This window comes from Psychroserpens citreus (genome assembly GCF_055686305.1).
Genome location: NZ_CM145999.1, coordinates 2,026,445 through 2,257,130, shown reverse-complemented (window position 1 = coordinate 2,257,130; position 230,686 = coordinate 2,026,445). Strand labels below are relative to the sequence as shown.

Here is a 230,686-nt window from a genome sequence, read left to right as displayed (position 1 = left end):
GAATTCACTATACTGTAATACTCTAAAATCAAACGTATTGAAATTTGGGTTCTTTGCTTTCAATTGTTTGTATAAAGGAATTCGGCTTATAGAGATATTGGCTGCGCCTGAACTTGAGGTTAGAGATACGGTTTTTATGGTTCTTACAGAGGTTTCGACTGCGTTCAACCTGACATTTTGGGTTTCGTTTGGACTTGCACTTCGACTGCGCTCAGTGTGATATTTAGATTCATTGTGCTCAGTGTGACATTCGATATGATTACAGAGAGTAAACTGATGAATACGTGGCACCTCGTTAGAGACTAATTCTAGTTTCAGTTTGTAATCTCTTAGATGCTTTCTAAAGAAATATTCTGGTCCGTTTTTACTATTTCCTCCTGTAAACAATAGGGTGTCAATATTAGGATATTGTTTGAGATACCCAATCACATCGCGTATTTTGATATTTTGCATCCCTAAATCGGAAGCGTCAATTTTATCTCGTTCTGCACTATCGACAATATCGCAAACACCTATTTTATGTTTGATTAAAAACGCTTTACGCTCATCAATTGCGTCTTGAGAATTATCATAACGCAATCCTAATTGGTGAATTTCATCAATGTACAACCACAATGAATTATGATAACTCCCATAACAAAAATCAACGTCACGTTCGTGCAATTCTCCAGTAGTAAATCTTGGTGGTGGCAAGGTTCCAACAATAAGCTTAGTAGTATCCTTTTGAATAAAAGGTTTGTATGGATGTTTGTGATGAAACATTAATTATCTAGTGAAGACCAATTCTGTATCATTTGATAATTCATCTGAAAACCGATAGCTTTCATAATTAAAGCCCTTGATATCTTCAATTGTCTTAGCATTAGTATCAATAACATAGCGTGTCATATATCCTCTAGCCAATTTAGCAAAGGTCATAATGGTTTTATATTCTCCATTCTTAAAATCTTTAAAATTAGCAGTAACAACTGGTACTTTTAAAGCTTTTGTATCAATAGCTTTAAAATATTCGTTACTCGCTAAATTTAAGAATACTTCATCCTCTTCAAGCTCTGCATTTAATGCCTCAGTGACTTGCTTTTTCCAGAACTCATATAAGTTTTTCTTTTTTCCTACCGGAAACTTGGTTCCCATTTCTAATCGGTAAGGTTGCATTAAATCTAAAGGCTTTAAAATGCCATATAATCCAGAAATGATGCGCACACTATCTTGAAGTTTATCTAATTTATTTGCGTCAATAGTATAGGCATCTAATCCGCGATACACATCACCACTAAAAGCATAAACGGCTGGTCTGGCATTGTCTTTTGTAAATGGTAAAGTCCACTCTTGATTGCGTTGGTAGTTTAACTGACCTAAATTATCAGAAATTTTCATCAGTTTAGATAAGCTTCGAGCCGATTTCTTTTTAAGCAACTTATTTAAACGTTCAGATTGTTTTAAAAAACAAGCTTCGGTTGTTTTAGTTGTAGGAAGCTTACTGTCGAAGTCTAAAGATTTTGCTGGAGATAATACGAGTTTCATGTGTTTTTGTTTATTGTTTTTCAACGGTCACATGCTATTGGCTAATAATCACTTTTTTTGGTGATTATGCTTTCACATGCTCATTTCATATAGAGAAATTTTTATTTCAAATTTACAACACTAAAAGGGACTTGTCAACCCTATTGTTTTAAATATGTCAATAGCATTATAATCTTATTCTATGTATATCATACTTATTTTTTTAATAAATCTAAATGTCAACTTTAATTTTTGTACTTTCATAAAAACCATTGTGATGAAAAAGCTTTTTTTGTTTCTTAGTATTATTTCAATTATTTCCTGCACTGACTCAAATGATAGTTTAGAAAACGTAAATTCAGGATTTCTATTATCAAACATATCTAGTGGGAGCACCACTGTATTAAGTTACACCTACAATAGTGAAAATCGTGTTGAAAGTTTGGTCTACAACAACAGTTTAAACACAACTGCACAGTATTCATATAATACTCTTGGGCAACTAATAGAAATTATTGAGTCTCCAATTTCATTCGATGACACAAATACTAATTTAGGGTATTCAATACTATCATTCACATATTTAAATAATGATCAATTTACATGCTTCTATGAAACCTTTGACAGTAATGACGTATTTCAATCTAGTAGGTATGTAAAATTTGAATTTGAAGGGCAATTAGCTAAGTCTTATAAAGTTTATGAAACAAATGAAAATGATTTTCTGACTTATGTCACGTTCGAACATGATAGTGAAGGTCGATTAACTCTGAGAGAAACAGACTATAATTCAGCTTTTAATGATGTTTGGCAAACTATTGTAACATCTTGGGATGAAAATTCTAATGGAGATATTTTAGGCACATATATTGAAGGTTGGAACTCTTACTTAAAATATTTTCCAGACCGCTATATTTCCACAAAACATCCAAGCGTTACTAATTGGAGAAATATTGATCTTACAACAAATTTTATATCAATTTCTGGAATAAAGACTTTTGAATACAACTACGATGGTAATGGCAACACACTAAACTTTCAAGAGTATATTGAATCAAATACAGGCGCTACAGGTGCTGGCGGAAGTCTCTCATATGAATTTATTCCCGAAAATTAATTTATATGACTGAGTTAAGGATGGAGCGCTTCGCCTGCGCTCTGTGCAGGAGTTGTTGGAGCTCATCTTTGATAGCGACTTGCGAGAGCCCGACCTTTTAATGCTCCAAAGCATTAAAAGGTAACGCCCAAATACTACTGCATATGCGTGGCATAATGTCGCCATTTCTCGATGCACTGCTGCATATCATCTGGGATAGGTGAATCAAAACTTAATTGCTCGCCAGTTGTAGGATGCTGAAATCCGAGCGTCTTGGCATGAAGCGCTTGTCTAGGTAAAATCTTAAAACAATTATCTACAAACTGCTTATACTTTGAAAACGTTGTGCCTTTTAAGATTTTTTCACCACCATAGCGCTCGTCGTTAAAAAGCGTATGTCCTATATGCTTCATATGTACACGTATTTGGTGTGTACGTCCAGTTTCTAATTTACACGAAACCAAGGTGACATAACCTAAACGCTCAATGACTTTATAATGTGTCACAGCTGGTTTTCCTTTATCTGCATCATCACCTTCAAAAACGGTATTTTGCAATCTGTTTTTTGGATGGCGACCAATATGACCTTCAATCGTACCTTCATCTTCGGTTACATTCCCCCAAACAATAGCAATATATTCACGTTCACTCGTTTTATTAAAAAACTGCTTCGACAAATGCGTCATAGCCTGTTCGGTTTTGGCCACAACAAGTAAACCGCTTGTGTCTTTATCAATACGATGCACTAAGCCTGGTCGTTCGCTCGAATTATTTGGTAAGTTTTCAAAATGAAAGACTAAAGCATTAATTAGTGTTCCAGAATAATTTCCATGTCCAGGATGTACAACCATTCCTGCTGGTTTGTTGAGGACCAATAAATCATCGTCCTCGTAAATAATGTTTAAAGGAATATCTTCAGGTGTTAATAGATACTCATAAGGCGGATGCTCGAATAGTACACGAATTTTATCTAAAGGTTTTACCTTATAATTTTGTTTTACCTGAACATCATTCACATAAATACTACCATCTTTTGCTGCGGTTTGAATTTTATTTCGTGTGGCATTTTCAATACGATTCATCAGGTATTTATCTATACGCAATGGCGCTTGACCTTTATCTACGGTAAACGCATGATGCTCAAATAATTCATCATCATTTTGTTGGGCTGCTGTATGTTCTGTAGTCATCGTTTTAGTTCGATCCTCGTTTCCCGTTTCCTAAAACGACATCGATTTTTGAAGTTAGCGGAAGCATTGTTCCTGCTTTTATTGTTTTGCCCTCAAATTTAATTGAAATCACTTCATCTTTACCTATATCATCTACATAAGTAATCTCTCCGACTTTAAATCCTAAGGTTTGTAGTGTAGGTTTTGCTTGACGGAAGGTTTTTCTAACAATATTTGGAACAGCAACTTTTCGGTATCCTGACGGATTTAAGGTTAAATAAATTTTTCGATCTTCTTTAACTTGAGCACCAGCTTTAGGATATTGCTCAATAACAGAAAACTTAGGGTATTTCGGATTATAATTAGCCGAGTCCTGAATTTCCATCACAAGATCGTTGTCATCCAATTCGATTTCAACAGTCTCTAAAGTCTTTCCTTTTAAATCAGGAACCTTAATAAACTCACCATGGTTAGTTGTACTCTTGAGATATTGCATTGTTAAAAACACAATTACTAATAAAGCGACTATGGCTAATCCTAATTGTTTAAAAAAGGTTTTACTTTTAAGAAATCTTATAACACTCATGAATTTATTTTGCTATGGGACAAATATATAAAAACGAAAGCGTTTTTATTATGGGTTTATTTGGTATTTTAGCTTAACTGAGAATTTGATGGTTTATTGCCAATTAAAAATAATATAAGCTCAAAACGTTCATTTAGTATTAATAAACTTGATGTCAATGAAAAAAAACATAGCAATTATCATGGGGGGATTTTCAAGTGAATATGAAATCTCTCTAAAAAGTGGACAAGTCGTCTATGAGACTTTAAATCGTGACCTATATAATACATATCGCATTCATATTTTTAAAGACAAATGGGTTTTTGTTAATGATTTTAACGAAGAATTCCCTGTAGATAAAAATGATTTTTCGGTTTTAGTGAATGAAACCAAAATCACATTTGACTGTGTCTTTAATGCTATTCATGGATCACCAGGAGAAGATGGCTATATGCAAGGTTATTTTGAGTTATTGGATATTCCTCAAACAAGTTGCGGGATGTATCAAGCAGCCCTAACCTTTAACAAACGAGATTGTCTCAGCGCTTTAAAACCTTATGGAATTAAAATGGCTGAATCCTATTTTGTGAATTTAGGAGATGCTATTGATGAAGATGCTATAGTAACTAAAGTTGGATTACCTTGCTTTGTGAAAGCGAATCGTGCTGGTAGCAGTTTTGGAATTACTAAAGTTTATAAAAAGGAAGATCTTCATGAAGCCTTGGACATTGCATTTAAAGAAGATGATGAAGTTATTATTGAAGCCTTTTTAGATGGTACAGAGGTTTCTGTTGGCGTTATTAATTTTAAAGGAGATATTATTGTGTTACCAATTACTGAAATCGTCTCAGAAAATGACTTCTTTGATTATAAAGCAAAATATTTAGGTGAATCACAAGAAATAACACCAGCTCGACTTGATAAAAATGATGAGGAAAAAGTGAGAGTTATTGCTAAAAAAGTCTACGAAGTATTGCGTTTACAAGGGTTCAGCAGAAGTGAATATATTTTTAAAAATGGAGAACCCCATCTTTTGGAGGTTAATACTGTTCCTGGTTTAACTGCAGCCAGCATATTACCTCAACAAGCTGCAGAAGCTGGCATTAGTATGAGTGAACTCTTTGAAAACGCAATTGAAGAAGCACTCAAAAATTAATAATTATCTTTGTAATAGAATTAATTGTATGAAGCGAGCCATCTTTCCAGGATCTTTTGATCCAATTACATTAGGTCATTATGATATTATTAAACGTAGTGTCACTCTGTTTGACGAGGTTATTGTTGCTATAGGTATCAATGCTGAAAAAAAATATATGTTCTCATTAGAAGAACGTCGACAATTTATTCAAGAAGCGTTTAAAGAAGAGCCTAAAGTTTCAGTGGTGACTTATGAAGGTTTAACTGTTGATTTCTGTAAAAAAAATAACGTTGAGTTTATATTAAGAGGTTTACGTAATCCGGCAGATTTTGAATTTGAAAAGGCCATTGCGCACACTAATAGAGATTTAGCACCAATAGAAACTGTATTTTTACTAACTGCAGCGAGCACCTCTTATATTTCCTCCTCTATAGTTAGAGATGTGATAAGAAACCATGGTGATTACACCAAATTAGTTCCAAAAAGTGTAAGAGTTAAATAAGGTTATTACGCTTAGCTTTTTGAACAGCTTCTAACTTGTTATGTACCTGAAGCTTTTTATAGATATTCTCAATATGTTTCCTAACCGTACCTTTTGAGACAATCAAGTTTTCGGAAATCTGAATATAATTAAGCCCTTTACTTAAATGTTCTAATACTTCTGTTTCTCTGTTTGTTAATTTAATATCTTCTTTATCTTTCTCGTTTTCAATACTCAATGGATTTCGTAGCAACTTTAAGGTTTTTAAAGCTATAGACGGATTCATAGCTGCACCTCCATTTAATGTTTCAACTATACCATCATGAAGATTTTTAGCATTTATCTCTTTGAGTAAATAGCCATCTGCTCCTGCTTTAATTGCGTTAAAAATATGCTCATCATTGTCAAATGTTGTAAGCATAATAATCTTAATATGCGGATATTTTTTTTTGATAATTTCAGTGGTTTCTATACCATTTAATATTGGCATTTCAATATCCATTAAGATAAGGTCAAGATTGTGATTTTCTTCTAATTTCACTAGAAAATCTGAACCATTCACAGCTGTAAATTTGACACTAAAATCCTCAAAAAAAGACAATTTTTCTTTAACCGTGTTAATCAAGAATGTGTTATCGTCAACTATCGCAATTTTAATGGCCATATGATTATTTGTTTAGGACTTATAAGATAGTGTATATTCAGGAAATAGAACATACGACATTTGACGTATTTATCAAACCTTGGTAGTTAGCGTAATTGTTGTGCCTCTATTTTCTTCTGAAACAATATCGATATCAGCATCAATATCATGGGCACGCTTCCTCATATTATTTATACCATTTCCCAATGCTGTATGCTTTGTATCAAATCCTTTACCATCATCTGAAACTTTAAAAACAAAGCCTTCCTTACCTGCTGAAAAATCTACAGATACATGTTTTGCATTAGCATATTTTAGAGCATTATTAATACTTTCTTGAATAATACGATAGATATTCATGCCTTCAACTGAATTAAAGGAGTACTCTCTATTTTCTGCTTCATTCCAATTAAACTGAAAGGCAACCCCATGTGATGCAGCATCAGCATTATCAATGAAATTTGATATACGAGACTGTAAATCTTCTACAGAAATTTCGGATGTATTCATTGCCCAAATCGTATCGCGCAATTCATAAATAGTTGTTGAAGTAAATTCACTTATTCGATCTAATTTATTTGTTAATTTATCATCTTTAATATCAAATCCATATTTCAGATTATCAATCGAGGAAATAATAAAAGTGAGTTGTGCTCCAATATTATCATGTAAATCTCTACTAATTCTAAGACGTTGTTCTTGTAAACGGTTTTGTGTCTCAATCTTAATTAAGGCGTCCTTAAGCTCATTTTCTTTTTGAAGTTGTTTGTTTTTAAGCTTTTGTTGATTGTAAAACAAATAGCCTAATAAAGATAATATTGCCGCTAATACACCCAAAATCATTAACTGCGTATTTTTTTTACTAATATTTAACTCCTTTTCTGCTAGATCAGCTCGTTGGGAAAGGATCTCTTTTTCTTTTTTTTCTGTTTGATACTTCTTTTCTAGTTCAAAAACAGTTCTTGTTTTTTCGGTTTCAAAGACGCTATCTTTCTCAATAGTATAAGCACTTAAATATTTAAAAGCATCTTTGTAATCACCAATTGCAGCGCCAACTACAGATAATTGCTTTAGGGCTTTTATTTCTATTTCTTTGAAGTCATTATGTCTTGTTATATCTATTGCCTCTTCTAGTTCTTTTTTAGCTTTAAGAAAATCATTACTTGAAATGTAGTTATGCGCTAAATTAACTTTAGCATTTGATAACTCATATAAATTATTGTCTTTAGTAAATGCATTAATCGAAGACAAGTAATCTTTTTTTGCACTACCATATTGCTTCAAGCTGTCTTTAGCAATAGCTATATTAACACGCATATATGGCATATAACGAGAATACCCCAAGCTATCATATAATTGTTCTGCCTTTAGTGAATAATTGATAGACTCCTCATATCTTTCAAGGTTTAAAAGAACAGAACCCACATTACCCGTAGTAATGGCAACTCCAACGAAATAGTCATTCTCTTCATAAATTTCAAGAGCTTTTTTATAGTATTCTAAAACTTTATCGTAGGCTTTCTGTTTTTTGTAAACAATACCAATATTAACATAAACCATTGGCACTTTTTGAAATTCAGTAGAATAATCTTCATAAATTCTTAGCGCATTAAAATAACTTTCTAAGGCCTTAGTATAATTCCCTTTTGTATCATAAATTATCCCTAAATTATTTAGCGTATTAGCGATACCAATAGTATCTTTTATTTGCGTTTTGATATCCAGACTTTTTTGATGAAAATCTAGAGCCATATCCAATTGCGATAAGGCTTCATAACTACTTGCTATACTATTATATGCCGAAGCTATTGCTTTATCATCCTTAATAGATTCTGCAATTTTGAGTGCTTTTTTTCCATAAAACAAAGCGCTATCGGCATTAGAGTTTTTATACTCCCATGATATCTCATTGTAGTTATGAACTAATGCTTTTCCATGATCTGTTTTAGACGCTATAAGCAAGCTATCTAATCTAGAATTTTGTTTGGCTAATAAAAAAAATGGGGACGTAAGGAAAAGTGCGAATAAAAATTGTTTCATTTGTAAATTGGTTGATCAATAGCAATATGAAGATACAACTTTTACTGGTCTTAAATAGTTATTAAAATTTCAGTGCCCCTATTTTTTTGAGAATTAATCTGAATTTCACCACCAATATTACGTATACGTTGCTGCATGTTATTCAATCCATTTCCGTTATCGGTGTCTTTTAAATTAAATCCTTTTCCGTTGTCACTAACCTTAAAAATCATTCTTTTATTTGCTGATGAAAAATTAACGACAATATTGTCTGCTTCTGAGTGTTTAATAGCATTATTAACGCTTTCCTGAATCACCCTATAGATATTCATTCCTTCCACAGAACTAAAATTATAATCTCTAATATTTTCAACAGACGTTGTAAATTGAAATCTTATACCAAGTGCTGCTGCATTAGCCTTTTCTATAAAATTAGATATTCGAGATTGTAAATCTTCTACAGAAATTTCAGATTTATTCATTGCCCAAATTGTATCACGCAACTCATAAATTGTTGCAGAAGTAAATTGACTGATACTATCTAATTTATGAGTAAGTTTCTTGTCCTTAATATCAAAACCATATTTAAGATTATCAATTGAAGAAATGATAAAAGTTAACTGAGCACCAATATTATCATGCAAATCACGACTAATTCTTAATCGTTGCTCTTGCAGGCGATTTTGTGTTTCAATTTTAATGAGCGCATCCTTTAATTCGTTTTCTTTTTGAAGCTGTTTGTTTTTTAATTTTTGTTGGTTATAAAACAAAAAACCTAATAAACCTAAAATGACAGCTACACCTATCAAACTATAAACCTGGTAGTCACGACGCTGTATAGTGAGTTCATTTTCGGCCAATTCGGCACGTTGAACTAAAATCTCTCGTTCTTTTTTTTCAGTGTCATATTTCACCTCTAAATCTGCCATTGCTTTCGCATTACTTTCAGAAAATATAGAATCTTTTAAAGTATTAAATTGTTTTCTATGATGCCTTGCTTTATAAAAATCATTAAGCATAAAATAACTCTCAGCTGTAGTCAAATGTAAATCTGCAGAAATAAGTTTGGCTTCAGGATATTTATCTACTAAATCAAAGCCTTTTCTTGAATACACCATTGCAAGTTTCGGTTTATTCAATTCATTATAGAGTGTAGCAATATTATTTATTGCAGCTATTTGACTCTTCTCTTCGGCTTTGTATCCTTCTGGTCTATCAAGTGCTTTAAGGTATGTAGATAACGCCATATCTAAGTTTCCCTTTTCATTGTAAGCATTAGCTAAATTGTCTAATAATTTGTAATAATCGATCAAATTATTTTCGTTCTCTGCAAGTACAATCCCTTTCTTATATGTAGCAATCGCTTCATCTATTCTACCCAGATCTTTAAGGTTAATACCAATATTATTATAAGACGCTATTTGCTCATTCTTCAGATCATATTTTTCTCTAACAGCCAAGGCACGTTGATGATAGCTCAAAGCTTTTTCAGTAAGATTCATTTCTTGATAAATTAATCCTATATTATTCAATGATGATGCTGTAGATTTTTCATCATTGACGTCTTCATTCATTTTTAAGGATTGAAAAAAATAATCTAAAGCTTCGTCATAATTTCCTCGGTTCCAATGGTACATTCCAAGATTATTGATACACATAGATTCTATATTTTTAAATGTATGTGTTCGGCTCATTTTTAAAGCCTTTTCAAAGTAATAACCTGCAGAATCTGATTTCCCTGTCACATCCATGTAGATACCATGTGTATTGGTAAGTTCTGTAAGTCCAAAGTTAAATTGGGCAGCTTGAGCTAATGCTTTTCCTTCGTTGATAACCTGCAATGCTTTATCGGTATCATTAAAAATGTAACTAAAAGCTATCTTATTAAACATTCTGATTTTTGCAGAATCGTTTTTTGTATGTCTGGCAACAGTAAGAAGACTATCTAAGTTTTGAGAAATGCCAGAGAAAGTGGCACACAACACAAATATAATTGTATATCCAAATTTCATTTTAGGGTACAAAAAAAGCATCAGATTTGAAAGGCCTTTTGGGACAACAAAATTAGCTGACGCTCTTTTAAAAAATTGATTAATAGCATGACGAATATATAACTTATTCATAGTGACGTACGATTTTTTCGACAAGAAGCAATTAAAAAAGATTAAGCGTAACTCATTAGAAATCACGCCTAATCATAATCTCAACAACAAGATTTAATTATTAAGATTGTAAGCATAAATGGTTTTGTCATTGGCTTTGTAATACAAATAACCTCCAAATTCATCTACTTTATATTCAGGCTTTTTATCCTTTAGTATAATTTCTTTTTCAGTAACTCCTGTATCTTTATTCAGTTTTACAAGACCAACACCATCCTCCAGTTTAGTGAGTACAAATTGAGAGTTTTGCGTTGCAGATGTCGCTTTAAATCGCTTTAACATTTCAGCAACCGATGCGCCAGCAGCCGCAGACATTCCTGCGGATAAATTATTTAGTCGTTCACCTCTCGACGTATACTGACCAATTCTATTTCTCTCATACATGTTCGCTTCATACGATGCCGACACTGACGCCGTAGCTGCAGCAAGTGCAGTTGCGCCTGCTAAAATAGCTCCAAAAGCACTTTTCCCAGGTGCGCGCTTATATTCATGCCAAGAAGATTCTCCATTCCAATCTAGCATCATCATATTTTGATCAGATGTCAATAAAATTCCCCTATCTCTAACCTCGACAGAAGTTGGATCTTCTTTTCCTTCAAAACTGGCTTCTGTTAACAATTCTGAAGTCCCAGAATTAGCATCGATGCTATACAATTTTTCATCGGCAGAAATTAAATATCTATCATTCTTTTTATCATAATCTGAACTCACTACATCTGCTCTTTTAAACTTTAAGGGTTTATTCCATACCTGTTCTCCTGTTTCTAAATTCACAATATTTGCATCTTCCGAAGTGATATAAATTAATCCCTGTGGTGTTGTGGCCATTGTCAATATATTTTCTCCGGTCTTTAATGGCTTTTTAAACAACGTAGTTCCATCATATGAGATTTTATTTATTCCGCCTTCTCGAATTCCGAAGAGGATACCATCATCCATGATGTAAAAATGTTGAACATAGCCTTTTGTTTTTGGTGCTTTTTCCCATAAATCTTCCCCATTAGCAGCACTAAGCAATGTAATTTTAGATTCTGGTTTTGCAGCTGCAAGTTTACCAAGACCTTTCTTTCCAGAACTTGCAACATCACTAACAACGGCTATCCCCTGAGGTAAAATTTGAAAATTAGAGATATTTCCTTTTACTTTTCGTTCGTCTGCCCAAGTAGACGCTCCATTAGATCCAATTTTATAAATCTTAGTATTTTTTTTATTTGAAGTTGAAGCAAATGCATAAATATCTTTCTCGGTATCATCTGCAACCATCCAGCCGATATATTTTAATTCATTTTCCCAAAGTACATTACCAGAAGTCATATCGATCTTCATAAGTCCTTTGGTTGTAGGTATGATAACACCATCTGAGAGCACCAATGGTTGCCCCATAACTTGTCGTGATCCTTTAAAGGTATAGAAGCTTATTTGATCTCCAGTATTTAGGTCATAAATCGCAACCGCTTGCGCATATTTTTCCTTTGCCTTACGTTGTCCACTTACAATTAACTTATTAGACGGCATTAATACTTTAGACATACCTATGGCTTTCCATCCATTTTTCTCCGTACTAAACAACACTTTCCCAGACATGTAATCAATGACTGCGCTTTTAGTTTGTAAACCTCCAAAACCAGTTTGTCCTACCACTACGTATGGCGCTCTAGGAATGAAATTCAATTCTTCTGGCTTAACACGACCATAATCTGTAAAATTAAATAGTAGACCTTCTTGACCTGGTTTTATTCCAACTAAACCATCATTTGTAGCAACCACAACAGTTCCTCCCTCAGTAATGGTCATATCATTAATTTTAGCACCAAGCTCATAACTTTGATCTGGCGCTTCTGCTTTTTGAGCATTCAGTGTAGTTATACTCAATAAGAGTATAACTACTGCTAAATACTTCATTTGAATTAATAGCTTTTTCATAATAAACCGAAGTTAGTTTACTACTTGAATATCAAGATTAAAAGAACCGTCTGTAATTGTTTTAACAGATTGATCACCTCCTACATTTTTACAGGTAAAATCGAAAGTTCCTTTAAGCGTTGTTTCTGTTTGTTCAGACACGCGTAATTCTCCTACTTGCGTATCGTCATAAGGCGCTTGCCAAATTTCAGTAGTCGTGTTTTGCGGGTTGTTTAAATCCACATCCGTTTCAGTGTAAGATGCGCCATTAGCGATATTGGCTCCACCTCCAATTGGATAAGTACCAGTTCCAGCATAGCCAAAAACAGTAAATGAAAAAGCTCTTCCATCACTATTAGAACCTATAATAACAAGGTTTTGGCCATTGTTTGCAATAGTTGCTGTAGATGAAATTGACATCGATTGAAATGATGTGCCATCAATTTTTGCTACGATGGTCCCTGCACCAGCGCTACCTGATCCTCCGCCATCGTCATCACTTGAACATGATGTTAAACTTAGTAATGATCCTACCATTACAAATAACATAAGGTGTTTAAAATTTCTCATTGTTGAATAATTTTGTGGTTAATAATGAGACAAATTTGCTATAAAATAGAAGGCAAGACAATACGACAAATGACGTATTTTTAGAATATGATATGCGAAAACTTAGATTCTACAAGGGCTTGCTTATCTTTTAATTGTTGAAGAAATGTAAGATGCGCGTCAGAATTTGGGTTAAACGGACGATGAGATAAGCCTTTTTGAATGGCATCAACATCGTTCATTGTTGTCTGGGCATCCTCAGAAATCCAAACATGTTGAAAACGATCCCAAATATAATTTATAGCCGTCACATTGGGATGCAACATATCTTCAGTATAAAATCTATAGTCTCGAAGTTCATCCATCATAATCTCATAGGATGGAAAATAATGAACCTTATGTCTAGGTTCAACGACATTATGAATTGCAGAAAAGAGATGTGATTTACTTTGTGTATTTTCAATAAAACCATCTTTAATATGACGTACAGGAGAAACAGTAAAAATAAAAGTAACTTCTGGATTAATGCTTTTCACCAAACTTATAGTAGCTTCTATAGATTCAGTAATTTGAGATACTGGTAATAATTCTTTTAAGAATTTTTTCTGTGGAACCTTATGACAATTGGCAACATAACTATCGGTTTCTATAAAACGATAGGCCCAAGCTGTTCCTAATGTTATAATGAGGTGTGATGCGCCTTTTATAAATTGATAAGCCTTTTTAGTATGTTCATTTAAAGTCTGAATACATTGCTCTTGCGAAATATTACTCAAACAAGAATGTGCTTCAAAGCTGTGCCATTGTTCATTATGAAAGAAGGTGTCATCTGAAATATATTCTTTCTGATTAATAACATTGGTTATTAATCCTTCAATAGCTAATGGATGAAACAATATTCCAAACGGATTTTGTAGTTTCTGAAATTTAAAATACTCAAACTTTTCGCCGATATGATCAGAGAAACAAGAACCCAACAATAAAATCTTAGAATTATAATCGATAAGATTATGCTGTTGTTTTTTTAGAGGTATGTGTGTTTGAAAATTCATTTCATTAAAAACTAACACTTCAACTGCGCTCAGTGTGACATTCTTGTAAAACTATGTTATTGGCATGAGCCTTTATTACATCAAATATGATTTGGCTGCTTTGAGTGCTTCCTCAATACCTTGAGGATTTTTACCTCCAGCTGTAGCAAAGAAAGGTTGGCCTCCACCACCGCCTTGTATATATTTACCTAGTTCTCTAACGATTGTTCCTGCATTTAATTCGTTGCTCGCTACCAATTCTTTTGAAATATAACAAGACAAAATAGCTTTGCCATTGTTTTCGGCTCCAAATAGAAGAAACAAATCATCAAACTGACTACCCAGTTCAAAACACACATCTTTAATACCAGACGCATCTAAATCTAACTTTTTAGCTAAAAATTTAACGCCATTAACTTCTGTTAACTCATTCTTTAAATTGCCTTTTATTGATTTGGCTTTGTCTTTAAGAAGGGCTTCAATTTGCTTTTTAAGACTTGCATTTTCATCTTGTAAACTTTGAAGTGCTTTTACAGGTTCTTTTGCATTATTAAGCATATCTCTCATTTCGAAATAGGCTCTATTATTTTCATGATAGAAATCTTTAACAGCATCACTTGTAATGGCTTCAATACGACGAATACCTGCAGCAACTGCACCTTCAGACACAATTTTAAAATGCCAGATATCACCAGTGTTTTTTACGTGAGTACCTCCGCATAATTCTATAGATTGTCCAAACCTAACCGTACGCACTGTATCACCATATTTCTCGCCAAATAAGGCCATTGCGCCTTCATTAATAGCTTGTTGCATTGGGATATTTCGTTGCTCATTTAATGGTAATCTTCCATCGACACGACGATTTACAAAATTTTCTACTTCACGTAACTCTTCAACAGTAAGTTTAGAGAAATGCGAAAAATCAAAACGCAAATATTTAGAATGCACAGCAGAACCTTTTTGCTCTACGTGAGTTCCTAAGACTTCACGAAGTGCCTGATGCAATAAATGCGTTGCAGTATGATTGCACTCGGTTCTATAACGCTGTTTAACATCTACCGAAGCTTTAAAGACTTCATTAATATGTTTAGGTAAATTCTTAGCAAAATGAATTGCAACATTATTCTCTCTTTTTGTATCTATAATATACACTACATCTCCATGAGTATCTTCTAAATAACCTTTATCTCCAACTTGACCTCCTCCTTCAGCATAAAAGGGTGTGATATTGAATACTAACTGGTAAAGCTCACCATCTTTTTTAGAGGTTACCTTTCTATATTTGGTAATCTTCACGTGAGCTTCAAGGGTATCATAACCAATAAATTCTTGTTCTTCATCTTCAATTAGAACGGTCCAGTCATCCGATTTTAATTCTGAAGCTTGCTTTCCTCTCTTTTGTTGTTCTTTGAGTCTTTTCTCAAATTCTTCAGCATTATAGGTATAGCCTTTTTCGCGAAGAATCAAATCAGTTAAATCTTCAGGAAACCCATAGGTATCTTTTAGTTCAAATACTTTTGACCCCGAGATTTCTTTGGTTTTAGCATTCTCAACAATACGATCTAATAGCACCAATCCTTGATCTAAAGTTCTTAAAAACGATGCCTCTTCTTCTTTGATTACATTTTCTATAAGCTGACGTTGCTCTTTTAGTTCAGGGAATGCTTTACCCATTTTCTTGACAAGCACATCGACTAATCTATAAATAAAAGGTTCATTCTTATCTAAAAATGTAAATCCGTAACGTACAGCACGACGTAAAATTCTACGAATCACATATCCTGCTCCTGTATTGCTAGGTAATTGTCCGTCGGCAATAGAAAATGCAACAGCACGCACATGATCTGAAATCACTCGAATAGCTACATCTACTTTATCTTCCTTACCATAATCTTTATGTGTTATAGTCTCTATCTCTCGAATAATTGGTGTAAAAACATCCGTATCATAATTAGACTGCACACCCTGTAGAACCATACATAAACGTTCAAACCCCATACCTGTATCGATGTGCTTATCAGGTAAATTTTCTAGAGATTTATCAGCCTTTCGGTTGTATTGCATAAAGACCAAGTTCCAGATTTCTACCACTTGTGGGTGATCCATATTAACAAGTGATTTCCCATCAACTTTAGCTTTTTCTTCTTCAGAACGAATATCCACATGTATCTCACTACACGGACCACAAGGTCCCTGCTCTCCCATTTCCCAGAAATTATCCTTTTTATTTCCCATGAGAATACGATCTTCAGAAATCAACTCCTTCCAAAAATCATAAGCCTCTTGATCCATAGGTAAATCATCAGCATCATCACTTCCTTCAAAAACTGTAACATAAAGCATGTCTTTGTCAATACCGTAATTCTCAGTGAGTAGCTCCCAAGCCCATGCAATAGCATCCTTTTTAAAATAATCTCCAAAACTCCAGTTTCCTAGCATTTCGAATAAGGTATGATGATAGGTATCATAACCTACTTCTTCCAAATCGTTATGTTTACCAGATACACGAAGGCATTTTTGAGTATCTGTTAGACGGTTATTTTTGGGTTGAGCATTTCCGAGGAAAAATTCTTTAAATGGTGCCATACCAGAGTTAACAAACATTAAGGTAGGATCATCTTTTAAGACCATAGGTGCAGAAGGAACGATACTGTGTTTTTTAGCTTCAAAGAAGTTTAAAAATGTATTTCGAATGTCTTGTGACTTCATATTAAGTGCTTAAACCTTGTTTCTATTAAATTCGATAAATAAGAAACAATTTATATATTTGTGAAACGTTCTATTATTCTTGCAAAAATAGAATTTTTTAAGATATGTCTAAAGTAAAATATTATTACGATTCGGAAACTCTTTCTTACCGCAAAATAGAGCGTAAGAAAGGGAAGACTATTAAGTATGGATTTTTATTTTTACTCGCTTCAGCATTATTTGGTTTTCTCTTTGTTTTTATGGCTAGTCAGTTTGTTGAGTCACCTCGAGAGCGTGAATTAAAGCGTGAATTAGCTAACTTAGAATTGCAATATGATTTACTAAATAAGCGTGTTGAAAATGCTTTTGCAGCTTTAGAAAGTGTTGAAGAACGCGACAACAATATTTACCGATTATACTTTGAAGCTAACCCAATACCAGAAGAACAGCGTCGTGCTGGATTTGGAGGTGTTAATCGTTACAACAAGTATGAAGGTTATGACAATTCCAAACTAATCATAGAAAGCAATAAACGCTTAGACCAATTACAAAAAGCAATTGTCGTACAATCTAAATCTTTAGATGAAATTGCTGTTTTGGCTGAAGACAAAGAGAAATTTTTATCCTCAATACCGGCGATTCAGCCTGTAAGAAATAAAGATTTAAAGCATATGGCTTCTGGGTATGGCTACAGAACAGACCCTTTTACTAAGGTTCGTAAATTTCATTTTGGTATGGATTTTACTGCGCCTCGAGGCACTCCAGTATATGCCTCAGGTGATGGAGTTGTAAAACGTGCAGATGCCAATTCTTCAGGTTATGGGAAACATATTAGAATTGACCATGGTTATGGATATGTGTCTTTATATGCGCATTTATACAAATATAATGTTCGAGCGAACCAAAAAGTGAAGCGTGGAGATTTAATTGGATATGTTGGTAGTACAGGACGTTCTGAAGCACCACACTTACATTATGAAGTATTTAAAGATGGTGAACGCATTAATCCTATCAATTTTTACTACGGAAATTTATCTGCTGAAGAATATGCACGACTCCTAGAAAAAGCATCATTAGAAAATCAATCTTTAGACTAAGACTATGCATATCAATCTTCCAGAAAAACGTTATTATGGTATTGGCGAAGTTGCTAAAGCATTCAATGTAAACACTTCTCTAATACGATTTTGGGAAAAAGAATTTGATGTATTAAAGCCTAAAAAAAATGCAAAAGGCAATCGTAAATTTACGCCTGAAGACATCAAGAATCTAAAGTTCATATACCATCTCGTAAAAGAACGCGGATTTACATTGGAAGGTGCAAAAACACATTTAAAAGAGGGTAAAAAACAATCTTTAGACACCTTTGAAATTATCGATAAATTGGAAAGTGTAAAAGCTCAATTAATAAAAATAAAATCACAACTTTAAAACTATATTATTATGAAAAAATGGATTATACCTATCATTATTGTGGCCATACTTGGGTTTTGGGGATTTGGCGTAAATAATACAGCGGTGGATTTAAATGAAGAAGTCAAAGAAGCATGGGGAAATGTTCAAAATTCATATCAGCGTCGTAATGACCTCATTGGAAATTTAGTGAATACCGTAAAAGGTGCTGCCGATTTTGAAAAAAGCACGTTAGAAGCTGTGGTAAAAGCAAGAGCCGAAGCTACTAAGCCAGAAATCAATATTAATAATGCAGATGATTTAAGTCCAGAAAAACTTCAACAACTTAATAAAGCTCAAAGTGGTTTGAGTAGTGCTTTATCACGTCTATTATTAGTTGTAGAAAAATATCCAGACCTTAAAACCAATCAGAACTTTTTAAAGCTTCAAGATGAATTAACGAGTACTGAGAATACTATTCAAACCGCAAGAACACGTTATAATGAAGCTATTAAGCCTTACAACCAATATGTAAACAAAGCTCCACAGTCATTAATTGCTGGTATTATAGGATATTCTGAAAAACCATATTTTGACGCTGACTCTGGCGCAGAAAAACCTGTTGAAGTCGATTTTTCAAAATAAATTGATATGTCAAACGTCGAAGATTTTTTAACAGCACAAGAAGAACAAGAAATCATCGATGCTATTCGCGAAGCAGAGAAAAACACCTCTGGTGAAATTAGAATCCATATAGAATGTGATTCTAATTTAAATGCTTTTGATCGTGCAATGGAAGTGTTTCACTTCCTCAAAATGGATAATACCAAACTTCAAAACGGCGTTTTAATTTATGTTGCAGTAGATGCTAAAACTTTTGTAATTTATGGAGACAAAGGCATTAATGATGTTGTTCCACGTGGGTTTTGGGATAGTACCAAAGATATTATGCAATATCATTTTAAGTCTAATCGATTTAAAGAAGGTCTTATAGAAGGTGTTTTAAAAGCAGGAGCTCAATTAGAACAACATTTCCCATGGATTCATGGAGACACTAACGAATTACCTAACGAAATTTCTAAAGGATAAATGCTAAAGCTGAAATATCTTGTTCTAATTATTCTTGTTAACTTCATTAGTGGGTATGTATATACTGCAAATGCGCAATTTGATATTCCTCCTTTACCAAAGGAGCAAACTAGTGTATATGACTATGTTAATTTATTGTCTGCTTCAGAAAAGACAAATCTTGAACAAAAACTTATAAGATATTCTGATACAACTTCAACACAGATCGTTGTTGCCATAATTTCAACCACTAAAGGAGAAAATATTGGGCTTTTAGCTCCAAAATGGGCTCATGAATGGGGTGTTGGTCAAGCCAAAGAAGATAATGGTGTATTTGTATTACTAGCGCGTGATGATCGTAAGATTTGGATTTCTCCTGGGTATGGTGTTGAAGATCGGCTTACTGCTGGAGTCACTGGTGAAATAGTACGAAATATAATTATCCCTGAATTTAAAAGAGGTAATTATTACCAAGGTTTAAATAAAGGTACCGATGTTATTTTTCAAACACTCAATGGAAAATATCAATCTACACGTCAATCTGATACTTCTGGTGACGGATTTGTAATCTTAGTGTTTATTTTCTTATTTATCATGTTTATCATTTTTATGATTGCACTTTCAAAGCATCGAAAAGGTGGTGGCAATAATGGTAGTGGAGGAAGTAGCACTAATGGAACTAGTTTATTGGACGCCATCATTTTAAGTAATATGGGACGTGGCAGTTATGGTAGAAGCAGTTCTTCTGGTGGAATATTTGGAGGTGGCTCATCTGGAGGTAGTTTTGGTGGAGGTGGATTTGGAGGTGGCTTCGGCGGCGGTGGATTCTCGGGTGGAGGCGCTGGAGGAAGCTGGTAACTTCACAGGCAATAATTAATTTTTAAATTTATCGTTTTAAAGTAAAGTGGTTTTTGAATGTTCTCCCATCTTGTAAGGTTGCCGAAAACCAATAATCATTTGTTGGAAGTTCTTTCCCATCAAAAGTGCCATCCCAAGTATCAAATGGAGAATTTAACGTGTAAAGCAATTTTCCGTAGCGATCAAAAATAAACACTTTACTCTGAGATTGAAATTGTTCAGACACCCCTTTGAGTTGCCAAGTATCATTAACACCATCTCCATTAGGTGTAAAAAACTTAGGATAACCAACTACTGAAACATCTTCTGAAGTAGTACCACAATCATTTTTAGTATCTCTTACAAACACAGTATATATGCCTGCTTCGATATTATCAAATGTATTAGATACTTGGTAAGGACCTTCAACATTGCCTAAAGCATATTCATATTCGCCTTCTCCTGACACCAACACTGTAATAGAATTATTAGAAGATACATCCTCAACCAGAATAGTTTCCACTGTAGCTATGTTAGAAGGAAGCACTGTAATCGTCTTGGTTTTTGAACAACCATTAACGAAAGACACCTCTACAGTATAGGTCCCAATATCATTAATTTCAATATCAATAGTTGTTTCTCCTGTAGACCAATTGTAATAGTAATTATTAGGTATATCATTTATAACTCCTCCACTCAAAGTAATAGTTTCTGGAAAAACATTTAAACAGTATAATACTGTTTCCTCAGTAAGAATATTTGGGTTTAAATTTACCACTAAATTTACCTGGCCAATACCATAACAGGCATTATTAATATTTACTCTACTGAAAATCGTGTAATTATAAGGTTCCGGATTTAAAAAATTATTTGGCAATTGATTCATTTCTAGAAGTGCATCCTGATAGGTTTCATAATACGTCACCTCTGTATTAATCAAAGGTAGGCCTTCAAGAATTAGTTCATCTGCTTGCGATAAATCCCATAAAATACGTCCTGTAGGTTCGATTGTGTCACATTCTTCTAAAGTAACTATCGGTACTACTTGTGTATTAACTTCCAAGGTTATCTCAGACATATTAGTACAACCAGAGTTCGTATCTGTAACTAGTGCATAAATTGTCTGAGGATTACTACTATTGGTATAACTATTACCAGTAATTGGATTCATAAGATTAGTATCCTCAAAAAATTCAATCGTTCTGTTTTGGCTTATTCCATTGGTAATATCTTCGAAATAAACATCAAAATTAAACAGGGTAACACCATCGAGTACTTCATCATCACACTGACTAATAGTAATATCCTCTGCATCAGGACTAGGTTGAAAATTGGCAGTAAACGGAATTCTGTTTCCATCAGAGCAACCATCAAATAATGGCAGCACCCAAAATGTGGTTGTTTGAGTTAATGCAACATTATAGGTTAAACCAGAATTAACTGGCACTGAAGCTGACTGCGAATCATACCACAATACTGTTGGTGTATTTGAAGTTACACTCAACGTTGACACCCCATCGCCACATGCTATACTAGATTCAAAAGTTAATTTTGGGGTCACTATCGTTGTACTCGCTGATAAATTTAATACGGGATCATTAGGCATCCCACCAAACTCTACCAAATAACCTTTAGGAAAATATGGGTTGCTTTCTCCTCCAGCCGTATCACCGGCATTAGGTAAATCGTTCCACGATCCTAAATTTCCAATAGTAGGATCTGTAATATGGGCATAATCTTCACCTCCAAAATCGTTGGGTTCTCCAACATTCCAATACGAAAATTGATTATTTACTGGACTTCCATTAGATGCACCATTCCAAAACACAGTACTATTTTCTGGTCCTGTTACCCATTGCCAAACGCCTTCGGTTTGTGCATCACTTGCACCAATCCAACCTACACCAGGGCTTTGCTCTCCTGCAAATAAAGCCTCCTCTAAGGTGGTTAAGGTTGCCAAATACCCTTGTAAACCAAAATAATCAAGGCTTTCAGCTTGATCCCTAGCATTTGTCCATGTAATTCCAGGGCTAGGTACATAAATGTAATAGTGATCGGTTGATGGTAAATAATTAGCATCACCTAAATTTATAGAGAAAAATTTGTCTTGAGTAAAATTGGCTTCAACTGTACTATACACGACATTACTAATAGCAGTTTCAAACTCTGCAAAGGTCGCTGGGCCATTTAAAGTGAGTTTACCTTCGCCAATTATCCAACTTGATGTTATATTAGGGTAAGTTCCATTGAGAATCAATACATCCTGACCAAAAGTATACCCTTCAGATATCTGAATATCAACTTTTGGAAGTGTTGTATCAAAAGGATCAGGATCTGTTATACTGACACTAGTCACAATATTCATTGGAAATGTTCCGCAGAATTCTTGATTTCCTTGCACAGAAATTGTAGGTGGTGTTTGTGCATAACCATATCCAGTGAGACCGAATATTAATACTAGCACTAAAACACACTTCTGATTCATAATACATTCATTCTATTTTTTACGCATATACACACTCACAGGCACACCTTTAAAATCGAAATGTTCACGTAAATTATTTTCGAGAAATCGTTTATATGGATCTCTTACATATTGAGGTAAATTACAGAAAAATGCAAACTGAGGCTGTGGTGTAGGCAGCTGCATAATATACTTGATTTTCACAAACTTTCCTTTGTAAGCTGGTGGTGGATAATTTTCAATAATAGGAAGTAAAACTTCATTAAGCTTACTTGTTTTTATTTTCTTTGCTCTATTGTGATACACCTCAACAGCCGTTTCTATTGCTTTATAAATACGCTGTTTATTTAAAACGGAAATAAACACAATCGGCACATCCGTAAAAGGTTCAATCTCTTTACGAATCACACGTTCAAAGTCACGTGTAGACTGCGTGTTTTTCTCGATTAAATCCCATTTATTAACGAGAATTACGATTCCTTTTCTGTTTCGTTCTGCTAACCAAAATATGTTTTGCACTTGACCATCAAAACCTCGAGTTGCATCTAACACAAGAAGACATACATCACAATGCTCGATAGCTCTAACACTTCGCATCACCGAATAAAACTCAAGATCTTCTTTTACTTTAGATTTACGTCTAATACCAGCAGTATCTACTAGATTAAATTCAAATCCGAAACGGTTATATTTTGTATCAATTGAGTCTCTTGTCGTTCCGGCAATATCAGTAACGATATAACGGTCTTCTCCAATAAGTGCATTAATAAATGAAGATTTTCCGGCATTTGGGCGTCCAACAACGGCAAATCTTGGCAATTGTTCTTCCTCTTCCTCCTCATCATCATTTTCTGGTAGCGCATCTACTAAAGCGTCTAACAAATCTCCTGTTCCACTTCCGTTGATACTTGCAATCGTATAATATTCTCCTAAACCAAGTGAATAAAACTCAACTGCATCTTCAGCTCGTTTATTATTATCCACTTTATTTACTGCTAAAAACACAGGTTTATCAACTTTCCGAAGTAATCGTGCTACATCTTCATCCATACCAGTCACACCGTTCTCAACATCAACCATAAATATGATTGCATCTGCTTCATCGATAGCCAACTCTACTTGTTTATCAATTTCAGCTTCGAAAACATCATCACTACCTTTGACATAACCTCCGGTATCGATTAACGAAAACTCTTTTCCATTCCAATCACTCTTACCATAATGGCGATCTCTAGTCACACCACTTACGGCATCAACTATAGCTTCGCGGCGTTGAATCAAGCGATTAAAAAAAGTAGATTTACCAACATTAGGTCTTCCTACAATAGCAACTATATTACTCATAATTCAATATTTTATCTGCATTACATATCCTGTAAGCGGCTGCGAAGATACTAAATAAGTCCTGATGTCTCATGAAATTTACGTTAAACCTTGAAAGTCGCCTTCATTTGAATAAAAAATAGTAATTTGAGATACCATTTCAAAATAAAATGTCGACTACAACAAATGAAATCGTTTTAAGACCTCGCTTTAAATTTCATGTAAAACATGACAACGATATGCTTTTAAAGCTTTTTGAAGACACTAAAACAAGTCAATCTGACTTTATAGTATCTCGTGTTGACGATCATGTTTTTATAAAAATACCTAAAGAAAAACAGCATTTTTGGTCGCCACAACTGCATTTAGAAATCAATAAGGATGAGCTTAATACTCACAGTATTATATATGGTCTTTTTGGACCAAACCCAACGGTTTGGACATTATTTATGTTTCTACATTTTGTAGTTGCCGGATTATTTATTGGTTTTGGGATTTGGGCTTACGTGAACTGGAATTTAGGTAATGACTTTTCTATTCAATTATTTGTAGCATTACTAATGGTTGTTCTTTGGTTTGTTCTTTATTTTAGCGGACGTCTTGGAAAAAAGGCTGGTCATAATGAAATGCATCTATTGCACCATTTTATGAGAGATACTTTAAGAAGTAAAGATATTCATGCAGAAGTATAATCTATTTTTGATTATACCCAAAACGTCTGAGCTGTCGTTGATCACTTCTCCAATTCTTGTTTACTTTCACATATAACTCAAGATGAACTTGCTTACCAAAAAATTGCTCTAAGTCTTTTCTAGCCTCTATTCCAACACGTTTTAAGGCACTACCTTTATGTCCAATTATAATTCCTTTTTGAGTATCGCGTTCTACCATAATTACTGAACGCATCCTAATGATATCCTCCTCTTCAAAAAACTCTTCAGTATCTATTTCAACAGCATAGGGAATTTCTTTTTTGTAATGCATTAAGATTTTTTCTCTTATTTTTTCATTTACAAAAAAACGCTCAGGTTTATCTGTTAACTGATCTTTTGGATAAAAGGGAGGTGATTCTGGAAGCAGTGCTAAAATACGATCAAATACTTCTTTGATGTTAAATCCTTCTAAAGCTGAAATGGGAAAAATTTCGGCTTTAGGTACTTTTTCAGACCACAATAGTACTTGAGACTCTAATTGCTCTTGATCTGACTTATCAATCTTATTTAAGAGTAAAAGTACTGGAATTTTTGAATTTGTGATTTTTTTAAAAAACGCGTCGTCTTTGAGTTCTTTCTCTCCTATTTCGACCATATAAATTAGGACATCTGCATCTTCAAAAGCCGATTTTACAAAATCCATCATAGATGCTTGCAACTCATAAGCTGGTTTAATAATTCCAGGTGTATCACTTAAAATTACTTGAAAATCATCACCATTAACAATCCCTAAAATACGATGTCTAGTCGTTTGCGCTTTAGATGTAATAATGGATAACTTCTCACCTATAAAAGCATTCATCAATGTGGACTTCCCAACATTAGGATTACCAATAATATTTACAAAACCTGCTTTATGACTCATTTTAATTTCATTAAATAGGCTACAAAGTTACGACCTTAATAATTATTCTACTATTACAATACCAATTGCTTTAAATTTAATTTGTGCAAGATATGTCATACAGCAAGCTTCAACTATTTTATACATTTGAATTATGGATATCAGGATTCAAAAAGCTTTAGACTATATAGAAACTCGTTTACCGTCAAAATTAACCTTAAATAAATTGGCAGAAATTGCCTGTATGTCTCCAAGTTATTTCCATAGAATATTTAAAAAAGAAACTGGCAGAACTCCTTTTGATTTTATTGAAGAATTAAAGATGAATAAAGCCTATGCTTTAATTATAACTAATACGCAACGCGTTCACGAATTAACTGAAATGTTTGGATATAGTGATTACGAAACCTTTACTAGAGCCTTTAAAAAACATTTTACACTTGCGCCAGATGATATAAGGGCTATTGTTTTAAAAATTAGAAATGATATGAATGTTGGCTCTGAAGGCATCTTAATAAAGGTATTTGAAGTTGATGATATTAGTCAAATACAACAAAAATTGGATTCAATTTATTTAGATCTAAAAACATTTTTAATTGAAAAAGGATATACTGAAGCTGACATTGATAAAGGTCGAGTATTATCAATTATGCCTAAGCTAGATCAAATAAAAAACGATGCCAATATTATTAAAAACAAGTTTATTATTAAAGAAGACCCAAAAATATGGGAAACTATTTTACATCAATACAAAAATGACAGCAACTAACTTATACACTATAACAGCCTTGATAGTAGGTATTATTTTTCCAGTATATGCTATATGGAATGGAAAAAAGGCAAAGACATTGCTCATTGAAAACCCAAATGTCAAAATTCTTGTATTCCGTCAAACTGGTATCATTTTACTCGTGTTGACATTGATTGTGGCGCTCCCGTTTATAATAAACGATAGAAGTATAGTTGTTATTGGATTAGACTTTTTAAAAAAACCATTATCAATTATTGGTTTGTTTCTCATTGCTTTTGCAGCCTTGTATATATTAAAATCAGTAAAACTCAATAAAAAATCGGCAGAAAAATTCACCTATGCTAACAAACATATTTATTTTTTAATGCCAACAACCTTGCAAGAATTAAATATAACTGTAATTGTGTCTTTTATTGCTGGAATATGCGAAGAATTAATTTACAGAGGTTTTCTGTATTGGTACTTATCCCAATACATATCAATAATTCCAGCCATGATATTAGCAAACCTTCCCTTTGCTTTGGGGCATTTGACTTCAACAGGAAAGAAAAATACATTTGGAGCTTTTGTACTGGCTTTCATATTTTCTGGAGCATACTTTTTAACCAATTCTTTATGGCTTCCAATGCTACTACATATTATAGTAGATTTATACTCTATGATTATTGCTTATAAAGCTTCGCAAATATTAGGTACTAATCATTTACAATAACGACTTATGATCGTGGTTTATCAATGCCTCGATCATACATAACAATACTCCCAGCTACAGACACATTAAGGCTTAGTTCTGATTTAAATTTGACAAGAAAATGACTTTTTTCAATAGCTTTATGAGACAGTCCATGATCTTCTGCTCCTAATAAATAAACACATCGTCTTGGATGATGAAAGGTTTCTAAATCTTCGGCGTTGTCAGTAAGTTCAACACCTACAATTCGAGCGCCTTTTGGCAAATATTTGTAGAACTCATCAAAATTATCATAATGAAAATAAGGCATGGACTTCACTGCATTATGTGTATCACTAGATTGTTTGGCGTATCTGTTTCCAATAGTAAAAATAAAACTCGCACCAAGATTTTGAGCTGAACGCCAAAGTGCCCCTAAATTTTCGGGGGTTTTTCCGTTTTGTATCCCTATACCGAAAAACTCATTTTCGAAATTATCTATCATAACTTCAAAAATAAGTATTCTTCATAATTTGCTAAAATATTATGACATTTCACCAACTTAATTAAATTTCAATTGGATTAAAAAGAAAAGCCAGACACTTTCGTATTTGGTTTGTTGTAGCAAGAACTGAATTACTTCGACTGCGCTCAGCATAAACTTCTCGTTCTTAAACATTACTTTAAACAAAAATGACCTAAGATTAAACTTAAGTCTTTCATTTAGTAGCGGGAACTGGATTAACTTCGCTATCGCTCGTTTGGCCTAAAAAGGAAGCTTGTACAAAGAAGCTCCCATTGCTTCTCAACAATGAATTTTTATTTTTACATCATTATGATGCAAGCATCAATTGACTCCAAAATAAAAGCTCCTTGATTTCTCAAGGAGCTTATTAGTAGCGGGAACTGGACTCGAACCAGTGACCTTCGGGTTATGAGCCCGACGAGCTACCTACTGCTCTATCCCGCGATATTGGACTGCAAATATACAACCCTTTTTTAGTTAAACAATAATTTATATCAAAAAAAATAACTCCCAACATAAAAATGCTGAGAGCCATTTCACTAATTTAAAACTCTGGTATTAATTATCGTCTTCATCCTCATCTAGAGTAACAATAATACCTTCTGAATTCATATTCACAAAGTCAAATTGCTCCAAACCAGGAAGTTGCTTCTTTAATTGTACTAATTCACCTTTAAAGTCATTATTTCCAAGAAGTAATACTTTTAGATTAGTAAGGTTTGCCATTCCATTTGGTAATTTTCCATAGAATGCATTATCAGATACTACTAATTCTTCAAGTTGTGTTAAACTACAAATTGAACTTGGCAATGTTCCGAAAAAATTATTATCAAATACGCTCAATTTTTTGAGATCTTTTGCATTCGCTATAGTTGATGGTAATTTCCCTGATAGTTGATTACTACTCAAGAGCATTTCTCTGAGGTTTACCAAATCACCTATAGTTGATGGCAATTCTCCTGTTAACTGATTGTTATATAGTTCTAATGATTTTAAGTGTGATAATTCTCCAATAGATGAAGGGATTTCACCATTAATAGCATTCATAAACAATTTTAATTTTCTCAAGGACTGCAACTCACCAATTTCATTAGGTAATGGTGCATTCAACATATTGAACGATATGTTTAATGTCTCTAAAGACTTTAAATTTGAAATCGTGGCAGGAATTCCTCCCGAAATTTTATTTCTAAAGAAATTGATATGCTTTAAGTATACTAAGTCTCCTATTGATTCAGGAATTTCACCTCTGAGGTTATTAAACTCTAAATTGAGTTCAATCACTTTGTCATCTTTTACAACAACACCATACCAATCTTCTACAGGCTTGCTCATATCCCAAGAGGTTCTCCAAAGATTACCATTGGTTGATGAATACAAGTCTTCTAAAGCTTTCTTTTCTTTTGTGGAAACGTTACCAAAGGACAATAAGGTAACAAGACACATTAATAGCGTAATTTTTGCGGTTTTCATAATAGTAGATTTTGTGAGGGACTACAATTTCTACTACGAAAATAGCTCTATATTAGATGAAATGCAATTATTTTCGATGAAATACACATTTCTTTAACACTTAAATATTTAACTCCTTGTTTTACAGTGTTTTACGAGAATATTATTATTCCATATTCTGAACCTCAAAACTTATAATTTCTTGATTCTCAGTAGTAATATGAAGTTGAATGGGATGACAACAAACCTCACAATCTTCAATATAACTCTGATTGATTTGCGAAATATCAATCAACATTGAAATCGATTCCCAGCAATATGGGCATTGAAAAAAATGTTCTTGCATTTTCAGAATTTATGATAAATCTTCTAGTTCGTATTGAATAAGCTCCCAATCTGACATTAATTGCTTTAACCTTTCTTTTTTTGCTTGGTATTTATCAAAAAAGGTTTCATCTGCAACAGTAGCATCGTAATTAGTTGCAAGTTCAACATCATCAGTTTTTATATCGTTTTCAAGTTGGCTAATTTTAGATTCGATATTACTCAACTTGTTATTTAAGGATTTGAGTTTTTTCTGGTCTTCATAAGATTGCTTATTAGTTGTCTTTGGCGTTGCTTTAATAACAGTTCGTTTTTCAACTTCTCTTAAGTTTTCCACGTTACGTTGTTCTAAATAGAAATCGATATCACCAAGATATTCTTTAATCTTTTGATCTTTAAACTCATATACTTTATTTGCTAAACCTTGTAGAAAGTCTCTATCATGAGACACCAAAATCAATGTGCCTTCAAATTTATTTAACGCTTCTTTAAGCACATTTTTAGACTTAATATCTAAATGGTTAGTTGGCTCATCCATAACCAACACGTTGAGTGGTTGCAACATCAACTTAGCTAGGGCTAGTCGATTTCGTTCTCCTCCAGACAGTACACGTACATATTTTTCTACTTCATCTCCTCTAAATAAAAAGGAACCTAAAATATCTCTAACCTTGCTTCTATTGGTTTCATTCGCCGCATCTATCATCGTATCTAAAACCGTTTTAGTACCATCTAAATATTCGGCTTGATTTTGAGCGAAGTACCCAATCTGTACATTATGTCCTAGTTTTAATTCTCCTTGGTGCTTAATTTCACCAACAATGATTTTGGCTAAAGTCGATTTCCCTTGTCCATTCTGCCCAACAAAAGCTGTCTTACTATCGCGTTCTATCATTAAATTGATATGAGACAACACGTGGTTATCGTCATAACGTTTAGACACATCATTAGCTTCTATAACCACTTTTCCTGGTGTTACCGAAACGGGGAAATTTAAAGTCATAACACTATTGTCATCTTCATCAACTTCAATGCGTTCCATACGATCCAACTTCTTGATTAAAGATTGAGCCATGGTTGCTTTACTAGCTTTAGCTCTAAACTTTTCAATAAGTTTCTCGGTTTGTTCAATTTGTTTTTGTTGATTTTTTTGAGATGCTAATTGCTGTGTTTTTATCTCATTACGCAAAATCAAAAACTTTGAATAGGGTTTTGGATAATCATATATTCTGCCAAGAGAAATTTCAATCGTACGATTGGTCACATTATCCAGAAACATCTTATCATGCGATACAATCACCACTGCTCCTGAATAGTTTTTTAAGAATCCTTCTAGCCAAATAATAGATTCTATATCTAAATGGTTAGTTGGCTCATCGAGTAATAAAATATCATTATTTTGAAGTAAAAGTTTTGCTAATTCTATACGCATTCTCCATCCACCCGAAAAGGTATCGGTAAGCTTATTAAAATCCTCTCGCTGAAAGCCTAAACCTTGTAAAATCTTCTCGGTTTCCCCTTGATAATTATAGCCCCCAATAATTTCATATTGATGCTGAATATCATTAAGATCAATCATGAGTTGGTTGTAACTATCACTTTCATAATCGGTTCGTTCTGCCAATTGCGTATTCACAAATTCCATTTTAGCTTCCAGGGCTTTTATAGCAGTGAATGCTTCATAGGACTCTTCAAGAACTGTTCTTCCAAAGACAAAATCAATATCTTGCTTTAAAAATCCGAAACTCAAATTTTTATCAGCTGCTATTTGACCCGAATCAGGTTCTAACTCTTTAGATAATATTTTAAGCATTGTTGACTTCCCTGCTCCATTCTTTCCAATCAAACCTATACGATCTCCTGGACTTAATTTAAACGTAATATCTTCGAATAGGAATTCGCCTTGAAATGAAATAGAGAGATTATGAATATTGAGCATAGGTTTTTCAAATAATAGAATTGCAATAAACATTACAATTATTGACTTATATAGGCGCAAATAAACTAATTTTGCACCTAGTAAAGATCACAAAAGTAAACAAATTTAAGTCATGCTAAAAGGTACTAAAATATACAGCATTTTTACAGGTGCTTGCCCTAAATGTCATCAAGAATCCATGTACCAAAATAAAAACCCTTATATATTAAGAGATGTCTTAAAAATTAATGATAGTTGCTCTCATTGCGAAACACGTTATCGCCTAGAGCCCTCTTTTTTTTATGGCTCAATGTATGTTAGCTATGGTGTAGGCATCGCATTTGCTGTGGCAGCGTTTGTTATAAGTTATCTTTTTTTAAAATCTAGTCTACTTACTTCATTTATTGTAATTGTTGCAACATTGATTGTTTGTGGTCCCATAATCATGAGGTTATCAAGAAATATATGGATTAACTTATTTATGCATTATGATAAGAATTTAGTGAAGAAATAATAGTTCCCTTTGACTCCGTATATTAACCAGCATTAAATCTCTTAATGTCAATTTCAGGATCTAAAACTGATTCAGATTCAATATGATTATACAATTGTTCAGCAACATAAGGTGAAATCATAACCCCTCTTGTTCCCAATCCATTAAGAACAAATGCGTTTTTGTAATCTGGGTGCCTACCAACCAACGGACGCCTATCTCTAGTTGTAGGACGAATTCCTGCAACCTGACTAACAATTTCAAAATCACATGTTATAATTTGTTTGAGTTTTTCAACCAAATCTTCTTTAGCATTATCTGTAACAGTATAGGTTTTATCTTCACGTTCATATGTTGCGCCTATCCAATATAAATCGTCACCCAAAGGGACAATAAACACAGATGATTTAAGAATAAAATCTATTTTTAAGCTTGGAGCTTTTATTGTAAGCATTTCGCCTTTAGTCCCAACAAGAGGCAAATACTTAAAAAGTGGATTTTTAGTTACTCCAAAGCCTTCAGCAAATACTATATTCCTGGAAGTTATATCTTTATATTGAATTATATCAGAATCCATTTTTAATGCTTCATGCTGGAATTCTTCGGAAATTAATCTACTAATGCGTTCAAGATATTCACCATAAGATTTTACCAATAAGGTAGTATGTATTCTTCCAGAATGTAAAACCTCTCCAAAGCCGAAATTTGCATTTATGAATGAATTAGCATTCTTAATAAGGTTAGTAGATAAGAAATCGCAAAGTACAGGCTTATCAGATGCAATAAACCATTCATTTTGTTCTTCGATAGAAGCAAATTTTCGATATACAGGCAACTTATGATTTAATTTTACCTGCAATAATTGTTCTAACGCTTTGTACTTAGGCATAGCCAATTCTAACTGAGACTTAGCTTTCCAAACCTTAGTAAAACGCTTTAATATCACAGGATTGTAAAGGCCTGCAGCAACTTTAGAAGATTGCTGTGAGTTATTATCAAAAACCACAAAATCTTTACCAGCAGCTCTTAACTCCTCACAAAATGCAATTCCAGCTAATCCATTACCAACAACGATATAATCTACATGTTTCATTACAGCAAAAATACTACAAAAGATAACTGCCTTAGCAGGAATGGTAAATAAAAACGCCCTGACAAAATTGTCAGGGCGTTTTTATAATTTATGTTTTTTACTTAGTAAGACCACATATCTTGTTCGAAGTTTCTAATCTTATCTTTGATACGATCAGATTCTAATAATTGCATTAAAGCATTATCTGCAATATATTCTTTTACTTCTCTATCTCCATATACATTTTCTTCTTTGTACATGTAACCATTAAAACGTCTAGAATTTAACAAGTGATCAAAGGTTAGTGGCATTGCACTGTTAGCATTATTAAACGCTTTACCTTCGTGTAGCACTTGTCTAGCTTCTGGGAAGAATACCCAGAATAAAGCATTAGGCACTTTATTAGCTTCATCCTCAGAGTCAATAAAGTTAATGTCTGGTGCAGCTGGTGCAATTCCAAGAACTCTATATTTTAACTCACCATGACGTTTATCAAAATACCAAAGCCCTTTAATTAGGTAGGCACTCACATCAAATGCTTCAATATTTCTAGTTCTGATATATTCAGGATCTACATAACCATCAGCATTCAACTGGTCGTAACCAATATCTAAAGTATCTGTTTTAGTGGTAATGTCTTTAAGCTCCTTGATTGTTCTCTTTTCAGTAAAATAAGAATCATTATAAACATTCTTAATTTTTCCTTGTTGGACAGCTGTTATCAATGTATGATATAACGAGCGTCTATCTTTTCCAATATTATTAGTATCTACCGGAAAGTATAATGGAAAGTTTACACGTTCATCTAAAACTACTTTTTCCCAAGTCATTTTAGAAAACAGGATGTCTCTATCATCAACATAACCGTATTCTAATGGCTTGTCATTATCTAATGCTAACTGTGCTTCAGTTTTAACACCAATCTCTTGAGGTGTTTTAGCATTTAAAAGATTTGCCTGAGCACACACACTAGATGTGAATCCCACTGCGGCAACGATTGATAATAAAAATTTATAATTCATCTTTTTAATTTTAATTTGGGTTAATCAATAAATAGGTTGATTAGTTTGATAATTCAATTACAGCAGGTGTAGCTGGCTTAATAACAGGACCATTAGCTCTTGACTTAATATCAAAAATCTGGACTGTTGCACCACGCTTTGCTTTACGTAAAGCTGATTTTGCTGCACCATTAAGTCTATTTCCTGAACATACTACTGAAGGCTGTCCTGGCACTTTAAACTTAAAGCTTGTAACCGTTAACGGTAAGTCAAAATCAAAGTCTTCTAATTCTGCAGACACTTTACCAATTTCTACATTATTTCTAGGTAATTTACCTTGACTTGTTCCAACAATTTTACCAGTTGGTTTTGGAATATCTTTAATTCTGAATACTGCTTTATCACTTACTTTTGAACCATCATCAAGAGTTGCAGTTACATTAATTGTAACTTCTCTACCTGATGTAGGTACCATGTTGTATTTACCCATACCTGAGCCTCTTGATAAACCTGCACCAGATGCAGTTACTTTATTATCTGGAACACCAGCAAATGAAATTGTCATTGGGTTTGTAACCCCACGATATACTACATTCATTTTATCTGCAGAAATTGTTGCAGAGTTTGGACGTGGTACAACTACATAGTTTCCTTTAATTGGGATTTCTAATGGTTTCCCATCTTCAAGGAAGGTAAAAGTTCCATCAATTTCATGCTCTCCAACACCGCCAACATTAAAATCTAAACGTGCAGCACCTAAAGAATCTATCGCATTTTCTAAATCAACCGATTGACCAGAAACACTCATTCCAGTTGGTCTTACATTGGCATATTTTCCTAATACCACTTTACCTTGAAATTTCTCACCAGCAAAAAATGCAGATTTGTCAGCTATTACAATAGCTTGGTAGTTTTTTAACGAAATTGCTTTATCTAATGTATTCCCTAAGAACACATTATACATGTTAGTTTCAGTAGATTTTACATCATTTTGCATTGCTGTTAACTTAGTATAAGAAGCAATAGCTGGGAATCCTTTAAAATGATAATCTAACCAATCAATTTTTTTACCATCTTTATTAGAAACTTGGTCTGTACTAAAACGTTTTTCAAAACTTTCAATAGCATCTTTGTACTTAACATCATTTCCAATTATTCCTTTGATTTTGGTTTTATAATCGCTTATTCTATCCATTACAGCTTGACCATCTTTGGTCAATCTATCACCTGTAAACCACATCTCATCCAATATATCGGTTTTATCCATTGCTTCAAATGGTAATTTACCAGTTTCAGAATCAATTTGATAACTTCCTTTACTTAGAATACTATTCTTTAATGATTCGATGTAAGAATAAAATTTTTCCGACTCAATATTTATTTGTTGAGCTTTAGCAGCAACAGCCTGAAAGTCTTCTGGTTTTTCATCTGCTTTTTGCTCCAAGCCTTTAAGCATACCATCATTAGACGCTGTAGCTAATAAGTTTGCGTCAGCAAATTTAGCATCCATCAAACCGAAAGCCGATAATACTTCTTTCGACATGTTCATAGCCATCATTGCAATGAAGACTAAGTACATTAAGTTAATCATTTTCTGTCTTGCAGATAATTTTCCTCCTGCCATGTTAATTAGTTTTTAGTTGTTAATTAAATTAATTATAGTTCAAAAAACTAATTAGTTTTTGTTCATTGCAGATAACATTCCACCGTAAACACCATTTAAAGATGATAAGTTAGAAGCTAATGATTGCATTTGCTCTTTTAATTTTTCAGCATTTGCTACAGATTCCTCGTTAATTGCTGCTTGACGGTTAGCGCTTTCCATTTGAACTTTGTAAAGGCTATTTAAAGATTCCATTTGAGCTGCAGCTAAAGACATTTCTTCGCTGTATTTCTTTTGAGCATTCATAGCATCAACAGTAGGACTGATTCCTTTTGCTGCTCCTTCGAAGTTTTTGATACTAGACCCTAAACTCGCCATTAATTCTCCATCAATTTTTGCTTCTTTTAATAAGTTATCTAATTTCTTAGATAATAACCCTTCAGCATCTTTAGGTTCTTCTTTCTTTGCTTTTTTAGCAGAAGTTGCTCCTCCAGCTAATTCTGGATATACTAATGACCAATCTAATTCTGATTGTTGTCTTTCGAATGCTGAATATGTAAATACCAAGGCTTCTACAATCATACCAATAGTTAAGATCAATGAACCGTATGGCCAGTGTTGGATTTTAAATAAAGCTCCAACAATTACGATTGCTGCTCCTAGTCCGTAGACCATGTTTGTGATTGTGATGTTTCCTTTCTGTGCCATAATTTTCTTTTTTTTTAGTTTTAAGTCAATAACAACTTAAGTAGATTAATATTTATTTAGTTGAGTTAATTATTTAATTGTTTAGTTGGTTGCTGCATTTTTAGTAACTTCAGTTCCCATATAATCCTGAACCGTTCTAAATCCGATGTAGCTTCTTGCAGAATCTGCATATTCGTAATCTCTTGAACTCACTTGTAAGAAGTATGCCACATCTTTCCAAGATCCTCCACGTACCACTTTACGTTCGTTATCAGGATCATTAACTGTTGGGTTAAATGATGCCATATACTCATAAGATGACGCTTCATAAGAGCCCTGAACCCATTCTGAAACATTACCAGCCATATTGTATAGGTTGAAATCATTTGGCTCGTAAGCATCTGCTTCTACAGTATACAATGCTTGATCTGCTGCATAGTCTCCACGTAAAGGCTTGAAGTTAGCCATAAAACAACCTCTGTCGTTTTTAGCATATGGTCCACCCCAAGGAAATGTTGCTCCTTGTAAACCACCTCTTGCAGCATATTCCCATTCTGCTTCAGAAGGTAATCTATAAGAGTTAACGAAATGTCTTCCTTTAGATTTTCTATAACTGTTGTGATATAATGTTCTCCATTGGCAAAATGCGTTGGCTTGTTTCCAAGATACACCAACTACAGGATAATCCCCATAGGCATCGTGCCAGAAATAGTCATTATGCATTGGTTCATTATATGAATACGAGAAATCTCTTATCCAAGCCGTTGTATCTGGATACACTTTAACTTCTTCAGTAATTAATACATCTTTACGTCTTAAGCTTCTGTCTTTAGCCGCTTTTTTGATGTCCATATAGGTATACTGAAATTTAAATTTATCAACATCCCAAGTACGTTGTCCATTATAAGACTCTTCAATTGGCAAGTACATAGTATCCATAACCTCAGCATAGTATTCATCTGGATAATCTGCCGTATCGAAAATTAAATCTACGTCTTTGTTTAATTTTCTTCCTTCATATCCAGTTGGTCCTAAACCACTGTAATTATTGTACATATATTTTTCGTAAACAGACATATTATCAGGATCTGCATCATTAAATGCAAATTCACCAATACCTCCATTTCCTGGAGTTTCACCAATTTCATCAGCAAGAATAGCTAATTTCGTTCTAAGGGTAGAATCTCTTACCCACTCTACAAATTGACGATATTCACTATTTGTGATTTCTGTTTCGTCCATGTAAAAGGCTCTAACTGTGACTGTTCGTGTTGGAGCATCTTGTACTCCGGCTAGATCGTCATCGGACTTACCCATTATAAATGCTCCACCAGGAACAAGTACCATACCATAAGGTTTTTCGGGATGCCATTTCTTTCCTTTAACGCCTACAAGTTGTCCTCTGTCACCAGAGTTACAACTGCTAACCAATAGGGCTAAAACGGCTGTTAATAAAGCAAACTTCTTAATATTCATAGAAACTCGAGGTTAAATTATTTAGTTGTAATTATGTATTAAATAGCGTCTTGATTTTTTTCAAGGCAGTAAACATATATATATATTTAGTAAAAACCAATTTTTTTTACATCTTTTTTGCACTTAAACCCAAAAAGTTAACATTTCATCGATTAAAAATCTGTTAAAAAACACGAGTTTTATCCACTAAAAACTGTTCTTCCTGTAGGCTTTATACCATCTTTCGGGTAATTTCCCTTGACTAGCCTCAACATAATCATCATGCGTGCAAGGTAATAACGTGTGCTTTTTTAATTTATTATTAACATTGGGTAAAAAAGGTATTTCTATCCACCAACGTCCAGTTTTAATACTCTTATAGAATATTAACTCTTCATCTTCTATCAATATATTATACTTTTGATAGTAGTTTTCTTTAGTGAAATCATCATCATTTACTCGACAATTGACTCCTTCTATAAAATACCAAATAATTTGTGAAATTAACATTGGTGTTGCATCCAATTCATTTGTAAGTTTATACTCATAGATTCCAAATGAAGACACCTTATTACTTATACCTGCATATCTAGATATGGCACATATCTCTTTTCCATTAAAACCATTAGGCGAATATTTTTGCTTTGCACCTACTTCTGCTGCTCTTACAGATTTCAAATCCATAGTTACAATATGTGCATCTCGCATTACAGGCTCAACCTTATTTATATTATGTGTAACATCTCCTAAACGGTAAGCCTCAAAATAAAGTTTCTCCATCAAATCAATTTCTTCCTGAGAATTGAAATAGGTTTGATACCCTACAGCAGAGTAATTAAATAGATTATAAGGTTGCTCTAAAATAATTTTACCGAGAAAGCTATTATTCTTCATTTCAACAGAAGCATCACCTAAATCAAAATTACTATCAACATTTACAATATTTACCATTGGAGACATAGTATCATATGCCCTATAATTTGCGTAAGTAAGATCTTGACTTCCTCCTATTATTATAGGTATTATCTTTTTTTCTAACAACACTGAAATAATTGTACGCACTGCATAATAGGTGTCTTCTATCGAAGCACCAGCAGGAATATCTCCTAAATCGGCAATTGAAGTATGCCAATTACCAGGAAACAATGCATAGAGTGATGCTCTTATGGAATCGAAATTCAACTCCTCTCCCATATAATTGACATCATTTCGGTTTTCTTTAACTCCTATAATGGCAAGTTTTACATCTTCTAAATTTGGAATACCGTTTTGTGTAGAGTGAATTTTAATTTTTTTGCCCAGCGCTTGCTGCGATAATAGTTCATTATGAGCTAAAACTGCATCAGAGACAGGAGACAGAAAATTAAAATTCATTTGGTATTACTTTTTAGTCGTTGTTTTCTTTTTGGTAGTTTTCTTTTTGGTCGCCGTTTTTTTCTTTGGCGCTTTCTTTTCGATATGAGTCATTGCCTCCTCTAAAGTCATATCAGAAACATCAACGGTTTTAGGAAGTTCAACTTTAACTTTACCTTTAATCACATTGTGTCTCCCCCATCTTGCTTTTTCAACTCTAATCCCTTCGGCTTCCCAATGGTGAATTAATTTATCTTTTTCCTTCTGAATTTTATCTTCAATTAATGTCACTATATCATCGTCAGACAAATTATCCCAGTCGTATTTTTTATTCACATTAATAAACATATTGTTCCATTTAATAAATGGTCCAAAACGCCCTTTTCCTTTTTGAACAGGAAGATTTTGATAGGTATAAATAGGAGCATCTGCCTTTTGCTTTTCCTTAATCAGCTCAATAGCTTGTTCCATTTCAACATCTAAAGGATTAGTACCTTTAGGCAGTGACACGAATTTTTTACCAAACTTCACATAAGGCCCAAAACGACCATTATTGACTTCTATAGCTTCGCCTTCATAATCTCCTAACTGTTTCGGCAACTTAAACAATTCCATGGCTTCTTCATAGGTAATTGTTGTAAGTTGTTGATCTGGAGACAAACTTGCAAATTGAGGTTTTTCTTCATCTTCAACAGTCCCTATTTGTACCATTGGTCCAAACTTACCTAATCGTACACTAACTTGTTTTCCTGTTTTTGGATCTTTACCTAAAATACGTTCTCCAGATTCACGCTCGGCATTTTCTTGAACATCTTCTACTCTAGGATGAAAGCTCTTGTAGAACTCTTTCATCATTTTTGTCCAATCTTCTTTACCTTCTGCAATTTCATCAAAATCAGCTTCAACCTTTGCCGTAAAATTATAATCTAAAATACTTCCAAAATGATTCACCAAGAAATCGGTTACAATCATTCCAATATCTGTAGGCACTAACTTCCCTTTATCGCTATTTACTTTTTCTGTAAGCGACTTATCTATCATACTTCCGTTTTGAAGTAACAGTTGCGAATAGCTACGCTCTACACCTTCGTTAGATCCTTTTTCTACATAATTTCTGTTCTGGATTGTAGAAATTGTAGGTGCATATGTTGACGGTCGTCCAATTCCTAATTCTTCTAGTTGCTTCACCAAAGAAGCTTCGGTAAATCTATATGGAGCTCGAGAAAAGCGTTCGGTTGCAGTGATATAACTATTTAATAAAGTCTCATTAACTTTCATCGCAGGCAACATCCCTTCTTTCTCAGTATCTTCATCATCGGTTCCTTCTAAATATACTTTTAAAAACCCTTCAAAAGTAATCACCTCTCCATTAGCAGAAAATAATTCATTATGTGTGGAGGCTTCAATTTTAACATTGGTACGCTCCAATTTGGCATCACTCATTTGAGAAGCAATGGCACGTTTCCATATTAAATCGTATAAACGTGCTTGATCACGCTCTACATCTGCTGTATGCCTTTTAAAATCAGTTGGTCTAATCGCTTCGTGAGCCTCTTGAGCACCTTTAGATTTCCCTTTATAATTTCGAGGCATACTAAATTGATCTCCATAGGCTGCTTCAATTTCTTCTTTTGCACCTTTACGGGCTTCATCAGATAGATTAACACTATCAGTTCTCATATAAGTAATCAAACCAGCTTCATACAAACGCTGCGCATTACTCATTGTTCTACTTACAGAAAACCCTAATTTTCTAGAAGCTTCTTGTTGTAAAGTTGATGTTGTAAATGGTGCAGCCGGTGATTTTTTAGCAGGTTTTTTTTCTAAATCTGAAACTTTAAAATTGGCATTCGCGTTCGCTTCTAAAAACTGATATGCTTCCTCTTTGGTTTTAAAATTCTTCGGAAGTTTAGCTTTAAATGCTTGTCCGTCTTCATTAGAAAACTCTGCATCAATTCTGTAAGATGCTTCAGGGTTAAAATTCAATATCTCTCTTTCCCTCTCAACAATTAATCGCACAGAAACCGATTGCACACGACCAGCAGATAGACCACCTTTAACTTTTCTCCATAACACAGGAGATAATTCATACCCTACAATTCTATCTAATACACGTCGTGCTTGTTGTGCATCTACTAGGTCATAATCAATACCTCTAGGATTTTCAATCGCTTTTTTGATTGCTGATTTCGTTATCTCATGAAATACAATACGCTTGGTTTTTGCTTTATCTAAACCTAAAGTTTCAGCAAGATGCCAAGCAATAGCTTCTCCTTCTCGATCTTCATCACTTGCTAACCAAACCATATCGGCTTTTTTAGCAAGATCCTTAAGTCTTTTTACAACATCTTTCTTATCTTTTGAAACTTGATATTTTGGTTTAAAATCTCCTTCAACATCAACTCCCAATTCCTTTGAAGGTAAATCTGCAATATGACCAAAACTAGATTCTACTTTAAAATCTTTTCCAAGAAATTTCTCTATCGTTTTCGCTTTTGCAGGTGACTCTACAATGACTAAATTCTTCGGCATATATGAATTTTTGAGGCTACAAATGTATGTGAAAAAAAAGTTATCTTCCTAATTTTAGTAAATTTCAATGGCATTTTATCTTTAAAATCTTGACTTTTATCTGGCATTTCAATAAAAAAACCTGAATAAAATTCAGGTTCGTAAATAATATAAATGTCTTAGTCTTTCTAATAACTATATGTAAGTGCTTCTGGAAAATCTTCAATATTTAAAATAATTTCGTTACTCCCACTAACTTGTAACGATGACAAATCAAAAGATCGTTCTTGAGTAAATACAGCTAAACAGACTTCTTGGTTTGTAAATACAAATTTTAAAAAGCGTTGTTCTGGCGACGACTCTGCCACAGCACCAGAATCTACCAATACCATACTCCATGTAGAGCCATCACAACCGCTTGCTGACACATTAATATTTAAACAATTCCCTTCTATATCTGCACTAATCAAATTATAAAATCCAGATTCAGCAGATTCAAAAAAACCAGAATCAATAACTACAGTTTGTCCACAAGGCTCTTCTACCACATCTTCATCATCACATTGGGTATTCATAAAAAGTAATGCAAAACAGAAGAGGCTAAGAATTAATTTAGATCGTTTCATAAAATTGTCTTTTATATAAGATGCATAAATTTAAAATGGTTGCGTCAACCTATTTCTTTTTCGCCTATCACCTTAATATTAATTTCATTATTATCCTGAAAACCAATAACTTCTTTGTAAATAAAATACACTGGAATTGCTGCAAAAGATGCTGTAACAAATATACCTATACCACACATCAGCATTCCAACAATTTGGGCTAAAAAGCCTGCAATCAGTGTTAATCCAAATGCAATCAACCATTTTTTATTTCCTAATTCAAAACTCACCTTAATCAGATTAGAATCGGATAGTTCTGGATTAAACGCATATACAACAGGTAATATACTTAAAGGGACCATAACATATATAAGTGGAAACACACATAATAGCGTCGCTATCAAACTAATTCCAAAATACGCAAGTGATAGTTTAATGGTTTTTCCAAAATATGGTTTTCTCAAGAAAAAGAAATAGTCATCTTTCGCAACACTATTAATTTCTTTTTGGCGCATTATTCTATAAAGAGCTGCTTTTAATCCAAACGAAATAACAATCATAAAAAAGAGAAATAACAAATATGCGATAAGCATAAAAATAGCTGCTAAAGGCGCTAAACCATCATAGGCTCCAGGATCTGAAGCATCAGCAATCCCTAAAACAATTAATGGTAAATATACAATAAGCATAAAAGGTATTACAAAGGCAATTACAATAAGTATCATAATTAAACCCTGTAACCAAACTTTTTTAAAAAGTTCAATACTATCGTTAAACACTTGTCCAAAATCAAGCATTTTGGCATGTTGTATTTTTTGTAAAATTTCAGAAAAAAGCATAATTAAGATGGTTTAGTTAAGTAATCAATAGGATAAATACATCTACAAAAATCTGTAGTGCGTGTGGATGTTAAATTTTATTCAGTTCCAATATATTTAATTTCATCATGATCTTCAAAACCTACAACGTCACGATAAATAAAATATACTGGAAGATAAACAATAGAAATCGTAAATAATACGCCTATTCCACAAGCGATTATTCCTAACATTCCTAAAATCCCTGTTACGAAAATAGATCCAAAGGTGATGAGCCACTTCTTATTACCCAAACTAAAGCTTAGTTTAACAATTTCAGTTTCACTCAATTCTGGATTGTTTGCAAACACAACTGAGAAAAACGATAAGGGCACAAAAGCATATATATATGGTATTAAAAACAAAGCTTGTGCAACCGAAGCAATCAACGCATAGATAATTCCGAGCATAAAGACCTTTCTAAAGTGATCCCCTTTAAAAAAATAAAATATATCCTCATTTTGAGGCTCTTTTAAATCGACCTGTTTACATACTCTGTAGAACCCAGACAGCATTCCAAATACGATGGGAGTTACTAATAATGTTTGCGGCAAATTACTCAAAGCACTACTGCTATAATGTCCAAAAAAACTATAATCTTCATTTAATGCTACATCGTAAGGATTAGGAACTAATCCAATTGAAACAAGTAAAAATGCTAAAACACCACCCAAAATTAGAGTCAATAAAATCATTAAAAAACCTTTTAACCACACCTCCTTAAATAAGTTGATTGAGAGGTCTAGAATTTTTCCAAAGTCTAAATTTGGAGCGCTCTGGATTTTATTTTCAATGTCTTGATATGCCATAAGGTTAAATTTTGCTTAGTATCCTCAAATGTAATTATTCTTTTCAAGATAATTAACACTCTGTCACTTTGTCATATTTTTTAAAATAACCTTATCTTTGTATGCTTATTGATACTTAGAATTTAAAATGATTTCTGTTATCACAGGACATAAATATGGAGAAAACGATTGACGAAAGCAAACAAGGTGAACATCTTGTTCTAGAACAAAAAGAAGGGAACACTCGTAAACTTTTTATTGAAAGTTATGGTTGTGCTATGAATTTTAGCGACAGCGAAATTGTTGCTTCTATTTTATCCGAACAAGGTTTTAATACGACTCAAAGTCTTGAAGATGCCGATCTAGTCTTAGTAAACACATGCTCAATTCGTGACAAAGCCGAACAAACCGTTAGAAAACGTCTTGAAAAATACAATGCTGTAAAACGCATTAACCCAAAAATGAAAGTAGGTGTTCTAGGTTGTATGGCCGAACGCCTTAAAACAAAATTTTTGGAGGAAGAAAAAATTGTAGATCTTGTTGTTGGTCCAGATGCTTATAAGGATTTACCAAACCTTTTAGCCGAAGTAGACGAAGGTAGAGATGCTATCAACGTCATCTTATCTAAAGAAGAAACTTACGGAGATGTTTCACCTGTAAGACTTAATACTAATGGTGTAACTGCTTTTGTATCGATTACTCGTGGCTGTGACAACATGTGTACTTTTTGTGTGGTACCGTTTACTCGAGGTCGTGAGCGTAGTCGCGATCCACAAAGTATTATAGAAGAAGTTAATGATTTATGGAATAAAGGTTATAAGGAAATTACCTTACTAGGTCAGAACGTAGATAGCTATTTATGGTATGGTGGCGGACTCAAAAAAGATTTTGTAAAAGCCAGCGATATGCAAAAGGCTACAGCTGTTAATTTTGCACAATTGTTAGAATTATGCGCCAAAGCGCAGCCAAAAATGCGCATTCGTTTTTCAACATCTAACCCTCAAGATCTGACATTAGATGTTATTGAAACCATGGCTAAATTTGACAATATCTGTAAACATATTCATTTACCAGTTCAAAGCGGAAGTAATCGTATTTTAAAAGAAATGAACCGTTTACATACAAGAGAAGAATATTTTGAGCTTATCGATAATATAAGGCGCATTCTTCCTGACTGTGCTATTAGTCAAGATTTGATTGCTGGTTTCCCTACGGAAACGGAACAAGACCATCAGGATACGCTAAGTTTAATGGACTATGTCAAATATAATTTTGGATATATGTTCACCTATTCAGAACGTCCTGGCACGATGGCCGAACGCAAAATGGATGATGATGTCCCTGAAGCGACTAAAAAACGTCGTTTAGCCGAAATTGTACAACGTCAACGAGAACATAGCGAAATAAGAACCAAAGAATATCTCAATACTACAGTTGAAGTACTTATTGAACGTGAGTCAAAAAAATCGACTAATCAATGGTCTGGTCGCACCTCACAAAATATTGTGGCTGTATTTCCAAAAGAACATTACAACATTGGAGATTTGGTCAAGGTACAAGTTAAAGATTGCACAAGTGCAACACTTATTGGTGAGGCTCTCGGATATTCTAAAGACAATTAATACAACTACATGGAATCAATACAAGCCATAAAACAACGTTTCGGAATTATTGGAAACGATCCAAAACTCAACCGAGCTATCGAAAAAGCGATACAGGTGGCTCCAACTGATATTTCAGTATTGGTCACTGGTGAAAGTGGTGTTGGTAAAGAAAGTATTCCGAAAATTATACATCAATTATCACATCGCAAACACGGCAAATACATTGCTGTTAACTGTGGTGCCATTCCCGAAGGCACGATTGACAGTGAGTTGTTTGGTCATGAAAAAGGCGCCTTTACTGGAGCAACACAAACCCGAAATGGGTACTTTGAAGTGGCTGATGGCGGCACCATTTTTCTTGATGAAGTTGGTGAGTTACCACTCACTACACAAGTGCGTTTATTACGTGTTTTAGAAAATGGTGAGTTTATCAAAGTGGGTTCTAGTAAGGTTCAAAAAACTAATGTGAGAATTGTGGCTGCCACAAACGTTAATATGTTTGAAGCCATAAAAAAAGAAAAATTTCGTGAAGATTTATATTACAGACTTAGCACTATAGACATCAATATTCCACCACTTCGTGAACGCAAAGAAGACATTCATTTATTGTTCCGAAAATTTGCTAGTGATTTTGCGTTAAAGTACAAAATGCCAACGATTAAACTCGCTGACGATGCTGTAACTGTTTTACAAAAACATCGTTGGAATGGTAACATTCGTCAGTTGCGAAATGTAGCAGAGCAAATTTCAGTATTAGAACAAAATCGAACTATTAGTGCATCAACACTTCACGGTTACTTACCGAGTGGAAGTTCTAATCTGCCTGCTGTAATTAACACATCTAAAGCTGAAAGCGACTTCAGTAATGAGCGTGAGATTTTATATAAGGTCCTCTTTGATATGAAAAGCGATCTAAATGATCTCAAGAAATTGACGATGGAGTTAATGAAAAATGGCAATGCTTCTGAAGTCCAAAAAGATAACGAAGGCTTGATTCAAAAAATATATGGTGAACCGCAAAAAGACGATCAAAATGAAGCTTTCGAAGATTTAGAAATCCTTGCTATTCCTGAACAGTCAAAAGATACTGTTGATGTCATTGAAAGCAATCCAGACAAATATCATTTTGCAGAAGAAATTGAAGAAGAAGAAACCTTATCTTTACAAGACAAAGAACTCGAATTGATTAAAAAATCATTAGAACGTCATCAAGGAAAGCGTAAGCTAGCTGCAGCCGAATTAGGCATTAGCGAACGCACCTTATATAGAAAAATAAAACAATACGACCTTTAACAAAAGTTTATGCGAGCTGTAGAAATATTTAGATTACGACTGTCGTTTACACCAAATAGCTCTGAAGCTATTCGTAAAGAAGCCGAAGATTTAATTAACGACAAACATTATAAAGGCTATCGATTGATTACCACATCTTTTACCATAGAAGGTGGTTATATTTATGCCTTTATAACTATGAAACGTCCAAATACGTATTAAACAATGGAAACTAAATGTCATGCTGAGCGCAGTCGAAGCATCTTAAATATGAAGACTTTAAATCGCATCCTTTTCCTATTTTGTTTTACAATTTTAGGTTGTGGACCATATTCGTTTACCGGAACCTCTATTGCTGATAATATTAAAACCTTTCAAGTGAACTATTTTCAAAATAGTGCCGATTTAATAGAACCTGGTTTTGATCGAGATTTCACATTGGCGTTGCAAGATTTAATACAAAATCAAACAAATTTAAACTTAACGAATTCAAATGGAGATTTGGTTTATGAAGGAGAAATAGTAGAATATCGTATTTCACCTACAACTGCGCAAGCTAATAGTACTGCAGCACAAAACAGGTTAACCGTTTCGGTCAACGTGCGTTTTTATGATAAAAATCTACCTGATGAAGAATTTGAAAAACGATTTTCTTTCTTCTATGATTATGCAGGCAGTCAGTTGTTACAAGGTTCGCAAAAAGATACAGCTCATGAAGAAATTTTTGAACGTTTAACGCAAGACATATTTAATGAGACACTAGCAAAATGGTAAATGGATATAGCTGATTACACATATATATTGCAAAATCCTCAACATATCACAGAGGATCAAACTAAAGCTCTACAAGAGTTGACCGATAAATATCCATATTTCCAATCGGCTAGAGCCTTATATCTTAAAGGACTTAAAAACAAGGAAAGCTACAAGTATAATCAAGAACTCAAAACAACAGCTGCTTACACTACAGATCGTAGCATCTTATTTGACTTTATTACTTCGGAAGCCTTTAATCAAAATGAAATTTCTCAGATTATAAAACAAAATTCTGAACACCTTAAATCTATTACCGTTAATGACGTCGATGATATTTCGGTAGATAAGAGTGTTACAATTGATGATGCATTAAAAGAGCACATTAAGAATACCGAAGGCGTTCTGGACCCAAACCTGTTTGAGCAAAAAGTAAAACCCGAAGATGTTGCTCATTTCTTAGGACTTCAAGAGCATACACCAGAACAAGTCATACTCGATATTGATGCTAAACATATTAAAGAAACTCCTGAAGAAAAATTACAACTAGGAAAACCATTAGAATTTGACAAAGAAGAAACACATTCGTTTGCCGAATGGTTAAAAATCACAAGTTTTAAACCTATTGATCGTGATGACAACAAGACTATTTCTGAAGAAAAAACTGAAGAGATAGAACACAAAACAGCATCTGATAAAAGTAAAAAATTTGAACTTATTGATAAATTTCTAGAAAGCAACCCAAAAATTGTACCTTCAAAAGAGGTTCCAAAAATCAACATCGAAACAGAAGACAAAGTAGCTCACGATGGTTTAATGACAGAGACTTTGGCTAGAATTTACCTAGAGCAAAACAATTACGGGAAGGCAATTCAATCTTATAAAATTTTAAGTTTGAAATATCCAGAAAAAAGTGGTTTCTTTGCAGACCAAATTAAAGCAGTAAAAGAATTACAAGAAAATAATACACAGAACTAATGAATACGTTTACTATATTTTTAATCTTAATCGTTCTAGTATCATTTTTACTAGTCGTAGTAGTGATGGTACAAAACCCTAAAGGAGGAGGATTATCTTCATCTTTTGGCGGTGGCGGAACACAGCAATTAGGTGGTGTTAAAAAGACTACAGACTTTTTAGACAAAAGTACTTGGGCCTTAGCAACCTTATTATTAGCATTAATTTTAGCTTCTAATTTTGCTATTCCAAATGCTGGTGGTGGTGCCTCAGAATCTAAAGTAATTGATGGAACTGAGACTTCAACAACTACTCCAGCTATTCCAGCTACAGATACTTCTGCAGATGATATTGCAACACCTGCTGATTCTCTAGGACAGTAAACAATTCAAACTAATCATAAAAAAATGCCAACTCAATAGTTGGCATTTTTTTATACTCACAACTGAAACTTTGTCAGGAAAATTCCATTGGCACATTTTTAGCATAACGCTTTAGCGTTAACTTAAATATTTAATTAAAAACATACATAAGAATGAGCTTAAACATTAAACCATTAGCAGACAGGGTTCTTATTGAACCTGTAGAAGCTGAAACGAAGACAGCTTCAGGAATTATCATTCCAGACAATGCCAAAGAAAAACCACAAAAAGGTAAAGTTGTAGCTGTTGGTAAAGGCACAAAAGATGAACCAATGACAGTAAAATCTGGAGACACAGTTCTTTACGGAAAATATGCTGGAACGGAATTAAAGCTTGAAGGTAAAGATTACCTCATCATGCGTGAAAGTGACATATTAGCAATTGTTTAAAATAGCTATTTGCTAATTAGCCTTTGGCTTTTAGCACTAACTAAATTAATTATTAACACTCAGTCAATAGCAAATTGCTAATGGCTAAAAGCAAAAAACATAAAAATGGCAAAAGATATAAAATTTGATATTGAAGCACGTGATGGGTTAAAACGTGGCGTTGATGCATTAGCAAATGCAGTAAAAGTAACCTTAGGTCCTAAAGGACGAAATGTTATTATTAGCAAATCATTTGGAGCACCACAAGTAACTAAAGATGGTGTTTCGGTTGCAAAAGAAATTGAATTAGAAAACGAGCTAGAAAACATGGGAGCTCAAATGGTAAAAGAAGTAGCGTCTAAAACCAATGATTTAGCCGGTGACGGAACGACTACAGCTACCGTTTTAGCACAATCTATAGTAAAAGAAGGTTTAAAAAATGTTGCTGCTGGTGCCAATCCAATGGATTTAAAACGTGGCATTGACAAAGCTGTTGAAGCTATTACTGAAAATTTAGATAAGCAATCTAAGAAAGTAGGTAACTCTTCAGAAATGATTAAACAAGTCGCTTCTATTTCAGCAAATAATGATGATACGATTGGAGAGCTTATCGCTCAAGCGTTTGGAAAAGTTGGGAAAGAAGGTGTCATCACTGTAGAAGAAGCTAAAGGAACAGATACCTATGTAGATGTCGTTGAAGGTATGCAATTTGACAGAGGATACTTATCTCCTTACTTCGTTACTGATTCTGATAAAATGATTGCCGATTTAGAGAATCCATACATTTTATTATTTGATAAGAAAATTGCAAACTTACAAGAGATTCTTCCAATATTAGAACCTGTTGCACAGTCTGGTCGTCCTTTATTAATTATTGCTGAAGACGTTGAAGGTCAAGCTTTAGCGACTTTAGTTGTAAACAAATTACGTGGTGGATTAAAAATTGCTGCCGTAAAAGCACCAGGCTTTGGTGATAGAAGAAAAGCAATGTTAGAAGATATCGCCATATTAACTGGCGGAACTGTAATTTCTGAAGAACGAGGGTTCTCTCTTGAAAATGCCGATTTAAGCATGTTAGGTACTGCTGAATCTGTGATGATTGATAAAGACAATACAACCATCGTTAATGGTTCTGGAAAATCGTCTAATATCAAAGCAAGAGTAAATCAAATTAAAGCTCAAATTGAATCAACAACAAGCGATTACGATAGAGAAAAGCTTCAAGAACGTTTAGCTAAATTAGCTGGAGGTGTTGCTGTATTATATGTTGGAGCTGCCTCAGAAGTTGAAATGAAAGAAAAGAAAGATCGTGTTGATGATGCATTACACGCAACAAGAGCTGCTGTAGAGGAAGGTATTGTAGCTGGTGGAGGTGTTGCTTTAGTTAGAGCGAAAAAAGTCCTTGAAAAAATCACTACTGAAAACTTAGATGAAACAACAGGAATCCAAATTGTGAATAGAGCAATCGAATCTCCATTACGTACCATTGTTGAAAATGCAGGCGGTGAAGGATCAGTTGTAATTAATAAAGTTTTAGAAGGCAAAAAAGACTTTGGTTTTGATGCAAAAACAGAGACTTATGTAGATATGCTTAAGGCAGGGATTATCGATCCTAAAAAAGTAACGCGTATCGCACTTGAAAATGCAGCGTCTGTTGCTGGAATGATATTAACAACAGAATGTGCGTTAGTTGACATTAAAGAAGATACACCTGCTGCAGGTATGCCTCCTATGGGTGGCGGAATGCCAGGCATGATGTAGTCTAGAGCCTCAACACACATACAACTTACTCATACGTGTGAACTACATTTTACTGAGTGTATATTTTATTAAAAAAAGCTCTTGATAAGAATCAAGAGCTTTTTTTATGGTTAGTTTTTAATCAATTTCCTGACTGTTGTATGTTCTCCCGAAATCATCTTGACAACATATATACCGCTATTTAAATCTTCTACGGATATAGTTTCATTATTAACTCTTGTAAATACCTTCACCAATCTCCCATTAACATCAGTAATAGTAAGTTTGTCTATTAGTAAAGTTGATTTTATACTAAAAATTCCTTTTGTAGGATTTGGAAATAACACTAAGCTTTGATCTTGAATTTCATTAACAGATAAAGCATCTACAACTTCAGTCGTTACTGTATTGGTAACAATAGCAGAATTAAAATCAAAAAATATAGATGCCGAATTTGAAAACACATCACCAACTATTGCACCTGAGCTCGGTTTTATTTTATAAGCTATATAACCATTTGATCCTGCTTCATCATCATTAACGCTTGGCAACATAATATTCTCAAACGTAAATGTTGCTTGTATTCCATCTTCAATGTCAAGTCGGCCGTCATGACTTAAGCTTTCTAGTTGAAGCGAAAACCACTCCAATTTAGGGTCTATAATATTAGTAACTCGAACATTAATAGCCTCTGCAGTTCCTGTATTCTGAAAACGGATGATATAATGTAAATAATCATCTGTTTGTTCTAATAAAATTTGTTCTCCTTCAAGAACTATAATATCATTTGGATCATAGGAATCAATAACCGTTTGCTCTAAAGTGTAAGTATTATCATCTTCAGTAATATCTCCAGACATTGGGCTTACAGAAACAACCGTATTTACAACATCATTAATATTAGTTGTAGGCGGAGTAAACACACTAAACTCAACAACAATCGATCTACTTTCAAAAGGAAGCAAGTCTATAAAATCAAAACTAATCGTATTGCCTGATTGAGAAACAGGAGCTTCTGAAGCCGTAACATATTGCATTTTTGTGCTATCAAAAGCCATATCTACAGTTCCGCTTAGTGTTGTAGTTCCAATATTATTATACACAATTTCATAAGACGTATCAAATCCTGGTCGTGGTGGACTTAGAGGATATAAACTAATATTTAAATCACTGGTAGTTGCATTTGGTGTAATACAAAAGTTTGCCATATCATCTATGTCATTTTCTCCATCAAAACTTGAATTATGAAACATTGGTGATAGTGTAAAATAATCCGGCAAATTAGGTGTAATAGTAGTTATGAGATCTCCTTGATTGACATCAAGTAAAAAAGCACCATTATTATCTGTAAATGTTGTAAAAGACGCACCACTATTTCCTGCTGCTACCATAACATTAGAAACATTTAAATCGTTCACATCGCATCCATCTAAATCGGCATCATAAGTTACTGTTCCACTAATTTGATTATTAAGCTCGCCTACATTTCTAAACCAAGCTATTTTACCAGATCCATTTGTCAATTTATCTGTAGCATACAAAACATCTTCAGTTCCATTTCCGTCTAAATCATCTACAAATAACGCACTAAGCCTGTCATCAGTAAATCCTATTGTGGATCCTGGAGAAAAAACACCTCCATAGTTTTTGTAAAATTTGACTTCATAATTAGAATTTGAAACTAAAAATGAGTTTAACACATCTAAATTTCCATCACCATCAATATCAGCTATCAATAAATCATCATTAGAAAATACTTGGTCATCTATTAATTGAAATTCACCAAACGTTCCCAATCCGTCTTCATTTTCATGCCAACCAAACGGATCACTTGTTATGATATCTATATCTCCATCATCATCTAAATCAGCAATTTTAACTGCACCATTGTTGGTAGATGTAATTGATTGAGGTGCAGAAAAACTTCCTGAACCATCATTACTCATCCAAGATAATGACTCACTTATTATTAGATCTAAATCACCATCGTCATCCAAATCTCCTAAATCGAAAGATTTAATATCATCAAGTGAGTCTATTATAATTTGCTTAGGCCCAAAACCACCAAAACCATCAGTATTTTCATACCATACTATAGCATCTCCAAATTCTTCAAGAGATACTACATCAATAGCATCATCGCCATTAATATCAACTGCAATTAAAAACCTTGCTCCATTAGCAGTATTTGAAATTTCAGATTGCACAAAATTTCCAGAGCCATCATTTTCATACCAAACCACGCGATCATCAACTCTTGAAGCACCAATTAAATCGACATCACCATCATCATCTATATCTGTACTAGTAATCCAATCTCCACCATTCATACTCGCAGAAATAACAATTTGCGAACCGTAGGTTCCTAAACCATCTAAATTTTCGTACCAACCAAGTGTATTATTTTCATAAGATGTAAATACAATATCTTTATCAGCATCTCCATCAACATCAATAGATATGGCATCTCTTACACCTTTTAAATCATAAATTATACCTTGAGAATTACCAAATGTCCCAGATGTCATTTCATTTTTTTTCCAACTCAGTTCGAATCCATCAACATTATGACATATTAAATCAGAATTACCATCTCCATCAAAATCAGCAACATCAAATCGAGGGTTTAATGTTGTAAAATTTATAGTTTCTATAATTTGCTCGTTACTAAATGCTCCTTGAGCATCAGTGTTTTCAAACCATATTACTCCTATTTCATTGACATCGTCATCATTTCTTACAAAACCAAACATATCCAAATCGGTATCACCATCGACATCGAAAGCTTGAGCAAAACCAGTATAACCATCATAAGACGTTGAAAACATATTACCAAAACTAAAATTGCCAGACCCATCATTAGTAATTGATAGTAGTCCATCAAATGAATTTTGACCATAGACATCAATATCACCATCATCATCTAGGTCGGCCAACTTTAGATAAAACATGCCTCCAAACACATCGATAACTTCTTCAATATTTGCAAATGTTCCAGAGCCATCGGTATTTTCTATCCAATACACTGCTTGATCTGGGCTTCCATTTGCAGCAAATAAAATATCATTATCAAGGTCACCATCAAAATCGGCAGAAACCACTTCTATATACTGAGTTGTACTTGAAAAGGAAGCCGTTGTAATGAGCTGTTGTGGTCCAAATGTAGCTTGTCCATCGGTATTTTCATACCAAGCAATTTCTCCATTACCTATAGAGGCAGATATAACGTCCAAATCGGTATCTCCATCCAAATCCTTTATATAAAGTGTAGAAAGATTATCAACTTGAGTTGAAATGGTTTGCTTAGCACTGAAATTACCAAGTCCATCGGTATTTTCATACCATCCGATAATATCATCAGGAAAATTGTTCTCTGCAATGAGAATATCTAGGTCACCATCACCGTCAATATCATTAACACTCAATGCTTTCACAGCACCTACTCCATCATCTATTAGATGCTGAACTGATAAATCACCAAGTCCATCGGTATTTTCTATCCATAATAATGGATTTGATTTTGGAAGCAAATCAATATCGCCATCGCCATCAAAATCTCCCGAATAATTTGCTCTAACAGAATACTGTCCATTACTCAAATTAACTGTACTGATCGAAAAAGAATTAGTAGTATCAACTACAGATTCTTGAAATACAATTTGCCCAAATAACATTGGATTTACCATAAGGCATACAAATAGTAATACGTGTAATTTTCTTAACATAGTATAAGGTTTGCTTAAATGTAAGAAATTTAGCTCATAAATCCTCATATTAAAATCTCTGAAAGCAAACTCTTTACATCAATTTATAATTAATTTTATTAGCTTTAAGAAAACTAGCCAATTATGAAAAAAGAAATGCGTTATGCACTTGGAGAGATACTCATTGTTATTATAGGTATATCTATAGCGTTTAGCATGAATACATGTGCAGAAAATTCTAAAAATGAAAGTCAAAAACAACAATATATCACAAATCTAAAAGAAGATATTCAAGCCGACAAAACTCAGTTAGAGGTAAATTTGGATAAGATTAATGAAAAGATTGATATGTGTGCTAATCTTATTCCTGTTTTAGGATCTGATGATCCACAAAAACAAACCAAACTTAGAGCAATTTACGCCATTGCCAATTTGACCAATTTCACACCAGAAGATTACACACACCAAACCTTGGTCAATTCAGGAGATTTAAAATTGATGAATGATTTTGAATTAAAGTCAGATATATTGAAACACTATTCCATTTACAAAGACATTAATAAAGCTTATGAACGTCAAGAAACGATTAATAAAGATTATTTAGGAAAATATTTTATTTACAACACCGATTATGATTTAATGAAAGAAGGCAAATCGCCATTTAAGGATGAAAAACTATTAAAAAACATTATGCAAAGTGTACGCGGATCTTTCATTATTAAACGTGATGCTACACAACGAGGTATTAATAGTTGTGATAGTATATTAAAAATACTGCATTAAAAAAGCCTGAATTAAAATTCAGGCTTTCATAGCTATTAATTCTCATGGTCATCGACCACCTCTTTATCTCGGTATTTACAACATGGATGAACAGAATTATAAGCTTCATCTGTAGCTTTTAATTCTTTAGTATCATGACCTACAGCAACAATCTTTTTGCTGATTGTTTCTAAGTTTGTCTTACGCTCATCAAATATTAATTTGAGCTCATGCGTTTTTACATTCCAAATTGCAGATTTAACTCCTTTAGTTCTAATAGCTGCTTTTTCGATGCGATCTTTACACATCATACATACGCCATCAACTTCTAAAGACGCTTTTGCATTTTTATTTTGAGCAAATGTAACCGTTGTTACTATTAATGCTAATACTGTAATTATTGTTTTCATTGTTATTTATTTTATTTTAAATCGTAACCCTGCGTAATACATACTTCCAAAAATTGGACCATATACAAAGGTAGTATCAAAATTTGAACCAAAAGGATCATTTGCTCCTAAAATAGGATTATTTTGTCTCACATTTGTAATGTTTTCGCCACCTAAATATACTTCAAATTTCGGAGAAAACACTTTAGTTACTTGAGCATTCAACGTTCCTATGGTTGGAGATTCATCTGACAATCTAAATTCTTCAGGATTTGAATTTGTAAATGCAAAGCGTTGCTCACTTAACCAATTATAAGTTAAATCAAACTTCCATGGTGACATCTCATCCTCTCCTCCATGCGTTCTATATGATGCATTTGCAAAAAAACGATGTCTAGGAATTAACGGTTTAGATTGTCTTCCTGTAAGATAATCGGTTTGCACATCATAGTATTTATAAGCAGTTCTAAAATCAAAATGCTCAAAAGCATTATAATTAAGCTCTATTTGGAAGCTATTAGCAAAACTATCTCCTTCCAAATTGTAGAAATTCACCTCTTGCGGATTTTCCCAATCTACAACGACTTGGTTTTTAAAATCTGTTCTATAAAAATCTAATGTTATATCTGCTTTTCTTCCGAAAAGATTAAAACCTTGTAAATACGACACGCCATAATTCCATGCAATTTCTGGGTCTAAGCCATAAATGTTTCCGTTGGTATTCAAAATATTAATAGAACGAGATGTTGCAAATATATTTTGATTTTCTGCAAAAATATTTGCACTGCGTTGTCCACGACCAATAGATGCCCTTAGCGCTGACTTTTCCCATGGCGTAAATCTAGCATGCAAACGAGGTGTAATAAACTCACCAAACAAATTATGTGTATCAAAACGTAACCCTGCAGTTAAGGTTAATTTGTCTAGGTCGTCATAGGCATACTCAAAAAATGCACCAGCAGAACGTTCACTGCGCTCAAAATTCATTCCTAAAGCAACTTCATCATAATGATCATAAGTAAATCCGAGACCTGTTTTTATTTTGTGTCTTGAATCGCTAATAATTGAGTTATAAATCACATTAGAATACACACTATTATGATTAATATCATACTTGTTTAATCCAAAATACGAATCTTGATTATGATGACTGTACGCAAACTGAACACCTAAGCTTTGCCATGGTACTTCTGGATTTACATATCCAAGTTTTGTAGATATTTCAAAACGTTCAGTATCAATCTCACTACCCCAAGAATTGGTAGTTAAACGATCTATATCTGGATTAAACTCTAATTCTCCTGCTTGCTTTTTGTCATTCAAATACCTAACATTTATAAAACTCACTAGGCCTTTTTCTGGGTTGGTGTATTGCCAACGATTCATGACATTAATTTGATTGTATAATGGCATATCCAAAAAACCATCATTATTGACATCATGCTTTTGTTGATGGGTATTACCATGTATATATATACCAGTATCCCACTTATTGCTTACTTTGGTGTTGATATGTGTATTGAGTTCAAAACGTTCATTAGATGCCCCATATAGATTTAAGAAAAAAGTATCATCTGTGGTTGGCTTTTGAAGTTCTGCATTTATTTGACCTGCTATACTTTCAAAACCATTCACTACACTTCCTGCACCTTTAGTAATTTGAATACTTTCAACCCAAGTACCTGGAATAAAACTCAATCCGAATGCTTGAGACGCTCCTCGAATTGAAGGTATATTTTCAGTGGTAATTAAAATGTATTTACTTGTTAGTCCTAACATTTTAATTTGACGTGTTCCTGTAACAGCATCTGAGAAATTTACATCAATAGATGGGTTTGTTTCAAAGCTTTCAGATAAATTACAACAGGCAGCCTTAAGCAATTCAGCACTACTTATAGTACTAATATTTTGTGAACTCAAATACGACTTTGCCGTTGTTTGTTTTCGAGCGGTTAAAGTAACCTCATCCAATTCGCTAGTAGGACTGAGGTAATGTTCTATATATTTTGGTGATGTGATTGTTAAAGTATCCGTTTTATAACCCACATAACTAATCACGAGTTGTTTATAATTGGTTTGGTAAGACAGGCTAAACTTTCCATCTAAATCTGTTACTGCACCAACCGAGGTGTTGAGCCAAAACACATTTGCTCCAGCAAGAGGAATGGTCTCATTATTTGTATTTGCTTCCAGAATAACGCCTTCAATTTTATCTTGAGACAATGATAATATTGGAAACAAAAACAGTAAAAAAACTAGGTTTTTCATTGTTTAATTTTTGATATGATTGTAACTAGACTGAGGTATTTCAGTCTTAAAAGATTTGGAAAAAAGTGTAGTAAATCAAATCAAAAACACTTGATCGAGCAAGCAAATATCTGCAATCAATTTTGGAGGAGAATAGTACTGATGAGGAACTACCTGCAAAGGTAATGCTTCAAACAGCTTACTAAACGATTGTACATAGGCTGACAAAAACAGTTGCTGTTCAAATTCTAAATCGTCAAATGATTTTACCGTTAATTGGTTCTGACCTTCAACAACATCTAAAGTGTCCTTACAGCAAGACTTTTTAGTAATTTGCTCTTGTTCAATCTCAAAAGCTTCCATAGCACATTTCTCAACATCACCTAAAACGGCGACATCTATTAAAACATCACCACAAAAATGCTTTTCAACAGTAAATGACACTGTAGACAACAACAATAGAATTGCCATTGTAACAGAAGCTATTTTATGGAAAATTTGCTTTAACATGGTACAAAGTTATAAAAAAAGCCGCAATGTCATTTTAGTTTATAGATTACTTAACAGTTTAGTGTTTAAGTTTATAGTAGTAAAACGCCGGAACTAGAAGTAATAACAATATAGGTTGTATTAAAAAACGGCGGAAATTAAAAAACAAATAATAGTCTTCTTGACGCGGATGAATTACGAAATACAGAAAAAAAGCTAATAGTATTATATAGGCAACCAAGTAGATATATGTTGAAAATTTCACTATAGACTTATCTTTAAAAAACAAGTATATAATTCCTAATGAAATCAATGTATTTAAAACAAATCGCAGCGTCGTAAACAACGTTAGTTTAAGAATTTCTCGTCTAGGAGAATCCATTTGTAAGTAATCATTTTTAAAAAACAATAAATAAGGATCGTAAAATAATTCATTCTCAAAAATACGAATAAGCACTAACAGCCCAAATAACACTAATAGTAATATGTAAGTCATTGGATTACGCATCTTGATTTCGTTTTTGTTTCGAAAATCGATTCACCCAAAACATCCAGAGTAAAAACACCATCCCATAAATAATCATAGGAAAAATCACTGTATGCAAAATATCTCGACGCCATGGGTAATTATAAAGCCCGATAGATAATACAGCTATTCTCAATACATTGACAGTATAAATGAGTACACTACCAGATATCACATAAAGCAAGGTATATTTTAACTTACCAGCAAAAGCAATAATAAACGAAATAAATAGTATAATCACACTTATCGAATTACAGCCTTCTACAACTCGAGCAACAAACTTCTCATTAATGATTAATTTCATTGAAGGCTCTTCTGAATGTGGAATGAGCTGAACTCTGTAATCAAAACTATTTAAAACGAGCTTACTCTGCTCAGCAACTAGATTTGTTAGATAGTCTGGATAATATTTAGAACCATCAGAATAATCTAAATAAAACTTATATACCAATGTCAATACAAAATATACAGATAGAAAGGTTAGGATAAACTTTACGACTGACTTATATTTTAAAAGAAGTGCTTTCATTTCGAGTTAAAATTATACAAAATGAAACTAGGAATCGTACTTTTTAAATACTTTTACCAAAATTTTTGAACCCTATGACATTTGAATCCCTAAAACCACAAGTTGAAAGTATCATTGGTAATGCTTCGAGTTTAGATGAAGGCTTATTAGCTATTTGCAAACTTCTGGAAGAACATATTGATTACTACAACTGGGTAGGTTTCTATTTCAAAAATGGTAATAAAAATGAATTAAAACTTGGTCCTTATGTAGGTGAGCCAACCGATCATACAATTATTCCCTTCGGAAAAGGGATTTGTGGACAAGTAGCCGTTTCTAATGAAAATTTTATTGTACCAGATGTATCTGCACAAGACAATTATATTGCCTGTAGTATTACGGTAAAAGCAGAAATTGTAATTCCAATTTTTGTAAATGGTGAAAATATAGGCCAAATTGATATCGACTCTAACACAGCCGACCCTTTTACTTCAGAAGACGAACGCTTTTTAGAATTTGTTTGTCAAAAGGTTGCGGAAATTTTATAGTCTCATCTTTACATTCCAGTTCTAATGGCTTCAACTGGATCTAACTTTGAAGCTCTAATTGCTGGAATTACGCCAGATATCAGTCCGATAAATGTAGACAATGAAAATCCAAGAAAGATATTATAGAATGATAAGACAAACTCAAATTCTAGTGCAGCAGTAGCAACCAAAGATATCATCCAAACTAATATAATACCTATTAAACCTCCTAAAAGAGATAAGATTACAGCTTCAAATAAAAACTGAAATAATATAAACTTATTCTTAGCTCCTAAAGATTTTTGGATACCTATAAGATTGGTTCGTTCTCTAACACTAACAAACATAATATTAGCTATTCCAAAACCGCCAACAAGTAGAGAAAATCCACTAATAATCCAGCCTATAAGGTTTAAAGTAGAAATGATTCCATCTATAAATTTTCTAAATCCAGCAATTTTATTTATAAAAAAATTATCTGGTTCATCAGCTTTAAGCCCTCTATAAGCTCTATATTTCTGTTTTAAAACCGCTTCAAATGCACCAATATCGACATTACTGTTCGGTTTAATAATTATAGCGCCAGGTAAGCCTTCTGCTCCACCATTTTTAAAACGCCTCACAAAGTTAGCAGGCACATAGGCTCGTTCATCGGGAGAATCTCCTAAGCCTGTACCCATTTTTTTAAGCACTCCAATAACTGTCATTTTTCGTCCATAAGCACGAATTGATTTTCCGATTGGATTTACATTATCAAATAAGTTTGTGGCAGTTGAGCTACCTAACACAATAACTGGAGCACCTGAATTTGATTCAGCCTCCGAATAAAATCGTCCTTGCTCTACCTTAAAGTCTTCTATTTCATAAATCCCATTAGACACTGGCGTAGTATCAACTCCAGAAACAGTATTGCCCTCATATTTTAAACTTTCAGAAGAACCAAAAATCACATAGGCCATAGCATCAATATCTGGCACATTTCTTTGAACAAACTCAAAATCATCATACTCGGTTTGCGGAAAATTATCGCGCTGCCATCTCGGAACTTCTGTTGGACCAAACGAATATTTGGTTAAATACATGGTGTTTTTATCAATACCACTCAACTGATCTTTAATACTTTTATCCAATGAATCCACCGCAGCGAGTACTGCAATAATGGAGAAAATACCAATTGTAATGCCTAAAAGGGATAGAAATGTACGTAGTTTATTATTTCGTAGTGCATTGATTGCAAACGAAAAACTCTCTTTGAATAACCTAAGGTAGACTAGCATGATACTGGTTTGGTTGACAAGAAAATTTCTTGAATTATAAAGATAGGACGTTTTCAACAATTTATTGTTACAAAAAACTTAAATAAACTCATTCATTGAGTATTATTAACACTTGATATTGCGTATTTTTGGGCTTTAATTTTTCAAAAGCCTTAGGCATAAATCACACACAACACAACAACTGGACAATGAGTAATAACAAAACCATTAAATCGGCTTTAATTTCGGTATTTAGTAAAGACGGATTAGAACCAATTGTAAAAGAATTAAACAACCAAAATGTAACCATCTATTCCACTGGAGGTACTGAAAAATTCATTAGAGACCTAGGTATCGAAGTGATTCCTGTTGAAGATGTTACTTCCTATCCATCTATTCTTGGCGGACGCGTAAAAACGTTGCATCCAAAAGTATTTGGTGGCATTTTAAATCGACAAAATAATGATAGTGATGTTGCAGAATTGGTTGATTTTGATATTCCCCAAATTGATTTAGTGATCGTAGATTTATATCCTTTTGAAAAGACTGTTGCTTCAGGAGCTGCAAATCAAGACATTATTGAAAAAATTGATATTGGAGGCATTTCACTCATTAGAGCTGCAGCCAAAAATTATGCAGACGTGGTTTGTATTTCATCTGTCGATAATTATTCAGAGTTTTTAGAGCTGTTAAAATCGCAGCAAGGCAATACTTCAGAAGATGATAGAAAGCACTTTGCAGCTAAAGCCTTTAATGTATCTTCACATTATGATTCTGCAATTTTCAACTATTTTAATTCCAATCATGAAATAGCCTCTTTAAAAATTAGTGAGACTAACGGACAAGTTTTACGTTATGGTGAAAATCCTCATCAACGCGGGTTTTTCTTCGGCAATTTTGATGAACTCTTTACAAAACTCCACGGAAAAGAATTAAGTTACAATAACCTTCTTGATGTTGATGCCGCAGTAAATCTTATGAATGAATTTAAAGGTGAAGCGCCAACATTTGCAATTTTAAAGCACAATAATGCCTGTGGTTTTGCGCAACGTGACTCTATCCAACAAGCTTATGTAGATGCGCTTGCTGGAGATCCTGTCTCGGCATTCGGAGGGATTTTAATAGCCAACACAGAAATTGACAAGAATACAGCAGAAGAAATTCACACTTTATTTTGCGAAGTCGTTATTGCACCTTCATTTTCAGATGAAGCCCTTGAGATTTTAAAAGGAAAGAAAAATAGAATTTTACTAATTTTACATGATGTTGATTTCCCTCAAACCATAGTAAGATCGTGTTTAAATGGTGTTTTAGTTCAGGACAGAGATGACAAAACAGACAGTATTGCAGATTTAACAAATGCGACGAACAATAAACCGACTCAAAACGAGTTAGAAGATTTAATATTTGCCTCAAAAATTTGTAAGCATACTAAATCGAATACCATTGTATTAGTTAAAGACAAACAATTGTGCGCCAGCGGAACCGGACAAACAAGTCGTGTAGATGCACTTAACCAAGCTATTCACAAAGCGCAATCCTTTAATTTTGATTTAAAAGGTGCAGTGATGGCTAGTGATGCGTTTTTTCCTTTTCCAGATTGTGTAGAAATTGCAGATAAAGCTGGAATCACGGCTGTGATTCAACCAGGAGGCTCAATTAAAGACCAATTGACGATTGATTATTGTAATGAAAATAATTTAGCAATGGTAATGACAGGAACACGTCATTTTAAGCATTAATTTTATTACATTTACAACACACCAAAAAAATAGTATAACAACACCCTAATAATATTATAATAGCGAATGGGATTTTTTGATTTCTTAACCGAAGAAATAGCCATAGATTTAGGAACAGCAAACACTTTGATTATCCACAATGACAAGGTTGTGGTTGATAGTCCTTCAATTGTTGCAAGGGATAGAATCTCAGGTAAAATTATTGCCGTTGGAAAAGAAGCCAACATGATGCAAGGTAAAACTCACGAAAACATCAAAACGATAAGACCTTTAAAAGATGGTGTAATTGCCGATTTTGATGCTTCTGAGCAAATGATAAGCATGTTTATTAAAAATATACCTGCTCTTAAAAAGAAATTATTCACACCAGCATTGCGAATGGTGGTTTGTATTCCTTCTGGAATTACTGAGGTAGAAATGCGTGCAGTAAAAGAATCTTGTGAGCGCGTAAACGGTAAAGAAGTGTACCTTATACATGAGCCTATGGCAGCTGCAATAGGTATTGGTATTGACATTATGCAACCTAAAGGAAATATGATTGTTGATATCGGAGGAGGTACAACTGAAATTGCTGTAATTGCTTTAGGAGGAATTGTTTGTGACAAATCGGTTAAAGTCGCAGGTGATGTATTTACTAATGATATCATTTATTATATGCGCACTCAACACAATTTATATGTTGGTGATCGCACTGCTGAAAAAATAAAAATCCAAATTGGTGCTGCTACAGAAGATTTAGATCTTCCGCCAGAAGAAATGAGTGTTCAAGGACGTGATTTATTAACTGGAAAGCCTAAACAAGTACAGATTTCTTATCGAGAAATTGCAAAAGCTTTAGATAAATCTATTTTAAGAATTGAAGACTCGGTTATGGAAACCCTATCACAAACTCCTCCTGAACTAGCAGCAGACATATACAATACAGGTATTTATTTAGCTGGTGGTGGTTCTATGTTAAGAGGTTTAGATAAACGTTTATCTCAAAAAACAGATTTACCTGTTTACATTGCAGAAGATCCATTAAGAGCAGTTGTACGTGGTACAGGTATTACACTTAAAAACTTACCAAAATTTAAAAGTGTATTGATCAAATAACAGAGAATAACACCTTAGCATGCAACAAATTATCAACTTTGTCATTAGAAACAAAACCTCTCTTTTGTTTCTGCTGTTGTTTGTTATTTCTTTAGCATTAACTATACAATCTCATTCTTATCATAAGAGCAAATTTATCAACTCAGCTAATTTTTTAACTGGTGGTATTTATGAGAGTGCCAATAACATTACTGATTATTTTAATTTAAAAGAACAAAACGATCTTTTAGTTGAAGAAAATAGCACTCTAAGAACTCAAATTTTAAACACTAGTGATTCTACCTTAACGACCAGTATTGCTATAGACAGCATATCATACGATGGTCGTTATAAAATTCAGACGGCAAAAGTGATTAATAACAATTATGCCTCTTCAAAAAACTACTTAACCCTTAATAAAGGTGAAAAACATAATGTCAAAGAAGATCTTGGAGTTATTACATCTAAAGGTATTGTTGGGATTATTGATAATACCTCTAATGGATATTCTAGAGTGTTATCTATACTCAATACAAAAAGCAGTATCAATGCTCAATTAAAAGCTTCTAATCATATTGGGTCTTTAAAATGGAATGGGAAATCTTCTACTAGTATAGTTCAACTTAAAGATATTTCTAAATTTGCTCCGGTAAAAGAGGGAGATACTATTGTTACTGGTGGGCAGTCTACAATTTTCCCACAAGGAATACCTATTGGCACTATCGATAGCTATGAATTGGATATAAGCGGAGACACCTATACTATACAAATCAAACTTTTTAATGATATGACCAATTTAAAACATGTGTATATCATTGAAAACCTCGACACTGAAGAGATTAAATTACTAGAAAACCCTATAGATGAATAGTTTAACCCTAAATAGCATTGTTAGGTTTTTTGCATTAATTCTTATCCAAGTATTAATATGTAATCATATTAATTTTTTAGGATCAATCAATCCATTCCCATACATACTGTTTATCATTTTATATCCTGCAAATAATAACAGAACACTATTCATATTTTTGAGTTTTATGTTAGGCTTATTTGTTGATATTTTTTCTGACTCAGGAGGTGTTAATGCTGCAGCATCTGTAACCATTGCTTTTATAAGACCAGCGGTTTTAAAATTTGCATTTGGAATGATGTATGAACACCAAAGTATTAAATTTAGTAATACTGAATTTGGTAATCGGATTATCTATTTTTCAATACTGATTTTTATACACCATTTGATTATGTTTACAATGGAAATTTTTAACATTTCAAACATAATTTTAATACTACAGAAGACGTTATTTTCAAGTATTTTTACTATAATACTTTGTATCTTAATTTCGATACTTTTTAGTAACAAACAACAATGAGAAAACTTCTACTTTTATTAACTGTAATTACTGTAGGACTCTTATTTATTGCACGACTCTTTTACTTGCAAGTCTACAGCAAAGAAGATTATAGTCTTTTTGATGACAGTGCAATTAGAAAGGTTTACGACTATCCAAAGCGAGGCTATGTTTACGATCGCAATGGCAAGCTACTTGTCGCAAATCAACCCTCTTATGATGTCATGGTTATTCCAAGAGAAGTAGAGCCTTTAGACACATTAGAATTTTGCGCATTGTTAAAAATCACCAAAGAAGATTTCATTAAAACCTATAATAAAGCAAAGAATTATTCTCCTCGCCTGCCATCTGTATTTGTTCCTCAATTATCTAAAAAAGATTATGCAGTACTACAAGAAAAGATGAGAAAATTTGATGGATTCTACATTCAAAAACGTTCACTCAGAGATTATCAAACCTCCATTGGCGCTAATGTTTTAGGTGACATTGGAGAAGTCAATAGGCGAATTATTGAAAAGCAGCCTTATTATAAAATGGGAGATCTCATTGGAAAGCAAGGGGTCGAATTATCATATGAAAATGTATTAAGAGGTGTTAAGGGAATTAAGTTTATTCAAAAAGATAGGTTTAACAAAAATATTGGACCCTATAAAGAAGGTATATATGATACCCTACCTCAACCTGGAAAAGACATTACAATAACTATTGATTCTGAATTACAGCAATATGGAGAGTTACTCATGACCAATAAAAGAGGTGGTATTGTTGCAATTGACCCAAGCAATGGCGAAATTCTAGCATTAGTATCTGCACCAAGCTATAACCCAAATATATTGGTAGGCCGTGGCCGTTCAAAGAATTTTACCAAATTATTTAGAGATAGTATCGCAAAACCATTATTTGATAGAGGATTGCAGGCTCAATACCCTCCTGGATCTCCATTCAAAGTTATTAATGCTCTCATTGGTTTACAAGAAGGTGTTATTGACCCTAATGACAAAGTGGGTTGTCGAATGGGTTATTACTATGGTAGTCGACGTTTAACAGGCTGTCATCATCACAAGAGTCCAGTAGATATGAATAGCGGAATTGCACAATCTTGTAATGCGTATTTTGTAACAGCATACCGTCGAATTGTGGACAAATATGATGATGCAGGAGATGCAATGAATAGATGGGCTAAACACGCCAAAAGTTTTGGACTTGGTGATTTCCTTGGCTACGACTTAAATGTTGGTCGCCCAGGCCGTATTCCAAACGGAGATTATTACGATCGTGCTTATGGAGATAACCGTTGGGGGTCAACTTACATCGTTTCTAATGCTATTGGTCAAGGTGAGGTAGAAGCTACTCCTATTCAGCTTGCCAATATGGCAGCAGCAATAGGTAATCGTGGATATTATTATACGCCACATATTATTAAGGCTATTGAAGGTGATACTATTCCTAAAAAATATACAACACCAAAATACACTACCATTGACAAGCACCATTTTGAGCCTGTTATTCAAGGCATGTATGATGTTTACAATAAAGGCACAGCCGCAACACTTCGAATTCCAGGGGTAGAAATTTGTGGAAAAACAGGAACTGCAGAAAACTTTGTCAAAATTGACAGTGTCAAAACACAATTAACTGACCATTCAATTTTTGTTGCTTTTGCTCCTAAAGACAACCCAAAAATTGCGATAGCAGTATTTGTTGAAAATGGCTATTGGGGAAGTCGTTTTGCAGGTAGAATGGCTAGTTTAATGATAGAAAAATATATCAAAGGTGAAATTACCAGAACAGATATGGAACACTGGATTTTAACTCATAGTTTAGAAAATGAATATGCCAAACCTTATTCTGGCGAACCTTTTAAAATCAATGGCGAAACTACGCTACAAATTGTTGATAAAGTTAAACCAAATCAAGATGAAGATCTCAACAATTCTATTCAAATTCAATCTGATAACAACCCTTAGCAATGCATAGAGAAAATCATAGAGGCTTTGGTTTTGACTGGATTACTATTGTGTTATTCCTTCTTTTGGTCGGTTTTGGGTGGCTAAATATTATGTCGGCCTCTCATGTGGGTGAAATAAGCAGCTATTTTGACATGAGTCAATTGTATGGAAAACAATTAGTCTTTTTAGGATTAACCATAGTTCTAATTATCCTCATATTATCTGTAGAAGCTAAATTTTATGAACGCTTTGCAAGCATCATATATATCATTGCTATGCTGTCTCTGGTAGGGTTATTTATCTTCGGAAAAGATGTTAATGGTGCACGATCATGGTATGGCATTGGTAGCATGACTATTCAACCTAGTGAGTTTGCAAAGTTTGCGACAGCTTTGGCCGTCGCAAAATACATGAGTGATTTGCAGACAGACATGAATACCTTGAAAGATCAATTAAGAGCTGTCGGTATTATCGTTTTGCCAGCAACTTTAATTCTATTGCAAAATGATGCAGGTAGCACCTTAGTCTATGCATCTTTTTTCTTTGTCTTTTACAGAGAAGGCTTACAACAAATCTATTTAGCTATTGCATTATCTGCAATTATTTTAGCCGTTTTAGCTTTAAAATTTGGCTTAATTATTACCGCTATCGTAGCAACTGTAATTCTTCTAAGCATCTATTTCTTCCGAAGAAAAAAAAGAGCCTCTCTTATACAGTCTATAATTGTACTTATAATATGTATTTCGTTCTCAGCAGGAGTCAAGCTATTTTATGATCATGTCTTAAAACCGCATCAACAAAATAGGATAAGTCTATGGCTACGATTGGAAAAAGATCCGGTCAAACTCGAACAAATGAAAAAAGAAGAGGCGTATAATCTTATTCAATCAGAACAAGCTATAAGTTCGGGAGGATGGACTGGCAAAGGATTTTTACAAGGCACAAGAACTACTGGGAAATTTGTGCCTGAGCAAGAAACAGATTATATTTTTAGTACAGTAGGAGAAGAATGGGGCTTCTTAGGAAGCACCTTAGTCGTTGTTTTATTCATGGCCTTAATAATTAGAATCCTTTATTTAGCTGAGTCTCAAAAATCGCAATTTAGCCGTGTCTATGGTTATGGCGTAGCCTCAATATTCTTTATACATTTCACAATTAATACTGGCATGGTCATGGGGCTAATTCCAACAATTGGTATTCCCTTACCCTTTTTTAGCTATGGTGGTTCTGGCCTTTGGGGCTTCACCATCTTACTGTTCATTTTTATAAAACTAGACAGTAATAAAATTAATGAGTGGTAAGCACAAAATTATAGGCTTAGAATTGAGATTACTCAACTAACTTGACATTTGTATGTATTTCAGATAAGTATTCATAAATATCATAGGATGGTTCCGAATAACGTTTGCTAAACATCTTCAAAATGACAGCACCTCCTCCAACTAATAGCCGGGTTTTCATTCTAGGTATCCCAGCTTGCACATGAATCTTATTGCTCTTTATATAAATATCGGCACCACAAAATTTAGACTTTTCGGCAATAACACATCTACCATAAATTCGTTTACCTATGGAAAACTTATAGGTTTTAAAATAGAATTCTAAGTCCTTTTTTAAAGCATCTAGAGTTACCATTATTGCAAACTAGCCAAACTAGACTTTAGGGTTTCTATTTTTGCCAAAGCATCAGCTTCTTTTTTCTTTTCTGAGGCTACAACTTGCTCTGGAGCTCCAGCTACAAATCGCTCATTAGAAAGTTTCTTTTGAACAGATTTTAAGAAGCCTTCAGTATAATTCAACTCATCTGTCAGTTTTTTTATTTCGGCTTCAACATCAATAGAACCTTCCATTGGAATAAAGTACTCATTAGATTTCACACGATAGGTTAATGCGCCATCAACTGGAGTATCAACATATGTAAAACTTTCAAGGTTTCCTAATTTAGAAATCACTTCATCAAATGTGGTTGTCACGTTTTCGTTATTAACCACTGAAAATGAAATTGCATCTTTAAATGCAATATTTTTTTGCTTTCTGATATTTCTAATTCCAGAAACAACTTCTGAAGCAAATTCAAATTCGGAAATTAACTCGTCATTTATAGATTGCTTTTCTGGCCATTTAGAAACAATTAAAGCATCTTCAGGAGAACGTTCTTTAATATAATGCCAAATTTCTTCAGTTAAAAATGGCATAAATGGATGCAATATCTTAAGTATATTTTCAAAAACACCATTTATGCTTTCCAATGTTTTTGCATCAATTGGTTGTTGATATGCAGGTTTAACAATTTCTAATAGCCAAGATGCAAAATCATCCCAAATCAACTTATATGTAGCCATCAATGCATCACTAAGTCTATATTTACTAAAATGATCTTCAATATCTAAAATCGTTTTTTGAAATTTAGATTCGAACCATTCTATTGCAATTTTACTAGAATTTGGCTGATTAATAGACGCATCAACTTCCCAACCTTTAACTAATCTAAAGGCGTTCCATATTTTATTTGCAAACTGCTTCCCTTGCTGGCAAAGATCTTCATCGAACATGAGGTCATTACCTGCAGCCGAACTTAACAATAAACCTACGCGTACACCATCTGCACCATAATCATCAATCAATTTTAGGGCATCTGGAGAATTCCCTAAAGACTTCGACATTTTACGACGTTGTTTATCTCTTACTAAACCTGTGAGATATACATTTTCAAAAGGTCTTTGATCCTTATACTCATATCCAGCAACAATCATTCTAGCCACCCAGAAAAACAGGATATCTGGCCCTGTTACTAAATCATTTGTTGGATAATAATACTTGATTTCTTCATTTTCAGGATTTCTAATTCCGTCAAACACACTCATTGGCCATAACCATGAACTAAACCAAGTATCTAGGGCATCAGAATCCTGACGAATATCTTCAACACTAATATCAATTCCTTTGTCTGCAATCAATTGATGTGCCTTATCCACATTTTCTGCAACAACGAAATCCTCCTTTCCATCTCCATAATAAAATGCTGGAATTTGTTGTCCCCATAATAACTGACGAGAAATATTCCAATCACGAATATTTTCCATCCAATGTCTGTAAGTGCTTTCAAATTTCTTAGGATATAACTTTATATCACCATTATTTAAAACAGCGTCAATTGCAGGTTTCGCTAAGTCTTCCATTTTCAAAAACCATTGATCACTTAGACGTGGTTCGATTACGGCTTTAGTTCGTTCTGAAGTCCCAACTTTATTCATGTGGTTTTCTATTTTCACCAAAAGACCAGCTGCTTCTAACTCTTTAGTAATAGCTTTTCTTACCACAAAACGATCTTGCCCTTCATAATGCATTCCAAAGCTATTTAAAGTCGCATCTTCGTTAAAAATATCAACCACCTCAAGATGATGTCTATCGCCCAAAACCTTATCATTTTCATCATGAGCTGGAGTCACCTTTAAACAACCAGTACCAAACTCTATATCAACATATTCATCTTCGATAATAGGAATGACTCTTCCGCAAATAGGAACTATTGCCTTCTTACCTTTTAAATGGTTAAAACGTTCATCATTAGGATTAATACAAATTGCAGTATCACCAAAAATAGTTTCTGGTCGTGTTGTTGCAATTATTAAGGTATCGTTACTATCTTCAACTTGATATTCTAAATAATACAGTAAGCCTTGCTTTTCAACATGAATTACTTCTTCATCGGATAAGGTTGTTTTGGCTTCTGGATCCCAATTTACCATACGATACCCTCTATAAATCAATCCTTTGTTATATAAATCAACAAAAACTTTTATTACAGCTTCGCTCATATCATCATCCATGGTAAATTTAGTACGATCCCAATCACAAGAACACCCTAATTTTTTTAGTTGCTCTAAAATAACGCCGCCATACTCTTCGGTCCATTCCCAAGCATGTTTTAAAAACTCTTCACGGGTTAGATCATTTTTATCAATTCCTTGTGATTTAAGCTTCGCTACAACTTTTGCTTCGGTAGCAATGGATGCATGATCCGTTCCAGGTACCCAGCAGGCATTTTTTCCTAACAAACGTGCCCGACGAATTAATACGTCTTGAATGGTATTATTCAACATATGTCCCATATGCAAGACTCCTGTAACATTTGGTGGAGGTATCACAATTGTGTAAGGCTCTCTATCATCTGGGGTAGAATGAAAATAATTATGCTTCATCCAGTAGTCGTACCACTTATTTTCTACGCTATTTGCTGAATATTTTGATGGGATGTCCATGCTTTGGTATTGTTTTTGCTTTATGACTGACAAAAGTACTTATATTTCTTTTTTTGCGAAATGATTAAAAGAAATAATGACCAACTTATTTGTGATTAATGTTAATTAAAAGGTCATACAGCTAATATATTTTGCAGAATCGTAAAAAGTAAGTAGTTTTGATAGTATCAATTTAAAAATTAAATGATGAAAAATTTAGTAGTAATTTTATGTGTAGCACTTTTAAGTATAGGAGCTTACGCTCAAGATAAAGTAGCGAAAATTGAATTTAAAACCGACGTTATTGATTACGGAACCATTGAAAAAGGTGCGGATGGGGTTAGAGTATTTGAATTTACAAATACAGGTGATGCACCATTAATCATATCTAAAGTAAAGTCTACGTGTGGCTGCACAGTACCAAAAAAACCTAAAGGTCCTATTTTACCTGGTGAAAGTGGTGTTATTGAAGTTAAATATGACACAAATAGAGTAAATCCAATTAGAAAAACAATTACTGTAACATCTAATGCAGAAACGCCTACTGTTGCATTAAAAATTAAAGGTTTGGTAATTGACCCTAGCAAAACAAGTGTTTTAGAAAAGAAAGACAAAAGTGTAATGGAGCAATAGACTCTAACAAACTATATGGTATATTAGAAGAACTCTCTATTTAGGGAGTTCTTTTTTTTTAAATACATCTTCTAATCGGAATTGAAATGACATAACTTCACCGTTGCGTTCAATTTTCATTCTGATTAGTTTTCCAATGTCATTTTTAAAATACTCCATAATCCTCTGTAACGAGAGTTCATGTGCTTTCTTCCCATTAACTGACAATATCTCATCATCAACCATTAATCCGGCTTCAGCAGCTGGTGAACCTACTCTGAGTTCAACAATAGAATAAGATGGCTTTAAAGAAAACTTATAATGCGTACTTAATTCAATTCTAGTCTCATTATCCGTATTATTCCCATAACCTACAATACCTCTATCTTCCTTTTCTTTAACTACTCTAGATCCTGTTTGCTCAATGATAATACCACTTCTATTGTAATAAAAAGGTATTCTGAAATTTCCATTCTTTTTTAAAGTGATTTTAGCATTTTTGTAATCTACAATAAGATTAAAACGCTTTAAAATTTCCCCAGAAACACTACCATTTCGATTCTTTATTCGTCTTGCTGTACTTATAGATATAGAATCAGGAAATGCGACATTGACATCATTTAACTCAAAACCTTTTAATTTAAAGCTTTTAACTTTAGCTCGTTTTCCATATACATTTCCACTCAAACCTTTACCTATAAAATCTTCAAAATAGCGATTATCAAAAGGTTCTAATCCTTTTTCCTTATCTTCAAATAACCAAAGTGCATCGCTACTTCCAGTATCAATTAACAGTTTTACAGGTAGAAATTTATCATCGACCTTAACCTCTGTTTCCATATATGGCTTATTGTTATATAGTGACAAATTAAACACCTCGCATTTTTTACATGTCTTATAAACATAAGATTCAGTTTTGTGAAGCTTTATGTATTTAGATATGTAATTAATTTCCACAACAAAGTTTTTAAATAAATCATATCCAATAATACCATGAACATTTACACCTAATCTATTTGAGAAATTAATTGAATTATCAAATACCACATAAATATCTTGGTTGATATTAATTGCATTTCCAATTTTAAAAAAATTATTGCGTGATCTAAGCGCTTCAATTGGCTTACTTCCAGCCCCCAAACCTCTTAAAAAAATTGTCTCAACATTTTTAATTTGCAAGGAATCTGTATTAGTAATATTAAATAAAATAGGCTTGCTAACACCAGTATCGAGAATAAAAGACAGTTCTACACCGTTTATTTCCACAGGAATAACAATTAGATTATTAATAAGCCGAAATTTTATTTTATCGTTATCTTTTCTAGGCAAATTAAAATCACCTTGAGCCAAAGACGAACATACACTAGCTATTAAAAGCAGTAATAATAGAAGTATTTTTTTTGTTGATATCATAAGTTGTAACAACAAGTTACAAATGTTAAGTTTTTAACACTACTTTTTAAATAAAATTTAAGATAATTTTCAGAACTTTACCGTTCAAAATAATTAATCATGCCAACAATTTCTAAAAAAGGCGTTTCAATGCCAGAATCTCCAATACGAAAACTAGTGCCTTTTGCTGAACATGCAGAAAAATCTGGAAAAAGCATTTATTACCTCAATATTGGCCAACCAGATATTAAAACACCAGAAATTGCATTAGAGGCAGTTAAAAATAGTGATATTGAAGTTTTATCGTATTCTAGGTCTGAAGGATCTGAAACTTATCGTAAAAAGATTGCCAATTATTACGCCAATAATGACATTCATGTTAATCATGACAACATTATAGTAACAACTGGTGGAAGTGAAGCACTATTATTTACCTTTGGAACTATTATGGATACTGATGATGAAGTAATTATCCCAGAACCATTTTACGCAAATTATAATGGTTTCTCCACTGCTTCTGGGGTAAAAGTTGTTCCTGTCATTTCAAAAATTGAAGACAACTTTGCCTTACCTCCTATTGAAGAATTTGAAAAGCTAATTACTTCGAAAACTAAGGCTATCCTCATTTGCAACCCTGGAAATCCAACTGGTTATCTATATTCTAAAGAAGAAATTAAAAAACTAGCTGCAATTGTAAAAAAACATGATTTGTTTTTAATAGCAGATGAAGTTTACCGCGAGTTTGCATACGATGGAGCAAGCCATCATTCTATCTTGCAAGAAGAAGGATTAGAAGACTACGCTATTGTTATAGACTCTGTATCAAAACGCTATAGTATGTGTGGTGCTAGAATTGGTTGTTTGGTATCAAAAAATGCAAATGTGATCAAAACTGCATTAAAATTTGCCCAGGCACGTTTGAGTCCGCCTACTTTAGCACAGGTTGCCAGCGAAGCAGCTTTAGATACTCCTAAAAGCTATTTTGACGATGTTATTGAAGAATATGTTGAGCGTCGAAACGTTTTAATTGAGGAGCTTCATACGATTGAAGGCGTACAGGTAGCCAGTCCGAAAGGTGCATTTTATTGTATCGCTCAACTTCCTATTAAAAACTCTGATGCCTTTGCACAATGGCTATTAGAGTCTTTTGACATTGACAATGAAACAGTAATGGTAGCTCCAGCTGCAGGTTTTTATAGTACGCCTGGTGTTGGTCTAAATCAAATCCGAATTGCCTACGTACTTAACAAAGAGAGTTTAAAAAAAGCCGTCCATATCATTAAAGAGGCGTTGAAAGTATATAACGATTAATGACAATTCAACATAATATATCTTTAAAACCATACAATACCTTTGGTATAGATGTCAAAGCCAAGCATTTTGTGTCTATTTCTTCTGTAGCAGAATTAAAAACAATTTATGCTTCAGATGCTTATCCAGAAAAATTCATATTAGGTGGAGGAAGTAATATGCTGCTTACCAAAGATGTTAATGCTTTGGTGATTCATCTAAATTTAAAAGGGAAGCAAATATTATCCCAAACAGATACTAATGTTATCGTAGAAAGCCAAGCAGGTGAAAACTGGCATGAGTTTGTACTTTGGACTTTGAATCATAATTTCGGTGGTTTAGAAAACTTATCACTCATACCAGGAAATGTAGGCACCAGTCCAATTCAAAATATTGGAGCTTATGGTGTCGAACTTAAAGACTCATTCTTGTCTTGTAAAGCATTAAATTTAAACACCTTAAAATTAGAAAACTTTACAAATTTTGATTGCCAATTTGATTATCGAAATTCTATTTTCAAACAAGAAGCAAAAGGAAAATATATTATTGTTAGCGTAACCTTTAAACTCACAACCCAGAATCATGCCCTTCACACAAATTATGGCGCTATTCGTTCTCAGTTAGCAGTCATGGAAATAACACGACCTACAATTCAAGATATATCTAAAGCAGTAATTACAATTCGTGAGAGCAAGCTACCAAACCCTAAGGAGATTGGAAATTCAGGAAGTTTTTTCAAAAACCCTATTATTACAAAAGATGCCTTCTTAAAATTACAAGATAATTTTCCTGATGCACCGCATTATATGGTTTCCGAAACTGAAATAAAAATTCCAGCTGGTTGGCTGATAGAACATGCAGGTTTTAAAGGTAAAACATTCAATAATTATGGCGTACACAAAAAACAGGCGCTTGTTCTTGTAAATTATGGAGGTGCCAAAGGATCTGAAATTCTTGAACTATCTCAACTCATTCAAAAAACAATCGCTCGTATTTTTAACATCAATATTGAAGCTGAAGTCAATATCATATAAAAAAAGCCTCAAATTAATGAGGCTAAGGTTCACTATAGAATAGGGAATTGAATATGCTATTAATCAATTTTCTTTACGGAAGAAAAATTCTATTCCACAGAAATTATATGATAATGGATTAAAATCCGTTTTAGTATTTATTTACTAATTTTACTGTCTTATTCTTATATACGGATAAGAACTAATTTTGGACGTTTTAAAATTCAATTTTTTATAAAATTTTAATTAGATTTTTTTGAGCACTCCTATAGAACAACAAATCGTCAATTTACTCGCCAAAGGCGACCAAAAAGCAATAGATCTTCTTTATGAAAATTATGCTGACAGTCTCTATGGTGTAATTTTGAAAGTAACTATTAATGAAGAATTAGCTCAAGATGCGCTTCAAGAAACATTTGTAAAGGTTTGGAAGAATGCCAAAAAATACGATGCTAAAAAAGCAAAATTATTTACTTGGCTGTTTCGAATTGCTAAAAACACAGCTATAGATAAACTAAGAAGTTTTAACAATAGATTTGAAAAAGAAGTCCAAATTGACACATCTAACGTATATATCTTACCAACAGCAAGTTTAAACCAAGATGTTTTGGATTTAAAAACGCATGTTGCCCGATTGGACGAAAAGTACCAAATTGTCTTGAAAGCCTTGTTTTTTGAGGGCATGACTCAACAAGAAGCAAGTGATGAATTAGACATACCATTAGGCACGATAAAGTCTAGATTAAAAATTGGATTACGAGAACTGAAAAAGGTCTATGATCCAGAAATAAATTAAAAATGGAAAAAAAATTACATACTTTTTTTCATTCTGGTTTACTTGACAAGTACATACTAGATGAAACATCTGCTTCAGAAAGTCTGAAAGTAGAACATTATATCAAAACATTTCCAGAGGTGGAACGTGAATATTTAAGGTTACAAGACAACCTGCATATATTAGCTAAAGCCGATGCCGTTGAAGCTCCTAAATTTGTTTTAGATCAAATCAAAAACGAAATAAAAGCAGAAGAGACACCTGTGATTCGTATCGATAGACCTAAACGTAGAACACCTTGGTATAGTATTGCTGCTAGTATTGTTGCACTTGTATTTGCTGGTGGATACTACATGAAAAATGAACAGAACAAAGCACTTCTTAAAGAAAATCAAATTGTAGTTGATGAAATTTTCGATTTGAGAAGCGATATTGAGGATAACAATAATAAACTCGATAATTTAACACGTCAATTCATGAAGCTCAATAATCCTGAAACAGAAAAATATGTTTTAAGAGGAAATGAACGTGCTAAAGAATTAAAAACAGTAGCCTATATCAATGCTGTTGAAAAAACATCAATGATTGATATTGTATCTTTACCTCAATTAACTGAAGATCAGTTTGTGCAGGTATGGGCAGAAATGGAAGATCACTTTGTTAGCCTTGGCATCATTGATCCTTCAGAAAAGAATATGCAAGCACTTCCTTACATGGAAGATGCCTTAGGCCTAAGCATAACAATTGGACCAAAAGAAAACAGTAATAGTTCTGATAACGCTGTTGCGGAAATCGCATTAAAGAATAAAAATAATTAAGCGATAAAACTTAAAAAAAGCCACTTTTAATATTTCATAAGTGGCTTTTTTTTATTTTATGATGATATTACTATTCCTTGTCAAAAAAGGCTTTATGAATAAGCCCTGCAACAATAGCTCCAGCAATAGGTGCTAACCAAAACAACCATAATTGTGCAGTAAATTCTCCTCCAGCAAATAGCGCCTGACTTGTTGAACGTGCTGGATTCACAGACGTATTAGAAATAGGAATACTAATTAAGTGTATTAGTGTTAATCCTAAACCAATAGCAATTGGAGCAAACCCTTTAGGTGCTCTAACATTTGTGCTACCTAATATGATTAGTAAGAAGAACATCGTTAGTAAAAACTCAGCCACTAGAACAGACATCATACTATAACCACCTGGCGACAACTCTCCATAACCATTAGAAGCAAACCCTCCAATATCAACGAAATCAGATTTTCCTGTTAAAATTAAATATAATGCTCCAGCAGCTACACAAGCACCAATAACTTGAACGACGATATAACCAATCAAATCTTTCGCCGAAAACTTCCCAGCTGCCCACAATCCAAGAGAAACTGCTGGATTAAAATGTCCGCCAGATATATGGCCAACGGCATAAGCCATAGTCAATACTGTTAAACCAAATGCCAATGCAACACCTGCAAAGCCAATTCCTAATTCTGGAAAGGCAGCAGCAAAAACAGCACTACCACAACCTCCAAAAACTAGCCAAAATGTTCCGAAGAACTCTGCCAATAATTTTTTCATAATGATTAATATTAGTTAGTAAAAAGTTTAATTTATTAACTTTTAGACACTTAAACAAACTAATAGGTCACATATCTCTTTTAAGCCTCAACAATACATCACAGATTATTCAATTAAAACATTCAAAATTTTTATCTTTGCACAAAATAAATTCTGATGAAACTCATTCTTATCACATTATTACTTTTAGGTCTTGGCGTTGCTGGAATAGCCATTAAATTGTGGGCAAAAAAAGATGGTGAATTTGCAGGCACTTGCGCTAGTCAAAATCCTATGCTCAATAAAGAAGGTGAAGCTTGTGGTTTCTGTGGAAAAACACCTGATCAATTTGAAAATTGTAATGAACCTCAACACTCGTAATTGTTGATGTCTTTCTTTGAAATTCTCTTTTACACTTTTATCGTAATTGTTGGGATTCAACTTATTTATTACGGGATAATCTTCGGTAGGTTTGCTACATTCAATCAAAAAAAACCTACTACAAAAAACATAAATGTCTCAGTCATTATTTGTGCTAAAAATGAAGCTGATAATTTATCTAAAAACCTTCCTCTTTTTTTAGAACAAGATTACAAATCATATGAGTTAGTTTTAATCAATGACAATTCTTCAGATCATACTTTAGAGGTTATGGAAGAATTTAAAAAACAACATAATAGTATTAAAATTGTAGATGTTAAACCTGTTGAAAAATTTTGGGGAAATAAAAAATATGCACTTACTCTTGGTATAAAAGCCGCATCATGTGATTTTTTATTGTTTACAGATGCCGATTGTAAACCTCTTTCAAAAAATTGGATAAATGACATGTGTTCATATTTCACTAACGAAAAGTCTATAGTAATTGGCTATGGAGCCTACAAAACGATTAAAGGTTCTTTATTGAATCTTCTCATTCGATTTGAAACTTTCATAACTGCCGTACAATACTTGTCTTATGCAAAAATTGGACTACCCTATATGGCTGTAGGTAGAAATCTAGCCTACAAAAAGGCCGAATTTTTTAAAGCTAATGGTTTTATAGAACATATGGATATCCTATCTGGAGACGACGATCTTTTTGTCAATCAAGTCGCTACTAAAACTAATGTCGCGCTGTGTGTAACTAAAGATAGTTTTACTGAATCTATTCCTAAAACAACATTCAAATCCTGGATACTGCAAAAACGCCGACATATTAGTTCTGCAAATCATTACAAACCAACGCACAAATTTTTACTCGGATTATTTTACCTATCTCAAATCTTATTTTGGGTATTAACAATAACCTTATTGGTCGTTTTATTTAGATGGGAAGTGGTAGTCCCTCTTGTTATTCTTCGCTTTATTGTTCAATATACAAATCTATATTTAGCATCAAAAAAACTTAACGAAACCAAATTACTTATCTTCCTACCCTTTTTAGAAATTCTTCTAATTACTATACAATTCTTTATATTTATAAAAAATCTTATATCAAAACCACACCATTGGAAGTAAAAGACGCCATAGAAAAAGCAAAGCAAAACGATCAAATTGCTTTCAATTTTCTTTTGGATACGTTCTGGAATAGCGTATATGGGTTTCAGCTGAAACGTACTGAAAATGAAAATGATGCTGAAGATATAACCATTCAAACCTTTTCAAAAGCATTTGATAAAATTCACACTTACAATGATAACTTTGAGTTTAAAACATGGCTAATTACCATTTCAAAAAACTTACATATTGACTTGGTGAGAAAGCAAAAATCTACAATTTCAAGTCGTTCAAATAGTGATGAAGATGATGACTATTTTACTATTATAGACGAATCGCCATCACCAGAAGATAAATTAATCACCGAACAAAATTTAGCTAAATTACTTCGTGATATCAAAAAATTAAAACCACATTATCAAGAAGTCATTAATCTAAGGTACTTTCAAGAATTAAGTTATAAAGAGATCTCGGCGCATTTAAAAGAACCAATGAATAATGTTAAGGTTAAGTTATTGAGAGCAAAAAAATTATTATCAGAAATTATCAAAAAAGAATAGTGAGTTTCAGTTTAAAGAAAATAGGTCCTGGACTATTGTTTGCAGGCGCTGCAATTGGCGTATCACATTTAGTACAGTCAACAAGAGCTGGAGCTGATTTCGGTTTTGGACTAATCTGGGCACTTTTACTGGTTAATATTTTTAAGTATCCTTTCTTTCAGTTTGGACCACGCTATGCCATGGCAACAGGTGAAACACTTCTTGATGGTTATAAAAAATTAGGCAAAGGTGTGCTAATGGCTTATTTTATCCTCACATTCGCAACAATGTTTACCATTCAAACTGCCGTCACAATAGTAACAGCAGGTTTAGCGGAATCAATTTTTGGTTTTTCTATTTCTACAAAAACATGGACAACTATTATCCTAACCATTTGCTTTATCATCTTAATTATAGGTAAATACAGTTTTTTAGATAAACTCATGAAGTTTATCATCGTAACATTAACCATAAGTACAATCGTAGCTGTTGGTTTTGCAATTCCAAATACAAACCAAGCAGTGTCACTAAGCCAAACCTTTCCAAATGCCATGGAGTTTGGGTTCTTAATTGCTTTTATGGGCTGGATGCCAGCCCCCTTGGATATATCAGTATGGCATTCACTTTGGGCAATAGAGAAGAAAAAAACTGAAACCGAATTCAATGTAAAGTCTTCCCTTTTTGATTTCAATGTTGGTTATTTTACAACTATTATTTTAGGTTTAGGTTTTTTAACCTTAGGCGCTTTAGTGATGTTTCAGAGTGGAGAAACTTTTAGTGGTAAAGCTAGTGAGTTCTCTAATCAACTCATTTCAATGTACACTAAAAATTTAGGTAATTGGTCCTATATAATTATTGGTGTCGCTGCATTTACAACCATGTTTAGCACAACGCTAACAACATTAGATGCTTCACCAAGAGCTATGGCAAAAACTACGAAACTATTATTTGGTGACATTATAAAACGTTCGTACTTATTTTGGATTATAATTTTGGTTTTAGGTACAAGTGTTATTTTCTTTTTCTTTTTATCTGAAATGGGATTACTTATAAAAATTGCGACCATTTTATCTTTTATAACTGCGCCGTTTTATGCGATCATTAATTACAAATTAATATGTAGCGAACACACTCCAAAAACATGGCAACCTTCAATGAAATTACATGTTTTAAGCTGGATGGGCATCTTATTTTTAATAGGTTTTAGCATCTGGTATCTAACACGTTTGTAACTCCACATTAATAATATACTTCGTATCTTTGCAATCCACAAATAGATTACATGGATACAAAAATTGCAGAGACACGTAAAGTAATTCGTGAGCCAAAACCGAAATGGCTCCGTGTGAAATTACCAACAGGTAAAAAATATACAGAATTAAGAGGTCTTGTCGATAAATACAAACTAAATACCATTTGCACATCGGGAAGTTGTCCAAATATGGGAGAATGTTGGGGAGAAGGCACAGCAACCTTTATGATATTAGGAAATGTTTGTACCCGTTCTTGTGGTTTTTGTGGTGTAAAAACGGGACGACCAGAAACTGTAGATTGGGATGAACCTGAGAAAGTAGCTCGTTCCATTAAAATTATGCAAATTAAACATGCTGTACTAACCAGTGTTGATAGAGATGATCTTAAAGACATGGGAAGCATCATGTGGAGCGAAACGGTAAAAGCCGTTCGTCGTATGAATCCAGAAACAACTTTGGAAACTCTTATTCCAGATTTTCAAGGTATCGAAAGACATATCGACCGAATTATTGATGTCGCCCCAGAAGTTGTATCACATAATATAGAAACTGTGAGACGCCTAACTCGGGAAGTTAGAATTCAAGCAAAGTATGACCGTAGCATGCATGTTTTAAAATATTTGAAACAACAAGGCCAACGCCGAACAAAGTCAGGTATCATGCTTGGTCTTGGTGAAACGCGCGAAGAAGTTATCGAAACGCTTCATGATCTAAGGAATAATGAAGTCGATGTGGTAACCATTGGTCAGTACTTACAACCAAGTAAAAAGCATTTACCTGTAAAACAGTTTATTAATCCTGATCAATTTGAAGAGTACCAACAAATAGGTTTAGACATAGGGTTTCGACATGTAGAAAGTAGCGCCTTAGTTAGGTCTTCATATAAGGCACAAAAACATATCAATTAATGATTAGAGTTGCTATAAATGGATTTGGGCGTATTGGACGACGTGTCTTCAGACTTATACAGGAGAGAAATGATATTGAAGTTGTAGCCATAAACGACCTTGCTGATGCTAAAACATTAAGTCATCTCCTAAAATATGATAGTATTCATGGAGTTTCAAAACATGATATTTCTGCTTCAGAAACCACAATAAATATTAATGGCAGACAGATTCCGTTACTTAATTGCAAACACCCTAATGTCATTAATTGGTCTCCTTTTGACATCGATTTTGTAATTGAAGCTACTGGAAAGTTTAAAACATCAGAAGACTTAATGCATCATATTAAAAATGGTGCAAAACGTGTTATATTATCTGTTCCTCCGGTTGAGGATGATATAAAAACTGTAGTATTAGGCATCAACGATGATATTATTTCTGGTAATGAGTTAATTATATCTAATGCCTCATGTACTACAAATAATGCAGCGCCAATGATATCAGTAATCAATGAGCTTTGTGGAGTAAAGCAAGCATATATTACTACTGTTCACTCCTATACAACAGACCAAAGTCTTCACGATCAGCCACACAAAGATTTACGTCGTGCTCGAGCCGCAGGACAATCTATTGTTCCAACTACAACTGGAGCTGCTAAAGCGCTAACGAAAATCTTTCCCGAGCTATCAGAGGTCATAGGAGGATGTGGTATTCGAGTACCTGTAGCCAATGGTTCATTAACAGATATTACTTTCAATGTCGAAAAAACTGTAACCATAGAGGATATAAATTTGGCCTTTAAAACTGCTGCCAACACACATTTAAAAGATATTCTACAATATACTGAAGACCCAATTGTCTCAATTGACATCGTCGGAAATACACATTCATGCATATTTGATGCTCAAATGACTTCAGTAATCGGAAACATGATAAAAATAGTGGGTTGGTACGATAATGAAACAGGGTATTCTAGTAGAATTTTAGATTTAATTTGCAATTTATCGATGAAATAGTGTCTTTTATCGAATAAATATTTATATTTGTCCAAATGAAAGTGGCAAATTATGTCCCAAATTAAATACTACATCGTTGCTTTTTTAATATGCTTTACGTGTGCATTATCTGCTCAAACTAATGAGAATGAAGATATTGACGTGTTAAAATTACGCATACAGAATACCATCACTAAATCAGATCTTGATATAGAACGTGGTGATTATTTTAATGCCAAGGACAATCTTGAAAATGCATTAGAACTTGCCATAAGTATTGATGACAAAAAAAGTCAAGGCATAATTCATGCTAAAATTGGAAAACTTCAATACACCGTAAACGAATACGACAAAGCTTTAATATCACTCACTAAAGCCGCTGGTATTCAAAGAGAGTTAAATGATGATGCCAATTTAGCTATAACTTATAGTATAAAAGGCACACTCCACTCAAGCAAAGAAGAGTATAAAGATGCTTTAGGGTATTTAAAATCTGCTAAACAATTATTTGAAGAAGAAGATTTGGAAAGTCATATTCCCGAAGTGACCCTTAATGAAGCCAAAATTCATTTAAATCTTAAAGATTTTAAAATGGCAAAATCTCTTTTAGAGAATACTATTGTTTCTGCAAAGAAGAATAATCAAAACGAAGTACTTTCAAATGCTCTAATTTTTAGCGGCAAAGCCTTAGATAAATTAGGCAATAACCAAAAAGGTATCGACTTAGCAAATGAAGGTTTAGCTATTGCAAAAACGAATAAGCTTATCGAAAATGTCAATGAAGGCTATTTAACTCTAAGTGCTATTTATGAAAACGATAAGAACTTTGAACTAGCCCATGAATATCTTCAGAAACATGTAAAATTAACTGATTCTATTCTTAATATTCAACGTGCTAACTTATCACCTGAACGCAGAGCAGAATACTTAAAAACATATAATGCAGCCGAGCTTGAAAAATTAAAAACAAAAGTAGAAGAACAAGAATCTGACAGTAATCTCGCTAAAATAACTACGATATTAAGTATTGCATTAATTACTATTTTGTCTCTGCTAACGCTTTCTCTTTACAAAAACAACAATATTAGATTAAAATCTAATAATATGCTTCAAGAAAAGAATGATGATTTAATTGAAGCAATGAAACGAGCAGAATTGGCATCAAAAACTAAAGCAAATTTTTTATCTACTGTAACACATGAGCTCAGAACACCATTATATGCGGTGACAGGCTTAACAAATATGTTACTAGAAGAAAAGCCTAATCCAGAGCAAATTCCGCATTTAAAATCTTTAAAATTTTCAGGTGACTATCTCTTAACATTTATTAATGACATACTTCAAATTAATAAAATTGAAGCGAATAAAGTTGAACTAGACCCTGTATTGTTTAACCTTAAAACCAAGGTAGAAAATGTATGCTCAGCTTTAAACAATTCAGCATTAGATAATAATATCCAAATGCATTATGATTATGAGAAAGGGCTACCAGAAACCTTTATCGGCGATAATCTTAAAATTTCTCAAATCTTAATTAACCTCATTGGTAACTCTATTAAGTTCACCAAAGATGGAGATATTTGGGTAAGAGTTTATAGCATATCTAAAAGTAATGAGGACTACATTCTACGCTTCGAAATTGAAGATAATGGTATAGGAATCTCAAAAGAAAAACAAGATAATATGTTTGAGAGCTTCTCCCAAGGCTCGATACAAATCAATAGAAAATACGGTGGAACAGGTCTTGGTCTGTCTATCGTTAAAGGTCTTATTGAAATATTAAAAGGAAAAATCTACCTCAAAAGTGAACTCGGAAAAGGCACCACATTCTTTTTCGAAATTCCATTAACCTACGCTCCAGAAACTGTTAAAATCGAAAAAGAAGATTATTCTAAAAACATTAGCAAATTGGACATTAGTAACATTAAGATCTTGATTGTTGAGGACAACAAGATTAACCAAATGATCACCAAAAAGATTCTCAACAAAATGAATCTAGAATGTGATATCGTAGACAATGGTGAAGCAGCCGTAGAAAAAGTAAAAGAAAATGATTACAAAATTGTTTTAATGGACATTCACATGCCTGGAATAAGTGGACTTGAAGCCACCAAGCGTATAAGAACATTCGATAAAGAATTGACTATTTTCGCACTTACTGCGGTGACTCTAGAAGACAAAATGCATGAATTTGAAGAAGCAGGATTTGACGATATCATTTCTAAGCCATTCAAACAAGAGGACTTTGAGAAAAAACTTTACGAAGTATTGGCCGAAAACCAAAACTCTACCGCTTCTATAAATTAGAGCTCACATACGATAATAGTATTGCATCAAATTCATCTTCATCTTCCAAAGTAAATGAAATCGGTAAATAATATAATTGGGAAGCACGCGATTTAAAATCTGGTTGCAATCGTACATAATCTTTTTCAGTAGTTAATATCAATTTCTTAGACTTCAAGCTTTCAATCTCTAAGGGTGAAAATGCATGATGGTCATTAAATTTTAAATGCTCATATACAATTGATTTTGAATCAAGATATTCTAACAAGGGCTTAGGGTTGGCAATTCCTGTAACTAACGTAATCTTTTTTTCATTCAAAGTATCTAAAGCCACCTGTCCTTGTTCGTTATAAATGTCATCTGAATATGTAATGTGACTAAAAAAAACAGATTGATGAACCAAAGGGTTTAACTTAGCAATAATTTGCTCTTTTTCTATAGTTTCTAGGTCACTTGGACATTTAGTAACCACAATAATATCGGCACGTTTTGCCCCAGATTTTGGCTCTCTCAAATTTCCAGTTGGCAATACAATATCATCGGAATACAAATCTCCATATGCCGTAAGCAATATATTGAACCCTGCTTTTACCTTTCTATGCTGAAAAGCATCATCTAAGAGAATAACATTAGGTTGCTTTTGCTTAATTAACTGAGAAATCCCATGCTGTCTATCAGCATCTACACTCACAATGACATCGTGAAATTTTTGATAATACTGAAAGGGTTCATCTCCAATCGTTTTAGCAGTAGCATTTGCATCAGCAATTATAAACCCAGAACTCTGACGCTTATAACCACGGCTTAATATGGCTACTTTATATTGACCCTTAATCAGTTGTGCTAAATATTCAATAGTTGGCGTTTTTCCAGTTCCACCTGTACTTAAATTTCCAACACAGATAACAGGTAATTCATAAGATTTAGAAGATTTCCACCCCAAATCGTAGCACTTATTTCGTAACCAAGTCACAAAATAATAGATAGGAACAATAGGAAAGAGTATTTTTCTGAGTAGCTTCATTAGAACGAAGTTAATATTTTATATTTGTTTTTAAACTAACACCATTAATAATATGATTGTTCAAGATGTTATAAATCATTTAGAAGACCTAGCGCCTTTGTCATATGCAGAAGATTTTGATAATGTAGGACTACTCATTGGAAATAAAAAAACTACTGTTTCTGGTATTTTAATCACTTTAGACACCTTAGAATCGGTTGTAGATGAAGCTATTGAAAAAGATTGCAATCTTATTGTTAGCTTTCACCCTATTATATTTAAAGGCTTAAAATCACTCACAGGAAAAAATTATGTGGAACGTACCGTTTTAAAAGCTATCAAAAATGATATTGCCATTTATGCCATCCATACCGCTTTAGATAATGCGCTCAAAGGTGTTAATGATATTATTTGCAATACGCTTGGTTTAGAGCGCAAAAAAATATTAATTCCTCAAAAAGGAACCATCAAAAAATTAACCACTTATGTTCCAGTAGGAAATGCAAATGCTTTAAGAGACCAATTATTTAATGCTGGCGCTGGTAATATTGGCAATTACGATAAGTGCAGCTTTAGTGCTGAAGGAAAAGGTACGTATAGAGGCAATGAATCTTCAAATCCTACGATTGGTCAAAAAGGCGAATTCCACGAAGAACAAGAAATTCAAATTTCTGTAACCTTTAACAAACATGTTGAATCTAAATTACTTCATGCATTATTTGAACACCATCCTTATGAGGAAGTCGCTTTTGAAGTAACTACACTTGATAATTATAATCAAAATATTGGAATTGGAATGATTGGTGAGCTTAAAAGTGAACAATCAGCTGTCTCTTTTTTAGAATTTGTTAAAACTAAAATGAATGTCTCTTGTATTAGACATTCAGAACTATCTAAAGACAGCATTAAAAAGGTAGCGGTTTTAGGAGGTTCTGGAAGTTTTGCTATTTCTGCCGCTAAAGGTGCTGGAGCTGATATTTTAATTACATCCGATTTAAAATACCATGATTTTTTCTCAGCAGAAGGTAACATAATTTTAGCCGATATTGGACATTATGAAAGCGAACAATTCACAAAAAACTTTTTAGTGGACTATCTCTCAAAAAAAATTACTAATTTTGCAGTCGTTTTATCAACGACAAATACAAATCCGGTAAAGTATTTATAATTATGGCAAAAAAAGCTGAAACATCTGTTGAAGATAGATTAAGAGCACTCTATGATTTACAATTAATCGATTCTAGAGTAGATGAAATAAGAAACGTTAGAGGTGAATTACCTCTTGAAGTTCAAGATTTAGAAGATGAAGTTGAAGGTTTAAATACTAGGCTTGAAAAGTTAGCGACAAATCTAGATTTAATTGATGACCAAATTAAATCAAAAAAGAACTTAATTGAAGAGGCGAAAGCATTAATCAAGAAGTATACTGAACAGCAAAAGAATGTTAGAAATAACAGAGAATACAATTCTTTAACTAAAGAAGTTGAATTTCAGGAGTTAGAAATTCAATTAGCTGAAAAGCATATCAAAGAATTTAAAGTTCAAATTGAGCAGAAAAAAGAAGTGATTGATGAGACTAAAGATCGTCTTAAAGATCGTAAAACACATTTAAAACATAAACGTGGTGAGCTAGATGCTATTTTAGCTGAAACTCAAAAAGAAGAAGAAGCATTAATAAAGAAATCGGAAGATTTCCAAAAGAAATTAGACGAGCGTTTGGTAAATGCTTACTTACGCATAAGAAACAATGTTAAAAACGGATTAGCAGTTGTACCAATCGAAAGAGGTGCTTCTGGAGGATCGTTTTTCACAATTCCACCACAAATTCAAGTCGAAATTGCATCTCGTAAAAAAGTGATTACAGATGAACATAGTGGAAGAATCTTAGTAGATGCTCAATTAGCAGAAGAAGAAAAAGAAAAAATGGAAAAAATGTTTGCAAAACTTTAATCCTTTAACAGCCTATAACTAAAAGCCTTTATCAATTGATAAAGGCTTTTTCATTTTAATAAAACTTTTACAATCTTGACATTAAGGTTTCTTATTTTTATACGACCCATAGAAAAAGAAAACTTACTCATGAAAAAAATAGTATCAACTTTAGCTATAATTATTCTATTTAGCTGTCAGAACAATGCACAAATAAACGAAAAGCAACAAGCGGTAATTAATGCAGACCCAATTGAAGTACCTATTGAAAATGGAAAAGCTAGAGCTTATTTTGCAAGTGGATGCTTTTGGTGTGTTGAAGCCATCTATGAAAGTGTAAGAGGTGTTGAAGAATCTATAAGCGGATATTCTGGAGGGTTCACAGACAACCCAACCTATCAATTAAGCAATACTGGAGCAACAGGACATGCTGAAGCCGTTGAAATTATTTACGACCCTAAGATCGTAAGCTTTGCAACTTTAGTAGATGTGTACTTTGCGTCTCAAAATCCAACCCAAGTTAATGGGCAAGGACCAGATAAAGGTTCCCAATATCGTTCAATCATTTTTTATCAAAATGATGAACAAAAACAAATCATTGAAGAGAAAAAAGCAGCATTAGCCAAAAAACTTGATGCCACTATCGCAGCAGAAGTATATCCATTTCAAAAGTTTTGGGTTGGAGAAGATTATCACCAAAATTACGAACGACTACATCCAAATCAAGGTTATATCAGAAATGTTTCGATTCCAAGATTAAACCGTTTTAAAGCAAAAATGCCTGAGGTTTTGAAAGAAAAATCTGAACATTAGTGCGTTTCATCGATTAATTTTGGTGTTTTGTCGTCAATAAGCGTATTTTAGCGATTCAGTAATATTAGATTCCCCAAATCTACAAATACACTTATGATGAAAAAAATTACTTACCTACTATGTGTTACTATGCTTTCGAGTTTAGCCTATGCTCAAACTCCTGGTGTTTCAGAGTATTCTAATTCTAATCAATACATAGAATACATCCCTGGAAATTTACCTATTATCATATCTGCACCTCACGGTGGTGTGCTTCAATCTGGACAAACCATTGGTGGTGTATTCTATCCTGATGATGATGCAAATTTACCAGATAGAACATGTGGCACTAATGAGAGAGATGATAACACAGAAATACTAGTAAGACGAATTCAGGATGAGATTTATGCTAGAACTGGCGGTTATGCTCACGTAATTATAAATAACTTGCACCGCTCAAAAGTAGATCCAAACCGAATGGTAAGTGAAGGGTCTTGTGGTAATAGTCATGCGGCATCGTATTGGAGTGACTTCCATAATTACATCAATGATGCCAGTCAAGCCGTAGAAGCAAACTGGGGGAAAGGCTTATATATTGATTTACATGGTCAAAGCCATACTATTCCAAGAATAGAAATTGGTTATAATATTTCTACTACAGAACTTAACTCTTCAGATTTAAATAGCTCTTCAATTATTGACAAGTCAACAATTAAGAACTTAGTCAACAATAACCTAAATGGTTTAACTCACGAAGAACTTGTAAGAGGAGATAACAGTCTAGGGCAATTATTTCAAGAAGCACCTGGTGTATTTTATAATAATAATGTCGATCCTGGTTGTGGTGTTTCATCTGGATACAGAGCTATTCCAAGTAATTCAGATTATGGTAATACAAGTTGTGATGATACAACACCACATAGTAACCCGTATTTCGATGGAAATTTTTATAACAACAGACGTCACGGATCTGGTAATGGTACTGGAGGAGGTGCAAGTATAGGTGGCAGTGGAACCATTGATGGCATCATGACAGAAGTCAATAGACGTGTAAGAGATTTAGGATCCCCTTATGATACAAGACCAAATACTCTTGAACCTTTTGCAATCGATTATGCTAATGTTGTTTTAGATTACTTAGACATTCATTATAATGATTTTTCAGCATTTAATTATGCTAATACGAGTTATGATATAACCGATACCGACCCAACGCCATCTTTAACAAATGGAATTGCTGGAGGAATATATTTAAGTACACCTTCTGGGTTGGTAATTGACCAAAATACAGGTATTATAGATGTTTCAGCATCTACCATTGGTAATTATACGATTACTTATTCAGTTGGGCCAAACTCACCAGATACTACACCAAATAATTACTTTAATACGTCAATAAGCTTAGATATTACAGACAATAGCTTAAGCATTTCAGAAGAAGACTCATTAACCGTAAGACTTTATCCAAATCCAACTTCTGGGATTGTAAACTTTGAATCGAATACGCAAATTTCCGAAGTAAAAGTGCATAGTATTCTTGGACAACGAGTTTTAAATAAAGTCATTAGCAGCAATCAAGCTACAATTGACATGACGCAATTAAGAACTGGATCCTATTTGATGACCTTCTATATTGATGGAAAATCAGTAGGCTCAAAATTAATAGTTAAAGATTAGGGTTTAGTTGCTTTAATTTCAAAAATAAGAGGATAAAGTTTATCCTTTGTAACATAATTACCAGATTTGGTTTCGACTAAATCTGGTAATACATTATATGGACTTTCATCATATTCATTTAAATATTCTATACGTAATCCAGCTTCAACGAGTGCATTAACAACTTCACTCAACCCATGATTCCAGCCATATTCTTTACTAACCATCTTTGAATCTTGATTGGCATAGGTTCCTTCGTATTCTTCATAAATGGCTTCATCTTGCATATAGCCATAGCGCATCACTTTTATGTCTTCCAAATAATCAAACATCCATACTATAGGATGAAATTCAACCATATAAAACATACCTCCCGAATTTAATCGGTCGGCTATCATTTTACCCCATGGTTTTAAATCGGGCAACCATCCAATGACACCATAACTCGTATATATAATATCAAACGTATCACTTATATAATCTGAAGTATTTAAAACATTACAACATACAAACTCTGCGTCCAATTCGAGTTCTTGATTTAAAGCCTTAGCGAGTTTAATACCTTCATCACTCAAATCAACACCAACGCACTTCGCACCTAGCCTACTCCAACTCAAAGTATCTTGACCAAAATGACATTGCAAATGCAGTAGTGATTTGCCTTTCACATTGTTTAAAGCTGCTAATTCATAAGTCATCAATGAAGACTTTCCTTTTTTAAAGGCCTTCAAATCATACATCTCACTTTTAGAATGTACTTTGACTTTTTCATTCCATGTATGTCTATTGACTTCAAAGTAATCTTCACTCATCATTTAAAATTTTCTCTAATGTAATAATATTTCGGAACTATAAAGATTGTAGTAACTTTGCAAAAAAACAAATGACACGATTTATTACATTATTATTTATAATGTTACTATTGATTTCTTGCAAAACAGATTCAAAAGAACAAGCCAGACTACCAATTTCTGTTTCTGAAGTAAAAGAAGAGTTAAGTACTGCCGAGAAAATAGCACAAGCGCATGGTTATAATAATTGGAGCAACTTAAATAACATTGAATTTACTTTTAATGTTGATCGTGGTGACAATCATTTTGAACGTTCATGGTCTTGGGCTCCTAAAACAGGTGATATAAGATTAATTTCTAGTCAAGACACCATAAGTTTCAATCGAAAATCGGTGGATAGCTTATCACTTAATGCAGATAAAGGGTTTATCAATGATAAATATTGGTTATTGGTACCATTTCAGTTAGTTTGGGATGAAGGCACTACAATTTCTGATCCAGTTAAAGAAGTTGCACCAATATCGAAAATAGAACTAAATAAAATCATTTTAACCTATAGTAATAATGGTGGTTATACTCCAGGAGATGCTTACGACATTTACTTTGACAACAATTATCTCATTAGAGAATGGGTATTTAGAGAAGGTAATCAAGAAAATCCATCCATGACTACCACCTTTGAAAATTATGAAACCTTTAATGGAATTAAGATTGCGAAGGATCATAAAATGGCTGACGGTAATTTTAACCTATACTTCTCAAATATTGAGATAAAATAGTAATATATCCTTTCAAACCTTGAAAGAATGCAAGTATTTAGATTTTTGTTGTAATAAAAACATCTAACTCCCGACCTAAGCCGTATATACAGTATATAAATATTCCGCCATTGGCGTCCATATATATTCAAAGCGCTTTAACTACTTCGTTAAAGCGCTTTTTACTTATGCCTATTGTAATATCAAATTAACCTGTAAAACCATCTTTGACGTGCGTTCCATCACAATATGGCTTATTAAATGAAGCGCCGCATCTACAAAAAGCTGTTGTTTTATTTTTAGTCTCCTCACTCCCATCTTTATGAGTCACCTTTAATGTCCCATAAACTAAAAGTGGTCCATCTTTTAAAACTTCTATTTTAGTTTCTAACTGAGTTGCTTCATGGGTATCCTCTCCATTCATATAATACCCAAGAGCTCCAGAAGGACAAGCTTTAACTTGGTTCACAATGGCATCAGTTGTTGCAGCATCAATTTTTATCCATGGACGCTCCTTTGGTTGAAAGACCTCAGACAACCCTTTAACACAAATCGCAGAATGTATGCATTTTTCGGCTTCCCATTCTACGGTAACCTCTCCATTAGTATATTCTCTTATCTTACCCATACCGATATTATTTTTCTTAAAGATAGTAAAAATTTAAATCCTAATACCATCAAAAAAAATGACACTTATTACTATTTCGTTCTAGCATAATTATTCTTATTTTTGTTAGATACCATAAAATCAACAACCTTGTCTGAATATACACTAGGTCTTGAATATGCTAAGCAACAAGACCAAAACGACGAATTCTCAGCTTTCAGAACTCAGTTTCATATACCGAAAGATAATGACGGAAATGAGCTCATTTATATGACTGGAAATTCATTAGGATTACAACCTAAAATTACTAAAGGATATATCAATCAAGAATTAGAAGACTGGGCAAATCTTGGTGTAGAAGGACATACCGAAGGAAGTCATCCATGGTTACATTATCATGAGTTTTTATCACAAACTATGGCAGACATTGTTGGAGCTAAACCTCTTGAGGTTGTTGTAATGAACTCATTAACCGCCAACCTACATTTTATGATGGTGAGTTTCTACAAACCAACTTCCAAACGATATAAAATCTTAATTGAAGCCGATGCGTTTCCAAGTGATAAATATGCAGTAGAATCTCAGTTACGCCATCATGGATACGACGATAAAGAAGGGTTGATTCTATGGAAGGCTAGAGAAGGAGAAGAACTAGCTAATTATGATGACTTAGAAACCATTTTAAAAGAACATGGCGACGAAATTGCCTTAATCATGATTGGAGGTGTAAATTATTATACGGGTCAATTTTTCGATTTGAAACGAATTACAGACTTAGGTCATGCTCATGGTTGTATTGTTGGTTTTGATTGCGCTCATGGAGCGGGAAATGTACAACTCAATCTTCACGATTCGGGAGCAGACTTTGCGGTTTGGTGTAGCTACAAATATTTAAATTCTGGCCCAGGAAGTTTATCTGGTGCTTTTGTTCATGAAAGACATGCCTATAGAAAAGACCTTAACCGTTTTACTGGCTGGTGGTCACACAATAAGCAAACTCGATTTAGAATGCGTGACGAATTTGACCAGTTACCAGGCGCCGAAGGTTGGCAACTAAGCAATCCTCCAATTTTATCCATGGCAGCCATACGCGCATCATTAGATGTGTTTAAAGTTGCTGGGTTTGATAAATTATGTAAGAAATCGAAACACTTAACTGGGTATTTTGAGTTTTTAATTAATGAACTTAATAATTCGGATATTAAAATCATAACCCCTAGTAATCCTAAAGAACGTGGTTGTCAGCTCTCAATCCAAGTTAAAAATGCAGACAAAATGTTGCATAATCAACTTACAAAAGCAGGAATCATTACCGATTGGCGAGAACCAGATGTAATAAGATGTGCTCCAGTACCACTATATAATTCTTATATGGATGTATTTGGATTTGTAGAACGCTTGAAAACCATTGTAGATGCATAAAAGATTGTTCTTAATCTATATTGTTGCAATGACAAGTCTTAGTTGTGGTTCAGGAACATTTGAAAATGATCCAGATACATGGAATAAAGTTTTTGGAGAAGACCCTCCAAAAGAAATAAAAATAATCGATTCAAGATTCTGGAAATCGGCACATTGGTCTTACGAATTTGAATTACATGTCAAATTTGAGACCTCAGAGTCGTTTTTAAATTCTTATTTTATAGAACATTATAAATTCGAAATAACTAAAGACCCTAAATTGGATTTGAATTTTGACGATGAGAAGCCTGAATGGTTTGTACCAAAATCAAATGAGAATTATGACATTTATGAGAGCTCGATTAACAATATGGTTTTATTTAAAGAACATAATTCAAACATTATTTATTTATACGCATTACAAGTTTAGTTTATGAGCAAACAACAAAATATATTAATCATAGGTGCAGGACTCTGTGGAAGCCTCCTTGCCTTAAGACTTGGACAACGTGGTTATAACGTAACAGTTTACGAAATGCGTCCCGATTTACGTAAGACAGATATATCTGCAGGTCGTTCGATTAACTTGGCCTTTTCAGATCGAGGAAATAAAGCCATGAAACTTGTTGGCATAGAAGACAAAGTGAAAGCACTTTGTATTCCTATGAATGGACGCATGCTCCACGACAAAGATGGTAATACCTTATTATCAAATTATAGTGGAAGAGATCATGAATTTATCAATTCTATTTCTCGAGGAGGTTTAAATGCTTTGCTTCTTGATGAGGCCGAAACTCACGAGAATGTTACAATACATTTCAACAAAAAATGCAAATCAGTAGATTTTGAAAATACAACGGCACTCTTTATTGATTATCTTACAAAAGATGAATTCATAGAAGATGCCGATACAATTATAGCTACAGATGGCGCAGGTTCAGCTTTACGACGAAGTTACTACCTAGAACGTAAATTTTTGTTTAGTTTTTCTCAAGACTATCTTACTCATGGCTACAAAGAACTCTCTATTCTTCCTACTGAAAATGGAGATTACAAAACGTATAAAAACGCCTTACACATTTGGCCTAGAGGTGATTTTATGCTCATAGCTTTACCTAACTTAGATGGCAGTTTCACAGTGACTTTATTCTTAAGTTATGACGAAGGTGAATACAATTTTAATAATTTAACAACGCCTAAAATTGTAACCGAATTCTTTAAAAAGGAATTTCCTGATGCGTTAGAATTGATGCCAAACTTAGTAGATGACTTTTTTGAAAACCCTACATCACCTTTAGGAACTGTAAAATGTTCGCCATGGCATTATAAAGGCAATACGTTGCTTATGGGAGATTCTGCTCATGCCATTGTTCCGTTTTACGGACAAGGAATGAACGCTTCATTTGAAGATGTTGTTGAATTTGACGCTGTTTTAGATCAACATGAAGGTGATTGGGAAACTACGTTTTCTGAATATGAAAAAATAAGAAAAAAAGATACCGATGCTATTGCAGATTTAGCTATAGACAACTTTCATGAAATGAAGGATCATGTTGGTCAAGCCATATTTCAGGAGAAACGAAAAATTGAAATGGCGTTAGAAGAGACCTTCCCAGAGGACTATTCTTCTAAGTATAGTTTAGTAACATTTAATGAACATATTGGTTACAGAAATGCTATGCTACGAGGAAGAGCCCAAGACAAAGCTATTTTAAATATGCTGTCTGATGGGATTATCTCAACAGAAGACGACATTAAAGATATTTTAGACAAAGTAAAAACAGAAACCGAAGCCATTCTAGAAGACGATAGAATCGCTGGACTACACTAAAACATTATGAGCGAAAACATAGTAACACCAAGAGGAGCTTACCCGCACATCAAACAAGTTGGCGATTTTATTTTCGTCTCAGGAACCAGTTCTCGACGACCAGACAATACTATTGCTGGTGTGGATATTATTGATCAGATGGGAACCAAACGTCTCAACATCGAAACCCAAACACGTGAAGTTCTAAAGAATATCGATAGAAATTTAAAAAAAGTTGGTGCTTCGCTAGCAGATGTTGTTGATGTCACATCGTTTTTAGTCAATATGAATGACTTTGCAGGCTACAACAAAGCCTACGGTGAATTCTTTGACAAAGCTACTGGACCAACCAGAACTACAGTTGCCGTACACCAATTACCTCATCCGGATTTAGTGGTAGAGATTAAGGTCATGGCCTACAAGAAATCTTAATGATTAACCTAATTATCACACTGAGCGCAGTCGAAGTGTGATACAAACTCTATTGTAACAATTTAAATTAAACCGATACTAATCAGTAGAATTACTTATTTTTAAGTGTACTAACCTCAAACCACCCATTGCTTAATCACTTTTTATTTTTTACATAGTGATTAAATTCTTTAGACGTATCCGACAACAGCTGCTCTCTGAAAATAAATTCAGTAAATACTTAATATATGCCATTGGCGAAATTATTCTTGTGGTGATTGGTATTCTTATTGCACTTCAAATTAATACTTGGAATGATTTGAGGCAAAAAGATAAACTAAAACAAGCTTATAGCAAATCTCTCATTTCGAATCTAAAACAAGACTCAACAGTTTTAAGGCGCTTTTTAAAGGCCACCGAACAAGATTTTAATCAAACTTTAAACCATTTTAAAAGAGTTAATAGTAAAACTTTGAATGTAGATAGCTTAATAATTATTGCCAGATATGAATTCAAACAAATTACTAGTGTTTTTACTAATTCTTTTAATAATCAAACGTTTAAAACCTTAATTGCTTCCGGAAATATTGAACTATTTGATGAAGATATATCAAATGACCTAATGGAGTTAAATTCTTTACACGAACAGTTTAACTTATCTATTGAGAAACATAACGACAATTATATTAGACAGCTTAGTAAATATGCTGAATCTTACCCATTGATTGCAGAGGTTCCACAAGTAGAATCGCCTGTTCAAAAATTAATGTGGAGTAACATTAATAAGAAAGAGTTCTCAAGTCTATTCACCAGTGTTGCAACTTTTAAAATCGTATTGGAGCAAAATGGAAGAAGGTACAGTTCGTTAATACTTGATAAAACAATACAACTTTTAGAAAACTTAAGAACGCAAAATATTAATAATAATGATTAAGTTTTTCCGTAAAATACGCTATAACCTAATGAGTGAAAACAAAACTGGTAAGTACTTCAAATACGCCATTGGTGAGATTATCCTAGTTGTCATTGGTATTCTCATTGCTCTTCAGATTAACAATTGGAATGAAAACAGAAAGGAAAGGATAATAGAACTAAGCTATTTAAAAAGACTGACAGTAGATCTAGAAGAGAATAAAACGCTATGGAAAGAAACCCTAAACCGTAAGAAAAAACAATTAGCAGCTGCTCATGTTTTTTTAAATTTTAGGTTTAGTAAAAACCAGGATACAGTAGTTAAAATTCTGCCATATTTCATAGATCTTGGTAATTGGAAAGATATAAATATTAATCAAATTACTTTTAACGAAATGGTGAGCAGCGGAAACTTAAATATAATATCTAATGATTCTGTAAAAATAAAACTATTAGATTTAGATAAACTTTACAAAGCAATTTCAAATAACCAAGAAGTGCTAAAAGTTGAACATAAAGATCGTTTACATGGGCCAACAATGAAAATAATAAATACTAGTAATGCTTTTGTTACAGACCCAAATCAAAGAAATATTCTTAAACGAGAGTTTTCAAAAGAAGAAATGAGTATTTATTTTAATGAGTTTCAGAAAGACTTAATTACACTAATAAATGATAAAGAATTTATAAACGGAGTTGTAGGTATTCCCTATAATGCTCAATCACAGTTTATTTCTTTTAACGAAGCTTCAGTTAAGGTTAATGAACTAATTTCATTGATAGATAAAGAAATCAATTCACTGGAGAATTAAAATCAAACCAAATACCTTGAAAATTCTTTATACATTACACTAGAATTTATACCAAATAACGTTTAACTTGTAGGCTCAAATCAATCGTTCTCTTATGAACATTCAAAACTACATCAACGGAAAGTATACGCCTCCCATTGCTAATAGGTGGATTGATAACTTTAATCCTTCTAATGGTGAGATTTACGGACAAATACCAAACTCATCTAAAGAAGATGTTGAGAATGCCTATATTGCTGCAAAATCAGCATTTCCTAGTTGGTCGCAAACTCCCTTAGAAGAACGCAGTCGTATTCTTATTAAAATTTCAGAGTTAATAGAAACCAACTTACAACGTTTTGCTAAGGCTGAATCTAAAGACAATGGTAAACCTGTGTCTTTGGCTAAAAGTGTCGACATCCCAAGAGCTGCTAGTAATTTTCGGTTCTTCGGAAATGCGATCACGCAATTTGCCAGTGAAAGTCATGAAAGTGTTGGGCAACAAGCCATTAATTATACCTTGCGTCAACCCATTGGTGTAGTAGGTTGTATTTCTCCTTGGAATCTTCCACTCTATTTGTTTACTTGGAAAATTGCGCCTGCTCTGGCAACAGGGAATTGCGTTGTAGCAAAACCCAGTGAAGTCACACCAATGACTGCCTATTTACTTGGTGAAATTTGCAACGAAGCTGGATTACCTAAAGGCGTATTAAATATTGTTCATGGATTGGGCAGTTCTACTGGTCAAGCTATCATTGAACATCCTGATATAAAAGCCATTTCTTTCACTGGAGGCACAGCAACAGGAGCTCATATTGCTAAAGTAGCCGCTCCAATGTTTAAGAAATTATCTCTAGAATTAGGAGGTAAAAATCCAAATATCATATTTGCCGATTGTGATTATGAGGATATGTTGAATACAACTGTACGTTCCTCCTTTGCAAATCAAGGGCAGATTTGTCTTTGTGGAAGTCGTATTTTGTGGAAGTCTCGATTTACGAAAAGTTCAAAAACGATTTTGTGTCGAAAGTGAAAGCACTTAAGGTTGGTCATCCAAGTGAAGACAGTACTAATATTGGTGCTTTAGTTTCTAAACCTCATTTGGATAAAGTAAAAGAATACATCCAAATTGCGAAAGATGAAAATGGAACTGTATTGTGTGGTGGACATGATGTTTCTGTGAAAGGCTATGAAAATGGCTATTACCTCTCTCCTACTGTTATTGAAGTCGTAACAGACGACTGTCGTGTGAATCAGGAAGAGATTTTTGGTCCAGTAGTAACCATTATGCCATTTCATAAAGAAGATGAGGTTTTACAAATGGCCAACAAAGTAAAATATGGATTATCTGCTACGCTTTGGACAAACGATTTGAAACGTACTATGCGAATGAGTAACCAATTACAGGCTGGTATTGTTTGGGTAAATACTTGGATGATGCGCGACTTACGAACTCCATTTGGAGGCGTCAAAGCATCTGGTGTTGGACGAGAAGGTGGTTTTGAAGCTTTACGTTTTTTTACTGAAGCAAAAAATGTATGTATCAAATATTAAATTAAACTATGATATGAAATTCAAAATAACAACATTAGTATTAGCCTTTTTAGTTACCGTTGGATATGCTCAAGATAAGAAGACTATAGAAAAAGATGGTTATAGCGTGACTTATCCTGACACATGGGAAAGTAGCGATCAAAAACCTCAACCCAACGTTCAATTTTTATTGATGTCAGACATTAGTTCTCAGAACAAAGATATGTTTAGAGAAAACATCAATATGTCAACAGAACTTCTAAACGGACAATATCCAACTTTAGCCGAATATTCTAAAGCCTCTTTAGACATGATAAAGACTCAAATACCATCCTCAAAAATTATTTCTAACAATACTATTTCTGTAAATGGTGTTGATGCCATAGATTTAATTTGGAGTGCTTCTTTTGGAGCTATAGAATTAAAATTTCGACAATATGTATTGCTAAAAAATGATACAGCTTACATCATCACTTATTCAGCTTCTACCACAGAATATGATGACTATAGTACAATTGCCACTAGCATTTTAAACAGTTTTAAATTCACAAAATAAATGAACTTAAACATTAACAACAAATACGCTTTAGTTTGTGGCAGTACTGCTGGCATAGGAAAAGCAACAGCAATAGCATTAGCTGAAGAAGGTGCTATTGTTACTCTTATCGCGAGAAATGAAGATAAATTAAAAGCAACTTTAGCTGAATTACCTCAACACAGGCCTCATAATTATATTGTTGCCGATTTTTCAAATCCACAAGACCTCAAGGAAAAAGTTAACGCTTACATTAATACTCATCATGGCTTTCATATTTTAGTGAATAATACTGGAGGTCCAAAAGGAGGACCAGTATTTTCTGCTTCAGTAGATGAATTTGAACAGGCATTTACGCAACATTTAAAATGTAATCACGTCTTAGCGCAAACCCTTGTTCCGTTTATGAAAGAAGAAAGTTATGGTCGTATCGTAAATGTAATCTCTACATCAGTAAAGCAGCCATTAGATGGTTTAGGCGTAAGCAACACTATTAGAGGAGCTGTAGCCAATTGGAGTAAAACCTTAGCCAATGAATTAGGGCAATTTGGGATTACTGTTAACAATGTGTTACCTGGAGCTACAGGAACAGAACGTTTAACAGAAATCATTAAAAACAAATCGGCTAAAACAGGAAAAACAGAAGATGAAGCAGCAAATGCAATGCGCCAAGCAGTTCCTGCGAAACGCTTTGCTAAGCCAGAAGAATTGGCTGCTGCCATTACATTTTTAGCGAGTGAGCCAGCATCCTATATTAACGGAATTAATCTTCCGGTTGATGGAGGAAGAACAAAGTCGTTATAAGCACATAAAAATCGTTTTTTATTAGTAATTTTATTGAATTGATGAATTTGCGTTAAGGATTGATACGACATCCTTTTTGTTTTACCAAAGACCTTTCGACTGTGCTCAAGGTGACATTACAAAAAGATATAGTGGAAAGCCTGACGCTCTGCAACTTTAGTGGAAGAGCGTAACGCCCAAAAAACACATTTTAACCATGAGTACATTATATCCTCCAATAAATTTCAAAGCTTGGATTGACGAGAATAGACATTTATTAAAACCACCTGTAGGCAATAAGGTCGTTTGGAAAAATGGTGATTTTATTGTCATGGTTGTTGGTGGTCCTAACAGCAGGAAGGATTATCATTATAACGAAACTCCAGAATTTTTCTACCAAGTAGAAGGAGATATTGTTTTAAAAGTGATTGACAAAGGCACTCCAAAAGACATTCATATAAGAGAAGGTGAGATTTTTTTATTACCACCTAAAGTACCACATTCTCCGCAACGTGGCGCAAATACAGTTGGTTTGGTAATTGAGTATCCAAGAGAAAAAGGCGTACAAGATGCTTTACTTTGGTTCTGTGAAAACTGTACCACAAAACTCTACGAGGAAGATTTTACTTTAGATAATATTGAAACTGATATGCCTGCCATCTTTGATAAATACTATGGCGATAAAGATAAACGAAGCTGTCCTAATTGCGGTGAAGTGATGCAACCTCCAAAAAAAGTACAAATCGAAGATTAATTTTTAAGATGTTCTGAGTCAAACTTAGAGTCATAACTATGGAAAAACGCAAACTAAGAATAAACGGTCATTCACATTTATTACCCTATCCTGAGGAAATACCTGAATTTATGAAAGATAAAGGGATTTTTTGGGTAGACAAGGATCGTAAGTTTATGCTTCAAAAAGATTGGAATCGCCCAATTACCGATTCGAGTTTCTTTCTAAATGAAAAGCTCGCTTGGATGGAACATTTCAAAATTGATCATGCCGTTGTACTCAACTTATCACAACTCTATGGCAATGGGTTGCGTTTGGAAGAAATGAAGCAAGCCCTACGTTTTCAAAACGATTTTAATGCTAAAATCCAACAAGATAATCCAAGTAAATTCACTTGTGGATTTGTGGTTCACCCAGGGTTTGTACGAGGCGCATGTTGGGAAATTGAGCGATGTGTAGAACAATTAGGCATGCAATTACTATGCTTACCAACGCACTACATGGATACCATTGGAACTTGGCGTTGTATTTTTGATGAGGAAAATGAACCTATTTTCGAATTGGCAGATAAATATAATTTAGCTGTTGAAGTTCATCCTTACGATGGCGAGAAATTTATAAAACTAGAAAATACATCATGGCGCTTTCATCTCATTTGGATGCTAGCACAATGTGCTGATGCCTATCATTTTTTAACCTTGAATGGGTATTACGAAAAGTACAAAAACATGCGTGTATGTTTTGCTCATGGAGGACAATTGGCACAAATCAATTTAGGACGACGTATACAAGGGTTTGATGGTCGTCCAGATTTATTTGAAGACAAGAATCATCCAAGGAGAGCCGTAGGACATCCAAACATCTTTTTTGACACACTCGTTCATGATACAGGTGGTTTAGATTTATTAATAAAAAACCAAACTTCAAAACAAGTCCTAATGGGATTAGATGACCCTTATCCACTTGGTGAAATGGAAAGTGAAAAACAATCGTCATATCCTGGTAAGATTTTAGACTTAGCTATAGACCGTAACATTATTACCGAAAATGAACGCGATGCCATTTGGGAAGATAATGTAATACAATGGCTTTGTGGTGATGATCAAAATGCAAAGGACAAGCTTGTTAAACGAATTTTAGGTAATTAATAATGACTGCTGTCTCAGAATTTTATATTCTTTCGCACATATTTATTTCTTTAGTAGGTGCTATATTATTATTAGCAATATGGTTAAATATTAGGCAGCGATTTTCTCAATTGCTAGAAGAAAATGATAATCAGAAACGTGTTGACAAAGGCTTATTATATCTTAGCTTAGCAATGTTTATTTGGGTAGTTTCTGGATGCTGGTCATATACTGGGCATTATTTCACCTTTAAGCACACTTATGGATTTCAAATTGGCATTCACCTTCTATCAATAGTCAATAACATGTTTCTATTATTGGCACTGTTTTATTTTTATTATGCACCTCGGTTTATTTATAATAATAAAAAGAATATAAAAACTATTTTGGTTCTTATTGTTATTACAGCAATCATCACCATGCTACTTTCTAAGTTTACTGGAGAAAACAGCACTTCAAATGGCATTAATATAAGTGCAATACCCGACTTAATACTTTCAGCTTTTATGTGTACTCTATTAGGTGTTTCACTATTCAGAACTTTTGCTTACAGAGGCTTGAAAATAGTTGGTGTGATTTCTGTACTTATTGTACTACTTGTTTTTGCTTCTCAACTGTCTGAAGTATTTGTAAATTACGGAAATGATTTTAGTAATAATTTTGTCAAAATAATAGCTAAAACCTCCTTAATTGCCGTATTCTTAGTCTTAGCTACTACATGGGTTATTCGTTTAGCTAATATGCCAAAACCCAATGAAATGACCATCACGTTTTTAGATTGGAGTTTAGTAAAAATTAGCATCCCTACTAAAGGCGTTTTTGATGAAATCATTGATTTCGGATCAAAAACGACCCAATATAAAAACTTATTGAAATTTGCCATAAGACGAAAATATGGCGATGGTAATTCACAGAGTTTAATGGTAAGTTTGGGTGGTGAAATAAAAAATCAAACCTACCTTACTCGAATCATAGAAAACATAAATTCTATTTTAGAGTTAAACACTATTCAGCGTCTTGAAAGACGAGATTTATTTACATTTATTGGTGAAGGCCGCTATAGATTACGAATGATTCCAAATCATATTACTATCGATTCTACCTTGCTTGAAGAATTTTCAAAAACACCAGAAAACGAAGGCTACAAACAGCTTTTGAAGCCTTAAAGCATCAGTTACAATTAAGCACAATTGATTATTTTTTATTATTATTAGTTACACGGTTAAATTTTGAAGCCAATACAATATACATTGCCTTTAAATCAAAAAACCGAACAGATGACTACTTCAAATTCTAATGATGTCTTTGGACATCCAAAAGGATTAATTTACTTATTTTTTGCTGAATTATGGGAACGCTTTTCATTCTATGGAATGCGGGCACTTCTCGTGCTGTACATGACCAAGCAATTATTATTTACAGACGATATGGCTTTTGGCGTATATGCTGCATATATGTCATTAGTTTATGTCACACCCATGATTGGTGGAATCCTAGCTGATAAAATTTTAGGCTTTAGAAAAGCTATTTTACTTGGAGGTCTACTTATGGCTTTAGGTCATTTCTTTTTAACCTTTGAGTCACCAGTATTTTTTTATGGATCATTAGGGTTAATTATTGTGGGAAATGGGTTTTTTAAACCAAATATTTCTTCGCTTGTTGGTGAATTATATGAGCAAGGCGATGTTAGACGAGATTCTGGGTTTACTATTTTTTATTTAGGTATTAATTTAGGTGCAGCGATTGCTCCATTAGCATGCGCTTGGTTTGCAGAAGCCTATGGTTGGCATTATGGTTTTGTTCTTGCTGGTATAGGTATGATTATAGGCTTGTTTGTTTTTAATAGAGGGTTAAAGCAAAATGTTTTTGGAAACAAAGGATTAACTCCAAACAAATTCTCTTACCAAGACACAAGGCTAGGATTACATAAAGGACAAATAATTACAATTGCGGCATTTTTATCCGTACCAGTATTTGCTTTGATTGTAAAATTTCATGAATTTGAACATTATCTCGTTTGGGTAGTTTCTTTATTTCTAATCTTTTATGTAGTTTATATCCTAAAATCTGTTACAAAAAAAGAGAAAAAACGTTTATTAGTAGCCGTCTATTTTACCATTTTATATACACTATTTTCTGCCATATTTGAACAGGCTGGTAGCTCACTTACCTTATTCGCAGACAGAAATGTCAATCTAGTGGGTATGGATGCTGCCGGAACCAATAGTATTAATGCCGGCTTTATCATCTTATTTGCCGTTCCATTCTCAATGCTCTGGACCTACTTAAGCAAACATAAAATGAATCCCAATTCAGCTATCAAATTTAGTTTAGGACTCATCTTTTTGGGCTTAGGATTTGTAGTTTTCGCCTTGTCTGCAAATAGCATTGATGAATTTGCACGAACTTCAATGATATATTTAGTCTTGGGCTATTTAGTACTCACTATTGGCGAGCTATTTCTTTCCCCTATTGGACTATCTAAAATGACAGAACTTTCACCACTAAAGTATGTAGCTTTTATCATGGGAGTCTGGTTTTCGGCAAATTTTTACGGGCACTTTTTTGCTGGAAAAATTGCTAAATTGACAACGGTGACTGAAGGTGAAACCAATGTATTTACAAAAGGCATTTTTGGAGAAATTGTTGAATTCATTACAGGTATCACGCCAGAAATGGCAATGCAAAATAGTGATAGCTACCAACAGCTGTACTCTTACCTTTCTGTTTATGCCAGTTTCGGTGTTATTAGTATCATAGTTGGTATATTTGCATTGCTAATTTCACCTATCATCAAAAAAATGATGTCTGGTGTTCATTAATAATATATGCATTTTTTACCTGAAAAATTAGATGACTATGTGGTTTCGCATTCAGAAGATGAACCTGAATTATTGAAACAACTCACAAGAGAAACCTATCAAAAAATATTACAACCTATTATGCTTAGTGGTCCGTATCAAGGTCGAGTACTGAGTATGATATCGAAACTGGTTCGTCCAAAAACCATATTAGAATTAGGTACTTTTACTGGTTATGCTACTTTATGTTTGGCTGAAGGACTTCAAACTCATGGTGAGATTCATACCATAGATGTGAATGAAGAATTAGTTGATTTTCAACGGAAGTATTTTGATCAATCAGATTATGGTCAACATATTCATCAACATTTAGGATCGGCTCTTGATATCATTCCTACTTTAGACATCACATTTGATTTAATCTTTATAGATGCAGACAAGCCAAATTACTCAAATTATTTCCATTTAATCATTGATAAACTAAACCCAGGAGGTATTATCTTATCAGACAATGTGCTTTGGCATGGAAAAGTTATAGAACCAGTTAACGACAAAGACAAATCTACAAAAGCAGTTATTGAATTTAATGCATTACTTAAGACTGATAATAGAGTAGAAACTGTTGTTTTACCTATTAGGGATGGACTTACTATTAGTCGAAAAAAATGAAACTAGGATACTTTCTCTAGTTTAAAATTACTAGGTTCATCAGAAAACTTTACACGTTCAATATGTTCTGAAATGGTTTGAAAAAACTCATAATTATCAAATGGTTTCGTGATAATACCATCAAATCCAATGAGCTTATAATCTTCCTTTATTTGTTCTATATCTGCAGCTGTTAATGCTAAAATAGGTGTTTTAGCATCAAATTTTCGAATGGCTTGTGTGGACTCGTTTCCATTCATTACAGGCATATTGATATCCATTAAAATTAAATCAAAATCTGTTGCTTTATGTGCATCTAATGCTTCTAATCCATTTTTAGCAATTACGCATTCATAATTCTCTCGTTGTAGCAAATTTTGAGTTACGATTTGATTAATCTTATTATCTTCAGCAACAAGAATTTTATACTTTTGGGTTATATCAATGGCTTCTCCTTTGGCCTTTTTTGCCTTAGCTTTTTCTGATTTTGCTTCTCTATCAATATCAAATGCCAATTCAAAACTAAATGTCGTACCCAAATCTGTTTCGCTCTCAATTTCTAATGTGCTTCCAAATAATTCGATAATATTTTTAGTAATTGGTAATCCCAACCCAGTACCTTGATAGTTGGTATTACTATTCTTGTCTAATTGAGAAAAATTCTCAAAAATCATTTTTTGTTTTTCTTTCGGAATTCCTGGACCATCATCTTCAACTTCAAAACGTAAACACACCTCATCCTTGTTAACATTCAAAAGTTTAATTCGTATTTCTATTTTGCCATTTTCAGTAAACTTAATACTATTTCCAATTAAGTTAATAAGCACCTGAGATAATCTTACATTGTCACACTTAATAAATTCCGGAATGTTTTTATCTACTGAGATTTGAATTTGATTATTTGTCTCTTCAAGCCTATAATCAAATGAATTCACTAAATTTTCGAGTAACAATCTAATATTAACTGTAACGTTCTTTAATTCAATTTTTTGAGATTCTATTTTCCCAATTTGCAAGACGTCATTAACTAGGTTTAATAAATAATCACCCGAGTACTTTAAGGACTTCAAAAACTTGGTGTCTTTTTCGCTTAAGTCATTATTTTTCAAAAGCAAAGAGGTTAACCCAACAACACCATAGAGTGGCGTTCTAAGTTCATGAGTAACATTGGATATAAAATTACTTTTTAACTTGGAAGATTTCTCAGCTTGATTTTTCGCGTGTTCTAATTCGTCATTCCTCCTCTTTAAGATATTACTCAGTTTTCTCTTAGATACATAACTCCTGTACATTGTAAGCAATGAAATACATAATAAAAACACTGTAATAGATATAATAATATTAACGTTTTTTATCTTATTGCTTTGTGCTAATTGCTCTATTCTTTCAGAGTTGGCTAGTTGCGCAACGTTTTTATAGTTTTCAATCAAAAATTTAGATTTTACAATAACACCTTGTTCAATTTTATCCTCATTTATAAATTGATCTCTATATGAGTTATGCATTAATAATGCTTGATAGGCTTCACTATCTTTTTCTAAACTAGCATAAGTAGAGGACAACGATTTATATATCTCACTCAACAATGGGTTCTTATCATTAATTGCAACACTATTTTGGCCTTCCAAAAAATACGCGGCTTCAGTAAGCTTGAGAATAGCGCTATCATAAACTCCAATCTTATAATAATACTGACCTTGCACAAAATTTAATTGAGCTTTAGAATACTCAATAGCTTCTATTTGGTCTAAATTTTCCTGAGCTCTAGATAAATATATCAACGCTTTTGGAAAATTATTAGCATTTAAATACAATTTTGCCAAGTTCAGTCTGATACTAAACAATAATTCAGGCTTGCGATTATAGTTATTGTGATCACTAATATTTTCTTTATTAGCATAGAACAGACCTTTTTCAAAATAAGGTATTGGGTTTGTAGGTGGTTTTTTATGCATAAACATTTTACCCAAACTTAAATATGAACTAGCAAGCAAAAAATTATCATTAGTTTTTTTTGAAACCCTAATTACTTTAGTAAAGCTTTCTTCAGCCTTATCATATTCATGCATAAAGTCATAAATTTTACCAATTGTAAAATTTGCAACAGCATTCCCATAATTATCTTGTATAGAATCTGACAAATGAATGGCTTGATTAAACACATTAAAAGATTCAACAATATCATTATTATGATAATGACTTAAAGCTAATGTATTTAAACTATCAATTTTGTTGATTAGTACTCTTTCAGTTTGACTAAAAGATAAAAACGAACATAACAAAAAACAGCATAGTAGTTTTGCTTTCATAGTAGGTTTAGGTTTGTTTGGGACGGTTAAAATATCTCTAAGTCATCTAGTTACAATAAAATAATCGTTGAATGCCCTTTTTTATCGGATAAACTTCATAATTGTAATGTCGAAATCGACGAACAGCATATTACATATGGATGACCTGAATAAAAAAACCTCTCCAAAACAAGGAGAGGTTTATAATTAACTATTTTATTTCAAAATTACTGTACAGCTTGCCATGCATCTATATTTCCATAACCGAAACTACTATTTTTATAAGGATAAAATTCCGCAGATTGTTTTAATCTATTTAACACCTGTGTCCTACTCCAATTTGGATGCCTAGACCACACTAAAGCTGCAATTCCAGCAGTTGTTGCTGTCGCAACTGAAGATCCTCCAGTATATCGTCGGTCTCCATTATAAAAACCTAATACAGGGGGTGCTTTACTTGTGTTATTATCGCCTTCCATAATAATGGTAAAGTCAATTTTACTTCCACTATGGCAAGTATTACATCGTTCATAGTTACTTCCATCATCTACACCAGTAACAGCAACAGTTTCACTCATAGTTGCTGGAAAAATAACACCAAAGCCATTTGTAAAACTTGTTGATGTTCCACCAGCAGCAAATATCAATTTATTCTTACTATAAGCATACTTTACAGCATCTTTAATATTGCCTATAGACCACACATAGCCGATCGACATGGAAATTATTTTCACATCGCTTCGATTTCCTAATTGGATAAGTGCATTAGATACTCCTTTACGCTCATGATAATCATTTAACACAACATCTTCAGTAGCTCTGTAAGCCACCAAATTTGAATTATAAGCCACTCCTACTGGCATTCCATTATCATTTCGAGGTGATGCCATGGTAGACCCCATTGCTGTTCCATGTCCACATTTATCATGTGGCCCATCATAATTACTAGACCACCACCAAAATGAATCGATGAACGTTCCATACTTTTGAACAAAACGACCAGATGATTGCCCGTCATTAAATCCTGATGAAGTAAGTAAATTCTGTGATTTAGATAATCCTGTATCAATTAATCCTATAGTGACTCCAGAGCCCGTACTTAAACTCCATGCTTGCTGAATATTATGTTCACTAAAATTCCAAGCAACTTGTGCATTATTTGGACTTACAGTTGTATAATGCGTCGGATTTATATAATCTCCATTTTTATCACAACCTGAACTTGATCTATTATTATCTTGACTTTCATCATAAGTAAACTGATTATAGCCATTAGGTTCTAGATAACGGACATCTTTATGCGCTTTAAGCGCCTTAATAGTTTCAATGCTAAAAACACCTACATCAATCACATTAAGAATGTCTTGCTCAACTAATTTCAGTTCTTTTTTGTCAATTTGCTCGTTTTCAATAACGATATCAATCAATGCATTCTTTTTAGCTTCTAATGTTTCATCACGAACTTCAGAGAAACTTTGACCTTCTTCACCATAGCCAATAGTCAATACATTTTGACCATGCATCACTGCACTCCACAAGACATGAGCATTTTGTTTATTCCAATCAAAATCACCAGATGCTCTTAATGATTGACTTATTCGACTGTTAAGTTCTTCAATGGTAAGTGGGTCTTTAGGGAATTGAATGTCTTGAGACTCGGTTTCAACAAATGTTTCTTCTTTAGCACAAGAAACTAGGGTAATTGCAAGAAGAAGCAACACCTTTAGGTACATGTTTTTCATTTAATATGATTTAGCGGTTAATGTTGTTCTAAATATATTAAATAATCCATAATCATAAACCCTTATGATTACGATTTTAATAAAAATGTTAATAACATATTACGAATTTATCAATTACAGATTTCTTTTGATCGAACCCGTAAAATCTTCAAGATCGTCTTTCACTTTATTGATTTCTTCGGAAATGTCTTTAGTAACATCTGCATTGACTCCTTGATTTTCAGCAGTTTTGGTGATTTCAGATTTGATATCACTAGAAGCATCTCTAAGCATACGCATTCCTTTACCCATTCCACGGGCAATATCTGGTAATTTATCAGCGCCAAAAACCATAACCACGATTAGGAGAATAAACATGACTTCAGGTGCACCAATAAACAAAAATGTAGCGAGTTGTATCACGATGCAAATATAATGAGATGTTTTGACATTAGTTGAAGATTTAAAGATATAAAAATGTCTAATCCTCTTTTCTAGTCCAACTATTATTAGAAGTATTTACATCTGCTGTTTTCAATTCAGAATCTATGACCATTGAAGTAACTTCTTTTTCAGATGCAATTACCTTGGTAACTTTTTCATCATTGTACCTCCAAATTTGAGCAGGATATATTTTAGTTTCAGATGTACCATCCGCATAATTTAATTCTAAGAGAATCGGCATTACTAAACCACCTGGCTTCTCAAAAGTAATTTCATAAAAAAATTTAGGGTTTTTCATCCTTCTCCTCTCTTTTGCTGTAAAATTATTTTTTAAATAGTCACTCAATACAGCAGAATTTTCAACAGAAGAGCCCTGAAGTAGTGTCTCATCAAATAGTTCACTTTCAGATTCAATTAAATATACCCAGTTCAACTTTTCTAATTCTATCTCTCGACTATGAGCATAGTTTTTAGCATATTGATTAGGGATCGATGACACATAATACGTTTTTACATCTTTAAATCCGATATCCACCCAATCGGTTGTATAAAACCAACCTCTCCAAAACCAATCCAAATCTATAGCAGATGCATCTTCCATAGTTCGAAAAAAATCTTCTGGTGTTGGGTGTTTAAACATCCAACGTTGGGCATAGGTTTTAAAGGCATAGTCAAATAATTCAGGACCCATAACGACTTCCCTCAATATATTTAAAGCAGAGGCTGTTTTCACATAAGCATTATTTCCTGATTGATGCAGATACAAACCATTGGTCATTATAGGTGCCAATCGTTCTTGATTTCCACTCATATATTTGATAACTTTATTAGCAGGACCTCGCCTATGAGGGAATTCTATCTCATCTTCAGGCAACACATTTGGGTAATTTTTCACAAAATCTTGTTCTGCTAAATATTGTATAAACGCATTAACTCCTTCATCCATCCATTTCCATTGACGTTCGTCACTATTCACAATCATTGGAAAAAAATTATGTCCCACTTCGTGAATAATAACACCAATCATTCTAAACTTAGTATAATCACTATAACTACCATCCTCATCAGGTCGTCCATAATTCCAACAAATCATAGGATACTCCATCCCTTGTCCTTTGGCATGAACAGAAACAGCCTTGTTGTAAGGATAATCAAAGGTTCGATTAGAATACGATTTTAAAGTGCTCGCTACAGCTTTTGTTGACCATTCTTCCCATAAGGGATTCCCTTCTTTTGGGTAAAGCGAGCCAGCCATTACAGTTTTATCTCCAATTTTAACAGCCATCATATCCCAAATGTATTTTCTTGAGCTAGTGAATGCAAAATCTCTAACATTTTTAGCCAAAAAACGCCAGGTCTTTTTAGTCTTTTCGTGACTTTTTTCTCTAATTTCTGCTTCATCTTGGGTTGCTATTACTACAGGTTTTTTATATGATTTTATCGCCTTTTGATAGCGACTCATCATATCTTTTGAAAACACTTCATTTCTATTTAGCAACTGTCCTGTAGCATCTAACAAATGATCTGAAGGAACCGTAATATTAACTTCATAATCTCCAAACGACAAGGCAAATTCATCACTTCCCCAATATTGAAAATTTTGCCAACCTTCAACATCATTATAAGCAGCCATTCTTGGATAAAATTGAGCAATAGCATAAGTCCTATTTCCATCAGGAAAGAGCTCATACCCAGATCGACCACCATCTTCTACATGATTATTAATTTGATACCACCATGTGATATTGAAAACAAATTGATCACCTGTTTTCATAGCTTTAGGCAACTCTATTCGCATCATCGTCTGATTAATAAAGTATGATAACTCTTCTCCATCTAAAGTTGCTACTTTTTCAATATTAAATCCGCCATCAAAATTATGTTTCATATATGTTGACACATAACTGGAAGGACTTAATGCTGGAATTAAAGTGTTCTTTATAATAGCTTTTGACGGCCTACTTTTTTGTCTAACATTTTGATCTAACTGTAACCAGAGATACGTCAATTCATCTGGTGAATTATTGGTGTAGGTAATTGTTTCATTACCACTTAGCCTAGCGGCAGCATCATCAATTTCTACATCGATTTTATAATCTGCTTGTTGTTGATAATACGAAGGACCCGGAGCTCCTGACGCCGTACGAAACCTATTAGGAGTAGCAAACTCATCTTTAAGTTGTTTAAACTTACTTAGGTTTACATGTCCTGATTTAGATTCCTCTTGACCAAACACATTTGTTAATAAGGATAGACAAAAGAAGAATAAGTAAATACATTTTAAGTATTTCATAACAATAGATAATTTATAAAAATAGCTTTTTTAATATAGCCCTAAATTGAAAGTACTACTAAAAATCATTACTAAAACAAATGACTTTAGTCGTCTGAAATATTAGTGTCATCTTTAAACTGATAGAGTTTTTTAAGTAGAAATTCATATGTTTTTAAACTATTATTTTCATTACACAATTCTAAGGCTTTAGGGTCTTCCGAAATGTAATAAAAAAAGCCATTTCTCAATTCAGATTCAATATTATAACCCCCAAACAAAGCTTCTGAAAATTCAGAAGCCATTTTTTTGACGCAGTTATCTTGATCTTCTAAGAGGACTGCACGTTTAAGTTTTTTTGTACGGCCAGAAATTTTGTTCAATATTTTATGAATATTTACACCTACATATAACGGAGCAATAACAATAGATTTCCCAGCATCTGCTTCGTATAATCGCCGTTCCTTTTGAGTTTTTGGTCTTCCGGTATAACCTGGAATACCAACATCATAAAAATTTATATCGCGTTTGGCATCACTATTTTCAATATCAGATAATAAATTTCCCGTAAGTACTTTTCCTACTACCACTTCATCTAATTCATTAACTCTATCTTTAAGCGAAATTGAAATATAACCTAAATCTATAGTCGCCTTCCCGATAATTATGGTTTGAGGTGTATATTGAATACTTGAAATTAGTATTGTATCATTAGAGGTAGCAGCAATTTCAAATTCTCCTTTATTATTTGTTATGGTATTTTTTTGAGCAGAAATATTTAGCACGTGTATACCATCTAAGTCAGAACTCGCAACAACTTTGCCTTTCAAGTTAATAGATTGAGCACTACTACTTAAGTAGCCAAGTGCTAATAATAGCATGAGCAATATGTGATTAATCTGTTTCAATTCTAAGTTTAAATACCTTTAGCTTATCCTTTAAATACTCTAGCATTTTCAATTCATTATCGAGTTGAGCTAATGGTAAAAATTTGGGGTCATCGGCAACAAAGAAAAAAAACTCCTTATGCTTCGATATATCAAGTGAATCTGTTTCAAATAATAGTTCAGCATAAGTTGCGTAAGCCTCATCTGCTGCTGCATCTGTCTTTTCACGTTCAATTTGCTCTTTTAACCGCTTCGTTCTTCCAGATAACCAATTAATAAAAGGGTTAAGCGGAACCAATCCACCGCCCGATTTAGCTTCATATAAACGTCGTTCACTTTGAGTTTTTTGTGGTCCAGTGTATCCAGGAATACCCAAATCATAAAAATTAATATCACGCTTTGCATCGCTATTTTCAATGTCAGACATTAAATCACCTGTCAATATTTTGCCTACTGTGACTTGATCAAGAACATTGACATTATCTTCAAGATTCACGGTTACTGCCTTCGTTTGTATAATAATGTCTGTTACTACAAACTCTTTTAAAATGTATTGAATACTAGACACCATAATAGTATCATTCAGTGATGCTGGAATTTCAAATTCACCTTCATCATTGGTAATAGTAAATTTGTTCGCTGTTTTATTGATAATATGAATACCAAACACATCACCACTGGCTTTAATAACTCCTGTAATATCTTGAGTTTGCGAGGCAGCTTCCGAAGAAAAAAACGCAAAGAAAAAAAAGAAAAAAAATGGGACTCTAATCACTCTTAACGTTTAAAAAGGCTTTACTTTTTTGATTTAACAACTCAAGAAATTCAAGCTCTTTACCATAGTTCAACAATGAAAAGTCAAACGTTTTATCATCTTCAACATATTGTATAAATTCTTCAACTCGGTGTTCTGGGATATTAAAATTATCAATTATAAATTCTGAACCAAAGTAGTACTTAATAGAATTCACTGGCACATCTGGAATACCTTTAGCTGCTTTATCTTTCACTTTACTTCTAAACAAAGGAATTAATAATTGGTCTACAATATTAACTACATTCAATCCATTAACCATAGTTTGTGATTGTGAGTGCATGGCTTGGTTTTCTACTTCGGTTCGAAGATCATCTGAAAACTCATAGTCGTCAAGTTTTTTTATCCCAAAATACAAGGCATCCAATTTAGGGTTAAATGTTTTTACTGAAGACACATCTGTTTTTAACTCACCTGTAAGTCCTTTCGTTAACACTAAAATTTCATCTAGTTTATTGACTTCTTCAATCAAGAAAATCCGCATTCGTTTTGAATCGATAATCGCTTGACTCACTTGTAAATCAAAGTTTTGATATTGTAAGGCTCTAATTTCAATAAAATCATTAAGGGCTACTTCGATCGTAAACGCGCCATTTTCATCAGTAATTACACCATTATTAGATGATGTATTATATACTGTTATACCTTCGACATCATTGCCTTCGACAATTATTTTTCCATCAACTTCTACGCGTTGAAATCGCTGAGAAGTGGCTGAAATAGACATTAATAAGAATAACAAGAGTAGAACTTTTTTCATAGCTGGTGGTTTTGACTTGTAAAGTAACTGTTTGAAAACTTAATTTTATAATAAGAACTGGCTAAACTTTTGTTAAATTAAAACCATGTCTTTATTTTGCTTTTACCTAAATTTACAACAAAATTTGACCAATGAAAAATATTATCATAGCGAGCACTTCAACAATTCATGGAGGTGAACCATTAGATTATCTTCTAGAAGAATTGTGCATCTTTTTTAATAACACTTCAGAAGTTTTGTTTATTCCTTACGCAAGACCAAGTGGTATAACACACGATGAGTACACAGCAAAAGTTAATGACGCATTTAAAAAAATTAACAAAACTGTTAAAGGCATTCATGAATTTGAAAACCCTAAGGAAGCAATTACCCAAGCTAAAGGTATATTTACTGGAGGAGGAAATACATTTGTCTTGGTTAATCAACTATATAAAAACGATCTTTTAGACACCATAAAATCAGTAGTACAAAACGGAACACCTTATTTGGGTACAAGTGCAGGAAGCAATATTTGCGGACTTACTGTTAACACAACTAATGATATGCCTATTGTGTATCCGCCAAGTTTTAAAACTTTTGGTTTTGTTCCCTTTAATATCAATCCGCATTATTTAGATCCAGATCCTACGAGTAAACATATGGGAGAAACTCGAGAGACTAGAATTAAAGAATTTCATAAATTTAACACCCAACCTGTTGTAGGCATTAGAGAGGGAAGCTGGTTAGCGGTTCAAGGTGATTCTATAATCCTTAACGGACCATTAGATGCCAGAATTTTTGAGTACAATAAAGCGCCTTATGAAGTTCATACAGGAACCGAACTTAATCATTTAAAATAAAAAAGCCTCATCGTAGTGATGAAGCTTAGAGCGAGAGACCGGGTTCGAACCGGCGACATTCAGCTTGGAAGGCTGACGCTCTACCAACTGAGCTACTCTCGCATTCCGGATGCAAATATAAAATATCTTTTGTGTTGTAACAGAAAAAATCCTAGAACTTTTTTAAAAAATGATAACCCAAAATCTCAAACCCTTCATTATAGTAAAATTTATGTGAGGGATAGTTTTGCACATAGGTATTCAACTCAACAGAATTACACCCCTTAGTCTTTACATAATCATAAATCCAACTTAAAAACTGTTTCCCCAAACCTTTATTTCTATATCCATCATCAATATAAACATGATCAATTTCAACAGTTTTACCTATGTAATGTCGTGTACAAAACCACATTCCAGTAACACCAATCAAAATATCGTCATCATATATAACCGCGCATTCGTAATTTTGAGATATCATTTCAGTAAAGCGTTGTTTAAGTATCTCATCTGAAAATTTATTATTAGTTAATTTCTGAATTAACGGTATTACTTTATGAATCTCTGCTGAGGGCAACAACTTAAACTTAAATGGCATGACTTTAATTTTAAGTGAAGATAAAAATTTTGGTTAAGTTTGAGACACAATCATTGTTTAATATAATGAATCATATTCTAGAAACTGAACGGCTCTATCTGAGAGAATTTATAATTGATGATGCTATTCATTTTTACAATATGAATACAGATCCAGATGTTTTAAAATACACAGGTGATGTTCCCTTTGAAAGTATTGAGAAAGCTAAATCATTTTTAAAATCTTACAATCAATACAAACTATATAACATGGGCCGATGGGCAGTTTGCAAAAAACATAATGATGAATTTATTGGTTGGTGTGGATTAAAATTTCATCCTTTAGAAAATTTAGTAGAAGTTGGCTATCGCTTTTATAAAACTCATTGGCGCAAAGGTTTCGCCTCTGAAAGCGCTAAAGCAAGTATTGACTATGGATTTAATATATTGAATCTCAAAAAGATTTATGCTCATGCACATATTGACAATTTTGCCTCACATAGAGTCATCGAAAAATGTGGACTTACACTAATTAATGAAGCTATTTATGATGGAATGCCTGCTAAATTGTATAAAATAGAAAACCCAAACACCTAAAATTGGCATAACTTATGTTATGTATTGAATATAATGAATAGACGCCATTTTTTTAAAATCACTACCCTTTCAGGCTTAGGAGTAACGCTATTTCCACAAATGGCCTTTAATACTGTAGATAGTTTATCTTATGACGAATTAATTGGAAAAGGACAACCAGAACTTTACGGTGAACAATTTAAATTAAGAAAGGAAGCCTATAATGCTTTTATATTAATGGCAACTCACGCGTTAAAAAGTGACATTCGTATTCAGGCTGTGTCTAGTTATAGGAGTTTTTCTCATCAAAATAGAATTTGGGAACGAAAATATAAACACTATACACGTCAAGGATTAAGCCCAGAAAATAGCATCAAAAAAATTATTGAATATTCAACCATACCTGGAACATCTCGTCATCATTGGGGAACAGATATCGATCTCATTGATGCAAATGTCACACAACCTAGACGTGTTTTATTACCATCACATTTTGAAGACAATGGTTGCTTTTCAAAATTTAAAACCTGGATGGATCAACATGCTAATAACTATGGATTCTATTTAGTTTATACTAATAAATATGATAGAAAAGGTTTTAAATATGAGCCGTGGCATTACAGCTACAAACCACTTTCAAAACCTTATCTCACTGCCTATAAAAAGTTAATTTTAAAGGATATTATTACTTCGGAAAACTTAATGGGAAGTAATCATTTTTCTGAAGAATTCATTATGAACTACTTAAACCAAAATATTTTGGATATAAATCCAGAACTTTTGTAAATTTATAAACACTAATTACACTATTATGAGAGGAAGAAATTTAAAAGTACGATTATTAATAGGCGTTGCTATTGCTCTGTTTTTTGTAATAAAACGCTGCAGTCAGAGAGAAGAAAATCCATACACTGGTCGTATGCAAACCATATCAATGACTCCAGATAGAGAGATTCAAATAGGTCTGGCCAGTGCTCCACAAATGGCACAACAACATGGTGGATTGCATCCAAACAGTCAATATCAAGCTCTTGTAGATAATGTTGGTAAAAAATTAGTAGACAATAGTATTGCTAGAGAAACACCTTACAAATATGAATTTCATTTATTAGCCGATCCAAATACTATTAATGCATTTGCATTGCCTGGTGGACAAATATTTATCACTTATTCCTTATTTTCTAAACTAGAAAACGAGTCTCAACTTGCTGGAGTTTTGGGTCATGAAATTGGACATGTTCTTGGTCGACATAGTGCAGAGCGTATTGCTGAGAGTGAGTATTGGCAAGGTTTAGCTACAGCTGGATCAGTTGGTGGTGATATTGGAGGATTAGTTAGTGGTATAGGTCAAAACACACTACTTACCAATGGAAGAGATGATGAATTAGAAAGTGACGATTTAGGGGTTAAATTTATGATGCTAGCTGGATATGATCCTGAGGAAATGATTGGTGTTATGGAAATTCTGAAAGCTGCTGCTGGCCCAAACCGTGTTCCTGAGCGTATGAGTACACATCCTGATCCAGAAAATAGAAAAGAAAAAATTAGAGAATCTATAGAAAAATATAAAAATGCACTTTAATAAATATTAAAGTGCATTTTAAACTAACTAACTCAAATAATTGTCTTCTCCAAGACGTATGTATTTTAAGAATCTAAGCCTTCTATATAAGCTAAGATATCTTTTGCGTTTGACAGCTTTGCATATTGTTCTGCTGTCATTCCTTTTTCTGATCTTACTTGCAATTTTGCGCCTTTTTCTACCAGAAGTTTTAAAATTTCAACTCTATTAAACTTCGCTGCATACATAGCAGGAGTTAATCCATTTGATTTTTTGTTAACATCCTGACCTAAAGCGATCAATTTTGTAACAGTTTCTAAGTCTCCTTTAACAATAGACATACAAAAAGGATTAACCGCACCTTTAGCAACGGCTGTAACCTCATAATTTGTAGAAGATGTTGATGTTTCGGTTGTTGCATGTAAAGATGTAAAAGAGAATCCTAATGCGATTGCGATAATTACTGCTGATTTTTTCATGATGAAAGATTTTAAATTAATTGATTTTGTTTTTTGATTATACTAAAGAGACGACATATTTTCTAAAGTGTTACACAAAAAAATGTTTAATAACATTTATTTAACTGTTTGCAAACAAATCTGTTAATACTTTCATAATTAGAAATCTGAGGCAACTTTAGCTAACTAACCAAACAAATAATTTATAATTACTTAGATTTTATAAAATCAATTACTAATAAAGTGTGTGAAACGTTTATCTTTGGTTTTTAATGTTTTGACAATGAACAAAAAAGTGCTTTTAATGATTTTAGATGGCTGGGGAATGTCTCCAGATCCTAAAGTTTCTGCAATTGATAATGCAAAAACTCCATTCATAGATTCTCTTTATCATAACTATTCAAATGCTACGCTTAGAACTGATGGTTTACATGTTGGTCTTCCTGAAGGGCAAATGGGAAATAGTGAAGTAGGTCATATGAATTTAGGTGCAGGTAGAATTGTATATCAAGATTTAGTTAAGATTAACTTGGCTGTTCAAAATAATACATTAAAAGATGAGCAGGTTTTAATTGACGCTTTCAAATATGCTAAAGATCATAATAAACCTGTACATTTCTTAGGTTTGGTTAGTGATGGAGGCGTGCATTCTCATATCAATCATTTATTCGGTCTTATTGATGTGGCAAATGACTACGGAATCCAAAACTCATATGTACACGCTTTTACTGATGGTCGTGATGTTGATCCTAAGTCTGGATTTGGTTTTATCACATCATTAGAAACGCATATAAAAAACACCAATACAAAACTTGCTACCATTACTGGACGATACTATGCCATGGATAGAGATAAACGTTGGGAACGCATAAAATTAGCTTATGATGCTTTAGTTAATGGTATTGGTATACGTTCTCATTCTGCAACAGAATCAATTGAGAATAGCTACAACAATAATGTTACTGATGAATTTATCGAACCTATTATAATGGTTGATGAACTTGAAAAACCAGTAACCAAAATACAAAATGGAGATGTCATTGTATTCTTTAATTTCAGAACAGATCGTGGTCGTGAATTAACTGAAGCTTTATCTCAGCAAGATTTTCATGAGCAAAATATGCACAAGCTTGATTTAAAATATGTGACTTTAACTAATTATGATGACTCGTATCAAGGTATCGATGTCGTTTTCAATAAAGATAATCTTACTAATACTCTAGGCGAGGTTTTAGAAAAGCACAATAAAACACAAATTAGAATTGCTGAAACGGAAAAGTATCCACATGTTACTTTTTTCTTTTCAGGTGGACAAGAAGCGCCTTTTAATGGAGAAAGTCGCATATTACGTAACTCCCCTAAAGTTGCCACTTATGATTTAAAGCCAGAAATGAGTGCTTACGAATTAAAAGATGCTTTAATCCCAGAACTCAATAAAGGTGAGGTTGATTTTGTATGTTTAAATTTTGCAAATGGAGACATGGTAGGCCACACTGGAGTTATGGAAGCTGCTATAAAAGCTTGTGAAGCAGTAGACCAATGTGCAAAAGAGGTGATTGAAGCTGCTTTAGACAATGAGTATTCTACCATTTTAATAGCCGATCATGGAAACTGTGAAACTATGATTAACCCTGATGGTTCTCCTCATACAGCTCATACTACCAATCCAGTTCCAGTGATTTTAATTGATAAAGATAAACTTGTGATTAAAGATGGAATTTTAGGCGATATTGCGCCTACAATTCTTAAACTCCTCGGTATTGAACAGCCAGAGGCGATGACTCAAAAACCATTGGTTTGATAAATTATTAAAAATTGTACTTTTACAGCATAACAAAAATTAGCACATGAATTTTCAAGATAAACTTGTCATAGCTATAGATTTCGATGGGACTATTGTTGAAGACGCTTATCCCAAAGTAGGTAAAGCTCGAATCTTTGCATTCGAAACAATGAAACGCTTGCAACAAGATGGTCATCGCTTAATTCTTTGGACTTACAGAAGTGGATCGAAATTAAACGAAGCTGTAGCCTTCTGTAAAGACAACGGTATCACATTTTATGCTGTTAATCAAAGTTTTCCTGAAGAAAAATACGACAACTCAGTGAGCAGGAAAATTTATGCCGACATCTATATTGATGATAGAAATATTGGCGGTATCTTAGGTTGGGGTGAAGTATATCAACTTATAACTAATGAGGAATTAGGATTAAGTGCTAAATCAAAAAAGAAAGGATTCTTTTCGTTTTTAAGACGTTAACGCTTTCCTTCTATAAGTTCAAAATACATTTTATCAATATATGCTCTATGGTCTGGATGTGCAATATCTACTAAAGCCTTAACACGCTCATTTATTGTCTTTCCATATAAATTAGCAACACCATATTCAGTAACCACATAATGTACATGAGATCGTGTAGTTACAACTCCAGCTCCTGGTTTTAAAGAGGGCACTATTCTACTTATTCCTTTTTTTGTTGTTGATGGTAATGCTATGATTGCTTTACCACCTTCACTTAAAGATGCACCTCTAATAAAGTCCATTTGCCCTCCAACACCAGAATACATATGTGGTCCTATAGAATCTGCACATACTTGACCTGTCACATCCACCTCAATTGCCGAATTGATCGCTACCATTTTTGGGTTTTGTTTAATTATAGACACATCGTTAGTATAATTAGATGCTCTCATTTCTATAAATGGATTATCATCAACATAATCATATAAACGTTTAGAGCCCATTAAAAAAGTAGTTAGGGCTCTTCCACGATTTATCCCTTTATAATTTCCATTAATAACGTCATTTAATATTAGATCAATTACACCATCGGAGAACATTTCTGTATGCAAACCCAAATCCTTGTGATCAGTTAAACGTGTTAAAACAGCATTAGGAATGCTACCAATTCCCATCTGTAATGTACTTCGATCTTCAATTAGATTTGCAACGAAACCACCAATTTTGTCTTCAATAGCATTTGGCTTAGCTATGTCATGCGTTGGTAAAGGTTCATCAGATTCAACAAAATAATCTATCTCAGATACATGAATAATACCTGCTCCATGAGTTCTCGGCATTTGCTTATTGATTTGTGCCAAAACAAAAGTGGCATTATCTATAGCAGATAAAGTAGCTTCAACCGACACTCCTAATGAACAGTAACCATGTCGATCTGGATCAGACACATGAATCAAAGCTACATCTAAGTCAATAATATTTCGTTTGAATAATAGAGGCAATTCACTCAAAAAAACTGGGGTATATGAACCATTTCCTGCTTTTAATGTATGTCTTACATTTTTCCCTATAAAAAATGAGTTTACATGAAAACTGTTTTTAAGTTCTAGATTGGCATAAGGAGCCTCTCCTTCTGTATGCAACTGGCAGATTTCAACATTTTTTAGTTCTTCATGCCTTGCGGTCATTGCATTGATTAATACTTGAGGTGCCGCAGCAGCTGCTTGAATATAAACTCTATGATTGGATTTTATAACCTTTACTGCTTCCTCAGCAGTGACTGATTTATACATGATGCTCTGTCTTTTTCTATACTACAAAATTATTGCAGAATTTCATCTAAAATACTGTCAAATGTCATATTTCTATAAAAAAGAATTTCATTTTAATTTTAAGTATCTTTGCCCATATTTTTTAACAATGATTATAGTAAAAACAAAAGAGGAAATTGAATTAATGCGCCAAAGTGCATTAGTGGTTTCAAAAACCTTAGGAATGCTTGCAAAAGAAACTAAGGAAGGCGTTACAACAATGCAACTTGATAAACTTGCCGAGGACTTTATAAGAGCGCAAGGAGCTTTACCAGGTTTTTTAGGCTTATATGATTGTCCGTCAACTTTATTATGTAGCGTTAATGAAGCTGTTGTTCATGGATTACCAACAAACAGACCACTTGAAAATGGTGATATTGTATCTATCGATTGTGGTGCTCTAATGAATGGGTTTTATGGTGATCATGCCTATACATTTGAAATTGGAGATGTTGCTCCTGAAACCAAAAAATTAGTTCAAGTTACAAAAGCATCTCTTTACGAAGGCATTAGAGCTTTTAAAGCAGGTAATCGTGTTGGAGATGTAGGTTACGCTATCCAAAACTATTGTGAAGCTGAAGGCTATGGTGTTGTTAGAGAATTAGTTGGTCATGGCTTAGGTCGTAAAATGCATGAAGATCCTGAAATGCCAAATTATGGGCGACGAGGTCGTGGAAAAAAATTCATTGAAGGTATGGTTGTAGCCATAGAACCAATGATTAATGGTGGAACTCATAGAGTAAAACAACTCAAAGACGGTTGGACCATCGTGACACAAGATGGAAAACCGAGTGTCCATTTTGAACATGATGTTGCTTTAGTTGATGGTAAGCCTGAAATTTTATCGACATTTGCCTACGTGCATGAGGCTTTAGGAATTGTATCTACAGAAGAAGATGAGTTTAGAAAAGAAGCATTAGTACTATAATGGATATTGATATTTCAAATATTCCGCAACGAGAAATCATACCAGGTTATAAAGCGCGATTTATTCATAGTGAACGTATGACAACTGCTTATTGGGATATTGAAAAAAATGCCGAATTACCTCTGCACTCGCATATGCATGAACAAATTGCTATTGTTACTAAAGGCGAATTTCAAATGACAGTTAATGGTATTACTAATATATACAAACCAGGTATGTTATTGGTTATACCACCTCATGTTGAGCATTCTGGCAAAGCGTTAACCCATTGTGAAATTACAGATATCTTTTCTCCTGTACGAGAAGACTACAAGTAGTGAAAAAACTCTTTAAAATAATTTTAAACACCATTCCAAGGCCCTTATTAATAAGGCTAAGTTATGTAGCACGTCCTATAATCGCATTTTTTTTACAAGGGCAAAGGTATACTGATCCTATAGATGGAAAAAGTTTCAGAAGCTTTCTACCCTATGGTTATGGCAATCAACGCAACAATGTATTATCACCATCTACATTAAGTTTAGAACGGCATAGATTGTTATGGTTATATTTAAAACAAGAGACCAATTTTTTTTCTACTGAAAGTTCAACTGAAACAAAAAAAGTATTACACTTCGCTCCTGAACAATGTTTTTTAAAACGTTTTAAAGAACTAAAACATTTTGATTACACGACAACAGATCTTGAATCACCCATAGCAGATGTAAAAGCTGATATTTGTAATCTTCCCTTTACAGATAATACCTATGATATCATATTATGCAATCATGTACTAGAACACATACCAGATGACACTAAAGCCATGCAAGAATTATATCGTGTTTTAAAACCTGGTGGTTTTGGTATATTTCAAATTCCGCAAGACCTTACCAGAGCAAACACTTATGAAGATGATACAATAACAGACAGAAAGGAGCGCGCTAAAATTTTTGGCCAGTATGATCATGTGCGTATTTATGGTAGAGACTATTTTGACAAGTTACGACATATAGGGTTTACAGTAGATGAAGTGGATTACACCAATGCCTTTTCTGAAGAAGACATAAAAAAATACTGTTTAGCGAAAGGCGAAATTATCCCTGTAGTTTACAAATAAAAAAAGGCCGAACCCCGCTTAAGTAGAACAGCCTTTTTCATTATAGATTAATAGCAATATTAAGACCCCTAATTTTCAATAAAGTCACATAGACTTAATCTGGAAAATTATTAAGATTTAATGTTGCCAATGCTTTATTATCATTTTCAAAAACTAAAAACACTTTTAGTTCTGGATGGCTTTTTAAAAAGTTCGTAACTTTTTCAATACCCATCGCTTGAAATGCTGTAGCATAAGCATCAGCAGTCATGCAATCCTCAGCAATAACCGATACACTTAAGATATTAGTTTTACTAGGATATCCAGTTTTGGTATCAATAATATGAGCATAACGATTTCCATTTTCATCCAACTTAAATTTTCTGTATGTACCAGATGTAGCCATTGATTCATCTTTGAGGCTAATCGCTTTCAAAACCGATTGTTCTCCATCAAATCGCGGTTCATCTAAACCTACTTTCCATGCTGTGTTTTTTTCTTTATTAAGCCCTCTAGCTCGAATCTCTCCTCCTATTTCTACCAAATAATTTTTAATGCCTTTGGTCTCAAGAAATTCACCAATCACATCTACACCATAGCCTTTTGCAATAGCATTAAATTCAAGATAGGTGTTTAAATCATGTTTTTTTATACCTCGTATAGTATCACCAAACATTTCTAATTTATCAAAACCAACAAAACGCATTAAACTATCAATAGTTGTACTATCAGTTAAAAATTTATTTTTATCAGCACCAAAATTCCAAGCATTAACAACATTGCCAATAGTTGGGTCAAAGACGCCTTTGGTTTTTTCATATATTGCTTTTGATGCTAAAAAAACATTCTGGAAATGATTATCAAATTTGTATGACTCATTTCTATTAAATTTAGATATTTGAGAATCAGAAATATACGTAGACATCGATTGATTTACAACCATAAACAAACTATCAAATTGTTTAGTATAGTCGATCTCAGAATCATAAATCACGCTATAAGATGTCCCAAAAACAGGTCCAGATAGTTTAGTGTTAATCGATTTAGATATAACATTTTTTTCCTCTTTACAAGAGAAACAAATAATAACAAGTAGTAATAGATACCGTTTCATTTAATTGAGATTAGATTCGATGAATTGAATGCCATTATATTCAATAAGATAATCTTCATTTAAATAGACTGGTAGTTCTTCACCTTTTGGATTACCAAGTCCCACACCAGCGTATAAAACTTTAGCATTGTTTTCAAGAGCATGCTTTTTAAAGGTTTCCATCCAAACAACATCGTAATTATTTGGGTTTTCTGGTAGTAATACAGCTCTAACAATTACAAAAAAGTATTGGCTATTTTTATCAATACACACGAATTGAGGATGACGCTTTAACTTGCTATTAATCGCTACGAATTCAAAGCCACGCTGTTCTAATTCTTTGCCAACATGGTTCATTGCTAAGTTATGAAGTTCCTGTGGTGTTAAGGCTTTGCTCATACTACAAAAATACAATAATGCTTTGGTAACAGAAAGCCGTTTTCCTAACATTAGAAAATAAAAAGACTATTTAAATCTTACAAATTTCGAACTACTAAATGTATAATTAGACACTGGGATTACAGCATCTTTTTTGAGCTCATACCATGGCGAAATTTTAGAATCTTCTAGATTTTTAACAAGATGTACACTTTGTGCAGGTGTATTTCCTTGAAAAAGCAGAAACAACTTATCCCCATTAGCATTAACAACTTCATCACAAATCATCACAATATGTCCAGGCGAGCCACCTTTTATAAGCATATCACCAATTTGCAAATCACTATCATCAATAGATTTAAGCTCATTAAAAAGCGATAGGGTTCCTGAATATGTAAAGATTAAATTTAAGTAGTTGTAAAAATTCTCCTTTGAATGATTGGCTACAGCTGTTTTACTAAAACTAACTGTATTACCATTAATTTTTGGACGATAACCTTCAGCATATTTTAGCCAAGAACAATAATGTCCTGAAGTAAAATTAAATCCAATTTCATCTTTTCTATTTGTATTCCAAAGGTACTCACTTCTCACTCTTATGAGCGCATCTGCACATTGTTGCAATCCATTTTTTGGAACTGGAATATCAAGAATACCTATATGACCACTTTGCCAAAAATATTCAGAATTGTCATAATTGATAATCTTACTTCCAAATGGTTTCAACTTATAATGTCTTAAGTATTCTGCAAAACTTCCGTTTTCGTAAGTGACACGTTTATACCCATCAGGAACCTTAACTCTAGAATTAATTGTTACACTATCAGTATTAATTAAATTAGTAGTTACTACTCTAGCTTTGGCCATTTGCACTACAGTTTTAACAGGTCTAAATTGATAGGCAATTACTGCCAGTATCAACACAATTATAATGGTTAGTATACTTTTTCTCATACTACTAGAACGTCATCTATCGCTTATTTGTTATACAACAATTAAAGACGTACATTTAATATATGCTAAATACTCGGACATTCTATAAATTTTATTACATGGCGTTATGTATTAGTTTTTTATGTGTAGGATGTAAACAATCGACAATTTTGCCCGACCCATTAGAAGCAGGCTGGAATAATGAAGCTGTTTGCGAACTTGTAGATGACAATGAAAATGTTAGAGTACTAAGGTGTACTTTTGCTCCTGGTGTTGGTCATGAAAGACACTATCACAATCCACATTTTGGATATACCTTAGCTGGAAGTAAGTTTAGAATTAAAGACACAACAGGAACACGTGAAGTGAATATACCTACTGGTTATAGTTTTAATAATAATCGTATTGAATGGCACGAAGCACTTAATATAGGAGATAGTACTGCCGTATTTCTAATTATAGAATATAAATAATGAGTGGTTTTGACATTGTGATGGTAATTGCCATCATACTCTTTGCAAGATTAGGAGTACGATTGGTAACAGGGTATATTAGGATGAAAAAAGAGAACCAAGATGGTTCTAAAAAAAATTAAAAATGTTTAGAACATAAAAAAAACCAACTCGCAATAAGTTGGTTTTTTTTTATAATCAAATGTCATTTAGTATTTATCCACCAAAGTCATCGAATCTAATGTGTTCATCTGGAATTCCAAAATCTTCTCCCATTTTCTGAACCGCTTGGTTCATTAATGGAGGTCCACAGAAATATAACTCAATATCTTCAGGAGCTTCGTGATGATTTAAATAATTGTCGATTACACAATTGTGTATAAACCCAACAAATCCATCACCAATCTCATCATTAATATCTGTCTTCACTTTCCAGTTATCTTCTTCCATTGGTTCAGACAGTGCCATATAGAATTTGAAGTTAGGGAAATCTTTTTCTAATTTTCTGAAATGCTCAATATAGAATAGCTCTCTTTTTGAACGTCCTCCATACCAATACGTTACTTTACGACCCGTTTTGATAGTTCTAAATAATTGGTATAAATGAGAGCGCATTGGAGCCATACCAGCACCACCTCCAACGTATAACATTTCACTATCAGACTCATTAATAAAGAATTCACCATAAGGTCCAGAAATGGTTACCTTATCACCAGGTTTTTGAGCAAAAATATAAGATGATGCAACCCCAGGATTAACATCCATCCATGCATTTTTAGAACGATCCCAAGGCGGTGTTGCAATACGAACATTCAACATAATCTCGCGACCTTCTGCTGGGTAAGAAGCCATAGAATAAGCTCTTTCAACTGTTTCATCGTTTTTCATGACTAATGGCCATAATCCAAATTTATCCCATTCAGCTTGAAATTTATCTGCTGTTTCATGCTCTTCAGGGTGAGCTGTTATATCAATATCAGAATATTTGATTTCACATTGTGGAATTTCAATTTGAATATATCCACCTGCTTTATATCCCATATCTTCAGGAATCTCAACAACAAACTCCTTGATAAATGATGCTACATTATAGTTACGTACGACTGTTGCTTCCCACTTTTTAATTCCGAAGATTTCTTCTGGAATTGTAATTTCCATATCCTGCTTCACTTTTACTTGACAAGATAAACGTGCTCCATGTTGCAATTCTTTTCTACTGAAATGAGGTGTTTCAGTTGGTAATGCTTCTCCTCCTCCTGAAAGGACATGACATTCACATTGGATACAAGTTCCTCCACCACCACAAGCAGATGGTAAGAATATTTTTTCACCACCTAAAGTAGATAACAATGTACCTCCCGAAGCGACTTGAATTTCTTTTTCACCATTAATTTTGATCGTAACTGGACCTGATGGTGATAGCTTTTGTTTTACAAATAATAACAACGCTACTAATGCTAGTGTAACGATTAAGAACGCTACGATTGTTGCTATAACTGTTCCTGTTGTTCCTGCTGCTAAAATCATACTATTCTTCTATTTTAGTGTTATTAGCTACACTTAGACTGCTCTCAGTGTCTGATTCTTCTATACTTTGATTTGGCAATACTTGCGCAGTTGTCTCTTCTTTAGCTTCTTCGTCACCACCAGTCAACATCCCACCAAAGCTCATAAAACCAATAGCCATTAATCCTGTAATAATAAATGTTATTCCTAAACCTCTTAAAGCTGGTGGTACATTAGAGTATCTGATTTTTTCTCGAATTGCAGCAATGGCTAAAATAGCCAAGAACCATCCAATACCAGAACCAATTCCATAAGTTGTAGCTAGGCCAAGTGTTGCAATTTCACGTGATTGCATAAACAAAGACCCTCCTAAGATGGCACAGTTTACTGCAATTAATGGTAAAAATATACCAAGAGAGTTGTATAATGAAGGAGAGAATTTTTCAACAATGATTTCTACTAACTGTACCATGGTTGCAATAGTTGCAATAAACATGATAAACGATAAAAAGCTTAAATCGTAGTCTGCATATTCTTCACCTAACCAAGATAATGCACCAGGTTGTAAGATATATTGATCTAGCATCCAGTTTAAGGGTACAGTAATCGCTAACACAAAAATCACAGCTGCTCCAAGACCTACTGCTGTAGATACTTTTTTAGATACTGCAAGGTACGAACACATTCCAAGGAATGTGGCAAATACCATGTTATCTATAAATATCGATTTGAAAAATAATTCTATATGTTCCATATTGTATATTTTGATGCTATTCCGAATCAATTTCGGAATCACATTTCAAGTTTTAATCTTCTACTAAATCTTTATTTCTTGTACGTTGTACCCAAATGATAATTCCAACTACAATTAATGCCATTGGAGACAATAGCATAAAACCATTATTTTCGTAGCCTATTGAATACAATCCTGTTTTTTCAATAGGGTCTCCTAATACAGGAATTCCTAATAAAGTTCCAGAACCAAGTAATTCTCTGAAGAACCCTACAATAATCAATATTACTGCATATCCTAAAGCGTTACCTATACCATCTAAGAATGATCTCCATGGTCCGTTACCTAAAGCAAAGGCTTCAAAACGTCCCATAATGATACAGTTAGTAATAATCAATCCTACGAAAACCGAAAGTGTTTTACTAAGTTCATAAGCAAAAGCTTTCAGTACTAAATCAACAATAATCACTAGCGTTGCAACTACAATAAGTTGTACAATGATTCTAATTTTTGATGGAATGATATTACGCATTAAAGAGATAACAACGTTACCAACACCTAACACAAACAATACTGAAATAGACATTACTATTGATGCCTCTAATTCTGCTGTAATCGCCAATGCAGAACAAATACCTAATACCTGAATTGTAATTGGGTTATTATCAGCTAACGGATCTTTTATTAAAGCTGCGTCTTTTTTCGAAAGTAAGCCCATATTTATTGTTTTAAAGTTTTAAAATAAGGTACATATAGCTTAAGATCATTTTTAATCATTGCTGACACACCATCACCTGTAATTGTTGCTCCAGCAATAGCATCTACCTCATTATCTGTTTTATCATTATTCTTTGGATCTGCGTTACCTTTTGCAACATTGATTCCTTTAAAGCTACCATTAGACATCAAATGCTCGCCAATAAAATCATCCATAAAGAAACGTTGTTTGATGTTAGCTCCTAAACCAGGAGTTTCACCTTTATGATCAAAATAAGCACCCTGAACAATCATATTCTCATCCATAGCAATATATGCCCAAATTGCATCCCATAGTCCTTTACCACGAATTGGTGCTATATAGTATTTCTTACCTTTTTCATCTTCTCCAACGAACAATGGTAATTGTCGTTCTTCCCCTGCTTTAGCCTTAGCTTGCTCTTTCTTAACATCAATCAAATAAGCCTGATTGTCTTCTTTGGCTTGACCATTGGCACTAATAACTAATTGTTGTTTGATATACTTGGTAAAAAGCTCTGGTGCATCATCGGTAGACACAAAATTCGCGCTTGTTCCTTCATTTTCATTAATACCCATTGCGTACAAAATATTTTGTTGCTTTTCTAGGCGTTCATTTTCAGTGATTTTTGGTTTTAATGTTGACGCTAAAAACGCTAATAAAAAACCAACTACAATTACCATTGCTATCGCAAAAAGTATGGTATATAAATTTTTATCTGTTCTTTTTTCCATCGTTAAGCAGTTTTAACTTTTAGACGTTTCATACGACGTTTTACATTTCCTTGAACCACATAGTGATCAATAGTTGGCGCAAAAACATTCATCAATAGAATGGCTAGCATCACACCTTCTGGATAAGCTGGATTAAATACACGAATCATGATTGAGATGAATCCAACTAAAAATCCGTAAATCCATTTTCCTTTATTTGTTTGGGAAGCTGTTACTGGATCGGTAGCCATAAAGACTGTACCAAAGGCAAAACCTCCAATAAGAAGATGGTGCCAGAACTCTGTACTCATTAATCCATAAAACTTACTTGATTCGGTAATCCAACCAGAACTTACAACACCATTAAATATTAATCCCATTACTAGCGCTCCAATTACTGAAGACAACATGATTCTCCAACTTCCTATTTTAGTAAATATTAAGAATAATCCTGCTAGTAAAATTAAGATAGTAGACGTCTCACCAACAGACCCTGGTATTAATCCATAGAACATATCCATGATTTGATATCCAGCATCTTTATTCTGTGCTAAACTCCCTAGTATTGTTTCACCTGAAACAGCATCAAGATTCTCACCAGCAGCAATCAATTGATCACGTTCTACGGCACCTTGAACCCAGACTTTATCTCCTGACATCCAAGTAGGGTAAGCAAAAAACAAAAAGGCTCTAATTGTTAAAGCTGGATTTAGGATATTCATCCCAGTTCCTCCAAAAACTTCTTTACCAATAACAACTCCAAATGCTACTGCTACTGCAAGCATCCATAGTGGTGTGTCTATTGGAACGATTAAAGGCACTAACATCCCTGTTACTAAGTATCCTTCTTCTACTTCATGGCTATTCTTTATGGCAAAGAAAACCTCAATGGCTAAACCAACAACATAAGACACTATTACTAGTGGAATAACTTTCCAGAAGCCTACCATGAAATTATCCATCGTCCAGAATGCTTTGCTAAAGAATCCACCTGTAGCTGCTTCAATCTCGCCAAATGCCAAATGATGTTGATAACCAGCATTAAACATTCCAAAGATTAAACAAGGTACCATTGCCATAATAACGGTGTTCATGGTACGCTTTAAATCATCGGCTGCTTTTATATGAGTTCCATTATGAGTGGTCTCATTAGGTAAGAATAAAAAAGTATGAATTGCAGAAAATGCTGGCAACCATTTTTTGTCTTTATTCTTTTGCTTGAAATTATGTAAACTATTTTTTAAACCCATTATCCTATCTCTTTAAGCATTAAGTCTAAACCTTTTCTAATAATATCTTGATGTGGTTGTTTAGACACACAAATAAATTCTGTCAAAGCAAAATCTTCAGGTGCAACTTCATACATTCCTAAAGCTTCCATTTCATCTAAATCTTCATACATACAAGCCTTTAATATTTGTAAAGGATAAATATCTAATGGAAAAACATTTTCATACGAGCCTGTTACAACAAACGCACGATGTTCACCATTTGTATTGGTATTTAAATCATATTTTTTCTTCGGATTTAACCAAGAAAATGTCAATGCTCTTGATGTTGAAATTTTATTAAATATTGGTTTATTCCAACCAAAGAATTCATAATCATCTCCTTCAGGAATAACAGTAATCACATTATCATAATACCCTAAACTCCCATCAGGTTTTATCTGCTTTCCTGATAATACATTTCCAGAAATTATACGGTTATTACCTTCTTTTTCAACCCCTTTATCGTAAATCATTGTGGCAACTTCGCTACCAATTTTAGTTTTAAAATACCTTGGCTTTTCTACAGAAGATCCAACAAGAGCAACAACGCGCTCAGCATTAAACTTCCCAGTAAGTAACAGTTCTCCAATAACAACTAAATCTTTAGCATTAACAGTCCATACTGTTTCTCCTTTATTAATAGGATCCAATTTATTGATATGAGTACCAACATTTCCTGCAGGATGCGGACCAGACACTTTATGTACGGTTACATCATTTAATCCAGCTAATGGCGAGCTATTAGATCTAACACCAATATGAACTTGGCCTTCAGTTAATTTAGCAAGTGCTGAAACTGCAGCTTGCAGTTCTGCTTCTTTTCCATTAAGAACAAAATCTAAATCTGCTGCAAGAGGCGCAGTATCATTACCAGAAATAAAAATCGCTTTTGGAGATTTCTCAGGGTTAGCAATAACATCATATGGTCTTTGTTTGATAAAAGGCCAACATCCTGTAGCTAACAAATGTGCTTTAGTTGTATTTGCATCAGCATTGGAGCTAAACTTTCCGAAATCTTTAAAAGATTGTGATTTATCTGCTTGAATCTTAATCGCATCAATACGACGTTTTGGCCCTCTTTCTACTTCTACCACAGTTCCTGAAACTGGCGACACAAACTTTACATCTTCATTAGATTTATCATAAAAGATAACATCTCCTGCTTGTAAAGTAGCACCTTCTTTTGCTACAAGTTTAGGAATAACGCTGTGAAAATCTTCAGGTCTGATAGTGCAGAAATTACTTATAATGGCTTGTTCTACTGTTTTTTCAGCTTCACCAACAAGTTTAATATCCAGACCTTTTTTAATTTTAATGTCTTTTGACATACGCTTTATATTGAAATTAGTTGTCTAAAAATCCGTGCAAAAATACGAATAAAATGAGTAAAAAAACAGCTTATTAGTGAAGTTTATTATTTTTAAAGATTCTAAATAATTATCAAATCTATTAAATTCATTTATTTCAGACACAAAAAATAATTAACGATTGTAATTCATAAAAAAGACCGATAACATTTAAATTAGTATCGGCCACACTCTATATTTCTAATAGTCTAATTCCCCAATTACATTTGCTTTACACACCAAATTTTCCAAAAGACTGTTTCCTTTTTTGAGCTTAAATTCACAAATTTACCTATCCAATTAAATCCCTTTTCAGTAATATTAGAAAAGGTTAAGACACTTTCAATTTCATGACCATTACTTTTCGGTTCTGATTTACGCAAAACTATCTCATCTCCAAGCTTACCTCCTTTCCATATTTGAGGCTCTGAAGTCATAAAAGGCACAAAAAAAGGTACTTGCCATTGTTTTGTATGGGGGTTTAAAATTCTAATACTCGTAAAAGGCGTAATTATTTTACCATTGTCTAACCAGCCATCATCTTGAATTGCATTTCCGTTTAAAATATATTTCCATCTCCATTTTAAATTTAGAGTATCTCCAGCTACATCACCATTATATTGAACACTTTTACAATTGCAAATTCCTATAAGCTTTTCAAAATCTTGTAACTCTTCTGGAGCATTACTATTTGGTCTCCCATATGGGTTTTGCTCATTGGCTTCATACTCTATAGAATCAACGTTGATTTGATTATTATGCTGAGAAAAAATACTAAAACCATTTAGAACCATTATACTAACAAAGATTATTACATGCTTTATTTTTTTCATATTAAAACTTTTAAAAAAGAAAATGTGGAAGTCAAATATAAATTATATCAACTCCCACATCTCTATTAAACCATCAACTCTTACTAAATTAAATCAATCTATAACAACCATTAATTTTATTAAAGGTTATGGCTCTCCACATATTTATTATAGCATCAAACTTTAGTAAGCATAATTGTCATTGGAACATCTGCCTGACCACAGTTTCCTGCTCCACCAATAAAATCTAATAAATTTACCATGATAACATCATCGCCACATGGCAAATCTGCTGCATCTCCAGCTCCTAATAAAATTTCTGCCCCACAACCTACTCCAGTTGAAATTGGACCAGAAATTAGAGTTCCATCGGAACCGAATGCAAATTCGACATCAACAACTGGTAATCCAGCTCCAATACCAGGTAGATAATCGGCTTGGAAAAATCTACTAAATTCTCCTCCTGAACCTTCGGTTAAAGTCACCACGGTCCCATCAGCAAATTGCGCTCCAAATGGTCCTGCTCCTGTTGGTACAGTAAGTACATAATCTCCAAGACCAAACCCTGTTGTCGCTTCTAATGCAGGACAAATCGTCATTCTCTGAGTAATAGGTTTTTCATCATTAAAACCAACACCTACAGATGGGTCACTTGTTGATACTAATACAATATCAAACACCATTGGCTCAGTTAGTACAGGCAACTCTGTAAAATCGAATTCAATATTTGCTAAATATGCATATTCAATTCCAGTACTATTGTCTGGCCCAGCATAACTCGTCTCTCCAGCAGGACTCACTAGAGATCCTGAATTTGAAAACGCAGCATTTGGGTCCAGTCCAGATACACTTACTAAGTTATATCCAATTGTTAAATCATCATCAACTCTAGGTACTTGAATATCAACACCAATTCTAGCTCCAACATCAAATGATAAGTTGTAGTTAAAAGATACTGGATTAGCGCCTGGGAATTGAATCCATCCTACATTTTCTGTAGGACTAAACCCTAGATCATTATCATCGTTACATGCTGTAAAGCACATCACAAAACAAATCAGACCACATAGTTTTATAATGTTTTTCATAATTAAATTATTGTTTAGTTAGTGTAAAGTTCTGTACAATTGCAGGTCCGCAATCTGCTTCAGGATCTTCAAGATAATTTACAGTATGTACTGTATCATCATTTAGATCATACATTGAATTAGATGCTCCTGCACCAGTAATTAGATAAGAGGTCACTTGAGTACAAGTAACATTAATATCTACCGTTCCAACATTGTAAAAATTACATCCTAAAGTAATTACAACTTCAACATCTGCAGCTACACCTGTATTTGGTAAGAATGTAGCCGTAAATAAACGGTTTGTTGGCTCAGACGGATCTACAGTAACAGTAACAGGTACATCAATCCCAAAGTTTTCATTTCCGTTATCAGTTAATAAATAATCTCCTACCAAGTAGTCACTAGGCACAGGACAAACCTGAAAGATATTTACGGTATGTTGCACCGGACTCAAAGTAGCATTACTCGCATTTGAATCTTGAATATTAAGTATAATTGTTTCTGCTTGCGGTTCAACACTATTGTCGACACCATTTATGGTCAATATACCTGAATAAGATCCTGCTGGAATTGTCACCATATTAGACACAAACGAGTAATTCTCTGCCGCAGCAGAACTAGTCTCATCAACAGATACTGTAACAGTTCTATCTGAATCTGACACCGTAGAGACTTCTATTTGAACATCTACCGTTCCTGTACCATCAATAACAACAGCCAAGTCTGAGCTAGTACCGGCAAACGCTACTAATGATTGTCCACTTGTGTTATTAAAAGTCGTATTGATATTATCATCTTTATCACATCCAAAAAAGGCTGCTACCATCAATGACAATACTGCTATTTTTATTTTTTTCATAATCATTTAATTTTTTTATTAATACCCAGGGTTTTGTTCTGCAGCACTATTTGCTGTAGTCTCTGCTAAAGGAATAGGTAATGTATACCTGTGATCATCATTTGGTAATGAACATCCAGCTAAGATAGAGCACTCTTTTGCATCTCTTTCCATAGTTCTATTTCCTCTGTTCCCTAAACGCTTTAAATCTACCCATCTATGACCTTCAAATAGAAGTTCCAAACGTCTCTCATCTAAGATCCCTCCAAAAGCTTCTGTTTGATTAGCATATGCAGGTAATGGCTGTGGAGATCCAAATCTTGCATCTCTAAGCTGCTTGATAAACTGTGCCGCTGCTCCTAATTGATTTGCATCTGCTGCTGCCTCTGCTCTAATAAGTAACATCTCAGCTGATCTGAATACTTTTAAGTCATTCATTAATGGCTGACTATTTGATCCAGGATATTTCCAAACGATTAATACATCATCATTTAAGAAGTTAGGGTTACTTGCATAACCAGGATCAATTGAAGAGTCTGCTAAGTTCACTGCTCTAGGTAAACGAATATCAGCTGTTCCATTCATGATGTTGAATGTTGAACGAGAGATTTCCATAAATGGTCCTCCACCAACAGTAGCATCAATAAATGCCCATAAGCTTCCTGCCCATCCTCCGCCGGCAGTTCCTTGTCCGTCAAATGAATCACCTCTAGCTCTTTCTAAAGAAAAGATCACTTCTGTAAAGTCTGCATCATCATACATTGAGAAGTACTGTGCTTGGTTAGCAATTGGATAGCTTGCTAATAAACTTGCTGCAAATCCATCTGCTGCTGCATACTGACCTCTATACGCTGCCATTCTTGCTCTAAGAGCCGTAATGAAATCTTGTCCCATAAAAAACAGTCCTGATGTGTCACCATCTGTTCCATTAATCAAGCTTGCTGCTGTATTTAAATCTGATGTAATCTGAGTATAAAACTCGCCATTAGTAGACCTTGCAACACTAGCAAAGATATCTGATGTTGGTTCTGTAAGTAATAATCCTGCTAATGCCGCATCATTAGTATAATCTGTTGAAAAGAAGGTCAAGATTTTAAAGTGCGAAAAGGCTCTAATCGCATAGGCTTGTCCTAATACATGATCGTATAAATCTGGATTTTCTGCTCTATCAATAGTCTCTGCTGCAGCAATGATTCTATTAGCCATACCAATAGCGCCATAGTTAGAAGCCCAAATATTGAACGCATAACCACTATTTGAGTTGATATTATAGTTCTGTGTGTTGGAGTTTTGCCCTCCATTATCACGCCCTCTAAACGACTCATCTGTAAATGCCGATGTATAACCAATTTCAAAGGTTGTATCTAGAAAATTGTATGCTCCTAACAAACCACTTTTTAAGTCATTAACACTCTGAAAAGCGTTATCTGCACCTAATCGTCCTGGTTGATCGATATCAATCGCATCGTTACACGATACCACTGTAAAGATCAAACAAACACATAATAATTTATATATATTTCTCATATTTATTTTGTTTTTTTATTAAAATCCAAATTCAATTCCTACTGAATAGGTCTTTGGTGTTGGATATCTGTTTTGAGATGCGTTTAATGCTTCTGCATCAAAGCCTCTCCACTTACTCCATGTTACTAAGTTCTCTCCACTTACAAATGCTCTAAGAGATGTAAATCCTATTTTATCTAACACTTTCTTTGGCACATTGTATCCAAACTGAATAAAACGCAATCTTAAGTAATCTGACTCTCTAATGTTTCTATCTGATAAGAACTCATCACTTGCATTTGTTGCATTTAATGACGGAATATCTGTGATATCGCCTGGTTGAGACCATGCTCTTAAGATATCTCTTGAGTGTCTAAACTGTCCAATTGCTGTTGGATCTAAGAAGCCTTGCATATCAAAATCTGAACGATATACACCAATGGTATAGTTAAACTGTGTTGTTAAGAAGAAGTTCTTATAATCCGCATCAAATCCGAAACTACCTTGGTAATCAGGGAAGATGTTCTTTCCTGTAGCTCTTTGATCGTTTGTTGTAATATCTTCGGTTAAGTTACCATTGATATCTAAAAATAATAAGTTACCATTTGCTGGATTAACACCCATATATGGTGCTGCAAATAATTCTCCAATAACACCTCCAACACGACGAACAAGTGGCTGATCACCACCAGCTCCTAAACTCACGATCTCTTGCTTGTTATAATTTCCAACAGCATTAAGCGTTAAATTAAAGCCATCTTCTTCTTTTGCTTTAAAAAGGTCGTAGTGTAATTCTACATCAAATCCACTGTTTTGTAATTCACCTACATTTGCATTAATTCCAGTAACACCTCCGTTTAATGATGGTGCAATTGGAGTATTCACAAATAAATCTTCAGTGTTTCTTTGATACACATCAAAACTACCTCTTAATCTATTATTGATAAGTGCAAAGTCTAAACCAATATTAGCTTGTACAATAGTTTCCCATTTTAGATCATTGTTTCCAATCTGCCCTACTGATAAACCATTTACTCCACCATATTGTCCTCCTGTGTTAAAGAAGTTCTCTGTTAAATCTGGTGCAGCAAAATAAGCAAACTGTCCTGCTACTGCTACAATTCTCTGGTTACCTGTAGTACCATAAGACGCTCTAAGCTTTAATTGATCAAAGATAGAATCTTCCATAAAGGCCTCGTTTGAAATATTCCAACGTCCTGCAACAGACCAGAAGGTACCCCAACGATTCGATGCTGAGAAACGGTATGATGCATCACGACGTACTGTCGCTGAGAATCCATATCTTGTATCATAATCATAATCTACAAATCCAAAGTATGAGAATAAACCTGCATCTCTTACTGTAGCTCGACCTGTATCTACATAATTATCATCATTAGCATTATCATTTACGAATGACGCTCCATCTCCAGGAGAGAAGGTTGCTGGATCAAAACCTAATTGTCTAAATCCAAAACTACGTCTGTGCGCCTTAAAGTATTCTGTAAATAAAGACACCTCTAAAGAGTGCTTATCTGCAAATACTTTTGACCATGTAAGTGAATTGTTAAAGTTTAATGCAACTGAACGTCTTGAATCCTGATCTGAGAATCCTGGTGTGTTATCTCCTGTCACGGCAAATAATTGTGCGTTAAAAGACAATGGTCCTTCTACACGTAATAATTGCTCATCAGTAAAATCACCACCAAACGAGGTCCTAAAGGTTAAATTATCTGTTATTTTATAACTTGCATTAACGTTTGCTATCACCTTTATTTCATCCTCACGTCTTGTATAAGTATCTAAACGATCCAATAAGAATAATGGTGTATTCACAAATAACACTGGAATATTTCCTCCTCCACCTGGCACATAAGATGCTGGTGAGATATAAGGAACCGATTGATTGGCTCCTAAGACAAAGTTTCTATTAATTGAACCACCAGCTCCATCAATTGAATTAGGTTCATTTGATTCTGAATAATTAAATGTAAATGATGTTCCATAGTTGAACTTATCATTACTTGACTTACCAGAAATATTACTTCTGAAGTTAAAACGTTTAAGTGTACTTGCACGTTTTAAGATTCCTTCTTGATCTGTATATCCAAAGGATGTAAACGAGTTAATGTTCTCACCACCTGACGCCAAGTTAAGTGTATGACTCTGAGTAAGTCCTGTTCCAAAGAACACATCTAACCAGTCTGTATTAGTTTGTCTTGCTCTAATCTCTAATTCTGCATCAGATAAAGTTGCTCCAAATCCTGAACCAAAATCCTTCTCTAACTGTAACTGCTCTCTCGAGTTCATTAAGTTATAATCATTGTCTTGTAATGTAGAAAATGCTGTGGTTCCAATATAGTTAATCTTTAATCCTGAGTTATAAGACCCTCTTCGTGTTTTAATAAGCACAACACCATTTGCCCCTCTATTACCATAGATAGCAGTTGCCCCTGCATCCTTAAGTACAGATAATGACTCAATGTCATTTGGGTTTAAAGATCTAAAGTTATCCTCATCTACTGGAACACCATCTATAATAAATAATGGCTCTGTGTTACCTGATAAGGATGATACACCACGTAAGTTAATGGTACTATCACCTCCTGGCTGACCATTACCTGTTGTAATGTTAAGTCCAGCAACCTGACCCTGAAGAGTCTGCGCAAATGACGCATTTGGTCTTGCCTCTACCGTCTTTGCGGTAATTGTTGTGGAGGAAATATTAGATTTCTCGGCTGTTGAAGTCCTGTAGGCCTCAATAACAACCTCTTCTAATGATGCAACGTCCTCTTGTAATGCCACATTAATTGTTGTTCTGTTTCCTATGAGTTCTTCAACTGTTTTGTTTCCTACATAGCTAAATACTAATGTTTCGTTTGCACTTGCTTTAATAGAATAGTTTCCATCAAAATCTGTTTGAACTCCACGCGTTGTTCCTTTTACGATGACACTAACACCTGGCAACGGTAATCCGTCTACTGCTGATGTAACTGCACCTGTGATCGTTTTCTCCTGAGCTAACATTGTAGCCATATTTAAAAAGAAGAGCACCACCACTAAAACATAATTTTTTACTTTCATAAATTTTCAATTTTAATTATTACGAGTTAGTTATAGTGCAATATGAAAAGGCTAGTGGTGAAGTCGTTTTATTTTTGAAGACTAACTCAAAATAATTACTCTTATGAAATTAAAGTTAACATGGTTTAATGCATAATAAGTCACACTAGCACCACCATGCCTTTTGCAATTGCTGATGTAAAAAACGTAAGTAAACCCTGATTTTACGGTAATCCCGATAATAATTTCCTTATTTCCGAAGACGATTTACGTTACAGGTGCCTATTTAACAAATAAAGCAAGAAAGACTTTTCAAAATGAGTAAAGAAGATCATTAAATCATCGGTACATTTAAGCAAAATGGCTTAGAAATACATCAGAACTTAAGCGTTCTTTTTTGAGAAACTCAAAAGCTATTGTGACAATTAAAATCAAAGTTTAAAATGATAAATCTCCTTTAATCGTAAGACGATATTAAGATAGATCTATTAGACTACTTGTCTAATTGAAGTTTGATAGATGTAGTTTTAGAACAAGAACAATAAAATATCAAGCAATGCTCAGCTTTCTGCTTTTATATTGTGTTGGCGTAAGCCCTGTTCTCTTTTTGAAGGCGTTATTAAATGAAACCTTATTATTAAAACCAACTTCATAGAGAATTTCTGTAATATTCATAGTATTATTACTTATCAATAATTCTTTGGCTTCATCAATTCTGAAATCATTTAAAAACTCAAAAAAATTCTCTTTAAAATGCTCATTAATAATCTGTGAGGTATTGTGTTTAGAAGTGCCAAGCCTATTAGCCAAAATTTCTAAACTAATATTATTCTCTTTATACACCTGATCATCTATCATTAAAGACAATAGCTTTTGCTTAAGCTCTAAAGACAAACTCTTACTTAAACCAGATTTTTTATACTTAACAAAGGTAAGTACCTCTTCAATTCGGAAACCCCAAAACACTTCGGGCTGGAGATATCCCATAATACTGATTAAAATGATAAAGAATGAAATCATAAATGAAATCATATAATCCCATTGTTGATTAAAAAATGAAAAATTAACTAATGTAAAATAAATCACATACGAGAGTATCAAGCCGAAAAACGAATACACCAAATAATTAAGCCATACACCAACATTATCTGCAATATTAAATTTTTCTTTTCTGACATAATTATATATAAGTACGAGATATACAGTCATATGTATTATTCGGATCCAGGGATTAAACAATAAATTGAGTAATGGTGCAAAGACTGTTTCAGAGACATCAATAAACAATCGTGCAACATATAGTAAAAAACAAATACTGTATGGAATAAAATGATGAAAAATAAGCTTAAATCTAAGTTTTTCAGTAAACAAAGATTGGATATACATCAAAAGTAAAGGGCCAAACAAATATCCTAAAACAATAAATAGTTTATCAAAATATCTAAATGGATAGATATAAATATAACCACTCCAATACAACACGAAAATAGCCAAGGTCAATGAAAAAGATAACACAAACAATCCAAGAATGATATTTGATTTTTTATTCCCTTTTTTTCTAAAAACTAGAATTGAAAATAGTAATACGCCTTGAAACACAATAAAAAGAAAAATACTAGTCCACTTGTTTAAAGATGGCTTATATTGGATCATAAGTTTCTTGTATTTAGGGTTATTAGCAAGGACACTAAAATTCCCATCTTGAAACAAGGCCGAAGGCAAATTTTCTAGCTGCAGGGTTTTTTCTATATACTCAAGACTTCCATTAATATTATTGAGCTTCAATTCACTCAATGCCAAATTATAATACAACCTTTCATAGGTCACTTTTCCAGTTCCTACTACGTCTAACTGATCGGCTTTAACAAAACTCTCTTTAGCTGCCTCAAAATCTACAACTTGAGTTTCACAAAGTCCTTTATTATACCAAAACAACGGATTGTCAGAATTTTCATCAATAATCTCTTCTAGTATAGGAAGAATTTTATGGCAATTCTCATCGCGAAAATGCTCTAATAGTTCATCTGAAATATTACTCTCCTGCCCATTTGATTGAAAAAATGAAAAGACAGTTAATAATATAAAAAGACGAATCCAAAGCATAGTTTTTTTATTAACAAATATATTGTAGGCACTTTAAAAATAGTCCAGATTTAGTTAATCCCGATAATAATTTACTCTATTTAAGATTTCTATAACATATGATTTTTATTTTAAGATTTTATTAAGTTTTACTTAACATAATTATCCATCAGGAATAACATCACAAAATCATTTTAAATGCATATATGTGCTATATCATATAATATTAAGGCACAGATTTTGTTTATCTTTACATATCAAACTATTGTAATGATTAAAAAGATCTATTTTATTCTGTTAAGTATTCTATTTTCTATTCAAGGATTTAGCCAAGTAGAAGAAGTCAATCCCCCAGATTATATAAAAACGATAACCTTTAGAAGTAGAACATCATCGCAAGGTCAACTCCCTATCATTCGTTTAGGAGAAGCCTTTCATTTAGAATTTGATGTTCTAACTACAGACGAACCTGATTTTTATTATACCATTGAGCACTATAATTTTGATTGGACCAAGTCTAACCTTGTTAAAATGGAATACATGAAGGGGTTTGACAATTATAGAATAGTGAATTATGAAAATTCCTTTAATGCCTATCAACTGTATTCGCATTATGATTTGCAAATTCCAAATCAGCAAACACGAGGATTAACCAAATCCGGCAATTATATCATTTCAATTTTTGACGAAGATGGCGAATTAGTATTTACTAGGAAATTTATGATTTTTAAAGAGCAGTTAGGTGTTGGCGTTTCCATTAAACGCTCTAGAGATGTCAAGTATATTGAAAGTAAGCAAAGTGTTGATATCACGATTAATTCGGGAGCATTGAATTTAAATAACCCAAAGCAAACTATCAAAACGTTAATAATTCAAAACAACAACTTAAATACCGCTATCTCTGGAATCAAACCACAATATACTATAGGAAAAGAACTCATTTATAAATACGTGAAAGAAACGTCATTTTGGGCAAGTAATGAATATCGTTTTTTTGAAACCAAAGATGTTCGTGGTGCCAATGTAGGTGTACAGTTTATAGATTTAAAAGACATCTATAATAGCTACTTATTTACCGATGGACCTAGAGCAGAACAACCCTATACCTATAACCCAGATATTAATGGTAATTTTTTAATCACTGCCATTGATCGAGATGATGTTGATATTGAAGCAGATTATACAAATGTTCATTTCTCATTGCTATATCCAAAATTAACTGATGGTAGCTCTATTTATGTTTACGGAAATTTTAACAACTATGCATTAGAGCCACAAAACAAACTTGTTTACAACGGAGATAGTAATCAATACGAAGGCACAATTAAACTCAAACAAGGGTTTTACAACTATAAATATGTTGTAGTCGATGCTAATGGTAATCTAGACGAAGGGGAAATTAGTGGTAATTTTTGGCAAACGGAAAACAACTACAAGGTACTAGTCTATTATCGAGACTTAGGAGCTAGATTTGATCAACTCATAGGGTTTGGAGAAGCCACTTCTGTAGATATCTCAAATTAATCTTCTAATACCAGTTGCTTAAACGTATCATACTGTAATGTTCGTTCTATAAATTGTAGAGTATTCTCATCAAAAGACACACAATTCTCAATAGGCTTGGCATACAAATGTAAACTAACCGATTGACCCGCATGGATATTTTTCAGTCGATGAAACCCAATCTTATCATTCATAAAAGACAAATCTTGAGGCAAGTAGTTTTGAGAACATACTTCTCTCAAATAATTGTTATTATCTACAGTATAATGAATTTCTTTTAGCTTACCTTCTAACAAATAGACCCAACAGTCTTCACCATCATGATCATGAATAGACGTCTGCTGACCATCCTCCCAACATAATAAAATAAGTTCAAAATTAGCATCTTTGTATACACAATTACGCGTATACTTTTCATGCGACCAACTCTTAAACTCAGAAAAGTCTATCGAATTAAAATCGAAAGTCTTTAACAATTCATTGTAATCCCCAGTAGAAGATTGCGACAATAATGCTATTAATGTTTGTATATTCTCTTTTGATTTCAATGCTGTTATAGATATTTAAAAGGATTTTTATAATATTCCGAAAAAATAGGAATAAATTTACACAGAGCCAAAATTATAGAATGATCTTCTCTTATGATTAATGATTTAAAATTGTTTACAGAACTTGTTGAGTTTCTAATTTCCGAAGAACAAAATAACCCTGTCGCCAAACCTATAGATACTAAACTTTTATATGAAACTTTTGATCTCAACCTTAATGACGAACCCACAATTGATTCCGATTTCAAAAACACACTAAAAGATATCATTAAAAGCACTCCAAAGACAGCATCTACCTCTTTTTTTAATCAACTTTTTGGAGGTAGAATTGACAGAGCTGTTCTTGGTGATTTGCTCGCTGTTCTTTTTAATAATAGTATGTACACATATAAAGTTGCTGGGCCTCAAGTTGGAATAGAAAAAACTATTTTGCATAAAATATGTGATATTATTAAATACCCTAGTACAGCCGATGGCACCTTTGCACCTGGAGGTTCTATGAGCAATTATATGGCAGTTTTAATGGCAAGAGATAAATATAATCCAATGGCTAGAATGCAAGGAGTAACTAATAAAATGACATTATACACTTCTGATGTATCACATTATTCTATTGCCAAAAACGCCTCCTTTATTGGTGTAGGACGTGAGCAGGTAAGATCAATAAAAACAAACCACAAAGGCGAAATGTTGGTTATAGATTTAGAACTTCAAATTTCTAAAGATCTTAAAGACGGCTATCAACCATTCTTTATTAATGCTACAGCAGGCACAACAGTATTAGGTGCATTCGACAATGTTGAAGACATTAGTAAAGTTAGTAAAAAGTATAATCTATGGCTACATTTAGATGGAGCGTATTGCGGTTCGGTTATTTTTAGTGAGGACTATAAACATTTAGTGAATGGTATAGAACAAACCGATTCGTTTAGTGTTAATGCTCATAAAATGCTCGGTACTCCCTTAAGCTGTTCCATAATTGTGACAAGAGACAAGAAACACTTGTACCAATCATTTTCTAATGATGCTGAATACTTATACCAAACCAATGATGATGATTTTAATTTAGGAAAAACATCGCTTCAATGTGGCCGCCGAAATGATGCATTAAAATTGTGGACCTTATGGAAATCTGTAGGAAGTATAGGCTTAAAATCTATCGTTAATCATCAATTTAATTTAGCAGATATAGCTAGAACTTATATTAACAAGCATCCTGATTACACATTATATAGTTTTGACAATTCAATTTCGGTTTGTTTTAATTACAAAAACATTCCTGCGAAAAAATTATGTACTTTATTATATGAGAATGCAAAGCTTATGGTTGGCTTCGGAAATTTTAGAGGACAAGAATTCGTTAGAATGGTGACTATAAACTCATTATTAAAAGAAAACGACATTATCAATTTTTTCAAAACAATCGAAGATTTTGCAATTTCAACTGATTTTTAAATCCGTTAATCGGTTCTTTTTTTAAAAATTGTTAAAAATTTGCATTATTTTAAAAAAGTCTCCAAATTAGGAAGAAATTAGTTATTTTTGAAGGCTATTATTGGGATAATTCATGGTTCAACAAGTTACAAGCGGCATTAAAATTTCTGTCGAGACATCTTTCGAGGGTACTTTTTATAAAAATTATAAAGTACATTTTGCGTTTGGTTATAAAGTAACTATTGAAAACCAAAGTAAAGATTCTGTTCAATTAAATTCAAGATACTGGAGGGTTTTAGACGCTTTAAATAATGTAGAAATCATTGAAGGCGAAGGTGTTATTGGAAAAAAACCAGTTCTAAAACCAGGAGAGTCTCACACTTATAATTCTGGATGTTTATTAACGTCTCCTTTTGGAGCCATGCAAGGACATTACAATATGGTAAACTTTACGAATACCAATAAATTTAAGGTTATCATCCCAACATTTAAGTTAAGTGCTCCTTTTGCTATTAACTAAAATCAATTATTACTTTCTTGAAAATCAAACCTGTAAGTTGTATCATTCTGCTTGATATGAAAAAACTTGCAATTTGAATAATGCACAAATTGATAATCAGATTGAATATCAAAACCTTCAGCAGTTACAGTGTAAATACCATCACAATCAACATTTCCATAAGGGGAAACACGTCTAAATCTAAATTCCATTGGACTACTTAAATCATAAATTTCAAACCAAGCTCCAGCTGCTATACCACTCAACCATTGTGCATGATCTGCTTTAACATCGTTTTCCTTGGGCATTAATGTTCCAATTAAACTCGGTTTATATCCCTTAAGTCTATCTAAAAATAAGCGTCTATTTTCTTTACTCACTGTTGAATCAAACTCTGAAACGACACCAGTATCAGAAACTACATATACTAGATTTTCAGTATCAGCAATCACTACATTTCCTATTGTACTTGGTGTAAAGTTCTTTGACCTTACAAGTTTGTTTTTTATTGAAGAGTTTGTCACACTAGCAATCACACTATCTGTCACAAATCGCGCACAATTACAAGCTTGTTTAATAAATGCGGCATATCTTATAAATCCATGGTTTTGCATCATGGTAATATGTTTTCTTGCCCTTTTATAATCAATAGCTTTACAAACAGATGCATATAAGTCGCCATCTCCATGAGTTAGTTTAGGGTGCGTTGCTAGAAACTTCAAAATGTCATCTAAATTCTTAATTTCATCATTCTCAATATTAGCGACAATAGGGAAATTAAGTTCAAAATCAGTTTCGCGCCCTCTTACCCTCCCATTTGGTGACGATGTAATATAACGACCAAAATCATGATATTCCAAAACACCTGTTGATTTATCAATTAAAACTAAAGCTGCATGACCAGCTCTCACGTGTTTTTTATTACCAATAAATAAAAACCTCAGAAATGGGGAATACCATTCTTCGGCATGAGAGACTATGGTTTCTGGGTATGCTAGGGTAAGTATGATTCCGTCGTTCATTTGAAAAATATTGCGAGCAACTTACAAAAAATTACTGATTATTTTAACCTTGATTTAATAGTTGTTGAATTCATTAGTCGTTAAAATATCGTAACTTTGCAACTTTAAAATAACACACAATTTTTAAACCTAAAAATAAAATGGGAAAAGGATTTTTCAACGTACCAATAGCTATAAATGAGCCTGTTAAATCATATGCACCAGGATCTCCTGAAAGAGAAGCTGTTTTAGCAGCTTATAAGGACATGTGGAATACTCAAATTGATGTTCCTTTATATATCAATGGGAAAGATGTTTCAACAGGAAACACTAGAACCATGTCTGCACCTCATGACCACCAACATGTTGTTGGTACCTATCATTTAGCTGAAAAATCTCATGTAGAAGATGCGATTGCTACTGCATTAGAAGCAAGAAAAACGTGGTCTCAATTGCCTTGGGAACAACGTGCTGGTATTTTCTTAAAAGCTGCAGAATTAATTGCCGGACCATACCGAGCAAAAATAAACGCAGCAACGATGATTGCACAATCAAAAACAGTTCACCAAGCAGAAATAGATGCCGCTTGTGAGTTGATAGATTTCCTACGTTTTAATGTACAATTCATGACTGATATTTATCATGAACAACCAGAAAGTACAAGTGGTGCTTGGAATAGACTTGAATACCGTCCTTTAGAAGGATTCACCTATGCAGTTACACCTTTTAATTTTACCGCAATTGCTGCTAACCTTCCAGCATGTATGGCGCTAATGGGCAACGTAGTTGTTTGGAAGCCTAGTGATAGTCAGATTTTTTCTGCTAAAGTGATAATGGATGTATTTAAAGAAGCTGGCGTTCCAGATGGTGTGATAAACGTTGTATTTGGTGATCCAGTAATGATTACAGATACTGTGATGGATAGCCCTGATTTTTCTGGTTTACATTTTACAGGATCAACTTTTATATTTAAAGAACTTTGGAAGAAAATTGGTAATAATATCCACAATTATAAAACCTACCCGAGAATTGTAGGAGAAACAGGTGGAAAAGACTTTATCATTGCTCACAAATCTGCCAATCCGATTCAAGTAGCTACTGCAATTTCTAGAGGCGCATTTGAATTTCAAGGACAAAAATGTAGTGCTGCATCAAGAGCATATATACCATCAAATTTGTGGGATGCGGTTAAATCTAGAGTAATTGAAGATGTGAAATCATTTAAAATGGGATCTCCTGAAGATTTAAACAACTTTGTTACAGCCGTGATTCATGAAGGCTCGTTTGACAAATTAGCTAAATATATTGATCAAGCTAAAAATGATACTGATGCTGAAATTATTGTTGGTGGAAATTATGATAAAAGCAAGGGGTATTTTATTGAACCTACGGTTATTGTAACTAATAATGCAAAATACACAACTATGTGTACCGAATTATTTGGTCCAGTTATCACGATTTTTGTCTATGATGAAAATGAGTATTCTGAAACTCTTAAATTAGTAGATGATACAAGTGAATATGCATTAACAGGAGCTATCTTAGCAACAGATCGATACGCTATTGAAGAAGCAACCAAAGCCTTACAGAATGCTGCAGGAAACTTCTATATTAATGACAAGCCTACAGGAGCAGTTGTTGGACAACAACCTTTTGGTGGAGCGCGATCATCTGGAACAAATGATAAAGCAGGGAGCGCTCTTAATTTATTACGTTGGGTATCACCAAGAATGATTAAAGAAACATTTGTTACACCTACAGATTATCGTTATCCGTTCCTAGGATAAAACTCCTAAATTTAAAAAAACCTCGAACTTGATATGTTCGAGGTTTTTTGCTTTTTATCCCAAAACATTAATTCACACTTAATTAAGTAAGTGATTCTTTGTATCTTGTTGTAATAATTATTAATTGAACAATTATGATAAAAAAATACACTTTACTATTTTTAACTCTTCCTCTATTTTTACAAGCCCAAACTATTGAATTTGAATCTTCAACGGTAGCAGCTCTAGATGATTATAGTGGAGCTGTTAATTTTGCAGGTCTTGGAGAATATGAAATATTCTTAGACACGCAGACGGGCATTCTAGATAAACCAATTATTTTAATAGACGGCTTTGATCCAGGTGATACACGAACTATCTCAGGACTGTATAACTTATTAGATTTTTCTGGATCTCAAGGAGACCAAAACTTAGCCGATCTTGTTCGAGCTGAAGGCTTTGACGTAGTGATTTTGAATTTTCCATCCTATTTCAAATTATCTGATGACACACTATTAAATATAGATGATGCAACAGATACAAATGCAGACATGGTTATTGATGAATTAGACTATCCAGGTAGCACTCTCGTTAATGGAGGTGCGGATTTCATTGAACGAAATGCTATGCTTCTAATTGACCTTATAAACACACTTAACACTGACAAAGTTGGTGATGAAGAGCTCGTTATTATTGGTCCAAGTATGGGTGGATTAATTTCGCGCTATGCTTTAAATTTTATGGAGAATGCAAATCAAGATCACGAAACAAGATTATGGATTTCATTTGATTCACCACATCTTGGTGCTAATGTTCCTCTTGGCTTCCAACATCAATTTAACTTTCTTGGTTTTGGATTAGGAGATGATTTAAATATAACTCAGTTACAACCTATTGTTAACGGATTACTCAAATCTCCAGCCGCGAGGCAATTATTAATTGATCATTTTGAAGCGCACCTAGCCGATGGCGAAGATGTTATTTTTGATCCCTCAAAACTATTACCTGAAGCCCATCCTTACAGAACAACTTTTGACGCTAATATTAATGCACTAACAACAACTGGCTTTCCAGAAAATACTAGAAACGTAGCCATCATAAACGGTAGTGGTATAGGAACACCATACAAATCTATAACTGATACAGATGTCACACCTGGTTTTGCTGTTTTAGATCTTCAAAATTTAGCCTTACCCGATGTGCCACCTTTAACCAATGTTAATGCCGATATCAATATCAATTTAACACCTACAACTGCTAATGGAACGCAATTGATAAGTGCAATAAATGTTTCAGGGTTCTTTATTTTTAACGTGACACTTATTGATGTTCAAGTGAACGCACAAGCACCTACATTTACTGACGGAGTAGATGCGGCTTCAGGCGGTCTTTTTGACTTAGGTGGATTTACCGACGGATTAGGAGGAGACCCACTAATAGATAGCTTTTTAACATCATTGCAATTAGACAAATTTAGTTTTATACCTTCAGTAAGTGGAATGGCCCTAAACTCAAGTCCTGCTGGTGAAATTAATTGGTATCATACGATTGACCTTGGTGACCCAGGAAGTACTGGTGACACACTAAATGAAACCCCTTTTGTAAACTGGCATATGCCAGATGACAATGAAAATCATGTACAGTTAACCGAGGAAAATGTCGCATTTGCTTTAAGTGAAATTATTCCAGAAACTTTATCAAATACCGATTTTGAAACTATCGCTTCAATTAAAATTGAACGCAATCCAATTCAGGATGAGCTTACTATATTAAGTAATAAAAAAGTAGATAATGTGATTATTTCACTTGTAGACATAACTGGCAAAACCGTTTTTGTTTCAAAACAAAACTTAGAAAAAAGAACATCTTTATCGCTTTACTTAGATTCAGGGATGTATATTCTAAATATTGAATCAAAGAATGGTTATACGTTTCGCAACAAAATAATAGTGAAATAAAGAACTTACTAGATAAAACAAAGGCGGCTGTATTAATTACTTCCGCCTTTAATATTTATAAATAATCATTTAACTAATCATCCATATATTATAAAGCATCAAAATATGAGACATAAAAAAGGCTGAATATAGAATATATATTCAGCCTTTTTATATATTATAAATCAATATTAGTTACTAAAATCTGCCTTCTCACCAGCTTTAACCATATTAACATTGATTAATTTGTTATCAGCACCAACAACCATAGCAACGATTTCAGCTTGAGAAGCATTTGTTACAACATTAGTTGGAATTGTATAATCCATCTTCATTCTATACGTATTACCAGCAGTCATTTCTCCACCTGGGATAGCATCACCTAAAGGGCTAGTAAATGCATAACGTAATACATGATCATGAGTAAAGTTTTCAAGAACATCTACACCACCGTAGTAATCTGTATAATTATCTTGATCATATTGCAAACCATTCTCTAACAATAAAACTACCAATTTAGCACCTGATAGGTTTTGACCAAAACTTGCACTAACCATGAATGACAAATTATTACCTTTAAGAGCTGTACTAATTGCAACACCCGTAGAAACTGTACCTTGAGCTCCAGAAGTTACTTGATTTACATTATTAGGCTCAGGATACGTCCATTCAGCATCTCTACCAATAATTGCAGTTGGATAACTACCACCTGGGTTAAATGTTGCTATTAAGGTATTTCCATAAGAATTAGACATCTCATCACCAGCATGAACAGCAACAACAGCAACTTTACTTGAAGCTTCTTTTACTAATTCAATACCATAAGATACTCTTGGGCACCATCCGCACCAAGTTCCAGTATAATCTTCTATTAACGCTCTTTTATCAGCAGATCCAGGTGTAGTCGCATTATCTTCGATAGTAACAACTTTATCTTCACTTGTAAATTCATTAAATGTAGCATGAGCACTCATTGACCCAGTTACTCCAGGAATTACCATCGAGCCACTAAATGATTCTGTTCCATCAACAAAAACCGTAGATGCACTTGTTAAGTTAGTTTCTCCTCCATCATTATCAATTCCGAAAACTTCAAACTCAATTCTATCACCTAAATTATAAGTGTCTTGAGCTGTTCTCATTTCAATTGAAACAATTACAGGCAAAATATTCACATTAATAGCTGAACTCGTAAAATCTTGATACGTAGCCTTAACAGAGTACTCTCCTGTTTCAGTAGCAGTAAATGTACTTCCGTTAATACTTTCGTTGTTTACAAGAATTGTAGCATTTGAAGTCACATCCGTTCCTTCATTAGTTTTTACTGTAAACGACACACTAGATCCAAAATCTACAAATTGAGAACTAGCAGTAATTGTAATTGACGTAAGTCCTCCTCCATCACCATCACCATCTCCGCTTCCTCCATCACTTGAGCTACAAGAAAACAATGCAGCTACCGCAACGAAAAGAAAAATCTTAGTAAAGTTTTTGATTTTCATAATAATAATTTTTTTGAATGTTAAAATTTTAAGAAGTACGAATATAAAAATATATTTCGTTTTTTTTTACTTAAATGGCACATACTTTGCATAATTATTATGCAAGCATTACACTTTCTTGTTTATCCTTAAAAAAAAATTAACTTTGTTAACAACTAAAAAAAATGAAAATGAAAAACCTAACTATGCTATTGTTGGCATTCTCTATGTCGGCATTAGTTTTTGCCCAAGACGTTCTTCCAAAAATGCAAATTGAAACTCTTGATGGAGATAACATCAACTTAGCAGACATTTCAAAAGATGATCAGCTAGTAGTTTTATCTTTATGGGCTACATGGTGCGTACCATGTAAAAATGAATTAGACGCAATAAGCGATGTTTATGATGACTGGACAGATGAAACTAATGTAAAATTATATGCGGTCTCTGTAGATGATTCACGAACAGTTAAAAGAGTAAAACCTTTAGTAAATGGGAAAGGTTGGGAATTTGACATTCTTTTGGACACTAATAGTGATTTAAAACGACAACTTAATGCTCCAACTATACCTTTGACATTATTGGTTAAAAACAATAAAATATTGTTTAGACATTCTGGTTACACACCTGGAAGCGAGGATGAGCTTTACGAAAAAATCAAAGAGTTTTCAAAATAACCCATTCATAATCAACCTAATCCAATCCTCAACCAACAACTAAATGAATCAATATAAACTTTTAGCAGTATTGCTATGCATTCCCTTTATAGCATTATCTCAAGACGAAGAAAAAAAAGATTATGGGAAACTAAGTGGTGGATTTGAATCCAACTCTCAATACTATGTAGATGACCCAAAAACTGGAGATTTTGAAGAAGAAGATCACTTTCGATCTAACAATTATCTAAGACTAAACTATGATTACAAAAACTGGTTTGCTCACATACAAGTAGAATCATACGAGCCAAATGCGATATTGAATTTTTACCCAAAATACATGGGTACTGACATTGGAACCTTTGCTGTTGGTTATAAAAATGAAAAAATTGAAGCTACTCTTGGTCATTTTTACGAACAGTTTGGCAGTGGACTTATACTGCGTTCTTGGGAAGATAGGCAACTTGGTATAAACAACTCCATTAGAGGAGCTAATGTAAAATACAGACCAACAAATAATCTCGAATTTTCTGCTTTATATGGTAGGCAACGTGATGGATTTGAAGTTTCAGATGGAAGTATTTTTGGATTCAATGCTGAAATTGGCTTATCATCGATATTTAAATTTGAAGAGACTGGTTTAGACCTTGGTTTAAGTTATGTAGGTAGAGACGAAGATCTGGATATCGATAATCCAGATTTTGAATCATTAACCAACTCCTTCTCTGTGAGATTAGACTTTAGTGAAGGTAATATGTATTCTTCATTGGAATACGTAAGAAAAGGAGAAGATGTGTATTCTGAATTAGGGAACATTATTGACAATCGTTACTTTGACGGAAATGCATTTCTTTTTAACGTAGGTTTTGCAAAGTCTGGCTTAGGTGTAGATGCTACATTTAGACGTATGGAAAACATGGCATTTTACTCTGAAAGAGATGAATCTGCAAATGTATTTAATCAAAACATTATCAATTTTATACCTGGTTTAACAAAACAACATGATTATGGTTTAACCAATATTTATGTTTATCAAGCTCAGCCAAGATTAACGTTTAATCCATTATTTAAATCGGGTGAAATTGGAGGTCAAATTGATATTTTTTACAACATTAAGAAAGGATCTAAACTAGGAGGAAAATACGGAACAAAACTAGCTTTCAATTATGCAACATGGTCAGGTTTAAAAGGCGATTTTGATACTCTTGAACGCACCTATGAAGACACCGATTTTCTAGGATTTGGTGAAAAATATTTTGAAGAATTTAGTCTTGATATTAAGAAAAAATGGTCTCCAAAATGGTCATCAATTTTCTCTGTTGTAAACACATTTTACAATGCACGCTATGTTGAAGACAGAACTGGTGAAGTTAATGCAACTGCTATTGTAGGTGAAGTCACTAGGAAATTGGGTAAAGGAAAATCTGTAAGAGTCGAATTATCTCATTTGTTTTCTGACGACGAACTATCTGAGAGAGCAGATAATTGGGCTGGTGGTACATTAGAATACAACTTTAATAGTAAATTAAGTCTATTTGCAAATGATATATGGAATTATGGCAATCCTGATGAAGACCAACAAATTCATTATTATACAGTTGGAGGAAGTTACACTAAAGGTGCTACACGAGTTATGGCAAGTTACGGAAGACAACGTGGTGGTTTAGTTTGCGTTGGTGGTATTTGCCGATTTGTACCTGAAAATACGGGGTTTTCGCTAAGTGTATCTACATCATTCTAAAACTAGAATAAAAAAAATAGAAGCTCCACTAGTTTGGAGCTTTTTTTATCCTCTGAACTTTAGTGGCAGATGTACTACTTTTTTAGTTTCGAAAAAATCTTCTTTAAAATAATCACTCAAATTATAAATTGTCGCTCTTTGGTAATCAGCCAATTCCTCAGTTAAATCACCTCCTTTGAGATACAAAATACCATTTTTAATAGTATGGCGTTGCTGTTTTAAAACCTTACCTTTTACCCATTTCACAAAAGCTGGCATTGCAGTAACAGCTCTACTAACTATAAAATCAAATTGCTCATCAATAGCTTCTACCCGACTATGAGTTGTTTTCACATTTGTAAGCCCTAACGCATCTGAAACTTCGTTTACAACCTTTAGTTTTTTCGCAATACTATCAACCAAATGGAATTGACATTCAGGGTGTAAGATTGCCAATGGGATACCAGGGAACCCACCTCCTGTTCCAACATCCAAGATATTTGAACCAGGTTCAAACCTTAAAACTTTAGCAATACCCAAAGAGTGTAATACATGGCGTAAATACAATTCATCAATATCTTTTCGAGATACGACATTTATTTTGAGATTCCAGTCTTTGTACAAGGCTTCAAGTTTTTCAAACTGTAGCATTTGATTTTCAGTCAAATCTGGAAAATATTGCTGAACTAACTCCATTTATTTAAATTTTCACAAAAGTATACATTTTTATGTGGATATTTTTAGCATTTTATTATCCTTAAGGCAGCTTTTATTATTTATATTTGCTTCGAAATAATAATGCAACATCCTGCGTTAATATTGAAAATTTAATAGCAATGACAAAACAGACGTTATCTTTCTCAAGAACAGATTCAGCAAAATTCTTTAGAACGTTGAACAAACGCGTTAACGATTACTTTAAAGATAATAACATCAAACGTACTGGGAACTGGAAAATTTGGGTAAAAACAATTGTGATGTTTACCTTATTTTTATTACCCTATTTTTTAATCCTAACTATTGATGGCATTCCTGGATGGCTTCAATTACTACTAACAGTAGTAATGGGTATTGGCATGGCAGGTGTTGGCATGAATGTAATGCATGATGGAAATCATGGATCATTTTCCAACAAAGAATGGATAAATCGTTTAATGGGTAGTAGTATATACATTCTTGCAGGAAATGTCTATAATTGGAAAGTTCAACATAATGTACTCCATCATACTTATACAAATATTCATGGGCATGATGAAGATTTGGAAGCTGGACGCATCTTACGTTTTTCTAAGCATGCAGAATGGAGAACACATCATAGATTTCAACATTATTATTCGGTATTACTTTATGGTTTATTAACGATAAATTGGGCGATCACTACAGATTTCCAGCAAATGTATCGTTATATGAAACGTAAATTATCTTATGGGAAACTCCCTAACCCAATTGTTAATTGGAGTAAACTAGTCATTTCCAAACTTATATATGTATCTATTTGGATTGTAATCCCAATGCTCGTATTAGATATTGCATGGTGGAAAATTTTAATTGGATTTTTTGTTATGCATTATGTAGCAGGATTAATTCTAAGCGTAGTTTTCCAATTGGCACATGTGATGGATGAAGCTGAAATGATGCTTCCTGAAAAAAGTGGTACAATGAAAAATACCTGGGCTATCCATCAGCTTAAAACTACAGTTAATTTTGGAGCAAAAAGCAAAATCATAAACTGGTATACTGGAGGATTAAATCATCAAGTTGAGCATCATATTTTTCCGCATATTAGTCATATTCACTACGGAAAGATTTCTAAAATTGTGAAAGATACAGCCAAGGAATTTAATTTGCCTTACAAAGAATACGAAACCACAAGAAAAGCAATTGTAGCCCACTTTAGATTTTTAAAGCAAATGGGAATGAAGCCTACAATGAGTTAAACACAACCAACTATTTTTTTAAATGACACAACTTTCAGATAGGGTTCTCAATATGGCAACATCTGCCACATTAGCCATGGCTGCAAAAGCTAGAGAACTAAAAGCAGAAGGAAAAGACATTATTGGCTTAAGCCTTGGAGAACCAGATTTTAACACTCCCGACTTCATTAAAGATGCGGCTATTCAAGCTGTAAATGACAATTTCAATTCGTATACACCTGTTGATGGTTATGTAGAGCTAAAAGATGCCATTATTACAAAGTTCAAAAGAGATAACAACCTCAATTATAAGCGCTCACAAATAGTTGTATCAACAGGAGCAAAACAAGCTTTAGCAAATATTGCAGCTGTTACTTTAAACAAAGGAGATGAAGTTATTTTACCATGCCCATATTGGGTTAGTTATAGTGACATTGTAAAACTAAATGAAGGCGTACCCGTTGAAGTCAAAACGTCTATTGACAATGATTTTAAATTAACACCTCAACAACTTGAAGCTGCTATAACGCCTAAAACTAAAATGATTTGGTATAGTTCTCCTTGTAATCCAAGTGGATCCGTATATAGTAAGAAAGAGTTACGAGCACTTGCCGATGTATTACAAAAATACCCAAACATAATTGTCGTTTCAGATGAAATATATGAACATATTAATTTTATTGGTGGTCATGCTAGTATGGCTCAGTTTGAGGATATGTTTGACAGAACTGTAACGGTAAATGGTGTTTCTAAAGCCTTTGCTATGACTGGTTGGAGAATTGGATACATTGGAGCCCCAGAACATATCGCCAGAGCTTGTAATAAAATGCAAGGCCAAGTTACAAGTGGTGCAAACTGCATAGCTCAACGTGCTGTAATTACTGCACTTAATGCACCTCCATCACGAGTGCAATATATGGTTGATGAATTCAAAGTAAGACGTGAACTCATTCTAAAATTACTGAGTAGTATTGAAGGTTTTAAAACGAATGAACCAGAAGGTGCATTTTATGTATTCCCAGATGTGTCACATTTCTTTGGAAAAACTCTCAAAGGGCATACTATTGAAAATGCAACCGATTTTTCATTATTCCTTTTAGAACATGCTCATGTAGCTACAGTAACAGGTATTGCTTTTGGAAACCCAGATTGTATAAGAATATCTTATGCAGCCTCACAAGAACAAATCACAGAAGCTACTAAGAGAATTAAAGAGGCTGTTAGCTAATATAACTAAACAATTAAAAAAACCTGTCTTTAATTAGAGACAGGTTTTTCTTTTTATGTTCATCAGCCATACTGAAGTCGGTAAAACCAATATAAAACTACGACTCCAACTATAACTCCTGTAATGAGCTTTTTAATTCGCATTCGTCTATTGTATCGTTGCGTTTTAATTCTAATACGTCTCAATACATGAGGTGATACTTCTGGATGAACATACTTTTTATACATTTTCTTTTTACTAGAACCACCATTCATTTTAGTAAACGGCTTACGCTTTCCATTTTTTAATAGCTTCCTATTGTTTTTTATGGTAACATTCATTGATCCTATTGAGCTCATAATATCTTTATTTATTCTGAAATATCTTCAGATATCCAACGGTTAACATTTAACTATATAATACCTTTCCATATGAAATATCATATAGTAATTGTATTAATGACGTATAAAAGATAATATGAGGTAAGCTCAGTAGTATCAGTTAAAAAGATCTGTAAGTGATAGCTTATATTATGAACGCTAACACTGTTATAAAAACAGACAGTTTTAAAAGGGTATCGATACTAGAAGTAAATTGATATCGTCTGCTTTTTACGCGTTGCTTAATACCAAAGATTGAAGTTGAATTTGCACGACGCAAGTTGCATCTTACAACAGATTTATAGTTTGAATTTAATAAACCTTCTGGTCTAACAAATTCTGTTTCTAATCTACGTTTGGGCGAAGGCTCTAATTTTTGTGATGTTAATACTAATTCCATGATTGATTAATTTTAATGGTTATACCAATATGACGTACATTTCAGTAAAATGTTACAAGTGTATATACACATAACCCCTTAAAAACCAATGCAAAATTCCCGAAAGACCTATAAATGTTAATAATTCAGAAATTAAAAAAATTAAAAAAAATTATCTATTTCGCCAGAAAAAAGGAGTCAATAATATTAAAACAGTGAAGAGTTCTAACCGACCAATAAGCATCAAAAATGCCGACCACCATTTTCCTAAAGCAGGTAATTCGGCATAATTATTTACTGGTCCGAAATTACCCAAAGCAGGGCCTACATTTCCTAAACTTGAAGCCGACAAACCAATTGCCGATTCAAAATCTATCTGAAACATTGAGAAAACTAAAGCCCCAACAATAAACGATAGCATGTAGAGTATAAAAAACCCAAGAATATTAAATACAATATCTCCAGATACTGCTTTTTTATTATATCGTACAGGAAGAATAGCATTTGGATGAAGTGCTCTTCTAAATTCTAGGAATCCATTTTTTATCATAATCATATGACGCACAACTTTTACGCCTCCAGAAGTACTTCCTGCGGAACCACCAAGAAACATCAATCCAAAAAAGAAGACCACCAAAAATGGCGTCCATAAGGTATAATCAGCAGTCACAAAACCTGTTGTTGTTACTATTGCTAATACCTGAAATAAACCATGTCTAAAAGAGGCTTCCTCTTTTCCTAATACCATAGGATGTTCAATAGACGATATTGAGAAATCAGCTCTAAAATAGATAATCAGAGCAGCAATGATGGTAAATAACGCTATAAACTTAAAATACAATTTGAATTCTTCATCACGTATAGCCTTTTGTACACGTCCCTTAAAAGCAAAATAACTTAAAACAAAATTCGTTCCTGCTAAAAACATAAATACAATAATAATATACTGTATTACAGGCTGCCCATTCCAATAGGCGACACTAGCGTTTTTTGTAGAAAAACCCCCAGTAGATAAGGTGGATAACGAATGATTTATAGCATCAAAAAAAGTCATACCAGCGACTTGAAGCAAAATAGTTTCTGCAGCGGTATATCCAAAATAAATAAGCCACAAACGTTTTGCTGTATCTGTAATTCTTGGATGCAACTTATCGGCATTAGGCCCAGGAGCTTCAGCCGCAAACAACTGCATACCTCCAATGCCAAGTAAGGGTAAAATAGCAATTGCAAGAACAATAATTCCCATTCCACCAATCCAATGTGTCATACTGCGCCAAAACAACACCCCTTCAGGTAGAGATTCAATGTCATTAAGTATACTTGCTCCAGTAGTAGTATAACCAGACATGGTCTCAAAAAAAGCATTAGTAAAACTAGGAATAGTTCCAGTTATAACATAGGGCAAGGTCCCAGTTAAGGCCATAACAATCCAACCAAAAGATACCACAATATAGCCGTCTCGCTTATTCAGTTCTTTTTTATGATTCTTTGTGAGCAACATTGCAATACCTCCAAGTAACAGCACAATAAGTCCGGCACCTAAAATTTCAACCGTAACACCATCCTTATATATTAAACTTATAAGTGTTGATAACAGCATAAAGCCACCATTGAATAGACATAACAATCCAAAAAAATGAAAAATGATTTTATAGTTGAGTTTCATACCAAACTTTTAGAAAAAGAAGCGTTCAACTTGAGTAATAGACCTTGGTAAGCAACAAACAACAACTTTATCTCCCATTTCAATTTGAAAGTCTCCTAAAGGAATAATCCCGATATCGTTTCTAATAACCCCCCCAACTATTGCTGAACGCGGAAAATCCAGATCTTTTATTTTTTTATGCGTGATTTTTGACTTAGAAGTCACTTCAAACTCTAAAAGTTCAGCATTCATATTACTTAACTTCGTCATTGCTAAAACTTCACCACGTCTTATATATCTAAAAATGTTATTTGCAGCAAGTAGTTTTTTATTGATTAATGTATCAATTCCTATAGACTGTGACAATTGATAATAATCCATATTCTCTACTAAAGCGATGGTCTTTTTAACACCTTTAGACTTCGCAACTAAACAAGACATTATGTTGGTTTCTGAATTACCGGTTACAGAAATAAAGGCATCCATATCTGTAATACTTTCTTCTTCGAGAAGCTCAACATTTCTGCCGTCACCATTTATCACTAAAGCATTAGGCAAATCATCTGCACATTCAAAAGCTGTTTCTTTATCACTCTCAATAAGTTTCACCTTAAACTTACTTTCACAAAGATCTTTTGCCGTTTTATACCCTATTTTACTTCCTCCAAGAATCATAATGTTTTTGAGTTCCGCTTTGACTTTACCAGATAATTCAAATAGTTCTTCATCTCCTCCTTTAGAGGTCATAAACACCACTTTATCTCCTTCTTTAAATTCGGTATCGCCTCTTGGTATAATTGTATACTGCGTTCCAAAACGTTGAATAGCAATTGGCACAAAATGTAATTCTGGAAATACCTGAGCAGCTTCTCTTACCGTTTTCCCAACAAAACTAGCGGTTCGGGACAAGCGCAAACTCAACATAGTTAGCTTACCTTCTTCAAATTCATAAGTATCATTAAAACCGTACTGATTTAAAAGTAATTCTATTTCTGCTGCAGCTAAGGTTTCAGGAGAAATAAGCTCATCGATACCAAACTTAGTGAACCCAACTTCATTTTGATCTAAAAATTCAGAATTCGAAATTCTAGCAATAGTTTGTTTTGCTCCTAATTCTTTGGCAAGAACGCAAGCTGTAATATTTGTAGTTTCAGAGGAAGTGACTGCAATAAACAACTCTGATTTATTTATTCTTGCCTCATTTAAAATGGAAATAGACGTTACATCTCCTTTAATAACCCGAATATCTAAGTGGTCATTTGCGTAGGCTAAACTGTTTTTATCGGTATCGATTAGGGTAATCTCTTGAGATTCGTAAGACAGTAATTTTGCCAAATGAAATCCGACCTCTCCTGCACCTGCAATAATAATTTTCATTGATATATATATTCAAAAAAACATACAAATATACTATATTATTATGTGATTATTAGTCTTCTAAAAGTAAGCTTCAAATTATCGAAAGCTATTAGAATTAAGTATATTTGCAAAAAAAAGTAATGTCCTCAAAAGTTACTCCATATAAGGATAGTGATTTGAATAAAAAGCAGCAAGTCACTCAAATGTTTGATAATATTTCTAAGGAATACGATGGACTCAATCGTGTCATCTCCTTTGGAATTGATATTAAATGGCGTAACAAAGTTGTCGATTTGGTATCTCAAACTAAACCAGAACGCATTTTAGATATCGCTACTGGTACTGGTGACCTCGCAATTAGTCTAGCAAAAACTAACGCTAAAGAAATTATTGGATTAGATATTAGTGACGGAATGTTGGAAGTAGGACGTAAAAAGATTACACAAAAATCATTAGACAATCTAATTAGTATGGTTATTGGTGATTCTGAAAATTTACCTTTTGAAGATAATAGCTTTGATGCCATAACTGTTGCCTTTGGAGTTCGCAATTTTGAAACACTTGAAAAAGGGCTTGCTGAAATTTTAAGAGTTCTTAAACCAAATGGTATTTTTGTCATACTTGAAACCTCTGTACCAACTAAAACACCTTTTAAACAAGGTTATAAATTCTACACCAAATACATTTTACCAACCATTGGGAAACTATTTTCTAAAGACAGATCAGCCTACACTTATTTAAGTGAATCTGCATCTGTTTTTCCATATGGTGAGGTTTTAAACAATATTTTACGTAAAATTGGGTTTATTAACGTGCAAGACAAACCTCAAACTTTTGGTGTTGCAACCATATACTCAGCATCAAAAAAGTAAGAGCACACCTGTCATTATCGCATTATTTTTATGAAAAACGTACTATTAGTTTTAACCTTTTTAATTGCTTCGCAGAGTGTTTCTGCACAGCTATTTAGTAGAGAAAAAATAAAAAACATTGAAAATTTTGATAAAAAAACGCTGTCTTGGGGATTTTATCTTGGTTTAAATAGTTATGATTATCAATTTAACTACGAAGAGGATTTAAAAGATATTTTAGTTGAGACCAATTTAGGGTTCAGTGTTGGTTTAGTATCCAATTTAAGAATTAATGATCATTTAGATTTACGCTTTGAACCAGGATTATTTATCACAACCAGAAACATTCAATACGACCCAAGTTACTTTAACGGATTAGAATTCAATGATGCCGATTTGATGCGAGAGGTAAAATCGACTTATGTACATTTTCCTTTACTTTTAAAGGTATCTACTAAACGTCTAAACAACTTCAAACCGTTCATAATTGGAGGCGTTTCTATGGCATTAAACTTATCCAGTAATGAAGAAAATCCAGATGACAATACAGCTGGTCAATTTAGAACTAAGAAAAATGTGCTATTCTATGAATTAGGTATCGGTATCGATTTATATAACCAATGGTTTAAATTTACACCTTCTATCAGAGGAGTTTTTGCTATGAATGACGAGTTGGTAAGAGATGAAGATTCAAATAGTCCTTGGACTGGCAATATATCAACTATGAAAACGCGTGGTATATTCTTAAATTTTACATTTCAGTAAATTAACGTTTAAACTCGCTCAATACAATTGCTGCAGCTGTAGCAACATTTAAACTTTCTGTCGCTTGAAGACTTCCAAATCTTGGAATGCTTATTTTTTTTGTTACTAGACATTCAATTTCTGAAGAAATACCATTAGCTTCATTCCCCATTACGATAATACCTTCTTCTGGTAAAATTTCTGAATAAATTCGTTCGCCATCCATAAAAGTTCCGAAGATAGGGTTTCCATATCCCTGTAAATAATCTTCCAAATCAACATATTGAATGGTTATTCGGGTTAGAGATCCCATTGTCGCTTGAACTACTTTCGAATTATAACAATCTACGGTACCTTTACTACAGAGTAATTGTCGTATCCCAAACCAATCACATAATCTAATAATTGTTCCTAAATTCCCAGGGTCACGAACATCATCTAAAGCTAAGATCAACCCATAAGATGTCACCTTTTGAGGTTTCGGAATTTTAAAGATTGCCAAAGCAGTATTAGGTGTTTTTAAGTTGCTTATCTTCTCAAGATCTTGCTTTGAAACAACTATAGTTTCAGCATCAAAAATAGCTTCTGTTGAAAACAATTGGTATAACTCATAGTTAGAATTCAGGAACTCCTGTATACCTTTTATGCCTTCTACCACAAATAATTGATGCTGAACTCTAAACTTTTTTTGGTTCAGACTCTTAATTAATTTAATGTGGTTTTTTGTTAGCATTAAAATGTAATTACTTTTGTGATGTGTTAACGAAATTACAAAGTAATACTTTTTTGGTCTATTATTTGTTATGATAAGAACTTTAGCTGACAATAAATTGTAAATTTGGATAGAATTTAAATGCAAACACCTTTCTTTTTGAAATTTAGCGTTACCAAGATATTAATGGGTCTTATACTCTGCAGCACATTCTCCTGTGATGTAATGAAGCGCGTTAAAAAAAATGAGCATTTATTGATCAGTAATACTGTACTAGTAAACGACAAAAAGAACAACTCAGAAACCATTAATAACCTTATTTATCAAAAACCTAATGGTAAGCTTTTAGGCATTCCGCTGCGTGTTCATATTTATAATTTTGCACGACCTAATATAGATTCTATTTTAGAAGCAAAATATAGAAACCCAGAACATCCAAAAACTGGACTTAAAAACTTATTGTCTCTCAAACAGTATGAAGCACTTATTAAATCTAAGAAAAACTTTAATAGTTGGTTAAAAAAAACTGGAGAGCCACCTGCTATTTATGACGAATCTCGAGCTAAAAAAACAGCATTTGCACTACGTAAATACTACTCCAGTAAAGGTTGGTTAAATGTTAAAACGTCTTTTGAAACTGAGAAAGACAGCAACCAAAGAGCTAGAGTCACCTATAAGGTAGAGACAGGCGATCCTTATGTTTTAGATTCCATTACACCAAAAATTAAAACTCCTATCATTGATTCTATTTACAAATATCGATTACAAAAAGGGTCATTAATTGAAAAAGGTCAGCAATATGACGAATACAATTTTGAAGCCGAACGAGATCGGCTAACAGAAAAACTTAGAAACTCAGGATTCTATCATTTTGGACAAGACTACATTACGTTTGATGTTGATACGGTAAGCACCAATAAAAAAGCCTATACCGACTTATTAATTGCAGATAGAGCGATTAGAACTGAAGATTCGGTACAACGTGTACCTTTCAAAATTTACAAAATAAAAGATGTTAATATTTATTCCGATTACAAGAACGAAAATCGTAATTCGGTTATTACAGATTCGGTACAATTTCAAGATTACAACTTATATAGTTTTGAAAAGTTAAAATACAGACCAAAAGCCATTACAGATGCCGTATTTATTCATAAAGATGAAGTTTTCAAGGATATAGACCGTACAAGAACCTATAGATATTTAAGTCAGCTTCGAGCCTTTAGATATCCGAGAATAGAATATGTTGAAAATGAAGCCGACACCACATTAACTGCGAATGTTTATCTTATTCCGAGGAAAAAATTTGAACTTACTACCAGTTTTGAAGTCTCACAAAGTAATATTCAAACCGTAGGCTTTGCATTCAATACTGGACTACTGATCAGAAACATATTTAGAGGTGCAGAAACCTTAGAAATTTCAGGATTAGGTGCTATTGGATCCTCAAGAGATGCATCTAATAATAAGGATCAGTTTTTTGACATCAATGAAATTGGAGGAAACCTGAGGTTAAATATCCCAAGATTTTTCCTGCCATTTAATACTGAAAAAATCATCCCGAAATACATGTCTCCTAGTACACGAATTAATTTGAGTGCCACGAGTCAACAAAACATAGGCTTAGATAAACAAGCCTTTACAGGAACAGTTAATTATAACTGGTATCCATCTACAAAAGTGACTAATAATCTAGATTTATTTAATGTACAGTTTGTAAAAAACTTGAATACAGCTAATTATTTTGGTGTATATACCACCTCTTTTGACCGACTTAATACTATTGCACAAGATATTGGGTATATTGGATCAGAAGAAAGTTTAGCAGATTCTAGCTTACCCAATCAATTTTCACCAGCCGATGTTTTTATAAATGATGTAATTAGTCAAAACACATCGTTAATTCCATCTGATGAAAATTACATTGATGTTAATAATATTAAACAACGTAAAGACCGTTTAACAGAAGACAACCTAATTTTTTCTTCAAGTTTTAATTATGTAAAAAATAGACGTGAAAACATATTTGATAATGATTTTTCAATTATTCGTTTGAGAGCCGAGTTTGCAGGAAACCTTTTATCTAACTTATCAAGTGTATTTAATATTGGTAAAAATGCAGATGGAAGATACGAGATTTTTGGCGTGCCTTTTTCTCAGTATATAAAAACCGAAGTTGACTATATCAAACACTGGGACTTAGGTAGAAAAAATGAGTTAGCAATTAGAACTTATCTTGGTATTGCAATTCCTTATGGAAATTCTAACAGTATTCCTTTTGCTGAAAGTTTCTTTGCAGGTGGCCCAAACGATATTAGAGCATGGACAGCTTATAACCTGGGACCAGGAAGCTCATTATCAACTAATGAATTTAATGAAGCTAATCTTAAATTGACCTTGAGCGCAGAACAACGTTTTAATTTATTAGGTCGTTTTAATGGCGCTGTATTTATTGATGCTGGAAATATTTGGAATGTTTTTGATAATGTTGAAGACGACAAAGCTACTTTTGATGATTTCAGTTCTTTAAAAGATATTGCCATAGGTTCAGGTTTTGGCATTCGATACGACTTTAGTTTCTTCGTTTTGAGAGGTGATATAGGTTTTAAAACTTATGACCCTTCTCGTCCATTGGGGAGTCGTTGGTTTAAGGATTACAATTTCGGAAAAGCCGTTTACAATATCGGTGTAAACTATCCTTTTTAGTACATTTTTATATTTCATAAATTATTCGAAAACTATAACGTTTGCGTAGGTTTTAACGGATTCAAAGTCTTAAAAAACTTAAGTTGTTAGTCAAATTTTACTTATTTTTGGGTTTTAATTTTCAACTTAAAACGAAATCATGAGTCACAATATTAAAGCAGGAGTTGCAACAGGACGTGAAGTACAAGACATTTTTAATTTAGCTAAAGAAAAAGGCTTTGCCTTACCCGCTGTAAATGTTATAGGATCAAACACTATTAACGGTGTTTTAGAGACTGCAAAAGCATTAAATGCACCTGTCATTATTCAATTTTCAAATGGAGGAGCACAATTTAATGCGGGAAAAGGATTGAGTAATGACGATCAAAAAGCTGCCATTGCTGGTTCAGTCGCAGGAGCAAAACACGTACATTTAATGTCTGAAGCTTATGGTGTTCCTGTTATTTTACATACAGACCATTGTGCTAAAAAATTGTTACCTTGGATTGATGGTTTACTAGATGCAAGTGAACAACACTTCAAAGAAACAGGAAAACCATTGTACAGTTCTCATATGATTGATTTATCTGAAGAGCCTCTTGAAGAGAATATTGAGATATGCAAAACTTATCTTGAACGTATGAGTAAAATGGGAATGACCTTAGAGATCGAATTAGGAATTACTGGTGGTGAAGAAGATGGCGTAGATAATACCGATGTTGATGATTCAAAATTATATACACAACCAGAAGAAGTAGCTTACGCTTATGAAGAGTTAAGTAAAGTAAGCGACCAATTCACTATTGCTGCTGCTTTTGGAAATGTACATGGGGTTTACAAACCAGGAAATGTAAAATTAACACCAAAAATTCTTAAAAACTCTCAAGAGTTCTTATCACAAAAATATAATTTACCACACAATCATATAGATTTTGTATTTCATGGCGGATCAGGGTCTACAGTTGAAGAAATTAGAGAAGCTATTGGCTATGGTGTAATTAAAATGAACATAGATACCGATATGCAATATGCATTTATGAGTGGCATTCGTGATTATATGGGAGAAAAAGAAGCCTATTTAAAGCAACAAATTGGAAATCCAGATGGTGATGATGTGCCAAATAAAAAGTACTATGACCCTAGAGTTTGGCTTAGAAAAGGAGAAAACGCATTCGTTGAACGTTTAAAAAAGGCGTTTGAAGACCTAAATAATGTAAATACTTTATAACTTTGCAGAACTAACTACTAATTAAAATCATTTTTAATGTCTTGGTTCAAAAGGAAAGATAAGGGAATTCAAACTACCACCGAAGAGAAGAAAGATACACCCAAAGGGTTGTGGTATAAGTCTCCTACAGGTAAAATTGTAGACACAAAAGAATTAGAACAAAATTTTTATGTAAGTCCAGAAGACGGATATCATGTAAGAATTGGAAGTAAAGAATATTTCGAGATTCTATTTGATGACACTAAATTTAAAGAATTAGATACTGCATTAACATCTAAGGATCCTCTAAAGTTTGAGGATACTAAGAAATACCCTGATCGTTTAAAAGCAGCTCAAGAAAAAACCAAATTGAAAGATGCGGTAAGAACTGCTGTTGGAAAATCTAAAGGAAAAGACTTAGTCATTGCTTGTATGGATTTTTCCTTTATTGGTGGATCCATGGGAAGTGTTGTAGGCGAAAAAATAGCTAGAGCAGCAGATTATGCACTAAAGAAAAAGTTACCATTTATGATTATCTCTAAATCTGGAGGTGCTCGTATGATGGAAGCTGCACTGTCATTAATGCAATTAGCAAAAACTTCAGTGAAGTTAGCACAATTAGCAGATGCGGGAATACCTTACATCTCTTTGTGTACAGATCCTACAACTGGTGGAACAACAGCATCCTTTGCTATGTTAGGTGATATCAACATCAGTGAGCCTGGTGCATTAATTGGTTTTGCTGGGCCTAGAGTTGTTAAGGACACAACAGGTCAAGAATTACCAGAAGGTTTTCAAACATCTGAATTTCTATTAGAGCATGGTTTTTTAGACTTTATTACGCATCGTAAGGATTTAAAAAACAAAGTTAATTTGTATATAGATTTGATTACAAATCAACCTTTAAGAGCATAAAAAAAAAGCGAGCTATATAGCTCGCTTTTTTTGATTATAGCCAGCACTAATCTAATCCAAAGTCACATCAATCACATTCCCATTATTAGTAGTAAACGTGGCTAAATTATCGCAATCTCCATTTCCATAATCAAATGTCCCTCCAAAGTTAGTACGTTGCACATCTACACTACCGCTAACAAAATAGAAACAAATAACCTCTCTTCGCAATGGTGTCAATACTTCATAAGAGTGAGAATTACCATTAACAAATGTTGTTGTCCAGTTTCCTGTAACTTCAAACACATTGTCACTCCAAACACCACTTCCAAAGCCTTCAACCCATTCCTTAATTTTTAGCCCTTCTCTACTCGCTTGGGCTCCATTAGGCCAAATTACTGTAAAATCTAGCGTATGTGTAAATTGAGGATTACCATTCTCATTAGACAATTGCTTCAGTAATGTTTTACTACCTATGATGTTTTTTGCATCAAAGAAAAACTCTACTAAACTATAGCTAATAAGAATTTGTTGCGCTTCAGGATCTCTTGTGTATGAGAATATAATTTGTCCTTTTAAAATATGGCCATGCACAACACATCCTTCAGTCCCAAAATCGACAGTAACCTCTCTAAACCCTTGCTGAGCAACAATGGTTATGGTAACACAATCTGGCAAACCTGATGATTCACCAGTAGTACGATTAAGTGCATCAGACTCTACACCTTCATAAGCGTCGATAATGATATCACCAATCACACTTGCGGCAGTATCCACTTCAGAAGACATAGCGACTTCGGATATTTCTAAATTGTCTTCTTCCTGTGATGATGTCGTATCCTCATCATTACAGCTTGTAAATGTCAAACCCAAAACCACTAAGGCGAACATAAATTTTGTAATTGCTTTCATAATAAATTATTTGATGTTAATATGATGTTAAGACCAAATAAAATTGAAAACGTTTAATTTCGGTTTTTAAAAAAATTAAAAACATAGCGTATTAACACTTGTAAATTGTTAAAAATTACTATATTTGCCGCTTGAAAGAACGACTTTCAACATACATAACAATCATTTACAATAATATTAGCATGTATTTAGATCAAAAAGAAAAAGAAGCCATCTTTAAAAAACATGGCAAAAGTGCAACAGACACTGGCTCTACTGAAGGGCAAATTGCATTATTTACTTACAGAATTAACCATTTAACTGAACACTTAAAAAAGAATCGTAAAGATTTCAACACTGAGCGTTCATTAGTAAAATTGGTAGGTAAGCGTCGTGCATTACTTGATTACTTAACTAAGAAAGATATTATGAGATATCGTGCGATAGTTAAAGAATTAGGATTAAGAAAATAAAATCAAAGAGGCTTCGTGCCTCTTTTTTTTATATAAATCACTCTTACGATAGAGTATAACCATCGTAAATAAGAAGCTAATTACAGTTTTTCATTGGTCAAGACATTTATGTCTCACAACAACTACAACAACACAACGACCATTGTTTAACATGCTTTACTTAATCATTAAGCTTTGGCAAAATGAAGAGTAAAGTCAATTAAAAATATTTATGATTCCAAAGACTTACAAAGAGGTCATTGACCTTGGCGACGGTAGAGAGATTTCTATCGAAACCGGAAAATTAGCAAAACAGGCACACGGTTCTGTTGTTGTTCAATCTGGAAAATGTATGTTATTATGTACAGTCGTTTCCAATTATCATTCTGCTGATGTTGATTTTTTACCATTAACAGTAGATTACAGAGAAAAATTTGCTGCAGCTGGTCGTTATCCTGGCGGATTCTTTAAAAGAGAAGCAAGGCCAAGTGATGGTGAAGTATTAACAATGCGTTTGGTGGATCGTGTATTACGTCCATTATTCCCTAAAGATTATCATTCTGAAACTCAAGTGATGATTCAATTGATGTCTCACGATGATGATGTTATGCCAGATGCTATGGCAGGATTAGCTGCATCGGCAGCAATACAATTATCAGATTTCCCATTTGAATGTGCCATTTCAGAAGTTAGAGTTGGTCGTATTAATGGAGAATTTATCATCAACCCTACTAGGGCTCAACTCGAAGAATCTGACATCGATATGATGATTGGTGCATCGGCTGATTCTGTGATGATGGTTGAAGGAGAAATGGATGAAATTTCTGAAGAAGAAATGACAGAAGCTATTAAAGCTGCTCACGAGGCGATTAAAGTTCAATGTGCTGCACAAATAAGATTAGCTGAAGCTGTTGGAAAAAAAGAAGTTCGTGAATATGACCCAGAGCGTTCTGATGAGGAATTAGCAAAGAAGATTCATGAGATGGTTTACGATAAAACTTATGCGATTGCAAAAGCAGGTTCGGCAAAACACGAAAGAGGTGCAGCATTTTCTGAAATTAAAGAAGAAGTCTTTGAATCATTCTCTGAAGAAGAGCAAGAAGATTTAGGAAAACTTATCCATAAGTATGTCGCTAAAGCACAAAAGGAAGCGATTAGAAACTTAACCTTAGATGAAGGTTTACGTTTAGATGGTCGTCAAACAACTGATATTAGACCAATTTGGTGTGAGGTAGATTATTTACCATCTACTCATGGTTCTGCAATTTTTACACGTGGAGAAACTCAAGCATTAGCAACTGTAACACTAGGTACATCAAGAGAAGCTAATCAAATTGATATGCCATCTTACGAAGGTGAAGAACGTTTCTATTTACACTATAATTTCCCTCCTTTTTCAACCGGAGAAGCAAGACCTATCCGTGGAACATCTCGTAGAGAAGTTGGACATGGTAACTTGGCTCAACGTGCCCTTAAAGGTATGGTTCCAGAAGATTGTCCATATACTGTAAGAGTTGTTTCAGAAGTATTAGAATCAAATGGTTCATCTTCAATGGCAACAGTATGTTCTGGTACAATGGCATTAATGGATGCTGGTGTACAATTAAAGAAACCTGTTTCTGGTATTGCAATGGGATTAATTTCTGATGGAGATTCTGGAAAATATGCTGTATTATCTGATATCTTAGGTGATGAAGATCACTTAGGAGATATGGATTTTAAAGTGACTGGAACTGCAGACGGTATTACCGCTTGTCAAATGGATATTAAAGTTAAAGGATTGTCTTACGAGATTTTAGTGAATGCATTAAAACAAGCTCGTGATGGTCGTTTACATATCTTAGAGAAATTAACCGATACCATTGCAACTCCAAATGCAGAAGTTAAGGAGCATGCACCAACAATGGTGACAAGACGTATTCCTAACGAATTTATAGGCGCATTAATTGGACCTGGTGGAAAAGTGATTCAAGAATTACAAAAAGAAACTGAAACGACTATTGTGATTAATGAAGATCCTGTAACTGAAGAAGGTATTGTTGAAGTTCTTGGAGTTGGCAGCAAGGGTATTGATATGGTTATGGCCAAGATTGATTCTTTATTGTTCAAACCAGAAGTTGGTAGCGTTTACGAAGTAAAAGTTATAAAGATGCTTGATTTTGGCGCTGTTGTAGAATATATAGATGCTCCAGGAAACGAAGTTTTATTACACGTAAGTGAATTAGCTTGGGAACGCACAGAGAACGTATCGGATGTGGTAAACATGGGAGACGTTTTTGATGTAAAATACTTTGGTGTAGATTCTAGAACACGTAAAGAGAAAGTATCTAGAAAAGCCATTTTACCTAAACCAGAAGGTTGGAAACCAAGACCGCCTAGAGACAACAACAAAGGTGGACGTGATAATAATAAAGGTAGAGATAATCGTGGACGTGATAATCGCAGAGACGATAGAAAACCAAGAGAAGATAAGAAGGAAGATTAATTTCTTTTCTAGTTAGATAAAAAGGCCTCACTCAAATTAGTGAGGCTTTTTGTTCTAAAGCCGTTTAAAAACTTTATTAACTGTTGCTGATCTCCCACCAACCAAAACAATTAAGATCCCTCCAGCTTCTTCATTTCTTCCATAAATAATTAAATCATCAGTATGGGTGAGGCCAAGTTGGTACTTTGCAATTTCATATTCTCCAAAGATTAAAGGTATACCGGATATTCTAAAATTTTGGTTTCTAAGTTTAAGAAAACCATTCTTTCTTAGCCTGTATTTTATAATTCTACTTTTTGTTACTTTTTTATCAATTATAAAATCTAGCTTTAAGCGCTTATTATTTAAAACCTTAATCTGAACACTAGTATAATGCGAGCTATCTTTATGTTTTTTTCTCCAATTAATTTTGCCACTTAAGGACAATTGGTGATACCTTAAACTATCATTTTCATAATTATTATATATGCCTTCTAACTGTTTGACACTAGAAATAGGCTTAAAATTATTTCCTTTATATCTTGGAATACGACCACAACTACAAAGGCATAATACAATTAATAAATAACTAAGATGCTTCATAAATAATAAATTAAATTAATAGTTTTGATATCTATAGGCCATAAATTAAACCTACAGTAAGGTACTGCTCACCAAAATTTGATGGCAAACGCTTTTTAAATAAATTATAAGGGACAAAAAAGTAATCGAATTTAATACCGATATTACTCTTAAATAATTGTGTTCTAATGGCTGTTCCAAGATTTACAAAAACAGTCTCAACCCCATAGACACTGTCATTGTCTTCTTTAGGCTTACCGGTTTTAATATCAGTTTGAAAAAAACCAAGTCCAGTACCAAATCTATTATCCCAATACCAGTTTTTACCTATGCGCTTAACTTTAGTTAACCACACTCCTAGTGTACCACTTAAGTTAGCATTACCTTCAAGGACTTCCTCATTTGCATAATATCTAATTTGAGATTTGGTTTTTGGAAAAAACACTGAAGTCCCTAAATCTAGACGTAATTTATCATCGAGCGGAATCCCAAAATAAAAACCAGCACCAACACTTTGCTCTAATGTTTTAGAAAAACTACCTATTGGAATAAACCTATTAACTTCCAAATTATAAAAACTTGAAAGCCCCCAATTGCAAGTTTTATGATCACAGACTTCAATGTCTTCTTGAGCATTTAAAAAAAACGACACTAAAACAACACTAATTAGACATAAATTTTTCATAACAACGGTTTTAAATACAGTTCAAAATTATTGTTATAATCACATATTTAATTGTAGTTAAATTAATCAATTCAATTATTTTTTGTGATAATCACAAATTTTTATATCTTAGAATGATGTTCCAACCTAAATTTCTAAAAAAAATACAGGCTCAATTACCTGAAAATAGTTCTTTAATAGATGCTATTGCAGTGGCATTAGACATTAGCTATGATGCAGCACACAGACGTACTAGTTTAAAAAGTAAGTTTTCTATCGATGAATGTATTATTCTTGCTAAAACCTACCATATTGCATTAGATAGTTTATTTGAGACTACCAATAAATCTTACATTACTGTTGAAAAAACTAAGCATATTCATAATGAAGTTGAACTTGAAATCTATTTCAAAGATTCTTATGAATCTCTTCTACCTTTACTAACCCAAAAAGGTAGTCATATCATCTATTCGGCAAAAGATATCCCATTATTCTATACTATTGGAGATGATATACTCAGTAGATTTAAAATCTATGTATGGTTAAAATTACTAGATCAATCTTTTAGTACAAAATCCTTCGATTTGTTTTCGCCTGGTGTAAGTCTCACAACATCTGCAAAACAGTTAGGTAGTTTATATAAAGATCTAAATACCTCAGAAATATGGGACATCACTACAATTAATAGTACACTTAAACAAATTCATTTCTATAACCAAGCTGGGCAAATAAGCAATCGTATCGCTATTGAACTCTGCGAAGCTTTGAAAGTATTAATATCAGAAATTTCAAATCGCATCGAGACTCAATCTAACCATTACAAATTATATTATAATGAACTTTTACTCATGAATAATAATGTGTTGGTATCTACACCTCATCAGCAATCATTATATGTACCGTTCTCAATTCTGTCATATTATTTAACTAGTGACGAACTTACTTGTAAACAAGCTGAAACTTATTTAAACCAGCAACTACATCATTCCAAATTGCTTAACGCATCAGGTGAAAAAGAAAAACGTACATTTTTTAACCGTATGAATACCAAAATTGATGCTCTAAAGCAACTTATTGAAGCCACTCAAGTGTTAGATTTTGAATAATAACAAAAAAAAACTCATCATTGACGCAACCTTTTCTATGATTTATAGACTATAGGGAAACCTTATAGCATTATGAAAACGTTTCCATTTATTATTTCCTTTTTTGCCTTATTTTGTTTTTCATGTTCATCTGATGACACCCAAACACCTCCAACTGAACCTACTCCTAATTTAACTCAATTTGTTTATGAGCATTATAATACGGCAAATGATCCTAACACAATAAATTTTAGAAAAACATACACCGTTGAAAACAACAAAATTGTCACAGCAACACACGAGTCTCTAGAAACAGGATATCAAACAAATAGGGTTTATGAGTATTCTAACAACGGAAAAATAACAGGAATATCGAAGTTTAATGAAGGGCAGCTAATAGAACAAAAACTATTTACATATGATAACGATGGTAATTTAATCGAGTATTTGAGAGAGATTAGTAGTAGCCCTAACTCGCAAGCAGTCTATTATAGACAACATTTTACACACACTCAAGACACTATTTATGGTGTAGTTAGTCATAGTACCGATGGTATAAATTTTAACATATCCTACACCAGCAGTATCGTATTAGATAATAATTTGAATAAAACATTTCTTGAAGAAAGACATACAATTGACACGCCTACAAAACGTTACATAAATACCTTTGATTCTAATAACAATATTATGACGTCAACAGTATATGAATATGATGTACTAAATGATGATGGCTTCTTTAATACCTTATCTAATACATACTCTTATGATACAGGCATAAATACATTGGGACTTATTTACGAAGCAACATTTGGCCGTCAGGTTTTAATGTTGAGCAATCAACACATAGATAATTCTACTGGATTAAACTATTACAACTCAAAATATACCACAACTAATACACTAATTGCTTTTGAAAGTACATTCTTCGGAAATGGTAATTTTGAACCTGTATTTTCAAACGATTATAATGATAGTAATTACAGTATATTTAGTGATTATAAACTTAATGTAGATAATAATTTATTTACGCGTTTTACCTACGAATTTATGTTTGAATAAATCTTTTAATTGAATTTAGAACAATTAATTAAAGCTTGCAAAAAGCAAAACATCAAGGCACAAAGTCAATTATACCAAAAATATAAAGATGACCTGTTCACCTTATGCCTAAAATATTGCAGAAATAAAGAAGAAGCTCAAGATAATTTACAAGAGTCATTTCTAGACATTTTTAGCACAATAAAATCCTATAAAGGTCAAGGTTCTTTTGAAGGTTGGATGAAACGCATTACAATTAACAAAGCAATTGACACCTACAAAAAAGATAAGCATATCAACATTGAAATTAATAATGACATACTCATCGATACAAATTTTGAGGCATCAAAACTTGATAGTATTCCATTAGACACCATTTTAAAACACATTCAGGAACTACCTACACAATATCGACTTGTGTTTAACTTATATGAACTAGACAACTATTCCCATAAAGATATATCTAAGCTCTTAAATATTAGTATTGGTACTTCTAAATCAAACTTACATAGAGCTAAACATATATTACAATCTAAGATGGTGAAATCGACTATAATATCAACTAAAAACTTGACAGCAAATGGACACTAATAAAGATATAGGTGCTGCAGTAAAAAACAAGCTAGATAACTTTAAAAGCAGTCCAGATAAGTTGGTATGGAACAATATTGAAGCCCAATTAAAAAAGAAAAAGAAACGACGTCTTGTTATATTTTGGCTTTCAGGATTAGGGATGACAGCATTGTTTTTATTGGTATGGTTTTTTAAACCATCACCTGAATTAAACACCATTGAACTTCCAAAAACAGATGCTATTATTTCAGATTTTTCTACTGAAACTTCTATTGATACAAGTACTCAGTATAAACATACAAATCAGTCAAAAAATAAAATAAGCGATGTCATCACTGAGCAAATCAAATCTGATAATGAATCGGACAATAAACAAAAATCTATAACGCGTTTTTCAAAAACTACAGCAAAATCACCAATTATTACATCAAGCGAAAATCATGATAGTATATCAAAAACACTTTTAAAAGATTCAATCTTGAATTCTAACTCTATTTCACTAAAAAAAGTTTCGCCACATACTAGTCCAACAACTCACGATTTAGAATACAATTCAGAGCTTTTAAACGCCAATATATTCGCAAAAAAGGATAGTTTAAAAATTAAAGAATCTTTGCCAGAAGAAGTTCTAGAAGAGCAAACTATACTTACTGAGCTCATTTCCGAAGACCATGAAAAAGAAAAAGATAGTAGTGTACAAATTAATGCTTCGAGATGGAGTGTTACACCACAACTCGTACTTAGTACTTATAATGCCTTTAATGCTAAAACTACAGATAAGGTTTCTGTAAACTATGGTATGCTGGCAAGTTACCGCTTAACTGAAAAAACACATTTTAGAATTGGTGTTAGAAAACTTAATTTAAAACAAACAGTAGACACCATACAAAGGAGTATTGAGTATCTAGAATTCCCAATAGAGCTTAAATATGCGCCTTTTCAGAAAAAAATAAACCCTTACTTCACTGGTGGAATTAGCTATTTTACTGTAATAGATTCGCAAACTACCGAAATGAATAGTCTAGACTATCAGCCTACATTCTCAATAAACTTAGGCTTAGGGATTGAGACAAAACTATTTAATAACATTAATGTGAATTTAGAGCCTAATTTTAATTATCAACCAAAACCATTTTCTAATGGTAATAATTTACAACCATTTATATTCTCAATTAGTTTAGGAATTGAATATCGTTTTTAGACAGAAAGCAAAAACCATAACTCACTAAAAATCAGAATATTTAAACAAACACCTCTATTTTATTCTCTTTTTTGGCGAAAATTGTTGAATTTTTTAATTAATTTTAGTTTTCTTGTAACATTTTGTGTAGGTATTACGTATAACTATATAGTATTATACAAATACCCAAATTTTAAAGGAAATAATTAAATGAGACAACTTAAAATTACGAAGCAGGTAACGAATAGGGAAACTGCATCGTTAGACAAATACTTACAAGAGATTGGTAAGGTTGATTTAATTACAGCCGACGAAGAAGTTGAGTTAGCACAACGTATTAAAGCGGGAGATCAAATTGCTTTAGAAAAATTAACTAAAGCCAACCTACGTTTTGTGGTGTCTGTAGCTAAACAATATCAAAACCAAGGATTAACATTACCAGATTTAATTAATGAAGGTAACTTAGGTCTCATTAAAGCGGCACAACGTTTTGATGAAACACGTGGATTTAAATTCATATCTTACGCCGTGTGGTGGATTCGTCAATCGATTCTTCAAGCCTTAGCTGAACAATCTCGTATAGTTCGCTTGCCATTGAATAAGATTGGATCTATAAATAAAATTAATAAGACATTTGCCTTTTTAGAGCAAAGTCATGAGCGTCCACCTAGTGCTGAGGAGATTGCAAAAGAATTAGACATGACGATTAATGATGTTAAAGAGTCAATGAAAAACTCTGGACGTCATGTTTCAATGGATGCGCCTTTAGTTGAAGGAGAAGATTCTAACCTATACGATGTATTACGTAGTGGAGAGTCTCCAAATCCAGATAAAGATTTATTACATGAATCTTTACGCACTGAAATTGAGCGCGCACTAGAGACCTTAACACCTCGTGAAGCAGATGTTATTCGATTATATTTTGGGCTTGGAAATCAACACCCAATGACTCTAGAAGAAATAGGAGAAACATTTGATTTAACACGTGAACGTGTAAGACAAATTAAAGAAAAAGCGATACGTAGATTAAAGCATACGTCGCGTAGTAAAATATTAAAAACATATTTAGGCTAGTAATTATTTAATTGTAGTTACGACTAAATTACCGCAACAAACAGTTACACATAACTGTTCGTTTTTTGATTGATGAAAGAACCCAGAGCTGATTACTCTGGGTTCATTTTTTTACATACTTTTGCATAAACGCATTTTAACACAACTTATGTCTTCAAAATTAATAGCACCTTCAATGCTTGCCGCAGATTTTGGCAACCTCCAACGCGATGTAGAAATGGTAAATAACAGTGATGCCGATTGGCTCCATATTGATGTAATGGATGGGCATTTTGTTCCAAATATTTCTTATGGTATGCCAGTAATACAAGCCATTAAAAAACATGCCACAAAACCTTTGGATGTACATTTAATGATAGAAAAACCAGAACGCTATATCGAAGAATTTGCTAAGGTTGGAGCAGATATCATTACAGTACATCATGAATCTACAGTACATTTACACCGTACCTTAAGACAAATAAAAGATGCAGGTTGTAAAGCAGGAGTTGTGTTAAATTTAACAACGCCAATATCTGTTCTCGAAGATATTTTACCAGAATGCTATATGGTACTTTTGATGTCGATTAATCCTGGTTTTGGTGGACAAAAATTTGAAGAGATGACTTATAATCGGGTCAAAAAATTACGTCAAATGGTGAATGATCAAGGTTTAGACACACGTATAGAAATTGATGGTGGTGTTACCGACAAAAACATCAAACAATTAGTAGATGCAGGTGCTGATGTGTTTGTAGCAGGAAGCCATGTGTTTAAAAGTGATGACCAAACTCAAACAATTAAGCGTTTGAAAATGCTTGCAAACAACTAGTTTTTGCTACCATACCCATAGTTATAACCGTAGTTATACCCATAGGATTTATTATTTCCAACACCATTAATGACATAGGCCATATTTTTGAGCTTTCCTGATTCAAACAACTCTTTAGAGAAGTTTAATAACTTAGTCTCAGTAAAATTAGCCCTAGCAATATATACTGTAACATCTGCGTATTGAGAAATAAGCATTGTATCTGTTACTAAAATTGTAGGTGCAGTATCAACGACAATATAATCATATTGATCTCTAGCCGCTTCAATAAGGTCTTTAAAACGACCATTGGTTAACAAGCTTGATGGATTTGGCGGAATACTACCTGATAATAATATATCATGATTAGGATGCTTTTCAAAACCTTTAACAAGGTTACTCTTCCAATCATAAGACACATCATGCAAATAATTTGAAAGCCCCGAAGTATTCTTATCAGAATTTATTTTAGAATGAATTTGAGGATTTCTTAAATCGGCTCCAATTAATAATACTTTTTTATTAAGGCTTGATAGTGCTAATGACAAATTAATACTAACATAGGTTTTTCCTTCTCCTTTTATGGTCGACGTACAATAAATTACCTTCCCATTATCATTATCTTTAGGTTGCAGAAGATAATTAACATTTGAACTTAAAATCCTAAACGATTCTGCTAGTGCTGAACGATCATTAGGATCGGAAAACAAGAGCGTTTCGTTCTTTTTAGTATCAGGAATCTCACCAATTAAAGGAATCTTAGAATTAATTTTGGTGATATCCTCTTTCCCATGAAGTTTAGTATCAAATAGGAAAAAGAGATATAAAATACCAAAAGGGATTAATAAGCCTCCTAATAGTGCACCAGCGTAGACTATTTTATTCTTTGGTGAAATCGGTTCTGAACCAGACAAGGCATAATCTACAACCTTAATCGAAGGTTCTGTAATAGCCAAATTAATAGCTGCTTCTTCTCGTTTTTGTAATAATAAAAGGTATAAACTCTCTTTAATTTTTTGCTGACGTTTTATTGCCCTTAATAACTTTTCTTGTTCAGGAATTTGAGAGACTTGACCAACAAATTTTCTATTTCTGCCTTTCAATTGGCTTTGAGACACTTTAAGCTGTTGGTCATAAGAATTTAAAGATCGTTTGATGTTTCTGCTTAAATCTTCTATTTTAGATTGTGTAATCTGAACTGTCGGATTATTAGTTCCAGCACTACTAATCAGTTTATCGCGTTCAAGAATAGCTGTATTATATTCACTTATTAAACTATTGATATTAGCATTATCTAGTCCAATATTTGCAGGAAGCAAATCGTTTTCTGTATTAGCATTAATTGCATCCTGCAATAATTTAGCAACCTCCAACTGGCTTTCAATTCGGAACACTTCTTCATCAGATTTTGACCTTTGTTCTAGTCCTAACTCTGCATCTACTTCTAAGTCAATTAAATTATTTTCCTGTTTAAATTCTTTGACATCAATTTCTATAGAGTCTAGCTCTTCTGCAAGAAATACAAAACGTTCGTCAATAAACTTCAAAGTGTTTTTAGACACTAACTGTCTATCGTTAATTCCATCTTCATTAAAAATATTCATTAAGGTGTTTAGGATTGCTTCAGAGCGTTCCTTACTTTCACCTTTAATCTCCATAACTAACAAATCACTCTGCTCTCCGATGGCTTCGACTTTAATACTTGATTTTAAATCAATTGTGGCATCCTTCAGAGGTTTATAATTTATAATATATTTTTTTCCTTTCAAATTATTAACTAACTGTGAATTATCAATTTTTAATTGAAAAGGTAAATTATGCTTTGCTTCAAAACTATTGTGATTAGGTATTTTGAACATTTTACCAGTAATGACATTTCCAATCTCAAAACCATTATCATTAATATCTATTGTGTATGAAAGTGGTTTAAAAACACTATCTGGCTTAATTATTTGTTCATAATAAAATGGAAGGCTTCCAATTTGAGCCGTTTGAATAGTTCCTTCTTCAAAAAAACTAGTATTAGCCTTTAATTCTGTTGCAACTTTTTCCAGAATTAAATAAGATGTTAATATTTCAATCTCATTCTCTAAGTTAATATTTGTTCTCTTAAAAACGAATGCAGATGTAGGTAATTCTAAACCCTCAGATTCATCTAAAATCTTCATTTTAGCTGTTGTCTTATAAATCCTTGGAGCGTATCTTAAATAGATATACGAACCTATTGAAAACAAGATTAATGATATTAAAAACCACGGCCAATATCTTAAATATTTAAATAATTCTTGTTTTAAATCAATATTATCATCACCGGTAACATTGTATGAATTGTTATTTGTTGGAATTTCCATAATGTTATCTCGACAATAAAATAATTGAACTTAAAACTAGTGAGGCAATTGTTAAAACAGTACCAGCATTACCAATAAATCCAGCATTTTTAACTCTTGGGTTATTAGGATTAACAATAATGACATCATTAGGTTTGATAAAATAATATTCACTGTTCATAAATGCCGTTGACGTCAAATCAATATGACTGATTTTTCTTACTCCAGCAACATCTCTAGTTATTATAATATCGTTTCTTTTACCATTTATTGTTAAATCTCCAGCATATCCTAATGCTTGCAACAGTGTTATATTTTGTTCGGTGAAGCTATAAGTACCAGGTAGTTTAACTTCACCTAAAACCGTAACCTTAGCGTTTAACAATCTTGCATTTACGGTTGGGGCTTTCAAGTGACCATCACTAATAAGAATTGATTTTATTTTTTCTTCAATTTCAGTTGTAGTCAAATTCGAAACTTCAATTACCCCTAATATTGGAAGATTCACCTCTCCTTCATTAGATACTAAATAGCCATCTAATTTCAATAATTCTAAAGAATTAACTGGGATATCACTATTCCCTACCCTGTTGTATGGAATAGCAGCTTCAGGAATGAGACTCTCAATTGTAATTTTTAATATATCATTTGGTTGAATTGTGGCATTCTGATACGTTATTTCAGATGTAGTTACGGTATTGGCGTCTTGCAGATATAAAATTTCTTTTTTGGACGCACATGACATCACAAATAAAAGTATAAAAAATTGTAAAACCCTTAATTTCATAGTAGCATTATTAATCAAGGGCAAATATAACGTATTTCGTATTACTGCAAAGAAAACATAATACTGATCGTTGATTTTTAAACCAAATATTATCTAAACGTTTTGAGTAGTTAATTTTTTATATAAAAACGGTAACATATATAACAACGAACCATATACAAGAAGACAACCAATTTGAGTATTTAGGTTGAGATGTAACATATTGAACGCTATGATTATAATGATTAAATTAAGAATTACTATAAATAACGTTGTTTGAATATGTGAATAACCCGCTTGGATAAAACGATGATGAATATGATTTCTATCTGCAGTAAATGGACTTGTCTTTAATATAAATATTCTTATAAAAAATATTCGAAATGTATCCATTAGAGGAAAAAACAACAGTGCAAGCGCAAGTGCAGGTGATGCTTTGTAATACTCAGAATCTAAATTAGTTTGTGATTGAGAAATAAAACTAATGGTAAAAAAAGCTAATAAAAACCCTAGTATCATTGAGCCTGTATCACCCATGAAAATTTTATTTTTAGCAGAAAAGTTAAACCTTAAAAATGCTGTCAACGCACCTATAAGTGCAACTGAAATTGTTGCTAAACTTAAAGCACCAGAGTTATAAAACAAGACAGTAAATACCACACTTATAAGCAGCGCAATACTTCCTGCTAAACCATCAACACCGTCAATTAAATTATAGGCATTAATAATTAAAATATAGACAAAAAGTGTAAAACCTATGGAAACCCAATACGGAAGTACATCGACATCTAAGATTTTAGAAAATCCAATAATTCTGGTATCAGTAAAAACGATTAACAGCAAGGCAGCCAAGAGTTGTCCTATGAATTTTTTACGAGGTGACAAAACTGTCAAGTCATCTTTTAAACCAAGGAAAAATAAAATGGTTAATCCGCCCATAACCAATAGAAGTACTTTAGTATTTAACATAGCTCCAACAATGGTCATCACTACAACCAAACTAAAAAAGATTCCTATGCCTCCCAATGTAGGTGTTCTATTAGAATGCATACTTCTACTATCAGGTTCATCCATCAAATGCTTCTCTTTTGCAACATATAAAATTGATGGATAAGTACGATATGCAATAATTAAAGCCAAAAGAAAAGCGGCAATCAACCAAAGGATAGCATAATCTTGCGGATTAAAATCTTCTAGTAGTTTTTGAATCATAGGTTAGTGCAATATTTTACATTTCAATTAGTAGCTTATGCAAGATACAAATTAAAAAAGGAAGTCATTTAGTAAAAGCGTATTGATTCTATTTAATAAGCAGTTTTTAAAAGACTGATTTTAAGGATTCTACAATTCGAGTAGCTGTTTTTCCATCCCATAACGGGATATCATTCCCTTTTTTCCAATTCCCAGCGAACAAGGTTTTTAAATAGGGTTTCAAGTTCTTAGGATCTGTACCTATAAGCTCATTAGTACCTAAGGTGATTGTTTCTGGTCTTTCAGTATTATCACGTAGAGTAAGGCAAGGAACACGCATAATAGATGCTTCTTCTGTAATACCTCCAGAGTCTGTAATAACTGCTTTGGCACGCTCTACGAGATAGTTAAATTCTAAATAACTCAATGGCTCCACCGTATGAAGTCTAGAGTGACTTATATTAAGTCGTTCTAAAATTTTTGCTGTTCTAGGATGTACAGGAAATACTAATGGCAAATCTTCAGTATGAGCAATAATTTCATTAATCATATCTTTTAATTGAGATTCCTCATCTACATTTGCTGGCCTATGTAAGGTCATTACTATATAATTACCTTCAGAAAGTTCAAGATCTTCCCAAACTTGAGGTTGTTTAAAATTTGGGCGTTGCTTTAACAAGGTATCAATCATCGTATTTCCAACGAAAAAAATCTGCTTGTCTTTTACACCACTTTCTTTTAAATTCTTATTTGCTGTTTCTGAAGTTGTAAAAAAGTAATTTGTAATACTATCTGTTACTAATCTATTTATTTCTTCAGGCATAGTCCAATCATTCGAACGAATACCTCCTTCAACATGAGCCACTTCAGTATGTAATTTTTGAGCCACTAGTGCACACGCCATAGTTGATGTCACATCTCCTACTACCAATACAATATCTGCAGGATGAGTCATTAATTCTTTTTCAAAATTAATCATAATGGCGGCCGTTTGTTCTGCTTGTGTTCCACCACTGCATTCTAAATTAACATGAGGTTCAGGTATTTCTAATTGCTCAAAGAAACTACCAGACATATTTTTATCATAATGCTGACCCGTATGAACTAATCTATAATCGATATCAAAACCATCCATTTGAGACTTTTGAATCGCATGAATAATTGGTGCTATTTTCATAAAATTAGGTCTAGCCCCAGCTATTATTGTGATCTTTTTCATATTCTAATTTCGTTTTTTTTATTCTTTAATATCGATTTAAATGTAAATTAAGGAAAAACCGAACTAAATGTATTTGGCGTTTTATTCTAGAAGGCTGACTTAACAATCTATAGGTCCATTCCATATTGTGCTTAACCCACCATTCAGGTGCACGCTTTACATGACCAGTATACACATCAAAGCTACCTCCCAACCCTTGATATACGGCTTGATGTGATTTTTGGATTTTTTCCATTAGATTTTCTTGCTTAGGCGATCCCATAGCTACAAATACAACATCTGGTTGGTGTTTTTTTATGTCCTCTATAAGCGCCTTTTCTTCGGCGTCAGTTTTGATATAACCATTTCTATAGTTACATATATTGATGCCATCAAACTCTGTTTTAAGTTTTTTTACGGTAGCATCTATAACCTCTTGCTTTCCACCTATTAAATAAAATGATTTAGTCTTAAAGTAGTTCTGAACTACATCTAACCATAACTCACAACCAGGTATTTTAACGGCATTTTTAGCACCTTTCTTTCGTAATGCCCAAACAGCACCAATTCCATCTGGATAACCAAGATTCCTACTAATCAATGCTCTACTAGCGTCTGTAGCGTGTAAAATTTTCTCGGCATTTACTGCCACCATAATTTTATGATTATCAAATGCATATTTCATCAACTCATCTCTAGATGAAGGCGCATAGGTCATAACACCATTTAAGGATTTAGCTTCCATTAATTGCAGTTTTAGTTTCTAATAAAAAATGTGCCATCGCATTAAACATAAATGCATTACTCCATCTCATATAAGAGATTTTTGAACTTATTCCTTTTTTTAATTGATAATAAAAATATCCTTTGTTGTCCTGCATATTGGAAATTGTCCAATCTAAAATTTTTGACATTACATCTTCATTAGCTTTAAATTCATTAAGTTTTGACATGGTTACAATAACTTGAGCAGGACAATGAATATCTATTGGATATGTTCTATTATGATAATATTTAGGCATCCCGTTATCTTCAAAGAAATGCTCTAAATAGTATGCTGTTCCTTTCTTAATATGCTGCTGAAAACTATAATCTCCTGTATTTTGCTGATAAGTTTCTATAGCATCTAAGTTAAAGCCTGTATGAAAACTATCTTTCCAAGATTGAACAGGTAATAAACCATAAATCCAAGACCCATCTTCTTCTTGCAGATCACATGCTGCAATAACTGCTTTTTTAGCCAATTCGGCATGCGCTTTATTTTTGGTGTATTTATAAGAATAGCTCAATATTTTTGCACCTAATAAAGAGGCATTAATAACAGTGTTATTACCATCTTTAATACTATAAGAGAAAATAATTCCGTTCTCGTGTGTTGTTCTTGATAAATCATTTGTAACAAAATCGGCAGCAGACAAAACTTCGTTTAAAACGGTTTTATCATTGGTGATTTTGTAGCTTTCAATAAGAGCCTCGACACTAAAACAGGTAGCTACAACAGTAGGTGTATGTTTTTCAAACAAAAATAACCGTCGAGCTTGCCAATCAAAATTGTAACCCCAACAGGCACCAGAATAACCTTTAGATTTTAAGCTCAATAACAAAGAAGTAACCTCCTTTACTTTTTTGAGCAACTCTTGTTTGGTTCCAAAATCATTACAACCATTGTCAGCTAATTGATATAAGCGACAATAGCCTAAAAGAAATAAGGCTACACCTTTAGCATTGTGCTCTTTAGGAACAAACAATAATTTTCTAAAATTAATCGGACTTCGTTTAAACCCTTGAATCCAAGCCAAACGAGCTAAATCCCAATGTTTTAAAGGCAAGGCTTGAAACACTTTAGAATTCATTCCATCATAAGGATCCCAACCTTTATAGTTTTCGGCCTCACAATAGGATTTAAGCTTCAAAAAAGATTTATCTGGAATAATCATCAATTTATTTTTTCATTTTATTCACTAACCATGGGTGCATTTCATAAAAAACATGACCTTGTTTGTTGTCAAGTTCAATAAACTCATCATTACACAGTAAGCATATTGATTTAAAAATCCTATTTGCTAAACCAAAGTAAATTTCCTTTTTTATTGATTTAGTTTTAATATTTGTAAACATAAGTATCTTCCCTGAATCTATTTCTTTACTAATTAAATGATTCGTTATTGTTAAGTTTGCTCCAAATAATTTTGAATATAAAAGTGTAGACCTTCCTTTAAACAAAGGCAGAGCCCCCCAATGATCGTTTATTAACCCTTTTTTAAATTTAGAAATGATATTATCAGAAATGATAAAACTTAATTTATGAAAGCCCACATCATATTCTTTTCCAATATTTATTTTTCTTAAATCTTTTTTATTTTGAACTTTAATCTGTTTATAACCATGTCTAAAATAAAATTTATAGAATAAAGAAATTAATGGATTGAAAAACAAAAGCCTATACACCTTGCTTGGGTGGTACATTATATTGACAACATCAATATCTACATTTAGTTTACTAAATTTTTTATAGGCAAAAATAAACTGAAAAGGGTTACCAATTAGTGCAATAGAATTATTTTTTAAATACGATTTATTTACTTGCGCATTTGAATCTTGAATATCTAAACAATATTTCAAGTCTTCATCAAAAATATATCGATATTTACTATTACTATAATTTAAATTGAAATGATCAATACTTCTTTGAAGCTGGTCAGTCTTATTATCAAACCACAACAGTTCATTAAAAAACCTCACATCATCAGTTTCAATAAATTTTTTTTCAAGATAACCTTCAACAAACTTAGGTATTTCACTTTTCAGCCTTTTTAAGTGAATTTTCTTTAATACTTCATCTAAAGAAGCATCTTGATCTAAATCTAAAAAATCTAATAATTTAAGTTCCATTTATTTCCTAAGAGGCTTTAGAATATTTCCTTCTATGTGAGAAACTAGCTTATTTGATGTGATAAATTCAATGTTGTCATATTTATTGGTCACATAGGCAAAAAACCTATCTATATCATCAAAAGTGTTTTTAAAATCTTTAGTATGGGTTTCAATTACCATCAACTTATAATCATAATCTGATTGTTTTATTTTTTTATAAGATCTATTAAACGTATTTTTAAGATACCAAAATCTCTGAGCATTTATCTTTAAATGTGTTTTAAAAGGTTTTAAACCCAAATTAAGTTTATCCTTTCCACTTAAAGGCTTTAAGCTTTCAATCTTTTCTGGCATAGTACTTATATCCATATCCTTATTTTTATTAAAAATATTAGTGATTTTTAATTCAAAAATATATCTAACAAAATCAACCCAATTTAGATAAGTAGGAGTCATAGGCAAAACAACAACATCATTATTATTACTTATCTTATTAATATCTTCCTTACTTGTATAGAAAGGATAAAAATCACTTTCAAGTTCTGTATAATTAAAATTTAAACTATCCACTTTGAGACCTTTTATAGGTCCCATTACTAGTTTTATGCCCTTTTCCTTAAATAGGTCATATAAATCTTTAAAAGGTTGCAAGCCCCAAGAACCCGCTTTATAAGAATTTAAGGTGGAAATAGAATTAAACTTTGCTAACAAACTACTAAGCTCCTTAAAAGCTTCATTAAATAAATCTGTTTGTTCCTTAGATGTTAATTGACCTATATTCCATTTATCAGTCACATAAACATTATCATTCATAATTTCTGCATTTACCCATTGAGAATGGAGATGCATTTGTACATCCATCTTATTTTCAAGTAACATTTTTATTACTTCTTCAATAGTTTTGGCTTGAAATTTAAAATCTTTGAAATATGAGTTTTTTTTCAAAAAAAGATAATGTGCTATATCGACATAAAAAGTACCCTTAATATTATATTTGTTTAAAATTTCTATATAACGTTTTGTAGGTAGATATTGCCTATACAATGGATGACCATAACCATTACCTAAAATTTCATTATCATCTTCTAATAGAACATAAACTATATCTTTTTTATTCACAGTATTAGTCTTTAATTTTAATGTATGTATTTAGCCAACAAAGGAAGCCTTTTTTTTATAATTTTATATAAAATAATAGGTAAAAATACTCCTGAAAATATAATAAATGGAGCTAACAAGTAAAATGATTCTATAAAGAGATCATATCCCAATATTTTTTTCAAAAAAAATGTAATTCCTCCCATAAATAATGTATTAAATAAATAGATATTAAAGGAATTTTCACCTAAAAGCTTCAAAAACGCACATGCTCTTTTCTCGCTAATTTTCAAGCTTAAATAATGTATTGCTATTATAGCTATAAAACTAACAATATTCTTATGAAAATTAAGTATACCTAGATATTCTAACACAAACCATAAACCAAACAAAAACAAAGCAAAAACACCTAAACTTCTTAAAAAGTGCGTATACTTCACAATGTTATTAGACAAAAAGCAACCAAGAATAAAATATGGCAAATACCAGAAAAAGAAATTTAATGAAAGAACATCTGGAAAATTAAAAAAAGAAAGAATTAAACTCCCAATAAAAACTAAATACATATAAATATTTTTATTTTTAATACTCATAATGCAAGGAGTAATTAGGTAGTATAAAAATAACACGTATATATACCATAAAAATCCACTATTCCCTTTTGAAGGGTATATTAAAATGTTAATTAGATCTTTAAAAATCCCTTGATTCTGCCCCAAAAAGTACTTTCCTAAAAAAAACAATATTGAAAGTAATAGATATGCAGGAAAAAGTCTAATGACCTTTTTCTTTACAAATTTCAAATAATCTTTACTCTCATTTATAGGTTTATAAGTATATCCTGAAATATACCCAGACATAAATAAGAACAAGGGCATATGAAATTTATATATAACCTCTTTAAGGCTTACATATAGATCGACACCTTCCTGACCTCTAGATGCTAAATGCCCCACAACAACTAATAAAATTGCTATCCCAGTGGCTATTTTTACATCATATAGAATTTTCTTTTTTACCATAAAACCAAACATTAGTCTTCATCCAATATTATTTCTTTTAATCTACTATAGACAATTGATTTAGTAAAATTATTTGCTGAATACTCTATATTCAATTCTGAAATTTCTTTTCTAAGTGACATATTTAAATATAGAATTTCTATTTTATCAACTAAGCTTTTAACACTTTTCATCTCAACAAACATTCCCATTTTTTCATTTATAAAAAAATCATTTAAACCTCCTACTCTTGTGGTAACGATAGGCAACCCTACAGCCATAGCTTCCAACACAGCATTAGGCATTCCTTCAGAATAAGATGGAAATACAAATAAATCACAAGAAGCAAGTAATTTACACTTAGAGTCTCCTTCTACATAGCCTACAAATTCAACATCTTCAAGATTTAACTCTTTAACTTTTTCTATTAAGTCATTTAACTCTTTACCATTACCTGCGATAGATAACTTAAAAAATGGATATTTTTGCTTTAAAATAGAATAAGCATCTATAAGTTCATAAATACCTTTATAAGTCTCAATTCTAGACAGAAATAATATATCAAAGAATTCTCCCTCTTTAAACTTAATTCTATGATTAAAAACATCATCATCTACCATTGTCGTCAAATTATAAATTCTGTTTTTATACCCAAGTTTTCTTAATGATTTAGATATTTCAGAATACAACACAATTGCTTTTTTAACTTTTAACAAAGGAAACGTTAGCAACAAATATGGGAACTTCAAGTATTTAATATTATTAAAATTCCATCCTCTCCAAAATACAATAACCCTAACATTAAGTAATTGTCCCACTAGAGCACATAAACTATCTCTTAAAATAGCATTAATATTTAAAGATGTATTTAACATTAAATGATCATATCTTCCAACTTTTAAGCATTTAGCTATTCTATAGACATGGATTAACGTTGTATATAATTTATTTTTTATTCTAAGGTTATCATTATTTAAATAGTAATATTTATGATTTTCCTCTAATGAGTTTTCCAGTTTTTTATAAAAATTATGAACTCCTCCTCTTCTATTTTCAATATTTTGATCAGGTACAACTATTAATGTTTTTAATTTATTTGGTTTTACCATTAAAATCTTTTTTTATTAAAAATCATCTGTACTTATTTAACTTGAGTAGATACCAAAATTAAAGTTTCGATGGGATTCATTTTCGCCAATAATTTATTTTGTAACGCTATCGTTTTTTAATCTAAACTCTAATGCTTTTAAAAAAACCTGCGCTCCCTTTTTATTTAAATGATCTTGATCTTTAAACATTTCATCCGATAGCGATAATTGTTCTTGAAAATCAATTGTACTTATATTATTTAAAAACAATACATTTTGAGCACCTGTATCATATTGCTTAATTTTATCATAATAACGTTTAGAAACAGGATATTTAATCCCTTTGATCTGGAATTCGAAACGCTTGCTCAATTCAATTATCTTATTCAAAAAGAAAAGGCCCTTTTCACTTGTTTCTTTATCACTAAATTGTTGCTCAAACCTATTAGCAACAGATATGTTTTGGACAGCATCAGATAAATTACCAAAACTAGCATTATCAAAATAGTCGCTTTTAAAATAATTTTTTAAAGACTCAAAATAAAAACTACCATAAGATGTTTCAAATAATGGAATCACCTTGAATGCTTTACTTTTAAAAAAAGCACCATTTAATTCATCATCATATACATCTTCAATCATATTTACATATGCAAGGTTTCTAATAGAGTTGTTAGACACGTCTCTATATTGTGACAATGTGTGATTGTTAGCTGTAATCAACACTAAATCATCAGCGTTCAATTGAGGTGCTAAATAACACAATTTATAATACATATCTTGATAGTTATCACCGACATATGAAAAATTAAAAATATTAAAATCGTTAGTAAGATTCTTTAATGCCTCTCCATGAGAATCACTTAACAAAAACACATTATATTTTTCAATACTACTATTATTTAATAAGTATTTATCATACACCACATCTTTTGTCCAAAAAAAGTAAATAACAAAATTAACCGCCATCAAAAGCAGAAAAAAAATAACACATTTTTTTAAGAATTTGCTCAAAAGTTATAAGTTAAAATTGAAAATAAATGAATTCGATATCGGTTGTAAAATTACCTAAAAAATATATCATTAAAATTAGCACCATATACATTGTCCATCTTAAAAACTTAAATCTATATACACTCCGATTTATTGAATTTTGATTAAATTCTAAACCATGAAGCTTATCTCTTTGTAACCATTCAATAACAAAGAAAAAAGCAACTAATGCAATTAACACATTTGGCAATACTACAGGAATTGTAAACAGTGATTCTGCGAACATTCTATTTAAATAATCAAAGGCTACACCAATACTATCTGCTCTAAAAAAAATCCATGCTATACAGGTCATAAAAAAAGTTAAACACATTCCAGTCAATTCTTTAAGCGTTGGAAAAAGTCGTCCTTCTGCAATAGCATTAGTATTTTTTCTATTTCGTTTTAAAATCATTAATGGCAAAAAATAACAAGCATTTAAAAACCCCCAGAACACAAAAGTCCAATTTGCGCCATGCCAAAACCCGCTAACAATAAAAATAATGAACGTATTTCTAATTTTACTAGAAATACCTCCTCGACTTCCTCCAAGTGGGATATATAAATAATCCCTAAACCAAGTAGACAATGACATATGCCAACGTCTCCAAAATTCAGCTATATCTCTTGAAAAATACGGAAAGGCAAAGTTTTGTTTTAAGTTAAAACCAAATAGTCTAGACGTACCAATTGCAATATCAGAATATCCAGAAAAATCACCATAAATTTGTAGTGCAAAAAAAACAGATCCTATTAGTAAGGTGCTTCCTTCATAATCTTGATAGTTATTAAATATTTGATTTGCAAAAATCGCACAGTTGTCTGCAATAACTATTTTTTTAAATAAGCCCCATAAAATTTGCCTCATACCATCACTAGCAAGCTTATAGTCAAATTCTCTTTGCTTATGAAATTGAGGCAATAAATTTGTAGCTCTTTCTATTGGACCAGCAACTAGTTGAGGAAAGAAACTTACAAACGCTGAAAAAGAAATAAAATCATTAGTTGGTTTTAAATTTTTTCGATAAACATCTATAGTGTAGCTTAAGGTTTGAAATGTATAAAAACTAATTCCAACAGGCAATAAGATATTAAGTGAACTAGAACCAAATTGGTAGCCAAAAAATGAAAATGCATTTACAAAACTATCAACGAAGAAATTATAATATTTAAAAAAACCTAAAAACCCTAAATTAACACATATACTTATCCATAATAACAATTTCCTATAGGAAGATCTTTCTTCTTTTTCAAGCCATTTACCTATAGAATAGTCAACTAAAGTACTAAAGAGTATTAAAGATAAAAATCGCCAATCCCACCAACCATAAAACACATAGCTAGCAATAACAATTAAAAAATTTTGAGCTCTTAATTTACCTTTAAGTACAAACCAATATAGACTAAAAACTAAGGGTAAAAAAATTGCAAACTCCAAAGAATTAAATATCATCTATACTCAATTATTTTTATTCAAATATTGTATAATACTATCTGCATATACTTGTTCTAGGTCAAGCTTTTCATATACTGGTACCCATTGCATATCTTTATTAACAAAATAATTATCAGACAATTGTTGACCAGATGAACCAAATCCTGTGAATTGAAATTCTAACGTATAAAATTGACTATTAGCATAAGCTATATCGAGAGACAGCATTGGTGAATTAAATTTATCATATATAGACTTAGCGTAATCAAAAATACCTTCAGGGATATTTGCTTTGGTTCCAAACAAATATTTTTCTTTACCACTTCCACTAGCTCTAAAGTCATTTTCTTTAACGGGTCTTTCAACTATGTAATATTTGTCATGATATACAAGCACTTTCCAATCATTCATTAGATTGGGTATAAAATTTTGAGTGATAAATTTATTTCTGTATTTCGATACAGGAATATAATCTTTATGCTTAAACTGTCTTAATTTTTCTTTGACATCTTCCTTAAAATGAAACGATTTACTAGCAGTTTTAATTTTATTTAATAAATCATCATATCCTTTTCCTAAAAACACTCCAAGGCTTGAAGCTCCTGAAGCCATTTTAACCACAACATTGTCTTCTTTTTTTTTGAAATGCCTTTGAAACTCTTCTAAGGTTCCAAATTTCTGAGTTTCAATATTATTTAGAGGCTCAAAGTTCTGAACATCTCTTAAGATTTCCATAAAGACTTTATTGTGGTGAGATTTGAGATAAATGAAATTTGGCAACACTTTTGCTCCAAGAGCCTCAAGTCCTAAGACAATATCTTCTATATATAGCTTATAATATTCTTTATTATCTTCAGTAGTTGTATATAACATTATACTATTTACATATTTGGAATCTCTAAAATCTATTTCAGATGGAGACATAAATACGGCATTGTAGCCAAGAGCTTCAAAATATTTAGTCAACTTTACTTTGTCCATCCCACTATGATATGGATTAGCTTTATACTTGTTCCCAAAAGCTCCTCTATGATTAGTAAGCAAATAAATATTTTCCATAATTATTTTTTTATATACTTAAGAACTCTTTTAAAATCTAGAGTCATTATTTTTTTTAATGGGCCATCATTAGCTTCAATAAAATACATTTTTATAGGAACAATCTTCTTAAGATGCCAAAAATAAATCTTCCATAGAATTAGATTATTTTGTATTACTTTAAAGATTCTATTCCTCCAATGCATTTTAAACTTAGTTAGTGGGCTATTATTAAGTTTAATAAATTTATCAATATTTTTAGCATGAATCACTTTAACTGTGTAACTATCCTTTAAAAATGACACTTTCGGTATTATTGTTTTTCGCTTTCTATACCGACCAATTTCGAATAGCTCATCATCTTGAACAATGTCGTCAAAACAAAAATTTCCTAAACTATAAAATATATACTTCCCTTTATATATTTCATAAGGTTGTACTGTATGAGAATGACCTCCAACTATCAAATCGGCTCCAGCATCAATAAAGCCTCGTGCCATATCTGGTTGATTAAAATCTGGATAAAACCCTTCTTCCACACGACCTCCCCAATGCAACAATACTACAACATGGTCTACCTTATCTTTAAGATTAGTAATATGTTGCACTACTTTATCAAACTCAAAATAATTTAAAAACACATCTGCATTCTCTGGCATTTTAGGATTTGTGTTTAAAGTCACATAATTCAATAAACCTAGAGTTATGCCATTCTCCTTAACAATTAATTCTCTTTCAAAAGCAGACTTATCAGTCGAAGCTCCGATAGACTTGATATGTTGACGTTTGAGTTGTTCTAAAGTTTTTTCAAAACCATCTCTTAGATTATCAAACACATGATTATGTGCCAAGGTAACCACTCCTAAATTGAGGTATTTTAATAATTCAAGTGTATTGGCATGAGTACCCAACCTAGGATGTTTTAAAGCATTCTCTCCATAATTCCCTTTTGCCATGCATTCTAAATTTCCAATATTAAAATTAGAATTAGATAATTCTAATTCAACATCTTCAAATGGATTGATCTTATTTTCGTATAAATCATTATAACCATTATTAAAACTTATATCTCCTAAAAACGATATGTTCAGCATATTACTCATCTTTGAAGATTTTGGACCATATTGAGGATATTCGCGCTAGGTTTTCATACTTACCAAAGCCGTCAGGAACACAAATTCTTGGAATCTCAAAACTATTCTTTTGCGAAGAAAAAACCACAAATTCAGGCTGTGTAGTAAATGCAAATTCATAATTTGTTTGACGCAGTACATCTAAAGTGTTTTGATTATACGATCCGTTAGGATAGGCTAAGGAATTATTAGGATTTAAACCCCAACTTTTCAGAATTTTCTCAGACTCATTAAACTCTTCAAGGATAACATCATTTTCACAGTTAACAAGAATTGGATGATTTACAGTATGAGACCCAATTGTTACGACTTTTGCAAACTCTAAAAGTTCAGATTTAGTCATTATATTGCGTTTAATATCTCCTAGTTCTTTAGCTGCTTCATATAATTCAAAAGCTTTAGAAGCAGGCAAACTCTTAATATTATTCACACTAACTCCTGAAGTTAAATGATCATTTAATTGTTGAAATCGTTGTCTCACAAAATTAAGCCAAATATCACCATCATCTATGGCCTTTGGTGCCACAAATAAGGTAATTGGAATGTTATATTTTTTTAGCACTGCTGTAAGCTCTAAGTTTCCTTGCCAAGCATCATCAAAGGAAATAAACACAGTTCTTTTATGCTTACTTTTCTTTTTTTCAACACTCTGTTTAAATTCACTCAAAGTAATGATATGAAAGTCATGCCTTAAGAACCATTTTATAAGAGTCTCAAAAACTTTAACGGAAGGGTTATGAAAATAGATTGATAACACTTTTGAGTCGTCAAAATCATTTAACAGCATAGATTTCCCTTTCAATGAGAAAAGAAAAAAACCGAATAGATTTCCTAAAAATTTTCTAATAATTTTCATTATTAATAGAAGTCTTTTTTATTAATAATGAGATTATAGAAGTAATATAAATGCCTTAGCTTATTGCTTTTAAACAAGACCCACTCGCCGTTATATTGTATAATATCCCCTCGCGTAGAGTTTTTAAACTCATATACACCATGAGCCCCTTTTCTACCTAATGGTATTCGAGAAAAATCAAACCTTAATATCCCCAAATCCTTTAAATAATCAAATATGGATTGCATTAAGAATTGGGTAGCACCATTATGTCTAGACTCTAATGAATTACAAGCGAATATATCATACGAAATTGTCTCTTCAACACTAATTATTCGGGCAGCAATTGGCTTTTTATCTTTAAGCAGGAAACACGCATGAATATTATCCTGATTAGTAAGCACTTTAATTTCTTCTGCATTTAAAGCATAACTTAAGTTTTTTGCTTTAGCATTTTCTGCATGCAAATTTTCAATAATTTTACAATCCTCAATACTCAAGCCTTGTTTTGATTCGAATTCAAAATTTTCGGAACTAGCTTTTTTCAAATTTCGTCTCCAATTAGTATCAGGAGAGAATTCATTTAAATCAACTAATATCGTTAAACTTGTACTAGATTGTCCAATTGGTCTCTTAAACTGTGCTTTTCTTGATGCTACTTCCAGTTCAACTTTATATTCTGTACTTAGATTTATAAAAACACCTTTATATGGCAAGTCTTTAAACCCATTAAGAAATTTATATAATTGTTTGGTAGTTACATTTTTGTTATAAACAGGGCCATGAACTTCTAATACTTCACCAATAAACTTTACTTGTTTAATTCTACACCAACAAATAATTTGTGGTTGCTCTTTAGAATCGGTAAAATATAGAACCTCATTACCTTTAGCTTTTTGATATTGCGCCCAAGCATAAGTTATCTCAAAAGGTTTATCTTCAAACTTTTTGCTGATTTCAGCAAACGTTATTTGTTCAATTTGAACCATACTATAAATTAATCTTTTTATACGACATATAATGACCAATTTTACCAAAGATATTATATGTCGTAATTATTTTTGAACATTCAAAACCTGCCTTTTTTTGGGATTTTCTTGCAGGTTTATTTTGAATTAATAAAATTACTACAGCGTCACTTTTACCAAATTCCAAAAGTTTTTTGAGACGGAAAAAATTCATAAAATTATGCAGACCTTTTCCTCTAAATTCTGAAAAACAAAAGGCGTCAAACAGCAGACCTTGATTGGCTTCGAGATTTGCTTGATACAAATTCTTACTAAATTGAAACTCATCTAAAGAAATCCAGCAATAATAAGCTAATTTATTACCACACAAAATACCATAAGCCTTAAAACTTTCTTTTTTAAAGCGGCTTTTAAAACTGTTTAATTTTTCTGAATTAAACCTATTAGAATCTACAAAATCTTGATAAAATAGTTCTTTTACCTGAAAGCCAGCACTAAGGCTAGGTTCATTACCTATGCTTATCTTTTGATTACAGACTAACCATCTATCAATTCTTATGCCTATTTTTTTCAATCCACCAAGAACTAAGCGTTGAATAAAATAAGTAAATCCGTATTGCTTGTATTTCTCTACTAACTGCATCGTTATTTCTTAATTTCTAATTTATCAACCAACACATTATATACCGCAAAACCGATTAATAAGTATATAAAATTTGGGGTTTCAAAGTTACCTGAATAAATAGATTTAAAAAAGAATATCGTGAATAACATAAAATAAGGAATTACCAATTGGCTCCTTATAAAAAATAATCTTTTTACAATTTTTATCTGATAAATGACAAAAATCAATAAAAGGCTTATTCCTACTAGTCCATAACTATGTAAAAAATTTAGGCCATCAGAATGAGCCATTAAAGCACTCCCCGTTTTCAATCTCGTTAATTCTTGAACACTATTATAGCCTTTACCAATAAAATAAGTGATCATATCATTTGATTCAAACCAGTCATTCCATATCAAGCTATAAATATTCCCTCTACCAGAGCCAAACGACGATTCCTCCCCTGAAAAATCTTCAAATCGTTCAATAAACAGATCTGCAAATTTTGAGTAAATAAAAACCAAAAGAGTTAACGATGCAGCCACAATAAACAATCTCTTTAACTTCTCAACTAAGCTCTTATTTCTAATGGTTCGCTTCTCAAAAAAATAAGCCCCTAATAAGCAAACTAATAATCCTACCATTGCACCTCGTTTCAAGCTTAAAAACACTCCACATATCAAAATAATGATGAGATATCTTCTTATTTTTAAGTTTGCATTAAAATAAATTAAAGGCAAGAATGACAATAATATGTAGGCATTATTATCACCATACACTTTAAATTCTAAACCAGCACTAGCGCCTATAAAACCTAACCTACTACCAATGATATGAAAAGCCAAAACCACAACAGAGAGCATCACAAATATGTTTAAGTATCGAATTGTGTATTTATTCATAAACATATTATAAAACTTAAAAAAGAAAAGATAAACAAACACCAAATACAATAGCTTGGACAAGCTAATTAATGAATCTAGACTAAATGATGGGCTATAAATAACATGTAGACTAATTAAACCATAGATTAGGATTAATATTCTATTAAATTTTGATCTTTTAATTTTTCCAATAAGGAAATAAAACCACCCTGAAACAAACAAGATTATAACCCTATAAACTCTTGGTAGATTCCTCGCCTCAGTAACTTCACCCCTTTTATCTACTTCGTTAAATAAATCATATATCATCAATAATGCTATACTAAAAAGCATAAAAACAATCAACCTTTTATGTGTTTTCAAATACTTCATTTACATATTTTTCTTTGCATAGACAAATGATAGTACAGCATATAATAATTGCGCTGCTACAATAGTAATTGCAGCACCAAAAAATGAAAACAATGGAATTAAAATAAAAGCTAAAACTAAACCAAATAAGGATGACACCAAGGCTATATTCATATACAATTTATCTAATTTTTTAACCAAAAGATAATTTATTCCATAAACAGTTCTTATTGCCAATAATAAAGGGGTTAAACTAAGAATCATTACTAAGGGAATAGATTCAATCATTTCGGTTCCTAGTATCAAATTCACAGTAAATGATGCAGTGACACACATTAATAATGTAACAAATAAACCGCACAAAAATATAATTAGATTAACTTTCTTAATACTATTCTTTGTTTTATTGACAAAAGGGTAAAAAGTCCTAGTTAAAATTGTATTAAGAGAAGAAAACGCATTACTAATTCTCAAAGCTCCAGACAAATACCCTACTAATGTATTATTAGTAAATACGCCTAATAAAAAAACTGAAGTATTAGAATATAACGTGGGAACAATTAATGTAACAAATGAACTAAATGATATTTTTAACTGTGATTTGACTTCATTAAATTCAACCAATTTAAACTTAATATTATATTTTTTATGAATTAATATTAGTGAGAAAAAACCACCAAAAATAATACCAATTGATTGCAATAATGGTACATAAACATAATCATTCTCTTGTTTGATAAAAATAAACACCAATATTAAAAAGGTTAACTTAAACAAGATGTTAATAAGCGTAATAAATCTCATTTGTTCTACACCCTGAAAAAACCATTTTGGAAATAAAACATCACCTACAACTAATCCAAAAGAAAATACATAAAGAAGAAAGTAATCATAAAACGAAGGAACTATTAAAATAAGAAGTCCGTAAACTAATGCAGACCAAACCAATAGCCATAACTTTGTAGTCATAACTGAGTTATAAATTTCTTCTAATTTCTCAGGATTATCTTGATTTATCGATAATTCTCTAACTGCTGATAGTGAAAAACCATACTGAGAAATATTCAAAAAATAATTAACCAATGCCGCAGCAAATGCAGTTAATCCAAATTTCTCAACTCCCAAAACATTAATTAAATAAGGCAAAACAATAATTGGTAATAGAAAGTCAGCAACTCTTATTACCGATAATGACAAAAAATTCTCAATAATTTTTTTATTATCGTTATTATTAAAAATAACCTTAATCTTTTCTATGACTTTAGTAAATAAATCCATTTAAGAACTGTAACGCTTGTTCCAAGCATTTCTTAAAAAAGACTGTGCTGGCTTTTCTATATAAAATGTAATCACTGATGATAAAATTATTGTTATCAAACTTGGAATTAAAATCAATAATAAATTATTCTCTACGCCTAAATTTATCAATTCATAAATTATAAAATAACCAATAAATTGGTGTGTTAAATATAATGCATATGAAATCTGTCCTAAAAATATCAAAGGCTTTAACTTAATCCATTTTAATTTATCATAAACAAACAAGTAAAAAACACCAATAAACGCTAAAAGAAAGACATCTTTATATAATGAATTAGAAAGTAAAAGAGATACCAAAAACGAACATAGAATTAGTAAGTGAGACCAACGTGTATCTTCACCAGATTTAATTTTATAAAAACTAATTCCTATGATAAACAAATGTCCAAAATTCAGATTAAAAAGAACTCTAAGAGGCATAAAATCATAAAAAGAATTAGCTATAATAGCAATTAACCAAATAAAACAAATTAAAATCATATGCTTTACCTTTTTAAATAGCAATAAGCAGAACATCAAAAAGTAAAACGCTAATTCAGGCAATAATGACCAATACACGCCATCTACTCTTTTAATCCCAAAAACATCAGGAATCATAGTTAGATTAACAGCTAACTCTACAAAACTTCTGTGATACATAACAATATCACTAGCCCTAATAATGATAAATGTAAGAATCACACAAATCCAAAATGTAGGGTATAATCTTGAAAACCTTTTATACAAAAACTCAATAGGCTTAGTATTCTTTTTTATGGTCAGAAAAATCACAAATCCACTAATTATAAAAAATAAATCTACACCTAATCCACCATACTTAAAATCAAACAATTTATTAGTAAGACTAGAATCAAAAATTTCTGAATATCTAGTTGTATAATGAAATAGCAGTACAGAAAGACAAGCAAGTCCTCTAAGGCTATCAAGTTCTTTTAGTCTACCCATGAGATTAGTTTAGTAATGATTCAAAATTTAAGTAATTTCTCAAATTAACAAGAATTTATTTTGGAACAAAAAAACAACACGCCCTGATTTAACAGTTTTAAATACATCTAACATGTTCATAACTAAACATCAGAGTGCAATAATAAAATTTCGCGCAAATATATTTCAAATTAAGTGTGGTTTCTAAAGATTCGTTAACTATTTATAACTTCATGATTTCATATACACGAAAACATGAGAATTATACACTTTATCGGATGTTTTATTTTTTGTAGGTGTTTAATTTTCAGCTCACTCTATCTTTTAGTATATTTGACCCAACCCTCTTTTACGTTTAATATTGCCTACTTAAAAAATAGCGTTTAGGCAATTAAAAACTATATTAATGTTATGAAACATATTTACTTATCAATCGTTGCAACTTTTATGTTTGCTCTTGGTTTTGGACAAACTCCAATAGTCACAGTTGATCGTGCTAATGGTCCAGGACCTACTCTAACTGGAAATGATCCAGCTATATCTTCAGTAGGACTTTCGAGAGGTGCTGGAGTTTTTGAAAGAGCAGGAACCGATTTCTCATCTAATAATTGGACTGGTGCCTCTCAAGCTGATGCCGAAACTAATGATGATTACATCCAATGGTCTACCAGTGCTAGTGCTATCAATGACATTCTTATTGAACGTATTGATATTAGATTAAGGCGAAATCCTAATGGCCCTACAAACTGGCAATTATTTTATAGTCTAGACAACTTTGCCACTGCTGGTATTGCTGTTAACTCTGCTGTAGCTATTCCAGAAAACACAAATGTTGTAACCAATATCACTGGATTAAGCATCAACTCTGGAACAGAAGGCACTATCACATTTAGATTATATGCTTGGGGGGCAGCTACAAATGGTGGTTGGTTGCGTGTAAGAGGTCAAGCCTCATGGTCTGACTTTGGTATCGCCTTACCTGGATTACGATTAAGAGGTACCATTACTAATACCGCAACAAATGACACAGAATCTAATATTATTGCCACTAGTTTCGATCCTGATGATAATATTGACTATACAAGCTATACTGCAACGTCTGGTCTAACAGATGCAAACGCACTAAAAATTGGAGAATTTACAATCCAAGATGGTGGTGATGATTTAACCGATACCGATGTCGTTGGAACAATACTAACCGATATTGGATTTGATGTAACTAATAGTTCTAATTTAGCTGCATTAGCCATTTTTGATGGTTCAACTAACATCGCTGAAACCACATCGGTCTCAGACAACACTCTGTTTTCTGCAATTAATGGAGGCACAGGACTAACTGCTCCAGATAATGGCTCAACAACATTTAGTGTATATGCTACATTTAATACAGATGTAACAGACAATGACCAAATTCAATTAACTATAGCATCAGCAGTAGCAGATGCTGTAAATGGCTCAGGCTTCACAGTTGTTAATGCTGGAGGCGCACAAACACCTGTAACTGGTGACGACAACAGAATAGAGGTTACTGCCAACGCTTTAACTTTCGAATTAGAACCAACAGATACTTTTCAGTTTGAAACTATGACTCCTGCTCCTGTGGTGATTGCTACAGATGCTAATGGAAACCAAGACTTAGATATTAATGGTGTTACTATTTCAGTAGTATCTAGTGGATCATTAGAACCAGGACTTATTGATTATACTATGAATAATGGTTCAGTAGAACTAAATACTATTGTGTTTACTGAAAAAGAAACAGTAACCACACTCTTAGCTTTTGGTGGTGGTTTCATTCCTGCATCTAGTAATCCATTTGATGTTAACGGTCCATTAATAACTATAGCTACTCAAGATTTTGACAGCTCTACACCTGAGTGGACATACTCTACAGATGTTACTACTTTTGATAATGGCTGGGGAACCGATGGTTATTACGGGATCATTGACAGCTCAATTGCTTCTCCTCTAGATAATGCTTCGTTTTCTGGTAATATCTTTGGTGAAAATGATTTAAACGATGAAGGCGAAAATGGCACAACTGGTTTTGCAACAATTACTTTTGACACCATAGACTTAACAAATTATGAGAATGTTACTTTATCCTTTGATTGGGATGTACATGGTTATGTAAATAACAATAATGATGCACGTTATAATTTAATTCTAGATGGTGTTCCTCAAGGAAATGTCTTTTTATTAGACGGAAATGGCGCCATAGATACTGATGAAGGAACCGTTTCAATTGCTATTGACGATTCAGTAACTACTGTAGCATTACAAATACAAGTACGTAACAACCGTCTTGCTGGATTCTCTGGATTTGACAACTTTAAATTGACTAGTGCATTTGACGGATTACTTTATGTGGATAACGGTTGGTCTCCTAATCCCCCATCAGACACTACTGGAAGCGATAACGCCTATGTTTTAGACGGAACCTATAATGTGGGAACCAATATCGAGTTGAATAATTTGTACATTAATAGTGCTGGAACTACCACTGTTACTGCAGGACAATCTATCACAACCAGTTCAGGACTTGTAAATGAAGGAACATTAGAATTAAATTCTTCATCTACGTCGTATTCAAGTTTAATTGCTGATAATGTTGATGGCACCGTAATTTACAACAGACATGTAAATCAGTTTGCCGATACAGGATCTACAACGGGTAACAATGATTTAGTTGCTGCGCCAGTAACAGATGTTAACCAAACATTTTTAGCCTTAAGAACGGCTAATGCAGACTTACCTTCCGGAACTATTGGTGGAGTCCCTTCGTTCTTATTCGGACCATTTGATAACAATACTGACGAATATATTAACTATACTGCAGCAGATGATGCATCTTTAGTCGAATCTGGAATTGGGTACAGAACAGCTTCTATCGCCGCAACTGGATCTACTTTTAGATTTGTTGGAGACGTTGAAACAGGAACTAGCTTAATTCCTATTACTGTTGGAACAGCTAGTGATTTCAATTTAATAGGTAATCCTTATCCGTCATATTTAAAACTAGCAGACTTTTTAACAGCAAATAATAGTGAATTCAATGTTGCTAATTCAGGTGTTTATGGCTATGCTGGAGATATTACTGATGGTTTTACCATTTGGAATCAGGCCTATTCAGATGCAAATCCTACAGCTGTAATTACTCCTGGGCAAGGATTCTTTGTATCTGCTAAAGCTGGTGGAGGAACAATTACATTCTCACCTTCAATGAGATCTATTGGAACAACAGACGATTTTATCCTAGGACGTAATGATGGTAGCCAATTATTAGCGCACTTAAAACTTGAAATGAGCAATACTTCAGATATCTTTAAAACTGATATCTACTTTAATGATAATGCGTCTTTAGGTATGGATTCTGGCTATGACTCTGCGCTTTTTGGACATACAATTCCAGAATTTGCACTATACTCGCATTTAGTTGAAAATAATGCTGGTCTTAATTTAGGAGTACAAACTGTAAATTATAATGCTATAAATGATGTGATAATCCCATTAGGGGTTCATGCTAATCAAGGTGAGCAACTTACATTTAGAATTTCTGAAACCGATATTCTAGACGGTATTGATGTCTATTTAGAAGATACCGTTACTAACACATTTACATTATTAACCGAAACTGATTATGTAATTACTCCTAATTCAAACTTATCAGGAACAGGACGTTTCTTTGTAAGATTCTCGGGAGATGCATTATCAATTTCTGAAAACAGCTTTGATACCATTCAAATATATACAACAACATCACCTAAGACCTTATTTATTAAAGGCGAATTAAACACAGCTACAAAAGCTGCTATTTATGATATTCAAGGTCGTGTGATTTTAAGTACTGAGTTAGATACTACAACTACTGATAACCAAATTGACATTTCTAATATGTCTCCTGGCATTTATGTAGTAACTCTTAACAATGGTATACAACAGAAATCACAGAAAGTGATTATTAAATAACATACATTTTATTAAGTAGTAAAAAGTGCACTAATCGTGCACTTTTTTTTGCTCAATAGTTTCATAATTCAACATATATGACTCTAAGTCTATAACTTGACTTAACGGTTTGTTAATATCATTTTTAAAGTCATCTTATAACTTTTATTATATTTGCGACCCCTTGTGTTTAAAGACATTAGGGCATTTTGTTAATTTCATCGACAAACAACACATTAATCCGACATATGAAACATTTTTACGCATTTTTAGTCCTTTTTTTAGTGAGTAGCCTTGGATTTGGGCAGACAACGATATGGTCAGAAGACTTTGAAACGGATGGAGATTCAGGAATTCGCTATAATTCCTCAAATACATTTAACGATGGTACAAATGATCATTTTGGAAGAACTGATGGATCAGATGTAAGTGGTTCATACAATTCGCAAAACAATACTTTTTATTGGGCTGGCGAAGATTTAGATGATAATGGTGGAGACGGTCTTCCTACTAAGACTATCACATTTAATGCTTTTAGTATTAATGGCTACACTAATCTTAACTTCAGAGGCTTATTTGCATCTGGCAACAATGGTTCAGGTTGGGATGACTCTGACATCCTTTATATTGAATATAGCATTGATTCAGCTCCTTTTCAAAAGCTAATCCAGTTTGCATCTCCTTCTTCTGGCTCTAACCAAGGAATGAATCATGATCCTAATTTAGATGGAATAGGAGAAGGAACTGCAATAACTTCAACATTCTCTGAATTTTCTGCTAATATTAGTGGTTCTGGAAATTCACTTCAAATTAGACTCCATGCAATTGCTAATTCCGCTAGTGAAGAGTTCGGCTTCGATAACTTTATCATTGAAGGTAATCTTTCTTCTACTGATACAGTTGTCCAATTCGCGTCTACTTCAGCTTCTGTTAATGAAGGTGATGGTACATACAATTTGGATGTAGCAATAACAAATGAAGATGCTCTTATTGCTACTGGTGTTGAGGTTGTTTTAATTAGTGGTGATGCTTTAGATATTGGTAATTATTCGACTCAAACAGCAACCTTCCCTGCTGCTAGTTCTACAAACGAAACAATTACAATCACTATCACTGATGACATGGATTTTGAACCAAATGAAACTTTAACGTTTGAGCTTCAAAATGTTGGAGGCGGTAATAATCCATCTATAGGTACTAATAGCACCTTTGAGTTGACAATTCTTGAGAGTGACCCACCAAGCTCTAATTCTGATATTATAGAAGCTGGTTTTGATGAACCAGATAATATAGATTACACACTATATCCTCCTGTCCCTTTTCTAACTGGAAATGACCTTACAACGTCTAATGCCATTAAAATTGGTTCTTTTACCATTAGAGATGGTGGTGCATCAGGTTCGGATATAGACCTTCTTGAAACAAAAGTTACTGAAATAGTATTTAATGTTTCTGGTAATCAAAATATTGCCCAACTAGCAATATTTGAAGGCTCTACTAACGTCCTTGAAACAAGTAGTGTAAATAGCTCTACAGCTTTAATCACTCCTAACCCTTTCTTAAATATTTTAACAGCTCCTGATAATGGAACCTTAACCTTCGATGTCTATGCTACTTTTAATACAACTGTTACTGATAACGAGCAAGTTCAATTAACTGTTAATTCTGTATCTAATAGCGAACCCCTTTACTCTACATTTGCACAACCTAATGCTGGTGGCGCACAAACTTCTATTGCTGGAGATGATAACAAGATTGAAGTCACTGCTAATCAACTTACATTTACTCAGCAACCTTCTGACACTTATGTTAATGAAATTATGGCTGATGTTCAAGTTACTGCCATAGATACTAATAGCAATATTGATTTAGATTATACAAATGATGTTGATATTTCTTCTAATGGGGATCTTGTTGGTGATCCTGTAACTGCAACTGCTGTTAATGGTGTAGCCACATTCAATAATATTATTCATTCGTCTACCTTGTCCAGCCCTTTGGTTAGACTAACTGCTAGTGATATAACGCTTGCGATAAATGTGGTTGACAGTAACTTTTTTGAAATATTTGAACCATTAACTGAAGTTCAATTTACTTCTACTTCTGTTTCGGTAGCTGAAGACGCTATTTCTTATGATTTAGAGTTTTCTATTATTAATGAATATTCTGTCGATACTACTTTTGATGTCGTTCTAACTAGTGGTGACAATGCCGATATTAATAATTATACAACCCAACAAGTAACCTTCCCTGCAAATACTAATGCTAATCAAACACTGACCATCACCATTACAGATGATGCCATATTTGAACCTAGTGAAACACTTACATTCAATATTCAAAATGTTTCTGGTAGTGCTAACGCAGGTACTGGTACTAATAATACTTTTGACTTAACGATTACGAACAATGATCAACCAGATCCAACAGATTTAGATATTCTATCACCATTCTCTAATTGTAGTGCAACGGGCTGGACACCATTTGACCAAACTGGTGATGACTCTTGGACCTGTGGTAGTGGAGAATATGCCATGAATGGATTTCCTGGATCTAGTGATATTGATTGGTTAATTTCTGATTTCAGAATTGACTTTGATGCCTATAACACCATTAATATTGAGATCGAAACACAAGAGCGTTTCGGTAATACAACAAACGAAAGTGGTGAGTTTGAATTGAGATATTCTACTGACTTTTTAATTGGAAGCGATCCTACACTAGCAACTTGGACAACAATCCCATTTAATCCTAATAATTCATCTTCTGGTAGTTCTTTATCTGCTCCATCAACTGAAATCATTGATCTCTCTGGAATCTCTGGAATTGCATATTTAGCATTTTTCTACGACATGTCTGCTGGTTCTGGTGCCGAAGATTGGAGAATTTTAAATGTGGACATAACTGGTCAAGTAGGTAGCTCTAATTCTGATATTATAGAAGCTGGTTTTGATGAACCAGATAATATTGATTATTCACTATACCCTCTTGTTCCTTTTGTGACTGGCAATGACCTTACGACCTCAAATGCCATTAAAATTGGTTCTTTTACCATTAGAGATGGTGGTGCTTCTGGCTCAGATATCGATCTTCTTGAAACAAAAATTAATGAGCTAATATTTTCTGTATCTGGTCATCAAAACATTGCCCAACTAGCAATATTTGAATCTGGTATTAATGTTATACAAACTGATAATATAAATAACTCAACATCATTTCTAAACCCCAATATTAACACTAGTATTTTTACAGCCTCTGATAATGGAAATTATACTTTTGATGTGTACGCTACATTTAATAATACGGTTACTGATAACGAACAAATTCAATTAACAATTTCTTCTGTAATTAGCGAGCCTTCATACTCCTCATTTGCACAACCTAATGCTGGTGGCGCACAAACTTCTATCGCTGGAGATGATAACAAAATTGAAGTCACTGCCAACCAACTTATATTTACACAGCAACCTTCTAACACTTATGTTAATGAAATTATGGCTGATGTTCAAGTTACTGCCATAGATACTAATAGCAATATTGATTTAGATTATACAAATGATGTTGATATTTCTTCTAATGGGGATCTTGTTGGTGATCCTGTAACTGCAACTGCTGTTAATGGTGTAGCCACATTCAATAATATTATTCATTCGTCTACCTTGTCCAGCCCTTTGGTTAGACTAACTGCTAGTGATATAACGCTTGCGATAAATGTGGTTGACAGTAACTTTTTTGAAATATTTGAACCATTAACTGAAGTTCAATTTACTTCTACTTCTGTTTCGGTAGCTGAAGACGCTATTTCTTATGATTTAGAGTTTTCTATTATTAATGAATATTCTGTCGATACTACTTTTGATGTCGTTCTAACTAGTGGTGACAATGCCGATATTAATAATTATACAACCCAACAAGTAACCTTCCCTGCAAATACTAATGCTAATCAAACACTGACCATCACCATTACAGATGATGCCATATTTGAACCTAGTGAAACACTTACATTCAATATTCAAAATGTTTCTGGTAGTGCTAACGCAGGTACTGGTACTAATAATACTTTTGACTTAACGATTTTAGAAAGTGATGTTCCTTGCATTTTATCAAGTGCTGGATTATCTAATGTATCATGCAATAATAATGGCACAGATGGTAATGTAAATGATGATTTTATCACCTTAGAACTAAATCCTATTGGAACAGGGTTAGGTACTACATACTCCGTCGCTGCTAGCGGAAACAGTGTTACACCTTCTTCTGCAAATTATGGAAGCAGCACTCTTTTTACAATAAATAATGCTGGAGGAGGTGATTTTACCTTAACTATTACAGATAACTCTGATAATGGCTGTACCATCGATGTCATAGTTACTGACCCTGGCACTTGCTCAAGCATTTGTAATTCTATATTCTCGGATGACTTTTCAGGTGATTTATCACAATGGTCAAGCACTGGTGATTGGACAATTAGTTCTGGCGAATTAAAACATGATGCCTCTGGTGAATCTGAAAGTTATATCAATTCTGATATAGGAAACCAAGATTTAACTTCAGGAAATTACGAATGGGAATTTTGTATGAGAAACGGAAGTTGGGACCCTTCAACGAGTAATAAATTTGCTTTTTTCTTACTTTCAAATGCCACAAACCTTCTTTTCCAACCTGATGGTTATGCTGTTGGAATGAATCAGTCTTTAAATGATTCTTCGGACCTTTTAAGATTGTACTCTGTAACGAATGGAGAATTTACAGAAATCATTTCAACTTCATATAACTGGAACAGTTCTGATGATGTATGCATAAAAGTATCAAGAAATTCAATAGGCACATGGGAATTGATATACAATGCTGATGGTAATGGAGAAGTGAATGCAGGCACCATAACTAATACTGATCATACAACTGGAAATTATATTGGTGGGATTTTCGATTTTACATCGAGTAGAGCTGGACTATTATGGTTTGATGATATTAACATTTGTAAAAGTAATGACGGGTTTAATACTTTTATATATGATAATGCATGGGTTGGAGGTTTTGACCCTAACGGAGTTTCAACGTCATTAGATAATATAGAAATTACTTCTGGAGACGCATCAATTTCTGCAACAACAAACATTAATAAAGTAGTTGTAAAACCTGGCTCAAGTTTAACTATCGATTCAGGTGCTGATTTACTTGTAAATGATAATATGACATTAGAATCTGTTTCAGATTCTTACTCTAGTCTAATTTTAAACGGTACAATTTCAACTGGGACAATAAACTACCAACGTTTTGTTAATCTTTTTACAAATGGAGATGGAGGAAATGACTTGGTTTCTGCTCCTTTATCAGGACAGACATGGTCTAGCTTTTTGAGTACTGGAACTAATGCTACAGATCTATTAGACAACGGTCAGTCGGATCCAACTACTTATGCTTTTGCTCCATTTGATAAAACTGCAATGCCTGTAGCAGCATATGTTAATTATACTGATGCTACCTCAGCAACGCTAGAGAAAGGTGTTGGACACAGAGTAGCTACAGATGCAAGTCCAACAGAAGGTACAACATTGACATTTACTGGGGCTCCAGAAAATGGTACTATTCCAGTTAATATTAGTAATTCTGGAATTGGCTTTGAAGAGTGGAATCTTATTGGTAACCCTTATGCTTCTTACATTAGTGCATTTGATTTCTTAAATCACAATATCAATAATAACCCTGTCCTTGATGCTTTAGGTGGTGCAATCTATGGCTATAATGGTCAAGCAATAGGTAATATTTGGGAAATCCATAATCTTGCCTCAGTTTCTGGCCCAGGGAATGACCTGCTTATAACACCAGGTCAGGGCTTCTTTGTAGCTTCAGGAGTCCCGGCAGGCTTCATTGAATTTACCACTGATGGTACGCCAAGTGCTCCAGACATGCGACGTCGAGGAAGTAGCGATGATTTTATTAATGGAAGGTCTGGCCCTAACTACAACCTTGAATTAGACATTAGCACAAATCAGAATAATTTTAGAACAGATTTTTATTTCAACGAGAATTCTAGTTTAGGTCTCAACCCAGGGTATGATGCAAAATTATTTGGTCAAAATGCACCAAACTTTTCAATTTACTCTCACTTAGTTGAAGATAATACTGGAGTTGCAATGGGAATCCAATCTTTACATTCTGATGATATAACAGATGTAACCATACCTCTTGGTGTTAATGCTAATCAAGCTGAGCAATTAACATTTTCAATTTCGGAAAACACATTGCCAAATGGAGTTGAGGTATATTTAGACGATATTGTTGCTAATACATCAATATTATTAAATAACTCAAATTATGTCTTAACACCAACCTCAGACTTATCTGGAACTGGACGTTTTTACATCAGACTTAATGGAGATACATTATCTACGACAGAGCTTCAACTGGATGCTATAAACATCTTTACAAATAACGATGAAAAAACCATTGTTATATCTGGTCAATTAGTTAAAGACACAACTGTACGCATATTTGATATTCAAGGAAGAGCAATGTCTCAAGTAGTATTATCTAATACAAGTAACAGACATACTATAGACTCTAGCAGTCTTAGTTCTGGTGTATATATTGTACAAATGAATAATGGAGTATCAACAAAAGCGCATAAAATAATCATAAAGTAATCACTCCATAAATATTTTATTTTAAACGCACTAAGTATACACTTAGTGCGTTTTCATTTTCTTACCTACAAATCTCTGAATGGCAGTCATACCAAAGAACTTATTAACACGAAAACGTTTTCGTAATTCGTATTTATTAAAACTGCTATATATTTACTCATTGAATGATATAAAGCTCAATAATAATTTGATTTAACATGAAGAAAAGTTACTTATTATCCTTATTGTTTTTAACGTTTGTATTTACAGCGCACAATTCTTTTTCTCAAACCACACGTTTTTGGAGCGGTGGAAGTCCTTCATCAGATAATATAGATCAAGGTCAAAATTGGTTTAATGGAAATCCAGCATCTGGAGATAATTTACATTTCGATAATACTTGTGGTTCTTGTCGTAAATGGGCATATTCTAATTATGGTCCTGGTTCTTTTTTTGGGGAGTTAATTGTGTTCTCTGGTGCAGATCAAATTCGTTTTTATGGAGATAATTCTTACTTTCTAAAAATCGAAAACTTCAATTCTCCAAATTTGTTAGAAATGGCAAATAGCACTATAGGAAATAGAATTAACAATAATTTAGAAATAAATCCGGTTGGATCTGGAGGTATTACTATTTTAAGTACAACATTGACCATAGATAATACTGGTGGCGCAAAACAGATTAATGTTTATGGCAATGAAACTTTAACGATTAACGCTAATATTATAGATCATAATGGCACAGGAGGGGGCTTTAATATTATCAACAATGCAATGGTTATTTTTAATGCAGAAAACACGTATTCTGGTGCTACTTCAGTCAACGGAACATTAACCCTAAACGATAAGCTAATAAATAGTGATGTTACAATAAATAACGGTGGAACATTAGTCGTAAATGGAGATGATGTTGTTTTAAAATCTTTAACTATCAATTCAGGAGGTAATGTGATTGTAAATGCTGGAAAAAGTTTAACAGTTTCTAATAATCTTGTCATTAATGGTACGTTGACGCTCAATTCAGATTCACAAAATTATTCAAGTTTAATTGTAAATGGAACATCAACAGGAACAGCCATTTACAATCGTTTCGTCAATGATAATGACCCTGATAATGGAAATGATTTGATTAGCGCTCCACTAAGTGGGCAAGCTTTTAACAGCTTTATAGCAAATAATCCTAACATTTTGGCAAATCCGAGTGGACCCGAAGTATTATTTGGTGAATTTGATAGAGACACCAACCAATTTGAACTATGGAATGAAACAGACACAACACCCTTAGATGCTGGAGCTGGATATAGATCTGGGATTGAAGCACCAACGGTTAGCCCTCCATCTGACCCTTCAAATCTAGTAAGGTTTGAAGGAACAGTTAATACAGGTACTGTTCAGAAATTAATTGATGAAGGCACATTAAGTAACTGGAACCTAATTGGTAATCCTTACCCTTCATATATTAATGCTCAAGCTTTTTTAACTCATAATGGTCCATCAAATTTAAACCTGTTAGATCCTAGTGCAGTTGCAATTTATGGATATAACGACGGTACATCAACTGGCCCATCTGCAGGGATTTATACAATAATAAATGGATTTTCTCCTTCATATGATATGGCTCCTGGACAAGGCTTCTTTGTTGCTTCTAATCCTGCTGGTGGAGGAAATGCTGAATTCTTACCAAGTATGCGTACCACAAATGGCGGAGACGATTTCATTTTAGGAAGAGAAACTAATATTGTAACCAACTTAAAACTTGTGCTTAGCAATAATTCAGAGAGTTTTTTAACCGATATTTATTTTTCTGAGTTTACGACTCAAGGTCTAGACCCTGGTTATGATGCAGCTTTATTTGGAGGAAGTATTCCTGCCTTTGCTTTATATTCAAGATTAGTAATGGATGATATGAGTGTCCCATTTGCCATACAAGCTTTGGGTGAAACTGATTACACTAATGTTACCATTCCGCTTGGCGTTAGCGCTAACCAATCTGAACAACTTACGTTTACTATTGAATCTTCTTCGATTCCAAATACTATTAATGTCTATTTAGATGATACGGTTGCAAATACTTCAACTCTATTAAATTCCTCTGATTATATTTTTACTCCAAACTCAGATTTGTCTGGTATAGGAAGATTTTACCTGAGATTTAGTGAAGATGCATTATCTACACAAGAAAATAATCTTAACAACGTAAAGATTTATGCATCAAGAACTAGCAAAGAAATAGTAATTAATGGTCAGCTTGAAGCCGATACAACATTTAATCTTTATGATGTTCAAGGACGATTAGTTCAAGAAACACAACTCAATTTTACTGAAACTGAAAACCGAATAGATATAACTAATGTAAGTGCTGGCATATACATAGTTAAGCTACAAAACAACGGAAAAAAAGTATCAAAAAAGATAATTATAAACTAGATTTACCTCAAATTAAAGTAAATTAATGAGGTAAATAATATTATTTTATTATTTTTGAACCCATATTACAGTGCATAATGAAAAGAAATAGTCCTCAAAATCAAATTACTCGTAAAGAAGCCATGAAAAAAATGGGTAAGTACGCAGCGCTTACAGCCATTGGTACTTTTCTTATTCTTAATCCGAAGAAAGCTCAAGCTTCTTCTCCACCAGATCCAGGAGGGAATCCTTTTGATTAATTTCTAATTTTACATTGAAAGCGGATTTAGCTCCGAAATACAGTAAACCTCTAAATAGTGATACTGTTATTCTATGGTTCGAATTATCAAATAGATATATTCTCATAGATAATAATTTGCATTTGCTTCTCAGGTTATTTTTAAATGCAAATGATCAAAACTCATTTATTGAGTCACTAAAAGAATCGCTTAATATTGAAGACTCAAAATGTAAAAACATTTTTAATGAGATTTCATTCTTTCTCGATAATGCTAATATAACATTAGATGAAGCTCCAAATTTTGATGTACCATCAAAAACACCAAAATCAACTATTGAGAAGTCATATCGTTTTAACGAATTGATAGTACAAATCAATTACGAATCGTCTACAATTCAAAGCTTAATTCACCCACAAATTGCTCATCATACTTCAGATAAGCAAACTCATTCTGATATTACTTTTGATATATTTAGAACGAAAGACTTTTTACATTTATTTAAAAACGACATCCATAAAGGAAGTTTCAACACGTCAAATTTTCATTTCTTACAAGGTAAATTTGCATTAGAACTCACTAATGCAATTCATCATAAAGCTTTCGAAAGTTGGATAGCCACTTTTCACGCTTCAACAATATGCGATGCTAATGAAGCAATTATGATTATTGGTGATTCTGGAAATGGGAAAAGCACTCTATCAACATTACTTATGACAAGTGGTTTAGATCTATTAGCAGACGATTTTACACCTCTCAATAGTGACTTCAAGCTATATAGATATCCTTCAGCAATTTCAGTAAAAAAAGGAGCCTTTGAAGCCTTAGAATCTAAGGTGAAAGATTTTAAGTCATTGCAAACACATACAAATGGGCCTAAAAAAGTAAATATTAAATACATCCCTCCTTCGACCAATTTTGAAAAAAACACTCATGCTTTCACTTGCAACAAAATAGTGCATGTAAAGTTTGATGCTTCAGTAGAGTCATCTTTAACAGAAGTACCTTTAACAACCATCTTAGAAACTTTAATCCCTGACTCTTGGATTTCGCCTAACACCACACATGCACTTCAATTTATAGATTGGTTAAAACAAATAAAATGCTATGATCTAACATATAGCGATAATGCATTTGCAATCTCAAATTTCAAAGCACTTTTCGGTCAATAGTAAATTGTTTGTTTATTTTTGAATCATTTAACTGAAACTTTGCATTCTGTAAAAAACAAACATAAAGACACTATTCAACTCATAGCAGATATTTTGAGTTTTGAAAACCCAGTTGAAGAATTGAAGATAAAACTGTCTCATAATTCAATAGATTGGGAACAATTTGTAACTATTGCAAGTCAGCATCTAGTATTAACAACTGCTTATTGTAGGCTACAACAAAAAAAACTTTTGGAGTTCATTCCTTTAGACCTTGTCAAATATCTTGAAGAGATTACTGAAATAAACAGAAATCGAAATATTAGCTTACTCAAACAAATTCAACATATAGCAGAATGCTTTAATTCTAATCATATCAATTACGTATTTCTGAAAGGTACAGCTTTATTGACTGGTGCTTATTATATTGATTTAGGCGAACGCATGATTGGAGATATTGACATTTTAGTTTATGAAGAGCACCTTGAAAAGGCCTATAAATTACTTTTAAATGAAAATTATCAAAGCGTCGAACAAACTTTAGGTGACAACTATTTTGAACATAAACATTTGCCAAGATTAACTTCTAAGACTCATCTTAGCGCAGTTGAAATACATAGAAAAGTTCTTTCTAAACCCTATAAAAAGGCTCTAGAATCGAATATTATACTTCAACAAAAAAGAATTATAGATGCTAACTGTTATAGTATTCCATCAAACCAAGATTTGCTTATTCATTCAATTTTAAATTATCAAATTAATGATTTGGGGCATTATTATACTAAAATAAGTTTAAGATCTATTTATGATAGCTTAATGCTTTTAAGAGCACAAAACTCTAAAAGTGAAATGCAATTAAATTGGCCTTACATTAAATCATACATGTCTATTGCTAATCTATTTTTTAAAGATTTTAGAGGTTTTAAAACAAATAATTTTTCCGTGAATCTGTTTCAGTTAAAATTGGACTATCCTAAACTCAAAATGCTAATTGATGGATTATTAAAAAAACTACTTTTGTTTAGAATTTTTATTCACCGATTTTTCTTTCTATTAATTAATAAAAATTACCGAAAAGCAGTTTTTAAAGATTATAAGCGTATATTTTCTTTGATAAAATCGAAATTCTAACTGAAAAATAATAAATTTGGCGTTTATTTGTAATATTATTGCTCAAAGCATATCTTTGATTTAACCTATATAGCCTTAAAAAATGAAAAAAATAATTCTATTAGCTCTTATAGTTACGGCATTAAGTTTTGACTCTTATGGACAATCTAGATTATCTAAAAGTCAAATGAGGGATTTTAATACTTGGAAAGTGAGTGTTGGAGTAAACGCGGTTGGAAGTTTAGGAACGCGTAATCCTTTTGAGAGAGTTGGTGATTTTCAATTTAAACAACCTCTAGCACTTGCAATAGAACATCAATGGTCTAGATTTTTATCAATTGAACAAGATTTTACATTAAATAAATTTGATGTCACTTCAAAAATCGATAATGGATCGCTTCCTGAAGATTTTTCCTATGTTTCTACGAATACCTATTTAAAATATTATGTTTCCAACGAACTATTTCCAGAAGTTCTATGGTTAGATATATTTGCTGGAGGCGGATTAGGTATTTTTAGTATTGATGAACTTAATACGTCTGCTAATTTAGTTCTAGGTGGAACTATTTGGATTAACCCAAGTATTGGTGTCAGACTTCAAGGTGTTGGTAAGTTTGCATTTAATGCCAAAGATAATATCTACGACAACAATCATTTTCAATATATGCTACAAGCGGTATTTAAATTATAATTAATACCCAGCAAAATTAAAATTTAACATTTCCCTAGTTTTATTATAAATTCTAGGGAATTGTCTTTTAAAGTCCTCTGGTGTTTCAATAAAGGTCTCGACAATTACTGCAACAAATTCGAACTGATTAGTATAAGCATAGTCTCTAAAATACTTAGAAGCTATAAGTTGTTGTCTCAATGCTTCATCTCCTGAAAGCAAACCTGTAAGTTCACTAAATGCCGTTTTAAATAGTATTGAACTGATATCTTTATTCTTTAAACTATTAAGATGAATAGCATGCGTAAACTCGTGTATTCCTAAGTTTATATTATCATTATCAATTTCATACCCTTTAAGAAAATCTTCCCATGATAATACCAATGCATTTAATTTAGGATTTAATTCTCCTTTATGATACGCTTCATTAGAGCTAGAATAAAACACACTAGGATATATAATCACCTTATCAATCAAGTCGATACAATAGTCTCTAAAACCGAAAGTTAACATGACAGATGTTGAAGCTATCAACACTCTCATTTCAGAAGTAAGATTTAAACCCTCTCTTACAAGAAACTGTTTATCGTTAACAAACCAAGCAACTCTATGTTCAAATTGTAGTTTCTCTTTTGAAGTAAGCCGCTTATAAAAACTGAATTTAGTTTGCAAAATATATTTTTCATCATCTTTAAGTGTTCTTTTAAAAAAATATAGATGTACAAAAAATGGACGTTTATATTTATAAGCAAACTGTTGCTCAAAAAACACGTAAAAGCGTGAAAGCACTACAACTGCCATTCCTATAAAGAAAACAACAAGCAGTATAGAGCGTATTGTAGGAGACATAGCTTGTAATAGAATTTGGGCTAATTTCATTAGTTAAATATACATAAAAACAACTTTTCATATTTATGGATATCTAAACAAACTATAAAATTCAAACAAGTCGTTTGAATCTTATTGTTTCAGTTTAAGAAGACTTAACATGTGCTAACACGTAAAACTCTGCTTTGAAAACCAAAATCCCAAGCTTATAATTTCAAGCAAGTTTGATTTAACCTTCAGTATATTATCAGGATTAGCTCCTAATGTCGCTATTCCTAAATGCTCCGCTTTGAAAATAAAAAGCCTAAGCTTATAAATTCAAGCAAGCTTGATTTAACACTTAGGCTTTTTATGTATTCGTGACCTCGAGAGGATTCGAACCTCCAACCCTCAGAGCCGAAATCTGATATTCTATCCAGTTGAACTACGAGGCCATTATTTTATGAGACCTTTCGACTGCGCTCAAGGTGACATTAGTTTTAAATTTATTATCTAAGATAGTTTTGCTTTTACAATTGTAGAAATGGTCTTCCCATCGGCTTGTCCTGCCAATTCCTTACTCACTATTCCCATTACTTTACCCATATCTTTCATTCCTTCTGCTCCAATCTGATCAATAGTCATAATAACTACTTTTTCAATTTCCTCCTCACTTAAAGCTTCAGGTAAGAATTGACTAATTACTTCAGCTTGATCTATTTCAGGTAAGGCTAAATCTTTTCGATCTTGCTCTAAATAAATGGCTGCACTGTCTTTACGTTGTTTTACTAATTTTGACAAAATCTTAATCTCTTGCTCCTCTGTTAAGTCTCCACCGCCTTCAGAGGTCTGAGCTAATAATATCTCAGACTTTACAGCCCGCAATGCTGCCAATGCAGTTTGATCTTTTGCTTTCATTGCTGCTTTCATCGCAGTCATAACATCATTTTGTAAACTCATAATACCTAGATTTATTGAATTGCGAAGATATGAAAAAACTAGATGTTATATGCAGTAATAAAGCATCACATTATACCTAAAAAAACCCGAAAAGTCTTTCTCAACTTTTCGGGTTTAACAAAGTGTGAAACACTAAACTAAATTTGCTACTAATCTACGTTATCGTGTAAAAATGAATTGTTACTTCTCAATTGAATATCATCGTTTTCATCAATAGAAACAGATGTTCTAGAAGCGTTGGTTTCTGATGAATGCTGTGCATCCTCTAAATTCACACCTTGTCTTTTATATGCAGGTTCTTTTTCAATTTCATCGATTTTAGCTGTATTGAACTTGTAATTGAAATCTTTCATTTTACGACGTCTTTCATCTGCACGTTCTTTTAGTAATTCTGAAATCGGACTATTCATAGGATCGATTTCTTCACTAACTTCTTCTTTGGCTACTTCAGATTCAACTATTTTCTTTTCAAATACAATATCTTCTTCAACTTCTGGTTGGATTTTCACTTTGGCTTCACTGTCATTCATAGCCGATTCATAAGTCATGAAATCATCTAAAGCATAACGCTTTTCACCTTCTTCGTTCGCCTCAGTAACAGGAACTATTTCAACGTGTTCCTTAACTTCCATATCCTTTACTTCATCCTCTAAAGAAAATATAGTCTTATCTTGTTGTATTTCTTTTTCAGCATCATCACTATCTTCAGATGTACCAAATGATAATGGTAAATCAAATGTAAGTGTTATTTGCTCTTCTTCAACTTCTTCAACAATCTCTTCTTTCGTTTGTTGAACTGGAGTGATAACAAACTCTTCTTCTACCTTATGATCTAAAACTTCATCATAGACTACATTGATATTTTTAATAATATCTGTTGTGGCAATTAATTCCGTTTCATGATTATTCTCCACAACATCAAATCCTTCATCTAAATCGTCCTCGTCCATCAAAGTATGTACTACTAGATCTGGAGTAGTAGCTTCATCTTTCTCAAGAATAATATCTGGAGTAATAATAGCTGGATCACTTTCTTTTACATGAACATCTTCATTTCTATCATCTTCCAAAGCATGTACGACTTTCTTTTGTTCCGTATTAGAAATTTCATGCTGTTGATCTAAATCAAAGCCAGTAGCTATAATAGTCACAGAAATAGACTCTTGTAATGATTCATCTTCACCAACACCCATAATAATATTAGCTCCATGTCCAGCTTCATTCTGAATGTGGTCATTAATTTCTCCTATCTCATCTATTGTAATTTCCTGAGAACCAGAAACGATAAGCAACAATACGTTTTTGGCTCCAGTGATTTTATTATCATTTAATAATGGTGAGTCTAAGGCTTTCATTATCGCTTCTTGAGCTCTTGTTTTTCCAGATGCTGTAGATGACCCCATTATTGCCGTTCCACTATTACTCAATACGGTTTTAGCATCACGTAAATCTATATTTTGCGTATAGTGATGTGTAATCACTTCTGCAATTCCTCTTGAGGCTGTAGATAAGACCTCATCAGCTTTTGAAAATCCTGCTTTAAAACCTAAATTTCCATAAACTTCTCTAAGCTTATTATTATTAATTACTACCAAAGAGTCTACATGAGCACGAAGGGTCTCAATTCCTTTTTGAGCTTGTTCGTTTCTTGTTTTACCTTCAAACTGAAATGGCATCGTCACAATACCTACAGTCAAAATATCTAATTCTTTAGCAAGTTTAGCAATAATTGGCGCAGCTCCAGTACCTGTTCCTCCACCCATTCCAGCCGTAATAAACACCATTTTTGTATTGGTATCTAACATACGTCTTAAATCTTCTAAACTCTCAACTGCTGCCTGCTCTCCTACTTCTGGATTAGCACCTGCACCTAAACCTTCGGTTAAATTTACTCCTAATTGGATTTTGTTCGGGACACCACTGTTTTGCAGTGCTTGGGCATCTGTATTACATATCACAAAATCAACACCTTTAATACCTTGTAAAAACATGTGATTAATAGCGTTACTTCCACCTCCACCAACACCAATCACTTTAATGACGTTTGATTGGTTTTTTGGTAAATCAAATGCAATGTTGCCTAACTCATTGTTGTTGCTCATAAAATTTCTTTTACTGTTTTATTATTTATTTCCCCAAATATCTCCGACAGTCCTACCCAATCGGAGATGTTGATATATTATTTATTCTGCGTTATCTAAAAAATCTTTAACGCGTTCTGTTAACTTGTCTAAAAAGGATTTACGTTCCTTTTTTGGTTGCTGAATGAACTCCTCTTCTTGAATAGAATGCTCTTCAGTATTTTCGCTAGTAATAACATGCTCCATCTCTTCTACTTCTTTCTCTATGCATTTACGTTCTTGACGTTTTAAGCCATCCATTACTAAACCAACTGCTGTTGCAAATAAAGGGCTAGCTATTTCGTTGTCACTGTCACCTGCTAAATGTTCGTTTGGATACCCAATTCTAGTGTCCATTCCAGTGATATATTCAACTAATTGTTTTAAATGCTTTAACTGGCTACCACCTCCAGTTAATACGATTCCTGCAATTAATTTTTTCTTTTGTTCTTCATGACCGTAGTTTTTAATTTCTACGTAAACCTGCTCTATAATTTCCACAACACGAGCATGAATAATCTTAGATAGGTTTTTCAATGTAATCTCTTTTGGATCACGACCTCTTAATCCTGGAATTGAGACAATTTCATTGTCTTTATTTTCTCCAGGCCAAGCAGAACCGAATTTTATTTTTAATAATTCAGCTTGCTTTTCAATAATAGAACAACCTTCTTTAATATCTTCAGTAACCACATTTCCACCAAAAGGAATTACAGCTGTATGACGAATAATTCCATCTTTAAATACTGCTAAATCTGTTGTTCCACCTCCTATATCAATCAAGGCTACTCCAGCTTCTTTCTCTTCCTGACTTAATACTGCGTTTGCTGATGCTAGTGGTTCTAAAGTGATGCCTTCAAGTTCTAATCCAGAACTTTTTACACAGCGTCCAATATTTCTTATCGATGAGACTTGACCAACAACCACATGGAAATTAGCTTCTAATCGTCCGCCGTACATTCCAATTGGCTCCTTAATTTCTGCCTGACCATCAATCTTATATTCTTGAGGCAGTACATGAATAATCTCTTCGCCAGGCAACATTACTAATTTGTGTACCTGATTAATTAAGCGATCAATATCTTCTTCGTCAATAACGACTTCAGAGTTAGCTCTAGTGATATAATCACTATGCTGCAAGCTTCTAATGTGCTGACCAGCAATACCAACCGTTACCTCTTCTATTTTAAATCCAGCTTCAGCTTCAGCTTCTTGAACAGCCTGTTGAATGGATTGAATTGTTTGGGTAATATTATTGACCACACCTCTATGTACCCCTAAACTTTTGGATTTTCCAATTCCTAAAATTTCGGCTTTATCATATTCATTTTTACGACCAATCATTGCCACAATCTTAGTGGTTCCAATATCAAGTCCTACTGAAATTCTACTATTCTCCATCACTTACTTTTTGGCGCAAATCACTTGCTTGTCAAATTTTAAATTCACTAGTTTATAATCATCTAGCATCTTATCTTTCATGGCTTTTTTATAAAAAGCTTTTAGATTATTTATCTTTTTATCTAATAATTTCAAATTCCCTAAATGAATTTTAAAATCATGAGATCTAAATTTCAAATCAATGGTTTTATCTTGATTTTGATGAATCTCAACGACATGCTTTAGTAAAAATTCATCGTTTTGAACTTTTGTAGCTACAGCATGCACATTTGCTAAGTCATTTTTCTCAATATAACCAGTAACGAGAGGCACACGTGCAGTATAATTTGTTGATAAAGGCATAAACGAGCCTGTCTCATCAATGTAATAAGATGCATTTGTGCTTACTCTTGCAATAGGTTTTTTTTGTTCAATTTCAGCAGTGATTAAGCCATCAACACTCATAAACACTTGTGCTTGCTTAATCATTGGATTAGAGTTTAGGGCAGATTCTAATTCGTTCAAATCTATAATATCTTTGGGCTTGTTTGTAACACTCTCTTGATTTTGTATTAACAATTTACTAACAGTTTGATGTGTCACAAAAAGGTTATCGTCACCTACAAATTTTATATCAGGTGCAAGTACTTTTCTGGATAAATTTCTAACACTAGAGAATGCATACAAAGACACTACTAATATTAGCAGCAACACAACTTTTATGTAGTTATAATTAACTCGCAAGACTTAATGCTTTTTTTATATGTTTGACTTCCTCGCCTATATCTCCAGCTCCAATGGTTAAAATCACTGACGCTTTTTCTAATTGTATCGCTTCAATTAACTCAGATTTCTGAACTAATTTTTTCTTATCATTCTCAATTTTATCTAATAACCACTGCGAGGTCACACCTTTAATTGGCAATTCTCTTGCAGGATAAATATCTAGTAAAAAAATAGAATCAAATTTTGATAAACTCTCTGCAAATTCATCTGCAAAATCTTTTGTTCTACTAAATAAATGGGGTTGAAAAATTGCTAGCACATTTTTACCTGGATACATTTCTCGAACTGCTTGATGCACTGCATTAATTTCCTCTGGATGATGTGCATAATCATCAATATACACTAAGTCATCAGTTTTAATCTGGTATGTAAACCTGCGTTTAACACCTTTGTAAGATGCTAATGCCTTGGCAAGCTGCGGATGAGGGAGTCCATATTCAACAGACATCGCCAAGGCTATTAATGCATTCGACAGGTTATGTCTACCAGGTAGGCTAAATTTGAAATTTTCTAGTAGTGCATTTGGTGTTTTTACATCAAACACATAACTACCATTTATAATTTTTATATTTTTTACTGAATAATCTGAATTGTCATCAATGCCATAGGTAATCCCTTTAATTGGCAATCCGTTTTTTACGAACAATTTCCCATTAGGCTTCATCCTTTTTGTAAATTCTTCAAACGATTTTATCAGTTCTGATGCATCACCATAAATATCTAAATGATCTGCATCCATTGATGTAATACAAGCAAAATCTGGAGACAAGGTTAAAAAAGATCGATCAAACTCATCGGCTTCAACAACAGTAACAGCTGTTCCGTTGAGAATTAAATTAGAATTATAATTTTCACTTACTCCTCCCAAAAATGCCGTAACATCAACATCACATTCATTAAGCAAATGCCCAAGAATACTAGTAGTAGTAGTTTTTCCGTGCGTCCCAGCGACAGCCAAACAAAAGGTTTGATTGGTAATTTTTCCTAAAACAGCAGAACGCTTCAATACTTCAAATCCATGATTTCTAAAATAGGTTAATTCTTTATGATTATCTGGAATTGCTGGTGTATACACAACAACTGTGTTATTTGTATCTAAAAACTTACTATCAATACGTTCGATATCATCTTCAAAATGGATAGAAACACCTAAATCTACTAAAGCATCTGTAATCTCAGTTTTGGTTTTATCATAACCACTAACATTGAGTTTTTTAGCAACAAAATAGCGCGCCAAAGCAGACATACCAATGCCTCCAATACCAATAAAATAAACGTTATTTATATGCTCTAGATTCATTTAATTCTTTAAAAGTTTTTCTACCTCATCTGCAATATCTTTTGTCGCATTTACGAGTGCTAATTGCTTTATATTCTGACTTAATTCCTCTCGTTTTTCCGAAGACAACATCAGCTCATCAAATTTATTTTGAAAATCTGCATCCAATTCACTTTCTTTAATCAGCACAGCTGCATTTTTATCGGCAATAGCTTTAGCATTTTTGGTTTGATGGTCTTCAGCTACATTTGGAGAAGGAATAAATATTACCGGTTTTCCAACAACACATAATTCTGACACCGAACTCGCTCCAGCTCTAGAGATTATAATATCTGCAGCTGCGTAGGCCATATCCATTGTGTTCAAAAAAGCATGCACTTGCACAAAATCTAATTCATTATAGTGCTTATATTGTTGATAATATAATTTTCCACATTGCCATATCAATTGGATATTTTGCGATTCGAAATACTCTAATTGATCTTCTATTAGTTCATTGATACGTCTAGCTCCCAAGCTACCTCCTAAAACCAACAATGTATGTTTGCTATGAATTAATGTGAATGCATCTTTTCCTTGAATATGCTTATGCTCAACATCTAATAAATCCTTTCGAATTGGATTACCCGTAAGCACAATTTTCTCTTTAGGAAAAAAAGACTCTAAACCATCGTAAGCCACACATATTGTATCAACTTGCTTTGATAACAGTTTATTTGTAATCCCAGGATAAGAATTTTGCTCTTGAATCAAACTTGGAACACCTTTAGATACTGCCGATTTTAATAATGGCCCACTAGCAAATCCGCCAGTCCCAATTGCAATGTCTGGTTGAAACGTATTTATAATTTTTCTTGATTTGAGTAAGCTACTCATTAATTTAAATGGAAACATGAGGTTTTTAAAACTTAAGCTTCGTTGTATTCCTGAAATCCAAAGCCCCTCAATCTCATATCCTGCTTGCGGTACTTTTTCCATTTCCATACGATCTTTAGCTCCTACAAATAAAAATTCTGCATCAGGAAAACGCAACTTCAATTCGTTGGCAATAGCAATTGCAGGATAGATATGTCCTCCTGTTCCACCACCTGACAATATGATTTTATAGTTACTCATTAAATTGTTTCACTTAAAATTTCTAATGGGTTATCTTCATTAATTTCTTCTGCCTTAATTTGCTCACGCCTAGCACTTACACTCAAAATAATACCAATAGCCAAACAGGTCATCCAAATGGAAGTTCCTCCACTACTAATTAACGGAAGTGTTTGCCCTGTTACTGGAAACAATTCAACTGCAACAGCCATATTTATCAACGCCTGAAATATGATAGGCAATCCAACACCTAAAACCAATAATTTTCCAAAAACGGTATCTGACTTTTGAGAGACAATCACAATTCTAAACAACAACCATGAATAAAGTAAGAGTAAAAACAAACCTCCAATTAACCCATACTCTTCAATGATAATGGCGAAAATAAAATCTGATGAAGACTGTGGCAAGACATTTTTTTGTCTGCTTTTTCCAGGACCTAAACCTTTTATCCCTCCAGAAGCGATAGCTATTTTAGCATTTTCAATTTGATAATCGGCTTCAGTATCTTCACCATTACTAAAATTCTCAATTCGGCTCATCCAAGTATCAACGCGATTAGGCATTGCATCTGGAAACGCTTTTGCAACCAAAATAAAAAGCACTAGTGCTACAATTCCTGTTCCTATTATTACAGCTAGATATTTTATTGGATATCCTCCTATAAACGCTAACATCATCACCATTAAAAATATGATAGCAGTAGTAGAAAAATTAGCAGGCAGTATAAGAATTAATATGAAAAATACTGGAGTCCAAAGTGGCAATAAGGTTTCTACAAAAGATACTTTACTATCTTGAATCTTCGACAAATATCGCGCTACATATACCATTAAAACTACAGCTGCTAAAGTTGAGGTTTGGAAAGACATCCCAACAAATGGGATTTGTATCCAACGACTTGCATTAGCCCCTCCAATTGTAGTACCTTGAAACATCGTAATTACCAACAAGACAATCACAATAGGAATCATAATCATTGATAAGCCCCTAAAATATCGATATGGCACTTTATGAACACCATACATGATAGCAAAGCCTAAAAATAGATGCATAAAATGCTTAACAAAATAAGTGAAGGTATTACCTGATCCACCCGTGTAAGCTAAATTACTTGCAGCACTATATACAGGAAGAAATGAGAAAATTGCCAACAGCGCTGCAATTGCCCAAATTAATCGATCTCCTTTTATATTTTTAAATAGTGTATGCATCTAATTTTTGATATCTCATGCACCTCAACAATGCTCAGTGCCTAAAAAATACTACATGATTATAAGTTTCTAACAGCATCTTTAAACTGACGACCTCTGTCTTCATAATTTTCAAACAAATCAAAACTTGCACAGGCTGGTGATAACAACACATTATCTCCAGCTTCAGCAATTTTATAAGCAATTTTAACTGCTTCGCTCATAAATTCAGTTTCAACAATGATATCAACCATTCCTCCGAAGTTTTCTAATAATTTTTTATTATCTACTCCAAGACATATAATCGCTTTCACTTTTTCATTAACAAACTGAAAGAGCTCTTGATATTTATTGCCTTTATCAACACCTCCAACAATCCAAACTGTTGGCGAATCCATACTTTCTAATGCGAAATACGTTGCATTCACATTTGTAGCTTTAGAATCATTGATATATTGCACTTTATTAATTTTAAGTACATGCTCTAAACGATGCTCTACCCCTTGAAAGTTTTCTAAACTCTCTCTAATAGTTTGTTTTCTAATTTTTAACAAATGTGCAACTGTTGAAGCTGCCATTGCATTTTTAATGTTGTGTTTTCCCTCTAATGCTAAATTTGCTGTTGGCATAATTATTTGATTGTTATCTATTGTTATTTTAATATTGTTGTTGTCTAAATACGCACCATTTTCAATAGTTTTTGTCAATGAAAATGGCAATAATGTAGATTGAATTGGATGCTTTTCTAACCAGTTTAAAATCACCTCATCATCGGCATCGTAGATGAAATAATCGTCTTTGGTTTGGTTTTGAGCAATTCTAAATTTTGAGGCGATATAATTTTCAAACATATAGTCATATCGATCTAAGTGATCTGGTGTGATATTAGTCAATATGGCAATATGAGGTCTAAAATTTATAATATCATCTAACTGGAAACTGCTAATTTCCAATACATAGTTTGGATAATCTTGTTCCAAGATTTGTTTTGCAAAACTGTCACCAATATTTCCAGCCAACCCGACACTTAAATCTTGTTGTAATAGATGATGAGCCAATGTCGCAGTTGTTGTTTTACCATTACTTCCAGTAATTCCAACGATTATAGCGTTGGTATACTTTGAAGCAAATTCAATTTCAGAAACCACAGTAATTCCTGATGCTCTAATTTGTTGAATTAGCGCAACTTTATCTGGAATTCCAGGACTTTTCATGACGATATCGGCATTTAGAATTACATCTACTGAATGCATGTCATCCTCAAACTCAATCTCATTATGTAAAAGAACTTGTTTATATTTCTCTTTAATCTTTCCTTTATCTGAAACAAAAACATCATATCCTTTTGCCTGCCCAAGAAGTGCCGTTCCTATGCCACTTTCCCCTCCTCCTAGTATGACTAATTTTTGTTTTTTCATTTTCTATCATTTCTGCGAAACAGCGCAAAATCTACTTCATTTATATAGTTTCATTCTTACTATTCAACTGTTCTATTAAATAGTAAAGACTTCCAATTGCTATCTAATTTTCAATGTCACGATTGTTATAATGGCTAATAGAATTCCAACAATCCAAAACCGTGTAACTATTTTACTTTCGTGATATCCTGATTTTTGATAATGATGATGTAATG

General features: G+C 33.0%; 205 protein-coding genes, 3 tRNA genes and 1 pseudogene (2 of these 209 cut by a window edge). 97 read left to right on the top strand and 112 right to left on the bottom strand.

Going from position 1 to position 230,686, the window contains the following annotated elements:
- Both ACTU6T_RS10095 and yaaA read right to left on the bottom strand, forming a co-directional pair.
- Nucleotides 1-762, bottom strand: the 5' portion of a protein-coding gene (locus tag ACTU6T_RS10095) for a uracil-DNA glycosylase family protein (RefSeq protein ID WP_460218087.1). 6 nt of this gene lie to the left of the window's left edge; only the first 762 of its 768 coding nucleotides appear in the window; the start codon lies at nucleotides 760-762; its stop codon lies off the left edge, out of view.
- Between the two features lie 3 nt (nucleotides 763-765).
- Complete coding sequence (gene yaaA / locus ACTU6T_RS10090) at nucleotides 766-1,524, bottom strand: peroxide stress protein YaaA (RefSeq protein ID WP_460218086.1); 759 nt, start codon at nucleotides 1,522-1,524, stop codon at nucleotides 766-768.
- A 256-nt stretch (nucleotides 1,525-1,780) separates the two neighbouring features.
- On the opposite strand from yaaA, the gene ACTU6T_RS10085 reads away from it, so the two are divergent.
- Nucleotides 1,781-2,620: a hypothetical protein gene (locus ACTU6T_RS10085; RefSeq protein WP_460218085.1), complete on the top strand. Its 840-nt coding sequence runs from the start codon at nucleotides 1,781-1,783 to the stop codon at nucleotides 2,618-2,620.
- A 134-nt stretch (nucleotides 2,621-2,754) separates the two neighbouring features.
- Here ACTU6T_RS10085 and ACTU6T_RS10080 read toward each other — a convergent pair whose 3' ends face one another.
- Nucleotides 2,755-3,789 (bottom strand): RluA family pseudouridine synthase, encoded by a 1,035-nt coding sequence (locus ACTU6T_RS10080; RefSeq protein ID WP_460218084.1) that lies wholly within the window; start codon nucleotides 3,787-3,789, stop codon nucleotides 2,755-2,757.
- 4 nt (nucleotides 3,790-3,793) lie between these two features.
- Entirely contained in the window at nucleotides 3,794-4,354 is a 561-nt protein-coding gene (locus tag ACTU6T_RS10075; protein WP_460218083.1) for a PASTA domain-containing protein, read from the bottom strand.
- Between the two features lie 157 nt (nucleotides 4,355-4,511).
- Here ACTU6T_RS10075 and ACTU6T_RS10070 point away from each other — a divergent pair, with 157 nt between their 5' ends.
- A complete protein-coding gene (locus ACTU6T_RS10070; RefSeq protein WP_460218082.1) occupies nucleotides 4,512-5,489 on the top strand; it encodes a D-alanine--D-alanine ligase in 978 nt (325 codons plus the stop codon).
- A 28-nt stretch (nucleotides 5,490-5,517) separates the two neighbouring features.
- Nucleotides 5,518-5,973: a pantetheine-phosphate adenylyltransferase gene (gene coaD, locus ACTU6T_RS10065; protein ID WP_460218081.1), complete on the top strand. Its 456-nt coding sequence runs from the start codon at nucleotides 5,518-5,520 to the stop codon at nucleotides 5,971-5,973.
- Here the strand turns inward: coaD and ACTU6T_RS10060 are convergent.
- The 7 genes from ACTU6T_RS10060 to alaS form a co-directional block, all read right to left on the bottom strand.
- Entirely contained in the window at nucleotides 5,966-6,616 is a 651-nt protein-coding gene (locus ACTU6T_RS10060; protein WP_460218080.1) for a response regulator, read from the bottom strand. The two genes, coaD and ACTU6T_RS10060, sit on opposite strands and share 8 nt — an antisense overlap.
- Before the next feature lie 72 nt (nucleotides 6,617-6,688).
- Nucleotides 6,689-8,635, bottom strand: coding sequence for a tetratricopeptide repeat-containing sensor histidine kinase (locus ACTU6T_RS10055; RefSeq protein WP_460218079.1), 1,947 nt, complete (start codon nucleotides 8,633-8,635; stop codon nucleotides 6,689-6,691).
- Nucleotides 8,636-8,685: 50 nt separating this feature from the next.
- Nucleotides 8,686-10,737, bottom strand: a complete 2,052-nt coding sequence (locus ACTU6T_RS10050; RefSeq protein ID WP_460218078.1) for an ATP-binding protein — start codon at nucleotides 10,735-10,737, stop codon at nucleotides 8,686-8,688.
- Nucleotides 10,738-10,830: 93 nt separating this feature from the next.
- Nucleotides 10,831-12,699: an outer membrane protein assembly factor BamB family protein gene (locus ACTU6T_RS10045; protein ID WP_460218077.1), complete on the bottom strand. Its 1,869-nt coding sequence runs from the start codon at nucleotides 12,697-12,699 to the stop codon at nucleotides 10,831-10,833.
- A gap of 12 nt (nucleotides 12,700-12,711) precedes the next feature.
- Complete coding sequence (locus tag ACTU6T_RS10040; protein ID WP_460218076.1) at nucleotides 12,712-13,248, bottom strand: DUF6252 domain-containing protein; 537 nt, start codon at nucleotides 13,246-13,248, stop codon at nucleotides 12,712-12,714.
- Between the two features lie 80 nt (nucleotides 13,249-13,328).
- Nucleotides 13,329-14,279: a GSCFA domain-containing protein gene (locus ACTU6T_RS10035; protein WP_460218075.1), complete on the bottom strand. Its 951-nt coding sequence runs from the start codon at nucleotides 14,277-14,279 to the stop codon at nucleotides 13,329-13,331.
- Between the two features lie 75 nt (nucleotides 14,280-14,354).
- Nucleotides 14,355-16,970: an alanine--tRNA ligase gene (gene alaS / locus ACTU6T_RS10030; RefSeq protein ID WP_460218074.1), complete on the bottom strand. Its 2,616-nt coding sequence runs from the start codon at nucleotides 16,968-16,970 to the stop codon at nucleotides 14,355-14,357.
- Nucleotides 16,971-17,074: 104 nt separating this feature from the next.
- On the opposite strand from alaS, the gene ACTU6T_RS10025 reads away from it, so the two are divergent.
- Genes ACTU6T_RS10025 through ACTU6T_RS10005 form a run of 5 tightly spaced genes read left to right on the top strand, consistent with a single transcriptional unit; the run spans nucleotide 17,075 to nucleotide 20,267 of the window.
- Nucleotides 17,075-18,046, top strand: coding sequence for a M23 family metallopeptidase (locus tag ACTU6T_RS10025; protein ID WP_460218073.1), 972 nt, complete (start codon nucleotides 17,075-17,077; stop codon nucleotides 18,044-18,046).
- Nucleotides 18,047-18,050: 4 nt separating this feature from the next.
- Nucleotides 18,051-18,380, top strand: a complete 330-nt coding sequence (locus ACTU6T_RS10020; protein WP_460218072.1) for a MerR family transcriptional regulator — start codon at nucleotides 18,051-18,053, stop codon at nucleotides 18,378-18,380.
- Between the two features lie 12 nt (nucleotides 18,381-18,392).
- Complete coding sequence (locus ACTU6T_RS10015) at nucleotides 18,393-18,986, top strand: LemA family protein (RefSeq protein ID WP_460218071.1); 594 nt, start codon at nucleotides 18,393-18,395, stop codon at nucleotides 18,984-18,986.
- 6 nt (nucleotides 18,987-18,992) lie between these two features.
- Complete coding sequence (locus ACTU6T_RS10010; RefSeq protein ID WP_460218070.1) at nucleotides 18,993-19,430, top strand: TPM domain-containing protein; 438 nt, start codon at nucleotides 18,993-18,995, stop codon at nucleotides 19,428-19,430.
- Nucleotides 19,431-20,267 (top strand): TPM domain-containing protein, encoded by an 837-nt coding sequence (locus ACTU6T_RS10005; RefSeq protein ID WP_460218069.1) that lies wholly within the window; start codon nucleotides 19,431-19,433, stop codon nucleotides 20,265-20,267.
- 28 nt (nucleotides 20,268-20,295) lie between these two features.
- On the opposite strand, the gene ACTU6T_RS10000 is transcribed toward ACTU6T_RS10005, so the two are convergent.
- On the bottom strand, nucleotides 20,296-22,731 hold the full coding sequence (locus tag ACTU6T_RS10000; RefSeq protein ID WP_460218068.1) for a T9SS type B sorting domain-containing protein: 2,436 nt from the start codon (nucleotides 22,729-22,731) through the stop codon (nucleotides 20,296-20,298).
- Nucleotides 22,732-22,743: 12 nt separating this feature from the next.
- Entirely contained in the window at nucleotides 22,744-24,054 is a 1,311-nt protein-coding gene (gene der, locus ACTU6T_RS09995) for a ribosome biogenesis GTPase Der (protein ID WP_460218067.1), read from the bottom strand.
- 149 nt (nucleotides 24,055-24,203) lie between these two features.
- On the opposite strand from der, the gene ACTU6T_RS09990 reads away from it, so the two are divergent.
- Complete coding sequence (locus ACTU6T_RS09990; protein ID WP_460218066.1) at nucleotides 24,204-24,725, top strand: GTP-binding protein; 522 nt, start codon at nucleotides 24,204-24,206, stop codon at nucleotides 24,723-24,725.
- A gap of 1 nt (nucleotide 24,726) precedes the next feature.
- On the opposite strand, the gene era is transcribed toward ACTU6T_RS09990, so the two are convergent.
- Nucleotides 24,727-25,611 (bottom strand): GTPase Era, encoded by an 885-nt coding sequence (gene era, locus ACTU6T_RS09985; protein WP_460218065.1) that lies wholly within the window; start codon nucleotides 25,609-25,611, stop codon nucleotides 24,727-24,729.
- Between the two features lie 133 nt (nucleotides 25,612-25,744).
- Here era and ACTU6T_RS09980 point away from each other — a divergent pair, with 133 nt between their 5' ends.
- Together ACTU6T_RS09980 and ACTU6T_RS09975 are read left to right on the top strand one after the other, a co-directional pair.
- Nucleotides 25,745-26,359, top strand: a complete 615-nt coding sequence (locus ACTU6T_RS09980; RefSeq protein WP_460218064.1) for a helix-turn-helix domain-containing protein — start codon at nucleotides 25,745-25,747, stop codon at nucleotides 26,357-26,359.
- Nucleotides 26,346-27,053: a CPBP family intramembrane glutamic endopeptidase gene (locus tag ACTU6T_RS09975; protein ID WP_460218063.1), complete on the top strand. Its 708-nt coding sequence runs from the start codon at nucleotides 26,346-26,348 to the stop codon at nucleotides 27,051-27,053. The genes ACTU6T_RS09980 and ACTU6T_RS09975 overlap by 14 nt, the downstream gene beginning before the upstream one ends.
- Nucleotides 27,054-27,057: 4 nt before the next feature.
- Here ACTU6T_RS09975 and ACTU6T_RS09970 read toward each other — a convergent pair whose 3' ends face one another.
- The 5 genes from ACTU6T_RS09970 to ACTU6T_RS09950 all read right to left on the bottom strand — a co-directional run bounded on the left by ACTU6T_RS09970 (nucleotide 27,058) and on the right by ACTU6T_RS09950 (nucleotide 31,252).
- Nucleotides 27,058-27,516, bottom strand: coding sequence for an RNA methyltransferase (locus tag ACTU6T_RS09970; protein WP_460218062.1), 459 nt, complete (start codon nucleotides 27,514-27,516; stop codon nucleotides 27,058-27,060).
- Between the two features lie 392 nt (nucleotides 27,517-27,908).
- Nucleotides 27,909-27,981, bottom strand: a tRNA-Met gene (locus tag ACTU6T_RS09965).
- Nucleotides 27,982-28,095: 114 nt separating this feature from the next.
- Nucleotides 28,096-29,010 (bottom strand): leucine-rich repeat domain-containing protein, encoded by a 915-nt coding sequence (locus tag ACTU6T_RS09960; protein WP_460218061.1) that lies wholly within the window; start codon nucleotides 29,008-29,010, stop codon nucleotides 28,096-28,098.
- A gap of 145 nt (nucleotides 29,011-29,155) precedes the next feature.
- The gene (locus ACTU6T_RS09955) at nucleotides 29,156-29,335 is read right to left on the bottom strand and encodes a CPXCG motif-containing cysteine-rich protein (protein ID WP_460218060.1); all 180 of its coding nucleotides are present in this window, start codon (nucleotides 29,333-29,335) and stop codon (nucleotides 29,156-29,158) included.
- Between the two features lie 9 nt (nucleotides 29,336-29,344).
- A complete protein-coding gene (locus tag ACTU6T_RS09950) occupies nucleotides 29,345-31,252 on the bottom strand; it encodes an ABC-F family ATP-binding cassette domain-containing protein (protein ID WP_460220761.1) in 1,908 nt (635 codons plus the stop codon).
- Between the two features lie 112 nt (nucleotides 31,253-31,364).
- On the opposite strand from ACTU6T_RS09950, the gene ACTU6T_RS09945 reads away from it, so the two are divergent.
- Complete coding sequence (locus ACTU6T_RS09945) at nucleotides 31,365-31,745, top strand: DUF983 domain-containing protein (protein WP_460218059.1); 381 nt, start codon at nucleotides 31,365-31,367, stop codon at nucleotides 31,743-31,745.
- A 22-nt stretch (nucleotides 31,746-31,767) separates the two neighbouring features.
- On the opposite strand, the gene ACTU6T_RS09940 is transcribed toward ACTU6T_RS09945, so the two are convergent.
- The 10 genes from ACTU6T_RS09940 to ACTU6T_RS09895 all read right to left on the bottom strand — a co-directional run bounded on the left by ACTU6T_RS09940 (nucleotide 31,768) and on the right by ACTU6T_RS09895 (nucleotide 43,677).
- The gene (locus tag ACTU6T_RS09940) at nucleotides 31,768-32,817 is read right to left on the bottom strand and encodes an NAD(P)/FAD-dependent oxidoreductase (RefSeq protein ID WP_460218058.1); all 1,050 of its coding nucleotides are present in this window, start codon (nucleotides 32,815-32,817) and stop codon (nucleotides 31,768-31,770) included.
- A gap of 101 nt (nucleotides 32,818-32,918) precedes the next feature.
- Nucleotides 32,919-33,818, bottom strand: coding sequence for a type IX secretion system ring subunit PorN/GldN (porN, locus tag ACTU6T_RS09935; protein WP_460218057.1), 900 nt, complete (start codon nucleotides 33,816-33,818; stop codon nucleotides 32,919-32,921).
- A gap of 40 nt (nucleotides 33,819-33,858) precedes the next feature.
- On the bottom strand, nucleotides 33,859-35,421 hold the full coding sequence (porM, locus tag ACTU6T_RS09930; RefSeq protein WP_460218056.1) for a type IX secretion system motor protein PorM/GldM: 1,563 nt from the start codon (nucleotides 35,419-35,421) through the stop codon (nucleotides 33,859-33,861).
- Between the two features lie 51 nt (nucleotides 35,422-35,472).
- Nucleotides 35,473-36,108, bottom strand: coding sequence for a type IX secretion system motor protein PorL/GldL (porL, locus tag ACTU6T_RS09925; protein ID WP_460218055.1), 636 nt, complete (start codon nucleotides 36,106-36,108; stop codon nucleotides 35,473-35,475).
- 81 nt (nucleotides 36,109-36,189) lie between these two features.
- Nucleotides 36,190-37,557, bottom strand: coding sequence for a T9SS ring complex lipoprotein PorK/GldK (porK, locus tag ACTU6T_RS09920; protein WP_460220760.1), 1,368 nt, complete (start codon nucleotides 37,555-37,557; stop codon nucleotides 36,190-36,192).
- Between the two features lie 192 nt (nucleotides 37,558-37,749).
- Nucleotides 37,750-38,916, bottom strand: a complete 1,167-nt coding sequence (locus ACTU6T_RS09915; protein WP_460218054.1) for a formimidoylglutamase — start codon at nucleotides 38,914-38,916, stop codon at nucleotides 37,750-37,752.
- A 6-nt stretch (nucleotides 38,917-38,922) separates the two neighbouring features.
- Nucleotides 38,923-41,427 carry a type I DNA topoisomerase gene (gene topA / locus ACTU6T_RS09910; protein ID WP_460218053.1) on the bottom strand — a complete coding sequence of 835 codons (2,505 nt, stop codon included), beginning with the start codon at nucleotides 41,425-41,427 and terminating at the stop codon, nucleotides 38,923-38,925.
- Between the two features lie 167 nt (nucleotides 41,428-41,594).
- Nucleotides 41,595-42,032 carry a hypothetical protein gene (locus ACTU6T_RS09905; RefSeq protein ID WP_460218052.1) on the bottom strand — a complete coding sequence of 146 codons (438 nt, stop codon included), beginning with the start codon at nucleotides 42,030-42,032 and terminating at the stop codon, nucleotides 41,595-41,597.
- 44 nt (nucleotides 42,033-42,076) lie between these two features.
- Nucleotides 42,077-42,850, bottom strand: coding sequence for a hypothetical protein (locus ACTU6T_RS09900; protein ID WP_460218051.1), 774 nt, complete (start codon nucleotides 42,848-42,850; stop codon nucleotides 42,077-42,079).
- Nucleotides 42,851-42,927: 77 nt separating this feature from the next.
- Nucleotides 42,928-43,677 (bottom strand): hypothetical protein, encoded by a 750-nt coding sequence (locus ACTU6T_RS09895; RefSeq protein ID WP_460218050.1) that lies wholly within the window; start codon nucleotides 43,675-43,677, stop codon nucleotides 42,928-42,930.
- 155 nt (nucleotides 43,678-43,832) lie between these two features.
- Here ACTU6T_RS09895 and miaB point away from each other — a divergent pair, with 155 nt between their 5' ends.
- The 8 genes from miaB (at nucleotide 43,833) to groL (ending at nucleotide 50,793) form a co-directional block, all read left to right on the top strand.
- Nucleotides 43,833-45,278 carry a tRNA (N6-isopentenyl adenosine(37)-C2)-methylthiotransferase MiaB gene (gene miaB / locus ACTU6T_RS09890; RefSeq protein ID WP_460218049.1) on the top strand — a complete coding sequence of 482 codons (1,446 nt, stop codon included), beginning with the start codon at nucleotides 43,833-43,835 and terminating at the stop codon, nucleotides 45,276-45,278.
- Nucleotides 45,279-45,287: 9 nt separating this feature from the next.
- Entirely contained in the window at nucleotides 45,288-46,553 is a 1,266-nt protein-coding gene (locus tag ACTU6T_RS09885) for a sigma-54 interaction domain-containing protein (RefSeq protein ID WP_460218048.1), read from the top strand.
- Between the two features lie 9 nt (nucleotides 46,554-46,562).
- Nucleotides 46,563-46,754, top strand: a complete 192-nt coding sequence (locus tag ACTU6T_RS09880) for a hypothetical protein (RefSeq protein ID WP_460218047.1) — start codon at nucleotides 46,563-46,565, stop codon at nucleotides 46,752-46,754.
- Nucleotides 46,755-46,802: 48 nt separating this feature from the next.
- On the top strand, nucleotides 46,803-47,306 hold the full coding sequence (locus tag ACTU6T_RS09875) for an LptE family protein (RefSeq protein WP_460220759.1): 504 nt from the start codon (nucleotides 46,803-46,805) through the stop codon (nucleotides 47,304-47,306).
- Nucleotides 47,307-48,263 carry a hypothetical protein gene (locus tag ACTU6T_RS09870; RefSeq protein ID WP_460218046.1) on the top strand — a complete coding sequence of 319 codons (957 nt, stop codon included), beginning with the start codon at nucleotides 47,307-47,309 and terminating at the stop codon, nucleotides 48,261-48,263.
- A complete protein-coding gene (gene secG, locus ACTU6T_RS09865; protein ID WP_460218045.1) occupies nucleotides 48,263-48,625 on the top strand; it encodes a preprotein translocase subunit SecG in 363 nt (120 codons plus the stop codon). The genes ACTU6T_RS09870 and secG overlap by 1 nt, the downstream gene beginning before the upstream one ends.
- A gap of 152 nt (nucleotides 48,626-48,777) precedes the next feature.
- Nucleotides 48,778-49,053, top strand: a complete 276-nt coding sequence (gene groES, locus ACTU6T_RS09860; RefSeq protein ID WP_091423334.1) for a co-chaperone GroES — start codon at nucleotides 48,778-48,780, stop codon at nucleotides 49,051-49,053.
- Nucleotides 49,054-49,158: 105 nt separating this feature from the next.
- The gene (gene groL, locus ACTU6T_RS09855) at nucleotides 49,159-50,793 is read left to right on the top strand and encodes a chaperonin GroEL (RefSeq protein ID WP_460218044.1); all 1,635 of its coding nucleotides are present in this window, start codon (nucleotides 49,159-49,161) and stop codon (nucleotides 50,791-50,793) included.
- 110 nt (nucleotides 50,794-50,903) lie between these two features.
- Here groL and ACTU6T_RS09850 read toward each other — a convergent pair whose 3' ends face one another.
- Entirely contained in the window at nucleotides 50,904-54,497 is a 3,594-nt protein-coding gene (locus tag ACTU6T_RS09850) for a T9SS type A sorting domain-containing protein (RefSeq protein WP_460218043.1), read from the bottom strand.
- A 123-nt stretch (nucleotides 54,498-54,620) separates the two neighbouring features.
- Between ACTU6T_RS09850 and ACTU6T_RS09845 the strand changes: the two genes are divergently transcribed.
- Entirely contained in the window at nucleotides 54,621-55,259 is a 639-nt protein-coding gene (locus ACTU6T_RS09845) for a DUF6090 family protein (protein ID WP_460218042.1), read from the top strand.
- A gap of 35 nt (nucleotides 55,260-55,294) precedes the next feature.
- On the opposite strand, the gene ACTU6T_RS09840 is transcribed toward ACTU6T_RS09845, so the two are convergent.
- The 5 genes from ACTU6T_RS09840 to xrtF all read right to left on the bottom strand — a co-directional run bounded on the left by ACTU6T_RS09840 (nucleotide 55,295) and on the right by xrtF (nucleotide 59,418).
- Nucleotides 55,295-55,648, bottom strand: coding sequence for a heavy-metal-associated domain-containing protein (locus tag ACTU6T_RS09840; protein ID WP_460218041.1), 354 nt, complete (start codon nucleotides 55,646-55,648; stop codon nucleotides 55,295-55,297).
- Between the two features lie 6 nt (nucleotides 55,649-55,654).
- Nucleotides 55,655-57,895 carry a TonB-dependent receptor gene (locus ACTU6T_RS09835; RefSeq protein ID WP_460218040.1) on the bottom strand — a complete coding sequence of 747 codons (2,241 nt, stop codon included), beginning with the start codon at nucleotides 57,893-57,895 and terminating at the stop codon, nucleotides 55,655-55,657.
- A 75-nt stretch (nucleotides 57,896-57,970) separates the two neighbouring features.
- Entirely contained in the window at nucleotides 57,971-58,384 is a 414-nt protein-coding gene (locus ACTU6T_RS09830) for an HYC_CC_PP family protein (protein WP_460218039.1), read from the bottom strand.
- A 58-nt stretch (nucleotides 58,385-58,442) separates the two neighbouring features.
- Nucleotides 58,443-58,871, bottom strand: coding sequence for an exosortase F system-associated membrane protein (locus tag ACTU6T_RS09825; RefSeq protein WP_460218038.1), 429 nt, complete (start codon nucleotides 58,869-58,871; stop codon nucleotides 58,443-58,445).
- Entirely contained in the window at nucleotides 58,864-59,418 is a 555-nt protein-coding gene (gene xrtF / locus ACTU6T_RS09820) for an exosortase family protein XrtF (RefSeq protein ID WP_460218037.1), read from the bottom strand. Before xrtF ends, ACTU6T_RS09825 begins: the two co-directional genes overlap by 8 nt.
- 74 nt (nucleotides 59,419-59,492) lie before the next feature.
- Here xrtF and ACTU6T_RS09815 point away from each other — a divergent pair, with 74 nt between their 5' ends.
- A complete protein-coding gene (locus ACTU6T_RS09815) occupies nucleotides 59,493-59,945 on the top strand; it encodes a GAF domain-containing protein (RefSeq protein ID WP_460218036.1) in 453 nt (150 codons plus the stop codon).
- Between the two features lie 8 nt (nucleotides 59,946-59,953).
- On the opposite strand, the gene ACTU6T_RS09810 is transcribed toward ACTU6T_RS09815, so the two are convergent.
- Nucleotides 59,954-61,201, bottom strand: coding sequence for an ABC transporter permease (locus ACTU6T_RS09810; RefSeq protein WP_460218035.1), 1,248 nt, complete (start codon nucleotides 61,199-61,201; stop codon nucleotides 59,954-59,956).
- Nucleotides 61,202-61,389: 188 nt separating this feature from the next.
- On the opposite strand from ACTU6T_RS09810, the gene purH reads away from it, so the two are divergent.
- The 5 genes from purH (at nucleotide 61,390) to rodA (ending at nucleotide 68,595) form a co-directional block, all read left to right on the top strand.
- Complete coding sequence (purH, locus tag ACTU6T_RS09805; RefSeq protein ID WP_460218034.1) at nucleotides 61,390-62,922, top strand: bifunctional phosphoribosylaminoimidazolecarboxamide formyltransferase/IMP cyclohydrolase; 1,533 nt, start codon at nucleotides 61,390-61,392, stop codon at nucleotides 62,920-62,922.
- Between the two features lie 66 nt (nucleotides 62,923-62,988).
- Nucleotides 62,989-64,017: a rod shape-determining protein gene (locus ACTU6T_RS09800; RefSeq protein ID WP_033960946.1), complete on the top strand. Its 1,029-nt coding sequence runs from the start codon at nucleotides 62,989-62,991 to the stop codon at nucleotides 64,015-64,017.
- A gap of 19 nt (nucleotides 64,018-64,036) precedes the next feature.
- Nucleotides 64,037-64,867 (top strand): rod shape-determining protein MreC, encoded by an 831-nt coding sequence (mreC, locus tag ACTU6T_RS09795; RefSeq protein ID WP_460218033.1) that lies wholly within the window; start codon nucleotides 64,037-64,039, stop codon nucleotides 64,865-64,867.
- Between the two features lie 495 nt (nucleotides 64,868-65,362).
- Nucleotides 65,363-67,312, top strand: a complete 1,950-nt coding sequence (gene mrdA, locus ACTU6T_RS09790) for a penicillin-binding protein 2 (protein WP_460218032.1) — start codon at nucleotides 65,363-65,365, stop codon at nucleotides 67,310-67,312.
- A 2-nt stretch (nucleotides 67,313-67,314) separates the two neighbouring features.
- Nucleotides 67,315-68,595: a rod shape-determining protein RodA gene (gene rodA / locus ACTU6T_RS09785; protein ID WP_460218031.1), complete on the top strand. Its 1,281-nt coding sequence runs from the start codon at nucleotides 67,315-67,317 to the stop codon at nucleotides 68,593-68,595.
- A gap of 28 nt (nucleotides 68,596-68,623) precedes the next feature.
- Here rodA and ACTU6T_RS09780 read toward each other — a convergent pair whose 3' ends face one another.
- Both ACTU6T_RS09780 and ACTU6T_RS09775 read right to left on the bottom strand, forming a co-directional pair.
- Complete coding sequence (locus ACTU6T_RS09780; protein ID WP_460218030.1) at nucleotides 68,624-68,929, bottom strand: hypothetical protein; 306 nt, start codon at nucleotides 68,927-68,929, stop codon at nucleotides 68,624-68,626.
- The gene (locus ACTU6T_RS09775; protein ID WP_460218029.1) at nucleotides 68,929-71,556 is read right to left on the bottom strand and encodes a valine--tRNA ligase; all 2,628 of its coding nucleotides are present in this window, start codon (nucleotides 71,554-71,556) and stop codon (nucleotides 68,929-68,931) included. The genes ACTU6T_RS09780 and ACTU6T_RS09775 overlap by 1 nt, the downstream gene beginning before the upstream one ends.
- 186 nt (nucleotides 71,557-71,742) lie before the next feature.
- On the opposite strand from ACTU6T_RS09775, the gene ACTU6T_RS09770 reads away from it, so the two are divergent.
- Nucleotides 71,743-72,168, top strand: coding sequence for a DUF1573 domain-containing protein (locus ACTU6T_RS09770; RefSeq protein WP_460218028.1), 426 nt, complete (start codon nucleotides 71,743-71,745; stop codon nucleotides 72,166-72,168).
- Between the two features lie 36 nt (nucleotides 72,169-72,204).
- Here ACTU6T_RS09770 and ACTU6T_RS09765 read toward each other — a convergent pair whose 3' ends face one another.
- Complete coding sequence (locus tag ACTU6T_RS09765; RefSeq protein WP_460218027.1) at nucleotides 72,205-73,560, bottom strand: aspartyl protease family protein; 1,356 nt, start codon at nucleotides 73,558-73,560, stop codon at nucleotides 72,205-72,207.
- A 99-nt stretch (nucleotides 73,561-73,659) separates the two neighbouring features.
- Between ACTU6T_RS09765 and ACTU6T_RS09760 the strand changes: the two genes are divergently transcribed.
- From ACTU6T_RS09760 to ACTU6T_RS09745, 4 genes are all read left to right on the top strand, one after another.
- On the top strand, nucleotides 73,660-74,850 hold the full coding sequence (locus ACTU6T_RS09760; RefSeq protein WP_460218026.1) for a pyridoxal phosphate-dependent aminotransferase: 1,191 nt from the start codon (nucleotides 73,660-73,662) through the stop codon (nucleotides 74,848-74,850).
- Nucleotides 74,850-75,863, top strand: coding sequence for a UDP-N-acetylmuramate dehydrogenase (gene murB / locus ACTU6T_RS09755; RefSeq protein WP_460218025.1), 1,014 nt, complete (start codon nucleotides 74,850-74,852; stop codon nucleotides 75,861-75,863). Before ACTU6T_RS09760 ends, murB begins: the two co-directional genes overlap by 1 nt.
- 235 nt (nucleotides 75,864-76,098) lie before the next feature.
- On the top strand, nucleotides 76,099-76,638 hold the full coding sequence (locus ACTU6T_RS09750) for an RNA polymerase sigma factor (RefSeq protein ID WP_460218024.1): 540 nt from the start codon (nucleotides 76,099-76,101) through the stop codon (nucleotides 76,636-76,638).
- A 2-nt stretch (nucleotides 76,639-76,640) separates the two neighbouring features.
- Nucleotides 76,641-77,435, top strand: coding sequence for an RNA polymerase subunit sigma-70 (locus ACTU6T_RS09745; protein WP_460218023.1), 795 nt, complete (start codon nucleotides 76,641-76,643; stop codon nucleotides 77,433-77,435).
- Nucleotides 77,436-77,505: 70 nt separating this feature from the next.
- On the opposite strand, the gene aqpZ is transcribed toward ACTU6T_RS09745, so the two are convergent.
- Nucleotides 77,506-78,192 carry an aquaporin Z gene (aqpZ, locus tag ACTU6T_RS09740; protein ID WP_460218022.1) on the bottom strand — a complete coding sequence of 229 codons (687 nt, stop codon included), beginning with the start codon at nucleotides 78,190-78,192 and terminating at the stop codon, nucleotides 77,506-77,508.
- A gap of 156 nt (nucleotides 78,193-78,348) precedes the next feature.
- On the opposite strand from aqpZ, the gene ACTU6T_RS09735 reads away from it, so the two are divergent.
- From ACTU6T_RS09735 to ACTU6T_RS09705, 7 genes are read left to right on the top strand one after another with little or no spacing between them, the layout of a single operon-like run.
- The gene (locus ACTU6T_RS09735; RefSeq protein WP_460218021.1) at nucleotides 78,349-78,552 is read left to right on the top strand and encodes a membrane or secreted protein; all 204 of its coding nucleotides are present in this window, start codon (nucleotides 78,349-78,351) and stop codon (nucleotides 78,550-78,552) included.
- Nucleotides 78,553-78,558: 6 nt separating this feature from the next.
- Nucleotides 78,559-79,671 carry a glycosyltransferase gene (locus tag ACTU6T_RS09730; protein WP_460218020.1) on the top strand — a complete coding sequence of 371 codons (1,113 nt, stop codon included), beginning with the start codon at nucleotides 78,559-78,561 and terminating at the stop codon, nucleotides 79,669-79,671.
- Nucleotides 79,662-80,210, top strand: a complete 549-nt coding sequence (locus tag ACTU6T_RS09725; RefSeq protein ID WP_460218019.1) for an RNA polymerase sigma factor — start codon at nucleotides 79,662-79,664, stop codon at nucleotides 80,208-80,210. Before ACTU6T_RS09730 ends, ACTU6T_RS09725 begins: the two co-directional genes overlap by 10 nt.
- Entirely contained in the window at nucleotides 80,210-81,421 is a 1,212-nt protein-coding gene (locus tag ACTU6T_RS09720) for an Nramp family divalent metal transporter (protein WP_460218018.1), read from the top strand. The genes ACTU6T_RS09725 and ACTU6T_RS09720 overlap by 1 nt, the downstream gene beginning before the upstream one ends.
- A 50-nt stretch (nucleotides 81,422-81,471) precedes the next feature.
- On the top strand, nucleotides 81,472-82,350 hold the full coding sequence (gene lipA / locus ACTU6T_RS09715) for a lipoyl synthase (RefSeq protein ID WP_460218017.1): 879 nt from the start codon (nucleotides 81,472-81,474) through the stop codon (nucleotides 82,348-82,350).
- Nucleotides 82,350-83,345 carry a type I glyceraldehyde-3-phosphate dehydrogenase gene (gene gap, locus ACTU6T_RS09710; RefSeq protein WP_460218016.1) on the top strand — a complete coding sequence of 332 codons (996 nt, stop codon included), beginning with the start codon at nucleotides 82,350-82,352 and terminating at the stop codon, nucleotides 83,343-83,345. Before lipA ends, gap begins: the two co-directional genes overlap by 1 nt.
- Before the next feature lie 51 nt (nucleotides 83,346-83,396).
- Nucleotides 83,397-85,631 (top strand): ATP-binding protein, encoded by a 2,235-nt coding sequence (locus ACTU6T_RS09705; RefSeq protein ID WP_460218015.1) that lies wholly within the window; start codon nucleotides 83,397-83,399, stop codon nucleotides 85,629-85,631.
- Here ACTU6T_RS09705 and lpxK read toward each other — a convergent pair.
- Nucleotides 85,621-86,634 carry a tetraacyldisaccharide 4'-kinase gene (gene lpxK / locus ACTU6T_RS09700; protein WP_460218014.1) on the bottom strand — a complete coding sequence of 338 codons (1,014 nt, stop codon included), beginning with the start codon at nucleotides 86,632-86,634 and terminating at the stop codon, nucleotides 85,621-85,623. The genes ACTU6T_RS09705 and lpxK overlap by 11 nt on opposite strands.
- Nucleotides 86,635-86,686: 52 nt before the next feature.
- On the opposite strand from lpxK, the gene ACTU6T_RS09695 reads away from it, so the two are divergent.
- The 4 genes from ACTU6T_RS09695 to ACTU6T_RS09680 all read left to right on the top strand — a co-directional run bounded on the left by ACTU6T_RS09695 (nucleotide 86,687) and on the right by ACTU6T_RS09680 (nucleotide 91,011).
- Nucleotides 86,687-87,781: a Nif3-like dinuclear metal center hexameric protein gene (locus tag ACTU6T_RS09695; RefSeq protein WP_460218013.1), complete on the top strand. Its 1,095-nt coding sequence runs from the start codon at nucleotides 86,687-86,689 to the stop codon at nucleotides 87,779-87,781.
- Nucleotides 87,782-87,783: 2 nt separating this feature from the next.
- On the top strand, nucleotides 87,784-88,563 hold the full coding sequence (locus ACTU6T_RS09690; protein ID WP_460218012.1) for a zinc ribbon domain-containing protein: 780 nt from the start codon (nucleotides 87,784-87,786) through the stop codon (nucleotides 88,561-88,563).
- A gap of 129 nt (nucleotides 88,564-88,692) precedes the next feature.
- On the top strand, nucleotides 88,693-89,355 hold the full coding sequence (msrA, locus tag ACTU6T_RS09685) for a peptide-methionine (S)-S-oxide reductase MsrA (RefSeq protein WP_460218011.1): 663 nt from the start codon (nucleotides 88,693-88,695) through the stop codon (nucleotides 89,353-89,355).
- A 93-nt stretch (nucleotides 89,356-89,448) separates the two neighbouring features.
- Complete coding sequence (locus tag ACTU6T_RS09680; RefSeq protein WP_460218010.1) at nucleotides 89,449-91,011, top strand: T9SS type A sorting domain-containing protein; 1,563 nt, start codon at nucleotides 89,449-89,451, stop codon at nucleotides 91,009-91,011.
- Here the strand turns inward: ACTU6T_RS09680 and ACTU6T_RS09675 are convergent.
- Entirely contained in the window at nucleotides 91,008-91,802 is a 795-nt protein-coding gene (locus ACTU6T_RS09675) for a class I SAM-dependent methyltransferase (RefSeq protein WP_460218009.1), read from the bottom strand. The genes ACTU6T_RS09680 and ACTU6T_RS09675 overlap by 4 nt on opposite strands.
- A 71-nt stretch (nucleotides 91,803-91,873) precedes the next feature.
- Here ACTU6T_RS09675 and ACTU6T_RS09670 point away from each other — a divergent pair, with 71 nt between their 5' ends.
- On the top strand, nucleotides 91,874-92,560 hold the full coding sequence (locus ACTU6T_RS09670; protein ID WP_460218008.1) for a hypothetical protein: 687 nt from the start codon (nucleotides 91,874-91,876) through the stop codon (nucleotides 92,558-92,560).
- Between the two features lie 187 nt (nucleotides 92,561-92,747).
- On the opposite strand, the gene ACTU6T_RS09665 is transcribed toward ACTU6T_RS09670, so the two are convergent.
- A complete protein-coding gene (locus ACTU6T_RS09665; protein ID WP_460218007.1) occupies nucleotides 92,748-93,167 on the bottom strand; it encodes a (4Fe-4S)-binding protein in 420 nt (139 codons plus the stop codon).
- 129 nt (nucleotides 93,168-93,296) lie between these two features.
- On the opposite strand from ACTU6T_RS09665, the gene kynU reads away from it, so the two are divergent.
- From kynU to ACTU6T_RS09595, 14 genes and pseudogenes are all read left to right on the top strand, one after another.
- Nucleotides 93,297-94,568 (top strand): kynureninase, encoded by a 1,272-nt coding sequence (gene kynU / locus ACTU6T_RS09660; protein WP_460218006.1) that lies wholly within the window; start codon nucleotides 93,297-93,299, stop codon nucleotides 94,566-94,568.
- Nucleotides 94,561-94,977 carry a hypothetical protein gene (locus tag ACTU6T_RS09655; RefSeq protein ID WP_460218005.1) on the top strand — a complete coding sequence of 139 codons (417 nt, stop codon included), beginning with the start codon at nucleotides 94,561-94,563 and terminating at the stop codon, nucleotides 94,975-94,977. The genes kynU and ACTU6T_RS09655 overlap by 8 nt, the downstream gene beginning before the upstream one ends.
- Nucleotides 94,978-94,980: 3 nt before the next feature.
- The gene (locus ACTU6T_RS09650) at nucleotides 94,981-96,378 is read left to right on the top strand and encodes an FAD-dependent oxidoreductase (protein ID WP_460218004.1); all 1,398 of its coding nucleotides are present in this window, start codon (nucleotides 94,981-94,983) and stop codon (nucleotides 96,376-96,378) included.
- A gap of 6 nt (nucleotides 96,379-96,384) precedes the next feature.
- The gene (locus ACTU6T_RS09645; protein ID WP_460218003.1) at nucleotides 96,385-96,789 is read left to right on the top strand and encodes a RidA family protein; all 405 of its coding nucleotides are present in this window, start codon (nucleotides 96,385-96,387) and stop codon (nucleotides 96,787-96,789) included.
- A 157-nt stretch (nucleotides 96,790-96,946) separates the two neighbouring features.
- Nucleotides 96,947-97,702, top strand: a complete 756-nt coding sequence (locus ACTU6T_RS09640) for a DUF6090 family protein (protein ID WP_460218002.1) — start codon at nucleotides 96,947-96,949, stop codon at nucleotides 97,700-97,702.
- 28 nt (nucleotides 97,703-97,730) lie between these two features.
- Nucleotides 97,731-98,492, top strand: coding sequence for a DUF6090 family protein (locus tag ACTU6T_RS09635; protein ID WP_460218001.1), 762 nt, complete (start codon nucleotides 97,731-97,733; stop codon nucleotides 98,490-98,492).
- Between the two features lie 94 nt (nucleotides 98,493-98,586).
- Nucleotides 98,587-100,025: pseudogene (locus tag ACTU6T_RS09630) on the top strand (aldehyde dehydrogenase).
- 13 nt (nucleotides 100,026-100,038) lie between these two features.
- Nucleotides 100,039-100,560, top strand: coding sequence for a PsbP-related protein (locus ACTU6T_RS09625; protein ID WP_460218000.1), 522 nt, complete (start codon nucleotides 100,039-100,041; stop codon nucleotides 100,558-100,560).
- Complete coding sequence (locus tag ACTU6T_RS09620; protein ID WP_460217999.1) at nucleotides 100,561-101,343, top strand: SDR family oxidoreductase; 783 nt, start codon at nucleotides 100,561-100,563, stop codon at nucleotides 101,341-101,343.
- 196 nt (nucleotides 101,344-101,539) lie between these two features.
- Nucleotides 101,540-102,076: a 3-hydroxyanthranilate 3,4-dioxygenase gene (locus tag ACTU6T_RS09615; RefSeq protein ID WP_460217998.1), complete on the top strand. Its 537-nt coding sequence runs from the start codon at nucleotides 101,540-101,542 to the stop codon at nucleotides 102,074-102,076.
- Between the two features lie 38 nt (nucleotides 102,077-102,114).
- A complete protein-coding gene (locus tag ACTU6T_RS09610; RefSeq protein ID WP_460217997.1) occupies nucleotides 102,115-103,203 on the top strand; it encodes an amidohydrolase family protein in 1,089 nt (362 codons plus the stop codon).
- Between the two features lie 2 nt (nucleotides 103,204-103,205).
- Nucleotides 103,206-104,348: a hypothetical protein gene (locus ACTU6T_RS09605; protein WP_460217996.1), complete on the top strand. Its 1,143-nt coding sequence runs from the start codon at nucleotides 103,206-103,208 to the stop codon at nucleotides 104,346-104,348.
- Between the two features lie 63 nt (nucleotides 104,349-104,411).
- Entirely contained in the window at nucleotides 104,412-106,004 is a 1,593-nt protein-coding gene (locus tag ACTU6T_RS09600; RefSeq protein ID WP_460217995.1) for a peptide MFS transporter, read from the top strand.
- A 6-nt stretch (nucleotides 106,005-106,010) separates the two neighbouring features.
- Nucleotides 106,011-106,652, top strand: coding sequence for an O-methyltransferase (locus ACTU6T_RS09595; RefSeq protein WP_460217994.1), 642 nt, complete (start codon nucleotides 106,011-106,013; stop codon nucleotides 106,650-106,652).
- A gap of 2 nt (nucleotides 106,653-106,654) precedes the next feature.
- Here the strand turns inward: ACTU6T_RS09595 and ACTU6T_RS09590 are convergent, their stop codons facing one another.
- The 7 genes from ACTU6T_RS09590 to ACTU6T_RS09560 all read right to left on the bottom strand — a co-directional run bounded on the left by ACTU6T_RS09590 (nucleotide 106,655) and on the right by ACTU6T_RS09560 (nucleotide 115,817).
- Nucleotides 106,655-108,940, bottom strand: coding sequence for an ATP-binding protein (locus tag ACTU6T_RS09590; RefSeq protein ID WP_460217993.1), 2,286 nt, complete (start codon nucleotides 108,938-108,940; stop codon nucleotides 106,655-106,657).
- 206 nt (nucleotides 108,941-109,146) lie between these two features.
- Nucleotides 109,147-110,661 (bottom strand): S8 family peptidase, encoded by a 1,515-nt coding sequence (locus tag ACTU6T_RS09585; protein WP_460217992.1) that lies wholly within the window; start codon nucleotides 110,659-110,661, stop codon nucleotides 109,147-109,149.
- Between the two features lie 114 nt (nucleotides 110,662-110,775).
- Complete coding sequence (locus tag ACTU6T_RS09580) at nucleotides 110,776-111,063, bottom strand: twin-arginine translocase TatA/TatE family subunit (protein ID WP_460217991.1); 288 nt, start codon at nucleotides 111,061-111,063, stop codon at nucleotides 110,776-110,778.
- A 58-nt stretch (nucleotides 111,064-111,121) separates the two neighbouring features.
- On the bottom strand, nucleotides 111,122-113,377 hold the full coding sequence (locus tag ACTU6T_RS09575) for a M1 family metallopeptidase (RefSeq protein ID WP_460217990.1): 2,256 nt from the start codon (nucleotides 113,375-113,377) through the stop codon (nucleotides 111,122-111,124).
- Nucleotides 113,378-113,463: 86 nt separating this feature from the next.
- Entirely contained in the window at nucleotides 113,464-114,264 is an 801-nt protein-coding gene (locus tag ACTU6T_RS09570; RefSeq protein WP_460217989.1) for a carboxypeptidase-like regulatory domain-containing protein, read from the bottom strand.
- Entirely contained in the window at nucleotides 114,251-115,018 is a 768-nt protein-coding gene (locus ACTU6T_RS09565) for a peptidase associated/transthyretin-like domain-containing protein (RefSeq protein WP_460217988.1), read from the bottom strand. The genes ACTU6T_RS09570 and ACTU6T_RS09565 overlap by 14 nt, the downstream gene beginning before the upstream one ends.
- Nucleotides 115,011-115,817, bottom strand: a complete 807-nt coding sequence (locus ACTU6T_RS09560; protein ID WP_460217987.1) for a carboxypeptidase-like regulatory domain-containing protein — start codon at nucleotides 115,815-115,817, stop codon at nucleotides 115,011-115,013. Before ACTU6T_RS09560 ends, ACTU6T_RS09565 begins: the two co-directional genes overlap by 8 nt.
- A gap of 131 nt (nucleotides 115,818-115,948) precedes the next feature.
- On the opposite strand from ACTU6T_RS09560, the gene pepE reads away from it, so the two are divergent.
- On the top strand, nucleotides 115,949-116,656 hold the full coding sequence (gene pepE / locus ACTU6T_RS09555; protein WP_460217986.1) for a dipeptidase PepE: 708 nt from the start codon (nucleotides 115,949-115,951) through the stop codon (nucleotides 116,654-116,656).
- A gap of 29 nt (nucleotides 116,657-116,685) precedes the next feature.
- On the opposite strand, the gene ACTU6T_RS09550 is transcribed toward pepE, so the two are convergent.
- Together ACTU6T_RS09550 and ACTU6T_RS09545 are read right to left on the bottom strand one after the other, a co-directional pair.
- A tRNA-Gly gene (locus ACTU6T_RS09550) sits at nucleotides 116,686-116,758 on the bottom strand.
- Between the two features lie 49 nt (nucleotides 116,759-116,807).
- Nucleotides 116,808-117,233 carry a GNAT family N-acetyltransferase gene (locus tag ACTU6T_RS09545; RefSeq protein WP_460217985.1) on the bottom strand — a complete coding sequence of 142 codons (426 nt, stop codon included), beginning with the start codon at nucleotides 117,231-117,233 and terminating at the stop codon, nucleotides 116,808-116,810.
- Between the two features lie 65 nt (nucleotides 117,234-117,298).
- Between ACTU6T_RS09545 and ACTU6T_RS09540 the strand changes: the two genes are divergently transcribed.
- The 3 genes from ACTU6T_RS09540 to ACTU6T_RS09530 are packed head-to-tail and all read left to right on the top strand — an operon-like array spanning nucleotide 117,299 to nucleotide 119,369.
- Entirely contained in the window at nucleotides 117,299-117,808 is a 510-nt protein-coding gene (locus ACTU6T_RS09540) for a GNAT family N-acetyltransferase (protein ID WP_460217984.1), read from the top strand.
- A 33-nt stretch (nucleotides 117,809-117,841) separates the two neighbouring features.
- On the top strand, nucleotides 117,842-118,573 hold the full coding sequence (locus ACTU6T_RS09535) for a M15 family metallopeptidase (RefSeq protein ID WP_460217983.1): 732 nt from the start codon (nucleotides 117,842-117,844) through the stop codon (nucleotides 118,571-118,573).
- Nucleotides 118,574-118,598: 25 nt separating this feature from the next.
- Entirely contained in the window at nucleotides 118,599-119,369 is a 771-nt protein-coding gene (locus tag ACTU6T_RS09530) for a M48 family metalloprotease (protein WP_460217982.1), read from the top strand.
- Nucleotides 119,370-119,434: 65 nt separating this feature from the next.
- Here the strand turns inward: ACTU6T_RS09530 and ACTU6T_RS09525 are convergent, their stop codons facing one another.
- On the bottom strand, nucleotides 119,435-119,827 hold the full coding sequence (locus ACTU6T_RS09525; RefSeq protein WP_460217981.1) for an ankyrin repeat domain-containing protein: 393 nt from the start codon (nucleotides 119,825-119,827) through the stop codon (nucleotides 119,435-119,437).
- Between the two features lie 262 nt (nucleotides 119,828-120,089).
- On the opposite strand from ACTU6T_RS09525, the gene gpmI reads away from it, so the two are divergent.
- On the top strand, nucleotides 120,090-121,607 hold the full coding sequence (gene gpmI, locus ACTU6T_RS09520; RefSeq protein ID WP_460217980.1) for a 2,3-bisphosphoglycerate-independent phosphoglycerate mutase: 1,518 nt from the start codon (nucleotides 120,090-120,092) through the stop codon (nucleotides 121,605-121,607).
- A gap of 46 nt (nucleotides 121,608-121,653) precedes the next feature.
- Complete coding sequence (locus ACTU6T_RS09515) at nucleotides 121,654-122,067, top strand: BT0820 family HAD-type phosphatase (RefSeq protein WP_460217979.1); 414 nt, start codon at nucleotides 121,654-121,656, stop codon at nucleotides 122,065-122,067.
- Here ACTU6T_RS09515 and ACTU6T_RS09510 read toward each other — a convergent pair.
- Complete coding sequence (locus ACTU6T_RS09510) at nucleotides 122,064-123,341, bottom strand: acetyl-CoA hydrolase/transferase family protein (protein WP_460217978.1); 1,278 nt, start codon at nucleotides 123,339-123,341, stop codon at nucleotides 122,064-122,066. The two genes, ACTU6T_RS09515 and ACTU6T_RS09510, sit on opposite strands and share 4 nt — an antisense overlap.
- Before the next feature lie 127 nt (nucleotides 123,342-123,468).
- Here ACTU6T_RS09510 and map point away from each other — a divergent pair, with 127 nt between their 5' ends.
- The 3 genes from map to ACTU6T_RS09495 are packed head-to-tail and all read left to right on the top strand — an operon-like array spanning nucleotide 123,469 to nucleotide 125,383.
- The gene (map, locus tag ACTU6T_RS09505; RefSeq protein WP_460217977.1) at nucleotides 123,469-124,287 is read left to right on the top strand and encodes a type I methionyl aminopeptidase; all 819 of its coding nucleotides are present in this window, start codon (nucleotides 123,469-123,471) and stop codon (nucleotides 124,285-124,287) included.
- A complete protein-coding gene (locus tag ACTU6T_RS09500) occupies nucleotides 124,287-124,604 on the top strand; it encodes a cupin domain-containing protein (protein WP_460217976.1) in 318 nt (105 codons plus the stop codon). The genes map and ACTU6T_RS09500 overlap by 1 nt, the downstream gene beginning before the upstream one ends.
- Complete coding sequence (locus ACTU6T_RS09495; RefSeq protein WP_460217975.1) at nucleotides 124,604-125,383, top strand: class I SAM-dependent methyltransferase; 780 nt, start codon at nucleotides 124,604-124,606, stop codon at nucleotides 125,381-125,383. Before ACTU6T_RS09500 ends, ACTU6T_RS09495 begins: the two co-directional genes overlap by 1 nt.
- Nucleotides 125,384-125,477: 94 nt before the next feature.
- Here the strand turns inward: ACTU6T_RS09495 and ACTU6T_RS09490 are convergent, their stop codons facing one another.
- The 3 genes from ACTU6T_RS09490 to ACTU6T_RS09480 all read right to left on the bottom strand — a co-directional run bounded on the left by ACTU6T_RS09490 (nucleotide 125,478) and on the right by ACTU6T_RS09480 (nucleotide 127,787).
- On the bottom strand, nucleotides 125,478-126,476 hold the full coding sequence (locus ACTU6T_RS09490) for an FAD:protein FMN transferase (protein WP_460217974.1): 999 nt from the start codon (nucleotides 126,474-126,476) through the stop codon (nucleotides 125,478-125,480).
- Nucleotides 126,477-126,854 (bottom strand): Na(+)-translocating NADH-quinone reductase subunit F, encoded by a 378-nt coding sequence (locus ACTU6T_RS09485; RefSeq protein WP_460217973.1) that lies wholly within the window; start codon nucleotides 126,852-126,854, stop codon nucleotides 126,477-126,479. It abuts the gene before it with no gap.
- Between the two features lie 66 nt (nucleotides 126,855-126,920).
- A complete protein-coding gene (locus ACTU6T_RS09480) occupies nucleotides 126,921-127,787 on the bottom strand; it encodes a DUF4846 domain-containing protein (RefSeq protein ID WP_460217972.1) in 867 nt (288 codons plus the stop codon).
- 98 nt (nucleotides 127,788-127,885) lie between these two features.
- On the opposite strand from ACTU6T_RS09480, the gene ACTU6T_RS09475 reads away from it, so the two are divergent.
- Nucleotides 127,886-128,239 (top strand): cupin domain-containing protein, encoded by a 354-nt coding sequence (locus ACTU6T_RS09475; RefSeq protein ID WP_460217971.1) that lies wholly within the window; start codon nucleotides 127,886-127,888, stop codon nucleotides 128,237-128,239.
- Nucleotides 128,240-128,434: 195 nt separating this feature from the next.
- On the opposite strand, the gene nqrF is transcribed toward ACTU6T_RS09475, so the two are convergent.
- From nqrF to ACTU6T_RS09415, 12 genes are all read right to left on the bottom strand, one after another.
- The gene (gene nqrF / locus ACTU6T_RS09470; RefSeq protein ID WP_460217970.1) at nucleotides 128,435-129,745 is read right to left on the bottom strand and encodes an NADH:ubiquinone reductase (Na(+)-transporting) subunit F; all 1,311 of its coding nucleotides are present in this window, start codon (nucleotides 129,743-129,745) and stop codon (nucleotides 128,435-128,437) included.
- Between the two features lies 1 nt (nucleotide 129,746).
- Nucleotides 129,747-130,478: an NADH:ubiquinone reductase (Na(+)-transporting) subunit E gene (gene nqrE / locus ACTU6T_RS09465; protein WP_460217969.1), complete on the bottom strand. Its 732-nt coding sequence runs from the start codon at nucleotides 130,476-130,478 to the stop codon at nucleotides 129,747-129,749.
- A 52-nt stretch (nucleotides 130,479-130,530) separates the two neighbouring features.
- The gene (locus ACTU6T_RS09460) at nucleotides 130,531-131,175 is read right to left on the bottom strand and encodes an NADH:ubiquinone reductase (Na(+)-transporting) subunit D (RefSeq protein WP_460217968.1); all 645 of its coding nucleotides are present in this window, start codon (nucleotides 131,173-131,175) and stop codon (nucleotides 130,531-130,533) included.
- A 2-nt stretch (nucleotides 131,176-131,177) separates the two neighbouring features.
- Nucleotides 131,178-131,927 carry a Na(+)-translocating NADH-quinone reductase subunit C gene (locus tag ACTU6T_RS09455; protein WP_460217967.1) on the bottom strand — a complete coding sequence of 250 codons (750 nt, stop codon included), beginning with the start codon at nucleotides 131,925-131,927 and terminating at the stop codon, nucleotides 131,178-131,180.
- 2 nt (nucleotides 131,928-131,929) lie between these two features.
- Nucleotides 131,930-133,156 (bottom strand): NADH:ubiquinone reductase (Na(+)-transporting) subunit B, encoded by a 1,227-nt coding sequence (locus ACTU6T_RS09450; RefSeq protein ID WP_460217966.1) that lies wholly within the window; start codon nucleotides 133,154-133,156, stop codon nucleotides 131,930-131,932.
- Nucleotides 133,156-134,505: a Na(+)-translocating NADH-quinone reductase subunit A gene (locus tag ACTU6T_RS09445; RefSeq protein WP_460217965.1), complete on the bottom strand. Its 1,350-nt coding sequence runs from the start codon at nucleotides 134,503-134,505 to the stop codon at nucleotides 133,156-133,158. The genes ACTU6T_RS09450 and ACTU6T_RS09445 overlap by 1 nt, the downstream gene beginning before the upstream one ends.
- A 239-nt stretch (nucleotides 134,506-134,744) precedes the next feature.
- Nucleotides 134,745-135,356, bottom strand: a complete 612-nt coding sequence (locus ACTU6T_RS09440; RefSeq protein ID WP_460217964.1) for a hypothetical protein — start codon at nucleotides 135,354-135,356, stop codon at nucleotides 134,745-134,747.
- A gap of 155 nt (nucleotides 135,357-135,511) precedes the next feature.
- Nucleotides 135,512-136,423 (bottom strand): hypothetical protein, encoded by a 912-nt coding sequence (locus ACTU6T_RS09435; RefSeq protein WP_460217963.1) that lies wholly within the window; start codon nucleotides 136,421-136,423, stop codon nucleotides 135,512-135,514.
- 7 nt (nucleotides 136,424-136,430) lie between these two features.
- Nucleotides 136,431-137,264 (bottom strand): hypothetical protein, encoded by an 834-nt coding sequence (locus tag ACTU6T_RS09430; RefSeq protein WP_460217962.1) that lies wholly within the window; start codon nucleotides 137,262-137,264, stop codon nucleotides 136,431-136,433.
- A gap of 18 nt (nucleotides 137,265-137,282) precedes the next feature.
- Nucleotides 137,283-138,770: a RagB/SusD family nutrient uptake outer membrane protein gene (locus ACTU6T_RS09425; RefSeq protein WP_460217961.1), complete on the bottom strand. Its 1,488-nt coding sequence runs from the start codon at nucleotides 138,768-138,770 to the stop codon at nucleotides 137,283-137,285.
- Nucleotides 138,771-138,788: 18 nt separating this feature from the next.
- On the bottom strand, nucleotides 138,789-141,833 hold the full coding sequence (locus ACTU6T_RS09420) for a SusC/RagA family TonB-linked outer membrane protein (RefSeq protein ID WP_460217960.1): 3,045 nt from the start codon (nucleotides 141,831-141,833) through the stop codon (nucleotides 138,789-138,791).
- A 528-nt stretch (nucleotides 141,834-142,361) separates the two neighbouring features.
- Nucleotides 142,362-143,915 carry a helix-turn-helix domain-containing protein gene (locus tag ACTU6T_RS09415; protein ID WP_460217959.1) on the bottom strand — a complete coding sequence of 518 codons (1,554 nt, stop codon included), beginning with the start codon at nucleotides 143,913-143,915 and terminating at the stop codon, nucleotides 142,362-142,364.
- A gap of 249 nt (nucleotides 143,916-144,164) precedes the next feature.
- Here ACTU6T_RS09415 and ACTU6T_RS09410 point away from each other — a divergent pair, with 249 nt between their 5' ends.
- Nucleotides 144,165-145,418, top strand: a complete 1,254-nt coding sequence (locus tag ACTU6T_RS09410; protein WP_460217958.1) for a type IX secretion system plug protein — start codon at nucleotides 144,165-144,167, stop codon at nucleotides 145,416-145,418.
- Here the strand turns inward: ACTU6T_RS09410 and ACTU6T_RS09405 are convergent.
- Nucleotides 145,415-145,945 carry a cysteine dioxygenase gene (locus ACTU6T_RS09405; protein WP_460217957.1) on the bottom strand — a complete coding sequence of 177 codons (531 nt, stop codon included), beginning with the start codon at nucleotides 145,943-145,945 and terminating at the stop codon, nucleotides 145,415-145,417. The two genes, ACTU6T_RS09410 and ACTU6T_RS09405, sit on opposite strands and share 4 nt — an antisense overlap.
- Nucleotides 145,946-146,038: 93 nt before the next feature.
- Here ACTU6T_RS09405 and ACTU6T_RS09400 point away from each other — a divergent pair, with 93 nt between their 5' ends.
- Together ACTU6T_RS09400 and apaG are read left to right on the top strand one after the other, a co-directional pair.
- Nucleotides 146,039-147,400, top strand: coding sequence for a pyridoxal phosphate-dependent decarboxylase family protein (locus ACTU6T_RS09400; RefSeq protein ID WP_460217956.1), 1,362 nt, complete (start codon nucleotides 146,039-146,041; stop codon nucleotides 147,398-147,400).
- 112 nt (nucleotides 147,401-147,512) lie between these two features.
- Nucleotides 147,513-147,899 (top strand): Co2+/Mg2+ efflux protein ApaG, encoded by a 387-nt coding sequence (apaG, locus tag ACTU6T_RS09395; RefSeq protein WP_460217955.1) that lies wholly within the window; start codon nucleotides 147,513-147,515, stop codon nucleotides 147,897-147,899.
- A 2-nt stretch (nucleotides 147,900-147,901) separates the two neighbouring features.
- Here apaG and ACTU6T_RS09390 read toward each other — a convergent pair whose 3' ends face one another.
- A complete protein-coding gene (locus ACTU6T_RS09390; protein ID WP_460217954.1) occupies nucleotides 147,902-148,900 on the bottom strand; it encodes a DUF6695 family protein in 999 nt (332 codons plus the stop codon).
- 140 nt (nucleotides 148,901-149,040) lie between these two features.
- On the opposite strand from ACTU6T_RS09390, the gene pruA reads away from it, so the two are divergent.
- On the top strand, nucleotides 149,041-150,666 hold the full coding sequence (gene pruA, locus ACTU6T_RS09385) for an L-glutamate gamma-semialdehyde dehydrogenase (protein WP_460217953.1): 1,626 nt from the start codon (nucleotides 149,041-149,043) through the stop codon (nucleotides 150,664-150,666).
- Between the two features lie 134 nt (nucleotides 150,667-150,800).
- Entirely contained in the window at nucleotides 150,801-152,603 is a 1,803-nt protein-coding gene (locus ACTU6T_RS09380; protein WP_460217952.1) for a T9SS type A sorting domain-containing protein, read from the top strand.
- Nucleotides 152,604-152,773: 170 nt separating this feature from the next.
- On the opposite strand, the gene ACTU6T_RS09375 is transcribed toward ACTU6T_RS09380, so the two are convergent.
- Nucleotides 152,774-154,084 carry an Omp28-related outer membrane protein gene (locus ACTU6T_RS09375; RefSeq protein ID WP_460217951.1) on the bottom strand — a complete coding sequence of 437 codons (1,311 nt, stop codon included), beginning with the start codon at nucleotides 154,082-154,084 and terminating at the stop codon, nucleotides 152,774-152,776.
- A gap of 170 nt (nucleotides 154,085-154,254) precedes the next feature.
- Here ACTU6T_RS09375 and ACTU6T_RS09370 point away from each other — a divergent pair, with 170 nt between their 5' ends.
- Together ACTU6T_RS09370 and ACTU6T_RS09365 are read left to right on the top strand one after the other, a co-directional pair.
- On the top strand, nucleotides 154,255-154,740 hold the full coding sequence (locus ACTU6T_RS09370) for a TlpA family protein disulfide reductase (protein WP_460217950.1): 486 nt from the start codon (nucleotides 154,255-154,257) through the stop codon (nucleotides 154,738-154,740).
- 43 nt (nucleotides 154,741-154,783) lie between these two features.
- A complete protein-coding gene (locus ACTU6T_RS09365; protein WP_460217949.1) occupies nucleotides 154,784-156,460 on the top strand; it encodes a DUF6029 family protein in 1,677 nt (558 codons plus the stop codon).
- A gap of 45 nt (nucleotides 156,461-156,505) precedes the next feature.
- On the opposite strand, the gene rsmG is transcribed toward ACTU6T_RS09365, so the two are convergent.
- Complete coding sequence (gene rsmG, locus ACTU6T_RS09360; protein ID WP_460217948.1) at nucleotides 156,506-157,135, bottom strand: 16S rRNA (guanine(527)-N(7))-methyltransferase RsmG; 630 nt, start codon at nucleotides 157,133-157,135, stop codon at nucleotides 156,506-156,508.
- Between the two features lie 140 nt (nucleotides 157,136-157,275).
- On the opposite strand from rsmG, the gene ACTU6T_RS09355 reads away from it, so the two are divergent.
- Nucleotides 157,276-158,376: a fatty acid desaturase family protein gene (locus tag ACTU6T_RS09355; RefSeq protein ID WP_460217947.1), complete on the top strand. Its 1,101-nt coding sequence runs from the start codon at nucleotides 157,276-157,278 to the stop codon at nucleotides 158,374-158,376.
- 22 nt (nucleotides 158,377-158,398) lie between these two features.
- A complete protein-coding gene (locus tag ACTU6T_RS09350; RefSeq protein ID WP_460217946.1) occupies nucleotides 158,399-159,583 on the top strand; it encodes a pyridoxal phosphate-dependent aminotransferase in 1,185 nt (394 codons plus the stop codon).
- A 62-nt stretch (nucleotides 159,584-159,645) separates the two neighbouring features.
- On the opposite strand, the gene ACTU6T_RS09345 is transcribed toward ACTU6T_RS09350, so the two are convergent.
- From ACTU6T_RS09345 to trkA, 4 genes are all read right to left on the bottom strand, one after another.
- Nucleotides 159,646-159,921, bottom strand: a complete 276-nt coding sequence (locus ACTU6T_RS09345; protein ID WP_460217945.1) for a hypothetical protein — start codon at nucleotides 159,919-159,921, stop codon at nucleotides 159,646-159,648.
- A 166-nt stretch (nucleotides 159,922-160,087) separates the two neighbouring features.
- Entirely contained in the window at nucleotides 160,088-160,342 is a 255-nt protein-coding gene (locus ACTU6T_RS09340; RefSeq protein WP_460217944.1) for a hypothetical protein, read from the bottom strand.
- 151 nt (nucleotides 160,343-160,493) lie between these two features.
- Nucleotides 160,494-161,987, bottom strand: coding sequence for a TrkH family potassium uptake protein (locus ACTU6T_RS09335; protein ID WP_460217943.1), 1,494 nt, complete (start codon nucleotides 161,985-161,987; stop codon nucleotides 160,494-160,496).
- Between the two features lie 9 nt (nucleotides 161,988-161,996).
- On the bottom strand, nucleotides 161,997-163,343 hold the full coding sequence (gene trkA, locus ACTU6T_RS09330; RefSeq protein WP_460217942.1) for a Trk system potassium transporter TrkA: 1,347 nt from the start codon (nucleotides 163,341-163,343) through the stop codon (nucleotides 161,997-161,999).
- 122 nt (nucleotides 163,344-163,465) lie between these two features.
- Between trkA and ubiE the strand changes: the two genes are divergently transcribed.
- A complete protein-coding gene (ubiE, locus tag ACTU6T_RS09325; protein ID WP_460217941.1) occupies nucleotides 163,466-164,197 on the top strand; it encodes a bifunctional demethylmenaquinone methyltransferase/2-methoxy-6-polyprenyl-1,4-benzoquinol methylase UbiE in 732 nt (243 codons plus the stop codon).
- A gap of 30 nt (nucleotides 164,198-164,227) precedes the next feature.
- On the top strand, nucleotides 164,228-164,941 hold the full coding sequence (gene porT, locus ACTU6T_RS09320; protein WP_460217940.1) for a type IX secretion/gliding motility protein PorT/SprT: 714 nt from the start codon (nucleotides 164,228-164,230) through the stop codon (nucleotides 164,939-164,941).
- Nucleotide 164,942: 1 nt separating this feature from the next.
- Here the strand turns inward: porT and ACTU6T_RS09315 are convergent, their stop codons facing one another.
- Nucleotides 164,943-165,653, bottom strand: coding sequence for a TrmH family RNA methyltransferase (locus tag ACTU6T_RS09315; RefSeq protein WP_460217939.1), 711 nt, complete (start codon nucleotides 165,651-165,653; stop codon nucleotides 164,943-164,945).
- A gap of 120 nt (nucleotides 165,654-165,773) precedes the next feature.
- On the opposite strand from ACTU6T_RS09315, the gene tamL reads away from it, so the two are divergent.
- The 3 genes from tamL (at nucleotide 165,774) to accD (ending at nucleotide 170,439) form a co-directional block, all read left to right on the top strand.
- On the top strand, nucleotides 165,774-168,338 hold the full coding sequence (gene tamL, locus ACTU6T_RS09310; protein ID WP_460217938.1) for a translocation and assembly module lipoprotein TamL: 2,565 nt from the start codon (nucleotides 165,774-165,776) through the stop codon (nucleotides 168,336-168,338).
- A 139-nt stretch (nucleotides 168,339-168,477) separates the two neighbouring features.
- A complete protein-coding gene (fbaA, locus tag ACTU6T_RS09305) occupies nucleotides 168,478-169,545 on the top strand; it encodes a class II fructose-bisphosphate aldolase (protein ID WP_460217937.1) in 1,068 nt (355 codons plus the stop codon).
- Between the two features lie 36 nt (nucleotides 169,546-169,581).
- On the top strand, nucleotides 169,582-170,439 hold the full coding sequence (gene accD, locus ACTU6T_RS09300) for an acetyl-CoA carboxylase, carboxyltransferase subunit beta (RefSeq protein ID WP_460217936.1): 858 nt from the start codon (nucleotides 169,582-169,584) through the stop codon (nucleotides 170,437-170,439).
- Nucleotides 170,440-170,490: 51 nt separating this feature from the next.
- Here the strand turns inward: accD and ACTU6T_RS09295 are convergent, their stop codons facing one another.
- Complete coding sequence (locus ACTU6T_RS09295; protein ID WP_460217935.1) at nucleotides 170,491-171,330, bottom strand: hypothetical protein; 840 nt, start codon at nucleotides 171,328-171,330, stop codon at nucleotides 170,491-170,493.
- Nucleotides 171,331-171,512: 182 nt separating this feature from the next.
- On the opposite strand from ACTU6T_RS09295, the gene rpsO reads away from it, so the two are divergent.
- Complete coding sequence (rpsO, locus tag ACTU6T_RS09290; protein ID WP_460220758.1) at nucleotides 171,513-171,782, top strand: 30S ribosomal protein S15; 270 nt, start codon at nucleotides 171,513-171,515, stop codon at nucleotides 171,780-171,782.
- Nucleotides 171,783-171,993: 211 nt separating this feature from the next.
- Nucleotides 171,994-174,246 (top strand): polyribonucleotide nucleotidyltransferase, encoded by a 2,253-nt coding sequence (locus ACTU6T_RS09285; protein ID WP_460217934.1) that lies wholly within the window; start codon nucleotides 171,994-171,996, stop codon nucleotides 174,244-174,246.
- Between the two features lie 54 nt (nucleotides 174,247-174,300).
- On the opposite strand, the gene ACTU6T_RS09280 is transcribed toward ACTU6T_RS09285, so the two are convergent.
- Complete coding sequence (locus tag ACTU6T_RS09280; RefSeq protein ID WP_460217933.1) at nucleotides 174,301-174,828, bottom strand: hypothetical protein; 528 nt, start codon at nucleotides 174,826-174,828, stop codon at nucleotides 174,301-174,303.
- 31 nt (nucleotides 174,829-174,859) lie between these two features.
- The gene (locus ACTU6T_RS09275) at nucleotides 174,860-175,492 is read right to left on the bottom strand and encodes a hypothetical protein (protein WP_460217932.1); all 633 of its coding nucleotides are present in this window, start codon (nucleotides 175,490-175,492) and stop codon (nucleotides 174,860-174,862) included.
- Nucleotides 175,493-175,605: 113 nt separating this feature from the next.
- On the opposite strand from ACTU6T_RS09275, the gene ACTU6T_RS09270 reads away from it, so the two are divergent.
- From ACTU6T_RS09270 to rpe, 6 genes are all read left to right on the top strand, one after another.
- A complete protein-coding gene (locus ACTU6T_RS09270) occupies nucleotides 175,606-176,577 on the top strand; it encodes a hypothetical protein (RefSeq protein WP_460217931.1) in 972 nt (323 codons plus the stop codon).
- A 72-nt stretch (nucleotides 176,578-176,649) separates the two neighbouring features.
- The gene (locus ACTU6T_RS09265; protein WP_460217930.1) at nucleotides 176,650-177,618 is read left to right on the top strand and encodes a hypothetical protein; all 969 of its coding nucleotides are present in this window, start codon (nucleotides 176,650-176,652) and stop codon (nucleotides 177,616-177,618) included.
- A 9-nt stretch (nucleotides 177,619-177,627) separates the two neighbouring features.
- Nucleotides 177,628-178,188, top strand: coding sequence for an RNA polymerase sigma factor (locus tag ACTU6T_RS09260; protein WP_460217929.1), 561 nt, complete (start codon nucleotides 177,628-177,630; stop codon nucleotides 178,186-178,188).
- On the top strand, nucleotides 178,178-179,371 hold the full coding sequence (locus ACTU6T_RS09255; protein WP_460217928.1) for an outer membrane beta-barrel protein: 1,194 nt from the start codon (nucleotides 178,178-178,180) through the stop codon (nucleotides 179,369-179,371). The genes ACTU6T_RS09260 and ACTU6T_RS09255 overlap by 11 nt, the downstream gene beginning before the upstream one ends.
- A 189-nt stretch (nucleotides 179,372-179,560) precedes the next feature.
- On the top strand, nucleotides 179,561-180,424 hold the full coding sequence (locus tag ACTU6T_RS09250) for a sigma-70 family RNA polymerase sigma factor (protein ID WP_094967995.1): 864 nt from the start codon (nucleotides 179,561-179,563) through the stop codon (nucleotides 180,422-180,424).
- A gap of 148 nt (nucleotides 180,425-180,572) precedes the next feature.
- The gene (gene rpe / locus ACTU6T_RS09245; RefSeq protein ID WP_460217927.1) at nucleotides 180,573-181,235 is read left to right on the top strand and encodes a ribulose-phosphate 3-epimerase; all 663 of its coding nucleotides are present in this window, start codon (nucleotides 180,573-180,575) and stop codon (nucleotides 181,233-181,235) included.
- Here the strand turns inward: rpe and ACTU6T_RS09240 are convergent.
- From ACTU6T_RS09240 to ACTU6T_RS09145, 20 genes are all read right to left on the bottom strand, one after another.
- A complete protein-coding gene (locus ACTU6T_RS09240; protein WP_460217926.1) occupies nucleotides 181,232-183,565 on the bottom strand; it encodes a GumC family protein in 2,334 nt (777 codons plus the stop codon). The two genes, rpe and ACTU6T_RS09240, sit on opposite strands and share 4 nt — an antisense overlap.
- Before the next feature lie 4 nt (nucleotides 183,566-183,569).
- Nucleotides 183,570-184,331 carry a polysaccharide biosynthesis/export family protein gene (locus tag ACTU6T_RS09235; protein ID WP_460217925.1) on the bottom strand — a complete coding sequence of 254 codons (762 nt, stop codon included), beginning with the start codon at nucleotides 184,329-184,331 and terminating at the stop codon, nucleotides 183,570-183,572.
- 93 nt (nucleotides 184,332-184,424) lie between these two features.
- On the bottom strand, nucleotides 184,425-185,522 hold the full coding sequence (locus tag ACTU6T_RS09230; RefSeq protein ID WP_460217924.1) for a glycosyltransferase family 4 protein: 1,098 nt from the start codon (nucleotides 185,520-185,522) through the stop codon (nucleotides 184,425-184,427).
- Between the two features lie 106 nt (nucleotides 185,523-185,628).
- Nucleotides 185,629-186,720 (bottom strand): non-hydrolyzing UDP-N-acetylglucosamine 2-epimerase, encoded by a 1,092-nt coding sequence (wecB, locus tag ACTU6T_RS09225; protein WP_460217923.1) that lies wholly within the window; start codon nucleotides 186,718-186,720, stop codon nucleotides 185,629-185,631.
- A gap of 25 nt (nucleotides 186,721-186,745) precedes the next feature.
- A complete protein-coding gene (locus tag ACTU6T_RS09220) occupies nucleotides 186,746-187,444 on the bottom strand; it encodes a WecB/TagA/CpsF family glycosyltransferase (protein ID WP_460217922.1) in 699 nt (232 codons plus the stop codon).
- A complete protein-coding gene (locus ACTU6T_RS09215) occupies nucleotides 187,434-188,636 on the bottom strand; it encodes a delta-aminolevulinic acid dehydratase (RefSeq protein ID WP_460217921.1) in 1,203 nt (400 codons plus the stop codon). The genes ACTU6T_RS09220 and ACTU6T_RS09215 overlap by 11 nt, the downstream gene beginning before the upstream one ends.
- 4 nt (nucleotides 188,637-188,640) lie before the next feature.
- Entirely contained in the window at nucleotides 188,641-189,591 is a 951-nt protein-coding gene (locus ACTU6T_RS09210) for a formyl transferase (RefSeq protein ID WP_460217920.1), read from the bottom strand.
- Entirely contained in the window at nucleotides 189,592-190,692 is a 1,101-nt protein-coding gene (locus ACTU6T_RS09205) for a polysaccharide deacetylase family protein (protein WP_460217919.1), read from the bottom strand.
- Nucleotides 190,693-190,709: 17 nt separating this feature from the next.
- Nucleotides 190,710-191,693, bottom strand: a complete 984-nt coding sequence (locus ACTU6T_RS09200) for an acyltransferase family protein (protein ID WP_460217918.1) — start codon at nucleotides 191,691-191,693, stop codon at nucleotides 190,710-190,712.
- Between the two features lie 11 nt (nucleotides 191,694-191,704).
- Entirely contained in the window at nucleotides 191,705-192,781 is a 1,077-nt protein-coding gene (locus ACTU6T_RS09195; RefSeq protein WP_460217917.1) for a glycosyltransferase, read from the bottom strand.
- A 93-nt stretch (nucleotides 192,782-192,874) separates the two neighbouring features.
- On the bottom strand, nucleotides 192,875-193,729 hold the full coding sequence (locus ACTU6T_RS09190; protein ID WP_460217916.1) for a hypothetical protein: 855 nt from the start codon (nucleotides 193,727-193,729) through the stop codon (nucleotides 192,875-192,877).
- Nucleotides 193,730-193,784: 55 nt separating this feature from the next.
- Entirely contained in the window at nucleotides 193,785-195,245 is a 1,461-nt protein-coding gene (locus ACTU6T_RS09185; protein ID WP_460217915.1) for an MBOAT family O-acyltransferase, read from the bottom strand.
- A gap of 6 nt (nucleotides 195,246-195,251) precedes the next feature.
- Nucleotides 195,252-196,286, bottom strand: a complete 1,035-nt coding sequence (locus ACTU6T_RS09180) for an ATP-grasp domain-containing protein (RefSeq protein WP_460217914.1) — start codon at nucleotides 196,284-196,286, stop codon at nucleotides 195,252-195,254.
- A gap of 2 nt (nucleotides 196,287-196,288) precedes the next feature.
- The gene (locus tag ACTU6T_RS09175) at nucleotides 196,289-197,368 is read right to left on the bottom strand and encodes a CapA family protein (RefSeq protein WP_460217913.1); all 1,080 of its coding nucleotides are present in this window, start codon (nucleotides 197,366-197,368) and stop codon (nucleotides 196,289-196,291) included.
- A complete protein-coding gene (locus ACTU6T_RS09170) occupies nucleotides 197,361-198,254 on the bottom strand; it encodes a polysaccharide deacetylase family protein (RefSeq protein ID WP_460217912.1) in 894 nt (297 codons plus the stop codon). Before ACTU6T_RS09170 ends, ACTU6T_RS09175 begins: the two co-directional genes overlap by 8 nt.
- A 2-nt stretch (nucleotides 198,255-198,256) precedes the next feature.
- Nucleotides 198,257-199,222, bottom strand: coding sequence for a hypothetical protein (locus ACTU6T_RS09165; protein WP_460217911.1), 966 nt, complete (start codon nucleotides 199,220-199,222; stop codon nucleotides 198,257-198,259).
- 1 nt (nucleotide 199,223) lies between these two features.
- On the bottom strand, nucleotides 199,224-199,844 hold the full coding sequence (locus ACTU6T_RS09160; protein ID WP_460217910.1) for a hypothetical protein: 621 nt from the start codon (nucleotides 199,842-199,844) through the stop codon (nucleotides 199,224-199,226).
- A gap of 2 nt (nucleotides 199,845-199,846) precedes the next feature.
- Nucleotides 199,847-200,668 carry an O-antigen ligase family protein gene (locus ACTU6T_RS09155; RefSeq protein WP_460217909.1) on the bottom strand — a complete coding sequence of 274 codons (822 nt, stop codon included), beginning with the start codon at nucleotides 200,666-200,668 and terminating at the stop codon, nucleotides 199,847-199,849.
- A gap of 393 nt (nucleotides 200,669-201,061) precedes the next feature.
- Nucleotides 201,062-202,318: an oligosaccharide flippase family protein gene (locus tag ACTU6T_RS09150; protein WP_460217908.1), complete on the bottom strand. Its 1,257-nt coding sequence runs from the start codon at nucleotides 202,316-202,318 to the stop codon at nucleotides 201,062-201,064.
- Nucleotides 202,319-203,305, bottom strand: coding sequence for an acyltransferase family protein (locus tag ACTU6T_RS09145; RefSeq protein WP_460217907.1), 987 nt, complete (start codon nucleotides 203,303-203,305; stop codon nucleotides 202,319-202,321).
- A 390-nt stretch (nucleotides 203,306-203,695) separates the two neighbouring features.
- Between ACTU6T_RS09145 and ACTU6T_RS09140 the strand changes: the two genes are divergently transcribed.
- The 7 genes from ACTU6T_RS09140 to ACTU6T_RS09110 all read left to right on the top strand — a co-directional run bounded on the left by ACTU6T_RS09140 (nucleotide 203,696) and on the right by ACTU6T_RS09110 (nucleotide 219,454).
- Nucleotides 203,696-207,253: a T9SS type A sorting domain-containing protein gene (locus ACTU6T_RS09140; RefSeq protein ID WP_460217906.1), complete on the top strand. Its 3,558-nt coding sequence runs from the start codon at nucleotides 203,696-203,698 to the stop codon at nucleotides 207,251-207,253.
- A gap of 227 nt (nucleotides 207,254-207,480) precedes the next feature.
- On the top strand, nucleotides 207,481-213,879 hold the full coding sequence (locus ACTU6T_RS09135; protein WP_460217905.1) for a T9SS type A sorting domain-containing protein: 6,399 nt from the start codon (nucleotides 207,481-207,483) through the stop codon (nucleotides 213,877-213,879).
- A 197-nt stretch (nucleotides 213,880-214,076) separates the two neighbouring features.
- Entirely contained in the window at nucleotides 214,077-216,284 is a 2,208-nt protein-coding gene (locus ACTU6T_RS09130) for a T9SS type A sorting domain-containing protein (protein ID WP_460217904.1), read from the top strand.
- 77 nt (nucleotides 216,285-216,361) lie between these two features.
- Nucleotides 216,362-216,523, top strand: coding sequence for a hypothetical protein (locus tag ACTU6T_RS09125; RefSeq protein WP_460217903.1), 162 nt, complete (start codon nucleotides 216,362-216,364; stop codon nucleotides 216,521-216,523).
- Nucleotides 216,524-216,537: 14 nt separating this feature from the next.
- On the top strand, nucleotides 216,538-217,674 hold the full coding sequence (locus tag ACTU6T_RS09120; protein WP_460217902.1) for a hypothetical protein: 1,137 nt from the start codon (nucleotides 216,538-216,540) through the stop codon (nucleotides 217,672-217,674).
- Nucleotides 217,675-217,692: 18 nt separating this feature from the next.
- Entirely contained in the window at nucleotides 217,693-218,784 is a 1,092-nt protein-coding gene (locus ACTU6T_RS09115) for a nucleotidyltransferase domain-containing protein (protein ID WP_460217901.1), read from the top strand.
- Between the two features lie 82 nt (nucleotides 218,785-218,866).
- Nucleotides 218,867-219,454 carry a hypothetical protein gene (locus ACTU6T_RS09110; RefSeq protein WP_460217900.1) on the top strand — a complete coding sequence of 196 codons (588 nt, stop codon included), beginning with the start codon at nucleotides 218,867-218,869 and terminating at the stop codon, nucleotides 219,452-219,454.
- Here ACTU6T_RS09110 and ACTU6T_RS09105 read toward each other — a convergent pair whose 3' ends face one another.
- The 11 genes from ACTU6T_RS09105 to mraY all read right to left on the bottom strand — a co-directional run.
- On the bottom strand, nucleotides 219,455-220,312 hold the full coding sequence (locus tag ACTU6T_RS09105; protein WP_460217899.1) for a zinc-dependent peptidase: 858 nt from the start codon (nucleotides 220,310-220,312) through the stop codon (nucleotides 219,455-219,457). It abuts the gene before it with no gap.
- A gap of 309 nt (nucleotides 220,313-220,621) precedes the next feature.
- Nucleotides 220,622-220,695, bottom strand: a tRNA-Arg gene (locus tag ACTU6T_RS09100).
- Nucleotides 220,696-220,753: 58 nt separating this feature from the next.
- Nucleotides 220,754-221,200: a GatB/YqeY domain-containing protein gene (locus tag ACTU6T_RS09095; RefSeq protein WP_460217898.1), complete on the bottom strand. Its 447-nt coding sequence runs from the start codon at nucleotides 221,198-221,200 to the stop codon at nucleotides 220,754-220,756.
- 149 nt (nucleotides 221,201-221,349) lie between these two features.
- Nucleotides 221,350-223,302, bottom strand: a complete 1,953-nt coding sequence (gene ftsZ / locus ACTU6T_RS09090; protein WP_460217897.1) for a cell division protein FtsZ — start codon at nucleotides 223,300-223,302, stop codon at nucleotides 221,350-221,352.
- A gap of 81 nt (nucleotides 223,303-223,383) precedes the next feature.
- Nucleotides 223,384-224,721 (bottom strand): cell division protein FtsA, encoded by a 1,338-nt coding sequence (gene ftsA, locus ACTU6T_RS09085; RefSeq protein WP_460217896.1) that lies wholly within the window; start codon nucleotides 224,719-224,721, stop codon nucleotides 223,384-223,386.
- Nucleotides 224,722-224,724: 3 nt separating this feature from the next.
- Nucleotides 224,725-225,444: a cell division protein FtsQ/DivIB gene (locus ACTU6T_RS09080; RefSeq protein ID WP_460217895.1), complete on the bottom strand. Its 720-nt coding sequence runs from the start codon at nucleotides 225,442-225,444 to the stop codon at nucleotides 224,725-224,727.
- The gene (gene murC / locus ACTU6T_RS09075) at nucleotides 225,434-226,786 is read right to left on the bottom strand and encodes a UDP-N-acetylmuramate--L-alanine ligase (protein ID WP_460217894.1); all 1,353 of its coding nucleotides are present in this window, start codon (nucleotides 226,784-226,786) and stop codon (nucleotides 225,434-225,436) included. Before murC ends, ACTU6T_RS09080 begins: the two co-directional genes overlap by 11 nt.
- Entirely contained in the window at nucleotides 226,787-227,881 is a 1,095-nt protein-coding gene (murG, locus tag ACTU6T_RS09070) for an undecaprenyldiphospho-muramoylpentapeptide beta-N-acetylglucosaminyltransferase (protein ID WP_460217893.1), read from the bottom strand.
- Complete coding sequence (locus ACTU6T_RS09065) at nucleotides 227,881-229,074, bottom strand: FtsW/RodA/SpoVE family cell cycle protein (RefSeq protein ID WP_460217892.1); 1,194 nt, start codon at nucleotides 229,072-229,074, stop codon at nucleotides 227,881-227,883. The genes murG and ACTU6T_RS09065 overlap by 1 nt, the downstream gene beginning before the upstream one ends.
- Nucleotides 229,075-229,133: 59 nt before the next feature.
- Complete coding sequence (gene murD / locus ACTU6T_RS09060; RefSeq protein WP_460217891.1) at nucleotides 229,134-230,471, bottom strand: UDP-N-acetylmuramoyl-L-alanine--D-glutamate ligase; 1,338 nt, start codon at nucleotides 230,469-230,471, stop codon at nucleotides 229,134-229,136.
- A gap of 99 nt (nucleotides 230,472-230,570) precedes the next feature.
- Nucleotides 230,571-230,686, bottom strand: the 3' end of a protein-coding gene (gene mraY / locus ACTU6T_RS09055; protein ID WP_460217890.1) for a phospho-N-acetylmuramoyl-pentapeptide-transferase. 1,126 nt of this gene lie beyond the right edge of the window; the window shows 116 of its 1,242 coding nt (coding positions 1,127-1,242); its start codon lies beyond the right edge, outside the window; its stop codon occupies nucleotides 230,571-230,573.

Bases quoted from the DNA above. Each gene is read 5' to 3' on its own strand.
- yaaA (WP_460218086.1), bottom strand. From the start codon at position 1,524: ATGAAACTCGTATTATCTCCAGCAAAATCTTTAGACTTCGACAGTAAG.
- ACTU6T_RS10085 (WP_460218085.1), top strand. From the start codon at position 1,781: ATGAAAAAGCTTTTTTTGTTTCTTAGTATTATTTCAATTATTTCCTGC.
- ACTU6T_RS10080 (WP_460218084.1), bottom strand. From the start codon at position 3,789: ATGACTACAGAACATACAGCAGCCCAACAAAATGATGATGAATTATTT.
- ACTU6T_RS10075 (WP_460218083.1), bottom strand. From the start codon at position 4,354: ATGAGTGTTATAAGATTTCTTAAAAGTAAAACCTTTTTTAAACAATTA.
- ACTU6T_RS10070 (WP_460218082.1), top strand. From the start codon at position 4,512: ATGAAAAAAAACATAGCAATTATCATGGGGGGATTTTCAAGTGAATAT.
- coaD (WP_460218081.1), top strand. From the start codon at position 5,518: ATGAAGCGAGCCATCTTTCCAGGATCTTTTGATCCAATTACATTAGGT.
- ACTU6T_RS10060 (WP_460218080.1), bottom strand. From the start codon at position 6,616: ATGGCCATTAAAATTGCGATAGTTGACGATAACACATTCTTGATTAAC.
- ACTU6T_RS10055 (WP_460218079.1), bottom strand. From the start codon at position 8,635: ATGAAACAATTTTTATTCGCACTTTTCCTTACGTCCCCATTTTTTTTA.
- ACTU6T_RS10050 (WP_460218078.1), bottom strand. From the start codon at position 10,737: ATGAATAAGTTATATATTCGTCATGCTATTAATCAATTTTTTAAAAGA.
- ACTU6T_RS10045 (WP_460218077.1), bottom strand. From the start codon at position 12,699: ATGAAAAAGCTATTAATTCAAATGAAGTATTTAGCAGTAGTTATACTC.
- ACTU6T_RS10040 (WP_460218076.1), bottom strand. From the start codon at position 13,248: ATGAGAAATTTTAAACACCTTATGTTATTTGTAATGGTAGGATCATTA.
- ACTU6T_RS10035 (WP_460218075.1), bottom strand. From the start codon at position 14,279: ATGAATTTTCAAACACACATACCTCTAAAAAAACAACAGCATAATCTT.
- alaS (WP_460218074.1), bottom strand. From the start codon at position 16,970: ATGAAGTCACAAGACATTCGAAATACATTTTTAAACTTCTTTGAAGCT.
- ACTU6T_RS10025 (WP_460218073.1), top strand. From the start codon at position 17,075: ATGTCTAAAGTAAAATATTATTACGATTCGGAAACTCTTTCTTACCGC.
- ACTU6T_RS10020 (WP_460218072.1), top strand. From the start codon at position 18,051: ATGCATATCAATCTTCCAGAAAAACGTTATTATGGTATTGGCGAAGTT.
- ACTU6T_RS10015 (WP_460218071.1), top strand. From the start codon at position 18,393: ATGAAAAAATGGATTATACCTATCATTATTGTGGCCATACTTGGGTTT.
- ACTU6T_RS10010 (WP_460218070.1), top strand. From the start codon at position 18,993: ATGTCAAACGTCGAAGATTTTTTAACAGCACAAGAAGAACAAGAAATC.
- ACTU6T_RS10005 (WP_460218069.1), top strand. From the start codon at position 19,431: ATGCTAAAGCTGAAATATCTTGTTCTAATTATTCTTGTTAACTTCATT.
- ACTU6T_RS10000 (WP_460218068.1), bottom strand. From the start codon at position 22,731: ATGAATCAGAAGTGTGTTTTAGTGCTAGTATTAATATTCGGTCTCACT.
- der (WP_460218067.1), bottom strand. From the start codon at position 24,054: ATGAGTAATATAGTTGCTATTGTAGGAAGACCTAATGTTGGTAAATCT.
- ACTU6T_RS09990 (WP_460218066.1), top strand. From the start codon at position 24,204: ATGTCGACTACAACAAATGAAATCGTTTTAAGACCTCGCTTTAAATTT.
- era (WP_460218065.1), bottom strand. From the start codon at position 25,611: ATGAGTCATAAAGCAGGTTTTGTAAATATTATTGGTAATCCTAATGTT.
- ACTU6T_RS09980 (WP_460218064.1), top strand. From the start codon at position 25,745: ATGGATATCAGGATTCAAAAAGCTTTAGACTATATAGAAACTCGTTTA.
- ACTU6T_RS09975 (WP_460218063.1), top strand. From the start codon at position 26,346: ATGACAGCAACTAACTTATACACTATAACAGCCTTGATAGTAGGTATT.
- ACTU6T_RS09970 (WP_460218062.1), bottom strand. From the start codon at position 27,516: ATGATAGATAATTTCGAAAATGAGTTTTTCGGTATAGGGATACAAAAC.
- ACTU6T_RS09960 (WP_460218061.1), bottom strand. From the start codon at position 29,010: ATGAAAACCGCAAAAATTACGCTATTAATGTGTCTTGTTACCTTATTG.
- ACTU6T_RS09955 (WP_460218060.1), bottom strand. From the start codon at position 29,335: ATGCAAGAACATTTTTTTCAATGCCCATATTGCTGGGAATCGATTTCA.
- ACTU6T_RS09950 (WP_460220761.1), bottom strand. From the start codon at position 31,252: ATGCTCAATATTCATAATCTCTCTATTTCATTTCAAGGCGAATTCCTA.
- ACTU6T_RS09945 (WP_460218059.1), top strand. From the start codon at position 31,365: ATGCTAAAAGGTACTAAAATATACAGCATTTTTACAGGTGCTTGCCCT.
- ACTU6T_RS09940 (WP_460218058.1), bottom strand. From the start codon at position 32,817: ATGAAACATGTAGATTATATCGTTGTTGGTAATGGATTAGCTGGAATT.
- porN (WP_460218057.1), bottom strand. From the start codon at position 33,818: ATGAATTATAAATTTTTATTATCAATCGTTGCCGCAGTGGGATTCACA.
- porM (WP_460218056.1), bottom strand. From the start codon at position 35,421: ATGGCAGGAGGAAAATTATCTGCAAGACAGAAAATGATTAACTTAATG.
- porL (WP_460218055.1), bottom strand. From the start codon at position 36,108: ATGGCACAGAAAGGAAACATCACAATCACAAACATGGTCTACGGACTA.
- ACTU6T_RS09915 (WP_460218054.1), bottom strand. From the start codon at position 38,916: ATGAATTTTAATTTTCTGTCTCCTGTCTCTGATGCAGTTTTAGCTCAT.
- topA (WP_460218053.1), bottom strand. From the start codon at position 41,427: ATGCCGAAGAATTTAGTCATTGTAGAGTCACCTGCAAAAGCGAAAACG.
- ACTU6T_RS09905 (WP_460218052.1), bottom strand. From the start codon at position 42,032: ATGAAACGATCTAAATTAATTCTTAGCCTCTTCTGTTTTGCATTACTT.
- ACTU6T_RS09900 (WP_460218051.1), bottom strand. From the start codon at position 42,850: ATGCTTTTTTCTGAAATTTTACAAAAAATACAACATGCCAAAATGCTT.
- ACTU6T_RS09895 (WP_460218050.1), bottom strand. From the start codon at position 43,677: ATGGCATATCAAGACATTGAAAATAAAATCCAGAGCGCTCCAAATTTA.
- miaB (WP_460218049.1), top strand. From the start codon at position 43,833: ATGGAGAAAACGATTGACGAAAGCAAACAAGGTGAACATCTTGTTCTA.
- ACTU6T_RS09885 (WP_460218048.1), top strand. From the start codon at position 45,288: ATGGAATCAATACAAGCCATAAAACAACGTTTCGGAATTATTGGAAAC.
- ACTU6T_RS09880 (WP_460218047.1), top strand. From the start codon at position 46,563: ATGCGAGCTGTAGAAATATTTAGATTACGACTGTCGTTTACACCAAAT.
- ACTU6T_RS09875 (WP_460220759.1), top strand. From the start codon at position 46,803: ATGAAGACTTTAAATCGCATCCTTTTCCTATTTTGTTTTACAATTTTA.
- ACTU6T_RS09870 (WP_460218046.1), top strand. From the start codon at position 47,307: ATGGATATAGCTGATTACACATATATATTGCAAAATCCTCAACATATC.
- secG (WP_460218045.1), top strand. From the start codon at position 48,263: ATGAATACGTTTACTATATTTTTAATCTTAATCGTTCTAGTATCATTT.
- groES (WP_091423334.1), top strand. From the start codon at position 48,778: ATGAGCTTAAACATTAAACCATTAGCAGACAGGGTTCTTATTGAACCT.
- groL (WP_460218044.1), top strand. From the start codon at position 49,159: ATGGCAAAAGATATAAAATTTGATATTGAAGCACGTGATGGGTTAAAA.
- ACTU6T_RS09850 (WP_460218043.1), bottom strand. From the start codon at position 54,497: ATGTTAAGAAAATTACACGTATTACTATTTGTATGCCTTATGGTAAAT.
- ACTU6T_RS09845 (WP_460218042.1), top strand. From the start codon at position 54,621: ATGAAAAAAGAAATGCGTTATGCACTTGGAGAGATACTCATTGTTATT.
- ACTU6T_RS09840 (WP_460218041.1), bottom strand. From the start codon at position 55,648: ATGAAAACAATAATTACAGTATTAGCATTAATAGTAACAACGGTTACA.
- ACTU6T_RS09835 (WP_460218040.1), bottom strand. From the start codon at position 57,895: ATGAAAAACCTAGTTTTTTTACTGTTTTTGTTTCCAATATTATCATTG.
- ACTU6T_RS09830 (WP_460218039.1), bottom strand. From the start codon at position 58,384: ATGTTAAAGCAAATTTTCCATAAAATAGCTTCTGTTACAATGGCAATT.
- ACTU6T_RS09825 (WP_460218038.1), bottom strand. From the start codon at position 58,871: ATGCGTAATCCAATGACTTACATATTACTATTAGTGTTATTTGGGCTG.
- xrtF (WP_460218037.1), bottom strand. From the start codon at position 59,418: ATGAAAGCACTTCTTTTAAAATATAAGTCAGTCGTAAAGTTTATCCTA.
- ACTU6T_RS09815 (WP_460218036.1), top strand. From the start codon at position 59,493: ATGACATTTGAATCCCTAAAACCACAAGTTGAAAGTATCATTGGTAAT.
- ACTU6T_RS09810 (WP_460218035.1), bottom strand. From the start codon at position 61,201: ATGCTAGTCTACCTTAGGTTATTCAAAGAGAGTTTTTCGTTTGCAATC.
- purH (WP_460218034.1), top strand. From the start codon at position 61,390: ATGAGTAATAACAAAACCATTAAATCGGCTTTAATTTCGGTATTTAGT.
- ACTU6T_RS09800 (WP_033960946.1), top strand. From the start codon at position 62,989: ATGGGATTTTTTGATTTCTTAACCGAAGAAATAGCCATAGATTTAGGA.
- mreC (WP_460218033.1), top strand. From the start codon at position 64,037: ATGCAACAAATTATCAACTTTGTCATTAGAAACAAAACCTCTCTTTTG.
- mrdA (WP_460218032.1), top strand. From the start codon at position 65,363: ATGAGAAAACTTCTACTTTTATTAACTGTAATTACTGTAGGACTCTTA.
- rodA (WP_460218031.1), top strand. From the start codon at position 67,315: ATGCATAGAGAAAATCATAGAGGCTTTGGTTTTGACTGGATTACTATT.
- ACTU6T_RS09780 (WP_460218030.1), bottom strand. From the start codon at position 68,929: ATGGTAACTCTAGATGCTTTAAAAAAGGACTTAGAATTCTATTTTAAA.
- ACTU6T_RS09775 (WP_460218029.1), bottom strand. From the start codon at position 71,556: ATGGACATCCCATCAAAATATTCAGCAAATAGCGTAGAAAATAAGTGG.
- ACTU6T_RS09770 (WP_460218028.1), top strand. From the start codon at position 71,743: ATGAAAAATTTAGTAGTAATTTTATGTGTAGCACTTTTAAGTATAGGA.
- ACTU6T_RS09765 (WP_460218027.1), bottom strand. From the start codon at position 73,560: ATGATATCAACAAAAAAAATACTTCTATTATTACTGCTTTTAATAGCT.
- ACTU6T_RS09760 (WP_460218026.1), top strand. From the start codon at position 73,660: ATGCCAACAATTTCTAAAAAAGGCGTTTCAATGCCAGAATCTCCAATA.
- murB (WP_460218025.1), top strand. From the start codon at position 74,850: ATGACAATTCAACATAATATATCTTTAAAACCATACAATACCTTTGGT.
- ACTU6T_RS09745 (WP_460218023.1), top strand. From the start codon at position 76,641: ATGGAAAAAAAATTACATACTTTTTTTCATTCTGGTTTACTTGACAAG.
- aqpZ (WP_460218022.1), bottom strand. From the start codon at position 78,192: ATGAAAAAATTATTGGCAGAGTTCTTCGGAACATTTTGGCTAGTTTTT.
- ACTU6T_RS09735 (WP_460218021.1), top strand. From the start codon at position 78,349: ATGAAACTCATTCTTATCACATTATTACTTTTAGGTCTTGGCGTTGCT.
- ACTU6T_RS09730 (WP_460218020.1), top strand. From the start codon at position 78,559: ATGTCTTTCTTTGAAATTCTCTTTTACACTTTTATCGTAATTGTTGGG.
- lipA (WP_460218017.1), top strand. From the start codon at position 81,472: ATGGATACAAAAATTGCAGAGACACGTAAAGTAATTCGTGAGCCAAAA.
- gap (WP_460218016.1), top strand. From the start codon at position 82,350: ATGATTAGAGTTGCTATAAATGGATTTGGGCGTATTGGACGACGTGTC.
- ACTU6T_RS09705 (WP_460218015.1), top strand. From the start codon at position 83,397: ATGTCCCAAATTAAATACTACATCGTTGCTTTTTTAATATGCTTTACG.
- lpxK (WP_460218014.1), bottom strand. From the start codon at position 86,634: ATGAAGCTACTCAGAAAAATACTCTTTCCTATTGTTCCTATCTATTAT.
- ACTU6T_RS09695 (WP_460218013.1), top strand. From the start codon at position 86,687: ATGATTGTTCAAGATGTTATAAATCATTTAGAAGACCTAGCGCCTTTG.
- ACTU6T_RS09690 (WP_460218012.1), top strand. From the start codon at position 87,784: ATGGCAAAAAAAGCTGAAACATCTGTTGAAGATAGATTAAGAGCACTC.
- msrA (WP_460218011.1), top strand. From the start codon at position 88,693: ATGAAAAAAATAGTATCAACTTTAGCTATAATTATTCTATTTAGCTGT.
- ACTU6T_RS09680 (WP_460218010.1), top strand. From the start codon at position 89,449: ATGATGAAAAAAATTACTTACCTACTATGTGTTACTATGCTTTCGAGT.
- ACTU6T_RS09675 (WP_460218009.1), bottom strand. From the start codon at position 91,802: ATGAGTGAAGATTACTTTGAAGTCAATAGACATACATGGAATGAAAAA.
- ACTU6T_RS09670 (WP_460218008.1), top strand. From the start codon at position 91,874: ATGACACGATTTATTACATTATTATTTATAATGTTACTATTGATTTCT.
- ACTU6T_RS09665 (WP_460218007.1), bottom strand. From the start codon at position 93,167: ATGGGTAAGATAAGAGAATATACTAATGGAGAGGTTACCGTAGAATGG.
- ACTU6T_RS09655 (WP_460218005.1), top strand. From the start codon at position 94,561: ATGCATAAAAGATTGTTCTTAATCTATATTGTTGCAATGACAAGTCTT.
- ACTU6T_RS09650 (WP_460218004.1), top strand. From the start codon at position 94,981: ATGAGCAAACAACAAAATATATTAATCATAGGTGCAGGACTCTGTGGA.
- ACTU6T_RS09645 (WP_460218003.1), top strand. From the start codon at position 96,385: ATGAGCGAAAACATAGTAACACCAAGAGGAGCTTACCCGCACATCAAA.
- ACTU6T_RS09635 (WP_460218001.1), top strand. From the start codon at position 97,731: ATGAGTGAAAACAAAACTGGTAAGTACTTCAAATACGCCATTGGTGAG.
- ACTU6T_RS09625 (WP_460218000.1), top strand. From the start codon at position 100,039: ATGAAATTCAAAATAACAACATTAGTATTAGCCTTTTTAGTTACCGTT.
- ACTU6T_RS09620 (WP_460217999.1), top strand. From the start codon at position 100,561: ATGAACTTAAACATTAACAACAAATACGCTTTAGTTTGTGGCAGTACT.
- ACTU6T_RS09615 (WP_460217998.1), top strand. From the start codon at position 101,540: ATGAGTACATTATATCCTCCAATAAATTTCAAAGCTTGGATTGACGAG.
- ACTU6T_RS09610 (WP_460217997.1), top strand. From the start codon at position 102,115: ATGGAAAAACGCAAACTAAGAATAAACGGTCATTCACATTTATTACCC.
- ACTU6T_RS09605 (WP_460217996.1), top strand. From the start codon at position 103,206: ATGACTGCTGTCTCAGAATTTTATATTCTTTCGCACATATTTATTTCT.
- ACTU6T_RS09595 (WP_460217994.1), top strand. From the start codon at position 106,011: ATGCATTTTTTACCTGAAAAATTAGATGACTATGTGGTTTCGCATTCA.
- ACTU6T_RS09590 (WP_460217993.1), bottom strand. From the start codon at position 108,940: ATGAAAGCAAAACTACTATGCTGTTTTTTGTTATGTTCGTTTTTATCT.
- ACTU6T_RS09585 (WP_460217992.1), bottom strand. From the start codon at position 110,661: ATGAAAAACATGTACCTAAAGGTGTTGCTTCTTCTTGCAATTACCCTA.
- ACTU6T_RS09575 (WP_460217990.1), bottom strand. From the start codon at position 113,377: ATGAAATACTTAAAATGTATTTACTTATTCTTCTTTTGTCTATCCTTA.
- ACTU6T_RS09560 (WP_460217987.1), bottom strand. From the start codon at position 115,817: ATGAAAAAAGTTCTACTCTTGTTATTCTTATTAATGTCTATTTCAGCC.
- pepE (WP_460217986.1), top strand. From the start codon at position 115,949: ATGAAAAATATTATCATAGCGAGCACTTCAACAATTCATGGAGGTGAA.
- ACTU6T_RS09545 (WP_460217985.1), bottom strand. From the start codon at position 117,233: ATGCCATTTAAGTTTAAGTTGTTGCCCTCAGCAGAGATTCATAAAGTA.
- ACTU6T_RS09540 (WP_460217984.1), top strand. From the start codon at position 117,299: ATGAATCATATTCTAGAAACTGAACGGCTCTATCTGAGAGAATTTATA.
- ACTU6T_RS09535 (WP_460217983.1), top strand. From the start codon at position 117,842: ATGAATAGACGCCATTTTTTTAAAATCACTACCCTTTCAGGCTTAGGA.
- ACTU6T_RS09530 (WP_460217982.1), top strand. From the start codon at position 118,599: ATGAGAGGAAGAAATTTAAAAGTACGATTATTAATAGGCGTTGCTATT.
- ACTU6T_RS09525 (WP_460217981.1), bottom strand. From the start codon at position 119,827: ATGAAAAAATCAGCAGTAATTATCGCAATCGCATTAGGATTCTCTTTT.
- gpmI (WP_460217980.1), top strand. From the start codon at position 120,090: ATGAACAAAAAAGTGCTTTTAATGATTTTAGATGGCTGGGGAATGTCT.
- ACTU6T_RS09515 (WP_460217979.1), top strand. From the start codon at position 121,654: ATGAATTTTCAAGATAAACTTGTCATAGCTATAGATTTCGATGGGACT.
- ACTU6T_RS09510 (WP_460217978.1), bottom strand. From the start codon at position 123,341: ATGTATAAATCAGTCACTGCTGAGGAAGCAGTAAAGGTTATAAAATCC.
- map (WP_460217977.1), top strand. From the start codon at position 123,469: ATGATTATAGTAAAAACAAAAGAGGAAATTGAATTAATGCGCCAAAGT.
- ACTU6T_RS09500 (WP_460217976.1), top strand. From the start codon at position 124,287: ATGGATATTGATATTTCAAATATTCCGCAACGAGAAATCATACCAGGT.
- ACTU6T_RS09490 (WP_460217974.1), bottom strand. From the start codon at position 126,476: ATGAAACGGTATCTATTACTACTTGTTATTATTTGTTTCTCTTGTAAA.
- ACTU6T_RS09485 (WP_460217973.1), bottom strand. From the start codon at position 126,854: ATGAGCAAAGCCTTAACACCACAGGAACTTCATAACTTAGCAATGAAC.
- ACTU6T_RS09480 (WP_460217972.1), bottom strand. From the start codon at position 127,787: ATGAGAAAAAGTATACTAACCATTATAATTGTGTTGATACTGGCAGTA.
- ACTU6T_RS09475 (WP_460217971.1), top strand. From the start codon at position 127,886: ATGGCGTTATGTATTAGTTTTTTATGTGTAGGATGTAAACAATCGACA.
- nqrF (WP_460217970.1), bottom strand. From the start codon at position 129,745: ATGATTTTAGCAGCAGGAACAACAGGAACAGTTATAGCAACAATCGTA.
- nqrE (WP_460217969.1), bottom strand. From the start codon at position 130,478: ATGGAACATATAGAATTATTTTTCAAATCGATATTTATAGATAACATG.
- ACTU6T_RS09460 (WP_460217968.1), bottom strand. From the start codon at position 131,175: ATGGGCTTACTTTCGAAAAAAGACGCAGCTTTAATAAAAGATCCGTTA.
- ACTU6T_RS09455 (WP_460217967.1), bottom strand. From the start codon at position 131,927: ATGGAAAAAAGAACAGATAAAAATTTATATACCATACTTTTTGCGATA.
- ACTU6T_RS09450 (WP_460217966.1), bottom strand. From the start codon at position 133,156: ATGGGTTTAAAAAATAGTTTACATAATTTCAAGCAAAAGAATAAAGAC.
- ACTU6T_RS09445 (WP_460217965.1), bottom strand. From the start codon at position 134,505: ATGTCAAAAGACATTAAAATTAAAAAAGGTCTGGATATTAAACTTGTT.
- ACTU6T_RS09440 (WP_460217964.1), bottom strand. From the start codon at position 135,356: ATGAAAAAAATAAAGCATGTAATAATCTTTGTTAGTATAATGGTTCTA.
- ACTU6T_RS09435 (WP_460217963.1), bottom strand. From the start codon at position 136,423: ATGAAAAACATTATAAAACTATGTGGTCTGATTTGTTTTGTGATGTGC.
- ACTU6T_RS09430 (WP_460217962.1), bottom strand. From the start codon at position 137,264: ATGAAAAAAATAAAAATAGCAGTATTGTCATTGATGGTAGCAGCCTTT.
- ACTU6T_RS09425 (WP_460217961.1), bottom strand. From the start codon at position 138,770: ATGAGAAATATATATAAATTATTATGTGTTTGTTTGATCTTTACAGTG.
- ACTU6T_RS09420 (WP_460217960.1), bottom strand. From the start codon at position 141,833: ATGAAAGTAAAAAATTATGTTTTAGTGGTGGTGCTCTTCTTTTTAAAT.
- ACTU6T_RS09415 (WP_460217959.1), bottom strand. From the start codon at position 143,915: ATGCTTTGGATTCGTCTTTTTATATTATTAACTGTCTTTTCATTTTTT.
- ACTU6T_RS09410 (WP_460217958.1), top strand. From the start codon at position 144,165: ATGATTAAAAAGATCTATTTTATTCTGTTAAGTATTCTATTTTCTATT.
- ACTU6T_RS09400 (WP_460217956.1), top strand. From the start codon at position 146,039: ATGATTAATGATTTAAAATTGTTTACAGAACTTGTTGAGTTTCTAATT.
- apaG (WP_460217955.1), top strand. From the start codon at position 147,513: ATGGTTCAACAAGTTACAAGCGGCATTAAAATTTCTGTCGAGACATCT.
- ACTU6T_RS09390 (WP_460217954.1), bottom strand. From the start codon at position 148,900: ATGAACGACGGAATCATACTTACCCTAGCATACCCAGAAACCATAGTC.
- pruA (WP_460217953.1), top strand. From the start codon at position 149,041: ATGGGAAAAGGATTTTTCAACGTACCAATAGCTATAAATGAGCCTGTT.
- ACTU6T_RS09380 (WP_460217952.1), top strand. From the start codon at position 150,801: ATGATAAAAAAATACACTTTACTATTTTTAACTCTTCCTCTATTTTTA.
- ACTU6T_RS09375 (WP_460217951.1), bottom strand. From the start codon at position 154,084: ATGAAAATCAAAAACTTTACTAAGATTTTTCTTTTCGTTGCGGTAGCT.
- ACTU6T_RS09370 (WP_460217950.1), top strand. From the start codon at position 154,255: ATGAAAAACCTAACTATGCTATTGTTGGCATTCTCTATGTCGGCATTA.
- ACTU6T_RS09365 (WP_460217949.1), top strand. From the start codon at position 154,784: ATGAATCAATATAAACTTTTAGCAGTATTGCTATGCATTCCCTTTATA.
- rsmG (WP_460217948.1), bottom strand. From the start codon at position 157,135: ATGGAGTTAGTTCAGCAATATTTTCCAGATTTGACTGAAAATCAAATG.
- ACTU6T_RS09355 (WP_460217947.1), top strand. From the start codon at position 157,276: ATGACAAAACAGACGTTATCTTTCTCAAGAACAGATTCAGCAAAATTC.
- ACTU6T_RS09350 (WP_460217946.1), top strand. From the start codon at position 158,399: ATGACACAACTTTCAGATAGGGTTCTCAATATGGCAACATCTGCCACA.
- ACTU6T_RS09345 (WP_460217945.1), bottom strand. From the start codon at position 159,921: ATGAGCTCAATAGGATCAATGAATGTTACCATAAAAAACAATAGGAAG.
- ACTU6T_RS09340 (WP_460217944.1), bottom strand. From the start codon at position 160,342: ATGGAATTAGTATTAACATCACAAAAATTAGAGCCTTCGCCCAAACGT.
- ACTU6T_RS09335 (WP_460217943.1), bottom strand. From the start codon at position 161,987: ATGAAACTCAACTATAAAATCATTTTTCATTTTTTTGGATTGTTATGT.
- trkA (WP_460217942.1), bottom strand. From the start codon at position 163,343: ATGAAAATTATTATTGCAGGTGCAGGAGAGGTCGGATTTCATTTGGCA.
- ubiE (WP_460217941.1), top strand. From the start codon at position 163,466: ATGTCCTCAAAAGTTACTCCATATAAGGATAGTGATTTGAATAAAAAG.
- porT (WP_460217940.1), top strand. From the start codon at position 164,228: ATGAAAAACGTACTATTAGTTTTAACCTTTTTAATTGCTTCGCAGAGT.
- ACTU6T_RS09315 (WP_460217939.1), bottom strand. From the start codon at position 165,653: ATGCTAACAAAAAACCACATTAAATTAATTAAGAGTCTGAACCAAAAA.
- tamL (WP_460217938.1), top strand. From the start codon at position 165,774: ATGCAAACACCTTTCTTTTTGAAATTTAGCGTTACCAAGATATTAATG.
- fbaA (WP_460217937.1), top strand. From the start codon at position 168,478: ATGAGTCACAATATTAAAGCAGGAGTTGCAACAGGACGTGAAGTACAA.
- accD (WP_460217936.1), top strand. From the start codon at position 169,582: ATGTCTTGGTTCAAAAGGAAAGATAAGGGAATTCAAACTACCACCGAA.
- ACTU6T_RS09295 (WP_460217935.1), bottom strand. From the start codon at position 171,330: ATGAAAGCAATTACAAAATTTATGTTCGCCTTAGTGGTTTTGGGTTTG.
- rpsO (WP_460220758.1), top strand. From the start codon at position 171,513: ATGTATTTAGATCAAAAAGAAAAAGAAGCCATCTTTAAAAAACATGGC.
- ACTU6T_RS09285 (WP_460217934.1), top strand. From the start codon at position 171,994: ATGATTCCAAAGACTTACAAAGAGGTCATTGACCTTGGCGACGGTAGA.
- ACTU6T_RS09280 (WP_460217933.1), bottom strand. From the start codon at position 174,828: ATGAAGCATCTTAGTTATTTATTAATTGTATTATGCCTTTGTAGTTGT.
- ACTU6T_RS09275 (WP_460217932.1), bottom strand. From the start codon at position 175,492: ATGAAAAATTTATGTCTAATTAGTGTTGTTTTAGTGTCGTTTTTTTTA.
- ACTU6T_RS09270 (WP_460217931.1), top strand. From the start codon at position 175,606: ATGATGTTCCAACCTAAATTTCTAAAAAAAATACAGGCTCAATTACCT.
- ACTU6T_RS09265 (WP_460217930.1), top strand. From the start codon at position 176,650: ATGAAAACGTTTCCATTTATTATTTCCTTTTTTGCCTTATTTTGTTTT.
- ACTU6T_RS09255 (WP_460217928.1), top strand. From the start codon at position 178,178: ATGGACACTAATAAAGATATAGGTGCTGCAGTAAAAAACAAGCTAGAT.
- ACTU6T_RS09250 (WP_094967995.1), top strand. From the start codon at position 179,561: ATGAGACAACTTAAAATTACGAAGCAGGTAACGAATAGGGAAACTGCA.
- rpe (WP_460217927.1), top strand. From the start codon at position 180,573: ATGTCTTCAAAATTAATAGCACCTTCAATGCTTGCCGCAGATTTTGGC.
- ACTU6T_RS09240 (WP_460217926.1), bottom strand. From the start codon at position 183,565: ATGGAAATTCCAACAAATAACAATTCATACAATGTTACCGGTGATGAT.
- ACTU6T_RS09235 (WP_460217925.1), bottom strand. From the start codon at position 184,331: ATGAAATTAAGGGTTTTACAATTTTTTATACTTTTATTTGTGATGTCA.
- ACTU6T_RS09230 (WP_460217924.1), bottom strand. From the start codon at position 185,522: ATGATTCAAAAACTACTAGAAGATTTTAATCCGCAAGATTATGCTATC.
- wecB (WP_460217923.1), bottom strand. From the start codon at position 186,720: ATGAAAAAGATCACAATAATAGCTGGGGCTAGACCTAATTTTATGAAA.
- ACTU6T_RS09220 (WP_460217922.1), bottom strand. From the start codon at position 187,444: ATGGAAGCTAAATCCTTAAATGGTGTTATGACCTATGCGCCTTCATCT.
- ACTU6T_RS09215 (WP_460217921.1), bottom strand. From the start codon at position 188,636: ATGATTATTCCAGATAAATCTTTTTTGAAGCTTAAATCCTATTGTGAG.
- ACTU6T_RS09210 (WP_460217920.1), bottom strand. From the start codon at position 189,591: ATGGAACTTAAATTATTAGATTTTTTAGATTTAGATCAAGATGCTTCT.
- ACTU6T_RS09200 (WP_460217918.1), bottom strand. From the start codon at position 191,693: ATGGTAAAAAAGAAAATTCTATATGATGTAAAAATAGCCACTGGGATA.
- ACTU6T_RS09195 (WP_460217917.1), bottom strand. From the start codon at position 192,781: ATGGTAAAACCAAATAAATTAAAAACATTAATAGTTGTACCTGATCAA.
- ACTU6T_RS09190 (WP_460217916.1), bottom strand. From the start codon at position 193,729: ATGGCGGTTAATTTTGTTATTTACTTTTTTTGGACAAAAGATGTGGTG.
- ACTU6T_RS09185 (WP_460217915.1), bottom strand. From the start codon at position 195,245: ATGATATTTAATTCTTTGGAGTTTGCAATTTTTTTACCCTTAGTTTTT.
- ACTU6T_RS09180 (WP_460217914.1), bottom strand. From the start codon at position 196,286: ATGGAAAATATTTATTTGCTTACTAATCATAGAGGAGCTTTTGGGAAC.
- ACTU6T_RS09175 (WP_460217913.1), bottom strand. From the start codon at position 197,368: ATGAGTAATATGCTGAACATATCGTTTTTAGGAGATATAAGTTTTAAT.
- ACTU6T_RS09170 (WP_460217912.1), bottom strand. From the start codon at position 198,254: ATGAAAATTATTAGAAAATTTTTAGGAAATCTATTCGGTTTTTTTCTT.
- ACTU6T_RS09165 (WP_460217911.1), bottom strand. From the start codon at position 199,222: ATGGTTCAAATTGAACAAATAACGTTTGCTGAAATCAGCAAAAAGTTT.
- ACTU6T_RS09160 (WP_460217910.1), bottom strand. From the start codon at position 199,844: ATGCAGTTAGTAGAGAAATACAAGCAATACGGATTTACTTATTTTATT.
- ACTU6T_RS09155 (WP_460217909.1), bottom strand. From the start codon at position 200,668: ATGCTCTCTGTTGTGGTTTTGGCTTTTCATATCATTGGTAGTAGGTTA.
- ACTU6T_RS09150 (WP_460217908.1), bottom strand. From the start codon at position 202,318: ATGGATTTATTTACTAAAGTCATAGAAAAGATTAAGGTTATTTTTAAT.
- ACTU6T_RS09145 (WP_460217907.1), bottom strand. From the start codon at position 203,305: ATGGGTAGACTAAAAGAACTTGATAGCCTTAGAGGACTTGCTTGTCTT.
- ACTU6T_RS09140 (WP_460217906.1), top strand. From the start codon at position 203,696: ATGAAACATATTTACTTATCAATCGTTGCAACTTTTATGTTTGCTCTT.
- ACTU6T_RS09135 (WP_460217905.1), top strand. From the start codon at position 207,481: ATGAAACATTTTTACGCATTTTTAGTCCTTTTTTTAGTGAGTAGCCTT.
- ACTU6T_RS09130 (WP_460217904.1), top strand. From the start codon at position 214,077: ATGAAGAAAAGTTACTTATTATCCTTATTGTTTTTAACGTTTGTATTT.
- ACTU6T_RS09125 (WP_460217903.1), top strand. From the start codon at position 216,362: ATGAAAAGAAATAGTCCTCAAAATCAAATTACTCGTAAAGAAGCCATG.
- ACTU6T_RS09110 (WP_460217900.1), top strand. From the start codon at position 218,867: ATGAAAAAAATAATTCTATTAGCTCTTATAGTTACGGCATTAAGTTTT.
- ACTU6T_RS09105 (WP_460217899.1), bottom strand. From the start codon at position 220,312: ATGAAATTAGCCCAAATTCTATTACAAGCTATGTCTCCTACAATACGC.
- ACTU6T_RS09095 (WP_460217898.1), bottom strand. From the start codon at position 221,200: ATGAGTTTACAAAATGATGTTATGACTGCGATGAAAGCAGCAATGAAA.
- ftsZ (WP_460217897.1), bottom strand. From the start codon at position 223,302: ATGAGCAACAACAATGAGTTAGGCAACATTGCATTTGATTTACCAAAA.
- ftsA (WP_460217896.1), bottom strand. From the start codon at position 224,721: ATGGAGAATAGTAGAATTTCAGTAGGACTTGATATTGGAACCACTAAG.
- murC (WP_460217894.1), bottom strand. From the start codon at position 226,786: ATGAATCTAGAGCATATAAATAACGTTTATTTTATTGGTATTGGAGGC.
- murG (WP_460217893.1), bottom strand. From the start codon at position 227,881: ATGAGTAACTATAAAATCATATTGTCAGGTGGTGGAACAGGAGGACAT.
- ACTU6T_RS09065 (WP_460217892.1), bottom strand. From the start codon at position 229,074: ATGCATACACTATTTAAAAATATAAAAGGAGATCGATTAATTTGGGCA.
- murD (WP_460217891.1), bottom strand. From the start codon at position 230,471: ATGAAAAAACAAAAATTAGTCATACTAGGAGGAGGGGAAAGTGGCATA.